Consider the following 227311-nt stretch of genomic DNA (forward strand, 5'->3'; position numbering starts at 1 on the left):
GAGAGGTCCTTCCACCAGGCGCTGTAGTCGCCCTTGTGGCCCTCGCTGTGCTCCCTCTGGACGGCCTGGACCAGGTCGGCGATGACCTCGCGGGCATCCCCGACGATCGGCACGTCGGCGGCGCGGTTCTTGCCGATCTCGGCCGGGTCGATGTCGGCGTGGACGATCTTGGCGTGCGGGGCGAAGCTGTCCAGCTTGCCGGTGACGCGGTCGTCGAAGCGGGTACCGAGGGCGACGATCAGGTCGGCCTTCTGCAGCGCGGTGACGGCGGTGACCGCACCGTGCATGCCCGGCATCCCCACGTGCAGCGGGTGGCTGTCGGGGAACGCGCCGAGCCCCATCAGGGTGGTGGTGACGGGCGCTCCGGTGAGTTCCGCGAGGACCTTCAGCTCGGCGGTGGCGCCGGCCTTGATGACACCGCCGCCGACGTAGAGGACGGGCCGCTTGGCCTGGGTGATCAGCTTGGCGCCCTCACGGATCTGCTTGGCGTGCGGCTTGGTCACCGGGCGGTAGCCGGGCAGGTCCATGACCGGCGGCCAGGAGAACGTCGTCTTCGCCTGGAGCGCGTCCTTGGCGATGTCGACCAGGACCGGGCCCGGGCGGCCGGTGGAGGCGATGTGGAACGCCTGCGCGATGACCCTCGGGATGTCCTCGGCCTTGGTGACCAGGAAGTTGTGCTTGGTGATCGGCATGGTGATGCCGACGATGTCCGCCTCCTGGAAGGCGTCCGTCCCGATCGCCTTGGACGCCACCTGACCGGTGATCGCCACCAACGGCACCGAGTCCATGTGCGCGTCCGCGATCGGGGTCACCAGGTTGGTGGCACCGGGACCCGAGGTCGCCATGCAGACGCCGACCTTGCCGGTGGCCTGCGCGTAACCGGTCGCCGCGTGACCCGCGCCCTGCTCATGCCGGACCAGGACGTGCCGCACCCGCGTGGAATCCATCAACGGGTCGTACGCCGGAAGGATGGCACCACCGGGAATGCCGAATACCGTCTCGGCGCCGACCTCCTCGAGAGAGCGGATGAGGGACTGCGCGCCCGTCATGAGTCCGGTGGTCATCGCTACGCCCATGTGACGAGTCGCTTGGGCTGTTCGAGGATCTCCGCGGTCGCGGCGAGAACCTTGGAGCCCAGCTCTCCGTCGACCAGGCGGTGGTCGAAGGAGAGGGCCAGCGTGAGGACTTGACGGGGTTTCACCTTGCTCCGGTGCACCCAGGGCAGGGTCCTGATCGCTCCCACGGCGAGGATGGCCGCCTCGCCCGGGTTGAGGATCGGGGTTCCCGTGTCGACGCCGAAGACCCCGAGGTTGGTGATGGTCACCGTGCCGCCGGACAGGTCCGCGGGGGTGGTCCGGCCGGCCCGGGCCGTGGCGACCAGGTCGCCCAGCTCCGCGGCCAGTTGCGGCAGGTTCCTGGTGTGCGCGTCCTTGATGTTGGGGACGAGCAGGCCACGGGGCGTGGCCGCGGCGATGCCCAGGTGGACCCGCTCCTTGATGACGACCTCCTGTGCGGCCTCGTCCCAGGAGGCGTTGATCTCCGGGAAACGCCGTACCGCGGCCAGGAAGGCTCTGGCCACGAGGAGCAGCGGGGTCACCCGCAGTCCCGCGAAGTCGGGGTCCTGCTTGAGCTGTTGGACGAGTTTCACGGTGCGTGTCACGTCGACGGTGCTGAACTCGGTGACGTGGGGTGCCGTGAAGGCGCTCCTCACCATGGCCTCGGCGGTCGCTTTGCGCACCCCCTTGATGGGGACACGGCGTTCGTCGGACGCGGGGACACGCGCCGGTTGGACCGCCACCGGCGGCTGGGTGGTGCGGGCCGCGGCGTGGACGTCCTCACGGGTGATCACACCGCCCGGGCCGGAGGGCACCAGGAGGCCGAGGTCGACGCCGAGGTCCCGGGCGAGCTTGCGCACCGGGGGCTTCGCCGCACCGGGAACGGCCTCTCGGCGGGCGGGCCGCTCCCGCTCGGCTCGCGGCTTGCGCGGGCGGCGCCTCGTCGAGCCGTTCATGACGCCGTATCCGACGAGCAGGGCCTGCTGCGGCTCCGGCTCGGGAGCCGGCGGGTCGGCGGGCTGGGACGTCGGCGGGTCGGCGGGCTCGGGCCCGCCGTCCGGCGCCGTGTCGACGGTGATGATGACCGCCCCGATGTCGACCGTCGTGCCGGCGGGGCACCGGATCTCGTGCACCGCCCCGTCGTAGGGGATGGGCAGTTCCACCGCCGCCTTCGCGGTCTCGACCTCGCACACGGTCATGCCGTCGTGCACCCGGTCGCCGGGCTTCACGTACCACTGGAGTATGTCCGCCTCGCTCAGGCCCTCGCCCACGTCGGGCATCCTGAACTCACGGAAACGCTGTGCTTCCACGGAATCCTCGTCTCGGTGGGCCAGAGCGGCCGGGACGTCAGTAGGCAAGGACGCGCTCGACGGCATCCAGAATCCGGTCCAGGTCCGGCAGGTAGGCGTGCTCGGTCCGGGCCGGCGGATACGGCATGTGGAATCCGCCCACGCGCAGGACCGGCGCCTCCAGCCGGTCGAAGCAGCGTTCCGCGACGTGGGCGGCGATCTCCGCGCCGGTGCCGAAGAACACGGGTGCCTCGTGCACCACCACCAGCCGGCCGGTCCTGCGCACCGAGGCCTCGACCGTGTCGAAGTCGACCGGCGAGATGGAGCGCAGGTCGACGACCTCCACGCTGGAGCCCTCCTCCTCGGCCACGGCCGCTGCCTCCAGTGCGGTGCGCACGGTCGGCCCGTAGGCGAGGACCGTCGCGTCGCGGCCGGGGCGTATCACCCGTGCGGAGTGCAGCGGGTGGGGCGACGCCGCCAGGTCGACCTCGCCCTTGTCGTAGTAACGGCGTTTGGGTTCGAGGTAGATGACCGGGTCGTCGCCCGCGACGGCCTGCCGGAGCATCGTGTACGCGTCCGCGGCGTTGGACGGCGAGACCACCCTCAGTCCGGCGACATGTGCGAAGAGTGCCTCCGGAGACTCGCTGTGGTGCTCGACCGCGCCGATGCCGCCGCCGTACGGGATCCGGATGACGACCGGCAGCGCGATACGGCCGCCGGATCGGGCCCGCATCTTGGCGAGCTGGGTGACGATCTGGTCGTACGCGGGAAAGACGAAGCCGTCGAACTGGATCTCCACGACAGGGCGGTAGCCGCGCAGCGCCAGGCCGATCGCGGTGCCGACTATGCCGGACTCGGCGAGCGGAGTGTCCTTGACCCGGTGCTCCCCGAAGTCCTTCTGCAAGCCGTCGGTGACCCGGAAGACACCGCCGAGCCTCCCGATGTCCTCGCCCATCAGGACGACCTTGGGGTCGTCCTCCAGAGCCGCCCGCAGCGCCGCGTTGACAGCCTTCGCAAGGGTCGTCGTCGCCATGTCAGCTCCCCTCCACGAACGACGCCTCGTACTCCTTGAACCACTCCCGTTCCTCGGTGACCTGCCGGTGCTCGCCGGCGTAGGTGAGGTCGAAGAACTCCGTGAGATGGGGATCGGGCATGGTGCGCACGCTCTCCCTGATGTGCTGGGCGAGCCGGTCGCCCTCCGCACCGACCTCCGCGAGGAAGTCGGCGTCGGCCCAGCCGTGGTTCAGGAGGTACTTCTCCAGGCGGGCGATCGGGTCCTTGCGCGCCCACTGCGTCACTTCGGCGGAGTGCCGGTAGCGGGTCGGGTCGTCCGACGTGGTGTGGGCGCCCATGCGGTAGGTGAACGCCTCGACGAGTGTCGCCTCGCGTCCTTGCCGGGCTCGCTCGACGGCGGCCCGGGTCACCGCCAGACAGGCCAGCACGTCGTTGCCGTCCACCCGGACACCGTGCAGTCCGAAACCGGCGGCGCGCCGGTGGATCGGCACCTTGCTCTGCCTTTCCACTCCCTGCGAAATGGCCCATTGATTGTTCTGGCAGAAAAAGACGACCGGCGCGTCGTAAACGGCGGCGAAGTTGAATGCCTCGCTCACGTCCCCCTGACTGGTCGCACCGTCACCGAAATACACGACGACCGCGGAGTCGGCATCGTCGTCGGCCACGCCCATCGCATATCCGGTGGCATGCAGAACCTGGGAGCCGATGACGAGCGTGTAGAGATGGAAGTTCTTCTCCGCGGGATCCCAGCCGCCGTGGCTCACGCCCCGGAACAGCCGGAATATGTGCAGCGGATCGACCTGCCTGGCGAGGGCGACACCGTGGTCGCGGTAGCTCGGAAAGACGTGGTCGTCCGCGCGCAGCGCGAGACCCGAGCCCACCTGAGCCGCCTCCTGCCCCAACGACGAGGGCCACAGGCCCAGTTCGCCCTGTCGCTGCAGGGTGACCCCCTCGGCGTCCACCCGGCGGGTCAGCGCCATCCGCCGGTACATCTCCCGGAGTTCCCCGGGGGTCGGTTCGATGTCGTAGTCGGGGTGGTGCACGCGCTCGCCGTGCGGCGTGAGCAGTTGCACCATCTCCCCCGGGTCTTCGCCTGAAAGGCCGTCCCTTGTTCTTTTTTGCGCAGCCAAGACTCTCCCCCGTCACTGCATGGATTTCTCAACTCGAATTCGTCCCGGACGCCGAATCAGTCGCGCTCGACGAGTATCACTGATCCCTCACCGCGAACACCAGTTTGTGCACGCCTCATCCGTACACGTTCGGTGTCCGTGCCGACTCGGGGTGCAGCACTGAGCGCAGTTCGCCGAAGAAATCCCGTTTCGACTCACGGGGAAAGAAATGTCCGCCCGGGATCGCATGGACGGTGCAGCCGGCGCTGGTGTGCCGACTCCACCCCGCCGCGGCCGCCCGGTCCACCAGGGGGTCGCGGGTGCCGGTGAAGACGTGGATCGGGCAGGGCAGCGGCGCCCCGATGTCCTGCGCCGGTCGCCTGGGCCGGATGATCCGCAGGTCCTCCCGCAGCCGGGCGAGCATCACGGCCAGCCGTTCGGTGCCGCCGAGCAGGTCCGCGTGGATGTCGGAGGTGTCGACCAGCCAGCGCAGCAGCTCCGAGTCGGTCATGTCCTCGGTGGCACCGGTCGACTGCCTCAGATGGGGTGCGCCGAAGGCCCCGACGATCAGTTTCTCGGGCAGCCGCCGCGCCCGCCGGGCCAGCAGCCGGGTCAGCCGGTAGGCGACCAGCGCCCCCATGCTGTGGCCGTACAGCACGTGCCGCCCCGACAGGCCGGGCCCCAGGTCCTGGGCGAGCGCCTCGACCAGCGTGTCCAGATCGCGGTAGCGCGGGCTGCGGCCGTCCCGCCCCCGCCCCGGCAGCGCGACCGGCACCACCTCGACCTGTGGCCCGAGCGCGCGCTGCCAGCCGGAGAACGCAGCGATGCTGCCCCCAGCGTGATGGAACCCGAAGAGGGTGAATTCCCCCACGGCACCTCCCCTGTATCCGCCGGACGGGCCCCGCTCAGGGCCTCCGGCGCCGTGCAACCACGGAACTCCCCGTGGTCGCACAGCTCCCCGTAGTCGCACACAGCCGTACAGCCCCCGCCGCCGTACGGACGTCACTACTCGCCACCGGACTCGGCGGCCACACGCTCCAGCTCGTCGGCGAACTCCGTCCAGGCGATCGCGCACTTGCGGGCGAGCTGGCTGATCACCTGCGCCCCGTGCTCCGGCACGGCCTCGCGCAGCTCGGCCCACCGGCTGTCGGGCAACACCTGGACGCCGAGCAACCGCAGCAGGAAGCGTCCCCGCTCGGTCAGCCGTAGGGACGGGTCCTTCATGAGGGACCTCAGCAGCCCCTGCTCGTCGACGGGGTCGCGCGCCTCGGGCGGCCGCCGTACCGGGTGAGCGCCCCGCGGGGCGTCCGGAGCCCGCAGCGACTTCGGGAGCGGGTCCTCGCCCCGCGCCATCCGGTCGCGTACGTCGCGGACCGTACCCGGGGACACCCCGGCCCGCTGGGCGATCGCCCGGAGCGAGGCGCCCGGCATCTCCTCGATCAGCCGGCTCGCGCGGATCCGTCCCTCGGCGCCGTTCAACGGCCGCACCCGGCCGTCGCGCCCCAGCCTGACGGCGGGCTGGTCACCCGCGTCCAGGGACCGCCGGATCTCGCCGACCGTGCGGGCGGACAGGCCGGCCGCCAGCGCGACGGCGGGGTCTGACCAGTACGGATGGGTCCGCAGGATACGGGCGGCGGCCGCGGCACGATCGCGTGCGCTCAGCGGCAGCCCGTGCGTGGTGTTCTCCCGCACGGCGAGCACGAACGCGTCGCGCTCGTCACCGTCGAAGAACCGCACCTTCACTTCAGGCTCGCCCCGCAGGCGGGCCGCCGCGAGGCGGTGCATACCGTCCACGACCCGCATGGTCGGCCGGTGGACGATGATCGGGGGGAGCGCCGCTCCCGAATCGGCCAGCAGACGTGCGTGCGCCTGATCCTCGCCCTCGGTGCGTGGAGAGTCCGCGGACAGAATGGAGTCGATGGGAACCGTGGCGACCGCCGAGAGTCCCGGCTGCTGCACTTCGGTCCACGCCGACTCGGCCGCCCCCGCGGACCGTTGAGACACCACCAAGACGTTCTGGGTACTCATCATGCTCCGTATCTCCAGCTGATCTTGTGACTCCACCATAGACTTTTACATACGTTCGCGAACGTTTTTTTAGACCCTCTTTGGCCTTACTTGACCAGCACTGACAGCTCTGCAGCAGACGGCGAGGCCGTGAAATACATTCGCGGTGGTACGTTAGTGGGTCAACCGAGCCGTCACTGTTGACCTCATGCGGGAGCCGCCACGTGCATGCCCTTGAACCCACACCTGTCGGCGAGAAGCGCCCCGCCCGTCAGGAACCCAAGCAACAGCGGTCCATCCGTACCCGCGTCCAGATCCTCGAGGCGGCGGCCGTGGTCTTCGCGCGCAGCGGCTTCGCCGACGTGACCCTGCTCGACATCGCCGAACAGGCCGGGGTGACCAAGGGGGCCGTGTACTTCCACTACGCGAACAAGGAGGCCATCGCGATCGCGGTCTCGGAGGAGTACTTCGCCCGCCTGGGCGCCCTGTCCGTCGGCGTCAGGCGCCTGAAGGTGCCTCCCCTGCAGGCCACGGTCAAGCTCCTGAACCGGGTGGCCGTCGTCCTTCGCGACGACACCCTGTTCCAGGCCGCGGTACGGCTGCACCTGGACCGCCACCAGATCACCAGCGGGCTGCCCACCCGCCCGTTCGTCGACTTCATGACGCACTGCCAGGAACTGCTGGTGGAGGCGAAGGAGGTGGGTCAGCTCCCCGAGGACGCCGACCCGGAGAAGCTGGCCCGGGTGCTCGTGGCGGCCTTCTTCGGCGCTCAGCACATCTCCTGGGCACTGAACGACCGCGCTGATCTCATCGACCGCGTCCAGGAGACGATCGACGCGATCCTGCCCCGTCACTGGTACGAACCGGCCGACAACACCTGAGACACCGACGGGAGTTCAGCGTCCCCGGGACGGGACGACCCGAACTCGGCCGGCTCCGGTCGGCGGGGCGTGCGGTACGACGACGAGCGGCTGCGCTCGGGAGTGAGGTCGGGCCCGGCCCGGCGTGGGACAGTCGTGTTGTTGCGCCCGCAGAAGAGCGTGCCGGGCTGCTCCGCCTCGGACCAGACGTTCACGACGCCTTCGCCGGACGCCGCCCGGCCGGACAGCAGGCCGGGGGCCGCGCTCCTCGGTCCGGGCCTCAGGTGGCTGATCGTCGATACGAGAAAAAGAGCCCTGAGGGCGTCAGACGTTCACCGGGTCGGTCTCGACCTGCAAACCGGTTGGGTCCACACGGCGGCGCTGTCCGCGCGCCCGCCGCCGTCGCCGTCGCCGCATCCGCTGAACGAAAAAGCCCCAGGTCATGGCGAGAGGTGCCGGATGCCCGCTCACCCTGGCGCAGTGGCGGCGCGGCTCGGCAGGCTACCTGCCCATCGATGCCTCGATTCCCTGCTCAGTGCCAACAGGTTTCCTTGCCGCCGTCCCGCTCGGTGCCGACCGATACCGAGTAGGCGAGGCCCGTGCCGACCTCGGGCTCGGGCGAGAAGCCTCCGGGACGTAGGTCGACGTTGAGCAGCAGATGCCGGCCCTGCTCGGTCCCGGTCCAGCAGGCACCCTCCACGGCAGCGGGCGGTGCCTCGGGGGCGGGGTCCCCCTCGAACTTCCAGCCGGCGGCGGCGGCTGTCCTGGTGTAGTACGTGATGACGTCGTCGGGTCTGCCCGGGAACACGTACAGGCGATCCGCGTGCAGCCAGGGCGCTCCGCTGCTGACGTCGTCGCATCCGGTGGTGACGCCCACCCCGCGGTAGTTGGCGGGTGCCGAGGCCTGGGCGGGCGCTGATTCGAGGAGTGGCTGCTTGGCCAGTCGCTTGAGTTCTGCGGCCGTGTCGTGGCAGCCGTCGTCGCCGCCGAGGGCTGAGCACGCGCTGAGGAGAGCGGTCGGCAGCAGGAGGGCCGCCGCCAGTATGACGCGGGTGCCGACGGACGATGCTGTGGGGGACAACGGTGCTCCTGGGAGTACGGGTGGTCGTGGGTCCGGGGACTGGTGACCGGGCGCGGTCCCCGTCCAGGGGGACCGCGCCCGGTGTGTTGTTCGTTCAGGTCACTGCTGAGCGCTGACGGTGGTTAGCCCCAGAGATAGCCGTACCGGGACAGGCAGCTGCCGACCTGGTACAGATACTGGAACAGCAGTCCTCTGTTGAGCCAGTAGCGAGTTTGTCCGCGGTTGTAGCTGCTGCTCTCGAAGATCCGCGCCACGCGGTTGTTGTGCTGGTCCACCTTGGTCTCGCAGCGTCCGTGGCGAGGGGGCTTCCACAGAGCCGCCTTCGGGATTCGAACCCGAGACCTACGCATTACGAGTTGTCCGACCCCGCTCCAACGCCATCCACAGACGTCCGCCACGGAGGTGTTGCCCCTGCTCATCGGTCGACTAGGACTACAGCGGACTCGAGCGAACACCTGCAGATCAGGCAGCAACTGAGACTGGAACTGAGACCTCACGGCCGCACCGCAACAACCTCCGCCGGTCCGTGACCGTCGCCCCGCAAGTGCCGTTCGGCGCGCATGCGGCCCGCTATAACAACGCGCATGCCCGCGTTCCCGATATGGCGACGTCCCCCATTGCTGTCGTCGCCGGCGGCCAGGCAGGCTGCCCTCGTGGGAGCAGCCCTCCCGGAGTCCAGCAGTGACCGTGAGTTACGGCCGCGCTTCCAGCCTGTGACGCCTCTGCTTACGATCTGGCAATGTCACACACAAAATCACCGTAGATGGGGTATCGGTGGTGAATGCCTGCTCCCTCACCCTCCCCGCTTCAGTGGACCGAGTGTTCTCATATCACGGTAGTCGCTAGCCGCACCATTCAGTGTCGCGGGGAAGCTGTCGAACCTTACGCGGAGTGCCTGACGCATCTCTCAGAACGTGACCGCGCCAGGCATATGAACTCTATGCATGAACGACGCTCCGTCAGCTATCGCGGAACGACCATCGACTCCAGTCTTTTCCGACACATCACCGCAGTTCTTGGGCGCGGAGAAACGCAGGCCAGTTTCAGCTACTGCAGATTCACCGGCGAAGCATTGCGACCAGCGGGCACGTTCCGAAGCCCCATTTCGTTTGCGTCAGCAGTTTTCGAAGGAATGGCCTATTTCGTAGAGGTTCAGTTTCTGCAAGGTGTAGAATTTGATGGCGCCAAATTTCTCGAATCGGCATTTTTCGAGGATGTGAAGTTTCACGAGGTCGCATCATTCGACGGCGTGAAATTCGAAGACTGGGCCACTTTCGAACAAGCACATTTCGGCAATGACGTTTTCTTTCAAGAGGTGCAGTTCGAGAAAGTGGCATTTGATAACACGTCTTTCGCGGGATGGGCGTTGTTCAATGATGCGACCTTCTCCGCCGAGGCATCCTTCGCGAGGGCGCGGTTTCATAGCATCGCAGAATTCCAGAGGGTCACATTTGGCAACGTCGCCAATTTCAGTGAATCAGAGTTCATGAAGATTGCCCATTTTGACGACGCCACATCCGATGCGGACATAGTCTTCAACAGGGCCCGCTTCACGGAGCTACCGAGGCTGGGACCGATCCGCTGCAAAGGACACCTAGACCTGTCCCACACGCGCTTCGACCAGCCCGTTCTGCTCATCGCCGATGCGAGTAATGCACTCTTCCGGCACACCATTTTTCTGTCACACGCGTCAGCCCAACTCACGGGCGCAAATGTAGACCTGACGCACGCGGCACTCAATCAGCCAATGGACATAATCGGGACGCCCGCAACAATCAATTTCGAGACCGGTGCCATTCAATCAGTCTCCATATCGTCACTCCGAGGCGTTGACTGTGCAATGCTCACCCTAGCGAGCGTTTCTCTGACGAACTGCACTTTCAGTGGCGCAGTCCACCTTGATCAGCTACGCCTTGAGGGGCGTTGGCACTTTAATGCGAGCCCTCACGGATTCTCCTTGATGCCACCGTTCCGTTATACGAGACGGCAAGTTATTGAGGAGGAACGTCGCCGGCGCTCCCTTTCGGGCACAAGGAACTCCCTACGCATCTGGGGTAGTGCGCCAATCGATAGATCCACTCCTCGGCACGATGCATTGGCAATCATCTATCGGCAGTTGAGGAAATCACGCGAGGACGCGAAGGACGAACCTGGCGCCGCAGATTTCTACTACGGAGAAATGGAAATGCGACGCCTGAGTCGCAAATGGAGCACCTCCGAGCGTTGGCTCCTGCAGGTGTACTGGCTGCTATCGGGATACGGACTGCGTGCATCGCGTGCCCTCGGGTGGCTCTGCTTGGCGATGCTGACCACCATCCTACTTATGATGGGATTCGGACTGCCCCAGAATTCACCGAGGCAGGAGGCCACGGGAGTACTTCCTCCGAATGGTGGAAAGATTACATTTGAGATCGACAAGAAAGACGCCGAGAACCCTGACGCTGAACGATTCAACACCGGGCGGTTTGAGAAGGCCCTGAAAGTCACACTCAACTCAGTAGTTTTCCGTTCCAGTGGCCAGGACCTAACAACGTCTGGCGAATACATCGAGATGGCCTCCCGCTTCTGCGAGCCGGCGCTCATCGGTCTTGCCGTGCTGGCTATTCGTGGGCGAGTGAAGCGGTAGTAACGAGCCTCAGCGACTCACTGCGTTGACCCTCCGTCAAGCAAGAGATCGGTGATGGCCTCAGTCGACCAGTGGCCTGCTGCGCCAGGGCAGGCCGCGACGTACGAGGCGACGCCTTCAACGTCCCAAGCGCCGGCGGACAGTAGGCCCGATGCCAGAAAGCGCACGTAGGCGGCGGAAGGGATGACCCACTGAACATCATCCATGCCCCATGGGGCGGTGAAGGCCAGAACAGGCAAACCGTCGACCTGCCCGGCGCATACGAGCGTTTCGTAGCGTCCTTCCCCGAGCACAGCACGTCCCCGAGTCAACGCGTCGACCAGATCAAGATCGGTACCTGGCTCCCTGTACATTTCCTGAGCCGCGATGTCGGCGAACTGCTGCACGGTCACCAGGTGCGCCCTAGCCAGGACACGCCCGTTCGCATGCGGATCGTAGAAGGCCCTGCCACCTCCCCAGACGGGCGACTCGGTTGCGAAGTACATCGCGCCGTTGAGTTCCACGGGGATGGACCGATCGGGCATAGCCCGGTTGCGGCACCCCGGGTACTTCCTTGACGCCCCTGGCGGCTGACCGCCCTTGATATAGGCGGCCAGCCGGTCCAAATGCATGTTGGACCCGTAGGACGTGTACCAGACCCTGGCCGGGCGCCGGTTGCGCGGAAGCGTCGAGTCGATACTTCGTAGGGCCTTCACTCTGGTTTGCTCCTGTGGGACGTGCTCACTCTGCCGAAACGTCGTACCTGATGACATGACGGTCTCCCGGAAGGATCGTGATCATTACTCGTAGGGGCCGGTCGTTCTCGTCATAGCCCGTACGCATGTGCACGGCCACGGGAGTGGCAGAGGGCAGAGACAACTTCTCGATCTCCGCGCGCGTCGGCATCCGCACGGTGATCTCGTCGCGGTAGCGCGCCTGGACCAGGCCGACGCTGGCCAAGATCCCGCCAGGTGCTGACACGTCTTCCGGCAGCATGAGCGGGGTCCCTCTGACCAGCTCCTCCGGGAAGTAGGAGTCAGCCAGGGCATAGGGGTCCTGGTCCACTATGCGCACCCGTTCCCGGACGACGGTCAACGCAGTCTCGGCGTCGAGCTGGAGACGTTCGGCGACATCCGCTGGCGGGCGCCGGATGGATACACGCACTTCCTGCCGGGGCTGTCGACCACTTTCAGCCACAATGCTGGCCCACTGGTCGCCGTTGTTATCTGACTTGTGCCGGGCTCGCGATTCCAGCACTGACCAGTCCCAGACCGCTGGCGTCAAGCTGCGACGAACGAAGCTACCGCGCCCCTGACCAGCGCAGCCGCTTGAGGCGGACGTTGTTCCACTCGCGGTAGACGGCCGTGTCCAGTGCGTGCAGCCGCTTCAGCACCTCATCGGTGCGCATGCGGCGCCGCAGGCCGTAAGCCGACGGTCGCGGCGTGGATGGAGACCTACCTGACCGACATCGCGAGCCTGAAGCTCAAGCCGCGCTCACTCGACGACTACTGGTCGAAGACCCGGAACGACATCATCCCCGGCGTCGGCAAGCACCGCATCGACAAGTTGCAGCCCGAGCACCTGGAGCGGATGTACCGGGCCATGCTCGACGCCGGCCACGCTCCTTCCCACGTCGTGAAGGTGCACCGCATCCTGTCCCGCGCCTTGAAGATCGCCCACCGTCGGCGCATCGTCGGCGAGAACGTCGCCACGCTCGTGGACCCGCCGAGCATTGACGAGACCGAGGCCAACCCCTTCACCAAGGAGGAGGCGAAGGCCTTCCTCGAAGCCGCGGCGAAGCGTCCCACGTTCATGCGGTGGATCGTCGGTGTCGGCATGGGGTTCCGGCAGGGCGAGACGCTCGGGCTGCGCTGGTCGTACGTCGACCTGGAAGCGGAGCTGTTCCGCCCCGAGTGGCAGCTTCAGCGGCTCACGTGGCGGCACGGCTGCGCCGCCCCACACGCTTGTGGAGGACGTCTGCACCGCTTCGAGCCGTGCCTGCCCGACTGCACCACCCACAAGGGCTACAAGCGCGGCTGCCCGAAGCCGTGCGCCAAGACGTGCACCAAGCACGTAAGCGCCTGCCCGGAGCGCAAAGACGGTGGGCTCACCTTCACCCGCCCCAAGACCAAGAAGAGCCGGAACGCCGTGCCGATCCCGCCCGTCTTCATTCCCTTCCTGCTCGACCACAAGGCCCAGCAGGAAGCGGCACGGGAAGCCGCCGAGGAGCTGTGGCAGGAGCACGATGTCGTGTTCGCCCGGCCGGACGGCCGACCGCTGGACCCGCGCGCCGACTACGAAGAGTTCAAGGAACTACTCAAGGAGGCCGGGATCGAGGACCGCCGCCTGTACGACGGGAGCCGCCACACCGCCGGCACGATCCTGAACGAGCTGGGCGTCGACATGCCCACGATCATGGAGATCCTGCGGCACACGCAGATCAGTCAGACCCGGCGCTACGTCAAGGGCCGGTCCCACCTGTCCAAGGACGCCATGCGGCGGATGGGCGAGTTCTTCGTACCGCCGCCGTCTCCTCCGTCGGCCCCGATTCCGGGCCCCACTGAGACCAGAGGTGAGACCGCCGACACCCGCGCGGAGCGCGCCCGGCGCCGCCGCCGCATTCGCTGAACGAAAAAGCCCAGCTCAGACACTGTCTGGGCTGGGCTTCGAGTGGAGCCGCCTTCGGGATTCGAACCCGAGACCTACGCATTACGAGTGCGTTGCTCTGGCCATCTGAGCTAAGGCGGCGCGCCGTCCGCACCATGGTGCGGTCAGCAACGTCGGTAAGTCTACACAGTTTCCGGGGGTGCTCCGCACCAGCCCTCGGGGCACCCCGGACGCTCCGGTGACCGGGTCAGGAGCAGCGTTTTCCGTCCACGGGAGGGGTGCCGCGGAGCAGGTACGCGTTGATCGCGGAGTCGATGCAGGCGCTGCCGCGGCCGTAGGCGGTGTGGCCGTCGCCCTCGTAGGTGAGCAGGCGGGCCGAGGTCAGCTGGGCGGCCAGGGCGCGGGCCCAGCGGTAGGGGGTGGCCGGGTCGCGGGTGGTGCCGACCACGACGATCGGGCCGGCGCCCCGCGCCTCGATGCGGTGCGGCTCGCCCGTGGGCCCGACCGGCCAGTACGCGCAGCTGAGGGAGGCCCAGGCGAGGCCCGCACCGAAGACGGGGGACGCCTTCTCGAAGGTCGGGACGGCCTTCTCGACCTCCTCCGGACTGGCGTAGGCGGGCTGGAGGTCGAGGCAGTTGACGGCCGCGTTGGCGGGCATCAGGTTGCTGTAGCGGCCGTCGGCGTCCCGCTCGTAGTAGCTGTCGGCGAGGACCAGCAGCCCGGCGCCGTCGCGCTCCTTCATAGCCGAGCTCAGCGCCTCCCGCAGCTGCGCCCAGGAGCTCTCGTCGTACATCGCCGCGATCACGCCGGTCGTGGCGAGGGACTCGCCGAGTGTGCGGCCGTCCGCGTCACCGGTGGGGATCGGGTGCGCGTCGAGCTTGTCGAAGAAGGCCTTGAGCTTCCGGCCGACCTCCGCGCTCGGTGTGCCCTTCGCTCCGAGCGAGCAGTCCGGCTGCTGCACACAGTCCTTCGCGAACGACTGGAACGCCGTCTCGAAGCCCGCCGTCTGGTCGAGGTTCACCCGACGCGCGGACAGCGAGGGGTCCATCGCGCCGTCCAGCACCAGTCGCCCCGCGCGGCCGGGGAACAGGCCCGCGTACGTCGCCCCGAGGAACGTCCCGTACGACGCCCCCACGTAGTTCAGCTTCGCGTCGCCCAGCGCCGCCCGCACGATGTCCATGTCCCGGGCCGTCTCGACCGTCGACACATGCCGCAGCAGCCTCGTCGAGTGCGCACCGCACTCTTCCGCGAACTTCTTGTAGGCGTCGACGAGTTGGGCGATCTCTCGCGCGTCGTCGGGTGTGCTGTCCGTCTGGGTGTACGTGTCCATGTCCTGCCCGTCGAGACATTCGACGGGCTCGCTGCGGCCGACTCCGCGCGGGTCCACCGCGACCATGTCGTAACGGGCCCGTACCTCGGCCGGGTAGCCGATCCCGGCGTACGCCTGCACGTAGCCGACCGCCGAGCCGCCCGGTCCGCCCGGGTTCACGAACAGCGACCCGAGGCGCTCGCCCGGCCCGGTGGCCTTCTTGCGGGCGACGGCGAGCCGGACGTCCCCGTCGGCCGGCTTGTCGTAGTCGAGCGGCGCCTTCAGTGTGGTGCACTCGAAACCGGGAACACCGCAGCTGTGCCAGCGCGCCTTCTGCCCGTAGTACGGCGACAGGGCGGCCGGTGTCGACCGAGGCAGCGCGCCCAGGGCCACGTCGGCGGCCGAGGCGTCCGAACTCGTCGAGGCGCCCGAGGAGCAGGCGGAGACGAGCAGCGCGGCGACGGCGAGGAGGGCGCCGCCGGTGGTGCGGGTCGTACGGGTCGCGCGCGCCGATGTCTGTGCCGGTGCCTGTGCCCGACGCAGGGGAAGCTTCCGGCCGGCGTGGCGGGGATTTCGCCTGATGTGCATCGAGCGAGCCTAACTCTCCGCATTGGATCACATGCCCTGTGTGAACAAACCAGCTCGTACGAGTGACGCCGTCAAGGCGCGATCCCGCCAGGTTCTCAGCCCGCTCTGAGCGCCATCGTCATGGCCTCCACCGCGAGCAGCGGGGCCACATTGCGGTCGAGGGCCTCGCGGCAGGCACCGATCGCCTCGATACGGCGGAGCGTGGTCTCCGGGGAGCTGCCGCGGGCGAGCCGCTCCAACGCGTCTTCCGCGTCCGCGTTGGCGATCGCCACCCGGGAGCCGAGCTGGAGGGCGAGGACGTCACGGTAGAACGCGGTGAGGTCGGTCAGGGCCAGGTCGAGGCTGTCGCGCTGAGTACGGGTGCGGCGGCGCTTCTGCCGGTCCTCCAGGTCCTTCATCACGCCTGCCGTGCCGCGCGGCATGCGGCCGCCCTGGGAGGCGCCCATCGCGGCCTTCAGCTCCTCGGTCTCCTTGCCGTCCATCTCCTCGGCGAGCTGCTTGGCGTCGTCGGCCGCCGCGTCGACGAGCTCCTGCGCCGCCCTGAGACAGCCGCCGATGTCCTCGACGCGCAAGGGGAGCTTCAGCACGGCGGCCCGGCGCTCGCGCGCGGCCGGGTCGGTGGCGAGCCGGCGGGCCCGGTCGACATGGCCCTGGGTGGCACGGGCTGCGGCCATCGCGGCGGCCGGCTCGACGCCCTCCCGGCGCACGAGCATGTCGGCGACGGCCTCCACGGCGGGGGTGCTCAGGTTGAGGTGGCGGCAGCGGGAGCGGATCGTCGGCAGGACGTCCTCGATGGACGGCGCGCACAGCATCCAGACCGTGCGGGGGGCGGGCTCCTCCACGGCCTTGAGGACCGCGTTGGCCGACTTCTCGTTCAACCGCTCCGCGTCCTCGACGAGGATGATCTGCCAGCGGCCGGTCGCCGGCGAGGTGAACGACTTCCTGACGGTGTCCCGCATGTCGTCGGCGAGGATCTGGGTGCCGACGGCGGCTACGGAGGTGACGTCGGCGTGGGTGCCGATGAGTGCCGTATGACACCCGTCGCAGAACCCGCAGCCGGGCGCTCCCCCGAGAGCCCGGTCCGGACTGACGCACTGCAGCGCGGCGGCGAAGGCCCTCGCCGCCTGGTTCCGGCCCGCGCCAGGAGGTCCCGTGAACAGCCAGGCATGCGTCATCTTCGACGCCTCGGGCGGCGGGGCGCCGGTGGCGACGGCGGTGACCAGGGCGTCGGCGTCCCGAGCGGCGGCGGCGAGCTGCTCACTCACCCTCTCCTGGCCGACCAGGTCGTCCCATACGGTCATGGGTCACGCCGCCCTTTCGTCATGCTTCGTGCGTTGGGTCCATTGTGGGGGCGACCACTGACAGCGGGTGCGATACAGGCCTGCCCGGCCGCACCCGCCCAAGGGCGCGGGGAACTGTGCGACCCGCCACAACGCACCCGCACGCCCCCGCCCCCTCACCCGGAGTTCGGCCGCTACCGCCCCCGACGCCGCCCGCGGTCATCCCCGTACTCATCGTCGTGCGGCCCGAGCAACTCGTCGGCCAGCGTGGGCAGGTCGTCCAACGGCGTCTCCTCGGCCCAGTCCGAGCGAGCCCTCCGCCGAGGTGTCCCTTCCGCGTCGACCTGCGGCAGCTCCCGCGTCCGCTCCTCGTCCCGGAAGTACCCCGGCGGCACCCGGTCCGAAGGCCCCTCTCCCGGCGCCGGAGGCACCGGAGGCAGCACCGCCGTCTCATCAGCCGCACCCGGCGGTACGACCGGCGGCAGCACCGCGGTCTCATCGGCAGCCCCCGGCGGCACCGGAGGCAGCACCGCCGTCTCGTCCGCCGCCCCCGGCGGAACCGGCGGCTGCGGCAGCTCGGCCGTCACCTCGGAGTCGGAGGCGGTCCCACCGGAAACACCGGAAGCGCTGGGAGCACCAGAAGCACCGCTCCCGGAAGATTCCTCGTCGTCCTTCTCCATGGACACCCGGGGCAGCACGGCCGTCTCGTCCACCGGACCGCCCGACGCGTTGGTCGGAGTCACCACGGGGGTGGGCACGGTCGCCGCGTCCATTCCCGGCGCGGGAGTGGCGGCCTTCTTGGGCCCCGCTTCGGCCGCCGCGGCCGCGGACTCGGCGAGCCGCCGGGCCTGCTCCGCCCTCAGCAACGCCTCCTCGGCCTTGCGCTGCTTCTCCAGCCGCTGCTCCTCGGCCTCGGCGCGCAGTCGCGCCTCCTCCTCGGCCCGCTTGCGGGCGGCCTCCTCCTGGGCCTTGCGCCGTGCCTCTTCCTCCGCGCGTGCCTTCTCCTCGGCGAGGAGTCGTGCCCGCTCCTCCTCGGCCCGCCTGCGTGCTTCCTCGGCCCGCAGCCTGGCCTCCTCCGCCTGGCGTTCGGCCTCGCGCCGCTGGGCCTCCTCCAGCTCGCGCCGCTTGCGCTCCTCCTCCTCGGCCTTCAACCGGGCGAGCTGCTCCTGGCGTTCCCGCTCCAGGCGCTCCTCCTCGGCCTTGCGCGCGGCTTCTTCCTCGGCCTTGCGCCGCGCCTCTTCCTCGGCCTTGCGGCGAGCCTCTTCCTGCTCCCGGATCTCCTGCTCGGACAGCGGCAGCATCTGGTCGAGGCGGTGCCGTACGACGGTCGTGACGGCCTCGGGCTCCTGCCCGGCGTCCACGACCAGGTACCGCCCGGGGTCGGCGGCGGCCAGCGTGAGGAATCCGGACCGCACGCGCGCGTGGAACTCCGCCGGCTCCGACTCCAGCCGGTCCGGCGCCTCGGTGAACCGCTCGCGGGCGATCTCCGGGGACACGTCCAGCAGGACCGTCAGATGCGGCACGAGACCGTCCGTCGCCCAGCGGTTGATGCGGGCGATCTCCGTCGGGGACAGGTCACGGCCGGCGCCCTGGTAGGCCACCGAGGAGTCGATGTACCGGTCGGAGATCACGACGGCGCCACGCTCAAGGGCGGGCCTGACCACAGTGTCCACGTGCTCCGCGCGGTCCGCCGCGTACAGCAGCGCCTCCGCGCGGTGCGAGAGCCCGGCGCTCGACACGTCCAGCAGGATCGACCGCAGCCGCTTGCCCACCGGGGTCGCCCCCGGCTCGCGCGTCACCACGACCTCGTGTCCCTTGGCCCTTATCCACTCGGCGAGCGCCTCGGCCTGGGTGGACTTCCCGGCCCCGTCCCCGCCTTCCAGAGCGATGAAGAAGCCGGAGGAGGCGGGCACCGTCACCGGGTCGTCGCCGCCGAGCAGCGCGTCCCGCAGGTCGTGCCGCAGGGGTACCCCGGAGCGGTCGTCGACCTTGGCGAGCACCAGCGCGGCCACCGGGAGCAGCAGGGCGCCGACCAGCATCAGGGTGAAGGCGGCGCCGCCGTGCGCGAACACGAACTTGCCGTTCACCAGCCGGTGCGGCCCGATCGCCGCGGCCACCACGGGGGCGACCAGCGCACCCAGCGCCACGCCGACCCGCACGACCGCGTGCAGATGTTCGGTGGTGCGCGCCCGCCGGTATTCCTCGGTCTCCTGGTCGAGCAGGGTGTGCCCGGTGTTGGCGGCCACGCCCGCGCCGACACCGGCCAGCGTGTCGATCAGCAGCACGGTGGTGACGTCCGGGACGAGCCCGGCGGCCAGCAGGGCGATCCCGGTGAAGGCGATCGCCAGCGCGAGGAGCCGGCGCCGCGACAGCGCGACCAGCACCTTGGGCGCCGTACGGACACCGACCACGACACCGCCGGTCAGCGCGAGCACCATCAGCCCGTACAGCACCGGGCCGCCGCCCAGGTCCTTGGCGTGCAGCACGGCCACGGCCACGGCGGCCGCGATCGCCCCGGCGACGGCCGCGCAGGCGGGCACCAGCAGCGGGATCGCGCCGGTACGGCCCTTGTCGACGCCGGTGCCCGTCTTGGGCCGGCGCAGCCCCTCCAGCGGCGAACGCGCGCGCGGGGTGCGCGTGTCGGGAAGTTCCAGGAAGGTCAGCACGGACAGGGACGCGGCGAACAGTCCGGCCGCGACGTACGACGCGAGGGCCGCCTGGTGCTGGCCGAACCAGTCGATGCCGGAGCCCAGCAGGTTGTTGAGCAGACCGGCGGCGACGAGCGCGGCCCCGGCCAGCGGGATCGCCACGAAGGTCGTCCGCAGCGACAGACGGCGCAGTGCGTCCAGGTGGTCCGGCAGCGGTCGTACCGTCGCCCCCTCGGGAGGCGGAGCCGGCAGCAGGGCGGGCGCCGCGCTCTCACGGCACACGGTCCAGAAGCGCTCGGCGACCCCGGTCACGAAGACGGTCACCAGGAGCATCGCGAGCGCGTTGTCCGGCATCCAGTCGATCCACAGCGGCGCGACGATGAGCAGGGCAAGCCTGACTCCGTCCGCACCGACCATGGTCCAGCGGCGGTCGAGCGGCCCCTCCTGCGAAGTGAGCGCGGTCAGCGGGCCGAGCAGGACGGCGCCGAAGAGCACCGTCGCCAGGATGCGCGTACCGAAAACGGTCGCCACTGCGAACGCCACGCCCCGGTAGCCGCCGCTGAACGAGCCCTCGGCGATGGCCGCCTGAAGGGCCAGCAGCACCAGCACCAGGAGTGCGAGGGTGTCGCCGATCCCTCCGACGAGCTGGGCGCTCCACAGGCGTTTGAGCTGGGGCCTGCGCAGCAGGGCGCGGACGGCGCGCTCGCGGGAGTCCGCGACCAGGGCGTCGTCGGGGGCCGGGTGAAGGGCCGTTGGCTGCTCGGCACGGGTCATGCGTTCAGCCTATCGGGAGCCACCGACAGCCCGGGGAGTGCGTCCGCACGTGCGCACGCCCCGACACCAAAGTGATGCCGGGGTGTTCGCTTTGCGAAGCCTCGGTGGAGGAATCCGGCCCTCGGGGCCGAAGGAGGACCGGGATCAGTCCTCGGACGCCGTCTTGGCAGCCGTCGCCTTCTTCGCGGTGGTCTTCGCCGTCGTCTTCTTCGCGGCCGTCGTGGTCTTCTTCGCCGCGGTCTTCTTGGCGGCCGTCGCCTTCTTGGCCGGGGCCTTCTTGGCGGGCGCCTTCTTCGCCGTCTTCTTGGCGGGCGTCTTCGCCCGCTTCTCGGCGAGCAGCTCGAAGCCGCGCTCCGGGGTGATCTCCTCGACGCTGTCGCCGGAGCGCAGGGTCGCGTTGGTCTCCCCGTCGGTCACGTACGGTCCGAAACGGCCGTCCTTGACCACGACCGGCTTCTCGCTGACCGGGTCGGTGCCCAGCTCCTTCAGCGGCGGCTTGGCGGCCGCGCGGCCACGCTGCTTGGGCTGCGCGTAGATCTCCAGCGCCTCTTCGAGGGTGATCGTGAAGAGCTGGTCCTCGGTCTGCAGCGAGCGCGAGTCCGTGCCCTTCTTCAAATACGGGCCGTAGCGGCCGTTCTGCGCGGTGATCTCCTGGCCCTCGGCGTCGACGCCGACGACGCGCGGCAGCGACATCAGCTTGAGGGCGTCCTCCAGCGTCACCGTGTCCAGCGACATCGACTTGAACAGCGAGGCCGTACGCGGCTTCACGGCGTTCTTGCCGGTCTTCGGGGTGCCCTCGGGGAGCACCTCGGTGACGTACGGGCCGTAGCGGCCGTCGCGGGCGATGATCTGGTGGCCCGTCACCGGGTCGGCGCCGAGCTCGAAGTCACCGCTCGGCTTGGCGAGCAGCTCCTCCGCGAGCTCGACGGACAGCTCGTCCGGCGCCAGGTCCTCGGGCACGTCGGCCCGCTGGTGGTTCTCGGAGTCCTTCTCGCCGCGCTCGATGTACGGGCCGTAGCGGCCGACCCTGAGCACGATGCCGCTGCCCACCGGGAACGAGGAGACCTCGCGCGCGTCGATCGCGCCCAGGTCGGTCACCAGTTCCTTGAGGCCGCCGAGGTGGTCCCCGTCGCCGTTTCCGGCGTCGGCCGCTCCGCCGGTGGGCGTGCCCTCACCGAAGTAGAAGCGCCTGAGCCACGGCACGGACTGGGCCTGACCGGCCGCGATGCGGTCGAGGTCGTCCTCCATGCGGGCGGTGAAGTCGTAGTCGACGAGCCGGCCGAAGTGCTTCTCCAGGAGGTTGACCACGGCGAAGGACAGGAAGGAGGGGACGAGTGCCGTGCCCTTCTTGAAGACATAGCCGCGGTCGAGGATCGTGCCGATGATCGACGCGTACGTCGACGGGCGGCCGATCTCACGCTCTTCGAGCTCCTTGACCAGGCTGGCCTCGGTGTAGCGGGCCGGGGGCTTGGTGGCGTGCCCGTCGACCGTGATCTCCTCGGCGCTCAGGGCGTCGCCCTGGGCGACCTGGGGCAGCCGGCGCTCTCGGTCGTCCAGCTCGGCGTTCGGGTCGTCGGCACCTTCGACGTACGCCTTGAGGAAGCCGTGGAAGGTGATCGTCTTGCCGGAGGCGCTGAACTCGACGTCCCGGCCGTCGGCGGCGGTGCCACCGATCTTCACGGTCACGCTGTTGCCGGTCGCGTCCTTCATCTGCGAGGCGACGGTGCGCTTCCAGATCAGCTCGTAGAGCCTGAACTGGTCGCCGGTCAGGCCGGTCTCGGCGGGTGTGCGGAAACGATCACCCGAGGGGCGGATCGCCTCGTGCGCCTCCTGCGCGTTCTTGACCTTCCCGGCGTAGGTGCGCGGGGACGAGGGCAGGTAGTCGGCGCCGTACAACTGCGTGACCTGGGCGCGGGCCGCGGTGACGGCGGTCTCGCTGAGGGTCGTGGAGTCCGTACGCATGTAGGTGATGAAGCCGTTCTCGTACAACTTCTGGGCCACCTGCATGGTCGCCTTCGCGCCGAAACCCAGCTTGCGCGAGGCCTCCTGCTGGAGGGTCGTCGTACGGAACGGGGCGTACGGCGAGCGGCGGTACGGCTTGGACTCGACCGAGCGGACCGCGAACCGCGTCTGCTCCAGGGCGGCGGCCAGGGCGCGGGCGTTCGCCTCGTCGAGGTGGAGGGTGTTCGGGCTCTTGATCTGTCCCAGGGAGTCGAAGTCGCGGCCCTGCGCGACCCGCCTGCCGTCGACGGTCTGGAGGCGGGCGACCAGCGACGACGGGTCCGAGGGGTCCCCCGCGCGGCCGGTCGCGAAGGTGCCCGTCAGGTCCCAGTACTCGGCAGAACGAAACGCGATGCGCTCGCGTTCCCGCTCGACGACGAGCCGGGTGGCGACCGACTGGACGCGGCCGGCCGACAGGCGCGGCATGACCTTCTTCCACAGGACCGGCGAGACCTCGTAGCCGTAGAGGCGGTCGAGGATGCGGCGGGTCTCCTGGGCGTCGACCAGCTTCTGGTTCAGCTCGCGCGGGTTGGCGACGGCGGCCTGGATCGCGGCCTTGGTGATCTCGTGGAAGACCATCCGCTTGACCGGGACCTTGGGCTTGAGCACCTCCTGGAGGTGCCAGGCGATGGCCTCGCCCTCGCGGTCCTCATCGGTGGCGAGGAAGAGCTCGTCGGAGTCCTTCAGCAGGTCCTTGAGCTTCTTGACCTGGGCCCGCTTGTCGGCGTTGACGACATAGATGGGCTCGAAGTCGTGCTCGACGTCCACGCCGAGGCGGCGGACCTCGCCGGTGTACTTCTCGGGCACCTCCGCGGCGCCGTTGGGGAGGTCGCGGATGTGCCCGACGCTCGCCTCGACGACGTATCCGGGGCCGAGATAGCCCTTGATCGTCTTCGCCTTGGCAGGCGACTCGACGATGACGAGTCGGCGGCCGCCCTGTGCGGTCTCGCTGGTCGGGGACAACTTCGCTCTTCTCTCCGGTCGAGGCACTGGGGTCTCCCCAGGCCATGGTTCCCGGGGTCGGGTCATGCGGACGCTGCGGAGTGTGACGGTACATCCCGCCCCCGTGTCAAACGGGAAAAGCCCGCAACGGCCACTCGAACGGTAACCCGACTACCGCCATTCCTGCCGCCCGGAGTACCCACCGGCCTTTTCCGGCTCATCCGGAGGGTGATCTCCCCATTACCGGTCGACCCGCTTGCGACGACCTGCCAGGAGCCGTCCTAGAGGCGGGTGAAGCACCATGCGCCGAGGGCCAGCGTGAGGAGCCCGGCGAGAGTCGCGAGGGTCGCGGATGCGACGGGACTCACACCGTGGGCGACGGGCTCGCGATGCCGTACCCGGGCCGCGGTCCACACCAGCAGCCCTCCTCCGAACAGGGCGAACACCATTCCCGCGAAGATCGCCGGTCCGCTCTCCATGGTTTCCCGTGCCCCTTTTCTCCCGGCCGCGCGTGCGCCTGTGACGGAGACTGGCACGCGCGGGCGGCGGGCGGACGAACCCTGGGTGAACGCCGCGCCGACACGGCCGCGGACACCCCCTGACCGGCCCCCGGCCGACCGCCGGACCCGCCACCCCGGCCGCCCGCGACGCTCGCGGATCTCGTCCGGTTCTCGCCCGCTTCTCACCCGGATCCCGCACTTCTGCGACCGGCCCGCACCGGATCCGGCACGAAATCCGACCGGATTCAGACCGCGCCGACGGGGGTTTCCGCGCACACGATCTTGGTGAATCCCTGCTTTCGGTCGCGCTCATTCCGGCCGGGACCTGAACAGCGCCGATCACCAGGTCGGACTGGGTTCTCTCAACTTCACACCGGCCATGGAGAGGAGCTCATTTCCGGGGTGGTGCGGTCACGCCGGTTCCAGGAACCCCTGCTCCACCAGCACCCGGATCTGTGCGGGCGTACGGTCGCGCAGCATGACCGGGTCCTCGTCCATGAGCTGGGCGATCGCGTCGAGGATGCGGCCCGCGCTCAGCGAGCCGTCGCACACGCCGGCGAAGCCCGCGCCGACGGTGTCCACCTTGGTGGCCCGGCGCATGCCGCGGTGCTGGCGCAGCACCACGTGCTCCGGGTCCTCGGCGCCGGGCAGCCCGACCTGCTCCTGGACGATCTCGGGCACGAGTTTGAAGTGGGCCTCCAGCAGGGCCGCGTCGTCGTTGGCGCGCAGATAGTCGAGGCGCTCGAAGTGTGCCCGGACGGTGTCGCCGAGCGGCTGCTCGACCGGGTGCGGCCACTCCTCCACGGTGAGGGAGGGCACGGCGGAGCCCGTCCTGCGCAGGGTGATCCAGCCGAAGCCCACGGCCTTCACCTTGCGCGCCTCGAACTCGTCCAGCCAGGCGTCGTACAGCGCCTGGTACTCGGCCGGGTCGCCGCGGTGGTCACCGGCGTCCCTGAGCCACAGCTCGGCGTACTGCGTGACGTCCTGCACCTCGCGCTGCACGATCCACGCGTCGCACCCGCGCGGCACCCACGACCTGAGCCTGTCCTGCCAGTCCTCCCCCGCGACGTGCTGCCAGTTGGCGAGGAACTGCGCGAACCCGCCCTCGTTCAAGAGCTCTCCCGCCCCCTGAACGACCGAGCGGCACAGATCGTCCCCGCCCATCCCGCCGTCCCGATACGTCAGCCGCGCACCGGGCGAGATCACGAAGGGCGGGTTCGAGACGACGAGGTCGTACGTCTCCCCCTGCTTGACGGGCTCGAACAGCGAGCCCTCCCGCAGATCGGCCGCCGGGGCGCCGGACAGGGCCAACGTGAGCGCGGTGATGTGCAGCGCGCGCGGGTTGAGATCGGTCGCCGTCACGCGCGTGGCGTGCTGTGCGGCGTGCAGGGCCTGGATCCCGGAGCCGGTGCCGAGGTCGAGGGCGGAGCCGACGGGCGTGCGCACGGTAATGCCGGCCAGGGTCGTGGAGGCACCGCCGACGCCGAGGACGACGCCCTCCTCCCGGCTGCCGATGCCACCGGCGCCGCCGACGGCACAGCCCAGGTCCGACACGATGAACCAGTCCTCGCCACCGGGGCCGCCGTACGGCCGTACATCCACCGTCGCGGCGACCTCATCCGCACCGGCGCGCACCAGCCAGCCGCTCTCCAGACACGCGTCGAGGGGCAGGACGTCCGCCACGCGCGCGTGGAGCACCGGTTGCTGGAGGAGGAACAGGCGTACGAGCACCTCCAGCGGGGTGTCCCCGCGGGTCGCCCGGAGCGCGGGCACGGTCTCGCTGCGGGCGAGGGCCGCGTACGCGGGGGCGCCGAGCAGCTCCAGCAGCCCGTCGGCGGTGAAGGAGGCCCCGAGCAGGGCGTCCCGCAGCCGGGCGGTGACATCGGGACGGCCGGGAGCGGGCGCGGCGGGCAGCGTGGGCAGACTCGAAGTACTCACGCCCCCATTGTGGCCCGCGCCCGCCCCGCGGCACGCCTCACCGAGCGACTCGCGGCGCGGCTCGGCCACGAAGGCCGGCACGGGCGCGCAACGGCGCAACGGCGCGGCGCCGAGGGCGGCCGGGGCTGCCCAGCGAGGCGGCGTCCGCCCGGCGATGGCTCGCGCCGGGCGTAGCCATAGCCGGGCGTGCGGGCCTCTGCGCGGACCGTGCGCCGCGCAAGCGGGGTGACCTCCCGGTCAGCCGCCGGTGGCCCAGCGCCCGCTCAGCTGTCCGTCGCCGAGGCGGACGCCGCCGGCGACGTGGACGCCTGCTTGCAGCCCGACTGCTCGGACAGTGCCTGCTTGGTGTCGCCCGACTCCAGGTCCTTCAGCGCGTTGAGGGCGGTCTGACGCTGCGTCTCCACCTTCTTCATCTCGGCCGAGACGTCCTTGAGACCGGTCGCGAACTTCGCCTGGTCCTTGGTGTCGAGCCCGTCCACCTGCGTCTTCATGTCGGCGTACGACGCCGAGAGGGCCGTGAGCTGCTTGACGGCCTCCTGGAGCTTCTTCGCGCCGTCCTCGGCACCGGGGGGCGCCCCGGCGTTCTGGATGACCGTGGCCCGCGCCTTGTAGCCGTCGGACAGGTCCTGGAATGCCTGGGAGTCGGCCTTCTGGAGCTCCGCCGGGGTGCTCTCGGTGTCCTCGGCCGCCTTGGTGATCGCGTCGTAGGCCGCCGTGATCTTCTTGTTCTGGGCCGGTACCAGGTCACAGACCTTCTTGGCCCAGGCGTCGAGTTCCTTGTTGTCCTCGCTGCCACCGCATCCCGTCAGCGCCAGTACCAGTACCGCACCGCCGGACAGTGCGGCCGCGAGTTTCTTGTTCACCGGATCGGTCCCTTCCGTGGCCTCTCAGCCCCCGGACCTTACACAGCACACGCACCGCACCCGCACACCGAACATCACGAATAGAGCCTGTTTGTCATGGTTCGCACCACGCGAGAGAAGCCTCACGACTGAGCGGCGCGCACGCACAAGACGGGCGGGCGGCGCTTGAACGCGCGCCGCCCGCCCGCCCCTTGAGCTGGGCCTTGAGCCAGGACCTACGAAACCACCGCGGGATCCGCCGACTTGGCCACCTTCTTCTCGTTGTCTTCGTCACCCACGGCGATACCGCGCCGCTTGGAGACGTAGACCGCTCCGGCGATCACGAGGAACGCGAGGACGGCGATGAAGATCCGTACGCCGATGCTCTTGTCCTCGCCGTAGCTGAACTTGATCACCGCCGGTGCGATCAGCAGCGCCACCAGGTTCATCACCTTCAGCAGCGGGTTGATCGCGGGGCCCGCGGTGTCCTTGAAGGGGTCGCCGACGGTGTCGCCGATCACCGTCGCGGCGTGGGCCTCACTGCCCTTGCCGCCGTAGTGACCGTCCTCGACGAGTTTCTTGGCGTTGTCCCAGGCGCCGCCGGAGTTCGCCAGGAACACCGCCATCAGCGTGCCCGATCCGATCGCGCCCGCCAGGAACGAGCCGAGCGCGCCGACGCCGAGCGTGAACCCGATGAAGATCGGCGCCATCACGGCGAGCAGACCGGGCGTGGTGAGCTCGCGCAGGGCGTCCCGGGTGCAGATGTCGACGACCTTGCCGTACTCCGGCTCCTCGCTGTAGTCCATGATCCCGGGATGCTCGCGGAACTGCCGCCGCACCTCGTACACCACGGCCCCCGCCGACCGCGACACCGCGTTGATCGCCAGCCCCGAGAAGAGGAAGACGACCGCCGCGCCCGCGATGAGGCCGACGAGGTTGTTGGGCTGTGAGATGTCCATCATCAGGCTCATCGGCGCGCCGTTCCCGCTGAGCTTCTCGCCGACGTCCTGCGCGCCGGTCGTGATCGCGTCGCGGTACGACCCGAAGAGCGCCGACGCCGCGAGGACCGCGGTGGCGATGGCGATGCCCTTGGTGATGGCCTTGGTGGTGTTGCCGACGGCGTCCAGGTTGGTGAGCACCTGCGCGCCCGCGCCCTCGACGTCGCCGGACATCTCGGCGATGCCCTGCGCGTTGTCGGAGACCGGCCCGAAGGTGTCCATGGCGACGATCACACCGACCGTGGTGAGCAGGCCGGTGCCGGCCAGCGCCACCGCGAACAGCGCCAGCATGATCGAGGTGCCGCCGAGCAGGAACGCCCCGTAGACGCCGAGGCCGATCAGCAGGGCGGTGTAGACGGCCGACTCGAGACCGATCGAGATACCGGCGAGGACGACGGTGGCGGGCCCCGTGAGCGAGGTCTTGCCGATGTCCTGGACCGGACGGCGGGTCGTCTCGGTGAAGTAGCCGGTCAACTGCTGGATGACGGCGGCGAGCAGGATGCCGATCGCCACCGCGACGAGCGCGAGGATCCGCGGGTCGCCGTCCTTGCCGCTGATCGCCGTGTCGGTGACGCCGTCGAGGTCGGCGTACTTCCCCGGGAGGTAGACGAAGACGGCCACCGCCACCAGCACGAGCGAGATCACCGCGGAGATGAAGAACCCGCGGTTGATCGCCGACATACCGCTGCGGTCGGAGCGGCGCGGGGCGACCGCGAAGATGCCGATCATCGCGGTGAGCACGCCGATCGCCGGGACGAGCAGCGGGAAGGCGAGTCCGAAATCGCCGAAGGCCGCCTTGCCGAGGATCAGCGCGGCGACGAGGGTCACGGCGTACGACTCGAAGAGGTCGGCCGCCATGCCCGCGCAGTCGCCGACGTTGTCGCCCACGTTGTCGGCGATGGTCGCGGCGTTGCGCGGGTCGTCCTCCGGGATGCCCTGCTCGACCTTGCCGACCAGGTCGGCGCCGACGTCGGCGGCCTTGGTGAAGATGCCGCCGCCGACCCTCATGAACATCGCGATGAGCGCCGCGCCGAGACCGAAACCCTCCAGGACCTTCGGCGCGTCGGCCGCGTACACCAGCACCACACAGGAGGCGCCCAGCAGACCGAGCCCCACCGTGAACATGCCGACGACGCCACCCGTACGGAAAGCGATCTTCATGGCTTTGTGCGAGACGGCGATGAGATCCTTTTCCGGCTCACCTTCCGCCGGAGTGGCTTCTCGTGCCGCCGCGGCCACACGCACATTGCTGCGCACGGCGAGCCACATGCCGATATAGCCGGTGGCCGCCGAGAACGCCGCGCCGATCAAGAAGAACACGGATCGGCCTGCACGCTGATTCCAGTCGTCCGCGGGCAGCAGCATGAGCAGGAAGAACACGACGACGGCGAATACGCCGAGCGTGCGCAGCTGGCGTGCCAGATAGGCGTTCGCGCCTTCCTGGATGGCCTTTGCGATCTTTTTCATGCTGTCGGTGCCCTCGTCGGCCGCGAGCACCTGGCGCACCAGGACGCCTGCCACCACGAGCGCCGCCAGGGCGACGACCGCGATGACCGCGATCAGTACCCGGTTGTCGTCGGTGAGCACCGCGGCCGCGAGGGTTGTTGTGGGCTGGTCCAACTGATCAGGGGTAGAAAGCCCCGCCATTCGTCCTCCTTGACGCTTGGGCTGAGCTCAAGATGTGGACGGATTGTAGGTACCCCGCCCTGATCAAAACAGGGCGCGGTAATCGGAATTCGCCTTTACAGAACCTGAAAGCAGTAATGCCTCGAAGGCATTCATGGCCGATATCTTGATCGTGAACCAATTCACGAAACGCATCGCACCAGACCACTGTAGGCACAGAAAGCCCACGCCGACATGCGGAAGGGCCCCACCAGGGTGGTGGGGCCCTTCCGCATGTCGAACAGAAATCTGATGCGAACCGGGGAGAAAATCAGGGGAGTGCTACGGCCGGCGGCGTGGTCGGCCAGGTCATACGGATCTGACCGCCATGCTCCCCTGCGGTGACCTCGACGTCGTCGACGAGGCCGCTGATGACCGCGAGGCCCATCTCGTCCTCCTCGGTCTCCGGGTCGGGCTCCTCGCCCAGTGCGCCCGGCACCCGGTCACCCGGGACCGAACGCGGTGCCTCGTCGCCGACCTCGATGGAGAACTGCTTCTCCTCCTCGATCAGCAGCACCTTGACCGGCGCGGTGATGCCGCCGCTCTGGTGCAGTCCGACGGCACGGGTGCAGGCCTCGCCGACGGCGAGCCTGACCTCGTCGAGGACGGCCTCGTCCACTCCGGACCTGCGCGCCACCGCTGCCGCCACCAGTCGGGCGGTCCTGACGTGCTCGGGCAGCGCGCTGAAGCGGAGTTCAACGGTGGCCATGCATCCCCCTCGGAACTACGGGCGTGCTGTCGGGGGACCGGGCCGCCGAAAGCCCGGACCCCTTCTTTTTGCTTCTGCCGACGTCCTCCTGCCGATCCGGGCACGGGCCCGGGAACGGGTCAGTCGGTCGCCGCCACCGCTTCCTCGACCGAGGTGTGAATAGGGAACACCTTGGTGAGGCCGGTGATTCGGAAGATCTTGAGAATGCGCTCCTGGTTGCAGACCAGGCGCAGCGAGCCCTCATGGGCACGCACCCGCTTCAGTCCGCCCACCAGTACGCCGAGCCCGGTGGAGTCGAGGAAATCCACGCCCTCCATGTCGACGACAAGGTGGAAACTGCCGTCGTTCACCAGCTCGACCAGCTGCTCGCGCAGCTTGGGCGCGGTATATACGTCGATTTCGCCACCGACCCTGACGATCGTGCGATCGCCGACGGTCTCGGTCGACAGGGACAGGTCCACGGATCCTCCAGCACCTTGCTATCGAGCGGTCGCCCCTCGGGACACCTCGGCAGAGCCCCCGGGACGGTTCGCCAGCCGCGATGGCATTCAATCACTTACCGGCAGGCGTGCACGACGCCTTGGTCCCATTGTCCGTCACGCCAGTGACACACTCGGTGCCGATGGCCAAGAATCTCCGATCCGATCGACCCTCGACGGACGCCGGTCCCCGCCCCACGCCGAGCACGGTCCTGGACCGGCTCGCCGCCGGGCCGAGCCGGGCTGCGCGCATCACTCATACGGAGCACTTGCCCCCACGTGCGGGTCGCCATGCCGTCTGGCCCGACCGGATCCGTTCGGAGGTCATCTCGGCCGTCCAGGCCTGCGGCATCGAGCACCCCTGGGCCCACCAGGCACGCGCGGCCGAACACGCTCTGGACGGCGAGTCGGTCGTCGTCGCCACCGGCACCGCCTCCGGCAAGTCCCTGGCGTACCTCGTGCCGGTCCTCTCCACGCTCCTGGACGGCTCCGAGGCCCCGAACGGCCGCGGCGCCACCACGCTCTACCTGTCCCCCACGAAGGCCCTGGCGGCGGACCAGTGCCGCTCGGTGAAGGAACTTTCACAACCGCTGGCCAATTCCGTGCGCCCCGCGGTCTACGACGGCGACACGCCGTTCGAGGAACGCGAGTGGATCCGCCAGTACGCCAACTACGTGCTGACCAACCCGGACATGCTGCACCGCGGGATACTCCCGTCCCACTCCCGCTGGTCCTCCTTCCTGAAGGCGCTCAAGTACGTCGTCATCGACGAGTGCCACACCTACCGGGGCGTTTTCGGCTCCCACGTCGCCCAGGTGCTGCGCCGTCTGCGCCGCCTCTGCGCCCGCTACGGCGCCTCCCCCGTCTTCCTGCTGGCCTCCGCGACCGCCGCCGAGCCGTCGGTCGCCGCCCGCCGCCTAACCGGCCTCCCGGTGGTCGAGGTCGCCGACGACGCCTCACCGCGCGGCGAACTGGTGTTTGCCCTCTGGGAGCCCCCGCTCACCGAGATGCAGGGCGAGAAGGGCGCCCCCGTCCGCCGTACCGCTACGGCGGAGACGGCCGACCTCCTCACCGACCTCGCCGTGCAGGGCGTGCGCTCGGTCGCCTTCGTGCGCTCCCGGCGCGGCGCCGAGCTGATCTCCGTGATCGCCCAGGAACGGCTGGCCGAGGTCGACCGCTCCCTGGCCCGCCGCGTGGCGGCTTACCGCGGCGGCTATCTCCCGGAGGAGCGCCGCGCCCTGGAACAGGCCCTCCACTCGGGAGAGTTGCTGGGCCTGGCGGCCACCACCGCCCTGGAACTCGGCATCGACGTCTCGGGGTTGGACGCCGTGCTGATCTCCGGCTACCCCGGCACACGCGCCTCCCTGTGGCAGCAGGCCGGCCGGGCCGGACGGGCCGGCCAGGGCGCCCTCGCGGTCCTGGTGGCCCGCGACGACCCCCTGGACACCTTCCTCGTCCACCACCCCGAGGCCCTCTTCGACCAGCCGGTGGAGTCCACGGTCCTGGACCCCGACAACCCGTACGTCCTCGCCCCGCACCTGTGCGCGGCCGCGGCGGAACTGCCGTTGACGGACGAGGACATGGAACTGTTCGGACCGGAGACCGAGAGCCTGCTGGGGCAGCTGGAGTCCGCGAAGCTCCTGCGCCGCCGCACCAAGGCCTGGCACTGGACCCGCCGGGAGCGGGCCGCCGACCTCACCGACATCCGCGGGGAGGGCGGCCGGCCCATCCAGATCGTCGAGTCCGGCACGGGCCGCCTCCTCGGCACGGTCGACGCGGGCTCCGCCCACACCGCCGTCCACGAGGGCGCGGTCCACCTCCACCAGGGCCGCACCTATCTCGTCCGCTCCCTGGACCTGGAGGACTCGGTCGCCCTGGTCGAGGAGGCGAACCCGTCCTACTCGACGGTCGCCCGCGACACGACCTCCATCACCGTCCTGGAGACGGACACCGAGATCCCCTGGGGCGACGGACGCCTGTGCTACGGCTCCGTCGAGGTCACCAACCAGGTCGTCTCCTTCCTCCGCAGACGCCTCATCACCGGTGAAGTACTGGGCGAGACGAAACTCGACCTCCCTCCTCGCACGCTCCGCACGCGCGCCGTGTGGTGGACGGTCACCGAGGACCAGCTCGACGAGGCCCGGATCAACCCGGAGATCCTCGGCGGCGCCCTGCACGCCGCGGAACACGCCTCGATCGGCCTCCTCCCGCTCTTCGCGACCTGCGACCGCTGGGACATCGGCGGGGTCTCCATCCCCCTCCACCCCGACACGCTGCTCCCCACGGTCTTCGTCTACGACGGCCACCCGGGCGGCGCGGGCTTCGCGGAGCGCGCCTTCCACACCGCCCGCGCCTGGCTCACCGCCACCCGCCAGGCCATCGCCTCCTGCGAGTGCGACGCCGGCTGCCCGTCCTGCATCCAGTCCCCCAAGTGCGGCAACGGCAACGACCCGCTGCACAAGAGGGGGGCGGTACGGCTCCTCACGGTGCTGTTGCGGGGAGCACCGGAGGAGGGGCTCCCCGCGGGGCCGGACGGGGGACATCCCGGGTCGCCGGAGGAAGGGCTCCCCGGAGTCCTGGAACCCGGTCTGCAAAAGCGGCCGGACCTCCAGCGGGCACCGGAACCCGGGACACCCCGGAAGGCGTCGCCGCAGAGCCGTCGAGAGCCGACGGAAGCGGAGCCTCCGACGGAACCGGCCCCGCAGGCCCCGCCCGGGCCCTGACCTCCGCCGTGAACGGCCCCCGTCCCGAGGCCGCCGTCACGTCGGAGATCTCGCCGACCATCGCGCACCGCACGAGCCGCGCACCCTGGTCCCGCGCCACCTCCTCCGCCCGGGCGCAGGCCACCGCGGACCCGTCGGCCCAGTGGTCCGCCGCCGCGAGCGCCGCGAGATCCGCGCCACCGGCAGCCCGATGCCGTACGACGACGGCCTGCCCGAGGGCCAACACGGCCCCGAACACCACACACAGCACCGCGATGGCACCGACACTCCAGACGGTGGCGGAACCCCGGTCCGAACGATCGGCGGCGACATGAGCGCCGGCGAACCGGACGGCAGCACGACGGACATCGCCGAACCGGCCGACAGTGCGGCGGGCGTCGGCAAAATGCCGCTCACCGCCGGCGCGGGCCACCACGAACCGCCCCGCCTTCACGAACCGGGCCCTCGCCCACCGCACGGCGCCGAACCGGACGTCGGCGAACCGCCCGCTCGGGTGACGCCGTCGCGCGGACCGGCCCACCACTGACCGCCCGGCGGCGACCCGCGCTCCGAAGCACCACCCCTCACCCCCCTTCATCGCTCGTCACCACCGTCGCCTCCACCAGGGCCACGGCCTCCTCCCGCACCTCGAAGGGCAGGCCGTGCAGCGCGGGTGGCTTCGCCACGACCACGACACGGACCCGGTCGCCCTCCCGGGCGACCGTCACCTCCGCGTCGCGCGGTGCCGTGTCCCGAGCCACCCGGACGACCGCCTCGTCGGGGTCCTCGCGGGCCGCCGCGCGGGCGCCCGCCCTGGCCGCGTCCACACACTGGATCTGCGCGGCCACCACGAGCAGCCCCCACACCAGTGCCATCGCGAACATCACCAGCACGGGCAGCACCATGGCCGACTCCGCCGTCACGAACCCCTGGTCCGCCGCCCGTTCACGCCTTCGCATCGAGGGCCCGTTTCACGATGGCCTGGAGTTCCGCGCTGACGGCCCCGCTCGTCACCACCTTGTAGAGCACCACCGCGAACGCCACCGCGGCGACGATCCCCATCGCGTACTCGGAGGTGACCATTCCCTCGTCCCCGCGCATCGACCGCACCCGGCACATCGTCCTGCACACCAGGGCACGCATCCGCGCCCGTACCGTCCTGTACATCTCAACCCCCATAAGGATCAGTCCTGTTGATCACTGTCTGACTGCTCGTCCGACTGCTCGTCTGTTGACGTGTCGGCCTGTTCGTCCGCCTGCTCGTACGCCGGTTCACCGACCGCCGGCCGTCATCGCGCACCCCCTCCCAGCACCCCTCCCGCGAGCCCGACCACGATCGGCAGCACGCCGATGGCGATGAACGCGGGCAGGAAACACAGCCCCACCGGCGCGGTGACCAGTACGGCGGCCTTCCGTGCCCGTGCCGTCGCGGCTCGCCCCCAGTCGGCCCGGGCGTCCGCCGCGAGCCCGGCGACCGGTCCGGCCGCGGGCAGGCCGGTCACATCGGCGCGTTCCAGCAGCCGGGCCAGCGCTCCGGCGCCCGGTGTCGAGGCAAGCCTTCGCCAGGCGTCACCCGGTTCGCCGCCGAGCCGTACCTCCGCCGCCCCGCGCGCGAGTCCCTCTCCCACAGGGCCGCCCAGGGCCTCGCCCACGGCCTGTGCGGCGATCACGGGACCGGCGCCCGCCGCGATACAGGCGGCCAGCAGGTCGGCGGCGAGCGGTAGTTGCCGGGCCGCCTCGCGCGCGTCGGCCTCCCCGACACCCACGCCGGCCGTCTGACGTAGCCGCCACCGCCACAACCCCGCCGCGACGGCCAGTCCGACCACGGCACCGGCGACCCCGCCGACCAGTACCCACCCGGCGCACCCGACGCCGAGCACGGGCAGCCACCGCCGCGCGAACTCCCGCGCCTCGAACCGCGGGCCCTCGGCCCTTGCCTCCGCGGCGGCCAGCAGCTCTCCGAGCCGCCGCCGCAGGATCCGCTCACGCCGCGCCGCGGCGGCCCACCGGGCGAGCCAGGCGACCACCAGTGCGGTCCCCAAAACCGCCCCCAGCCTGTGGACAACTTCCGCGCTCATGCCGCCTCGGCTCCCCGTACGATCCGCGTCGCCCACCACATCCCGACGCCCTCCAGGAGGCCGCCGACCAGCAGGCAGCCCAGCCCGGTCCCGGTGTGCAGAAGGACGTGCAGGGGATCGGCGCCGAGGGCGGCACCCAGGCTCAGCCCGAGCACGGGCAGCGCGGCGAGCATCCACGCCGTGGACCGCGCTCCCGCCAACTGGGCGCGCAGATCGGCCCGTTGGTCCCGCTCGGCCCGCAACGCCCCTTCGAGCCGGTCCAGCCCGGCCGCAAGCCCCGCGCCCTGGTCCACGGCCACCCGCCAGCACGCGGCGAGCCCCAGCAGCCCCTCGGCACCGGGCCGCCGGGCCGCCGCCGCGAGCGCCGTCGGCACATCCCCGCCGAACCGGGCCGCCGCCAACACAGTGGCCTGCGTCTCCCCGAGCCCACCGGATTCCGGCGCTCCAGGGCCGGGCCCACCCGAGCAGGCCCCACCGTCTCCCGCCCCCTCGAAGTCCCGCACGGCCCCCACCAGCGCCTCCCCCGGCTGGCGACCCGCTCGCACCTCCCCGGCGACCACCGCGCACAGCGCGATCACCGCGTCCGTCCGCCGCTCACGCACCCGGCGCTCCTCCCGGGTCAGCCGCACCCGCCGCAGCAACGGCACCCCGGCCGCCCCCGCGACGACCGGCAGCACCGAGGCCCCCAGTACGGCGAGCACCAGCCCGGCGGCCGCCGCCCACCACTCGAACCCCAGCCGCCCACGAACCCGCCGCAGCTCCCGCACCAGTCGCCGCCACGGCGGAGGCCCCACTCCCGCCATCCCGCCGCCGGCCAGCAGCAGCTGCGCCCGCCGCATCCCGGAACGCCGTCCGCCCCACAGCCACACGGCCGCCCCGAAACACCCCACGGCCACTCCCGTCGATCCCACCGGCATCTCCCCCATTCCGATCACCACGTCCTCTCACCGTCCGAGCTCTCTCGTCGCCGTCCCGTCGCTCCCGGCCCCTCCGAGTCATCCGCCCTCTCCCGGGCCCCGCATCGCACCCCCGAGCAGCCCTCGCAGCCGCTCCCACCCCCGCTCGTACGCGAACGCCTCCGCTCCCCACCGCAGCGCCGGCACCGTCCGCACCAGCCCGGTGGAATCCCGCTCCAGCACCCGAACCTCGTCGATCCGCCGCCGGCCGGCCCGGTCGCGCACGAGATGCAGCACGACCGACAGGGCGGCCGCCAACTGGCTGTGCAGCGCGGCCCGGTCGAGTCCGGCAGCCGTGCCCAGCGCCTCCAGACGGGCCGGTACGTCGGCCGCCGCGTTGGCGTGGACGGTCCCGCACCCGCCTTCATGGCCCGTGTTCAAGGCGGCCAGCAGATGCACCACTTCGGGCCCACGCACCTCGCCCACGACGAGCCGGTCCGGCCGCATCCGCAGGGCCTGACGCACCAGGTCCTCGAGCGTGACGAGTCCGGCGCCCTCCTGGTTGGCGGGTCTCGTCTCCAGCCGGACGACGTGCGGATGGTCCGGCCTGAGCTCCGCCGAGTCCTCCGCGAGCACGATCCGCTCACCCGGCCCGACGAGCCCCAGCAGCGCACTCAGCAGCGTTGTCTTCCCCGTGCCCGTCCCGCCGCTGATGAGGAAGGACAACCGCGCGTCGAGCAGCGCCCGCAGTACCCGGTCCCCGCCCGGCGGGACCGTGCCGGCCGCGACCAGTTCGTCCAGCGTGAAGGCGCGGGGCCGGACGACCCGCAGCGCCAGACAGGCACAGCCGACGGCGACCGGGGGAAGCACCGCGTGCAGCCGCGTTCCGTCGGGCAGCCGGGCGTCGACCCAGGGCCGGGCGTCGTCGAGGCGCCGCCCCGCCACCGCGGCGAGTCGCTGCGCGAGCCGTCGTACGGCGGCCGCGTCGGGGAAGGCGACGGCGGTCAGTTCGAGTCCGCCGCCCCGGTCCACCCAGACCCGGTCCGGCGCGGACACGAGGACGTCCGTCACCGACGGGTCGGCTAGCAACGGTTCCAGGGGCCCGCTGCCGACCAGTTCGGACCGCAACAGCTCGGCCGCGCCCAGCACTTCGGTGTCCCCGAGGACCCGTCCCTGCTCGCGCAGCGCCTGTGCCACCCGCGCGGGCGTCGGTTCGGCTCCACTCTCGGCCAGCCACTGCCGTACGCCGGCCAGCAGCCCGGGGGCCATGTCCGTACCGGCTGCCGCGACCGCCGTAGGCACACCCGCCAGGGCTGACCGCGGCCGTCCGACGGTGCCGACCGGTGCGTCACCCGAGCGCCGTCGCTCAACGGAACCCGCGGTCGGCTCACCCGTCCGCCGCCCCCTGGCAGAACCACCCTCCGCGCCGTTCACCCCTTCGAACCCTGAGAACACGCTCATGCCGCCCCCGCCCCCGCCTCCGTCAACGCGCGCTCCCAGAACTCCTTGCAGAACCGCGCCAGCGGTCCCCGTACGGCCGCCCCCGGCGGTGATCCGCTCCCCTGTGGCCGCTGGAGCGCCGACTCGACCGGGACCTCGCCCACCAGGGGCAGTCCGAGCAGGCGGGCCACCTCGCGGTCGTCGAGGCCGGGTGCGTACGGGCCGCGTACCGCCACCCGCAGGTCGCGCAGGACCATGCCGACCGCTGAGGCCACGCGGCCGGCCGCGGCGACGGCGCGCAGCTCGGCGGGGACCACGAGGATGCCGAGGTCGAGCTGGGCGAGCGCCTCGGCGACGCCGTCGTCGAGGCGGCGCGGCAGGTCGACGACGACGGTGCCGCCCCGGCGCCGGGCCGCTGCGAGCACCGCCCGTACGGCCTGGGGCGGGACGGCGATGCGGTCGCCGCGGTCCCAGCTCAGGACCCGCAGCGAGTGCAGCCGGGGCAGCGACTCCTCCAGGGCCCCGCCGCCGACCCGGCCGCGCGACGCGGCGAACGCGGGCCAGCGCAGCCCCTCGGTGCTCTCACCGCCGAGGAGTACGTCCAGTCCCCCGCCCAGCGGATCGGCGTCCACCAGGAGTGTGCGCAGGCCCTCACGCGCGGAGGTGACGGCGAGGGCACACGCGAGCGTGGAGGCTCCGGCCCCGCCGCGGCCGCCGATGACACCCACGGTGAGAGCGGGCCGGCCGACGCCCTCGGTGACGTCGGCGATCCGGTCGACCAGCCACTGCTCACCGTCGGGCAGCATCAGGACGTGATCGGCGCCGATCTCGACGGCTCGCTTCCACACCCCGGAGTCGTCCTGGTCCCGGCCCACGAGCACCACTCCGCGCCTGCGGGCGGCCCCGCGCACCCGCCGCGCGGCATCGTCGCCGACCAGGATGAGCGGAGCGGCCTCCCAGCTGCCCCTGGGCTGAGGCACGCCGTGATGGACCTCGGCGGTCGCCCCTGCCGCCGCGCACAGCCGCAGCAGGTCGTCGAGCAGGTCCTCGTCCTCCGTGACGATCAAAGGCCGGCCCGGACGCCCTCCGGCGGCCGGCTGTCCCTCGTGTGTGACGGCTGCGGTCACGGTCTCCATCCCCCTTCACCGCGCCGCGCGAGGGCCCGTAAAGGGCCCGCGCGGCGCCTCTCCCACGAGGCCCCTTCGGCCCCGCGATTCCCAAACATGTGAAGAACCGGCAACCGGCCTCCATATGAACGGCCGATACGAACCGGCCAAACACACCCGACAAACCAGAACCGGCCATGAAGTCGGCCGGAGCGGGACGTGTGGGAATCACGGTGCAGCGATCCCGGAAATCGTGTGGATCTTGGTCGATAACTGTGGACAACTCGGCGGTTGTGAATATCGCCGTCACCCATACCGGTGAGCCCGTGCCACCTGTGCACGACTTCCGCAGAGCAGCGCCACGACTACACTCAGTGACGAATCATGGGCATGCGGAAGAGGCGGCCGAAGCCGCCTCGAAGCGGTCGCAGAACTGCGTACGGAAGAAGAAAAACCCACCCGGACATGCGACGACCCCCACCGGGGGGGAGAGTGGGGGTCGTCTCCACGGGCCGACTCGGGGGGGGGAGGAGCCGGACCGGGTTAGCACGGTCGCGAACGATCCGTGACTTCCATGGTGTACCCGAGAGCCCTCTCAGGCAAACCCACACGCCTCACCTTACGCCGAATGGGCTGCGCCTATGCTCGGGGTCGTGGAAAACCACTCCTTGCCCCGCACAGCTGCCTTCTTTGACCTGGACAAGACGGTCATTGCGAAGTCGAGCACCCTCACCTTCAGCAAGTCCTTCTACCAAGGCGGGCTGATCAACCGCCGGGCCGCCTTGCGGACCGCGTATGCCCAGTTCGTCTTCCTCGTCGGCGGTATGGACCACGACCAGATGGAGCGCACCCGCGAGTACCTGTCCGCGCTCGTGCGCGGCTGGAACGTCCAGCAGGTCAAGGAGATCGTGGCCGAGACCCTCCACGAGTTGATCGACCCGCTCATCTACGACGAGGCCGCCTCCCTCATCGAGGAGCACCACACCGCCGGCCGGGACGTCGTCATCGTCTCCACCTCGGGAGCCGAGGTGGTCGAGCCGATCGGCGAACTCCTGGGCGCCGACCGGGTGGTGGCGACCCGCATGGTCGTGGGCGAGGACGGCTGCTTCACCGGCGAGGTGGAGTACTACGCCTACGGCCCGACCAAGGCCGAGGCGATCAAGGAACTGGCCGAGTCCGAGGGGTACGACCTGGAGCGTTGCCACGCCTACAGCGACTCGGCGACCGACCTGCCGATGCTCCAGGCCGTGGGCCATCCGCACGCGGTCAACCCCGACCGGACGCTGCGCCGCGAGGCCCTCGCCCGCGGGTGGCCGATTCTCGATTTCCACCGGCCGGTCCGGCTCAAGCAGCGGCTGCCCGGATTCGCCGTACCGCCCCGCCCGGCGCTCGTCGCGGTCGCCGCGATAGGAGCGGCGGCAGCGACGGCAGGGCTCGTCTGGTACGCGAATCGACGGCGGTCGACAGTGGCCTGAGTCGATTCCACCTACTTGGCGCCTATTTGAGGATAAAAGTAAAGAACGGCGGCCAGGGGTTCCGCTTGCCCAGGTCCAGGAGTACAAAGGGGTTAGCGGCCCGCGAGACCAAGGACATCCGAGAGGATCACCTTAAAAACGCATTTGGCCCCACGGACCGAGCATGGACACCGAGCACCCACGCGACGTCGACCCGTCGATTACGGGCCAGCCGCACCAGGTGACGGGCGAAGTTCCCGACCTGATGGGCAATATATCGAGGACGCTTGGTAACCCGGTGAACATGCCAGCGGCGGTACGAATCCTTTCGTACCGCCGCAACCCTGTTCCAGGGAGTTCACGCCGCGCCGCGCTGGAGCGCCTCGCACACCGCCGTCGACTCGCGCGCGCCCAGTTCGATCGCGCTGCCGCAGTGGGCGATCCAGGCGGCCATGCCCTCGGGGGTGCCGGAGACGTATCCGTCGAGCGCCGCCAGATAGGCCGCACGGCCCAGTTCGGCGTGACCGACCTCCGCCGGGCAGACCGACTTCGGGTCGAGACCGCTGCCGACGAGAACGATCCGCGCGGCCGCGCGCGCGACCAGGCCGTTGTGGGAGACAAAGGGCCTGAGGGCGAGGAGCTCGCCCTGCACGACGGCGGCCGTGACCAGGGCGGGGGCCGAGCTGCCCGCGATGACCAGTTCGGACAGGCCCTCCAGTCGGCCCGAGACCTCGGCCGCGCTCGGCAGGGGCAGCTCGATGAGCGGCTCGTCGACGCCATCGCCGGCTTGTCGGGGACGCCCGATCTCGTCCTCGTCGGTCGCCGCGGCGACCAGATGGAGCCGGGCCAGCACCCGCAGGGGTGACTGCCGCCAGATGGACAGCAGCTGCCCGGCTTCAGCGGTCAGTCTGAGGGCCGCGCCCATGACCCGCGCCTCGTCGTCGACGCCGAAGTCCGAGCGCCTGCGGACCTCTTCGAGGGCCCAGTCCGCGCCGGACAGCGCGGCCGAGCCGCGGGCGCCGCGCAGGGCGGCCTCGGAGGTGATCTCATTGCTGCGGCGCCGCATGACACGGTGCCCGTAGACCCGGTCCACGGACTTGCGCACGGACTCCACGGAGTCGGCCACCCCGGGCAGCGAGCCCAGGGCCGCGAGCGGATCGGCGTTCGCGCCTGTCGTACTCATGAGTACGACCCTACGCAACCCAGCCGCGCACCCCTCGATGGAGTGGTCTTCTTCACGCACTCCTGCCACATACAGCTATCGTCCGACTACTCTTGGTGAACATGAAAATTGCTTTCGTCGGGAAGGGCGGCAGCGGCAAGACCACCCTGTCCTCCCTGTTCATCCGCCATCTCGCGGCGACCGGAGCGCCGGTGATCGCCATCGACGCCGACATCAACCAGCACTTGGGGCCGGCGCTCGGCCTGGACGAGGCGCAGGCGGCCGCGCTGCCCGCGCTGGGCGAGCGGCTGCCGCTGATCAAGGAGTACCTGCGCGGCACCAACCCGCGGATCGCCTCAGCCACGGAGATGATCAAGACCACTCCGCCCGGCGCGGGCTCGCGGCTGCTGCGGGTGCGCGAGGACAACCCCGTCTACGACGCCTGCGCCCGGCCGGTGGAACTCGACGGCGACATCGTCCGTTTGATGGTCACCGGCCCCTTCACGGACGCCGACCTGGGGGTCGCCTGCTACCACTCCAAGACGGGAGCGGTGGAGCTCTGCCTGAACCACCTGGTGGACGGGCCGCGCGAGTACGTCGTGGTGGACATGACGGCGGGCTCGGACTCCTTCGCCTCCGGCATGTTCACTCGCTTCGACATCACGTTCCTCGTCGCCGAGCCGACCCGGAAGGGGGTCTCCGTCTATCGCCAGTACAAGGAGTACGCCCGCGACTTCGGCGTCGTCCTGAAGGTCGTTGGCAACAAGGTGCAGGGTCAGGACGACCTCGACTTCCTCCGCGCCGAAGTCGGGGACGACCTGCTGGTGACGATCGGGCACTCCGACTGGGTGCGCGCCCTGGAGAAGGGCCGGCCACCCCGGTTCGCACTCCTGGAGGACGTCAACCGCCACGCCCTGCGCCGGCTGCGGACGGCCGTCGACGCCACGTACGACCTGCGCGACCAGGAGCGCTACACCCAGCAGATGGTGCACTTCCATCTGAAGAACGCGCGGTCCTGGGGCAACGAGCGCACGGGGGCCGACCTGGCGGCGCAGATCGACCCCTCGTTCGTCCTCGGCGAGAGCGCGGTGACCGCCGCGGGCGTCTGACGGCCACGACTGCCCCGCCGCTCCCCTGACCGCTAGCGCTGCCTGGCCGCCGGTGCCCCCGGTACGCCCTTCGGCGCCGGGGCGGGCCGGCCGGACAGGAACTCCTGCCAGCCCTGCTTCGGTGTCTCGCCGACCCCCAGGGCACGCAGCTTCTCGAGGGTCTTCGGGTCCTGGGCGTCCAGCCAGTCGGCGAGCTGCCGGAAGGAGACACAGCGCACGTCGGGCTTGTTGCACACCTGCTCGACGGTCTCCTCGACGGCGCGCATGTAGGTGCCGCCGTTCCAGGACTCGAAGTGGTTGCCGATGATCAGCGGCGCGCGGTTGCCGTCGTAGGCCCGGTGGAAGCCCTTGAGCAGGCCGTCGCGCATCTGGTCGCCCCAGAACTCGTACTTGCTCGGGTCACCCTGGGTCCTGGTGCCGGACTGGTTGACCATGAAGTTGTAGTCCATGGTGAGCTGCTCGTAGGAGTGCCCGGGGAAGGGCACGAGCTGCATCGACAGGTCCCACAGGCCCTGCTTCTTCTTGGGCCAGAGCTGCTCGTTGACGCCGCTGGTGTCGTAGCGGAAGCCAAGCTCGCTCGCGGCCCTCATGAAGTTCTTCTGGCCCTCCAGGCAGGGGGTGCGGGCGCCGATGAGCTCCTTGTCGTAGTCGAAGGGCAGGGGGGAGGCCTTCGTCATCCCGGTGTTGGTCTTCCAGGACTTCACGAACTTCTTCGCCTGGGCGATCTCGTCCTTCCACTCCGCGACCGACCACTGGCCGACCCCGCCGCCGCTGCCGCAGAAGTGGCCGTTGAAGTGGGTGCCGATCTCGTTGCCCTCCAGCCACGCGAGGCGCAGCTGCTTGACGGTGTCGGCGATGCCCTGCTCGTCGTTGAAGCCGATGTCGGAGCGGCCCGGGGAGTGCTGCGGCGGCTTGTACTCGTCGCGCTTCTCCTCCGGCAGCATGTACACGCCGCTCAGGAAGTACGTCATCGTCGCGTGGTTCGCCTTGGCGACCTTGCGGAAGTGGGAGAACAGCTTCTGGCTGTCCTCGCCGGCGCCGTCCCAGGAGAACACCACGAACTGCGGTGGCTTCTCGCCGGGCTTCAGGCGGGTGGCTCTGGGCAGGTGCGGCTGCGCTCCGGTGTACGCGGTGGAGCCGTCGCCGATCAGGCGGAACACCTGCTTGGGCGGGGCCTGGGCGGGCTTCGCCTTCTGGGGGCCGGCGGCTCCGCCCTCGGCGGTGTCGGCACCGGTCGCGCAACCGGCGAGCGAGGCGGCGCAGACCGCGGCGACCACGGCTCCCGCGGCAATCCTGTGGGTGGCGGCCATGTTCCGCCCACCTTCTTCCTTCTCTCGGGGCAACGACAGCGCCGCCAAGCTCGCACGAGGCCGAGAAGGAATTAGTACGACAAGCCGATGAAATTGCCACTTCACCCGTTCAGGTGAGTTATTGACCTATTTGCCGGGAAAGTCTATGCCTGTCCTTTACTCTGCATTACGATCCATTTACCGAGCGTTGATTCATCCCGCCGCTGCACGCCGTGACCCACGGCCGCGACCCGACCCCCGTCGTCGACGGGGGACCACCTGTTCCGCGACCGCGCTGCCCCGGAGGAGACGGGAAAAATGTCAGCCTGTGTTCCCACCCGCGCCACCGACCCGAGCGACTCGCACCACACGAGGCGCATCCACCCATCCCACAGCCCCCCGCCGACCCCGCCCCGCCGCTTCCGTATCGCGGGCGCCGACGTGTCGGCCTCGATCGCGGTCTTCCTGATCGCCCTGCCCCTGTCCCTGGGCATCGCCCTCGCCACCGGCGCACCCCTGCAGGCCGGCCTCGTGGCCGCCGCCGTCGGAGGGATCGTCGCCGGCCGGCTGGGGGGCTGCCCGCTCCAGGTCAGCGGCCCCGCCGCCGGCCTCACCGTGGTCACCGCCGACCTGATCCACCGCTACGGCTGGCGGACGACCTGCGCCATCACCGTCCTAGCCGGAGTGGTCCAACTCGGCCTCGGCTGCCTGCGCGTGGCCCGCACCGCACTGGCGGTCAGCCCCGCGATCGTGCACGGCATGCTCGCCGGCATCGGCGTCACCATCGCCGTCGCCCAGTTGCACATCGTCCTCGGCGGCACCCCGCAGAGCGTCGTCCTGGACAATCTCCGCGCCCTGCCCGCCCAGTTGGCGCGTCTGCAGCCCGCCGCGGTCTCGGTGAGCGTGCTGACCCTGGCCCTGCTCCTCCTCTGGCCGCGCATCCCCGGCCGGGCAGGACAGCTCCTGCGCAGGATCCCGGCCGCGCTCGTGGCCGTCGCCGGCGCCACCACCGCCGCCTGCCTCGCCGGACTGACCGTGCCCAGGGTCGATCTGCCGTCCTGGAGCAGCCACGCCCTGGCCGGACTGCCCGAGGGACCCGTGCTGGGCCTCGTCGCCGCCGTGCTCACCACCACGCTGGTGTGCAGCGTGCAGTCGCTGCTCGGCGCGGTCGCCGTCGACAAGCTGGCGGCCGGGCGCCCCGACCTGATCGCCGCGAGCACCGTTCCGGGCCGCGGAGTCCGGGTCGGCCGCTCCGACCTGGACCGCGAACTGCTCGGGCAGGGCGCCGCCAACATCGTCTCCGGCGCCCTCGGCGGCCTGCCCGTCGCCGGTGTGGCGGTGCGCAGTTCGGCCAATGTCCAGGCGGGTGCCGTCAGCCGGAACTCCACGATGCTGCACGGCGTTCTCGTAGTGATCGCCGCGCTGCTGATGGTCCCGGCCCTAGAGTTCATCCCCCTCGCCTCGCTCGCCGCCCTGGTGATGGCCGTCGGCATCCAGATGGTGTCCCTGCACCACATCCGCACGGTGACCCGCCACCGCGAGGTCCTGGTCTACGCCGTCACCACCCTCGGCGTGGTCGTGTTCGGCGTCCTGGAGGGCGTGGCGCTGGGCATCGCCGTCGCCGTCGGGGTGGCCCTGCACCGCCTCACCCGCACCCGGATCACACACTGCGAGAGGGAAGGAGTCCATCACGTACACGTACGAGGGCAGTTGACCTTCCTCGCGGTGCCCCGGCTCAGCCGGGCCCTGCATCTCGTCCCCCAGGGGGCGGACGCCGTCGTGGAGCTGGACGGGTCGTTCATGGACCACGCGGCGTACGAATCGCTGCAGGACTGGCAGAAGACGCACACCGCGCAGGGCGGTTCCGTCGAGCTGACCGGGCGCAGACCGGGGACGCACATCACCGAGCCGTCCGATTCCGCCCACTGCCGCTGCCGCCCCTGGACGGCCTGGCGCAACCACCAGTGCGAGCGCCCGTACACCGCGCAGGCCGCCGGACCCGCCGGTGCGCCCGGCGCGCCCGGTGCCGAGCGGGATCCGGGTTCGCCCCGCGAGTCGAGCGGGCATGAACTGGCGCGTGGTATCAGCGCGTTCCAGCGCAACACCGCGCCGATCGTGCGGGGCGAGCTGGCCCGGCTGGCGCGTGAGGGCCAGCGACCTGACCAGCTCTTCCTCACTTGCGCCGACTCGCGGCTGGTCACCTCGATGATCACCTCCAGTGGTCCGGGCGACCTGTTCGTGGTGCGCAATGTGGGCAACCTCGTCCCGCTGCCCGGTGAGGAGAGCGGGGACGACTCGGTGGCGGCCGCGATCGAGTACGCGGTGGACGTGCTGAAGGTGCGCTCCATCACGGTGTGCGGGCACTCCGGCTGCGGAGCCATGCAGGCGCTGCTCAACTCCGAGCCGGGCGGCGCCCGGACCCCGCTGAAGCGGTGGCTGCGGCACGGACTGCCCAGCCTGGAGCGGATGGCCGACGGCAGCCGGCCCGGCGCCAGGCTGGCCGGTCGGGCGCCCGCCGACGCGGTCGAGCAGCTCTCTCTGACCAACGTGGTGCAGCAGTTGGAGCATCTGCGCGCCCATGACTCGGTCGCCCGGGCCCTGCGGGACGGGAAGCTGGAGTTGCACGGCATGTACTTCCACGTGGGCGAGGCCCAGGCGTACCTGCTCATGGGGGCGGACGGGGACCGACTGTTCGACCATGTGGAGGCGGCGGCGGACCTGCCGACGTGAGCCTCACGGGTGTGCGGCCCCTCCTGGAGGGGCCGCACACCGCCGGAGGGGCACTAGGCACGCTGGGACTGGTCCGGCTTCGGCTTCACCGGGACGCACGGCTCGACGTCGGCCTCGGTGGGGTAGACGTCGACCTTGTGCGGCTCTGTCCCGTCGTTGAAGTTCACGAAGACCAGCACGTTGCCGCGGTGCAGGGTGATCTTCCGAGCCCAGTGGATGGTGAAGATCGGGTCTCGTCCCCCCTCAGGGGTGTGTGCCCAGAGCACCGTGTCCCCCTCACAGCCATAGCCGGGGCGCAGGATCTGCACCTCCACCTCGATGCCGTTCGGGCGCAGCTGTCGTGCGAGTTCGCGCTGGTCGTCGACGTCGATGTACTGCTCCTTGGCGGTGAGCGTGACGGTTCCGTCGTCATGGCGCTCCAGCGCATACGCCGGAGACTCCGCCGGCGTCCCCGGCGACAGCACCACTGCGAGCCCGGTCGCTGCGCAGAGCCCTGCGGCCATGACGAGCCGGCGGCCCGTGAACAGAGGGCGCCGTGCGGCGGGCGCCGAAGCGGACTCCCGGCGCTCGATCTCCCCCTGCAACTCCGCCAACAGGCGGTCCTCGAACGTTGTCCTCGTCGTCATGCCTCTCCCCCGGTTCCTTCCGTGACGTACGACAGGAAGGTGCCGTACGGCTCCCCACCCGGTGATTCCGCCTGCTCCCGCAGCGACTTACGCGCCCGGTGCAGCCGTACACGCGCCGCGACCTGGCTGATCCCCAACGCGGTCGCGGCCTCGCCGACCGTCAGTTCGTCGACCGCGACCAGTTCCAGGACGGCTCTCTCCCCCGCGGGGAGCCGTTCCAGTGCGGCCAGGGCGCGGCGGCCCGGGCTCTCCGCGTCGAGCTTGTCCTCCAGGCGGGCGATGTCGTCGGGCTCCAGCAGTCGCCGTCCCGAGATGCGCCGGTCGCGGTCGGTCTCGCGGGCGACCCGCCGGCGCTCCCCGGCGACCACGTTGCGCGCGATGCCGTACAGCCACGCCCGCTCGCTGCCCCGGGACGGGCGGTAGGTGTGGGCGGAGTCCAGGACCGCCAGGAAGATCTCGGCCGTCAGGTCGGCGACTGATGGGGGTCCCCCCGCTCGAGCGAAGCCGAGAGTGGGGGAGGGTCCGCGACACGCCGGGCCACGAAAGACGTCATCGCGTCCACATGGCGCCGGTAGAACTCCTCGAAGAGCTGTGGGTCGCGCGCCGCGGCCCGCGGTCCGCCCCGTATGCCGTCCACTCGGGCTCCCTTCTCGTCGGGCGCCGGTGCGTCGACGGCGCTTCACCCGTACTTGGGCGGGAGTGTGAAAGGCGTTACAAGTGCTGAACTCTGCCTGGTCGGCGTACGTGGGTACGGATGACCATGGTCGGCCGACTCGACCCCCACAGGTCTAAACCAATTTCCGGTCGACCCTTGTCATCGCACCCCCGGTCTGATGAGCTGTGGCCTGGGACACAACGGACACCCTGGGAAAGGCAGATGCCGTGAGCAACGAAAGCCTGGCCAACCTGCTCAAGGAAGAGCGCAGGTTCGCACCCCCCGCCGACCTGGCCGCGAACGCCAACGTCACGGCGGAGGCGTATGAGCAGGCCAAGGCTGACCGGCTGGGATTCTGGGCCGCGCAGGCCCGCCGGCTGAGCTGGGCCAAGGAGCCGACCGAGACACTGGACTGGTCGAATCCGCCGTTCGCCAAGTGGTTCCAGGACGGCGAGCTCAATGTGGCCTACAACTGCGTCGACCGGCATGTCGAGGCGGGCAACGGCGACCGGGTCGCCATCCACTTCGAGGGCGAGCCGGGCGACAGCCGCGCGATCACCTACGCCGAGCTCAAGGACGAGGTCTCCAGGGCCGCGAACGCCCTGCTGGAACTGGGCGTCCAGAAGGGCGACCGGGTCGCCGTCTACATGCCGATGATCCCCGAGACGGCGGTCGCGATGCTCGCGTGCGCGCGGATCGGCGCGGCGCACTCCGTCGTCTTCGGCGGGTTCTCCGCGGACGCCCTCGCCACGCGCATCCAGGACGCGGACGCCAAGGTCGTCATCACCTCCGACGGCGGATACCGGCGCGGCAAGCCGTCCGCGCTCAAGCCGGCCGTCGACGAGGCCGCGGACAAGGCCGGCAATGTCGAGCACGTGCTCGTCGTCCGCCGTACCGGCCAGGAGGTCGCCTGGGACGACAGCCGGGACGTGTGGTGGCACGAGATCGTGGAGCGGCAGTCGGCCGAGCACACCCCCGAGGCCTTCGGCGCCGAGCAGCCGCTGTTCATCCTCTACACGTCCGGTACGACGGGTAAGCCCAAGGGCATCCTGCACACCTCCGGCGGTTACCTCACCCAGACCGCGTACACCCACCACGCCGTCTTCGACCTCAAGCCGGAGACCGACGTCTACTGGTGCACGGCCGACGTCGGCTGGGTGACCGGGCACTCGTACATCGTCTACGGCCCACTCGCCAACGGTGCCACCCAGGTCATGTACGAGGGCACGCCGGACACCCCGCACCAGGGCCGCTTCTGGGAGATCATCCAGAAGTACGGGGTGACGATCCTGTACACGGCGCCGACGGCGATCCGTACGTTCATGAAGTGGGGCGACGACATCCCCGCGAAGTTCGACCTGTCCAGCCTGCGCGTCCTCGGCTCGGTCGGTGAGCCGATCAACCCCGAGGCGTGGATCTGGTACCGCAAGCACATCGGCGCCGACCGCACCCCGATCGTGGACACCTGGTGGCAGACCGAGACCGGCGCGATGATGATCGCCCCGCTGCCCGGGGTCACCGCGGCCAAGCCCGGTTCCGCCCAGACGCCGCTGCCCGGCATCTCGGCCACCGTGGTGGACGACGAGGCTCGGGAGGTTCCCGACGGCGGTGGCGGCTACCTGGTCCTCACCGAGCCGTGGCCGTCGATGCTGCGCACCATCTGGGGCGACGACCAGCGCTTCCTCGACACGTACTGGTCCCGCTTCGAGGGCAGGTACTTCGCCGGTGACGGCGCGAAGAAGGACGACGACGGCGACATCTGGCTGCTGGGCCGCGTCGACGACGTCATGCTGGTCTCCGGCCACAACATCTCGACGACGGAGGTCGAGTCGGCGCTCGTCTCGCACCCCTCCGTCGCCGAGGCGGCCGTCGTGGGTGCCGCCGACGAGACGACCGGGCAGGCCATCGTCGCGTTCGTGATCCTGCGCGGCACGGCTAACGCCGAGGACGAGAGCCTCGTCGCCGACCTGCGCAACCACGTCGGCGCCACCCTCGGCCCGATCGCCAAGCCCAAGCGGATCCTGCCGGTGCAGGAACTGCCCAAGACCCGTTCCGGCAAGATCATGCGCCGACTGCTGCGGGACGTCGCCGAGAACCGCCAGCTCGGTGACGTGACCACGCTGACGGACTCCACGGTCATGGACCTCATCCAGGCCAAGCTGCCGGCCGCGCCCAGCGAGGACTGACGTCATCCTGACGGGGCACCCGGTCGCGGAGGCGCGCCGGGCGCCCCTTTTAGGTAAACTAAACAAAGCAGCGTGACCCTCAAGGTGTGCCGGGAAGTCTGGTCGGCAAGCAGCACTGCCGTGCCCACCGACCGGAGGTCCCCCCGATGCCCGCGCCCACTCGTAAGGTCCTCGGACGACTCTCCCTCCCCGAGCGCACCTTCGTCGCGGACGCGCTGCGCACCGAGACGGTCGGCGGTGTGCTGCTGCTCATCGCCGCCATCGCCGCGTTGGTCTGGGCAAACGTCCCCGCGCTGCACGGCAGTTACGAGAGCGTCAGCCACTACCACCTGGGCCCCGCGGCCCTCGGACTCGACCTGTCGATCGAGCACTGGGCCGCCGACGGACTGCTCGCGATCTTCTTCTTCGTAGCCGGCGCCGAGCTCAAGCGCGAGCTGGTCGCCGGTGACCTGAAGGACCCCAGGGCGGCGGCGCTGCCCGTGGCCGCGGCCCTGTGCGGCATGGCCGTACCGGCACTCGTCTACACGCTCACCAACCTCACCGGCGGCGGCTCCCTGGCCGGCTGGGCCGTGCCCACCGCCACCGACATCGCCTTCGCGCTCGCCGTCCTCGCTGTCATCGGCACCTGGCTGCCGAGCGCGCTGCGCGCCTTCCTGCTCACCTTGGCCGTCGTCGACGACCTCTTCGCGATCCTGATCATCGCGGTCTTCTTCACCGCCGACATCGACTTCGTCGCGCTCGGCGGCGCCGCCCTCGGCCTCGCGCTCTTCTGGCTGCTGCTGCGCAAGGGCGTGCGCGGGTGGTACGTCTACCTCCCGCTCGCGCTGGTGATCTGGGCGCTGATGTACAACAGCGGCATCCATGCCACGATCGCGGGCGTCGCGATGGGCCTGATGCTGCGCTGCACCAGGCGGGAGGGCGAGAAGCTCTCCCCGGGCGAGCGCATCGAGCATCTCGTACGACCGCTCTCGGCGGGCCTGGCCGTCCCGCTGTTCGCCCTCTTCAGCGCGGGTGTCTCCGTCTCCGGCGGCGCGCTCGGCGACGTGCTCACCCAACCGGAGACGCTGGGCGTGGTGCTCGGGCTGGTCGTCGGCAAGACGCTCGGCATCTTCGGCGGGACCTGGCTCACGGCCCGCTTCACCCGGGCCTCGCTCAGCGACGACCTGGAGTGGGCCGACGTGTTCGCGGTGGCGACCCTCGCCGGCATCGGCTTCACCGTGTCGCTGCTCATCGGGGAGCTCGCCTTCGACGGCGACGCGACACTGACCGACGAGGTCAAGACCGCCGTACTCCTCGGCTCGCTCATCGCGGCCACCCTCGCGACCGTGCTGCTGAAGCTGCGCAACGCCAAGTACCGCAGGCTGTACGAGGCCGAGGAACGTGACGACGACCTTGACGGCATCCCGGACGTGTACGAGGAGGACGACCCGGCCTACCACCTGCGGATGGCGGCGATCTACGACCGCAAGGCCGCCGAGCACCGCCGGATCGCCGCGCTCAAGACCGCCGAGCGGCTTGCCGAAGTGGCGGGCGGGGCAGGCGAGGAGGACGACCGTCGGGCATGATCTGACGGGACGGTACAAAAGACACGGCCCATACAGAGTCACGGCCCATACAGAGTCAGTGAAGAGGGAGACCGCGATGAGCGCACCCGACGGCAGCCCGGTCGGCGCCGAACGCAGCATCGGCCAGCTGTTCGCCACGGCGACGACCGAGATGTCGGCCCTGGTGCACGACGAGATCGCGCTGGCGAAGGCGCAGCTCAAGCAGGACGTCAAGAAGGGTGCGATGAGCGGTGGCGCGTTCAGCGTGGCCGGCGGGGTCCTGCTGTTCTCCCTGCCGATGCTCAACTTCGCGCTGGCGTACGGCATCCGGACCTGGAGCGACTGGAACCTCGCGGTCTGCTTCCTGCTGTCCTTCGCCGCCAACGTCCTCGTCGCGCTCGTCCTCGTGCTGATCGGCGTCGTCTTCGCGAAGAAGGCGCAGAAGGGCAAGGGCCCGCAGAAGGTCGCCGCGTCGGTGAAGGAGACGGCGGGCGTGCTGCAGAACGCCAAGCCGCATCCCCGGCCCGACGGCGACGCCAAGGTCCTCGAGGAGCGGGTCCGAAACACGAAGGCCATCGAGGCTGTGGCACGCTCGTCGTCATGACCGACCCCGCCGCCCCTTCGGCGCAGCAGCCCGCCTCTCTCGTGCGGCCCGACGGTCCCTGGACGCACCGGGACGTGGCCGCCAACGGCGCGCGCTTCCACATCGCCGAACTGGGCGACGGACCGCTCGTGATGTTCCTGCACGGCTTCCCCCAGTTCTGGTGGACCTGGCGCCACCAGCTGGAGGCGCTCGCCGACGCCGGCTTCCGGGCCGTGGCCATGGACCTGCGCGGCGTCGGCGGCAGCGACCGCACCCCGCGCGGCTACGACCCGGCCAACCTCGCCCTCGACGTCACCGGCGTCATCCGCTCCCTCGGCGAGCCGGACGCCGCGCTGGTCGGCCATGACCTGGGCGGCTATCTGGCGTGGACGGCGGCCGCGATGCGTCCCAAGCTCGTACGACGGCTCGCTGTCGCCTCCATGCCGCATCCGCGGCGCTGGCGCTCGGCGATGCTCTCGGACGTCAAGCAGACGCGTGCCGGTTCCTACATCTGGGGGTTCCAGCGGCCCTGGGTTCCCGAGCGCCGGCTGACCGCGGACGACGGCGCGCTGGTCGCCGAGCTGATCCGGGACTGGTCCGGCCCGCGGCTGCCGGACGACAAGGCAGTGGAGACGTACCGCGCGGCGATGTGCATCCCCTCCACGGCGCACTGCTCGGTCGAGCCGTACCGCTGGATGGTGCGATCGATGGCCCGTCCCGACGGGATCCAGTTCAACCGGCGCATGAAGCGGCCCGTCCGCGTGCCGACCCTCCATCTGCACGGCTCGCTCGACCCGGTGATGCGGACCCGCAGTGCGGCCGGGTCCGGGGAGTACGTCGAAGCGCCGTACCGCTGGCGGCTGTTCGACGGTCTGGGGCACTTCCCGCACGAGGAGGATCCGGTCGCCTTCTCGACAGAACTGATCAATTGGCTGAAGGATCCCGAACCCGATCGGTGATCGTCGTGTCGCGCCCGGTGTCCTGATCTGAACACCTGTCCTACGAACGGCCACTTGCCCGGCGCATAGGCCAATTGGGGGGCGTGGGGGCGGTTATCGACCTTGGGGCAGGGGCACACGTCCGGGTATGGGCTGGACGCACGACTACGGTGACGCAGCACGCAATCGACGCTCGGGCGCTGCCCTGAGCTCCCGCCATCAGGGTGGTTCCCCGCAACTGGCGGGGGGCACGGACCTGAGGGTGGGCATTCCGCGCATCCTGCGCCGCCGGGCCCGCTGGGTCTCGGTACGGCTGCGTCACCCCCGAGGCTGACGCGCCGGTCCTGCGGCACCCCTCACAGCGCGCAGCTGTCGCTGTCCACCTGCTGGTTCGCGGTACGCCCCTTGGCGATGTCCTCTTGGATCTCGTCCGCGGTGAGCGCGTACCCGGTGTCGGCGTCGTCGAGCGACTTCGCGAAGACCACGCCGTACACCTTGCCCTCCGGGGTCAGCAGCGGGCCGCCGGAGTTGCCCTGGCGGACGGTCGCGTACAGGGAGTAGACATCGCGGTCGACGGTGCCGCGGTGGTAGATGTCCGGTCCGTGGGCGTCGATGCGCCCGCGCACGCGCGCGGAGCGGACGTCGTACGAGCCGTTCTCCGGGAAGCCCGCGACGATCGCGCTGTCCCCGCTGGCCGCGTCCTCGGACGTGAACCGCAGCGCGGGCGCTTCCAGATCGGGCACGTCCAGGACGGCGATGTCGCGCTGCCAGTCGTACAGGACGACCGTGGCGTCGTACTTCCTGCCCTCGCCGCCTATCTGGACCGTGGGCTCGTCGACGCCGCCGACGACATGGGCGTTGGTCATGACGCGGCGGTCGCCGAAGACGAAGCCGGTGCCCTCCAGGACCTTGCCGCAGCTCTGCGCGGTGCCCATGACCTTGACGATGGAACGCTGGGCGCGGGTGGCGACCGCGCTGTGGGCCAGCTTGGGGTCGGGCGGCTGGACCTCCTTGATGGGCTCGTCGGAGAACGGGCTGAAGACCTGCGGGAAGCCGTTCTGCGCGAGGACCGAGGTGAAGTCCTTGAACCAGGTGTCGGCGGCGCCCGGCAACGCCTCCTGCACCCCCAGGAGCACCTTGGAGCTGCGGACCTCCTTGCCGACGGTCGGCATGGTGGTCTGGGCGAGGGCGGAGCCGATCAGCCAGGCGACCAGGAGCATCGCCAGGACGTTGACGAGGGCGCCGCCGGTCGCGTCCAGGGCACGGGCCGGGGACCAGGTGATGTACCGGCGCAGTTTGTTGCCGAGGTGGGTGGTCAGGGCCTGGCCGATGGAGGCGCAGACGATGACGACGACCACGGCGACGACGGCGGCGACCGTGCCGACCTCCGCGTGGTCGGTCAGCGCGTCCCAGACCACGGGGAGGGTGTAGACGGCGACGAGACCGCCGCCCAGGAATCCGATCACCGACAGGATGCCTACGACGAAGCCCTGGCGGTAGCCGACGATCGCGAACCACACGGCGGCGACCAGCAACAGGATGTCCAGCACGTTCACCGGTTCGAGCCTCGCCTCATCACTTCGCGTTCACCACAGGTCGGCCGGTCGGGGGCTGTCCCCGGAAAGACACAGCACGGACGCCACCCTGTCATGCGCGCCAGTCGAGCGGGACCTGCTTCTCACGGTCCCAGGGGCGCTCCCAGCCCGCGTAGTGCAGGATCCGGTCGATGATTCCGGCGGTGAAGCCCCACACCAGGGCCGATTCGACCAGGAATGCCGGACCTCGGTGACCGCTGGGGTGAACGGTGGTCGCACGGTTGTCGGGGTCCGTGAGATCCGCCACGGGAACCGTGAAGACGCGGGCGGTCTCGTTCGGATCGACGACGCCGACCGGGGTCGGCTCGCGCCACCAGCCCAGCACCGGGGTCACCACGAAGCCGCTGACCGGGATGTACAGCTTGGGCAGGACGCCGAAGAGCTGCACGCCCGACGGGTCGAGGCCGGTCTCCTCCTCGGCCTCGCGCAGGGCGGCCCTGAGCGGCCCGTCGCCCTTCGGATCACCGTCCTCCGGGTCGAGCGCGCCGCCGGGGAACGACGGCTGCCCGGCGTGCGACCTGAGCGAACTCGCCCGCTCCATGAGCAGCAGCTCGGGTCCGCGCTCGCCCTCGCCGAACAGGACCAGCACGGCCGACTGCCGTCCCGCGCCGTTCGCCGGCGGCAGGAAGCGGCTCAGCTGGAGCGGCTCGATGGTCTCCACGGCGCGCACCACCGGGTCGAGCCAGCTCGGCAGGCCGTCCTTGCTGACCGTCACGCCCTTCGTACGGCTCACCCGCGTCATCGCCACCCCCGTCGTCCTGCACTGCCCAACGCCTGACGGGCCCTAGATCGTTCCATCCGGGCACCACACGCGCCCGGCACCCGCGGCCCGCCCACGGAGCGGGGCCGGCCCGCCGGGCACGAGGCCCCGGCGCGACCCGACGATCCGGTCGGCCCTGACGTGCCGGTCCGGCTGAGCACTCCGGTCCGGCCTGGTCCGTCCGTCCAACCGGGCACTCTCACCCGACCTGACATCTCACCCCGGCCCAGCTCTTCCTCCCGGCCCAGCGCTTGCATCCCGCCCAGCGCCACCGCCCAGCCGGGCACTCCGGCCCGGTTCAACTCTCCGGGCCTGCCTGGTTCTTCCGCCCGACCGGGCGCTCCCGCCCGACCCGACACCTCAGCCCAGCTCAACACTCCAGCCCAGCCCAGCGCTCTCGCCGAAGCCAACGCCTCCGCCCGGCCTGTCGCTCCGGCCCAACGGGACGCTCCTGCCCGACCCGACATCTCTGCCCAGCTCAACACTCCAGCCCAGCTCAGCGCTCTCGCCGAAGCCGGCGCCTCCGCCCGGCCTGTCGCTCCGGCCCAACCGGACGCTGCCACCCGACCCGACACCTCAGCCCAGCTCAACTCGCCCACCCAGCCCAGCACTCCCGACCGACCCGGCCCTCCGGACCTACCAGGCACCCCCGCACGACGGCAGCACACGCCCACCCGGTCGCACCACCGGGTCCGACCGAAACGCGACTCCCACCCGCCGGCCCAGCCGACCCGCGCCGGTGTCCGGGCCCCGCGGGGCTCGTCCCGTCGCCCGGGTGATCCGACCGGCCGCACCGCGCGGGCGAACCCCTTGGCCCGATCCGGCCCGTCGACCCGATCCGGTCTGCCCGGCCACGCCGTCCGCAGCCTCACCCGGTGGCCCCCAGCGGCGGCGCGGCCTTTCCGCCCGCGTCCAGATAGGCCTGCGGTGGGTTCAGCCGCTGGCCCGGGAAGCCGCCCTTCTCGTACTTGAGCAGCTTTCGCGCCTTCTCCGGGTCCGTCTCGCCCTCGCCGTAGGCCGGGCAGAGCGGGGCGATGGGGCAGGCGCCGCAGGCGGGCTTGCGGGCGTGGCAGATGCGGCGGCCGTGCCAGATGACGTGGTGCGACAGGTCCGTCCAGTCGCTCTTGGGGAAGAGCGCCGAGACGGCGGCCTCGATCTTTTCGGGGTCGGTCTCGTCGGTCCACTGCCAGCGCCTGACCAGCCGCATGAAGTGCGTGTCAACGGTGATGCCGGGCCGCCCGAAGGCGTTGCCGAGGACGACGAAGGCGGTCTTGCGACCCACACCGGGCAGCGTGACGAGGTCGTCGAGCCGCCCCGGGACCTCGCCGCCGAAGTTCTCCACCAGCGCCTTGGACAGCCCTATGACCGACTTGGTCTTGGCCCGGAAGAACCCGGTCGGCCGGAGGATTTCCTCGACCTCCTCGGGGTTGGCCGCGGCCAGGTCCTCGGGCGTCGGGTACTTGGCGAACAGCGCGGGAGTCGTCTGATTGACCCTCAAGTCGGTGGTCTGCGCGGACAGGACCGTCGCCAGAATCAGTTGGAAGGGGTTCTCGAAGTCCAACTCGGGGTGGGCGTACGGGAACACCTCCGCGAGCTCCCGGTTGATACGCCGGGCACGACGGACGAGGGCGGTCTGCGACTCGTTCCTCGGAGGCTTCGCGGCAACCGTCTTGATGGCCGAGGCCTTCTTCACGGCACCCGCCGCCTTCTTGGGAGCGACGGTCGCCTTCTTCACGGCGGCCACCTTCTTCACGGCGGCGGCCTTCCGCACGGGAGCCGTCTCCTTCGTCGCCTTCTTCGCCGAAGTCCTCTTCTCCACCGGAGCCTTCCCTGCCGCTTTTGCCGTTTTCTTACCGCCCCCGACGCCCTGTTCGCCCACAGCGGAATCTCGGCGGGCAACCACCCGTCCAGCCCCCTTGGCCTGTGCTCTCACCGGCGTTTTGGACACCCGGCCAGCCTAGAGCCCGGCACTGACATCCGCCCCGGACCCCGGAGACCGGCCCCCAATTGGACCCCTGCCGCTTACCCCGGGACATGTGTGCGGCATCCTTGTGACAGATCACACTGTTTGGACCGTCCGGCAAAATGGGCACCGGGTTCCCCTGGTACCAAGGGGGAACAAGATCCCCTGAGCAGGTCGACAAGGAGAGAACTCGTGGACGACGTTCTGCGGCGCAACCCGCTCTTCGCGGCACTCGACGACGAGCAGTCCGCGGAACTGCGCGCCTCCATGAGTGAGGTGACTCTCGCGCGTGGCGACTCCCTGTTCCACGAGGGCGACCCCGGAGACCGGCTCTACGCGGTCACCGAGGGCAAGGTGAAGCTCCACCGCACCTCCCCCGACGGCCGCGAGAACATGCTGGCCGTTCTCGGCCCCGGTGAACTCATCGGCGAGCTGTCGCTCTTCGACCCGGGCCCGCGCACCGCGACCGCCACCGCGCTGACCGAGGTCAAGCTGCTCGGCCTCGGCCACGGTGACCTCCAGCCCTGGCTGAGCGCGCGTCCCGAGGTGGCCTCCGCGCTCCTGCGAGCCATCGCGCGGCGTCTGCGCAGGACCAACGACCAGATGTCCGACCTGGTCTTCTCGGACGTGCCGGGCCGCGTGGCGCGCGCGCTGCTCGACCTCTCCCGCCGCTTCGGCGTGCAGTCCGAGGAAGGCATCCACGTCGTCCACGACCTCACGCAGGAGGAGCTGGCCCAGCTGGTCGGCGCCTCCCGTGAGACGGTCAACAAGGCCCTCGCGGACTTCGCCCAGCGCGGCTGGCTGCGCCTGGAGGCCCGCGCGGTGATCCTCCTGGACGTCGAGAGGCTCGCCAAGCGCTCGCGCTGAGCGCGGATCGTCGTACGACGTCGAAGGGCCCTGCCGCACGGCGGGGCCCTTCCCGTATCCCCAGGGGTGGGCATGCACGAGGACAGGGCGCCGGAGTCGGTCTGGCGGCATTCGCGGTGGCGGGGATCGGTGCGGCGGCTGTGGACGTCTCCCTGGGAGACCGACCTCCGTGACAAGCCGCTGGCCCTGTGGGCGACGGACGACGCCGTCGTGGACGTCCGCTTCGACCGGGTGCGGGCCTTCCGGATCCCCACGGGCGCTCCGGTGTGGACGTGGCGGCCACCGGGCGAGGAGGTGGTCGTGGTGGCGTCGTCCGACGTCCGGGAAGGCCTCGGGGTGGTACTGCACCACGATGACGGCGCCGCCGACGCCGGTCACATCCGCGTCACCGCACTGGACCTGACCACGGGCGAGGTCGCCTGGAGCCGCCCCCAGCGCCGGGACGGGCTCGGTCCCCTCACCCGCCGCACCGGCGGCACGGCCCTGGCCGGGGGCCGGATCGCGGCGGTGGACGGCCTGGCGCTGCGCGCCCTGGACGCACGCACCGGAGAGCCGGCCTGGGAGGGCACGATCACGGACGAACGCGTGGAGAAGGTGTCCGTCCTGCTCGCCGAGCCCTTCGTGGTACGGCTGGACGGCCGGGGCGCGCGCGGCAGACCCCGGCTCCGCGTGGCCCGCTCGGACGTGGCGCTCACACCGCCGGAGGGGTACGCGGACTTCGGCGGGAAGCTCGCCGTGGCCGGTGACACCCTCGCGGTCGAACTGATACCTCGCGACACCCCGCAGCGGGATGACCGGCATCGGGACGACCGGCATCGGATCGGGGCGTTCTCCCTCTCCTCCGGCAGGCTGCTGTGGACATGGCAGGGCGGCGAGGTCTCCTCCTGCACCCTCCTGGCCCACCGAGGCTGGTTCCTGGTCCTCCACCGCCGGGGCGACCACCTCGCCGTCCTCGACCCCGCCGACGGCCGGCTCGTGGCCCGTCGCCGGCTGGGCGGCGTCGGATCCGACCTGCTGGCCGCCGCGTCCGGTGACGTGATCGCCACCGCCTGCCGCTCCCACAGCACCTCGCGCCGCCTGCGCGTCTTCCGGTGGCGGTGACCACGTTCGGCCCCACACGGGCCACCCAGGGCCGTTAATGAGCTGCCTCCGGGTCCGCCCCCGGGCACAGTGATCCCATGGCCGCCGAAACCGTTCCCCCCATCGCCCCCAAAGGACTCGACGCCGAGGGTTACATCGAGCGCGAGGGCTCCCTCGTGCGGATCCCGCAGCCCTTCCGCCCGGTCGTCGCCGCCGCCCGCGACCGGGTGCTGGACCTGTTCGGGCCGAGGCTGCACAGCGCGTACCTCTACGGCTCGATTCCGCGCGGCACCGCGCGCGTGGGCCGTAGCGACCTCGACCTTCTCCTCGCCCTGGGGGACGAGCCGACCGACGCGGACCGGGAGGGCGTACGGGAGCTGGGAGAGGCGCTCGACAAGGAGTTCCCGCAGATCGACGGCGTCGGAACGCTGCTCTACAGCCGCGATCTCCTGCTGAGCGACCTGGAACGCCACGACCTGGGCTGGTTCGTGGCCTGCCTGTGCACCCCGCTGCTCGGCGACGACCTGGCGGAGTACCTCCCCCGCTACCGCCCCGACTCCCTCCTGGCCCGCGAGACCAACGGCGACCTCGCCGTGCTGCTCCCCCGCTGGCGCGAGCGGATCGAGACGGCGGACTCGGACGAGACCCGGACCCGCCTCGTCCGCTTCATGTCCCGCCACCTGGTCCGCACCGCGTTCACCCTGGTCATGCCCCGCTGGAACGGCTGGACGAGCGACCTGGAAGAGATGGCACAGGTCTTCGCCGCGTACTACCCGGAGCGCGCCGACCAGCTGAGAACGGCGGCCGCCCTGGGCCACGCCCCGACCGCCGACAACGCCGTACTGCGCACGTACGTCGACGACCTGGGCCCCTGGCTGGCGGACGAGTACGCGCGCGTGCACGGCACGAAGACTCCTAGATGAGCCCGTGCCCCTCCAGATACTCCAGCTGGGCCCGCACCGACAGCTCGGCCGCGGGCCAGAGCGACCGGTCCACATCCGCGTACACGTGTTCCACGACGGCACCGGGCGTCCGGTGTCCGTTCTCCACGGCCGTCTCGACCTGGGCGAGCCGGTGGGCACGGTGGGCGAGATAGAACTCGACGGCACCCTGGGCGTCCTCCAGGACGGGCCCGTGGCCCGGCAGGACGGTGTGGACGCCGTCGTCGACCGTCAGGGACCTCAGCCGCCGCAGGGAGTCCAGATAGTCGCCCAGGCGGCCGTCGGGATGGGCCACGACGGTCGTACCGCGCCCCAGGATGGTGTCACCGGTCACGACGGCCTGATCGGCCGGGAGATGGAAGCACAGCGAGTCGGCGGTGTGCCCGGGCGTCGGGACGACCCTCAGCTCCAGCCCGCCGACGCGCACCACGTCCCCCGCGCCGAGCCCTTCCTCCCCCAGCCGCAGCGCGGGGTCGAGAGCGCGCACCTTGGTGCCGGTCAGCCCGGCGAACCGGACGGCGCCCTCGGCGTGGTCGGGGTGGCCGTGGGTGAGCAGCGTGAGCGCGACCCGCTTGCCGGCCGCCTCGGCGGTGTCGACGACCGCGCGGAGGTGCCCCTCGTCGAGCGGACCGGGATCGACCACGACCGCCAGCTCCGAGTCCGGCTCCGACAGGATCCAGGTGTTGGTCCCGTCCAGGGTCATCGCGGAGGCGTTGGGCGCGAGGACGTTGACGGCCCGCGCTGTGGCGGGGCCCGAGAGGACCCCGCCCCGTGGCTGGCCGGGGAGGGCTGCGGCGTCGGTCATGCGGAGGCTCCACCGGTCGGGATGTGTTTGGTGAACTCGTCGTGCCCCGGCCAGGAGAGCACGATCTCGCCGTCCACCAGCCGGGCCCGCGCGAGCACCGGGGTCAGGTCACGGTCGGGCGCGGCGGCGAGCGCGGCGGCGGCGGTGCCGTACGCGGTGAGCTGCCGCAGCGTGGCGATGGTGGGTGGCATCATCAGCAACTCGCCCTTGTCGTAGCCGTCCGCCGCGTCCTGGGGCCGGATCCACACCGTACGGTCGGCCTCGGTGGAGGCGTTGCGGGTGCGCTGCCCCTCCGGGAGGGCGGCGACGAAGAACCACGTGTCATAGCGGCGGGGTTCGAACTCGGGCGTGATCCAGCGCGTCCAGGCCCCCAGCAGATCCGACCGCAGCACGAGCCCCCGGCGTTCCAGGAACTCCGCGAAGGACAGATCCCGGGCCACGAGGGCGGCGCGGTCCGCCTCCCACTCCGCGCCCGTGGTGTCACCGACCACCGACTCGGCCGTCGGCCCGGCGAGCAGGACGCCCGCCTCCTCGTACGTCTCCCGCACCGCCGCGCAGACGATCGCCTGAGCCGTCGTCTCGTCCACCCCGAGCCGACGCGCCCACCACGCGCGCGTGGGACCCGCCCAGTGGATGTGGTGCTCGTCGTCACGGGGGTCGACGCCACCGCCGGGATAGGCGTACGCACCGCCGGCGAACGCCATGGAGGCCCGCCTGCGCAGCATGTGCACGAAGGTGCCGGTCGCCGTGTCCTTCAGCAGCATCACGGTGGCGGCCCGTCTCGGCTCGGCCGGCCGCAGCGTGCCGTCCGCGAGCGCGCGGATACGGTCCGGCCATTCCGCTGGGTACCACTGCCCGTTTGCCATGGCCGGAGGCTAACTCGTGGAGGGCGGATGTTCGAGGGCCGGGCGCGTGAGGGGGCACCGGGTCGGGCGGTCGGGCGGGTGCGGGCCGGTGGGGGCTGGTCGCGCGGTTCCCCGCGGGCCGCTGCGCCGGGCCTCGGCCGGGGCGCCTACGGGGTGCCTCGCTGGTGTCGTCGGGCGGCTGCGGGCCGGTGGGGCTGGTCGAGCATGTCCCCGGCGGGCAGCTGCCTGAGCCGGACGCCCATGAGGGTGCCTCGCTGGGGCGTCGGGGGCGGCTGCGGCCGGTGGGGGCTGGTCGTGCAGTTCCCCGCGCCCCTGACGAGTCGCAGGCAGCCTGTGCCACGATGGGCCGTTTGCCGTTTGCCGCGTACGGCACGAAGGGAAGGGGGTGGGGGCCTCCGCCCGCAGCGCACCCCGGCCCCGCCCACGACGTAACGAGCCCGCCGCAGGCGTTCAGGGGCGCGGGGAACTGCGCAGAACACCCGCCCCCACCGAACCCGTACAGGCCGCCGCAGGCATCACGCCTCGGTCAGCTCCACCTGCACCTCGACCTCGACCGGCGCATCGAGCGGCAGCACAGCCACCCCCACCGCACTCCGCGCGTGCACACCCGCCTCACCGAGCACCTCGCCCAGCAGCTCGCTCGCGCCGTTGATCACGCCCGGCTGTCCCGTGAAGTCCGCGGCGGACGCCACGAACCCCACGACCTTCACCACGCGCGCGATCCGGTCCAGGTCACCGGCGACCGACTTCACCGCCGCCAGCGCGTTCAGCGCGCACGTGCGGGCCAGCGCCTTCGCCTCCTCGGCCGTGACCTCCGCGCCCACCTTGCCGGTGACCGGAAGCTTGCCGTCGACCATGGGCAGCTGGCCCGAGGTGTACACGTACACACCCGACTGCACGGCCGGCTGGTACGCCGCCAGCGGCGGCACGACCGCCGGCAGCGTCAGCCCCAGCTCCGCGAGCCGCGCCTCGACCGCCCCGCTCACGCCGCCTTCTCCCGCTTCAGGTACGCCACCAGCTGCTCGGGGTTGTTCGGCCCGGGCACGACCTGCACGAGCTCCCACCCGTCCTCGCCCCAGGTGTCCAGAATCTGCTTCGTGGCGTGGACGAGCAGCGGCACGGTCGCGTATTCCCACTTCTTGGTCATGCGGCCGACTTTAGCCGCTGCTCAACCCCGGCTTTCAGCCGCTGCTGCCCACAGCCGGTGCCCGCGTTATCCACAGCCTCCTGCTTAGGTTCGCCGCCGACTGGTTACGCTCGAATACGTGAGCAGGCTCCAGGTCGTCAGCGGCAAGGGCGGGACCGGAAAGACGACGGTCGCCGCAGCCCTCGCGTTGGCCCTCGCCACCGAGGGGAAGCGGACGCTTCTCGTCGAGGTGGAGGGTCGCCAGGGAATCGCGCAGCTCTTCGAAACGGAGGCGCTGCCCTACGAGGAGCGGAAGATCGCCGTCGCTCCGGGGGGCGGGGAGGTGTACGCACTGGCCATCGACCCCGAACTGGCCCTTCTGGACTACCTCCAGATGTTCTACAAACTCGGCGGAGCGGGACGCGCCCTGAAGAAGCTCGGCGCGATCGACTTCGCGACCACCATCGCGCCCGGCCTCCGGGACGTCCTCCTGACGGGCAAGGCGTGCGAGGCGGTCCGCCGTAAGAACAAGTCCGGCCGCTTCGCCTACGACTACGTCGTGATGGACGCGCCCCCCACCGGCCGTATCACCCGCTTCCTGAACGTCAACGACGAGGTCGCGGGACTCGCCAAGATCGGCCCGATACACAATCAGGCGCAGGCCGTGATGCGGGTGCTGAAGTCCAAGGAGACGGCCGTCCACCTGGTGACCCTCCTGGAGGAGATGCCCGTCCAGGAGACCGCGGACGGCATCGCCGAACTCCGGGCCGCACAGCTGCCCGTGGGCCGGATCGTCGTGAACATGGTGCGCCCGGAGGTGTTGGACGGCACCGATCTGGAACTCGTACGGACCACCCCGCGTGCAGCCGTGGCGAAGGCGCTGTCCTCGGCCGGGCTCGGCGGCGCCCGCCGCGGGGGCAACGCCGAGAAGCTGGTCGACCCGCTGATCCGGCAGGCCGAGGAGTACGCCGAGCGGTACGACCTGGAGCACGAACAGCGCTCGGTCCTCGGCGAACTGGGACTGCCGCTGCACGAACTGCCCTTGCTGACCGAGGGCATGGACCTGGCGGGACTGTACGAACTGGCCACCGAGCTGCGGAAGCAGGGGATGTCATGAGCCCGGACGCCGACCGGCACAACCGAACTCCCCAGAATCCGCGCCCGGACCGCCCCCACCGCCTCTCCCCCGCGGGGGTGCTCGACCTCGACCCCCTGATCGACGACCCGAAGACCCGGATCGTGGTCTGCTGCGGCTCGGGCGGCGTCGGCAAGACCACGACCGCGGCGGCCCTCGGCCTGCGTGCCGCCGAGCGGGGCCGCAAGGTCGTCGTCCTCACCATCGACCCGGCCCGCCGGCTCGCCCAGTCCATGGGCATCGACTCGCTGGACAACGTCCCACGCCGGGTGAAGGGCCTGGACGACTCCGCGAGCGGTGAGCTGCACGCGATGATGCTCGACATGAAGCGCACCTTCGACGAGATCGTCGAGGCGCACGCGGACGCCGATCGGGCGGCCGCGATCCTGAACAACCCCTTCTACCAGTCGCTCTCGGCGGGCTTCGCGGGCACGCAGGAGTACATGGCGATGGAGAAGCTCGGGCAGCTGCGGGCCCGGGACGAGTGGGACCTGATCGTCGTCGACACACCCCCCTCCCGCTCCGCCCTCGACTTCCTGGACGCGCCGAAGCGGCTCGGCTCCTTCCTCGACGGAAGGCTCATCCGCCTACTCACCGCCCCGGCCAAGCTCGGCGGACGGGCGGGGATGAAGTTCCTGAACGTCGGGATGTCGATGATGACCGGCACGCTCGGCAAACTGCTGGGCGGTCAACTCCTCAAGGACGTCCAGACGTTCGTGGCCGCGATGGACACGACCTTCGGCGGGTTCCGCACGCGCGCGGACGCGACGTACAAGCTGCTCCAGGCACCCGGGACGGCGTTCCTGGTGGTCGCGGCCCCGGAGCGGGACGCGCTGCGCGAGGCCGCGTACTTCGTGGAGCGGCTGGCCGCGGAGCGCATGCCGCTCGCCGGCCTGGTGCTCAACCGGGTCCACGGCAGCGGCGCCGACCGGCTCTCGGCCGAGCGGGCGCTCGCCGCCGCGGAGAACCTCGAGGCTGCGGAAAATCTTGAGACCGCGGAGAATCCCGAGGCTGCGGAAAATCTTGAAGAGCCCCGCATTGTCGATCAGGAGGGCGGGAAAGCTGGACTTCGTAACTCTCCCGACACGTACGGCAGTTCAGAATCTCCCGCTTCCGAGGCACCGGCTCCTGACGAAGGCTCCCCCGCCGACCTGGAGAACCAGAGCTCGGAGCGCACGGAGAAGGAGCGGTCCGCCCATCCGGCTGACCGGTCCGTCGACCAGCTCACCGCAGGCCTGCTGAGGCTGCACGCCGACCGTATGCAACTGCTCTCCCGCGAGCAGCGCACACGTGACCGCTTCACCGCGCTCCACCCCGAGGTGGCGGTGGCCGAAGTGGCCGCGCTGCCCGGCGATGTGCACGACCTCACGGGGCTGCGGGACATCGGAACACGGCTCGCGGCCGGGCGGCAGGAGCTGCCCGAGACTGTCGCGGACTGACCCGTGCCCGACGCTGCCGTCGACCGGCGGCCCGTGCCTGACTTGGCGACTGTCCCCCGAGGGGTGTCCCCACCGTCCCGAGGGGCGTCCCCCCTCAGCCCACCGCCGCGTAGTTCTCGTAGATCTCGTCGTCTTCGAGGGGCAGGATGCCGACCCCCCGCTCGTACTCGACGCGCGCCGTCTCCAGCAGCCTGCGCCACGACGTGACCGTCGGGCGCCGGCGCAGCAGGGCGCGGCGCTCGCGCTCTGTCATGCCTCCCCACACGCCGAACTCGACGCGGTTGTCCAGCGCGTCGGCGAGGCACTCCGTGCGCACCGGACATCCCGTGCACACCGCCTTCGCCCGGTTCTGCGCTGCTCCTTGAACGAACAGTTCATCCGGATCGGTAGTGCGGCAGGCCGCCTGCGCACTCCAGTCGACTACCCAGCCCATACCGGCGCCGTCCTCTCCCGAATCGAGGCTCCCCCACGGCGGCAGCGGCATATTCACCGCCGCCAGTTGAGGACGTTACGGAAGGCAGGCACAGCGCAACACCCCCTTCGGGCCCAATCTTGAATGGCCCGAACGGACTATGCGTAAGCGGCAGATCACCCGGGGGAGTGAGCCCGCGACATACATGACTATCCCGGCAGACCAGGACACTTGTCTTGCGTCACAACGGGCACCTGATGACACACGAGGCGGATTCGGACACGTCCCCACCAAAAAAGTTGGGGACCGACCGCAACGATTCGGGATCGGCGGACGTATTGATACGTGGCCCTACTGCTGTGACAGTTGAGAGCAGCTTAGGCCAACGCCTGTGCGCGTGTCCGGCGAATGAGAAGGTAGTGCGCGCTCCTGCCGCCATGCCCGCTCCCACGCGGTCGTGCCCGCTTCCGTCGCCATGCCGTGACATGGGCTCCCCCTGAACGCTCATGAGGACGGATTAGGCTGCCCCCTATGTCGAAGAAGCGCTCGGGTGGCGGTCTGTCGCCCACGCAGCAGGCCGCCAAGTTCCTCGGTGTCAGTGTCCTCGCGGGAGCGGTGATGGCCGGCATCGCGCTGCCCGCGGCCGGCGCGCTCGGGCTCGCGGCCAAGGGGTCGGTGGAGAGTTTCGACGAACTCCCGACCAACCTGAAGACCCCACCGCTGAGCCAGCGCACCACGATCCTCGACAGCGAGGGCGGCACCATCGCCACGGTGTACTCGCGCGACCGTACGGTGGTCGACCTCAAGAACATCTCGCCGTACATGCAGAAGGCGATCGTCGCGATCGAGGACTCGCGCTTCTACCAGCACGGCGCGGTCGACCTGAAGGGCGTCCTGCGCGCGCTCAACAAGAACGCCCAGAGCGGCGGGGTCGCCCAGGGCGCCTCCACGCTGACGCAGCAGCTCGTGAAGAACGTCGCGGTGGAGGAGGCCGGTGACGACCCGACGAAGGTCGCCGAGGCCACCCAGCAGACCATCGGCCGCAAGATTCGCGAGCTGAAGTACGCGATCCAGCTCGAAGAGGAACTCGGCAAGAAGAAGATCCTCGAGAACTACCTGAACATCACCTTCTTCGGCCAGCAGGCGTACGGCGTCGAGGCCGCCTCCCAGCGCTACTTCTCCCGGCACGCCAAGGACCTCAACCTCGAGCAGTCGGCTCTGCTCGCGGGCATCGTCCAGTCCCCGAGCCGCTACGACCCGGTCAACGACGAGGCCGAGGCGACCAAGCGGCGCAACACCGTGCTCCAGCGCATGGCCGAGGTCGGTGACGTCTCCCAGGCGGAGGCCGACAAGGCCAAGGAGCAGCCGCTGGGCCTCAAGGTCAGCAAGCCGAAGAACGGCTGCATCACGGCGGTCAAGGGCGCCGGCTTCTTCTGCGACTACGTCCGTGAGGTCTTCCTGACCGACCCGGTCTTCGGCAAGACCCAGGAGGCCCGGGCCAAGGTCTGGAACCAGGGCGGCCTGACGATCCGCACCACGATGGACCCGCAGGCCCAGAAGTCGGCCCAGAGGTCCATCAAGGAGCACGTCTACCAGAAGGACGACGTGGCCACCGCGGCCACCATCGTCCAGCCCGGCACCGGCAAGATCCTGGCGATGGGCCAGTCGCGGCCGTACGGCATCAACACCAAGAAGAACGAGACGACGCTCGACCTCTCGGTCGACCAGGACATGGGTGGCGGCGCGGGCTACCAGCCCGGTTCGACGTTCAAGGCGATCGTGGCCGCGGCCGCGATAGAGGGCGGTATGCCGGCGACGAAGATGTACTCCTCGCCGTACAAGATGGACTACCCGAGCCCGGTCCAGCTCTGCAACGGCAAGGTCTGGAACGAGAAGGGCGTCTCGCTCACCAACGAGAACGAGTCCGAGGTCGGCCCGTACTCCATGAAGGAGGCGACCGCCAAGTCGGTCAACACCTACTACGTGCAGCTGATCAGCGACATCGGCGTCTGCCCGGTGACGGAGATGGCCGCGAAGATGGGGGTCGAACGCGCGGACGGCGGCAAGCTGCAGCAGCGGCCCTCGATCGCCCTGGGCACCCAGGAGGTCTCCCCGCTGACGATGGCGAACGCGTACGCGACCTTCGCCTCGCGCGGTATGTACTGCACCCCGGTCGCCATCGAGTCGATCACCCAGCGGGTCGGCGAGAAGTCGAAGTCCCTGCAGGTGCCGAAGTCGACCTGCTCGCGGGCGATGTCGGAGACCACCGCGGACACCATCAACACGCTCCTCAAGGGCGTGGTCGAGGACGGTACGGGTACCCAGGCGGGCCTCAGCGGCCGCGCCAGCGCCGGTAAGACCGGTACGACGGACGAGCGCTACGCGGCCTGGTTCGTGGGCTACACGCCGAACATGGCCGGCGCGGTCTGGGTCGGCGACCCCGCGCACAAGCGCAAGATGCAGAACATCACCATCGGCGGCGTCTGGCACTCCAAGGTCTTCGGCGGTGAGGTCCCCGGACCGATCTGGCGCGACATGATGAGCGGTGCCCTGGAGGGCAAGGACGCCCCGGGCTTCAACCTCGTCAACATCCCGGACCCGCCGAAGGACAAGGGCGACGGGAAGGGCGACGGCAACGACAACGGCGGCAACAACAACGGCGGGCACGACAACGGCGGCAACGACGGCGGTGGGAACGACGGCGGCAACGACGGCAACACCACCTTCCCGACGCCGTCCTTCTCGATCCCGGAGGGCTTCATCCAGGGCACGAGCAACGGGAACGGCAACGGGGGCGGCAACGGGGGCGGCGGCGGGCGCGGCTGACGCCCGGAGACCCACCCACGGATGAGAGCCCGGTCCCGCTGCATGCGGGACCGGGCTCTCGTACGACCGGCAGGTGCTGTTTCTCAGCCGGCCAGGAGCTTCTTCACCGCGGCGGCGACCCGGCCGCCCTCGGCCAGGCCGGCCACCTTCGGGTTCACGATCTTCATGACGGCGCCCATGGCCCGCGGCCCCTCGGCACCGGCCGCCTTCGCCTCCTCGACGGCCTGGGCGACGATGTCGTTCAGCTCCTCGTCGCTGAGCTGCTTGGGCAGGTACTCGGCCAGGACCTCGCCCTCCGCCTTCTCCCGCTCGGCGGACTCGGCGCGACCACCCTGGGCGAAGGCGTCCGCGGCCTCGCGGCGCTTCTTCGCCTCCTTGGTGATCACCTTCAAAACCTCGGCGTCGGAGAGCTCGCGCTTCTCCTTGCCCGCGACCTCCTCATTGCTGATCGCGGCGAGCGTCATCCGGAGCGTCGAGGAGCGCAGCTCGTCGCGCCCCTTGATCGCGGCGTTGAGGTCTTCCCGCAGCTTGGACTTGAGCGTGGTCATGGGGTTGATTGTCGCAGGTGCGGGGTGGGGGGTGCGCGCGCATTTACGGGGGTATCGCGAGGCGGCGGGCGTCCGGCATCACCGGGTGGGGGCGCCCGGCGTCACGGGGCGCGGGTGCGCGGCGTTACGGGCGGCGGGTGCCCGGCATCACGGGGCGGCGGGTGGGCGTCGTAACGGGGTCGCGGGCGCCCGGTCAAGGATGTCCTCGTGATCTGACACGATGGAGGCATGCGCGCGCGATACGGAGTCCCCCTGGGAATCGCGGCGGTTGGCGCCGCCGGCCTCGTCTACTCGGCGGGTTTCGAAGCCCGTTCCTTCCGGCTGCGACGAGTGACGGTCCCCGTCCTGCCGCCCGGCATGCGCCCACTGCGGGTGCTCCAGGTCTCCGACATCCACATGGTCGGCGGCCAGCGCAAGAAGCAGCGCTGGCTGCGCTCCCTGGCGGGCCTGCGCCCGGACTTCGTGATCAACACGGGCGACAACCTCTCGGACCCGGAGGGCGTGCCGGAGGTCCTGGACGCGCTGGGTCCGCTGATGGAGTTCCCGGGCGCGTACGTCTTCGGCTCCAACGACTATTACGGCCCCACATTCCGCAACCCCGCGCGCTACCTGTACGAGAAGGCGCAGGGCCGCCACGGCCTGAACGGCAACGCGCCCGCCGTAGGGGTCATCCACAACCCGTGGGAGAACCTGCGGGACGGCTTCGACGCGGCGGGCTGGCAGAACCTCACCAACACGCGCGGCATGCTGAAGATCGAGGGCGTGTCGGTGGAGCTGACCGGCGTGGACGACCCGCACATCAAGCGGGACCGCTACGCCGAGGTGGCCGGCGGCCCGTCGGGCGCGGCCGACTTCTCCATGGGCGTCGTGCATGCCCCGTATCTCCGCGTCCTGGACGCCTTCACGGCAGACGACTACCGACTGATCCTCGCCGGCCACACCCACGGCGGCCAGCTCTGCCTCCCCTTCTACGGCGCCTTCGTCACCAACTGCGATCTGGACACCGACCGGGTGAAGGGGCTGTCCCGGCACACGGCGGAGGGCAGGACGTCGTACCTGCACGTGTCGGCGGGATGTGGCACGAGCCGCTATACGCCGGTGCGGTTCGCGTGCCCGCCGGAGGTCACGTTGCTGACGCTGGTGGGCCGGGAGTAGGGAGCGAGCGTCGGGCCCGGGGGCGACGGCGCAGGGGACCTTGGGCGCAGGGGACGTTAACCCGCACGGCCCGCCCGTATCGCCCGTTTTGCCTGATATGCCTAACGTAAGGGCATGACCGCGCCAATACCGAGGGACATCCCGGACCTCCCCGCCCTCCCGGGCATGCCCGCATTCCTGCCCTCGCCCGTCCCCGCCACGGCGGTGGTGGCTCCCGTACGCCATCCCGTGGCCGCCGCCTACCGCGTACTGGTGGCACTGGTGGCCGCGGGGGCGGTGACCGTCGAACTGCTCCTGAGCAGCGCGATCCGCACCCTGAGCTACTTCGCGATCCAGAGCGCGATCCTGCTGGCGATGGTGCTCCTGCTGTCGGCCCGCAGGGCGTGGACCGCCCGCCGCCCCCTACCCTCCGCCCTGACGGGCGCGGCCCTTCTCTACGTCACGATCACGGCCCTGGTGCACCACGTGCTGCTCGCGAACGCGGCGAGCCCCTTCGTCCTGACGGGCGAGGCGGCGAATCCGACGGGCTGGCACGCGGTGACCGCCCACCTCCTGCACACGGTGATCCCCGCGGCGGCGCTGGCGGACTGGCTTCTGCTGACGGCCCCCGGCCGCCTGCACCTGCGCCAGGCGGCAACCTGGCTGCTGTACCCCCTGGCCTACCTGCTGTTCTCCTTCACCCGGGGCGAACTGATCCTCCCGGGCACTGGCGGCCGCTACCTCTACCCCTTCCTGGACGTGGATCTCCACGGCTACAAGAACGTCCTCGGCAACGCCCTCCTCCTCGGCCTCTCCTTCTACGCCCTGGCAATCCTCCTGATCGCCCTCGACCACGCCCGCCCGAACCCCACCCGCCACCGCGCCAAAACCGGATTTCGTCTCCAGCCACCGGTGGGCTAAAGTAAACGACGTCGCCGCGACGAGCAGCGACGATCGGGGTGTAGCGCAGCTTGGCAGCGCGCTTCGTTCGGGACGAAGAGGTCGTGGGTTCAAATCCCGCCACCCCGACGCAGGTCAGAGGCCCATTCGCTTGATCGCGAATGGGCCTCTTTCATGCCCCGGGGGTCTAAACAGGGCCATCTTCCTGATCTTTGGCGAAGATGTCATCCATCGCTTCGGCGCCCTCCGTGATGACTGGCCCGGAGCTGCTCCATGGAGTTGCCGAGGCAAGCGACGAGCAGGTCTTTGCTGTGGTGGAACGCGTCGTCATGGCCCTGAGCGGGGTGAACGACGTCCCCAAACGGCAGCGCCTTCGAGACCGGCGAGCGTGCGGAGTTGTGCGACTACGTCGACGAGTCGGTGACCGAGTGCGGCGTCGATGTAGTCACAATGACGGCCCGCCACGGGCTGGGGCGGTACGAGCTCACAGACCAGTGGCGGAGGTGGTAGGCGCGCGCACCGACGTGACCCGGACACCGCACCAGAGGTGCACCAGATCGAGCGGGGTACAACGGTGAAAGCCGCCGAGTCCAGCGGGCCCGCACCCCAGCCGTCACCCAGGTCAGCGACCTGGCCGCTGACCAAATGCCCGCAGCTTCCCAAGTTCAGTGTGCGGACGGTGCTGACGCAGGCGATGCCCTCCGATACGGTCCCGGCCATGGCGAACGACGCTGTGCCTGAGAAGGTGGCGTGGGTCCTGGTACGGGGTAGCCGGGTGTTGGTGACGCGTAGTCACGGCAGAGATCGTTTCTACTTCCCGGGCGGTCATCGTGAGCCGGGCGAGTCCGACAGCGAGACCCTGGTGCGGGAGATCGACGAGGAACTGCAGACCGCGATCGACTCCGGCTCCATGGTGCACTTCGGCACTTTCGAGATCGGCGAGGGTCATCCGGAGCATGACCCCTTCCGGATGATCTGCTACACCGCCGATCACCGCGGTGAGCTGACTCCGTCGCGGGAGATCGCCGAGAAGGCGTGGTTCCGTTACGCCGACAGGGAGCGGGTCTCGGCCGTCGACGCGATGGTCTTTGACGCGCTTCACCAGGCCGGGCGGCTTTCCTGATCCCGTGACTGCTGCACAGCAGCGAAGTACAGCAATCGCAATGACCTCCCCGCCGGGAGTTCGGGACGAAGGTGACTGCTGCGGGGCGTCCGCTCAAGCGGGCGAGGTCGTGTGCTTCCCACGCGTCGGCGGGGCGAGCCGAGCATCGCCCTGCCGGATCAACTCCCCCTCATACCGGGGACGTCGGGCGTCGGGTGGTCGAAGAGCACCGGGTGTCCGGGGTCGATGCGCAGGTCCCAGGCCGGCCCCGGCGGTCTGCGGCGGAGCCGGGACGCCGAGCACTGCGTCATGTCCGTCCAGGCGGCCCACGATCGACTGGAACCCGGTCGGACGCGGGTCAGCACCCTGCAACCTCGGCCACCCCACCCAGCCGGCGCACACCGACACCCCGGCCACACGCACCGGCTCCCGTCGACGCCCCCGCCAAGACGCCCCGCACCCGACCCCGCCGCCCGGGCCGGTCTCACCGCGCCGCAGGTCCCGTGGGCCGGTCGAGGGCGGCCGCGTCGCGCAGTGCCGACAGGAGGGTGCGCAAGGCGGGCTGGTCGAGGGCGGTTTCGCGGGCGATCGCCGAGATCACGCGGACCGGTTCGGGGTTGCGGACCGGGCGTACGACGACGCCGGGGTGGCCGCCGCGCAGGCCCAGCCTCGGCATCAGACCGACGCCGAGGCCGGCCGCGACGAAGCCCTGTGCGGTGGCGTAGTCCTCGCTGCGGATGGCGAAGTCGGGGGTGAACCCGGCCGCCGCGCAGGAGTCGAGCACCGGTTCCAGGCAGGGGCCGGGCGGTTCGCTGCCGACCCACTGCTCCCCGGACAGCTCGTTCAGGTCGATGACCTCCCGGTCCGCGAGCGGATGGCCCAGAGGCAGGACGGCGGCGTACGGGTCGTCGAGCAGATGGACCAGGCGGAAGCCGTCCGCGGCCCGGCCCCGCGCCTGCACGACCACCGCCAGGTCGGCCCGGCCGCGCACGACCTCCTGGAACGGGTCCTCCGGGTCGGCGAGTTCGAGGTCGACCCGTACGCCCGGGTGTTCCGCGCGGAGCCGGGCCAGGGCCGGGGCCACCAGCGTGGAGCCCGCGGTGGCGAAGTAACGGACCGACAGGGTGCCGATACGTCCGGCGCGTAGGTCGGCGAGGGCGGTCTCCGCCTGGGCGACCGCCGAGCTGATCAGGGCCGCGTGCTCGGTGAGCAGCAGGCCTGCGGGGGTGGGCCGTACCCCGCGCCCGACCCGTTCGAGCAGCGCGGTACCGGCCTGCTTCTCCAGCGCCGCCACCTGCTGGCTGACGGCGGACGGTGTGTAGCCGAGGTGGGCCGCGGCCGCGGTGACCGTCCCGCTGGTGACCACCGCGCGCAGGACCTGGAGGCGCCTCACATCAAGCATGTAGCTCAGCTTAACAGTATGGGTAGAACCCTTTGCTTGTCCTCACAGGTCGACTGGGGCATCGTCGAGGAACGGGCCGGAATGGACCACGTACCGGGCCGTACGTCGGCCTGATGGAGGGAAGCAACGTGAACGGTGGGACACGGAGCCTGCGGGGCGGAGTGCGGGTGGCCGTGCTCGCCCTGCTGTGGGGCTCGACCTTCCTCTGGATCGAGCTGGCGCTGCGCGGTCTCTCCCCGCTCCAGGTCACGTTCGTCCGCTGTCTCCTCGGCGCGCTCGTCCTCACCGTCGCCTGCTACGCGTCGGGTCGGCGCATGCCCCGCGGCCGGGCCGTCTGGCGGCACATCGTCGTCGCGGCCTTCTTCTGCAACGCGCTGCCCTTCGCCCTGTTCAGCCTGGGCCAGCAGACCGTCGACTCCGGCCTCGCGGGGGTCCTGAACGCCACGACCCCACTGTGGTCGATCGCCCTCGGTCTGGCCCTCGGCTCGGAACGCGGACTGCGTCCGGCCCGTCTGGCGGGCCTGCTGCTCGGCTTCGCCGGCACGATTCTCATCCTCGCCCCGTGGCAGTCGGCCGGGGCCACCGGCTGGGGAGCCCTCGCCATTCTCGGCGGGGCCGCCAGCTACGCCGTCGCCTTCACCTACATGGGCCGCACCCTGGTGCGCCGGGGCACCCCCACCATCTCGCTCTCCGCCGCCCAACTCGTCGCCGCGAGCGGGCTGACCGCCGTCGCGATGCCCATCGGCGGCCTGGAGTCGATCGATCCCGGCCCGGCGGTCGTGGTCGCGGCCCTGGTCCTCAGCGTCTTCTGCACCGCGATCACCTTCCACCTCACCTACCGGATCATCAACGACGAGGGCGCCACCAACGCCGCCGTGGTCGGCTACCTGCTGCCCGTCGTCTCCGTGCTCCTCGGCGCGGCCGTCCTGGGCGAGGCCCTGAGCGTGCGGGTCGTGCTGGGCATGGCCGTCGTCCTCGTGGGGGTCGGGCTGACCCGGCGGAAGGACGCGGTGGCCACGGCGCCGGCCCGGGCCGACGAGGAAACGGCCGAGAACCCGCCCACCGAGACCCCGTCGGCCACTCGCCGCGCGGCGCTGGAAAGCGCGGGCGGCGCTGGATGCGCGGGATGACCTCCGGCGAGTCCCGCCTGCGGTCGGCGTCCGCCGGCGGTGTTCCACATCACCGGCCGGGTCCGTCAGGGCATCGCATCGGGCATCGGCCCCCGGGACGATTGCGCAACCTCTAAACTGTCGCCGTGGACGCAGCGGAGACAGTGGAGACGGCCGACGTGACCGGGTGGGAAGTCGCCGTCCTCGACGGCGGACCGGCCGACGGAATGCGGGTCAAGGTCGCCGACCGGCCCCGGGTCGTGCAGGTCGCGTACCCCTGCCGGGCGGAGGGCGCGCCGACCGGGGTGCGAGTGGAGGGCGTCTACGTCTACCGGCTCGATCACGGGGTGACGGACGAACCCCTGCGGTACGGCTTCGACATCGCCTGCCCCTGAGACGTTCAGCCGCCGGATCGCGCACGCGTGCGGTGGCGCTCGTGGCGCGTCCTCGCCGCCAGCAGGCCTACGGCGTACAGGGCCAGGACGGCCACGAGCAGCCCGTAGTACACGCCGGGCAGTGCGCTCAGGCCCAGGGCCGGGCCCAGCGGGGACGCGGGCAGGAGCAGCCCGGTCGCGGCCAGCACGGCGGCGGACCAGGTCACTGGGCCCGGCCGCCGGCCACCCCTGCCGAGCGACCCGAGCGACCCGAGCGAGCCGAGTGACAGCAGCACCATCACCACGGCCTGCGTCAGCAGGTTCTCCGTGAACCAGCCCGAGTGGAACAGCGCCTCGTCGTCGCCCGGGCCGCGCAGGGCGAAGGCCAGGACACCGAAGGTCGCCAGGTCCGCCACGGCGTTCAGGGCGCCGAATCCGACGATGAACCGGAGCAGCTCCCGGGGGTCCAGGACGCTCGGGCGGCGCAGCGCGGACGGGGCGGGACGGTCGTAGGCGAAGGCCAGTTGGGCCGCGTCGAAGCACAGGTTCTGGACGAGGACCTGGGCCGGGAGCATCGGCAGGAAGGGCAGGAGCAGGCCCGCGGAGAGCATCGCGATCACGTTGCCGAGGTTGGAGGAGAGCGTGATGCGCAGATACGTGGCGATGTTGCCGCCCGCGTGACGGCCGGCGGCGACCGCGTGGCCGATCGCGGTGAGGTCCTTCCCGGCGAGCACCAGGTCGGCGTTCTCCCTGGTCACCCCGGCCGCGTCGCGTGGGGCGATGCCCACGTCGGCGGTGCGCAGGGCGGGCAGGTCATTGACGCCGTCGCCGAGCAGGCCGACCGTGTGGCCGCCGGCCTGGAGGGCCCGGGTGACGCGGGTCTTGTGCTCGGGGGTGCAGCGGGCGAAAACGGTCGTACGGCGGACCAGTTCGGTGAGTTCGGGGTCGGTGAGGGTGTCGAGGCGGTCAGCGGTGAGGACACCGGCCACCGGAACCCCCAGTTCACGGCAGGCCCGGACCGCGGTGCCCGGGTGGTCGCCGGTGAGGACCTTGACGGTGACGCCCTGCGCGGCGAGTTCGGCGAGGGCCTCGGCGGCGGACGGCACGAGGTCGTCCCTCAGGGTGACCAGGCCGCGGAAGGTGAGGCCGCGTTCGTGGGGGCGGGTTCCGGCGGGGCGGGTTCCGGCGGGGCGTTCGGCGGTGGCGACCGCGAGGACCCGCAGCCCGTCCGCGGCCTGTGCGTCGGCGAGGTCGCGCAGGCGGGAGCGCTCCTCGTCGGACAGCGAACAGCGTGGCAGTACGGCCTCGGCGGCGCCCTTGGTGATCAGGGTGTGCGTGCCGAGCCGGCCCGGGGTGCGGACGACCACGGTGGCCAGGCGGCGGGCCGGGTCGAAGGGGAGGGCCCGGACGCCGTCGTACGACATGAGGACGTCCTCCTCGTTGTCGGCGGCGGCGAGCAGGGCCTCGTCGAGGGCGTCGGGGGCCGGGAGGTCGGCGAGCTGGAGCGACCACCAGGCGGCGGCCGCCGCCCAGCGCAGCACCTCGGGGTCGTCGCGCCCTTCGGCGTCCAGTGCGCGGTGGACGACCGGGCGGTCCTGGGTGAGGGTGCCGGTCTTGTCCACGCACAGGACGTCCATGGCGCCGATGTCGTGCAGGGCGGGAAGCCGCCGCACGATGACGCCGTGCGTCCGGGCCAGGAGGGCGGCGCCGCGGGCCAGGCAGGTGGTGACGAGGACCGGCAGCATCTCCGGGGTCAGCCCGACCGCCACCGCGACGGCGAAGGGGAGGGTCTCCAGACCGCGGCCGCGCAGGGCGGCGTTGGCCATGAGCACCAGGGGCGGGGTCAGCAGCGCGAACCGGATCAGGATCCAGGAGACGCCCTGGACGGAACGTTCGAAGGTGGTCGTCGGGGGTTTCCCCGTACGGCGGTGCGCGGCGGCGAACCGGGTGTCGCCGCCGGTCGCGGTGACCACGGCGGTGGCGCTGCCGGAGGCGACACTGCTGCCCTGGAAGCAGAGCCGGGGGTCCTGGAAGAGCGGGGGGGCGTGGGGGACACCGCCGTCCCCGTCCCGCGGGTCCTCGCCCGCGGACTTCTCCACCGGTGCGGACTCCCCGGTGAGTGCGGCCTGGTGGACGGTGAACCCGGCCGACCGCAGCAGTCGTACGTCCGCGGGGACCAGGTCGCCCGGGCCCAGCCGTACGACGTCGCCGGGGACGAGTTCCTCGACCGGGATCTCGCGGACGGCCGGGGCCGTGTCCTCGTCCACCCGGCGCTGGACCGTGACGGTGGTCGCCACCAGGCGGCGCAGTTCTGCCGTGGAGCGGTCGGCCCGGTGTTCGCCGGAGGCCCGCAGGACGCAGCTCACGGCGACCAGCAGGAGGATCACGGAGGCGGTGCCCCAGGCGAGGACGGCGGCCGACACGAGTCCCAGACAGAGCAGCACCGCGGTGAAGGGGTCGCGCAGACTCCGGGCGAACAGGCGGAGCCGGGAGGGGTCCTGGGCATCCGGGATCACGTTCTCGCCGAACCGCGCCAACCGCTCCCCCGCCTGCACCTCGGTCAGCCCTCGCGGCCCACTGCCGAGTCGCCGGAACACCTCGTGAAGGCTCGCGGCGGGGGCGGCGGCATCCTGGCGGGGTCCGCAAGGGAAGCCGGGGTCGGCCGCGTCACCACCCAGGTCCACGTCCGCACCGGCCGCGGGAGGAACAGCACGCAGCACCGAAGGACCGGATGACCCGGATGACGGGGAAGCGGGCGCGGTGTCGGGGCCGGCCGGAAGCGCGGGGGCGGGGGTTGACGCAGCGGGACCCGGTGGGGCGGGCGCGTGGGGCACCGGGGAGGGAGCGGACGGGCCGCCCGTCAGCACGGCCTCAAGAGCGGGCGCAGGTGAAGCCGCGGCGGTGAAGGACCCGGACGCCGAACGGATCGGACCCGCGGGCGCAGCCGGGGAATCCGGCCCGGTCGAGGGCCCTCCTGGAACAGCAGGCTCGGCAGTCGCCCCAGCAGGGCCGGTGGACGCGAGTGTCGAACGCCCCGGAAGGACGGACACGGCCGTCGGCCCGTCCCCGGCACCCGGCGCGGACACCGCCCCGCCCCCGGCACCCGGCCCTGCCACCGGCCCGGCCGGTTCAGCCGGCAGCCCGTCAGGCCCGGCGCTCCCGTCAGGCCCGGCGCTCCCGGGTACCACCCCATCCGCCCCGGCACCCCCGGACACCGCCCCCTCCGCAGCAGCAGGCGCGGTGGACAGGGTTCCGTTCTCGCCCCGCGCCTCCGACTGCTCAGACACCGGCCTCGCGCAGTCGGTCCGATGTTCCGGAGGAGGTCTCGCGGGCTGTCAGTTGGCCGACCATGACGCGGACGACGGTCACGATGTCGGGGTCGTCGACGTAGTAGATCTGCCGACGGCCCTCGCGGCGGGAGCGCACGAGCCCGGCGAGTTTCAGCTTCGCCAGGTGCTGGCTGACCGCGGGCAGCGCGCCACCGACCCGGTCGGCGAGGTGGGTGACGTCGCTCTCGCCCTGGGACAGCGCCCACATGATGTGCAGCCGGGCGGAGGAGGCGAGGAGTCCGAAGACGGCGGCCGCCTCGGCGAGCACCTCCGCCGACGGGTCCTGGAAACCGCCGACGACCTTCGCCACAGCCCTCTCCCGTCCTCTCGGGTCAACCGCATCGATCACACCGAAGCGCCGGCCCCAGTGTAGGGGCGGCGCAGTGATCGTCCCGCTTCGTCCGGTACCGGTCCCTCCCCTCGTGGGGACCGGTACCGGAGGAAGCGGGTGACCATGGGTGAATGTGGCCGAGAACGTACGGCGCGCTGGTTGGCATGCGGGGCGCCGGGCTGGTGGCCTGTCATGGCGCCGCCCGTTGGCTGCGCCGCAGGGTCGTGATCCTGCCAGCCAGGGGGCCCGCAGAGGAGGTTCCGGTGCCGGGAGCAGTGCGTTACCGCAGGTCAGCCATATAAAGTGAGTTTTCCGGTCCGGATTCAACCGCGAGGGAAGTAAGGGGTGGAAGACCTTGAGCTCCGACTCAGGAGCACGCACGGCCTTCGCGGAGCGTCTCGCACTGTTGTACAGAGAGGCAGGGAATCCGCCCCTCAAGCGGGTGTCCGAGGGAGTCGGCCGGCTCCAGCGCGTGGACGAGCGGGGACGGCCCGTCCGGGTCTCCGCGCAGCGGATCAGCGACTGGCGGCGGGCCCGGAACGTGCCCGCTCAGTTCACCGCCCTCGCGGCCGTGCTGCATATCCTCATTCCCGAAGCCCGGCGTATCAGTCCCACCCCCGTCTCGGCCGGTCTCTACGACCTCGGTCAGTGGCAGCGGCTGTGGGAGCGCGCGCTGGCGCCGGACGAGGACGAAGGCCCCCAGCCGGAGCCCCCCGCCGGGGTCTGCCCGTACCGCGGCCTCGCCTCCTACCGGCAGGAGGACGCGCGCTGGTTCTTCGGCCGGGAACGGAGCACGGAGGCCCTCGTCGAGCTGCTCCGCTCGGCGGCCGGGACCGGCACCGGCGGTCTGGTGATGCTCGTGGGCGCCTCGGGCGCGGGTAAGTCCTCGCTGCTCAACGCGGGTCTGGTGACCGCCCTGGAGGAGGGCGCGCTCGGCGGTGCCGGCGAGGACGGCGGCCGCACGATCGTTCAGCTCGTGCCGGGCGCCGATCCGCTCACGGAACTGACCGGCCGAATACCCGAGCTGAAACCGCTCGTCTCCGGCACGGAGACCGGCGGACCGGACATCGACCACCCTCCCGAATTCGCGCACGCCGTCCGGGAAGCGGTCGCCTCGTGGGCTCAGCGCGAGGCCGCCGCCACCCGGCCGGTGGTGATCGTCGACCAGTTCGAGGAGGCGTTCACGCTCTGCTCGGACGAGACGGCCAGGCGTACGTTCGTCCAGCTGCTGCATGCCGCCTGCACGCCCGCGGGACCGGACTCGCCGGCGCCCGCGCTGGTCCTCCTCGGCATCCGCGCCGACTTCTACGAGCGCTGCCTCGACCATCCCGAACTGGCCGACGCGCTCCAGCGCCGTCACATGGTGCTCGGGCCGCTCACCGGCGGGGAACTGCGCGAGGCCGTGACCGGTCCGGCCCGGGCCGTGGGCCTGGAGCTGGAGCCGGGGCTCGCAGAGCTGATCGTGCGCGAGGTGAGCGCCGACGGCCCGCGCGGGGCCCACGACGCGGGCGTGCTGCCGTTGCTCTCGCATGCCCTGCTCGCGACCTGGCAGCGCCGCAAGGCGGGCCGGCTGACCGTGGCCGGCTATCGCGCGGCCGGCGGCATCCAGGGCGCGGTCGCGGCGACCGCCGAGCGGGCCTGGTCCGGTCTGGATCCGGCGGCGCGTACGGCGGCCCGGCTGCTGCTGTTGCGTCTGGTGCGGCTCGGCGAGGACACCCAGGCCACCCGCCGGCGCGGCACCCGGCGCCAGCTGGCCGCCGAGTCGACGGACCCGGGCAAGACGGAGGAGTCCCTCGAAGCGCTGGTGCGGGCCCGCCTTGTGACGCTGGACGCGGAGACCGTGGAGATCACCCACGAGGCCTTGCTGACGGCGTGGCCGCGGCTGCGCGAGTGGATCGACGAGGACCGCAGCGACCATCTGCTGCGCCAGCGTATCGAGGAGGACGGCCGTTCCTGGGAGGGCTCGAACCGCGACTCCTCGCTGCTGTACCGGGGCTCGCGGCTCGAACAGGCGCGCACCTGGGCGAAGTCGGCCGGGGACACCTATCTGACCCGCAGCGCGGTGGAGTTCCTGGCCGCCTCGGTCCGGCTGCGCCGGCGTACCGTCCTGATCGCCCGGGGCGCGGTGTCGGCGCTGGTCGTCCTCGCGATGGTGGCCGTCGGTTCGGCGGTGGTCGCCTGGCAGCAGCGCAACGACGCCGTGTTCGAGCAGGTCGTCGCGGAGGCGGACCGCGTCCAGTACACGGATCCGTCGCTGTCCGCCCGGATCGACCTGGTCGCTCACCGGCTCCGGCCCGACGACGAGGGCACCAACACCCGGCTGATCTCCATCGTCAACGCGCCGCTGGCCACCCCGCTCACCGGCCACACCGGCGCCGTCTACCTCACCTCGTTCAGCCCGGACGGAAAGCTTCTGGCCACCGCCAGCTACGACCGGACGGTACGGCTGTGGGACGTCAGCGACCGCCGGCATCCCAAGGCGCTGGGCGAACCCCTCGCCGGTGGCACGAGCTGGGTGAGCAGCGCGGTCTTCGGCCCGGACGGCAGGACGCTGGCCAGCGCCGGGGACGACGGGAGGATCCGGCGCTGGGACCTCGCCGACCCCCGCCACCCGAAGCCCCTCGGCGCTCCCCTGACCGGTCATCGCGGCACGATCTACCTGATCGCGTTCAGCCCGGACGGCAAGACCCTGGCCTCCGCCGGTGAGGACAGGACCGTACGGCTCTGGGACATGCGCGGCACGAACAGGCCGCCCACCACGCTGTCCGGTGCCGGTGCCGCCGTGCGGTCCGTGGCGTGGAGCCCCGACGGGCACACGCTGGCGGCCGGTGGTGACGACAACACGGTCCGGCTGTGGAACACGACCGATCCGCGCCGGCCCCGGGCGTACGACAGGGTGTTGAAGGGGCACACGGGTCTGGTGCACTCGGTCGCCTTCAGCCCGGACGGGACCGAGCTCGCCAGCGGCAGCGCGGACAACAGTGTCCGGCTGTGGGACGTGAGCGACCCGGCCGACCCGGCTCCGGTCGGCTCGCCGCTCACCGGCCACACCGGTCCCATCTGGTCCGTGGCCTTCAGCCCCGACGGAAGGATGCTCGCCGCCGCCAGCGCGGACAGCACGGCGAGCCTGTGGAACGTGAGCGACCCGGCGTACCCCTCGCAGGTCGGCGAACCCCTCGCCGGGAGCAGCGGTGAGATGTACGCGCTGGGCTTCAGCCCCGACAGCCGTACGCTCGCGACCGGCAGCGGCGACAGCAAGGTGCGCCTGTGGTCGATCCCGGCGGGAGACCTGGTGGGCAGCAGCGGGGCGTTCCGCCGGGACGGCGAGGTGCTCGCCACCGCCGGGCGGGACGGGCGGATCCGGCTGTGGAACGTGACGGACCCGGCCCGGCCCGTGGCCCTGAGCAAACCGTTCACACCCGTGGTGCGCGATCCGGACTCCCAGGTGCTGTTCTCCCCCGACGGCGGCACTCTCGCGGTGCTCACCACCGGCCGGGTCCACCTGTGGAACGTCACCGACCCGGCCCACCCCGTCCCCTACGGTCCGGCGCTCGTCCTGCGCTCCCGGTTCATGGGTCCGGACGCCCTGGCGTTCAGCCCCGACGGACGCACCCTGGCCACCGCCTACGACAGCCGCAGCCTCCAGCTGTGGGACGTCACCGATCCGGCTCACCCGGTTTCCCACGGCCCGATCGCCGGCCACAAGGGCTATATCGACGGCCTTGCCTTCAGCCCGGACGGCCGGACCCTGGCCAGTGGCAGCGCGGACGGCACGATCCGGCTGTGGAAGGTGACGGACCCGGCCCGTCCGGCCTCGCTCCGCAAGCCCCTCACCGGGCACACCGGGCCCGTCAACGTGCTCGTCTTCAGCCCGGACGGGCACACCCTGGCGAGCGGCGGCAACGACGACACGGTCCGGCTGTGGGACGTGACCGACCCCACGCACGCCGAGCAGACGGGCGCGGCGCTCACCGGGCACACCGAGGCGGTCGTGTCGCTGACGTACAGCCGTGACGGCTCCACGCTGGCCAGCGGCGGCAACGACAACACGGTCCGGCTCTGGGACGTGGCCGACCCGTCCGCGGCCGGCCCCATCGGGCAGTCGATGAGCCCCAGCGCCAAGACCGGCAGCTTCCTCTCCTTCAGCCCCGACAGCCGCATGCTCGGGGTCTCCAGCGGCGCGGACACCATCCGGCTGTGGGACCTGGACGTCGACGACGCGATCAGCCGCGTCTGCGCCACGACGTCGAACGTTCTGACCCGCCGGACCTGGGAGGAGTACCTGCCGCGGCTCTCGTACGACCCTCCGTGCGACTGAAGCGCATTACGTGATCCCGCTCACAACTCCTCCCCGCAGCCGAGCAGGTTGCTCCCGCTGTTCCTGCGGCCTTGTTAGTCTTGGCCACAGCCCGACCGCTGGTGCATCCCCCGTCGCCAGCGGTCGGGTCTTTTCATGCCTGGTCACGTTGTGATCAGGCATTGCACATAACGATCAACACGGCCGTCCACGCCCCGTCCGCCTGTCTCCTGCCGGATGCCTTGACCGGGCAGGCGGCGCAGGTGGCCCGGTATTGCGGGCGGTCCGAGGAACGGTGACGCAGGCGCGAGCGCGAGCGCCGGCCGCCCTCGACCGGAGCCGCTGACCGGGCTGACGGGGCTAACGGGGCTGACGGGCTACCGGTCGAAGCCGAGCTCCAGCATCCGGATCGCGTTGCCCCGCAGCAGCTTGTAGGTCACGTCCTCGGACAGCCCGGCCACGTGCTCCCACGCGACCTTCTTGGTGTGCGGCCAGGTCGAGTCGACGTGCGGATAGTCGGTCTCGAAGGTCGCGTTGTCCACGCCGACGGTCTCGATGGCCTCGATACCGTGCTTGTCGCGGAAGAAGCAGCAAAAGATCTGCCGGTAGTAGTACGTCGACGGCGGCTCCGGGATCAGGTCCTTGACCCCGCCCCAGGCCCGGTGCTCCTCCCAGACGTCGTCGGCGCGCTCCAGTGCGTACGGGATCCAGCCCATCTGGCCCTCGCTGTACGCCAGTTTGAGCCGCGGGAACTTCACCAGCACCCCGGAGAACAGGAAGTCCATCATCGACGCCATGGCGTTGTTGAAGGACAGCGAGGCCTGGACGGCGGGCGGGGCGTCGGGGGACGCGGCCGGCATCTGCGAACTGCTGCCGATGTGCATGTTGACGACCGTCCCGGTCTCCTCGCACGCGGCGAAGAACGGATCCCAGTAGCCGGAGTGGATCGACGGCAGCCCGAGGTGGGTCGGGATCTCGCTGAAGGTGACGGCCCTGACGCCCCGTTCGGCGTTGCGCCGGATCTCCTGCACCGCCAGCTCGACGTCCCACAGCGGGATGAGACACAGCGGGATCAGCCGGCCCCCGCTGTCCCCGCACCACTCCTCGACCATCCAGTCGTTGTAGGCGCGCACGCAGGCGAGCCCGACCTCCTTGTCCTTGGCCTCGGAGAAGGTCTGCCCGCAGAACCGCGGGAAGGTGGGAAAGCACAGGGAGGCCTCGACATGGTTCATCTCCATGTCCTCGATGCGGGCCTTGGGGTCCCAGCAGCCCCGCCGCATCTGCTCGCGGGTGATCCCGTCGAGGGTCATCTCGTCCCGCGAGAAGCCGACGGCCGCGATGATCCGCTTGTACGGGAAGAGGTCGCCCTCGTACTCCCACCAGTCCGTGAGCTGGCCCTCCGGATCGGTGGTGAACCGGTACTTGCCGCCGACGTACGCGAGGTCCCCGATGCCGGCGGTGAGCGGTTTCGGCCCCCTGTCCCGGTACTTGGCCGGGAGCCAGGTCTCGAAGAGGTGCGCGGGCTCGATCACGTGATCGTCCACGCTGATGACTTTGGGGATGTCCCTGCTGCCCGGTCCCGGTCCGGTTCCGCTCTCGGTGGTGACGGCCATTGCCTGCCCCCTAGCCGGTATCTGATGGATCGTCAGATTGCAGGCTAGGGGGAGGGGGTTGAGACGGCAAGAGAGACGCCTCTTCGGCGGTGTCGGCGATACATCAGTGGGCCCGACACGCCGCGTCGATGGCGGCGAACGCTTGGGACGGTGAGGTATCGCGGTGATATTTTCGCTTGCTCATCGTTGCTCTATTCGCATCACATACAGAGGGCTTCCGCGCCTCGGGAGGCGGAGGCGGACATGAGGAGTGGGGCATGTCAGGCGGGACGGACCTTGACGATCCGGCGGCGTTGAACCGCGCGGGCAGTGGCGCGCACGAGTTGGCGGGCCGTACGCGTACCGCCGGGGCCCACCCGGTCGACGAGACCCGTTCGGCGTCCCGGGACTTCGGCAGCGGCAACTGGGACGGCGGGCTGGGCGGAGCGCTCGGCGGCCTCGCACAGACCTGGTCGAGTCAGGTCTCGTCGCTGGCGGAAAAATGTGACGGCCTTTCCCGGCAGTGCGGCGGCTCGGGCCTGCTGTACCGGAACACCGAGACGACGAACACGCAGACCATGCGGTCACTGTCCGGCCGGCCGTCGCCCTTCGGGTAGACCGGGCCGGCCACGACCGCGGACAGCGCCGTCCGACGAGACACGCGAGACACGGGGGGACCCACCGCAGCCATGCCGACGTACGAGCAGCTCTACCACCTCAACCTCAGCAACCTCAAAGCCGCCGCCGACCGCTGGGAGGAGACCGCGACCAAGTTCAAGCAGCTGCACACCGGGTTCGGTGACGAGGTCGCCCGGCCCTTCAAGCAGGCGGGCTGGCGGCAGCCGGTACTGACCGCGGCCAAGGCGGACAGCGACGTACGCGCCGCCCACCAGGAGTTCTCCGACGCCCACGCGGAGGCGACCGGCATCGCCGGTGTCCTCAGCACCCTGCACACCGCGCTGCAGAAGGCCAAGAACGACCTCCACCACCTCGCCGACGTCGAGGCCAAGAAGCAGGACCTGCACGTCAGCGCGACCGGGATCGTCACCCCGCGCAACGACCTCTCCCACGGCGCCGCCCGCCACGACCCCGACGGCCAGGCCCTCATCCGCGAGCAGCAGCAGGCCTGCGACGCACTGGTCCGCCGTATCGAAGCCGTCCTGCAGCAGGCCGCCGACGCCGACGAGAGCGCCTGCTGGGCGCTGCGCCGCGATCTGGGCGGCCGCTCGGACGACTTCAACGCCAAGGTCGTCACCTCCCTCGACGCCGCCGACGCCACCCACGCGGCCGAGCTGATGAAGAAGGGCGACAAGCTCACCGACACCGAACTGACCGAGCTGAACCACCTGATGAAGTCCAACCGGGGCGACGCGGAGTTCTCCACCGACTTCTACCAGCAACTCGGCCAGAAGGGCAGCCTCCAGCTCTACGGCCAGCTCGCCCTGCAGACCTCCGACGCGAGCGACGAACGCAAGGCGCTGCTACGGGAGATGCAGCGCAACATGGGCAACACGCTGGCCACCGCGACCGACCCGGACAAGAAGCCACACCTGTCCGAGCAGTGGACCGCGGAGTTCCGCCGGCTCGGCACACAGCACGTCAAGCTGTACCCCGACAGCATGAACGAGGGCCCCTACGGCTACCAACTCCTCGGCGGCATCCTCCGCTACGGCGACTACGACTCCAGCTTCCTGACCCCCATCGCGGAACACGTCACCCAACTCCACGCCAAGGACCCGTACTTCTTCGCCGGCACCAAGGCCGACTTCGGCGACTCCATGTACGGCTTCAACCCCTCGGGCAAGAACGGCGCGGGCTACGACCCGATGAACAGCGTCCTGGAGGCACTGGGGCACAGTCCGCAGGCCGCCACGGACTACTTCTCCCCGCCCTGGCAGGAGTACGCCGAGGACGGCACTCCCAAGGGCGGCGAGCGGCAGGCAATCGAGGTCGGCGGCGCCAACAGCTACCTGGACTACCTGGTCAACAAGGACTACGAGTCGTTCCCGGACATCACGGGGCACGATCCGGACGCCGCGGGAAAGTCGACGAAGGACTTCCCGGACGCGCTGGGGCATGCGCTGGAGGCAGCCACGACCGGCCGCCCGTGGGACGGCGACCACAACGCCGACTCTGTTTCACACACCGCCGACCAGGCCAGTCTGGCCCGTCAGATCGTGGACAAGTTCGGCGGCGACGGAGGCTCTGAACTCCTCAACGGTAAAGACGGCGCGCCCTATGAGGCCACCCGCGACAGCCTCGGCAACATCGCCGCCGAGTACATGGGCGATGTTCAGCGGGCCGTCTCCACCCAGGAGAGTTTGCCGGTCTTCGGCTCCGCTGCAGAACTCAATCCCGCGCACACTGAGGCGTTTCTGTCCCAAGTCGGTCAGGATCCCGATGCATACGCGGCGATCACCGCATCACAGCAGGCGTACACCACGGCTGAGGTCGACCGGGCCATGAACGCCGACACCGACTCCACCGTGTCCGCCGAGGCTCGGGCGTCCAACGCTGTCCGTCCCGGCGCTACCGTCGCCGGCATCATGAGTGAAGCCCGCGCGGATGCGATCTTCGAAACCCATCGAGCCAAGGACGCGGATTTCAACGAATCGGCTGAGACAGCCAGCAAGTGGGTCGGCCGGGGTCTGGGCTTGGCCACAGGTGCCATCAAGGTGCCCGTCGTCGGCGACGTTGCAGGCTGGGCGATCGAGGACATTCAGTCGAGCGTGATGGACAGCATCCAACGGGACACGACCACTCAGGCTCAGGACGAAACAAGCCGGGATTACACCAACGGTAGTCAACAGGCGCAGAGGTCGGCGCAGGCCGCTGTCGAGCAGGCAGCACAGCGTGGCAGCTACAACGCCGACACCGTGCGCGACATCAAGAACGAGGTAGCAGGGGAGGCCTTCCAGAGCCATGCCGCCGGAGCCAAGTGGGAGGATGCGCGCCATGGATGACTGTCGGCGGATTCCGAAACGGCCAGTCTGGGCGCTCCTAGGCGTGTTGGCACTTCTGCCCGGATGCTCAACCGAGCAGCAGGTGGAATACACACTGCCGGAAAGTCTCTGCGGAGTATCGGTCAGCCGGGACGTGATTGAACCACTCTTCCCCGCTGGGAAAGAACTCACACAGACCGGCGCGCCCCTTGCGGACGGCCAGGACCAGTCCGCCTGTTCCTATCTGGTAGACGGAAATACCGCGCTCAGTTTCTCGGACCAGCGCTACCAGAAGAAGCTGACGGCCCAGGAAGTCCTCATGAAATCCGTCCCCGACAGCCAGCACAACGAGGTTACGGTCGCCTCTTCCGGCCGCATCGCTACGTACAGGGGACATGCGGTAGGCGTGGCGGAGTGCTCGGGGCTTCCGTCGGATGTTGACGGCGAGGAAGCCCACAGCTACGCGATAACGGCGAGCATCGGAAATCCTAAGAACTGGCAGGAAGCGCAGACCAAACTCACTCACTTTATGAAGAAGTTTCTTCCCGCAGCCGCAAAAGCTGACGGATGTTGAACATCCCCCTGCGTCGACTCGGCTGCGTAGTGCTGTCACTCTCCACACTTTTACTTACAGCCTGCTCTGGTGAGAAGAAACCCGAAGTCGAATACGCCTTGCCTGCCACTTTGTGCGGAGCGCACCTCGGGAAGGGAGTCATCAAGCCCTTCTTCCCACCCGGCGGCAACCTGACGAAAACGGGCAACGCCCTCGACAACGGCAAATATGCCTCTGGGTGCGACTACGCAGTCGACGGCACCAAGACGCTCCTGGTGAGTAACTTCTTCCACGAGGACACACCGACTGCCCGCCATATAGCACAGGGGAGGGCCACCCAGTACGGGCGCGGAGATACGAAGGTCACAGTCGCCGCCTCGGGCGATGTCGCCGTGTACTCCCGCGGTGCTGTGGCGACGGAAGCGTGTCCCGGCCACCCGTCGGACACGGACGGTCTGCCACGGAAGAGCTTCTCTGTGGAGGTCGTTGCGTACTACCCCAAGGACCTGTCCTCGGAAGAAAAGTCGCTCACGCAATTGCTGAAAGAGATCGTCCCTGTCGTGGCGAAAGCCAACGGCTGCTAAGGCAAGGATCGACGGGTAGCTTCAGGTACTCCTCCCACCGCGCCTGCCGATGGTTCGTCAGACCCATTCCAGTCACCCGGCTTGTCGAACCACCGACTTCTGAGACAGGAGATCCTCGACCAAGCCCGTCAGGCCGCGGCCAGCTCACACCATACGAACTTCCCTCGGTTGCCGTCTCTCGACAAGGGCTGCCATCCCCACAGGTCGGCGCAGGCCCGGACCATCGCGAGCCCCCTACCCGCCTCCAGTTCGGTGATCGTCTCCAACTCCCTTGGAGGTGCCGGCGGTTCCGGGTCGGCATCCCATGCCCCGATCCGCAGAGCCCCCGCCGACCAGCGCACCCTGAGGGCAGCGGGCCCCTTCGTGTGACGTACCGCATTGGTGACCAGCTCCGCCGCGAGCAGCTCCGCGACGTCGACGAGGTGGATCAGGCCGTGCATCGTGAGGATCAGACGGAGGGTGCGGCGGCTGATGGTGACGGCTCGGAGGTCGTTCGGGACGTACAGCGTGTACTCCCAGGAGTCGTTTTCAGGCATGCGTCAGCTTCCGTTCGGTGATCGGGGTTTCGGAATCAGCGAATGACGGGCGGTGGCAGTGCCGCAGCCGTCATGGCAGGACGGGGCGGTGCGCTTCCGGGGCTCCCGAGAATTCCGCAGCGTATGCGTCGCGTCACTGACGGTAGGTCTATATCTACATGTCTCGCAAGTCGGTCACGTAATCTGACCCCCGAACGAGTCGCGCACACAGGCGCGTTGGGAGCAGGGAGCAGTCAATGGCCTTGAGGCGCGAGCCGACAGCACGTCAGATGCGTTTGGCGGTTGAGCTGCGCAGACTGCGAGAGGCCGCAGGCCTGAACGCCCGCCAGGCGGCGGCTCTGCTCGGTGTGAGCCCTGCGCAGATCACTCACATCGAGTCAGCCCTCGCGGGAGTGAGCGAGAAACGACTTCGCAGCCTTGCCTCTCACTACGTCTGTACGGACGCGGAGTTCGTCGATGCCCTGGTCTCCATGGCGACTGACCGGACACGTGGCTGGTGGACCGATTACCGGGGTGTGCTGCCCGCGCCCTTTCTCGACCTCGCCGAGTTGGAGCACCACGCCTCGTACCTGAGGGAGGTGCAGTTCCTGTTCATCCCTGGCCCGCTCCAGACGGAGGACTACGCCCGCGCAATCTTCGCGTACCGGGTGCCTGAGCTGCCCCAGGAGGAGCTTGAGTTGCGTGTTCGCCACCGGATGCAGCGCAAGGTGATCCTTGAAAGCACTCCGTACGAAGCGGTCATCCACGAGGCGGCCCTACGCATCAACGTCAGCGATCGCGCCGCCGCACGAGCGCAACTCGCGCATCTTGTCGAACTCTCCGAAGCCGACAACACCACCGTACGGATCATCCCCTTCGCACTGGACGGTTTCGCCGGCGCCGCGAGCGCCATGGTGTACGCGGGAGGCGCCGTACAGAAGCTGGACACCGTCGTACGCGACGCACCGCACGGCACAGCCCTCATCGATTCCGAAGCGCAACTCGGCGCTTTTCGAACGCTCTTCCGTAAGGTGGAAGGCGCGTCACTCGACCCCAAGGGTTCGCGTGACCTCATCCACGGACTGACGAAAGAGCTGTGAGGCGCTTCATGAGCACCCCCGACAATTGGCGGAAGTCGTCCTACTCGGGTCCAGGTGACGGCAACTCCTGCGTGGAAGTCGCGAACGACCTAACACAGGTGGCGATACGCGACTCGAAGACACCGACCAGGGCAACCCTCAACTTCCCGACCGGAGTCTTCGCCACCTTCGTAGGCAGCCTCAAGACGCGCGCCCACCCCACCGCCATAGGCTCCTCCAGAGTCCGGGACTGATCACCCCACTCCTCCAGGCTCAGGCAGTCGACCCGCACGGACGCGCCTGCATCCTTGCCATCGATCAGCGTCGGCCGATCTCACCTTTGATCCTGACTTCCTGGCCATCCTGTGCGACGGGCAGGCCACCGGCATCAAGGTCTGACTGGGCAATCCATCGGGAACGCCGAGCGGGCGCGATGCCTGGTCGCATCACGCCCGCTGGTGGTCAGGGCTCTATCCGGGTGGCTACTGCTGGGGCGGCCACTGACCCTGGGGTGGAGTGGGCTGCTGGTACGGATTTTGCTGCGGCGATACAGGCTGCTGTTGGTACGGGTACTGCTGCGGAGGCACCGGCTGCTGGCCGTACTGGGGATAGCCCGCCGGGCCACCCGGCCCACCGCTGTTGTTCTTGTCGCGCCGGGACCGCTTGACGATCAGGAACACGACGAGGGCGAGCACGGCCAGGGCGACGACACCGGCGATGACGAGGAAGAGCGTCTGCTTCTGATCTGCCTGTTCGGCCTCTGCGGCGTAGTCGGCGTCGGACTTGCTACCGGCGCTCGGAGCGGCGGAGGGGCTCGCGGACGTAGACGCAGCCGTCGGGGCCTTGAGGGGGCCGTACTTCGAGCCTGCGGGGATGTCTTCCGTCAGTGCGGCGAGGGGGCGGATTTCTCCGTAGCCGTACTTCTCGTCGGGGAGGGAAAGGCCCTTGGCGGAATCGGGGAGGACGGCCGTCTTGGTGAGACGGTTCGCGATCTGACCTGCCGTGAGGTCCGGGAACTTTGAGCGGAGCAAAGCGGCGGCTGCAGAAACAAACGCAGTGGAATCTGAAGTGCCATCGGCGATACGGAGTTTGTTTCCGGGCCACGATGCACTCACAATGCGTGTCGCGGGCGCGGTCAGTAGAACTTCGGGACCATAATTCGAACCTTCCCAGAATGTTCCATCCTGCGTCACTCCCCCAACGGCCAGAACGCCTGGATACTTTGCCGGGTAGAGAATTTCCGGAGATTTATTCTGGTTTCCGGCACCAGCCACGATCAGTGCATCATGTTCTGCTGCGTACGCGACTGCCTCACGGTCCGCGACATTATCCGCAGTGACGTATGACGAGATATTGATGACTGAAGCACCGTGATCCACCGCGTAACGAATCTCATCGGCGAGACTGCCGTCACTCGCAATATTGTCCCGAATCGGGAGAATATTGGATCCTGGTGCCAGCCCCATCACGCCGTCAGCTGCACCCGGACCATGCCCGTGGCCAGCGATGATCGAGGCAATCCCTGTCCCGTGCGTCGGATCCTCATCTGACGCTGCCGGAGAAGCGTCTTCGTCGCCATCAACGAAATCTTTTCCCTGAAGAACGCTGCCCTTGAGGTCGACATGTTCTGCATTCACGCCGGTGTCAATGACGGCAACGGTGACCCCCTTGCCCGTAGAGAACTTCCACACAGAGTCGGCCTGCAGCACGTCCAAGGCCCACTGAGCGCTTCTAGTCTGGTCGGCGGAAGCGGCGGGCGCCGCCGCCAGGATCAGCGCGCCCGTCAGTGCCGTGGCGCCCAGCACACGCACCGTTCGTGTGAAGGCCATTCCGTCTCCCTCTCCTATCGCAAACGTGGGCGCGACCCGAAGGCCACGCCCACGCATCCTGTCATGTGCCGGTAAGCGCCTAGCGGCTACTCGATGACCCGAGGCGCCGTGTTGGTCTGCGGAGTCCAGGTCTCCTCGTCCTCGACCAGGTAGTCGGGGCGCTCGCCCTCGCGCTGCTCCTCGTCCTTGCGGCGACCGGTGCGAGAGCCCGGAGCGCCTGCGACACCGCCCTTGCGGACCGCGCTGGCTCCTCCCCCTCCCGCAGCACCGCGGCTGCTGTGCAGGCCCGAACCACCTGTCGTGCCCCGGCCCGCGCCTGCACCCGCACCCGCACCCGCCCTGGGTGTGCCACCGACCACACCGCCACTGCGGCCGGCCGCGCCTCCGGCACGCGCCGCACCGCCCCTGGCAGCAGCACCCGCACCGGCAGCGCCACCAATGCCCCCGGCACGCCCAGCCATGCCGCGCGCGGCACCGGCGGCACCAGCCGCCCCGCCTACCGCGCCACCGACGAAACCGGCACCGCCACCGATACCCCCGCCGACAGCGGATCCGCCGCCGACCGGGCCGACACCGCCCACCCCAGGCGCGCCCGTGCGGCCACCGGAGATGCCGTCAATCGCCGTGCCGACCTGGGGCTGTGACACGGTCGGCTTGTGCGCGCCACCCGTGACGCCCGACGGCGGTGCAACGGGCTTCGACGAGCTGATCGGGCCGACCTGAGCGCCGCGGACAGTACCCGGCGTTGCGGCCTTCGGGCTTCGAGGAGCAAGCTCCGCCGGGATCACCACGGGAGCGGGCGCAACGCCGCCAGGATCACCTGGGAAGTCCTCGTGGTCGTCAATGTGGGTACCTGGAGGCAGCACCGGCGCCTTCTGCTTCCAAGACCCAATCTCCGCAGCCCGACTGTTATAAGCCGCCCCCAAGACCTCCATCTTCGCAGCCATCCGAAGCTGCGCCTCGCGCCCCTCCGACAGGCTGGTCCCGTAGCTGTCGAGGGCCTCCTGCGAACTCGCCCCGCCTTTGATGGCGTCGTCCGCGGCCTTGCCGCCGCTGCGGTCGCCGCCGTTGACGATGAAGTCCGCCGCGCTGGAGACCTTGCCCGGCTTCTCCATCGCCAGGACCTCTGGCTTGACCTTCTCGAGAATCACGGCGGCGCCCGTGAGGGACTGCGAGACGTTGTGGGCGTACTTGGAGCTGTCGGTGAGTTTCGTGCCGATGATCCGCGCCTGTTCCTGGAACAGGTCCGCGCTCTGGCCCTCCCAGTGGGCCATCACATGCTCCACGGCGGTCTCCAGGATCTCCTTCACGCCGCCGGGCCCCACCAGATCCTTCTCGAGCCGGGCCCAGCCCGCCGCGACCGACCTCACGGTTCCCGGGTTCGCGTCCCGGACCATCTCCTTCATCTGGTCCATGTCGGAGTCGACTCCGAACGGCGTCGTGTGCTTCGCCGCGAAGCACTGGTTCGCCGGGACGTACTCGAAGTTGTCGATACCCTTATCGGCCACAGCCACCGTCCCCCATCCTCATGTGACTCTCCGCGCAGCAGAACACCGGCTCACTTCCTGTTGAACGCGGCGAGATTCTCCGCCTCGGCGTCGGCGTACGCGTCATGCGTCTTCTTCGTCTTCTGGCCGAAGGAGTCCAGCACCCGTTCCAGGTGCGCGACGATCTCGTAGAGGCGTTCCTTCATCTGCTCATGGGCCTTGTACAGAGCTTCGGCCTCACCGAAGTTCTTGCCCAGCGCCCCGGCAGGCAGGTACGTCGAGTTCTTCGCGTTCGCGCCCGACGTGCCCATGTCCTTGATGGCACGGTTCAGCTTCCTGATCGTGCCCTCGATCTCGCTCAGATCGACCTTGTACTGCTCCGCCATACCCAACTCCCCGTTGGCTCCCCGTTGTTACCCATCTTCGCTCACGCCCTGCACGCGCCGCCAGTCGCTCAGGACCCGTCCGTCAGCCGGGCAGGGAGTTCAGGCCATACCAAGTGATCATGTCAGCCCTCGGCCACGGCAGGGTCACGGGGGGACAGGGCATCGACAAGCTCAGTTGTTCCAGGTCTCGTCGTAAGGGTCGCGTGGCGTCGGAACCGGCTTGGCGTCGGTGATGTCGAGGTACGGGATGGGGCCGCCGTTCACCGCGTCCTTGGTGCGCTTGGGTGTGTACGTGCCGGTGACCTGGAGCCAGCCGTCCGGTTTGAGGACCGGCGGGATCTGCCCGGTGAGGCCCACCTTGACCGGCTGGGCGTCCGCCGCGCAGCAGTTGAGGGCCATGCGGACCAGGTAGGGCGCGCCGGAGTGGTCCAGGGCGACGAACCCGGTGATGGTGATCTGCCGTCCGGCCAGGCCCCGGCCCTGCTCGTAGACGGCGCGGCCCGCATAGTCGGCGAGACCGAGCCGCAGGGGCCCGCTCTTCGGGAGCTGCGCGTAGCCGTACGACTGCTGCAGGGCCGTGCCCGTACGCATCGCGCTGTAGGAGCCGAGGGCGGGTGGGGCGACGAGGATCAGGGCGAAGAGGGGCAGGACGAGGAGCCAGGAGACGCGGGGTTCGCGGTGGGCGTGCTCCTGCCCCTGCCGCTGTCCATGCCCTTGGCCATGGTCCTGTCCATCCCCATGCCCATGCCCATGCTCCTGGCCATGGTCCTGCCCCTGCTCCCTGGGCTTGGCCCGCCACTCGTACCAGGCCGTCGCCAGCGCCGTCGCGATGAGGACGACCCCGGCCGCCAGGACCAGCGGGCGCAGGCCCGCCTTGACGTAGCGGAGGTAGAGGTCGGTCAGGCCCGCGTGCAGGAGGGCCGCGCCGAGGACGAACAGGACCGCCGACTGTGCCTGCCGGTTCACAGCATCACCCACCCGGTGAGGACCGAGCCCACGATCGCCAGGGCGAGAGTGGCGGGCGCGAAGCGCAGCGCGAAGGCACGGCCGAAGGTGCCCGTCTGCATCGCGAACAGCTTGAGGTCGATCATCGGACCGACCACCAGGAAGGTCAGCCGCGCGGTCAGCGAGAACTGGGTGAGCGAGGCGGCCACGAACGCGTCCGCCTCCGAGCAGATCGACAGCACCACGGCGAGGGCGGCCAGGGCCAGCACGGCGATCACCGGGTTCTCCGCCGCCGTACGCAACCACGTCTGCGGGACGACGGCCTTCAGGGTCGCCGCCGCCATCGCGCCCACCACCAGGAAACCGCCCGCGTGCGTCACGTCGTGCCTGACCGAACCCCAGAAGGCGGCACCCTTGCCCTGACCCTCGTACGTGTGCCGGGCCGGCTCCTTCAGCAGGTCGGTGCGGCCGAGCCGCAGCCACAGCCAGCCCATCGCGCATGCCACGAGCAGGCTCGCGACGAGCCGGGCCACGACCATCCCGGGATCGCGCGGGAAGGCCACGGCGGTCGCCGTCAGCACGATCGGGTTGATCGCCGGGGCCGAGAGCAGGAAGGCGAGGGCCGCGGCCGGGGTGACACCGCGCCGGACCAGCGCGCCCGCCACCGGCACGGACGCGCACTCGCAGCCCGGCAGCACCACGCCCGCCGCCCCCGCCACCGGCACCGCGAGAACGGGGTTCTTCGGCAGGGCGCGGGCGAAGAACGACGCCGGCACGAACACCGCGATCGCCGCCGACAGCAGCACCCCGAGCACCAGGAAGGGCAGCGCCTGGACGAGCACGGCGACGAACACCGTCATCCAGCTCTGCATGACCGGCGCGCCCAGCGCCCCGCGGATCGGCCCCTGGCACAGCACCACCAGCAGCATCAACAGGGTCAGCACAAGGGGGGAGTTGAGGCGCCGTGCCTCCGCGTCCGGTGCCAGGCGCCGGTCCTCGCCGGTGTCCCGCGTGGGCGGAGGTGCTTTGGTGACGGCCACGGCCGGGATCCCTCCGGTGGTGAGGTGCTGGTTTCCCTGTCTGTGCATACGACAGCGAAGGTCCGATTGCTCAGCGTGCGCGGCGGTTTGGGGAATTCTTGGTACAGGGGCTCATCGGCTGTCGGACGTGGCGGCATCCGCTCCGGTGAGGCAGTCTTCTCCCTCGTGGGGAGCGTTCCGAACCAGAGTCCAGGGCTGCCGGGCGATGCGGCCGCGCACATGGTGGTGTGCGGGGACGGCGGGCTCGCGCACCGGCTGGCGGCCGAGCTCAGAGGGGTCTACGGCGAACAGGTCACCCTCGTCGTCCCGGCCTCCGAACGGTCCGTGCGGCCACCGGTGGTGGTACGGGCCCGGTCCGCCTCCGCGCTGCTCGACCGAATGGTCACCGCGGCCGCCGGCCTGACCGGCAACAACAACGGCACTGGCAACGGCGCTGGCAACGGCAACGGCGCTGTCGTCGCCGCCGGTGAATCCCCGGGCGGCATACGGCTGATGGAGGCCGCCGAGCCGAACGAGGCGGCGCTCGCCGCGGCGGGCGTGGAACGCGCGGACGCGCTCGCGCTCGTGTACGACGACGACGAGACCAACATCCGCGCCGCCCTCACCGCCCGCCGCCTCAACCCCCGGCTGCGGCTCGTCCTGCGGCTCTACAACCGGCGCCTGGGCCAGCACATCGAGGAACTCTTGGACCAGGCCGCCGTGCTGGCCTCCGGTGGACCGGCCGACGGGACCGGCTTCGACGCCTCCACGACCGTGCTCTCCGACGCCGACACGGCCGCGCCCGCACTGGCCGCCACCGCCCTCACCGGCACCAGCAAGGTCCTCCAGACCGGCGGCCTGCTGCTGCGGGCGGTCGAACGGCCCCCGGCCGGGTCCGGTGTGAGCGCCGATCCGGGTCTTGCCACACTCGCCCTGCTCTCGCCGACCGACAGCCACGGGCCCGCCGGCGACCAGGGCCCGGCGCTGCTGCCGGACGCGGCAGCACTACGGGACGGCGGCGGGCGCGCGACCGTCGTGCTGGAGCAGGTGTCGTACGCCGGGCCCTCGCTGCCCGACGGGCGGGGTGTGATGCCGTGGTTCGCCTCGCTGTTCTCGCGGCGGCTGCGGTGGTCGCTGGCCGGGATGGTGGGGTGCGTGGTCGCGCTCGCCGTCGCGCTGTGGCTGGTGACGGGGATCCATCCGCTGCGCGCCTTCTATCTGACGCTGCTCGACCTGTTCGCGATCGACGACCCCGCGCTCGGCCAGTCCGTCGGGCGGCAGATCCTCCAACTCCTCTCCGGGTTCGCCGGGCTGCTGCTGCTTCCGGTGCTTCTCGCGGCGGTCCTGGAGGCGCTCGGCACCTTCCGCACCACGTCGTCGCTGCGCAAACCGCCCCGGGGCCTGAGCGGCCATGTCGTGCTGCTCGGGCTCGGCAAGATCGGCACCCGGGTGCTGACGCGGCTGCGAGAGCTGAACATCCCGGTGGTCTGCGTCGAGTCCGACCCCGAGGCCCGCGGACTGGCCACGGCGCGACGGCTGCGGGTGCCCGTGGTGCTCGGGGACGTCACCCAGGAGGGGGTCCTGGAGGCCGCCAAGATCCACCGCGCGCACGCGCTGCTCGCGGTGACCAGCGCGGACACGACGAACCTGGAGGCCGTGCTGTACGCGCGGGCCGTGCGGCCCGACCTGCGGGTGGTGCTGCGGCTGTACGACGACGACTTCGCGACGGCGGTGTACCGGACCCTGCGAGCCGCGCATCCCCATGCCTCCACCCGCAGCCGGAGCGTCTCCCATCTGGCGGCTCCCGCCTTCGCCGGGGCGATGATGGGGCGGCAGATCCTGGGGGCGTTCCCGGTCGAGCGGCGGGTGCTGCTGTTCGCGGCGCTGGAGGTGGGCGGGCATCCGCAGCTGGAGGGGAAAACGGTCGGCGAGGCGTTCCGGGCGGGGTCCTGGCGGGTGCTGGCCCGGGAGGAGTCGGGGGACGCTCCGGGCCTGGCGTGGGATCTGCCGGACACGTATGTGCTTCAGGCCTCGGACCGGGTGGTGCTGGCGGCGACTCGGCGGGGGCTGGCGGAGTTGCTGGGGCGCAGGGGGCGGGCGGGGACATAGCCGTACGCGTACGTCGTGCCAGGTCGGTCCTTGTGCGGCTGCGGGCGAGTGAAGGCTGGTCGGTCCTTGTGCGGCTGCGGGCGAGTGGGGGCTGGTCGCGCAGTTCCCCGCGCCCCTGAAAGACATGGCCCGCAGCCGACAATGCTCCCCCGTTTACCCCAAATGCCTCTCCGCGAAGTCCAGTTCCAGCTTGACCTGCTTGATCCGCTCGTCCACCACCAGCGAGCCGTGCCCCGCGTCGTAGCGGTACACCTCGTGCACCGCACCCCTCGACTCCAGCCGCTTCACGTAGTTGTCGACCTGCCGGATCGGGCACCGGGGGTCGTTGACACCCGCCGAGATGTACACCGGAGCCTTCACCTGGTCCACGTACGTCAACGGCGACGACGCCTCGAAGCGCTCCGGCACCTCCTCGGGGGTACCGCCCAGCAGCGTCCGGTCCATCGCCTTCAGCGCTTCCATCTCGTCGTGGAACGCCGTGACGTAGTCCGCGACCGGCACCGCCGCGATGCCCAGCGCCCACGCGTCCGGCTGGGTGCCCAGACCGAGCAGGGTGAGGTAACCGCCCCACGAACCCCCCGTGAGGATCAGCCGCTCGGGGTCGGCGAGGCCGGACGTGATCGCCCACTCCCGCACCGCCGCGATGTCCTCCAGCTCGATCAGACCCACCCGGTGCTTCAGCGCGTCGGTCCACTCACGTCCGTACCCCGTGGAACCGCGGTAGTTGACCCGGACGACCGCGTACCCGTGGTCCACCCACGCCGCCGGACCCGCCGCGAACGAGTCGCTGTCGTGCCAGGTCGGACCGCCGTGGATGTCGAAGACCGTCGGCAGCGGCCCCGTGGCCCCCGCCGGCTTCTGGACCAGGGCGTGGATCCGGCCGCCCGGACCCTCCACCCACACGTCCTCCACCGGCACCGAACCCGGAGACCTCAGACCCGGCGGGTCCAGCACCACCTCGCCCGTCGTCGAGCGCACCGCCGACGGCTCGGCGGCCGAGGACCACAGGTACTCCACGCTGCCGTCGGGGCGGGCCGTCGCCCCGGACACCGAGCCGGGCGGGGTCGGGACCTTCTCCAGCTTGCCGCTCTCCAGGTCGTACCTGAAGAGCTCGCTGCGCGCCTCGAAGCTGTGCACGATGAGCAGACCGGTGCCGTCCGGGTACCACTCGGCGCCCACGTCACCGGGCAGGTCGAGGGCGAGGTCGGTCTCCTCGCCGGTGGCCACGTCCCACACCAGCGGCTCCCAACGGCCGCGCCGCTGATGGCCGATGAGCAGCCGGGTGTCGCCGACGACGGGGGCGAAGCCCAGGACCTCCAGGCCCAGTTCCTCGGTGCCGCCCTCGGTGTCGTCGAGCTCGGCGACCGCCCTGCCGTCGGGGCGCACCACACGCAGCGCCGAGTGCATCGCGTCGCCGTGCTCGGTGTGCTCGATCGCGATCAGCGAGCCGTCGTGGGAGAGGTCGCCGACGCCCGCCGATTCGCGGTGCCGGTAGATCTCCACCGGGTCCTCGCCGTCGCGCACGAGGTGGATGGAGGTGCCCTCGTCGTCGGTCGAGCGGCCCACGACCGCGGTCCGGCCGTCCCGGCCCAGGGCCAGGCCTGCCGGGTAGGAGGCCTCCAGGCCCGGCGCGGCGAGTTCGTCCGCGCCGCCCTCGAAGGGCTGGCGGCGCCAGACGCCGAACTCGTCGCCGTCCTTGTCGTCGAACCACCAGATCCACGCGCCGTCCGGGGAGAGCACGCCGTCCGTGGTGCCGTTGGGCCGGTCGGTGACCTGACGCTGGATGCCGGTGACTCTGTCCCAGGCGTACAGCTCGTACGTCCCCGTCGCGTTGGACACGAACAAGGAGCGGTCGGGGGCGTCCTCCGCCCAGTCCGGCAGCGACACCCGGGGCGCGCGGAAGCGCTTCTCCCAGTCCGGCATCTCGTTGTTCCGCCCGGCCGCGGCGGACCCGTTGCTCTCAGTCATGACCCCATACTGCCTGCCCTCACAGACAATCCGCAGACGAGGTCCCCAGCCTGTGGAAAACTTCTACCAGCCGCTTACCCGAACCCCTTCCGAGCTGGTCGAAAAGGCCGTCCGGACCCGTTGTCAGTGGCGGGGTGCACACTCGTCCCCATGACCGATCTACGCAAGACCGTGGAGCGTTTCTGGGCCCTCGCCGAGGCCCGCGACTGGACCGCGTTCGCGGACACCCTGGCCGAGGACGTCGTCTACACCCTGCCGCAGACCCGCGAGCGCATCAGCGGACGGGAGCGGTACGTCGAGTTCAACCGCGAGTACCCGGGCGACTGGCACCTGCGGATCGAGCGGATCGTCGCCGAGCCGGGCCAGGTCGTCACCTGGGCCCACGTCACGGTGGGTCTGGAGGAGATGTACGCCATCTCGTTCTTCACCGGCGACGACAGCGGCCGGATATCGACCGTCACGGACTTCTGGCCGGAGCCGTACGAGCCCCCGGCGGGCCGGGACCACCTCACCGAGCGGTACTGACCCCGCGCCCCGGCGGCCCGGAGCGGCCCCGTACCGTGGGAGTGTGTACCGGTTTCTGCTGACGCCCCGCTGGTTCGGCATCAACGTCTTCGTGCTGCTCGCCATCCCGTTCTGTGTCTTCATGGGGTCGTGGCAGCTGAGCCGGTTCGAGGACCGGATGGCGGAGAGCCGGGACGCGAAGCAGTCGGTCGTCACCGACGAGCGGGAGGCCGCGCGGCCGCTGGCCGAGCTGCTGCCGGTGGACAAGGCGACCTCGGGCAAGCAGGTCACCGCGACCGGCCGGTACGACAAGCAGCTGCTCGTCCCCGACCGGCAACTCGACGACCGCGACGGCTACTACGTTCTGACGCTGCTGCGCACCGACGGCGGCAAGGCGCTGCCCGTGGTCCGGGGCTGGCTGCCGGGCACCCCCGACCCGGCGAAGGTCCCGGCCGCGCCGAACGGCGAGGTCACCGTCACCGGCGCGCTGCAGGCCTCGGAGACCCCGGGGGACAACGGCGTCAGTGCGCAGGGCGGGCTTCCGGCCGGGCAGACCGCGGCGATCAGCGCGGCCTCGCTGATCAACATCGTGCCGTACGACGTGTACGACGCGTGGGTGACCCTCAACACCGGTGACTCCGGGATGAAGGCGGTACCGGCGACCGCGCCGGCCGACAGCGGACTGGGCCTGAAGGCGTTCCAGAACCTCGGCTACACCGGCGAGTGGTTCGTCTTCGCCGGGTTCGTGGTCTTCATGTGGTTCCGTCTGGTGCGCCGCGAGGTGGAGTTCATCCGGGACGCGGAGCTGGGGATCGTCCCGGACGACGAGCAGCGGGAGCGGGACCGGCAGCCGCAGGAGAAGGCGACCGCCTGAACCCCCTCCGGCGGTCCGTCACGACGACGTGAGCACGCCCGTCCAGTACACGACCCCCGCGCACGCGTTGGACACCGTCGTGGACACCGAGGATCCGCCGCCCTCCGTCGTGTTCGTCACCAGGACGCTGCCGTCGGCCGTGCCGCCGTCGGTGAGGAGCTGGGTGGAGGTGCCGGTGTCGCCGCCGGTGGAGGAGCCCTCGCCGGCGGAGGCGTCCGGGGAGGTCGTGGGGTCGGGGCTGGGGTCGGTCGAGGGTTCCGTGGTGGTGGGACAGGTCTCGGACGGCACCCAGGCGAACTTCACGTCGTAGGAGGAGCCCGGCTGGAGCAGCAGCTGGGGGACCTCCTGGGACGGGTCGGGCAGCCCCGCCGAGGCCGCGTCCCCGGACACGTGCCGGACCGCGCTGATCTTGCCGCTGTCCGCGGCGCCCTGCGCGCTCGGCGTCACGGTGCCGGGCCCGGTGACCGTGCAGGCGGCGGTGGAGCCGTTGGTGATGTGGAACGTCCCGTAGACCGTCCCGGAGGCGTCGGGCACCGCGGTGCTCGCCGTGGGGGTGCCGAGCTGTGCGGCCGTGCAGACCGGGGTGCCGGCGGAGGTGGTGGCGGACGGGTCGGTGCCGCTGCTCGCGCCGGTGCTCGCGCCCGTGTTCTTGCCCTTGTCGTCGCCCTTCGACTCGCCCTTGCCCTTGTCCTCGGTCTTGCCCGGGGAGCCGCCGGCGGTGGACTCGCCGCCGTCCTCCTGCTTGCCCTGGCCCGCGCCGCCCTGGACCTGGGAGGTGTGCCCGGCGTTGGAGGTGTTGGCACTGGTGCCGGTGGAGGAGACGTGGACGACCGCGGGGATCGCGGTGCCGAAGAAGAGGGCCGCGGCCGCCATGCCGACGACGGCCTGCCGCTTGCGCGCCCGCCGGGCGGGGACCGCCTTGCGCAGATGGTCCAGGGTGCCGTCGCGCGGTTCCATCTCCTGGACCGCCTGGTGCAGCATCCGTCGCAGTGCCAGCTCGTCCGAGTCGAACTCCCCCGTGGAGCTCAGATCGTCGGGGCCGTGGTTCACAGTTCCGTTCCCAGCGTGCGATTGCTTCGGCTCTTGCGTGCCGACCCAGGTCGGCTCGTGCCATTCGTAAGGCTCGTGGGAGGGACGGCGTCCCTCGGAGTCGTCGCCGCTCACACCGGCTCCTCCATCGCGACCCGCAGCGCGGCGATCCCGCGGGAGCCGTACGCCTTCACGGAGCCCAGCGAGATGCCGAGCGTGTCGGCGACCTGGGCCTCGGTCATGTCCGAGAAGTAGCGCAGGACCAGGACCTCGCGCTGGCGGCGCTGCAGGCCCTTCATGGCCTTGATGAGGGAGTCGCGCTCCAGCAGGTCGTAGGCCCCCTCCTCGGCGCTCGCCATGTCGGGCATCGGCTTGGACAGCAGCTTGAGTCCGAGGATGCGCCGGCGCAGGGCCGAGCGGGAGAGGTTGACGACGGTCTGGCGCAGGTACGCGAGGGTCTTCTCCGGGTCGCGGACGCGTTTGCGTGCCGAGTGGACGCGGATGAAGGCCTCCTGGACGACGTCCTCGCAGGAGGCGGTGTCGTCGAGCAGGAGGGCGGCGAGACCGAGCAGGGAGCGGTAGTGCGCGCGATAGGTCTCGGTGAGGTGATCGACGGTGGTACCGGCTGCCGTCACGTCCTCGGCGCCGTCACGCTGACTGGGTATGCGGGCGGGCCGCGCTGCGGGCATGGGGGCGATCACCGGCATGCCACCGGGCGCCCCGGGCCTGCGGGGCCGGAGGACAGCCGCGCCGCTCGGCGCGGCAGGGAAGTCGAGTACCTGAGCCACGACAGTTGGACACGCTCACCCCGGTGAGGGTTGTACGCGGCCGTCCATCTTCTCTCAGGCAGCACAACTGACCGTGCGTCGAACGCGCTCATGCCCTACCCGCTCTTCCCCTGTGTCCAATGACCGAGGCGTCCCCACGCCTCGCAAGCATCCCCGCACCCTCTGAAAGGGCGTTCGCAAAGACGCTCCCCGCCCTTCGCACGGTTGCGGAGAGCGGGGAGGAAAATCTTCGGACGCCCGGGAGCCGGGATCAAGTGGTACGGACCATTAGTCGCACCACATGTCGCACACAGATCTTACAAAGCGTTCAGGTCACGGCCAGGACTTTTCCGGTGGGCACAACTGCGTACGACAGATCCGTCACGGGACGGACGTCACACGAACTCGGCCGCCACGAGCTCCGCGATCTGCGCGGTGTTGAGCGCGGCACCCTTGCGCAAATTGTCTCCGCACACGAAGAGTTCGAGCGCGGTCGGGTCGTCGAGGGCCCGCCGGACCCGTCCCACCCAGGTGGGATCGGTGCCGACGACATCGGCGGGGGTGGGGAACTCCCCGGCCGCCGGATCGTCGAAGAGGACGACCCCGGGAGCGGTGGCGATGATCTCGCGCGCCTTGCGGACGGTGACCTCGCCCTCGAAGCGGGCGTGGACGGTGAGGGAGTGCACGGTGACCACCGGGACCCGCACACAGGTCACGGCGACCGGCAGCGCGGGCAGACCGAGGATCTTGCGGGACTCGTCCCGCACCTTCATCTCCTCCGAGGACCACCCGTCCTCACGCAGGGAACCGGCCCACGGTACGACGTTCAGCGCGACCGGCTCCGGGAACGGCCCGGTGTTGTCGCCGACGGCCCGCCGTACGTCACCGGGGTGCGTGCCCAGCTCGGTGCCCGCGACCAGGGCCAGCTGCTGGCGCAGGGTCTCGACGCCTGCCCGCCCTGCGCCGCTCACCGCCTGGTACGAGGACACCACCAGCTCGCGCAGCCCGAACTCGGCGTGCAGCGCGCCGAGGGCCACGATCATGGAGAGGGTCGTGCAGTTGGGGTTGGCGATGATCCCGCGCGGTCGCTTCCGGGCCGCGTGCGCGTTGACCTCGGGCACGACGAGGGGCACGTCCGGGTCCATCCGGAAGGCGCCGGAGTTGTCCACGACGACGGCACCGCGTGCGGCGGCGACCGGCGCCCACTGCGCGGCCACCTCGTCCGGTACGTCGAACATGGCGACGTCGACCCCGTCGAAGGCCTCCTCCGACAGGGCCACCACCTCGACCTGCTCCCCGCGCACGGCCAGCTTGCGGCCGGCCGAGCGCGGGGAGGCGATCAGTCGGATCTCGCCCCAGATGTCCGCGTGCTGGGACAGGATCTGGAGCATGACCGTGCCGACGGCCCCGGTCGCCCCCACGACCGCGAGCGTCGGACGTACGGTCATCGGCCGGTGCCCCCGTAGACCACGGCCTCGTCACTGTCGGAGTCGAGCCCGAAGGCGCTGTGCACGGCGCGGACCGCCTCGGTCACGTCGTCGGCGCGCGTGACGACCGAGATGCGGATCTCGGAGGTCGAGATCAGCTCGATGTTCACCCCGGCGTCGGACAGGGCGGTGAAGAAGTCGGCCGTGACACCCGGGTTGGTCTTCATGCCCGCGCCCACGAGCGAGATCTTGCCGATCTGGTCGTCGTAGCGCAGCGAGTCGAAGCCGATGCCGGACTTGTTCTTCTCCAGGGCGTCGATGGCCTTGCGGCCCTCGGCCTTGGGGAGCGTGAAGGAGATGTCCGTCAGCCCGGTGGAGGCGGCGGAGACGTTCTGCACGATCATGTCGATGTTGATCTCGGCGTCCGCGATCGTGCGGAAGATCACCGCGGCCTCACCCGGCTTGTCCGGCACGCCGACGACCGTGATCTTGGCCTCGGAGGTGTCGTGCGCGACACCGGAGATGATGGCCTGCTCCACCTTCTTGTCCCCTTGCTCGATCGGCTCACTGCTGACCCACGTGCCCTGGAGTCCACTGAAGGACGAGCGGACGTGGATCGGGATGTTGTAGCGACGGGCGTACTCCACACAGCGGTGGAGCAGCACCTTCGAGCCGGAGGCGGCGAGCTCCAGCATGTCCTCGAAGGAGATCCAGTCGATCTTCTTCGCCTTCTTCACCACCCGCGGGTCGGCGGTGAACACGCCGTCGACGTCGGTGTAGATCTCGCACACCTCGGCGTCGAGCGCCGCGGCGAGCGCGACGGCCGTGGTGTCGGAACCACCGCGGCCGAGCGTGGTGATGTCCTTCTTGTCCTGGCTGACGCCCTGGAACCCGGCGACGATGGCGATGTTGCCCTCGTCGAGAGCCGTACGGATACGGCCCGGCGTGACGTCGATGATCCGGGCTTTGTTGTGGACCGAGTCGGTGATGACGCCGGCCTGGCTGCCGGTGAAGGACTGGGCCTCGTGACCCAGGTTTTTGATCGCCATGGCCAGCAGCGCCATGGAGATCCGCTCTCCGGCGGTCAGCAGCATGTCGAACTCACGCCCGGCAGGCATGGGAGATACCTGCTCGGCGAGATCGATCAGCTCGTCCGTCGTGTCGCCCATCGCGGAAACGACGACGACGACCTGGTGGCCGTTCTTCTTCGCTTCGACGATTCGCTTGGCGACGCGCTTGATGCCCTCGGCATCGGCTACGGAGGAGCCTCCGTACTTCTGCACGACAAGGCCCACGTGCGCTCCTCGCTCAGTCCGTGTGTGTCGGCTCAGTTTAACGAGCGCCCGAATTTCACCTCCGCGGTATCGCATCGTGAGATTCGGACGCCCAGGTCAGCGCATGCCCATCCGCGGACCTCGGGAAAAGTGCACCGCGTCACATGGACCAGTGGGGCCGCTGTGACAACTGTGAATTAAGTTTCAAGGATTAGGGTGCGACTGTGCGCGTACTCCTGGTGGAAGACGATGAGCCGGTCGCCCAGTCCCTGAGACGCGGCCTGGTCCGGTACGGCTTCGAGGTCGAGTGGGTCTCCACCGGCGGGGCCGCGCTCGGCCACCAGGGCCCCTACGACGTCGTCCTCCTCGATCTCGGTCTGCCCGACACCGACGGCCTGGACGTGTGCCGGGCGCTGCGCGAGCGCGGTGACGTGCCGATCATCGTGATCAGCGCCCGCAGCGACGAGACGGACCGGGTGGTCGGCCTGGAGCTCGGCGCCGACGACTACGTGTCCAAGCCGTTCGGGGTCCGGGAGGTCATCGCGCGGATACGGGCCGTGATGCGGCGCGCGCAGCCCCGCACCGAGGCCGCCGCGGGCCCCGACACGTACGGCTCCCGCCTGACCATCGACCGCAAGTCCGCCCGGGTCCGCCTCGACGGCGAGGAGGTGCCCCTCGCGCCGAAGGAGTACGACCTGCTGGCCTTCCTCACCGAGGAGCCGGGCGCCCTGATGTCGCGCGAGCAGATCATGGAGGCGGTCTGGGACGCGAACTGGTTCGGGCCGACCAAGACGCTGGACGTGCACGTGGCGGCGCTGCGGCGCAAGCTCGCCGGGGCGATCGTCATCGAGGCGGTCCGGGGCGTGGGCTTCCGGCTGGAGATCGCCGGGGACGACGGAACTTCATGAACCGGCAGCTCATCCGGAGTTACATCCTGCTGGTCGCGGTGGCCATCCTGCTGTTCACGGTGCCGGTGGCCTTCACGCTCACCGATCAGCTGCGCGACGACACCGAGTCGTCCGTCAAGCGCGAGGCGAACACCATGGCGATCCTGCTGGGCAACGGCGACCGGGCCTCGTGCGAGGCGCTGACCAAGGTGGCCAGGGCCTACGGCAACGTCCAGGCGACCCCGACCGCCAGCTGCGACCCGCGGCTGAAGACCCCCGCCCCGGACGCGGCACTGACCCGGGCCGTGGCGAAGAACGAGGCGACGACCGACTGGGGTTCCGACTTCGTCTGGGGCAAACACCTGACCGTCACCGTCCCCGCCGACGGTGACGCGGCCGTGCGGGTCGTCTACTCGACCTCGGACATGACCAGGCGGCTGTGGCAGATCTGGGGCTTCCGGGCCGGACTCGCCGTGCTGGTGCTGGCCGCGGCCGCCGCGATCGGCGCGTTCGCCGCCCGACGGATCACCGCGCCCCTGCGCGAACTCAACTCCATGGCCAGCAAGTTCAGTGACGGCGACCTGACCGCGCGCTCCCCGGTCACCGGACCGCCGGAGACGCAGACGCTCGCCCGCACCCTGAACCAGGGCGCGGAACGTCTGGACACGCTGGTGGCCTCGCAGCGCATCTTCGTGGCGGACGCCTCGCACCAACTCCGCACCCCGCTCACCGCATTGCGCCTGTCGCTGGACAACATCGCGGACGGCGTGGACGACGAGTCCGTACGGGAGGACGTGGAGCAGGCGACGGCGGAAGTGGTCCGGATGAGCCGCCTGGTCAACGGCCTTCTCGTCCTCGCCCGGGCCGAGGCGAAGGTGACGGCCGCGGAGCCGCTGCCGCTCAGGGAGATCGTGGACGAACGGCTGACGGTGTGGAGGCCGGCCGCCGACGAGCGCGGAGTCACCATCGCGCTCAGGGGGAGTGTTGTCGACGACCGGCCGTCTGTGCTGGCCAGCCCCGGTCACCTGGACCAGGTGCTGGACAACGTGCTCTCGAACGCCCTGGAGGTCTCGCCGGACGGCGGGCGGATCACCGTCGAGATCGAGTCCCGGGCGGACACGGTGGTGCTGTCCGTCCTCGACGAGGGGCCCGGCATGCCCGATGCCGACAAGTCCCGCGCCTTCGACCGCTTCTGGCGCGGTCAGGGCCTCACCGGGCGCTCCGGCTCCGGTCTCGGCCTCGCCGTCGTCAAGCAGCTGGTGACCGACGACGGCGGAACCGTGACGCTGGCGGACGCGCCGGGGGGCGGGCTGAAGGTGGAGATCAGCCTTCGGGCATCGCCGAGGAGTGGTGGTTGACGATCTTCCACTCGCCGTTCCGCTTCTCGTACTCGTACGTGTAGCGGGCCTCGACGACGCGCTTGGCGCCGCTCTTCGGATCGGTGAGCGTGAACTCGTAGACACCGGTGTCGATCGCGGAGTCGGCGTCGAGGACGTTGACGATCGTCTGGACCTTCTTGCCGACCGGCTTGTTCGGGAGGAAGTGCTCGAAGTAGTCGACGATCTGCGCGTGGTTGGTTCTGACCTTGTTGGAGACGGTGGGCAACAGGACCGCGTCCTTGGCGTACAGGTTCGCCACCTTGTCGGCGTCACCGGTCTTCAGGGCCGCGTTCCAGGTGGTGAACAGGCCCGCGATCTCCTTCTTGGTGGGCTTCTTCGCGGCGTCCGTCCCGGCGGTGGCGACGACGGTACCGACGGTTCCCACGGCGACGATCGCGGTCGCGGTGACGATGGCTGCGCGCTTGGTTATGGAACGACGGGTCATCGCTGTCTCCAGTGCGGTGAGAGGTGGTGCTGTGAAGTGACTCCAGCCTCTCTTCACGCTGGTTAGGGCCCGTGCAGCCGAGATACAGGGCACGGACAGCGGATGCCCAAATCACGCCGTGTGACGGCCCGGTCGCTGTCCCCGCAGCAGTCCGACCCCGGCCCCGAGCGACACCACGCCCATCCCCACGGCGGTCATGACACCCTGCGCGCCGTCCACGACGAAGGGCGCGGCCGCGGCGACGACGAGGTTGAACAGGAAGAGGAACCAGAGGACGGGGGTGGAGGAGAGCAGCGACTTCATGGTCGTTTCCTTCGGCTCAGGGATTCGCTTTCGAGATCAACGATCCCGTTTCCGAGGGACGGTCACGAGGGGGTGCTCTCCCGGACCGGGGGTGCAGTGCGGTACACCATGGCGGTGACGAACGACCTACTTCTGGCGGGGATCGTGCTGCTGGGCTCCTCCGTCCAGTGGCTCACCGGGATGGGCTTCGCACTGGTCTCCGTACCCGCGCTGGTCCTCCTCCTCGGCCCGGCGCAAGGGGTGGTCCTCGCCAACTGCGCGGCCGGGGTGATCTGCCTGGTCGGCCTGGCCGGCGGATGGCGCCTGGTACGCCCCCGGGCGATGCTCCCCTTCTGCCTGGCAGCGGCCTGCACGGTCCCGGCGGGCACCTGGCTTACCCACCGACTCCCCCGGTCGTGGCTGCTGCTGATGATGGGCGGCCTGGTGACGGTGGCGGTGCTGCTCGTCATGCGGGGCGCCAGGGCGGCCGCTCTGCATGGCACCCGAGGCGCCGTGTTCGCGGGCGCGGCGGGCGGGTTCATGAACTCCGCGGCCGGGGTGGGCGGCCCGCCGTTCTCCCTCTACGCCCTCAACGCGGGGTGGACGGTACGGGAGTTCGTGCCGAACGCGATGTTCTACGGCGTGATCGTGAACGCCTTCTCGGTGGCGTCGAACGGGGTGCCGGGGCTGACCGGGACGCAGTGGGCCTCGGTGTGCGCGGCGATGGGGGCGGGCGGCCTGATCGGCAGGAGCCTCGCCTCCCGGACACCGGAGAAGCAGGCCCGTCTGCTGGTGCTGTCGCTCGCCCTGCTGGGCGGGGTCACGGCTGTGGGCAAGGGGCTGTGGGGGCTGTGATCAGTCCGCGAACTCCTTCAGCGGCTCGGTGTCGAGGGCGAAGCCGACGGGCTCCGGGAGCTTGACGGTGGCACCGAACGGCAGCTTCTCCTCGTGCCGGAACCGGCCGTCCTCGGGCTGGTTGAAGACAACGACCGAGCAGGCGTCGCGGTCGATGAGGAGGTAGACGGGGATGCCGGCGGCGGCGTAGCCGTCGGGCTTCTCGACCCGGTCACCCCGGTTGGTGTCGGAGTCGTGCGAGGTGATCTCGACAGCCATCAGCACACCATCCACTTCCGGCCACTCGCCGTGCCCCTTGAGACCGCCCTTGGGCACCAGCCCCGTGAACGTCACCGTGTGACCATGACGAACGCGATCGACCCCTTCGACTGGGTCCCGGCCTCCGGACACCAACTCCGTCTCGCGGGCGTGCACTTCGACGCCGTACGGATCGAAGGCGTACGAGGAGAGCTGGTCGCCGCCCGGCTCATCGAGGCCGCCGACGGGGACGCGGGGCCCGTCGTGTGCGAGGTGACCGGGTTCCGGTGGATGTACTTCCTACTCACGCGCCGTCACGTACGTCGGGATTCCCGCGCTGGACGGGAACACCTGGCCACTGCGCTGGTACAGCGAGCCGACGCCGACCGCCCCGTACGTCGACGCCGGACTCTTGACCGGTGTGATCACGGACGCCGTACCCGTGCGGCCCGCGTCCCCCTGATCCGGGCGCCCAGCGCACGGGCGTACTCGCGCAGGGTCTGCAGGTCGTGGATCTCGCCGCCCTCGATCTGGGTGACCCACGCCGGGAAGAAGTCGGCCGCTACGGCCACCTGCCCCCGCGTCAGGCCCTGTTCCTCGCGGACCTCGCGCAACCGGTGGCCGAGGGCGTACGCGTGCGGGGCCGACAAGGGGCCCCGGATGCCGACGCGGATCACACCCGGCCCCCGTAGAACGCCACCAGCCCGTGGTCCAGTTCGGCCCCCACCGTCTCCTCGCCCGCGGCGACGACCGTGTACGTGCGGGCCAGGAAGCGGGTCAGGTCCGCCGACACGAACCGGAGCACAGCCACACCCTGCGCAGCGTGGAACTCCACGTACGCGTGGGTCGAACCGGCCGGGCGGACCCGGACGTTGCCGATGCCGGCCGGTGCGCGCAGCCCCTCGCCCAGCAGGACGCGGGCGAACGTCCACGTCGTGGCCTCGCCGTCGACCGTGACGTGCGGCGGGAAGTCGATGTGCACGGCCAGCGGGTCGGCGGAGGTGTAGCGCAGGGTCGCGGGGATCGCGAGCTCCTGGTGCGCGGCCGTGATCAGGCGGGCGCCTGTCGGCTGCTGGAGGGTGACGTGCATGCGGGGCTCCAAGTCGGCGGGGGGCACGGGCCGGGTGTGGCCGTTGTGCAGTCAGACCACCCCAGGTGCCCGCGCATTACGCCGTTCCAGAAGTCTGTGCGTATGACCCGCGTCACACAGCCGCTACTGCGGGGCTCGCAGACCCAGTGGAGCCGCGATCTCCTCCACCATCACCTTGCCCGCCTCGAACTCCAGCGTCTCGTCGCCCACCGCCTGGTCGGTGTCGAGGCCGTCCAGTTCCGCCAGCGGCTGGTTCAGGCGCACGTGCGCCACGATCGACTGGAGGGCGCGCAGGGTCGCGGAGGCCGTGGAGCCCCAGTTGGAGAAGTAGGAGAACTGCCACCACCACAGCGCTTCCGAGGTGCGGCCCGCGCGGTAGTGGGCCATGCCGTGGCGCAGGTCGGTGATGACGTCGGTCAGGTCGTCGGAGATCCGGGCCGGGACCGGGGCCTTGCGGGGCTCGTAGGGGTCGAAGACCTCGGAGTAGACGTCGATCGGCTCCAGCAGCCGGGCCAGGTTCTCGCGCAGGTCGTCCACGTCGGCGTCCGGGCCCGTGTCGGGCTCGTAGCGCTCGTCGGGGACGATGTCCTCGTGGGCGCCCAGGCGGCCGCCGGCCAGCATGAGCTGGGAGACCTCCAGAAGGAGGAAGGGGACGGCCGAGTCGGGTTCGTCGCCCTTCGCCACCTCCATGACGGCCACCAGGAAGCTCTCGACCTGGTCGGCGATCTGGACCGCGAAGTCGTCGGGGTCCTGGGCAGCGTGCAGTGTGGCGTCAGACATCTAGGAGTCGTCTCCCCTCGAAGGCGCGGCCGAGGGTCACCTCGTCCGCGTATTCCAGGTCGCCACCCACCGGGAGGCCGCTGGCCAGGCGGGTGACCTTGAGGCCCATGGGCTTGATCATGCGGGCGAGGTACGTCGCTGTGGCCTCGCCCTCCAGGTTCGGGTCGGTGGCCAGGATCAGCTCGGTGACCGTCCCGTCGGCCAGCCGGGCCAACAGTTCTCGTATGCGCAGATCATCGGGTCCTACACCCTCGATGGGGCTGATGGCGCCGCCCAGGACGTGGTACTTGCCACGGAACTCCCGGGTGCGCTCGATCGCGACCACGTCCTTCGGCTCCTCCACCACGCAGATGACGGAGAGGTCGCGGCGGGGATCGCGGCAGATGTTGCACAGCTCTTCCTGCGCGACATTGCCGCAGGTCGCACAGAAGCGGACCTTCGCCTTGACCTCCATCAGGCACTGCGCGAGCCGACGGACGTCCGTCGGCTCCGCCTGGAGGATGTGGAAGGCGATCCGCTGGGCGCTCTTGGGACCGACGCCGGGCAGCCGCCCCAGTTCGTCGATGAGGTCCTGGACCACGCCTTCGTACAACGGACTGCCGTCCTTCCTGGATTCCTTGCGATACGTACGCTAGTTGGCCGACACCCGACTTCGAAAGACGGGCCCCCTAGAAGGGCAGGCCGGGGATGCCGCTGCCACCGCCGCCGAGGCCCTGGGCGAGCGGGCCGAGCTTCTGCTGCTGGAGGGTCTGGGCATTCTCGTTCGCCGCCTGCACGGCCGCGACGATCAGGTCGGCGAGGGTCTCGGTGTCGTCCGGGTCGACCGCCTTCGGGTCGATCTTCAGCGTGCGCAGTTCGCCGGCGCCGGTGACGGTGGCCTTCACCAGACCGCCGCCCGCCTGGCCGTCGACCTCGGTCCTGGCGAGTTCCTCCTGCGCGTTCGCCAGGTCCTGCTGCATCTTCTGGGCCTGCTGGAGCAGCTGCTGCATGTTGGGCTGGCCACCACCGGGGATCACGATCAGCTCCTGTGTCGATACGGCTGTGCGGGCGAGGTTTTTCCGCCCTGGCACGAGCCTACGTGGTCGGGACGGGCGTCGCCCCAGCACTCTTTCGAGTGAGTTGACGTGGAGTCCTATACCTGATCAAGGCCCTCTTCCGAGCGGAAAAGCGACCAAAGCACCCCCTTCGCCACCCATTGGGCGGTAGGAAGGATCCCCGCACATCAGCATCAGGCGTCACGCAGGGTGACCGATCAGTAGGGAGCGCCGGGTGGGTCAGCCGGAGATGCAGCCCGAGGGCCCGCCTCAGGACGGACGGGCCGATCTGGCCGGGCGGCCGTTTCCGCTCGGTGACTGGGGTGAGCCCGCCGTACGGCTGGACGAGCTGTACCGGTGGGTGGAGCACGGGGCGCTGGAGGCGGCGTCCTGGTATCTCGCGGACCGGGTGGGGAAACGGCGCTGTGCGCGGGCCCTGCGGGGCGGGGCGGCGGTGGGGGCGGTGACCGGGTCCGTGCTGCCGCTGCTGGGGCTGACGGGAGTGGTGGGGGCCGGGATCGCGCCCTGGGGCTATCTCGCCCTCCTGCTCGCGGTGGCCTGCGTGGCCGTCGACCGCTTCTTCGGTGTGACCTCCGGCTGGATAAGGGACGTCGCCACCGCACAGGCCGTGCAGCGCCGCCTCCAGGCCCTCCAGTTCGACTGGGCCTCGGAGAGCGTCCGTGAGGTGCTCGGCCCCACGGAGGGCACGGCCGCCGAGGCCACCGAGCGCTGCCTGGGCGTCCTGCGCCGCTTCTCGGAGGACGTGACGGAGCTCATCCGGGTGGAGACGGCCGACTGGATCGTGGAGTTCCGCAACGGGTCCGCGCCGATGGGCATCCAGGGGGCGGTGACGTCCGGCGGACGTCAGGACCCCGGGGGCGCTCAGGGACGCCTTCCGCTGCCCCCGGGGCCGCCGGCCCGCCCGAACATGCCCCGGCAGCGACCGCCGGAGCCCCGGTGAGCCGTGCACCGGGCCCTCGACCGCGCGAGGAGAAGCGACGTCAGGGCGAGACCGAAGGGGCCGGCGGAGCGGCGCCGGGGCCCTCCTCGTCCAGCACGGCGTAGACCGTACCGCCGGCGCCCAACGCCACCACGAGCGCGATCGCGAGGAGTGCCAGCGTGACGGCACGGCTGCGGTACCCCGTCTCCGGATCGGTCTCCCACCGGTACGGCGTCATATAGGTGCCGGGCGCGGGGCGCTCCCGGGCGGGGTCCCGCCCGTCGCCGTCCGCCGGGTCGGCGGAGCCGTGTTCCTCCATCGCAGGCCCTCCCCCGAGACCGCGCGCCCGCGCACCCGTACGGCAGAAGTCCAGTGTCTACGTCCGTCCGCCGTCCGTCGAGATCTGGTCGAGCACCTTGGACAGCCGCTCCAGCACCCCTACCGCTTCGGCGAGTTCGGCTTCCCCGAAGGTTTCCGCGAGCCGGTCGGCGAGGGCCGCATGGCCCGGATCGATCCGCCGCACGGCGGCCCGCCCCTCCTCGGTCGGCGCCAGGAGCTTGGCGCGCCGGTGGGCGGGGTTGGGCCGGTACTCGGCCAGCCCCCGCTCGACCAGCAGATCGGCGATCCGCTGCACGCTCTGCCGCGTGATGCCCATCTCCCGGGCGATCCCGGCGACCGGAAGCGGCTGCCGGAGCACCGCGCCGAGCACCTGCCACCAGGCGGCGGTGAGACCGGCAGGGCCCGCCAGCTCCTCGGCCACGGCAAGGAATTGGCCGTTGAGCCGGAACACCCCGAGCGCGCTGCGGCTGAGCAGGTCCTGGCGCTCCCGGCTCACTCGGCGGTCGCCTTCTGCAGCACGGCGTACGCCTCGGGGTCGGAGTCGTGGAACAGCCGGTACCAGGCGTCCAGCACCTCACCCTCGTACACCCCGAGCAGCCGGAAGATCTCCCGGGCGAAGGCGACGGGCTCGGTGGGTCCGGCGGTGATCAGGCCGCGGTCGGTCACGGCGTCCGCGTCGACGTACCGCTCGCCGCCGCCGTATCCCGTGGCCGCCAGGTAGAAGGACACAGCGCTGGTGTGCTTGCGGTCGTCGAGCAGTCCTTCGCGCGCGAGCCCCGCGGTGGCCCCGCAGATCGCGGCGACGGGCACCCCGGCGTCGAGGAACTCGCGCGCCTTGCGGGCGAAGAGGGCGAGGTCGTCGGAGGTGTCCCAGAGATCGGCGCCCGGGAGGATCAGCAGGGAACTGTCGGAGGGCCGCACGTCGTCCAGGGCACACGCGGGCTGCACCCGCAGGCCCCCGACGGAGTTCACCGGCTCCCGCGACGTCAATCATCTGTAGTTGGACAACCTGTCGTGGAAAGCCCCCGTCCACAGACAGGACGCCGATACCGCTTCCGTATCGCGGACATTTACGCTCACTCGCATGACCCCTCAGCCACACCCCGAGGTCGGCGTCGCCGTGAAGGCCGCGGACCGTGCTCATGTGTTCCACTCCTGGTCCGCGCAGGAGCTCATCGACCCGCTCGCCGTCGCCGGTGCGGAGGGCTCGTACTTCTGGGACTACGACGGGAACCGCTATCTCGACTTCACCAGCGGGCTCGTCTACACCAACATCGGGTACCAGCACCCGAAGGTCGTCGCCGCGATCCAGGAGCAGGCGGCGAAGATGACGACCTTCGCACCCGCCTTCGCGATCGAGGCGCGGTCGGAGGCGGCCCGGCTGATCGCCGAGCGGACTCCCGGGGACCTGGACAAGATCTTCTTCACCAACGGTGGCGCGGACGCGGTGGAGCACGCCGTGCGCATGGCCCGGCTGCACACCGGGCGGGCCAAGGTGCTCTCGGCCTACCGCTCGTACCACGGGGGCACCCAGCAGGCCGTCAACCTCACCGGTGACCCGCGGCGCTGGGCCTCCGACAGCGCCTCCGCCGGGGTCGTGCACTTCTGGGCGCCCTTCCTGTACCGGTCCCGCTTCTACGCCGAGACGGAAGAGCAGGAGACCGCGCGGGCGCTGGAGCACCTGGAGACGACCATCGCCTTCGAGGGGCCCGCCACCGTCGCCGCGATCATCCTGGAGACCATCCCCGGCACCGCCGGGATCATGGTTCCGCCGCCCGGCTACCTCGCCGGCGTCCGGGAGCTCTGCGACAAGTACGGGATCGTCTTCATCCTGGACGAGGTGATGGCCGGGTTCGGGCGCACCGGTGAGTGGTTCGCCGCCGACCTGTTCGACGTCGTGCCCGATCTCATGACCTTCGCCAAGGGCGTCAACAGCGGATACGTACCGCTGGGCGGGGTCGCCATCTCCGGCGCCATCGCCGACACCTTCGGGAAGCGGCCGTATCCCGGCGGACTCACCTACTCCGGGCACCCTCTCGCCTGTGCCGCCGCCGTCGCGACCATCAACGCCATGGCGGAGGAGGGCGTCGTCGACAACGCCAAGCGCCTGGGCACGGCCGTCCTGGAGCCGGCGCTGCGGGAGCTCGCCGAGCGGCACCCGAGCGTCGGCGAGGTGCGCGGCGTCGGCATGTTCTGGGCGCTGGAGCTGGTGAGGAACAAGGAGACCCGCGAGCCGCTGGTGCCCTACAACGCGGCGGGTGAGGCGAACGCCCCGATGGCCGCGTTCGGGGCCGCCGCGAAGAAGCAGGGTATCTGGCCGTTCGTCAACATGAACCGGACGCATGTCGTGCCGCCGTGCAACGTCAGCGAGGCCGAACTCAAGGAGGGCCTCGCGGCGCTGGACACGGCGCTCTCCGTGGCGGACGAGCACACGGAGTAAATCTGCCGGGCGTTCGAACGCGTAAGGTGGCGTGCTCGTAGACATATGTACGAGCACGCCATCTGCACCTGCGTGAGGGAGGCCCCCCGACGATGCCCGGCAGCAGCGGCAACGGTGCCGTCACCCGCAGCACGCTGCGGCAGCAGATCGCGGACGCGCTGCGGGACGAGGTTCTGGCCGGGCGGCTCCAGCCGGGGCAGGAGTTCACCGTCAAGGAGATCGCCGAGCAGTACGGCGTCTCCGCGACCCCGGTCCGCGAGGCACTCGTGGACCTGTCCGCGCAGGGACTCCTGGAGGCCGACCAGCACCGCGGCTTCCATGTCCACGAGTACTCCCTCGACGACTTCCGCGGCATGATCGATGCCCGCAGCCTGGTCACGGACGGCATGTTCCAGTCGCTCGACGCCGGCCACCGCATCCTCCAGGAGCTGGACGAGCCCCGTACCGCCGCGGCCGTGGCGGGCGTACGGCGGCGCGGTGAGGAGGCCCAGCGGGCCGCCGCCGCGGGCGACCTGACCGTACTGATCGGCTACGACCTGCGCTTCTGGCGCGAACTGAGCGTCCTGTTCGGCAACCCCTATCTCGCCGACTTCTTGCACCGGCTGCGGGTGCAGACCTGGGTGTGCACGGTCCAGCACCTGCGCCGGCTCACCGATCTGCGCGGCAGCCTGTGGTCCGGGCACCCCGAGGTCGCCGACGCCCTGTACGAGCGGGACACCAAGGCCGCCCGCGAGCTCCTCGCCGCCTACAACGGCCACTATCTGACCCTCATCGAGGGCCTCACCGCCGACTGACCGCGCCGGGCACGGGTAAGGGACCAGCACAACCTGCACGAGGGGCCCCGCCCCACGATTCCAGCGACTACCCTTCCCTGACCACCGTGTGACGATGTCCGCGCACCGCGAGTATCCGAGGAGCTGTCTTTTGGCCTGTGACCTGTGGCTGGTGCCTCTCGTCGACGTCTTGTGCCACACCCCGGACAACCCGTTCGCCGACGAACTCGCGCAATACAACAAGGTGCTCGCCGAGGCCGGGTTGCCGCCGGTTCCGGTGTACCAGTACATGCCGGGACTGTCCGGCGAGGTCGCCCCGGTGGCCGGTTTCGACTACGACGCCCTGCACTTCCTGCGCCGCGCCTATCTGCTCCAGGTCTGCGGGCTCCCGGTCACCCCGGTCGACGAACTCGGCGGCGACTACGAGCAGTTGCTGGAGATGTTCGAGGCGACGGCCCAGCAGTCCCATCTGGTCTGGCACTACGACCACGCGGGCGCGTACGTCCCCGTCGACTTCCCGCACCCCCTGGCCAACGACGAACTCCTCGCGGGCGGCGGCCCATTGGGCTCCTCGCAGACCCTGTTGCGGGAACTGGAGTACGTGGCCCCGGTGATCGGCATCGATCCGGCCAATCCCCCGGCGCCCCCCGAGCCGCCGCACGCCCCCACGGAACTGGAGGAGCCGGCCGTGCCCGCGCCGTACGACCCCAGTCCCTTCGCCCGCGAACGCCATGTCTGGCTGGGGCTGCACGCGGCGGCGACCCGGAGTCTCGCCCAGGGCTCGATGATCATCTTCAGCTGAGGGCGGGTGGAGACGGCTGAGGGTCAGCGTCCCAGCTGGGAGAGCCCCTTCTGCACGTCCTCGTAGTTCATCACCGGGGTGTAGGTGATCTTCGCGCCCAGGTTCTGGAAGAACGGCTCACTGATCACCGGCATCAGTGAGCTGTCCTGCATGTCGAAGACCATGTAGGCGGTGCGCTGACCGTTCTCAGCGGTGAAGTAGGCCGCTTCGGGCTTGACCTGTTCCATCGACTGCTCGATCAGCTTCGGCAGGGTGCCGTGGCTGATGGCGTCGTTCGCCTTCTCCGTGTCCATGGACACCTTGAGGAGTACGCGCATCGCACTCACCTTCTCCAGATCGACAGGCAGAGATGCACAGTCCAAGAATATGCCCGTATGCGGCATTTCTCCCTGGCTACTCCGGAAGGAGCAGCCGGACCGCCTCCCCCGGTGCGATGCCGGTCGCGACCCCCGCGCGCAGGCTGGGGTCGTCCACGAGTCATCCATGAGGGAGACGGCGATGATCCTGGTGACCGGAGCGACGGGCCAGGTGGGAAGCGAGCTGGTACGGCGGCTCGCGGCGGCCGGGGAGCCGGTGCGCGCGATGACCCGCCGGCCGGCAGAGGCCCGGCTCCCCGCGGGCACGGAGGCGGTGTACGGCGACGCGGCGGACCCGGCGAGCCTGGAGCCGGCCTTCGCGGGCGTGGCCGGGGTGTTCCTCATGTCGGCGCAGGCCGTGGGCACGGCCCCCGAGCCCACCCATGACCTCGCGCTCGCCGCGGCGGCGGCCCGGGCCGGTGTGCGCCGGGTCGTGAAACTGTCCACGCTGGACGGCGGGAGGGGCGACGACCCGATCGCCCGCTGGCAGCGGACGGCGGAGGCGGCGGTGACCGACCCGGCCCGCGGTTTCGCCTGGACGCTGCTGCGCCCCGGCCGCTTCATGTCCAACGCCCTCCAGTGGGCAGGGCAGTTGCGGGCCGGCGACGAGGTGGCGATCCCCTTCGCGGACCGCCCGGCGGCGAGCATCGACCCGTCGGACCTGGCGGAGATCGCGGCGCTGTCCCTCACCACCGGTGAACACGGGGGCGTCACCTACGAGTTGAGCGGTCCGCAGTCCCTCACCCCCACGCAGGAGCTGGCGATCCTCGGCGAGATCCTGGGCCGCGACCTGCGCGTCCGCCCGGTGCCGACGGACGCGGCCCGCGCCGGCATGGCCCTCCCCCACTCTCGACCTCCCTCGAGCGGGGACCCCGTCGGCTTCCCTCCCGAGGTCGTCGACGCCATCATGCGGCGCACGCTGGACGGCGACCGGGGCTCGCAGGTACTGCCGACGGCCGAGAAGGTACTGGGACGCCCGGCACGGACGTTCGCCCAATGGGCACGGGCTCACAGGGAGGAGTTCTGAGGTTCTGGGTAGCCGCCTCACGGAGGTTGAGTACCGCTACTCAGGCGGCGGTCGCCGGTGCCCCGGCATCGTGGAGACCACGGACGGAGCCCACAGCTCCGCAAAAACTTCCCGGGGGACCCGATGAACGGCTCGCGCTACTTCCTCAACCCGCTCGCTCTCGGCTACCTGCTCCTCGTGGCCGCCGTCGTCGGCTGGGTCGGCGTCGACACGCTGTTCGTCGAGCACGCCGACGCGAGCCTCGCCGGGGTCTGGGCGTTCCTGGTCACGGCCCCGGCCTCGCTGCTGTTCGTGATGCTGCCGGGCGCCCTGGCGTGGGCCGGGATCGTCGTCGGGGCCGTGGTGAACGCGGCGGTGCTCGGGGCCGCCTACCAGAACCTCAGCGGCCGCCGCCCGCACACCAACGCCTGAACGACCCACCGATCCGCTGAACGGGTGAATGACCGCATACGCCCACAAAGGGCTGGGCATGCAGCGCGCATGCGCTCTGCCTTGATCACTTCCGTGCTGCTCGCTGCCCTCGCCCCGCTCGCCGCCCCGCCCGCCCACGCCGCCGCTGCCGTACCGCCGGGGCATGTCTACTTCTGGGCCGAGCCGGGGCAGATGGGGCCCGGCGGTGCCTGGGACTACGCGCCCCCGGGGTACAAGGAGGCGGAGCCGCGGGTGAAGCGGCACGCGTACTCCTTCGACTCGCACGCGCCCGTGACCGTGTACGCGATCAGCTTCCAGGGCGGCGGTGCCTGTGTGTACCGGGCGATCCGGCCGGACGACTACTCCGACAACTGGGGCTGGGCCACGAAGTTCGACGGCGTCAGTGACACCACGATGGGCTGCCAGGCCGGCTGACCCGCTCATGCGCGCCCGTACGGCGACGGCCCTGGCCGTCCTCACCCTCCTCACCGGATCCGCCTGCACGGCGGGGGCCGCCCACCCGGCACCCCCGGCCGACGAGGTCATCAAGGCGGCCACCCGCGAACTCACCGACGACTGTCTGACCCGGCGGGGCCTCACCCCGAAGTCGGGCCGACAGCGCGTGTCCGACGCCCTGTTCGGCACCGGCCGGGCGGAACTGTCGCTCCGGCTGCCCACCGGCTATGTCGTCCGCGCCCACACCGACGGCTGCCTCGCGGCGGCGCAACAGTGGCTCTACGGCGACCAGGACCGCTGGTTCCGCACGTCGGTCGTCGTCAACAACCTGGGGCCCGAGGCCGCCAGGACCGGCCGCCCGCTCTCCGAGGTCCGTGCCGCGCACCGCGCGGAGATCGCGGAGTGGCGGCGGCTGCGCGCCCGTGCCCTCACCACAGCGTCCGCCCTGCTGGAGGGCGGCGGCACCCACCCGAAGGGAAACCAGTGAAGCGCTTCATCGCCGTCCTGTCCGCCGGACTGCTCGCCACCGGAGCCGTCCTCGCCACCTCGGCCTCGGCCCAGGCGGCGGCCTGCGGCAGCGGGAACTTCTGCGCGTGGACGGACGCCAACTACCAGGGCCAGAAGATCGAGTGGACCGGTGACGACGGCTGGTGGGAGGGCAACATCGCCGACCAGGACTCCTCCTGGGCCAACCATGGCATCTCGGGCCCCGGAATCAAGGACTACGTCAAGGTGTACGAGGACGCCTGGCAGGGCGGTGACATGACGCTCTGCCTGGCACCCGGCCAGGAGGCCGGCTACAACGGCGTGGCCAACGACCGCGGCGACTCCCACATCTGGGCGACCGGCTGCTGAACCGGCGTACGGGAAAGGGGACTCCGGCCCGTCGGCCGGGGTCCCCGTCCGTTCAGAAGGCGCCCGGGTCCGCGTGGACATCCGAGGGACGCCGGAAACCGCCGTCAGACCACCAGGACACGCTTATCGCGCTTTCAGTTGGCGAAACCCCAACGACTTCTACTTCTTTGACGACTTCACGAGAAGACCGCCGTCCCGGCCTGCGTCAGCTTCCAGTTGGTGACCGCGAAGTCCTTCGGGTCCAGGGCCCCCTTCGACGTCACGTAGTCGATCATCAGCTGGCGGATCTCGTTGGTGGAGCTGTAGGCGATGTCGGCGGCCGCGATGTGCGGGTAGCCGGAACCGCCGTTGGCCCGGTAGTTGTTGACGGCGACGACGAAGACCTGGTCGTCGGCGACCGGAGTGCCGTTGTAGGACAGGTTCTTGATCCGCGAACCCTCCGGCTGCGCGATGTCGATGTCGTACGAGACGCCCGCAGCGGTGTCGTACATGTAGTCCCAGAAGCTGTTGGCGTTGGTCAGCGTCGCGGTGTCCACGGCCGTGCCCGCGGGCACCTGGTGGTAGTACTTCGCCGCGTACTCCAGGTAGTCCTTGAGCTGGGTGCCGGTGAGCTTCTTGCCGTACAGCGTGTTGTCGTAGATGTAGAGCCCTGCGATGTCCTTGATGGTGACGCTGCCCGCGGGGATGTCGGCCGTGCGGGAGAAGGGTGCGGCGACCGAGATCAGAGGGAGTGCGGCGTCGGCGGTCGACAGGCCGGTCTTGACGGTGTCCATCTGGACCTGGTGGATGAAGTCCATGATCGGGACGTCCTTCCAGCAGGACTCCGCCGCCGAGAGGTCCTCGGTGCAGGTGCCGACGGCCGTGTTGACGTACTTCACGACCAGCTCGTGGTCGGCCTCCAGGAGCTTCTTGATCTCCGGGTCCTCGTCGACCGTGTTGGGGTTCAGGGTCTGGGCGGTCTTCTTGGTGACCTTCCACTGCCCGCGCACGAGTTCCAGCTCGAAGTCGAAGACACTGAGCCGGTAGCCCCAGCAGTACGGCTCGGACAGCAGGACGTCCTCGCCGGTCTCGTCGTTCTTCACGGTGTACGACGGCACCTCGACGTGAGTGTGTCCGACCAGGATCGCGTCGATGCCCGGGACCTGCTGGGCGACGAGGTTGGAGGCGTTCTCGACGTACGGGAGCTCGTCGCCGTACGACGAGGAGCCGTCGAGCCCGGAGTGGTCGGTCAGGAAGACGACGTCACAGCCGAGGGCGCGCAGCCGGGGCACGTACTTCTTCGCCTGCTCGACCAGGCCGGGGAAGACCATCTTCCCGCTGACGTTGTCCTTGTCCCACAGGGCGATTCCGGGGTTGGTGAGGCCGAGGATGCCGACCTTGATGTCGGGGGCGCCCGGCACACAGATCCGCTTCACGGTGTACGGCTGGAAGGCGGGCTTCAGCGTCTTCGCGTCCAGGGCGTTGGCGCCCAGCAGCGGGAAGTGGCACTGGCTCTCGAACTTCCTGAGCACTTCGATGCCGTAGTTGAACTCGTGGTTGCCGAGGGCGGCGGCGTCGTAGCGCATGTGGTTCATGGCGACGGCCATCGGGTGCTTCGGGGCGCCCTTGTCGGTGATGGGCTGCACGCGCGCGAAGTAGTAGGCGAGGGAAGTGCCCTGGATGATGTCGCCGGCGTCGACGAGCAGCACATGCTCCTCGCCCTTGGCCGCGCGCTGCTGCTTGATGAGCGTGGCGACCCGGGCGACGCCGACGGAGTTGCCCTTGGCGTCGGAGTACGCCTTGTCGAGGTAGTAGTCCCAGTCGAAGACGTGGCTGTGCAGGTCGGTGGTGCCGAGGACGGAGAACGACCAGGTGCGGTTCTTCTTGGCCGGGTGCCGCTCGGCGGCCTCGGCGGCGGGCGCTCCCACCGACCCCGCGACGGCCACGGCCGCCCCGGTGACGGCCGACTTCTTCACGAACGCGCGACGGTTCAGGGGACTGACGGGCATGGCAGGGCTCCTGGAAGGGGGAGGGAGGAGAGACGGAACTACCCGCGTAGATAGTCGCGTCCCGCCGGTTGCGCGCGGAACCAGGAGCAAGCCATGGGCCGGTCAAGGAAGTCCTTGACCGGCCCAACAGCAGACATACAAAAGGGATTTACAGGAACGAGTTGATCTGGATCGTCTCGTCCCGGCCCGGGCCCACGCCGATCGCGGAGATCCGGGCGCCGGACATCTCCTCCAGCGCCTTCACGTAGTCCTGGGCGTTCTTCGGGAGGTCCGCGAAGGTCTTGGCCTTCGTGATGTCCTCGCTCCAGCCGGGCAGGTACTCGTAGACCGGCTTCGCGTGGTGGAAGTCGCTCTGGGAGTACGGGAGTTCCTCGACACGCTCGCCGTCGATCTCGTACGCGACACAGACCGGGATCTGCTCCCAGCCGGTGAGCACGTCGAGCTTGGTGAGGAAGAAGTCGGTGAGGCCGTTGACGCGGGTCGCGTACCGGGCGATCACCGCGTCGAACCAGCCGCAGCGACGGTCACGGCCGGTGGTGACACCCCGTTCACCGCCGATGCGGCGCAGCGCCTCGCCGTCCTCGTCGAGCAGCTCGGTCGGGAACGGGCCCGAGCCGACCCGGGTCGTGTACGCCTTGAGGATGCCGATGACCCGGCTGATCTTCGTCGGGCCGACGCCGGCACCCGTGCACGCCCCGCCCGCGGTGGGGTTGCTGGACGTGACGAAGGGATACGTGCCGTGGTCGATGTCCAGGAGCGTGCCCTGGCCGCCCTCGAACAGGACGACCTTGTCCTGCTCCAGCGCCTGGTTGAGCACCAGGACCGTGTCGGCGACGTAGGGCTTCAGCCGGTCCGCGTAGCTCAGCAGCTCCTCGACGACCTGCTCCACCTCGATGGCCCGACGGTTGAAGACCTTGGTGAGGAGCTGGTTCTTGCCGTCGAGGGCCGCCTCGACCTTCTGGGTCAGGATCGACTCGTCGTACAGGTCCTGGATCCGGATGCCCACGCGGTTGATCTTGTCCGCGTAGGTCGGTCCGATGCCGCGCCCCGTGGTGCCGATCTTGCGCTTTCCGAGGAAGCGTTCCGTCACCTTGTCCACGGTGACGTTGTAGGGCGTGATGATGTGGGCGTTGCCGCTGATCAGGAGCTTGGAGGTGTCGACGCCGCGGTCGTTCAGTCCGTTCAGCTCGGAGAACAGGACCGACGGATCGACGACGACACCGTTGCCGATGACCGGGGTGCACCCCGGAGACAGGATTCCGGAAGGGAGGAGGTGGAGGGCGTACTTCTGATCGCCCACGACTACCGTGTGGCCGGCGTTGTTGCCGCCCTGGTAGCGCACCACATAGTCCACCGAGCCACCGAGCAGGTCGGTTGCCTTTCCCTTGCCTTCGTCACCCCACTGAGCACCGAGCAGCACAAGTGCGGGCACGCGCGTACACCCCTTCCGGGCGGGGCATGTCCAAGGTCGGGGGCGTACGCGTACGGTTTCTCCGTCGCGTGCACCACGGCCGTCGTCGGCCGCTGCCCGTCGGACCCGGGTGCCCCGGAATAGACGAAGCCCCTGGCGCAATAGCGCAAGGGGCTCTTGCACCAAGATGCTACCCGAGGAAGCGAGGCATGGCCGAGGTGGCGACTTCCGCGACTTCTGATCACCTGCTGGTGGTGATCGACCCGGTCGCCCGGCAGACGGACGGCGAGTCCGTACGGATAGTGAAAGACGTGCTCAGCGCGGGTGCCTCGACGAAGGTGTGTCTGCCGGAGAGCCCCGAGGAGTTCGCCCGGGCGCTGGCCCGGCGCGGCTCTCGGCGTCCGGTGGTGGTCGGTGACGACCGTGCGCTGATGCGGGCGGTGGTGCAGCTGCACCGGCGGCGGGAGCTGGCCGAATGTGTGCTGTCGGTGGTGCCGGTGGGCCCGGTCCTGGGCATCGCCCACTCCCTCGGGGTGCCGACGGGGGCGGTGGCCGCCGCACGGGCGGTCCTGGACGGGGCCGAGCGGCGCCTGGACATGCTGGTCGACGACAGCGACGGGGTGGTCCTCGGGGCGCTGCGGATTCCCGCGCCGGCCGCGCGTGCGGAACCCGTGGAGGCCGCGCGGCCCTGGCTGCGGACCTGCCAGTACCTCGTACGGACCCTGGTGCCGGCCCGCCCCGCCCGGGAGGCCGCGCCTGCCGTTGCCGGGCCCTCGCGGCTGCGGGTGGAGGTCGACGGGGTGACGCTGGTGGACCTGGACCAGCCCCTGGAGGCGGTCTCGGTGACCCCGGGCTCCGGCGGCGGCCTGGCCTCGGTGGAGGTGCGCCGGCTGTCGGTGGGGGCGGAGGCGTCCCCGCTGCTGGCCACCGGCAGGACGGTGACCGTCACCGGGGCGGATTTCCGGTACCGGGCGGACGCGGGGGTGGGAGGGCCGGTGCGGCGGCGGACGTGGACGGTGCGGGAGGGTGCGTTGGGCTTGGTGTTGCCGGGGCGGTGAGGGCGTCAGCCCGCGTCTTCCTCTTCCGGAGCCTGGAAGCCGGTGGTGTCGACCTTGCAGTCGAACGGCTCCGGGATGTACAGCTTCTCGCCGAACGGCTGAGTCAGGCGCCCCCGGTATCCCCGCTCGGACGGCGCCCACAGGACGGTGACCTGATTTTCCTGCATATCGAGGATGAGATAGATGGGGACGCCCGCCTTGCCGTAGACCTCTACCTTTTCCGTCAGGTCGGTGTCACGGGTGGACGTCGAGGTCAGCTCGGCGACGAACGAAAGGCCCTCTCCGTCCAGACGGCTGCTGGTACTTTCGCGGGTCTGCTCGTGAGCCGCATGGACGTCCGGGCCGTAGGCCCGCTTGACCCCTGGGAACACGTACAGCGCCGGCAGTCCGCTGATCCGATGCCCTTCGGGCAGGTGAGGGCGTAGTCGATCACAGATCAGCTCCATGACGCGCAGGTAATACGCCTTCTGCCACGGCGACACGACGATGTTCCCCCTGATGATCTCGGCCTTGTAGCCGTCGGGCACCTTCAGCTCTTCAAGGACGTTCAGCATGTCCTCGAATCCGCTGCGGGGCGTGGTGCCGCTGATCACCGGTCGCTCTGCCATGAGTGTCATGATGCGCCCTCCCTCTGATGCGGACCAGCCACCACTCAGCGTAGTGAATCCGTTACGCCCGCGTGATCGCTTTCATCCTTGAGCCCCACCCCCGTCGCCCCCGACCCCCGCGCCCTCCCCATCAGCCCCGCCAGCTTCCCCGCCGCTCCCTCGTACGACAGCCCCAGCGGCGGCCTGATGTTGGACAGGCAGTTGCGGTCGGCGTCGGTCGTCACCCCCGGCTGCGGCGCGTACGTCAGATACGCGCCCAGCGAGTCCGCCGCCGACATCCCTGGCCGTTCGCCGATCAGCACCACCACCATCGCCACCCCCATCGCCGCCGCCACCTCGTCACCGAGGGCCACGCGGGCCTGTTCGGCGAGGACGACGGGGGCGATCCGCCAGTCGCCGAGCCGTGCCGTCGTCGCCCGCACCACCGCTGCCGCGTGCTCGTGCACCGCCCGGCTGGACAGCCCGTCGGCGACGACGAACACCACGTCCCAGTCCCCCGTCGGCAGATGGGCCCGGTCCATGGGGTCGAGGCGACGGCCCAGGTCGGGGCGCTGGAGGTAGGTGAGCCGGTCGGGGGCGGCGCTGCGGACCCGTACCGTCGGCGTTCCGGTCAGCCCCGCCGCGATCACGTCCGGTGCGAACGGCGAGTGCACCGCGTCCCGTGCGGCCGCGTGGGCGGCCTGGAGTTCGAGGCGGTGCCGGGTGGGGAGGGCGGAGCCGGCCCGGCCGAGGCCGATGCGGGCCTGGGTGCGCTGCCGCAGCTCCGACCACAGCTCACCTGTCTGTACGGACACTTCACTCATGCCGCCAGCTCCCTACCGATGGCCGTCAGCGGGTGGGCGGCTTCGGTGACCTCGCGGATACCGCCCTTCTCGTCCAGCAGTCCGATCGAGTCCAGCCATGCCTCGAACTCCGGTGCCGGGCGCAGGCCCAGGACCTCCCGCAGGTACAACGCGTCGTGGTACGAGGCGGACTGGTAGTTGAGCATGATGTCGTCGCCGCCCGGGGTGCAGATCACGAAGGACGCGCCGGCCACGCCGAGCATGGTCAGCATGGTGGCGATGTCGTCGTCGTCGGCGTCCGCGTGGTTGGTGTAGCAGATGTCCAACCCCATGGGCAGGCCGAGGAGTTTGCCGCAGAAGTGGTCCTCCAGGGCGGCCCGCAGGATCTGCCGGCCGTCGTACAGGTACTCCGGGCCGATGAAGCCGACGACCGTGTTCACCAGCAGCGGGTCGTAGCGCCGGGCCACCGCGTACGCCCGTGCCTCCACCGTCTGCTGGTCGACCCCGTGGTGCGCGCCCGCCGACAGGGCGCTGCCCTGCCCGGTCTCGAAGTACATGACGTTTTGACCGACGGTCCCCCGCTCCAGCTTCAGCGCCGCCTCGTACGCCTCGTCCAGCAGGCCGAGCGTCACCCCGAAGGAGGCGTTGGCCGCCTGCGTGCCCGCGATCGACTGGAAGACCAGATCGACCGGTGCCCCCTTCGCCATCAGGTCCACGCTCGTCGTGACATGGCACAGCACGCAGGACTGGGTGGGGATCGCGTACCGCCGGATCACCCCGTCGAGCAGTTCCAGCAGGTCGCGTACGGCCCTGGGGCTGTCGGTCGCCGGGTTGATGCCGATCACCGCGTCGCCGGAGCCCAGCAGCAGTCCGTCGAGCAGGGCCGCGGCCACGCCCGCGGGGTCGTCGGTGGGGTGGTTGGGCTGGAGCCGGGTCGCCAGCCGCCCGGGCAGCCCGATCGTCGAGCGGAACGCGGTGACCACGCGCACCTTGCGGGCCACGGCGACCAGATCCGCGTTGCCCATCAGCTTGGAGACCGCGGCGACCATCTCGGGCGTGAGCCCGGGCGACACGGCGGCCAGGGTCTCCGGGGAAGCCGCCTGCGACAGCAGCCACTCCCGGAACCCGCCGACCGTCATCGAGGCCACCGGCGCGAACGCCGCCGCGTCGTGCGTGTCGAGGATCAGCCGGGTCACGTCGTCGCTCTCGTACGGGATCAGCGGTTCGGTGAGGAAGTCCGCGAGCGGCACCTCCGCCAGCGCCCAGCGTGCGGCGACCCGCTCCTGTTCGGAGGCGGCCGCGAGTCCCGCCAGCCGGTCTCCGGAGCGCTCGGGGCTCGCGGCGGCGAGCAGTCGGGCGAGGGTGTCGAAGCGGTGGCGGTGACCGCCGAGAACGGACGTGTAGCTCATGCCGGTGACGCTACGAGCCGCATATTGCCGCCAGATTTCTAAAGGTCTGGTTGACAAACATTTAACGCCCCGAGACCCTTGCTCGACTCATTCGGGCTACAGAGTTCCGGTTCGGCACACAGTGGACGGGCAAGAGAGGGGCCACCCGATGGCAGTGGACGAGGGAATCGCCCCGGCGGCGAGCACGGACGGCGACGGCACGGTCCACCGGCTGAAACCCAACGCCATCGGCTTGCTCGGCGTGGTTTTCATGGCCGTGGCGACTGCCGCCCCGATCACCGCGATGACGGGCAACGTGCCCTTCATGGTGTCGGCGGGCAACGGCATCGGCGCCCCCGCGAGCTACCTCGTCGCAATGGTCGTCCTGGCAATCTTTTCCGTCGGCTTCACCTCGATGGCGAAGCACATCACCTCGACCGGCGCCTTCTACGGCTTCATCTCCTACGGCCTCGGCCGCACCGCCGGTCTCGCCTCGGGACTGCTCGCCACCTTCGCGTACGCCGTCTTCGAACCGGCGCTCATCGGCATCTTCTCGTCGTTCGCGACGGGGACGCTGAAGGACCAGACCGGGGTGCACATCCCCTGGTGGGCGTTCGCGGCCCTGATGCTCGCGGTCAACGCGATGGGCACCTGGTTCGGCGTCTCGGTCGCCGAGAAGCTGCTCGTCGTCCTGCTCGCCACCGAGGTGACGGTCCTCGCCGCGATGGCCGTCTCGGTCGCCTTCCACGGCGGCGGCCCGGACGGCTTCAGCCTGGACCCGGTCAACCCGGTCAACGCCTTCAAGGGCACGTCCGCGGGCCTCGGCCTCTTCTTCGCCTTCTGGTCGTGGGTCGGCTTCGAGTCGACGGCGATGTACGGAGAGGAGTCCCGCAACCCGAAGAAGATCATCCCCAAGGCGACGATGATCTCCGTCCTCGGCGTCGGTGTCTTCTACGTCCTCGTCTCCTGGATGGCCATCTCGGGCACCGGCGAGTCCAAGGCCGTCGAGGTCGCCACCACCAACCCCCTGCAGCTCTTCTTCGGCCCCACCGAGCAGTACGTCGGCCACTGGGCGGTCGACGTCATGCAGTGGCTGATGATCACCGGCTCACTGGCCTGCGGCATGGCCTTCCACAACTGCGCCGCCCGCTACATGTACGCGCTGGGCCGCGAGGGCGTCCTGCCCTCGCTGAAGAACACGGTCGGCCGCACCCACCCCCGGCACGGCTCACCGCACGTCGCGGGCCTGGTGCAGACGGTCGTGACGGCCGTACTCCTGGTGGCGTTCTGGGCGGCCGGCAAGGACCCGTACGACGGCACGTACGTCCTGCTCGCCATCCTCGGCACCATGGCGATCCTGGTCGTGCAGGCCGTGTGCTCCTTCGCGGTGCTGGCGTACTTCCGCACGCACCACCCGGAGAGCCGCCACTGGTTCCGGACCCTCACAGCCCCGCTGGTCGGCGGTGTCGCGATGCTCGCCGTGGTCGTCCTGCTGGTCTCCAACATGAGCGCGGCGGCCGGAAAGGAGTCCGGTTCGCTGGTGCTCAGGGCCACGCCGTGGCTGGTGGCGGCCGTCGCGGCGCTGGGCGTCGGGTACGCGCAGTACCTGAAGCGGCGCTCGCCGGAGCGGTATCTGCTGCTGGGGCGGACGGTGCTGGAGGAGACGAAGGAGCGTTAGGGGCCGAAGAGTTCGGCGCGGTGGGCCCTCCAGCGCTCCATCATCTGTGCCACGTCCTTCTCGACGAACTCGAAGAACGCGAGGGTCTCGGCCAGCCTGTGTCCCGCCGGTGTCTCGGCGCCCAGGCTGGTCACGCCCTCGCGCAGCGCGTCCTCCCACCGCTTGATGATCGCCTCACGGTTGGTGAGCGCCTGGTACCACTGGTCGGAGTGGACCCGGTAGCGCTCCCGCCGCGATCCGGGTTCCCGCTCGCGCGACAGCATGTGCACCTGTGCCAGGTAGCGCACCGCCCCGGACACGGCCGCGGGACTGATCCGCAGCCGCTCGCTCAGCTCGGCGGAGGTCAGGGCGCCGCTGTCGGACGCCAGCAGCGCCGAGAAGACCCGGGCCGGCATCCGCGCCAGCCCCGCCTCGACGAGCTGCGCCGCGAACCGCTCCACGAACCGTGAGACCGCCTCCGGATCCCGCTCCACCGCATCCGTCATGGTCACCACCTTAAAGGAGCTTCATAGACTTCCTTAATTTCACAAATTTCTGAAAGAAGCGTACGTTCTGAAGCATGACGAAGGCCATCACCGTCTCCGGCCTGCACAAGTCGTTCGGGCGCACCCACGCCCTCGACGGCCTCGACCTGGAGGTCGAGACCGGCGAGGTGCACGGCTTCCTCGGCCCCAACGGCGCCGGAAAGTCCACCGCCGTCCGCGTCCTGCTCGGCCTGCTGCGCGCCGACTCCGGCGCCGCGCAGGTGCTGGGCCGCGACCCATGGGCCGACGCGGTCGAGGTGCACCGCCGGATCGCCTACGTGCCCGGGGACGTGACACTGTGGCGCAACCTCTCCGGCGGCGAGGTCATCGACCTCTACGGCCGTCTGCGCGGCGGCCTCTCCGCCACGCGGCGTGCCGAGCTGATCGAGCGCTTCGAACTGGACCCCACCAAAAAGGGCCGCACCTACTCGAAGGGCAACCGCCAGAAGGTCGCCCTGGTCGCCGCGTTCGCCTCGGACGTGGACCTGCTGATCCTGGACGAGCCGACCTCAGGCCTGGACCCGCTGATGGAGGAGGTCTTCCAGCACTGCGTGGAGGAGGAGCGGGAGCGCGGCCGTACGGTCCTGCTGTCCTCGCACATCCTCAGCGAGGTCGAGCGACTCTGCGACCGGGTCAGCATCATCCGGCGCGGCCGCACGGTGGAGTCGGGTTCGCTGGCCCAGCTGCGCCACCTCACCCGGACCAGCGTCACAGCCGAACTCGCGGGCCCGCCCAACGGGTTGGCGCACCTGCCCGGCGTCCACGACCTCGACGTCCGGGGCCGCCGGGTCCGGTTGCAGGTGGACACGGATGAACTCGACGCGGTGCTGCGGCAGTTGAGCGCGTCCGGAGTGCGCTCGCTGACGTCGACCCCGCCGACACTGGAGGAACTGTTCCTGCGGCACTACCAGGAGGAGTCGTGACGTCCCTGGCAGGCACCGGCGTACTGCTCCGCTTCAACCTGCGCCGCGACCGGCTGATGATCCCGGTGTGGGTGGCGGTGAACGCCCTGATGGTCCTCTCCATGCCGAACACCCTGAAGGGCCTGTACGGCACCGAGGCCGAGCGCGCCGACCTGCTGCGCCAGGTGGCCACCAACTCCTCCTTCCGCGCCCTGATCGGGCCCGTCTTCGACGACTCCCTCGGCGCCCTCACCGCCTGGCGCGTCGGCGTCTACGCGGGGGCGCTCGCCGCCGTCACCGGTCTCCTGGTCGTCGTACGCCACACCCGGGACGAGGAGGAGAGCGGCCGGCAGGAGCTGATCGCCTCGGGCGTGGTGGGCAGACGGGCGTCCCTGACCGCGGCGCTGCTGGCGGCGGCCGTGGCGAGCGGGGCGCTGGCCCTGCTGGTGACGGCGGGTCTGGCCGCCCGGGGAATCGCGGGCGCCCTCGCCTTCGGCCTGGGTCTTGCCGCCGTGGGCATGCTCTTCGCCACGACGGCCGCGATCACCGCGCAGTTGACGGAGAGCGCGCGGTCGGCGCGGGGCCTGACGGCAGGAGCACTGGGTGCCGCCTTCGTCCTGCGGGCGGCGGGCGACGCGGCGTCGACCGGGGGCACCTCCCCGGCTGTCGGCTCCGGGGGAGGGTCCTCGGCGCTGACCTGGCTGTCGCCGCTCGGCTGGCTGTCGCAGCTGCGCCCCTTCGCCGGCGAACGCTGGTGGGTGCTGCTGCTGTTCGCGGCAGCGGTGGCGGGCCAGGGCACGCTGGCCTACGTACTGGCGGGCCGCAGGGACGTCGGCATGAGCTTCGTACCGACCCGCCCGGGACCTGCTGTCGGCCGCCTGGGCACGGCGGGCGCGCTCGCCTGGCGGCTCCAGCGGGGCAGTGTGCTCGGCTGGTCGATCGGCTTCTTCCTCGCCGGGGTGGTCTACGGCGGTCTGACCGACGGCGTGGCCGACCTGGTCGGCGACAACGAGAAGGCCCGCGAGATCTTCGAGCGGATGGGCGGGCACTCCGGGATCACGGACGCCTTCCTGGCCTCGATGACCGGGATGCTGGGTCTGGTGGCCGCGCTGTACGTCGTCGCGTCGGTGCTGCGGCTGCACGGCGAGGAGACGTCGACGCGGGCGGAACCGGTGCTGGCGAACGCGGTGGGCCGACTGCGGTGGGCCTCGGGCCACCTGGTCATCGCCTTCGGCGGTTCGGCACTCGTCCTGCTGCTGGCGGGCCTCGGCCTCGCCGTCGGCTACGGCAAGGAGACCGGCCCGATCCTGGGCGCGTGCCTGGTGCAGGTGCCCGCGGTGTGGGTGATCGGCGGCCTCACGTTCCTGCTGTACGGGAGGGCCCCGCGCCTCGCTCCCCTGGCCTGGGGTATCACCGGGGCGGTGCTGCTGATCGGCTGGGTCGGCCCGGCCCTCGACGTCCCGCGGGCCGTCCTGGACCTCTCCCCCTTCGGCCACCTGCCGAAGCTGCCGGGAGGAAAGATGGAGTGGGGACCGGTACTGGTCCTGCTCGGGCTCTCGGGGGTACTGGTGGCCGGGGGTCTCATGGGGCTGCGGCGACGAGACCTGGCGACCTGAACCGTGAGCCCGGGCACAGGCGTCCCTTCCGGCATGAAGCGGAGAGCGGACCTGGTGACCTGCATGGGCTGTGCGCTGTCGGCGGCGGGGGCGACAGCGGCCCCCCTGCTGTGGCTGTCCGCGCCCCGCACCCGGCGCCACCTGGGCAGTGGTTTCGAGAACGAGGGCATGGACCCCACGGTGCTGCTCACCGAGCTGCCGTTCGTGGTGCTGGGCGGAGCCTTCGTGCCGCTCCTGGTCCTCACCGTGCTGGTGCGGCTGGTGGGCCGGCGACGGCCCACCGCGGAGTGACCCGAGCCGAGAGCGCGGTGCGTCCGGATCAGGCCACCGTGAAGTCGGCCGCCTTGGTGTCCAGGGTCGTGTCACCGTCCTTGGCGGTGACCAGGACGGCCACGTGCCACAGACCCCGCGGGGAGCCCTCGGCATCGGCACGGGTGACGGGCACCTTGTAGGTGCACCGCTCGCTGTCCCCGCCCGAGGGCTTGCAGACGGCCGACTCGACGGCGCCCATGTCCTTGACCGTCAGCCCCTTCTTCGCGAAGGACGAGCTCGCCGGCCAGGCCAGCACCTTCACGCTCTTGACCTCGGAGGACGCCGTGACATCGGTGGTGAAGGTCAACGAGCCGTCGTGGCCGGCGGCGGGAGCGGTGTAACGGGCCGAGCTGTGCGCCAGCGCGGGCGACTGGTCCCCGGCATAGGCGAGGGCGAAGGCACCGGCACCTCCGAGGACGACGACACCGGCAGCAACGGAAACGGCGATACGACGCGACATGAGAAATTCCCCCACAGGTTCAGTTGGATCCCCTCGGCGCTCTCGTCGGCGCCGTGGTTCCATACTGGTCGCGCGGCGAGCCGCGAGTATGAGCACGCGTACTCAACTGCGGCCTGAGTAACACCCGTTGCGTCCGTGCACCCACCTCCCGCCGGTTGCGGTCACTGCCCCTGGGCGATGTGGACGCGCAGTCCCTCCAGCCCCCGGATCACGAAGTTCGGCTTGCGCTCCGGCTCCGCCGCCAGGGTCAGCGTCGGAGCCTTCTCCAGCAGGGCCGTCATGGAGGCGGCCAGCTCGATACGGGCCAGGGGGGCGCCGATGCAGTAGTGGATGCCGGCGCTGAAGGAGATGTGCGGATTGTCGGTGCGGGTGAGGTCGAGGCGCTCGGGGTCGCGGAACACCTCGGGGTCGTGGTTGGCGGAGCCGAAGAGCAGGGCGATCTCGGCGCCCCTCGGAATGGTCGTCCCGTCGATCTCGATGTCGTCCAGGACCCAGCGTTCGAAGAGCTGGAGGGGGGTGTCGTAGCGCATGAGCTCTTCGACGGCCCGGGGGACGAGGGAGTGGTCCGCGCGCAGGGCGGCCAGCTGGCCGGGGTTGCGGAACAGCGCCCACCAGCCGTTGACCGTGGCGTTCACAGTGGCCTCGTGGCCCGCGTTGAGCAGCAGGACGCAGGTGGAGATCATCTCCTGCTCGGTGAGCCGGTCGCCCTCGTCGTGGGCGGCGATGAGACCGGAGACGAGGTCGTCCCCGGGCTCCTTGCGGCGCTCGGCGATCAGGTCGCGGAGGTAGTCGGAGAACTCGATCGACGCCCGTACCGCCCGCGCCGCCACCTCCTGCGGCGGGTTCAGCTCGTACATCCCGCAGATGTCCGCCGACCAGGGCCGAAGCGGCGCCCGGTCCGACTCCGGGATCCCCAGCATCTCGGCGATCACCGCCACGGGGAGGGGCTCGGCGACATCGGTCAGCAGATCACCGCCGCCCTCCGCGACCAGCCGGTCCACCAGCTCACCGGCCAGGTCCGTCACATACGGCCTCAGCTGCTCGACCGTGCGCGGCGTGAACGCCTTCGACACCAGACGCCGGATCCGGGTGTGGTCCGGCGGCTCCAGGTCGAGCATCCCGTGATCGTTGAGCGTGTGGAACGGCTCGTGCTCCGCCGGCGGTGCCGTACGCCCGAAGTCGTCGTGCGTGAACCGGTGCTGATAGGTCCGCCCGAGCCTGCGGTCCCTGAGCAGCGCGGAGACGTCCGCGTGGTGCGGGACGAGCCACTGGTTCGTGGGCTCGTAGTACTGCACACGGCCTGCGGCGCGGAGCTCGGCGTAGGCGGGGTACGGGTCGGCGAGAAACGCCGCGTCCCAGGGATCGAAGGCTGCCATGCGGGGACGCTAGCCCGAAAGGCGGGCTTGTGACCAGGGGTGTTCTCTCAGGGCCCGAAGCGCGGGTTGACCCTCGACCTTGTGCAGGGCCCAGACCAAGGGCCGCACCCCTACCCGGGCGTCACCAGCCGCGCCTCGTACGCGAACACCGCCGCCTGGGTGCGGTCCCTGAGGCCCAGCTTCACCAGGATGCGGCTGACGTGGGTCTTGATCGTCGAGTCGGCCACCACCAACCGCTCGGCGATCTCCGCGTTCGACAGGCCCTGGGCGATGAGGACCAGTACTTCCGTCTCGCGGTCGGTGAGGTCGCCGTAGGCCGTGTGGGCCGAGGCCATCAGGCGGGGGGACTCGGAGAGTTTGGCGAACTCCGTGATCAGACGCCGGGTGACCGAGGGTGCCAGGAGCGCCTCGCCTGAGGCCACCACCCGCACTCCGTCGGCGAGTTGACGGGCCGAGGCGTCCTTGAGGAGGAAGCCCGAGGCTCCCGCGCGCAGGGCCTGGTACACGTACTCGTCGAGGTCGAAGGTCGTCAGGACCAGGACCTTCGCCGTGCCGTCGGCCGCGACGATCTCCCTGGTCGCCTCGATGCCGTTCAGCTCCGGCATCCGGATGTCCATCAGGACCACGTCGGGGGCGAGTTCACGGACCCGGTCCACCGCCTCGCGGCCGTTCACGGCCTCACCGACCACCTCGATGCCCGGCATCGCGTTCAGCAGCACCGAGAAGCCCTCGCGGACCATCATCTGGTCGTCCGCGACCAGGACCCGGATCGTCATGCCGCACCCTCGTCCCCGAGCGGCACCGGCAGGAACACCGTCACCTCGTACCCTCCCTCGTCCGTGGGGCCCGCCGTCATCTCGCCGTTCAGCATGGAGACCCGCTCCCGCATGCCGGTGATGCCGTGGCCCGCTCCGGGCGAGGGCTTCACCAGCGACGGCCAGGGCAGCGGGCCGTTGACTATGCGCAGGCCCAGGCCGCCGAGGACATACGACACCTCGACCCGGGCGCTCGCGCCGGGTGCGTGACGCAGGGTGTTGCTGAGCGCCTCCTGCACGATGCGATACGCCGACAGCTCGACCCCCTGCGGCAGTTCACGCACCGCTCCGGTCAGCGCCTTGTCGACGCTCAATCCGGTGTCCCGCACATTGGCGAGCAGCGCGTCCAGGTCGGCGAGGGTGGGCTGCGGGGCGTCCGGCGCCTCGTAGTCCTCGGCGCGGACCACGCCCAGGACGCGGCGCAGCTCGGTCAGGGCCGCCACCGCGTTCTCCCGGATGGTGGCGAACGCCTTCTCCAGCTCCGGGGGCGGATTCTCCACCCGGTAGGGCGCGGCCTCCGCCTGGATGGCGACGACCGACATGTGGTGGGCGACCACGTCGTGCAGCTCGCGGGCGATGGTCGTGCGTTCCTCCAGGAGCGTGCGGCGGGAGCGCTCGTGGGCGGTCACCGTCTGCTGGGCGGTCACCGTCTGCACGGCGTCCCGGCGTATGTGCCAGACGCTCACGACGAGCAGGATCAGGGCGGAGATGAACAGCATCTCCGCGGTGTTGGAGCGGTAGTAGTGATCGGCGCCGAGGGCGCCCTGCCATATCAGACCGTAGGCCCCGGTCAGCAGCCACATCCAGGCCGCCGTACGCGGCCTGGTGCGCATGGCCACCACGGTGAGCACGACGAGGTGGCAGGCGAAGCTGCCCGGCAGCCATGGCCAGTCCTGCTGCCAGGAGTTGACGAAAGCCACCGGATAGGTGAACGCGGTCGCGGCCAACGACAGCCAGAAGGCCATGACCGGCCGCACCATGGTCAGCAGGATCGGGGCCAGGGCGGCCACACCGACGAAGAGGTTGGTGACCGCGCCGCGGCCGCTGTTGTCCGCGCCGATGAGCATCGCGAGCAGTCCGGCTGCGGTGATCAACGTGTGGGGTGTCCAGACCGCGTACTCCCGCAGCCGGCCGGACAGCAGGCGGGAGAGCCCCTTGTCGACGCGCATGGGAGGCAGCAGCCGGTAGGCGAATGCGTCACTGAGCAGGTCGTGCCGCAGGCCGCGCAGGGCGTCCATAGCAGCCCTGAACTCCGGGCTGCGGGGCTTGTCCGCGTCGTACTCGCCGCTGCCGTACTGCGGAAGTGTCATGTGTGTCTCGGTCGTGTCGGTCACATCCGAAACGGTAGGTGGGGGCGGGCGTCACCGTCGTCACCAGTGAGACGGGTCCTTCGTCATCCCTCTCAGGTACTACGGGTCCGGGGAGGGCGGTCGGTGTGCCGAGGGCCGTACCGGGGGTGGTCGGTACCGCGCAGTCCGCAGCGGTGGTGGTCAGTACCCCGCGGGCCGCACCAGCCCCGACTCGTACGCGAACACCGCCGCCTGCGTGCGGTCCCTGAGGCCCAGCTTCACCAGGATGCGGCCCACATGGGTCTTCACGGTCTGCTCGGCCACCACGAGCCGCTCGGCGATCTCCGCGTTCGACAGGCCCTGCGCGATCAGCGCGAGGACCTCCGTCTCCCGCTCGGTCAGCTCGCCGACCCGGCGCTTGAGCGGGCCACGGGGCCGGTCCCCGAGGCGGGAGAACTCGGCGATCAGCCGCCGGGTGATGCCGGGCGCGAGCAGCGCGTCCCCGGCCGCCACCACCCGCACGGCCTCGGCGAGCTGCTCCGCGGAGGCGTCCTTGAGCAGGAACCCGGACGCGCCGGCCCGCAGCGCCTCGTAGACGTACTCGTCCAGGTCGAAGGTGGTCAGCACCAGGACCCTGATCTCCGGGCGCTCGCCCGTGATGCGGCGGGTGGCCTCGATGCCGCCCAGCTCGGGCATGCGGATGTCCATCAGGACGACGTCCGGGACGAGTTCGGCGACCTTGGCGACGGCGTCCAGGCCGTCGACCGCCTGCCCGATCACGTCGATGCCGGGCTGGGCGTTCAGCAGCACGCTGAAGCCCTGCCGGACCATCTGCTGGTCGTCGGCGATGAGTACGCGGATGGGGCTGCTCGTCATGCGGTGCCGTCCTTGGATTCGCTGACCTGGTCGGGGCCGCCCGGGGGCGCCGTCGGAAGATACGCGGCCACCTCGTAACCGCCGTCGGGCCGGGGGCCGGCGCGCAGTGTTCCGCCGAGCATCGCGGCCCGCTCCCGCATGCCGAGCAGTCCGTGGCCCGCGCCGGGTGAGGCTGCCGCCCTGTGGGTGGGAGGGGAGTTGGCGATCCGCACGTCCACCCCGTGCAGGTAGTGGACCAGCCTGACGGAGGCGGTCGAGCCGGGCGCGTGGCGCAGGACGTTGCTCAGCGCCTCCTGCACGATCCGGTACGCCGACAGCTCCACGCCGGACGGCAGGGGCCGCCGGGCGCCCTGTACGTCGACCTGGACGCTCAGTCCGGCCGCCCGGGTGTTCTCCACCAGCGCGTCGAGCCGGTCGAGGGTGGGCTGCGGGGTGTGCGGGGCGGTGCCGGTGCCGGGCCGCTCGACGGGGTCCGGGGCGTCCGGGTCCGCGGCCCGCAGCACGCCCAGGACCCGGCGCAGCTCGGTCAGTGCCTCCAGCGCGTTCTGCCGGATGCCGTCGAGGTTCTCCCGGAGCTCTTGGGACGGGTTCTCGACGAGGTGCGGGGCGACCTGTGCCTGGATCGAGATGACGGACATGTGGTGGGCGACGACGTCGTGCAGTTCGCGGGCGATACGGCTGCGCTCCTCCAGCAGGGTGCGGCGGTTGCGCTCCTCCTCGGTGAGCGTGGTCTGCCGGCCGAGCTCGGCGCGGGCCTCGCGGCGGCCGCGCAGGGCTGTGCCGAGCAGCACGACGACCGCGGAGAGAGCGACCGCGACCACCCCGGTGGACTGGTAGTTCGACGCGCCCCACACACCCTGGAGGGCATAGGTGACCAGCGCCGTGATCGCCAGCACCTCGGCGGACACCCGGGTGGGCACCCGCAGACCGACCAGCAGCAGCACGAAGAGGTGCGCGATGATCCCGGACGCGGTCCAGGGCCAGGTGAAGCTGGTCCCGTCAGCCAGGTTCACCTTGCCGTGCAGCGCGACGGCCGCGACCACCGTGGCCCCGATCGACAGCCACCAGGCCGGAAGGGGCCGCCACAGCGCGAGCGCGGTGGCACCGCCCTGGGTGACAGCGATCGCAAAGGCCGGGCCGAAACCCAGGTCTCCGCCGTCCATGAGTTCCGCCGTGCCGGCCAGCGCGATGACCAGGGCCGCGAGGCACACCACCCCGTGCGCCAGCCAGCGCAGCCAGACGGACGGGGGCAGCGGATCGGCCCGGAGGGTGCACAGGTCGTCGCGCAGCACCCGCAGCCAGCGCAGCACACGGCCCACGACCACCTGCTGGACCCCCGCCCCCGTCTCCCTCACACCGACCACCCTAGGCACGACGGGCCTCCTTCGCTGCCGCCCGCTCGGTACGGCGGTGGACACGGATCACCCGTGACGGACGGCCCCCGACCCGGCGCGGCCCCTGCTCGAAGGACCGGAAGGCCGACCAGCACACCGCCAGGACGAGGACGAACACCGGGAGCCAGACCAGCCGGGCCGCCACCCAGCCCAGTCCGTCGGGAACGGTGTGCAGGCCCGGCAGCCGGCCCACGGCGAGACCGGTGGCCGTGGTGGCCATCAGTGCCGTCTGGTGCCACAGGAAGATCGTCATCGCGGAGAGGTTGACCAGCGCCACCGCCGCCCAGACCAAGGGGCGTCGCATACCGCGGCGCAACCGGTCGCGCAGCAGCAGGGCCAGGCCGCACTGGGCCAGGCCGAAGGTGACGGCGGCCAGTGTCGGCGGGTTCAGGTTGGAGACCGACGCGCCCGGCACCCCGACCATCGACGCCGGATACCCCGCCCACCCGACGAGCACCGCGGTCACCACCGCACCGCCCCCGAGCAGGACCCATCCCACGCGCCGCCCCTCCAGTTCGCCCCGTGTCCAGGCCGCACCCAGGGTGTAGGGGACCAGCCAGCCGGCCGCCAGGTTCACCCAGCCGAGCCAGTCCGGCCCGCCCAGCCCGAAGCGGACGAGGTCCACGTGCAGGACGACGGCCAGCGGCCACAGCGGGTGCAGCCGCCGCAGCAGCGGGGTCGCGGCCGTCAGGGCGCTGAAGACCAGCAGGAACCACATCGGGGACAGGGCGAGTCTGACCAGGGTGCGGACCGTCTCGAACGGGGCGCCCGTCAGCAGCAGGGCCGTCGCCGCCACCGTCCACAGGGCCAGGACGGCGGCCACCGGCTTGAACAGCCGGGACAGACGGCTCGTCAGCCACTGCCGGTACGTCGTCCCGCGCTCGCGTGCCGAGGCGTAACCGCGGGTCGCCACATGGCCGCCGACCAGGAAGAACACGGCCAGTGTCTGGAAGGCCCAGGAGATCGGGGCCAGCCACGGCATGTGCTGTAGCGGGCTCGCGGTGTGCAGGCCGCCGCCGTCGGCGACCAGGGCGGTCACCAGCCAGTGGCCGAGGACGACGCCGAGGATCGCGAAGGCGCGCAGGGCGTCGACGGCCCGGTCCCGCCCGAGAGGCGTCGCCGCGTGGATCCGGTCGGCGCCCCGGCGTATGCCGTCCGCGCCCCGGCGTATGCCGGTGCGTGCGCCGCCCCGGGTGTGGTGGGTGTCAGGCACGGGTCACCTCCGCGGTGTCTCCGAGGACGATCCGGGCGAGGTTGGTCAGGGAGACCGAGCCCGGGCTGAAGTAGTCGCTGTGGCCGCCCTTTCCGGCGGCGAAGAGGTGGGCGCCGAACGCCGGGGAGACCGGGTCGGTGCCGAAGCCGACGGTGACACCGAAGAGGCCCGTCCTGACGTGGGGGACCTCGGCGATCCAGTCGTCCTTGCCCCTGGCCGCCCAGATCCGGGCGGGGGTGTGCAGGGCCATGGCGGTGTCCGCGCCGGTGCCGGGGCTGCCGACGAGGGCCAGGTCGTCGACGTCCAGGTGGGCGGCGGCCCTGGCGCAGACCACCGTGCCGTAGGAATGGCAGACGAGGGAGATGGTGGCGGCGGGGCCGACGACGCCGTGGAGTTGCCGTATGAACGCGCGCAGGTGGGGGGCCGCTTCGTCGGCCCTGTTCGTGGTCAGGACCGCGGTGCTGAGGGTGGCCGGGGTGCGGTAGCCGAGCCAGGCGACCACGGCGGTCCGGGTGCCGTGCGGGGCGGTGGTGGTGAGCTGCCGGCGCAATGCCGTCGCCGTCGCCCGGAAGCGGCCGTAGGTGTCCAGGGAGGTGTCGGAGCCGGGGACCAGGACGGCCACGTGGTCGGCGCGGGCGAGGTCGCCGAAGACCTCCGTCGCTCTTCCGGGGCCCCGGCCGTCGAAGGTGAGCAGGTGGCGGGTGGGAGCGGCCAACTCCCGGTCCGCCGCGGCGCGGTGGGTGTCGCCGTGGGCCGCGGCCGCGCGGGCTGCCTCGGCGGCGTTGGCGCTGTTGGCGGCGTAGATCCCGTCGAGGGTGGCGGCGGTGGGCTTCGGGAGCGTGGCGGGTGGCGGGGACGGGATCTCCGGGCGGGCGGCCGCGGAGAGAGGGACCACCACCGCAGCGGTGATGAGGGTGGCGAGGAGGGCCCGGCGCCACGGGCGGGTTTGCCGGTGTGCGGGCTTCCCGCGGTCGTCTCCTCTGTGCTGCCGCGCGTCACCGCGGCCCTGGCGCCCACCCCTCCAGCTGCTCCCCACAGTCCTCGTCCCTCCCCGTCCGGACGAGCCCGGCCATCGGGCTTGTCTGCAGGGGAAGTTACGGAGCCGCGGCTGTCGTCCGCGTCACGCCAGGGAGCTCTTTGGCGTCGTAGCTCTCAGGTATTACGGGTATCACCGGGGGGAACGAGGACGCCGGAAGGGCCCGATACGGACGCCGGGAGGGCCCGGTACAGACGCCGGAACCGCACGATCCCCTCCTACGTCACCACGCCAACCGCGCGATCCCCTCCGACGTCACCACGCCAGCTGCGCGATCTCCTCCGCCACCACCGCGCACGCGTCCGCCGCCGGGTCGATCAGGGGGAAGTGGCCGACGTCCTCCAGCAGTGTCAGGCCCACCACCTCGCCCGCCTTGGCCGCCGCGTCCGCGTACGCCTCGGCGACCGCCTGCGGGACGACCGTGTCCGTGCGGCCCTGGACCAGGGTGGTCGCGATGCCGGTGGGAAGCAGGAGGGCGGGGTCGGCGTACGGCATGCGGGCGGTGAACTCCTCCCCGCTGCCCAGAAGTTGACGGCACGCCCCGCCGCACACGTCCAGCTTGTCGGCGACCGTGAAGTCGGCGATCGGGGCGAGGGCGACGACCCCGCGCAGGGGTGCCGGCCGGTCGATGCGCCACGCGGCGTCGGCCGGCAGGAGGTGCCGGGCCGCGGCCCACAGCGCGAGGTGGCCGCCCGCGGAGTGACCGGTGACCACCATGCGGCGCGGGTCGCCTTGCGGGAGGAACTCCCTCACGAGCCCGGGAAGCGCGTCCATCGCGGCGGCCACGTCGTCGAAGGTCTCGGGCCAGCGCCCGGCCACCGGCACGACGTCAACCGCGCCGCCGCCGGCCGCGCCGCCACCACCCGCGCCCACGCCATCCGCACCGCCCCCGGCCGCCGCGCCCTGCGCAGGCACCGACACCCCACCGCGCCGGTACTCCACGTTGGCCACCGCGAACCCGCGCCGGGCCAGGAAGTCGGCGAACGGTGTCACATGGCGCCGGTCGTACGGCGCCCGCCACGCCCCGCCGTGCAGGACGACGACCAGCGGCGCGAGACCTCCCCCGGGGGACACCGCCACGCGCGGGGTGTAGAAGTCGATCACCTGGTCGGGGTCGTCGCCGTATGCCGCGGTGGCGTCGGGGTCGACCGCCGGGTGCGAGAAGGCCGACTCCTCCTCGGCCGCGGCACGGGCTTCTGCGGCGGCACGGCCTACGGCGTCGTCCGGCATGCTCCAACCTCTCAGCTACGAAACGAATCTGACGGACCGTGAAAGCATCCTGGAAGAGAATTCGGCCGTTGGCCGGGACGGTATCAGGCCCATGACGTGCGCGGACACGCGGATGTCACGCTCGGTGAGGGTTAAACGGTCCTGCTGTTTCGTTACGCTGGCGAGGTGTCCGCCGCCGCGGATCCCGAGCGCACCGAGGAGTCCGACATGTCCGCCGAACCCGGCACCGTCCGTCCCGGAGGGCGTACCGCCCGTGTCCGTACGGCCGTGCTGCGGGCGGCCGGAGACGTGCTCGCCGAGCAGGGTTTCGACCGCCTCGATCTCGCGGAGGTGGCCCGGCTCGCGGAGGTCGGCAAGACGACCGTGTACCGGCGCTGGGGGACGGTCACCGCGCTGGTCGCCGACCTGCTCGCCGACATGGCCGAGCAGTCGCTGCCCCGCACCCGTACCGGCTCGGTCCACGACGACCTGCGGGCGAACGCCTCGCTGGTCCAGCGCACGCTCGCCGACCCCCGGCAGGGCGCGCTGTTCCGCGCGGTCATCGCCGCGGCGGCCTGCGACCCGCGGACGGCCGAGGCGCTGCGGCACTTCTACGACGTACGGGTCGCCGAGTGGGCCCCCTGCGTGACGGAGGGCGTCGCGCGCGGGGAGCTCCCCGCCGGCACGGACCCGGCGACCGTCGTACGGGCGGTGTCGGCTCCCCTCTACTACGGCCTCCTCACCACCGGCACGGCCCCCGACCCGGCCGCCGCCGAACGCGCGGCGGCCGCGGCGGTGGCGGCGGCGCAGGCCGGCGTGTACCTCACCCCGGCCTGACCCCACCACGAACCACTCAGCCGGAGAACCCGCTCCCCGGACCGCCCCCGAGCGTCTCCGCCAGCACCCGTGCCGCCCGCTCCACGTCCGCGAACCCGACGTACAACGGCGTGAACCCGAACCGCAGCACGTCCGGGTGCCGGAAGTCGCCCACCACGCCCCGCTCGACGAGCCGCTTCATCACCTCGCCCGCGTCCTCGCAGCGCAGCGCGACCTGGCTGCCCCGCTCGCCGTGCGCCAGGGGCGTCACGCACTCGACGCGTCCCTCATCGACGTACGACGAGACGCACTCCAGGAAGAAGTCCGTCAGGGCGAGGGACTTGGCGCGCACCGCCTCGACCGACACCCCGTCCCAGACCTCCAGGGCCGCCTCCAGGGCGAGCATGGAGAGGATGTCGGGCGTGCCGACGCGGCCCCGCAGCGCGCCCGGCGCCGGTTCGTACGACGGCCGCATCCCGAAGGGCTCCACATGGGAGTTCCAGCCGGGCAGCGGGGAGTCGAAGCGGTCCTGGAGCTCGCGGCGCACATAGAGGTACGCCGGTGCACCGGGGCCGCCGTTCAGGTACTTGTAGGTGCAGCCGACCGCGAGGTCGACGCCGTGCGCGTCGAGACCGACCGGCAGGGCGCCCGCGCTGTGGCACAGGTCCCAGACGGAGATCGCGCCCGCCGCGTGCACGGCAGCCGTGAGTGCGGGCAGGTCGTGCAGGCGCCCGGTGCGGTAGTCGACGTGGTTGAGCAGGACGGCCGCCGTACGGCCGCTCAGCACGTCCGGCACCTCCGCCGGGGTCACCGCCCGCAGGGTGCAGCCCGTCATCCGGGCCGCGGACTCGGCGATGTACCCGTCCGTGGGGAAGGTGGTCGCGTCGACGACCACCTCGTCACGACCGGCGGCCGGACCGCCCGTGAGCCGCACCGCACCCACAAGTGCCTTGAAGACGTTGACACTTGTCGAGTCGCCGACCACGATCTGCCCGGCCGCCGCCCCGACCAGCGGTGCGATCAGGTCGCCGATCCGCTCGGGCGCCGTCCACCAGCCGCTCTCGTCCCAGGACCGGATCCTGAGCGACCCCCACTGGCGGCGTACGACGTCCTCGACACGCCCCGGGACGTCGGCCGGGAGCGCGCCCAGCGAGTTCCCGTCGAGATACACCACGTCATCGAGCACGAACCGGGAGCGCACGCCCGCCAGTTCATCACCGGCGTCCAACTCCTGTGCCTTGAAAGCGAGTTCAGACATGGGAGCGCGCCGTCCACAGCTCCGGGAACACGTTCTTCTGCGCGCGCTTCTCCAGCCAGGCCACCCCGGCGGAACCGCCCGTGCCTGCCTTGGAACCCATCGCGCGGCGGGTGGCGACGAGATGGTCGTTGCGCCAGCGCCACACCAGCTCGGCGACATCGGTCAACGCCTCACCCAGGCGGGCGAGTTCGTCGTTCTCGGGGCCGGAGTAGAGGGCCGTCCAGGCGGCCTCGATCTCCTCCGACGGCTCGTACCGGCGTGACACGTCCCGGTCCAGGACAGCGGACGGGATCGCGTGCCCGCGCCGCGCCAGCAGCCTCAGCACCTCGTCGTACAGGCTCGGCTCGTGCAGCGCCTTCTCCAGCTCGGCGTGGACGCGGGGCGCGCCCCGGTGCGGGACGAGCATGGACGCGGACTTGTCGCCGAGCAGGAACTCCATCCGGCGGTACATCGCCGACTGGAAGCCGGAGCCCTCGCCGAGCGCGGAGCGGTAGGAGTTGAACTGCGCCGGGGTCAGCTGGCCGAGCGGCTTCCAGGAGGCGGTCAGCGCCTCCAGCTCGCGTACGGAACGCTTCAGCGCGGCGACCGCCGTGGGCACGTCGTCGGCGCGCAGCGCGGCCGCCGCGGTCTCCCACTCGTGCACGATGACGGTGAACCACAGCTCCATGACCTGGGTCGTGACCAGGAAGACCATCTCTCCGGGATCGTCGGAGAGGGTCTGCTGGAGGTGGGTGAGCACGTCCGCCTTGACGTAGTCCTCGTACGGCGTCGTGCCTTGGCTCCAGTCAATTTTCGGGGCGAGATGCGGGGTCTCCGGCTCCTGCGATTCCTGAGCCTCATGGGACGACATCGCTGTCTCCTGTTGTGTACTCCGGGTAGCGGTCCGCCCTGCCGTTACCGACACGGGGCCCCGGTCCCCGCCGGGCATCCTCTTCCATGCTGCCCGGACATGGCAAGGCCCGCCTGGTCACACAGGCGGGCCCGGAAAACGGTGACGGATCAGCCCAGCGTCTCGGCCGCCGTGAGCGAGGAGTCCTTCAGGAACTGCGAGCAGCGCTCGTACTCCGCCTGCTCGCCGATGGCACCGGCGGCACGGGCGAGGGCGTGCAGGGCGCGCAGGAAGCCGCGGTTCGGCTCGTGCTCCCACGGGACCGGCCCGTGGCCCTTCCAGCCGCTGCGGCGCAGCGAGTCCAGGCCACGGTGGTAGCCCGTACGGGCATAGGCGTACGACTCCACGACGCTGCCCCGCTCGAACGCCTCGTCGGCCAGCTGGGCCCAGGCCAGCGAGGAGGTCGGGTACTTCGCGGCGACGTCCGCCGGAGCGGTGCCGTTCGCCAGGAGCTCACGGGGCTCCGGGTCGTCGGGGAGGTGGGTCGGGGGCGGGCCCCCGAGGAGGTTCTCGTGAATCGACATGGGTCCAGTCTCCCTCGCGGAAGGCAGTGGTTCGCCTGCGGGTGCGCCGTGGCTGGTCGCGCGGTTCCCGCGCCCCTGAGTGGGTGCGGTGGAGGCCCGTCGAGCTGTACCCACCTGTTTCGGGGGCGCGGGGAACCGCGCGACCGGCCCCCACCGGCCCGCGGACGCACTACGACAGCCGCTTCCGCACTCCCGCCCCCTCCAGCGGCGGCGACAGCACGGCCCCGTGCGTACGGCACTCCGGCCGCCGACACCCCGCCGGCAGCGACCGCACCGTCGAGAAAGCCACCGCGGACCCCACCACCAGCACCCCCGCGCACACCGTCATCGCCCGGCCGAAGGCGTCGTCGAAGGCCCCCGGGGACCGGTAGGCCTCCTCCCCCATCCCGGTGACCAGCGGCAGCGCGGCCACCGCGATCAGGCCCGCCGCCCGGGCCGCCGCGTTGTTGATGCCGCTGGCGAGGCCGGCCCGCGAGGTGTCCACCGAGCCCAGCACGGTCGCCGTCAGCGGGGCGACCAGCGCGACCATGCCGGTACCGAGGACGAGCAGCGCGGGCAGGACGTCGGCGAGGTAGGACGCCCCCGGCCCGACCCGCAGCATCAGCAGCATCCCGGCCGCGCACAGCAGCGGACCCACGGTGAGCGGGATGCGCGGCCCGATGCGGTCGGCGAGGGCGCCCGAGCGGGCGGAGAACAGCAGCATGAGGGCGGTCGTCGGCAGCAGGGCCGTACCGGCCTGGAGAGCCGACCAGCCGACCACCACCTGGAGCTGGAGCGCGGCCAGGAAGAAGAACCCGCCGAAGGCCGCGTACACGCACAGGGTCACCAGGTTGACCGCGGTGAACTGCCGGGACGCGAAGATCCCGAGCGGCATCATCGGATCGGGCCGCCGCTTCTCCACGGCGACGAAGGCCACCCCGGCGGCCACCCCCGCGACCGCCGTGACGGCGACCACCAGCGATCCGGAACGGGCCTCGATCAGCGCGTACGTCACCAGCGCGAGCGCCAGCGCGCCGAGGACCGCGCCGAGCACGTCGAAGCGCCCGTGATCGGCCCGGCCTCCCCCACTCTCGGCTTCGCTCGAGCGGGAGGTGCCCCCAGCGGACTCCGGGACATGCCGTACGGCGATCGGCGCGCACAGCAGCGCCAGCGGGACGTTGAGCAGGAACACCCAGCGCCAGCCGGGCCCGTCCACGAGCCAGCCGCCCACGAAGGGGCCGACGGCCGCCCCGATGCCCCCGAAGCCGGACCAGAGGCCGACGGCCCGGCCCCGGTCGTCGGGGTGGAAGGAGGCCTGGATCAGGGCCAGGGACCCGGGTGTGAGCAGCGCGCCGCCCACCCCCTGGAGGGCCCGGGCGGCGACGAGGACGCCGACGTTCGGGGCGAGGCCGCACAGCAGGGAGGCGGCCGCGAACCACACCACCCCGACCACGAAGACCTTGCGACGGCCGTACCGGTCCCCGAGGGAGCCGCCGAGCAGGATCAGCCCGGCCAACGTCACCATGTACGCGTTGGCCGTCCACTGCAGGGCGGCGAGGTCCGCGTCCAGGTCACGGCCGATGCGCGGCAGGGCGACGTTGACGACGGTCGAGTCCAGCAGCGCCATGCTGGAGCCGAGGACGGTGGTGAGGAGGATCCACTTGCCTTGCGGCGAGGCCAGCCGGACGTCGGACATGCCCCAGGTATACAGCGAGCCCGGTGCCACGGCACCGGGCTCGCGGAAAACGCTGGAACTACTTGATCTTCGTGCCCGCCGAGCGCAGGTTCTGCGTGGCCTCGACGACACGGGCGGCCATCGAGGCCTCCGCGAGCTTGCCCCAGGTGCGCGGGTCGTAGGTCTTCTTGGAGCCGACCTCGCCGTCGACCTTCAGGACGCCGTCGTAGTTGCGGAACATGTGGTCGGCGACCGGACGCGTGAACGCGTACTGCGTGTCGGTGTCGATGTTCATCTTGACGACGCCGTTCTCCAGCGCGGTGCGGATCTCCTCCTCCGTGGAGCCGGAGCCGCCGTGGAAGACGAAGTCGAACGGCTGGGACCCGGCCGGCTTGCCGAACTTGGCGGCCACGCCGTCGTTCAGCTCCTTCAGCAGGTCGGGGCGGAGCACGACGTTGCCCGGCTTGTACACACCGTGGACGTTGCCGAAGGACGCGGCCAGCAGGTAGCGGCCCTTCTCGCCCAGGCCGAGCGCCTCGGCCGTACGGATCGCGTCGTCGACCGTCGTGTAGAGGGAGTCGTTGATCTCGTGGGTGACGCCGTCCTCCTCGCCACCGGTCGGGGTGATCTCGACCTCGAGGATGATCCTGGCGGCGCGGGCGCGCTCCAGGAGCTCCTGGGCGATGGAGAGGTTGTCGGCGAGGGTCTCCGCCGAGCCGTCCCACATGTGCGACTGGAACAGCGGGTTGCCGCCGGCCTTCACGCGCTCCTCGGACACGGCGATCAGCGGGCGTACGTACCCGTCGAGCTTGTCCTTGGGGCAGTGGTCGGTGTGCAGCGCGACGGTGACCGGGTACTTCTCGGCGACGATGTGCGCGAACTCGGCGAGAGCCACGGAACCCGTGACCATCTCCTTGCTGTACTGGCCGCCCAGGAACTCGGCACCGCCGGTCGAGATCTGGATGATGCCGTCGCTCTCGGCCTCCGCGAAGCCGCGCAGCGCAGCGTGCAGGGTCTGGGTCGAGGTCACGTTGATGGCCGGGTAGGCGAACTTGCCTGCCTTCGCCCGGTCGAGCATCTCGTTGTAGACCTCAGGGGTTGCGATGGGCATCTGTCCGCTCCTTGTATCTGCGGGTTGGCGTACTGCGTGCTACGGCCCTGACCTAGACCTTGTGTGGGGGTTCGACGTCATCGTCGGCCTCATCTTTCCAGACTTGGCCGGATGGTCCATCCCGCGATCGGTCCGTGGTCAGTCCAGGCCCAGCTCGTCCTTCGAGTACGCGAAGAGATACGGCACGCCCGCACCCTGCTCGATCTTCTCCGCGGCGCCCGTGGCCCGGTCGACGATCGTCGCGACGGCGACGACCTCGGCGCCCGCCTCACGCACGGCCGCGACCGCTTCGAGCGGGGAGTTCCCGGTGGTGGAGGTGTCCTCGACGACCACGACCCGGCGGCCCGCGATGTCCGGCCCCTCCACCCGCTTCTGCATGCCGTGCGCCTTCGCCGCCTTGCGTACGACGAAGGCGTCCAGCCTGCGCCCACGCGCGGCGGCGGCGTGCAGCATGGCCGTGCCGACCGGGTCCGCTCCCATGGTCAGACCGCCGACCGCGTCGAACTCCAGGTCGGCGGTCAGGTCGAGCAGCACCTGTCCGACCAGGGGCGCGGCCTCGCCGTCGAGGGTCACCAGGCGAAGGTCGACGTAGTAGTCGGCCTCCAGGCCCGACGACAGGGTCACCTTGCCGTGCACCACGGCCTTGTCGAGGATCTGCTGCTTGAGGGCGGCGCGAGCGTCAGTCATGCCTGTCAGCTTAGAGGCGGCGCCAGCTCCAGGTCGTCGAGGCCTCCAACGGCTCCAGGGGTGTGACCAGGCGCGGCAGGGTGTTCAGGCCGTTGGGCGGCCCGGTCTGCGGCTCCACACAGACGGCGGCCTCCTGCTCGTCGTACACCACGACCCATTCCTCGCGGCTGGCGACCTTCAGCTCCAGCCGACCGGGCCAGGTGAGGGTGACGTCGACGCCGTCGGGCATGCCGAAGCAGTCGTCCCAGGGGCTCGGCTTCGGGTCGACGCGGTTGCCGGTGGGCAGGTGGTCGTCGCCGCGCTCCTCCTGCCAGGCGGCGGTGAAGTCGAGCCGGACCGGCTCGCCGCCGTCGAGGGTGCGGTTGAACCAGGGGTGCCAGCCGATCTGGGCCGGGAAGGAGGAGTCGTACGTCTCGACGGACATGGTGAGTGTCAGGGCGTCCGGGGTGAGCGCCGCGATCTGGGTGACGCGGCCCGAGTAGGGCCAGGGCTCGACGAGGTCGTACGTCAGCACCGCCTCGTCGGCGGTGGTGCGGGCGATGCTCCAGGCGCCGTCGCGGGCCGTGCCGTGGATGGCGTGGGGCGGGGAGTTGAGCGGCATCTGGTGGACGTCGGCCCCGTCGCGGAACCGTCCGTCCCGGATGCGTCCGCACCAGGGGACCATCGGGAAGCAGCCGAAGCGCTCGCCCTGGCGCAGCAGTTGGACGCCTCCGACCCGAAGTCCCCCGACCCGTCCGCCGTTTCCCGGCTGCAAGGTCACTTCCGCGTCGCCCGCGGTCAGTGTGATGTCTTCTTGGCTCACGGGACGACCCTACTCAACGGCTGCTCAACGGCGTTTCCTCAGCGCCCTTCCCACCACGATCGCCGAGGCCAGGACCACTGCCGCCGCCGGCGCCGCCCAGCGGAGGGCCGCGCCCGAGGCCACCGTCTGGGGGGCGGGGACGGGGGCGTAACGGCCTCTCGGGGGCGCGTGGTCGACCTCCTCCGCGCTGCGGCCGATCATCGTGCGGCGGGCGTGCGCCGCCTCGGCCGGGGGGCCGACGGGTTCGGTGAAGTCGTCGACGACGGGCGCCGGGGGCTCGTCGGGGGTCTCCACGGCCTGGGCAACCTGGGCCGCGACGGTCTCGGGTGCCTCCGGCTCGTCCGTCGGCTGCTGCGGTTCCGCCTCCGCCTCCGTCTCGCCCAGTGCCTCCGCGAAACGGTTCAGCAGGCGTACGACCGCGGAGCCCACCGCGTCCTGGGGAAGTTCCGTGACGCGGCCGTCCGCCGTGGCCGTGCCGTCGAAGGTGAGAGTCGTGCCGCCGTCCGTGTCGCGCAGGCGGAGGGTGAGGGCGAGTTGGACGGAGCCGGTGCCGCGGGTCTCGGTGGCGTCGCCCTCGACCGCGTAGGAACCGTCGTCCCGGGCGGAGACCCGTACCGCGCCCCGGTAGGTGATGGAGTGGCTGCCGACCCGCACCTTCAGGCGCCCGGCGACGGGGTCCGCGCCGGCGTCCTGCTGGAGGCCGGGAACCGCGCGGGCCACCCTGAGGGGATCCCCCAGGGCCTGCCTCAGCCGCTCGACCGGAACCGGAACGAACACCTCATGCTCCATGGTTGCCGAGCCTACCCAGGGGCGGCGGTCGCGCACCCCCGTTGGTGGAAAGTGACCGCGCCCTTCCGCCCCGGGGCGGGGATCAGTAGCGCGGATGCACCAACGTGGAGGCCACCGGGCCCGCGACCCGGGTCTCCTCCGCCGCTCGGTGCGCCGCCCGCAGGGACTTCTGCGTCAGGGTCGCCGGCCTCGGCGCCCGGGGGTCCAGGCCGAGCACCGGGCGGGCTTGCCGCGACGCCAGCACGAAACCCCAGTCGTGGGGGGTACGGGACGCTCCGGCCGTACGGTCGGAACCCACCGCGGAGCCGAAGCCGCACCCGGCGACGCGGTAGGGCGTGGTGCGCAGGCCCGCCGCGCGCATGGTCGCCTCCACCGTCCAGAAGGCGTGCGGGTGGGAGCCGACCGGCCCCGCGTGCACGACCAGACGGCCGTCGGGGGCCAGGACGCGACGGATCAGGCCGTAGAACTCCTCCGAGTACAGCTTGGTGCTCGCGGTGGCACCGGGGTCGGGCAGGTCGGCGATCACCACGTCGTACGACGGCACGGGCGCCGCCGTCCGCAGCCGGCGGAACGCGTCCGCCGTGCTCACGTGGACGCGGGCGTCGCCGTAGACCTGGCCGTTGAGCCGGGAGAGCGCCGGGTCGCTGCGGGCCAGGTCCACCACCGCGCGGTCGAGGGCGACGATGTCGACCCGCCGTACGTCCCGGTGGCGCAGCACCTCACGGGCGGCGAGGCCGTCGCCGCCGCCGAGGACGAGCACGCGCGCGTGGGGGCCGTTCATCGCCGGGTGGACGAGAGCCTCGTGGTACCGGTTCTGGTCGCCGCCGCTGACCCTGAGGCGGCCGTCGAGGTAGAGGTCGAGGGGGCGCCCACCGGTGCCGCCGGCGAGGGCGATCTCCCGGACGCCGGTCTGGAGGGCGACGCGCACGTCCTTGCCGTAGACCGCCTCCCGCGCGGCCCGCTCGAAGTCGTCGACGAGGACGGTGGCGGTGGCGAGGACGCCGAGTACGGCGAGATTGGCGACCAGCAGCAGCCAGCGGGCCCGGCGGCTCAGGTCGCGGCGGAACAGGCCGAGGACCAGGGCGCCACCCGCGACGGCGTTGACCGCGCCGGTGAGCATCGCGCCGGTCAACTGGCCCAGCAGGGGCAGCAGGAGGAAGGGGAACGCCAGGCCGCCGACCAGGGCGCCGACGTAGTCCGCCGCGAACAGGTCGGCCACCGCGCCGCCCGCGTCCTGGCGGCGGATGCGCTGGATCAGCTCCATCAGCAGGGGGACTTCGGCGCCGATGAGCAGACCGATGGCGAGGGAGAAGGCGACCAGGAGCCAGCGCGGACCGCTCGCCCACAGCCCGCCCCAGTCGCCGGTCCACGCGAACACGGCGTACAGCGCCATCGCGCTGCACCCGCCGATCAGCGCGAGCAGCGCCTCGAGCGCGCCGAAGGCCGCCGCCGCGTGCCGGCGCAGCCGCTTGGCGGCCAGCGAGCCGATGCCCATGGCGAAGACCATGACGGACAGCACCACGGAGGCCTGGGTGACCGAGTCGCCGATCAAGTAGGAGGCCAGGGCCACCAGTTCGAGCTCGTACACCAGTCCGCAGGCCGCGCAGACGAAGACGCAGGCGAGCACGAGGAACCGCCCGATGCCCTGCCGGACCGGCAGCCGTGCGGGCCCGGCCCAGGGCGGCGGAGCGCCGGGCGGGGCGGGGGCGTGCGGCTCGATCACGGTGCGACGTTACGTCACGGCCCTGGCACGCTTCGTCACCCACACGTGTGGAACTGGGAGTGAACCGGGAAACGGGGGTTTGTGCGACTCAGCCCGACGTCCCCGCCGGAACCCGGATCCCGACACGCGTCCACGTGGCCACCAACTGCCCGTCCTGCGGATACGCGTGCCAGGTCCGCCAGTGCACCTGCCCGTCGTACCGCTGGGCCAGCAGTGCCGTGAAGGCGTGCGGGCTGCCGGGAAAGACTCCGGCAAGGCCGTTCGGATGGTCGGACACCAGCGCGAGCAACTCCTGTGCCCGTCCGGCGAACTGACCTGGCGTCAGCACCTCCACGCGCGCGGCGAACTCGTACTCCCAGTCCCCCACCCGCTTGGCCACGCCCAGCGGCAGTGGCGTACTGCTGCCGGCGATGCACGCCACCGTCTCCGAACACGTGCGCCGGTCCTCCTCCAGGAGCACTTGATGGGACGCGCCGAGCAGTCTCAACTGCAGTTTCGCCCCGGCGATCTCGAGGTCGAGCGTGGCGAGGGCGGGCAGCGGCTCGCGCCCCAGGGCCCAGGCGAGGTCGGCCGCGCGCGTGTCGGTGTACGAGGTGTTCAGGGTCGTGAGCATGGGTCGGCTCCGCTAGCACGCAAAGAAAGGGTGGTGTGGGGTTCCGGCGCACCCGGGCGACTGTGGGGGGGATCGGCCCGGTCAGCCCAGTCGGGAGGTCAGGACGTGTCCGTAGGACGTCCGAGGGGCTGCGTTGGTGGTTTAGAGGGAATCATGAACGGTGGTGCCACCACAGCGTTTTTACCCAACTTCGTGCGGTTTCCATCCCTGCGTGGGCTCCCCAGCTCAACTGTTCAACCACGGCGTACGCCACGGCGGCCGGAGTGTGCGCCGGAGCACCGAAGTGAAAAAGCGACAAGCGGGGGCGTGCGGCCCGTCCCAGGTCCGGACCCACGCCCCCGCGTTCCCCCGCTCCCCCGGTTTCGGATGCGGTTCCCCCTGCTGGAGCTCAGCTGCCCCGTGTCAGCTGCCTCCCCCGCATCCGCCCCCGCCGCCGCAGGACGACCCGCCACCACAGGACGACCCACCGCCGCAGGAGTGCCCACCGGAGTGACCGCCGGAGTGACCCCCGGAGTCGCCGCCGGACGTACCGCACGACGAGCCGGCACCGCCCACCCCGCCGGCCCACCAGCTGTCCCGGTGCCCCCCGGACCTGCCGCCGCGGACCGGCTTGCCCAGGCTGACGCTCTTCTTCCTGTTCGCTTTGGACACGAGCGCCCCGACGAACATGACCGCGAACACCGCCAGGATGATGCCGATGACCATGGCCCACCCTCCTTCCGTTGCCCCCCGAAGCGACCCCCCGTGGGCGCCTCGCTGGTTGCGTGAGCTGGAGATGCCCTTCCGCGTCACGCGTCAAAGCAGAGTTGAGGAACTCCAGAGCTTGGGCGCAGGATGACCGGCATGACCTCCAGCGCGCGCCCCCTGCTCAACCGCCGTCTCGCCGAGTTCGGGACGACGATCTTCGCCGAGATGTCCGCCCTGGCTCTGCGGACCGGCTCGATCAACCTGGGCCAGGGCTTCCCGGACACGGACGGGCCCAAGGAGGTCAGGGAGGCGGCCGTGCGGGCGCTGCGCGACGGACGCGGCAACCAGTACCCGCCGGGCCCGGGCGTCCCGGAGCTGCGCACGGCCGTCGCCGCGCACCAGGAGCGCCGTTACGGCCTGGCCTACGACCCCGACACCGAGGTCCTGGTCACGGCCGGCGCCACGGAGGCCATCGCCGCCGCTCTGCTCGCCCTGGTCGAGCCGGGTGACGAGGTCGTCGCGTTCGAGCCGTACTACGACTCCTACGCGGCCTGTATCGCGATGGCGGGCGGGACACGCGTCCCGGTCACCCTGCGGCCGCACGTCGAGGGGGGTGCCGGCTTCCGCCTGGACCTCGACGAACTGCGCGCCGCGATCACCGACCGGACCCGGCTCCTCCTGATCAACACCCCGCACAACCCCACCGGCACGGTCCTCACCCGCGAGGAGCTCACCGCGATCGCCGAGCTGGCCGTGGAGCGGGACCTGCTGGTGGTCACGGACGAGGTGTACGAGCACCTGGTCTTCGACGAGGCCGAGCACCTCCCCCTCGCGACCTTCCCGGGGATGCGGGAGCGCACGGTCTCGATCGGCTCGGCCGGCAAGACCTTCTCCTTCACCGGCTGGAAGGTCGGCTGGATCACGTCGACGCCCGCTCTGGTCTCGGCCGTCCGCTCGGCCAAGCAGTTCCTGACGTACGTGTCCTCCGGCCCCTTCCAGTACGCGGTCGCGGAGGCACTCGCCCTCCCGGACAGCTACTTCACCGCGTTCCGCGACGACATGCTCGCCAAGCGGGACCTGCTGGCGACCGGCCTTGCGGAGGCCGGTTTCGGAGTCTTCAAGCCGGCCGGCACCTACTTCATCACCACCGATATCCGCCCCCTCGGCGAAAGCGACGGCTTCGCCTTCTGCCGCGCCCTGCCCGAACGCGCCGGCGTCGTCGCCATCCCGAATGCCGTCTTCTACGACCACCGCGAGGCGGGCGCGCCCTTCGTGCGGTTCGCGTTCTGCAAGCAGACAAGCGTGCTGGAGGAGGCGGCATCCCGGCTCAAGTCGCTGGCCGCGTAACAGCCGTACGGTCTGGGCTCCTCCGTGGACCCCACTCGGCATGGCGCCTGCAACGCCTGCGGTGTGCAGGCCGTTATGTCCCCGGGCTGAGCCGGGCCCGGTCCTGCCCACCGCGCAGACCCGACGGCCCGGCGAGACAGCCGCCGTTCCGCGGGCGCCGACGCCCAGGACGTCCCCGGGGCTCACCCAGGTCCCGCGCGAGGCGTGGGCGATCGTCTCGCGGGAGTCGCCCTGCCGTGGTGTCCCGTGCGAAACGCGTCGCATGATCGGATGACAGGTTCTTCAAAGGTTCTTCATCACCTCCGGCCTACGGTCGGCAGGCCCGCCGCGTCCGCGGTCGGGCGCGACGGGAGGCGGGAGAACCGATGAGGACGAACCGGGTGTTGATGGCCGTGGTGACGGCGTCGGTCATGGCGATCACCCTGGCCGGCTGCGGCGGCGAGGGCGACACCCCGAAGGTCCCGACGGCCGACGGCGACAAGGCGTCCGTCAGGACGACCGCGCCGAGTGGCGGCGACGACGTGGCCGCGTATGTGAACGCCCAGCGCGAGTGGGTGAAATGTCTGCGGGAGAACGGGGTCGACGCCCCCGACCCGGACGCCAAGGGGCAGGTCGACTTCGGCGACAACGCGGCGCTGAAGAAGAACACGAAGTTCCTGGACGCCTCCGAGAAGTGCGCCTCGCTCAAGGCGGCCGTCCCCGAGGGACTTGAGAACGCCAACCAGCCCAAGCTCACTCCCGAGCAGATCAAGGTCAAGCGTGACTACGCCGACTGCATGCAGAAGAACGGCGCCCCCGACTTTCCCGATCCCGGCCCCGACGGGACCGCGCAGGGCTCCGAGTGGAACCAGACGTCGGCGGGGGCCAAGCGTGCCACCCGTGTCTGCGCTCCGATCATCGGTGACCCGGCGGACCAGCCCGCGGGCAAGGGCTGACGATGGCGGAGACGGTTGAGCAGACCGAGCACGAGCGCGGGGCGGCTCCCGCGCCGCCGCCGCGCGGTCGGCGCGGGCGGCGAACGGTCCTGGTGGCGTCGGCTCTGGTCGTCGTGACCGCAGTCGCCGTGATCGGTGCGCTGGGCCTCGGCGGAGGCGGGTCGCAGGCGGGCTCCTCCGCCCCGCCCCGCTCAGGCTCCACCGTCCCGGTCACCCGGACCACACTGACGGAACGCACCACGGTGGACGGCCAGTTGGGCTACGGCACTGAGATACCGCTGCCGGTGAAGGCGACGGGCACCGTGACCTGGCTGCCCGCGGAGGGCACCACCGTGGGGCGCGGCGGCACTCTGCTGCGCGTCGACGACCGGCCGGTGGTGCTGCTGTACGGGACGCTGCCGATGTACCGGGAGCTCGGCCTGACCGCGGGCACCCAGCAGGGCACCCGGCAGGAGACCGGGACCGAGCAGGACACCCAGGACTCGGGTGACCAGGGCCGCACGGACGAGACCTCCGGGGCTCCGGACCCCTCCGGATCGCCGACGCCGGGCGGCGCCGGGGCCGGCGGGACAGCGGGCACGCTGCGCGGCATGGACGTCCTGCAGTTCGAGAGCAATCTCGCCGCTCTCGGCTACACCGGCTTCACCGTCGACGAGGAGTTCACCGACCTCACCGCCCGCGCGGTCAAGCGCTGGCAGCAATCCCTCGGACTCCCCCGGACCGGCACGGTCGGCATCGGGGACGTCGTCTACTCCGCCGGCAAGGTAAGGATCGGCCACGCGAGTGTCCGGCTCGGCTCGCCGGCCACCGATGACGTCCTCACGTACACCGGTACGTCTCGGAAGGTCGTCGTCAACGCCTCGGCGGCGGAGGACTCCTGGGCCGTGCGCGGCGCCGCCGTCACGATCGGGCTGCCCGACGGGAAATCGGTGAAGGGCGAGGTGGCCTCGGTGGGGAAGAGCGCGACCGCGCCCGAGGGCGGAGGCGGAGAGGGTGACTCCGCGGCACCGACGGTTCCGGTGACCATCACCATCAAGGACCAGAGATCCGTGGGACGGCTGGAGAGCGCGCCGGTCACCGTCGAGTACGTGGGGCGGGAACGGGCGGACGTCCTCACCGTCCCGGTCGCCGCGCTGGTCGCTCTGGCCGAGGGCGGCCACGGCCTGGAGACCGCGGACGGCCGGTTCGTCGCGGTGAAGACCGGACTCTTCGCGGACGGCCGGGTGGAAGTCAGCGGAAGCGCGGTGCGCGAGGGCATGAACGTGAGGATCCCGGAGTGAGCGGAGCATCGGCGGTCGTGGAGTTCGACGCGGTCTCCAAGACGTACCCCGGTGGTGTGGCGGCGGTACGGGACGTGACCTTACGCATCGGACGCGGCGAACTCGTCGCGGTCGTCGGCCCGTCGGGCTCGGGCAAGTCCAGCATGCTGAACCTCATGGGCAGCCTCGACCGGCCCTCCGCCGGGCGGGTGCTGGTCGACGGCCACGACGTGGCGAAGCTGACAGACCGTGAGGTGTCGGCGCTGCGGGCCACCCGGATCGGCTTCGTCTTCCAGCAGTTCCATCTGGCGGTAGGGGTTCCGGTCCTGGACTCCGTGGCCGACGGGCTGCTGTACGCCGGAGTGCCGCTGCGCCGCCGCCGGGCCGGTGCGGCCGTGGCGCTGGAACGGGTCGGCCTCAGCCACCGTGTCCACCACCTCCCGCACCAGCTGTCCGGCGGCGAGCGCCAGCGGGTGGCGGTGGCGCGGGCGGTGATCGGCGAACCGGCGGTCCTGCTGGCGGACGAGCCGACCGGCAACCTGGACTCCGCTTCCGGGGAGGCCGTACTCGGTCTGCTGCGCGAGCTGAACGCCGCCGGGACCACGGTCGTGATCATCACCCACGACCGGGAGATCGCGGCCGGGCTGCCCCGCCGTATCGAGATGCGCGACGGCCGCGTGGTGGCGGACACCGCGACCGACACCGCGACCGGTGCCGCGACCGATGCCGCGCCGAACGAGGCGGTCCGATGACCGACGTCACGACGAACGGCCCGCCCATGGACGACACCCCGCCGACGCTGCCCTCCGGCCCCCGCGGGCGCGGCGCACGTGGCCGGGGACGGGCGAGCGATGACGCCGGTGGCACGGGCGGCCGGCTGCGGGCCGCCCGCCTCGGTCCGCAGGACATCGTGCGGCTCGGCGGGACCGGGCTGCGGACTCGTCCCCTGCGGATCTTCCTCTCCGCGCTCGGGATCGCGATCGGCGTCGCCGCCATGATCGCGGTGGTCGGAATCTCCGGCTCCGGCCGGGCGGAGGTGGACCGCCGACTCGACGCGCTCGGCACCAACCTGCTGCGGGTCGCCCCCGGCGACTCACTCGACGGCACCAAGGCCGAGCTGCCCCACGAGGCCGTCGCGATGATCGGCCGTATCCCGCCCGTGCAGCAGGTCGCCGCCACCGGCGCGACCGACGCGCACATCTACCGCAATGAGCACATCGCCATCGGACGCACCGGCTCCCTCGAGGTCCTCGCGGCCGACAGGCACCTGCTCCCGGCCGTCGGCGGCCACGTCCGCCGGGGCCGCTGGCTGGATTCCGCGACCGAGCAGTACCCGGCGGTCGTGCTCGGCTCCACGGCCGCGGGCCGGCTCGACGTGTACACACCGGGAACCCGGGTCTGGCTCGGTGACCGCTGGTTCTCCCTCGTCGGCGTCCTCGACCCCGTACCGCTCGCGCCGGAGCTCGACAGCGCGGCGCTGGTCGGCTGGCCGGCGGCCCGGACGTACCTGCGCTTCGACGGCCATCCGTCGACGGTCTACGTCCGCGCCGAGGACAGCCAGATCGCGGCGGTACGGGCCGTGCTGCCGGCCACGGCGTATCCCGAGAAACCGGGACAGGTCCGGATCTCCCGGCCCTCCGACGCGCTCGCCGCCCGCGAGGCCACCGAGTCGGCGCTCACCGGGCTGCTGCTCGGCCTCGGTGGCGTGGCGCTGCTGGTCGGTGGCGTCGGGGTCGGCAACACGATGGTCATCTCGGTCCTGGAGCGGCGCCCCGAGATCGGCCTGCGCCGGGCGCTGGGGGCGACCCGCGGCCAGATCCGGACCCAGTTCGTGACGGAGTCGCTGCTGCTGTCGCTCATCGGCGGCCTCGGCGGGACGGTGCTGGGGACGGCGATCACGGCGGCCTACGCCCTCAGCCGCGACTGGCCGACGGTCGTCCCGGTGTGGGCGAGTGCGGCGGGGATCGGCTGCACCCTGGTCATCGGCATGATCGCCGGACTGTATCCGGCGGTACGGGCGAGCCGGCTGTCACCGACGGAGGCCCTGTCCGGCTCCTGAGCGGCCGGTCCGTCGTACGGGTCAGGGGCGGCCTCGGTGAGACCGCCCCTGACGCACCATCAGTCCTACTTGCCCGGTACTCCCGCGGGAGTGCCGGCGAGCGGGCTAGAAGCCGCAGTAGACGAGGCTGCCGCCGTCGCTCAGCAGGTCGTCGCGGACCCAGCCGGACGTACCGGTGGTGTCGTTCCGGAGGTACGTCCAGGTCTCACTGCCGCTGCCGATGCGCGTGTAACAGTGGTAGTCGAGGCGGTGGGTGTTGTAGGCGATGCCGTTGCTGACGCAGCCGGTGCTGGATCCGCTTCTCTCGTTGGCGCCGTTGGCCGTCCGGTTCCAGGCGCTGCTGTCCATGTCGGAGGCGGTCCTGCCGCAGGACGCGGCCGCGGTGGCCGGGGTGGAGAGGGCGAGCGGGACGGCCATTGCCACCGCCGCCAGGGCGGGTACGACAGCCACGATTCGACGCTTCACTTTTGAACCCCCATGAATGCGTTCTCTGTTGGCACCGCTTCCCCAGGCCGTTGAATGACACCTGAGGGAAACAGCGACCACTGCATCAATCGGTGTGCAAGTGGCGTCAGTACGATCACAGCCAAATGGACACTGAAGAAATCATTCCGCCCCCAACCGTCCAATTACTGCCCATGAGAGACCGAAAATACCGGAAGAGGAAATGCGCCACTCCCCAGTCCTTTCGGCCGAAAGCGCTCCCTTGACGAGTATCCGCGTCCCGTTGAACACGCACGTCCTGGCAGAGGGGCGGGGTGGCACGCGATGAGCTTCCGGTTCCGGGTACTCGGCCTGCTGATGCTGGTCGCGATGGCCGCCACCGCCGCCACCGGCTGGCTGACCCTGCGTCAGGCGAACCGCCAGGTCCAGGAAAGTGTCACCGCGGGACGGCAGGAGGTCTCCCGGATCACCGGTGACCTGCGCGCGTACGGGTTCGCGCACAGCACCTGGGAAGGCCTCTCGCCGACGGTGAGCCACCTGGCCGAGGACACCGGCCAGCGCATCCGGGTCGCCACCGAGAACGACGTCCTGCTCGCCGATTCCGACGCGCTCCAGGGCCGTACCCCCCGCCCGGTGAGCAACCAGCCGCCCGTGCTGGTCGACCCGCGTCCCCTCCTGCGGATCCCCGCGGGACAGCTGCCGCGGACCTCGATGAAGCTGACGGCGACCGCGATCGCCCAGTACCGCGCCGAAGCGGTGTACGCGGCCTGTCTGACCCGGGCGGGGGCCGAGGTGACGGCCCGGCCGGACGACACCGGCGTACCGCGGATCAGCACAGAGCACCGGCCGGAACAGTGCGGGGAGCCGAAAGGCGAACCGGACCGGCAGACCCCGCAGGACCTCGAGGTGATCCGGACCTGCGAGTCCGAACAACAGTTCACCACCTGCCTGCAGCGGGTGTTCAACGAGCGCGTGGGCTCCGCCGCCCCGCCACGCCTGGTGATCCGTCTCGGCGTCCGGGACGAGTCCCCGCCCACCCTGGCCGCGGCACCCACGATGGCCGTCGCAGGCGGCGTCGCCCTCGCCGCCGTGCTCGGCGCGCTGCTCCTGAGCCGGGCCGTGCTGCGCCCGGTCCGTGCCATGACCCTGGCCGCCGGAGGGCTGGGCGAGGGAGACCTGGGGCGGCGGGTGCCCGTCTCCGGCCGGGACGAGATCGCCCAACTCGGTCGTGCCTTCAACCGGATGGCGGAGTCCATACAGGCCGTCGAGGAACGCCAGCGCCGCCTCACCGGTGACATCGCCCACGAGCTGCGCACCCCGCTGGCCAATCTGCGCGGCTATCTGGAGGCCCTGCGGGACGGGGTCGTCGAGCCGACCCCCGAGCTGCTCGACTCCCTCCACGAGGAGGCAATGCTGCAGCAGCGGATCGTCGACGACCTCCAGGATCTCGCGCTGGCCGAGGCCGGTGCGCTCACCTACCACCGGGTGCGCGTCGACCTGCGCGAACTCCTCGAAACCGCCGGCACGGCTCACCGTGCCCAGGCCGACGCGGCAGGTGTCGCGCTGCGGCTGGAGGCGCCGCGGCCTGTGGACGTCCTCGCCGACGCCGACCGACTGCGCCAGGTCGTCGGCAATCTGGTCGGCAACGCGCTGAGGGCCACGGCACCGGGCGGCACGGTGACACTGGCCCTGGCCCGGCACGGCGATCTCGCGTTCCTCCAGGTGCGGGACACCGGAAAGGGAATACCCGCCGAGGACCTGCCGCATCTCTTCGACCGCTTCTGGCGGGCGGACGCGGCACGGGGGCGCGCCACCGGAGGAAGTGGCCTGGGACTGTCCATCGCCCGCCAGATCGTGACCGACCATCAGGGGACGATCGCCGTGGAGAGCACCGTCGGCGTCGGCACGACCTTCACCGTCACGCTCGCCACGACCGGGCCGTCGGCCGACGCCGGCTGATCGGCCCCGGTCAGGACCCCGCGCGCGCTCCGGTGGGCGCCGAGCCGTCCACCAGGCGGTATCCCCGGCCGTACACGGTCTCCAGATGGCGCGGCCGGGCGGGGTCGTCCCCCAGCTTCCGGCGCAGGTTGCGCACATGGGCGTCCACCGTGCGCTCGAGTACGTCGCTGTCGAAGCCGAAGGCGCGCTCGATGATCCGGGCCCGGGTGAACACCCGCCCCGGCTCGCGGGCCAGAGCCTCCAGTATCGAGAACTCCTTGGAGGTCAGCGCCACCGGACGGCCTGCCACCCGGACCTCGAAGCGGGCGGTGTCCAGTTCGACCGCGCCGACCCGCAGCACCTCGCTCCCGGCCGCGCCGCCTTTCCTGGAGCGCCGCAACAGCGCCCGTACCCGCGCGGTGAGTTCGCGGGGACTGTACGGCTTGGTGAGGTAGTCGTCGGCCCCCAGGTCGAGGCCGAGCAGCATGTCCTCCTCGGTGCTGCGCGCGGTCAGCAGCAGAATCGGTACCTCGTAGGCCTCGGCCCGCAGAATGCGGCATACGTCGAGTCCGTCGACGAGCGGCAGCATCACGTCGAGAACGATGAGATCCGGCCCTGTCGAACGCGCCCGTTCCAGCGCTGCCCGGCCGTCGGCCACGACCTGCACCGCGTGGCCTTCCCGTTCCAGGTAAATCCGGATGAGGCGAGATTGTTTTTCGTCGTCCTCGGCGACCAGGATGCGCGCGCTCAACGATTCTCCTCAGGAGGCCCTGCACGATTCCAGCACCGTTGATATCAACGCGCCTCCGGAATTCCCACCTCCGGAAAATCCCGGGCCGACCGCACTCGTTGCACAGTACCGCGAGCGGGCCATTCTTCGGCGTGGGCGGCATCGGGGGTGGTGATCACTTGATCGCTACTCCGCACCTGGTCACCAAGGCCCTGCGCCGCATGATCCAGCAGAAGACGCGCGAGCCGACCAAGCACAACGTCGTCCGCAACGAGAGCTTCACCGAGCGTCTGAACGACCTGCTGAGGCTAGGCTGGCTGAGGGTACGGGTATGTACCCGTACCCGCCGGAGCGAGCGACAGGAGGTCTGCATGATGTCGGACGCCAACATCCGTATCCCCGCCGATGCCCGCGACCGGCTTGCCGAGATAGCGGCGGGAGAAGGACTGTCCCTGCGCGCCTACCTGGCCCGACTCGCCGAGACGCTGCTCACTCCGGCCGAGCGAGCGGAGCGGGCGGACAGGGCACGAGCGGTGCTGCGTGAGTGGAACGGCTACGACCCCGACGAGAACGAGCAGTCCGAGCTGGACGCAGAGCTGGACCGTCGCATGACCGAAGCGGGTGCCTCGTGACCCGTGATGTGCACGTGTTCCTCGATGAGAGCGCGATGGTGGCCGCCGGGAAGGGCAATGTCCTGGCCTCCCGGCTGATCCATCGCGCTCACGCAGAACCGGGCTGGTTCCTGTACGCCGCTGTGTGCGCCCTGGTCGAGGCCGACCGGACCAGACCAGGCACCGCGGAGCACGTCGCCGCCCTGCCCGGCATCGCGATCGTCGACCTGGACCTGCCTGCCGCCCTGTCGGTGGCGCGCGCCACCACATGGGCCGACGCCCACACCCTCCATGCCGCCCAGCCCAGCCCCGATCGGCCGGACGGCGGGGTGATCGCGACGACCAAGCCGCACACGTGGAAGGGACAACCGGTGCGCACCCTGGACCTCAGTCCCTGACACGCGACAAGCCGCTGTTGCGGGCACCTCCGCGCAGTCGCCGCGTCCTCGGCAAAGCCGAAAAGTTACCCACAGGCTGTGGACGGGCGCGGCACTCGCCCCGCCCTGCTGACTCGCCTACGGGCTGTGCGTCGGCCACCGCTCGCGCCGGCGCCACCGCGGACGGCGAGAGCCCGGCCCCGGCACGCGGCCGTGGTGGCCGGTGCCCTGGCCGGGCTCACGTTCGCCTACGGCGCGTACTGGTCGTGATCGCCGATACGCCCCGGCAGCGGGAGGACGCCTACTCGTCGTCCTCGGGCTTCTCGGCGTCGTTGACGTCCTCCTCGAGACCGAGCTGCTCGACGAGCCACTTGTCGAACTCGATGGCGGCGCGCACCCAGCTGACCGTCGAGGAGACGAAGTGCTCCAGGCTGACGCCGGTGCCGATGAGCATCTGCGCCTCGCCGATCAGACGGACGGTGCCGTCGTCATGGGTGTGGCTGTAGACCTTGGGCCACAGGGTGCGCCGGTTCCAGTCGTCGATGGACTCCAGCAGCGTGGGCTTCTCGTCGATCTGGTGGGGCCGGTCGTAGAACGTGCGTACCGAGAAGACCTGCTGGTCGCCCTCGCCGCGGAACATGAAATACGTACGGAACTGCTCCCACGGCGCCGCGAGGTCACCCTCGTCGTCGACGACATACTTCAGCTCCATCTGGTCGAGGAGCTGCTTCACAAGATCCTGATCCGGGACGACGGGGCCCGCCGGTCCTTGCTGCGGCTCGGGCTGGCCCCCGAAGTTCGGAATCGAGGACGGGTCGATGGTCACCGTGAATTTCCCTTCGTACGGATCCTGCCATCCTCCCCCATCCGGGGAGGGGGGTGGCAAGCCCCGACAGTCCCTGTCCTCCCAGGGCTGACATGATCCGGTCAGTCCAGGTAGAACTGGGTCCGACCAATGGGGGAACACATGACGCAGACGGACACCGAGACGGTGGTGGAACAGGACGGGCCGGGCAGGACCAGATGGGGGGTCTTCCTGGTGATCCTGGCCGTGCCGACGCTGGTGGTGGCGGCCCTGATCGCGCTGCTGGTCGCCTGGCTGTTCACGGACGACTCGGTCGCCTCGGACGTGAAGAAGACCTCGTGCGCCGAGGCCCTGGCCTACGGCGGGGCGAAGCTGCCGGAGGGGGCGCGCGACGCCGGGTGTTACCTGGACGCCGGGCCAGAGCCGCGGTTCGAGGCGAGCTTCCGGATGCGGACCAACAAGGTGGGCGCCTGGCTGGCGGCCACCTACCCGGACGAACCGGCGCTGCGGACTAAGCAGTGCGCGAGCCGGTCGATCGACGCGTGCCTGAACGTGGGTCCGGTCGCCGGGCAGCACGCCTCCGTGCAGGTGGAGGTCGTCCACGACGGGCCCAACTGGTCCGACGTGCGGTTCGTGGCGTTCACATTGTGACAAGCGGGGGCCGGGGCGGGGACGTGGTCCTGCCCCCGCCCCCGCCGGGCCGCTCAGAGCGTCTTGCCGGTCGCCGGTCCCACGATCAGGCCGTCGCCGAAGGCGTCCACCCGGACCGTGTCGCCGTCCTTGATCTCGCCGGACAGGATCTCCTTGGCGAGCCGGTCGCCGATCGCGGTCTGGACGAGGCGGCGCAGCGGGCGGGCGCCGTAGGCCGGGTCCATGCCCTCGACGGCGAGCCAGTCCAGGGCCGCGTCGGTGATCTCCAGGGTGAGCCGGCGCTCGGCGAGGCGCTTGGCGAGCCGGTCGATCTGGAGCCGCGCGATCCGGCCGAGTTCGTCCTTCGTGAGGGCGGAGAAGACGACCAGGTCGTCGAGCCGGTTGAGGAACTCCGGCTTGAAGGAGGCCCGCACCACCTCCAGGACCTGTTCCTTCTTCTCCGTCTCGCTGGTGATCGGGTCGACCAGGAACTGGCTGCCCAGGTTGGACGTCAGCACCAGGATCGTGTTGCGGAAGTCGACGGTGCGGCCCTGGCCGTCCGTCAGGCGCCCGTCGTCCAGCACCTGGAGCAGGATGTCGAAGACCTCCGGGTGGGCCTTCTCCACCTCGTCGAGGAGCACCACGCTGTACGGCCGCCTGCGCACCGCCTCGGTCAACTGGCCGCCCTCCTCGTAGCCGACGTAGCCGGGAGGCGCGCCGACGAGCCGGGAGACGGTGTGCTTCTCGCCGTACTCGCTCATGTCGATGCGGACCATCGCCCGCTCGTCGTCGAAGAGGAAGTCGGCCAGCGCCTTGGCGAGTTCGGTCTTGCCGACGCCGGTGGGGCCGAGGAAGAGGAAGGAGCCGGTGGGCCGGTCGGGGTCGGCGATCCCGGCCCGGGTGCGCCGTACGGCGTCGGAGACGGCCTGCACGGCCTCGCTCTGGCCGATGAGCCGCTTGCCCAGCTCCTCCTCCATGCGCAGGAGTTTCTGGGTCTCGCCCTCCAGGAGGCGGCCGGCCGGGATGCCGGTCCAGGCGGCGACGGTGTCGGCGATGTCGTCCGCCCCGACCTCCTCCTTGACCATGGTGTCCTTGGCGGCCTCCTCCTCGGCCTCGGAGGCGGCCTCCAGGTCCCGCTCAAGGGTGGGGATCTCGCCGTAGAGCAGCTTGCTGGCGGTGTCGAAGTCGCCGTCGCGCTGGGCGCGTTCGGCCTGGCCGCGCAACTCGTCCAGCTTCTCCTTCAGTTCACCGACGCGGTTGAGGGACTGCTTCTCCTTCTCCCAGCGGGCGGTCAGGCCCCGCAGCTCCTCCTCCTTGTCGGCGAGGTCGCGGCGCAGCCGCTCCAGGCGCTCGCGGGAGGCCGGGTCGGTCTCCTTGACGAGCGCGAGTTCCTCCATCTTCAACCGGTCGACGCCGCGCTGGAGTTCGTCGATCTCGACGGGCGAGGAGTCGATCTCCATGCGGAGGCGGGAGGCGGCCTCGTCGACGAGGTCGATGGCCTTGTCGGGCAGGAAGCGGGAGGTGATGTACCGGTCGGAGAGGGTCGCCGCCGCGACCAGCGCGCTGTCGGCGATCTGGACCTTGTGGTGGGCCTCGTAGCGCCCCTTGAGGCCGCGCAGGATGGCGATGGTGTCCTCGACGGTGGGCTCGGCGACCAGCACCTGCTGGAAGCGGCGCTCCAGGGCGGGGTCCTTCTCGATCCGCTCCCGGTACTCGTCGAGGGTGGTGGCACCCACCATGCGCAGCTCACCGCGCGCCAGCATCGGCTTCAGCATGTTGCCGGCGTCCATGGAGGAGTCCCCCCCGGCGCCCGCGCCCACGACCGTGTGCAGCTCGTCGATGAAGGTGATGATCTGCCCGTCGGAGTCCTTGATCTCCGCGAGGACGGTCTTGAGCCGCTCCTCGAACTCACCCCGGTACTTGGCACCGGCGACCATGGCCCCGAGGTCGAGCGCGACGAGCCGCTTGTCCTTGAGCGACTCGGGCACGTCCCCCTTGACGATCCGCTGGGCAAGCCCCTCGACGACGGCGGTCTTGCCGACGCCGGGCTCACCGATGAGCACGGGGTTGTTCTTGGTACGGCGGCTGAGCACCTGCACGACCCGGCGGATCTCCTGGTCGCGGCCGATGACGGGGTCGAGCTTGCCGTCGCGTGCGGCGGCGGTGAAGTCGGTCCCGAACTTCTCCAGGGCCTTGTACTGCCCCTCGGGGTCGGCGGTGGTCACCCTGCGCCCTCCTCTGGCCTTCTGGAAGGCGTCGATCAGCTTCTTCGGGGTGGCGCCCTGCTGGGTCAGCACCTCGGCGGCCGGTCCGCCCTTGGCGGCGATGCCGATGAGCAGGTGCTCGGTGGACAGGTACTCGTCGCCGAGGTCCTTGGCGCGGGCTTGCGCGTCGGCGATGACGGTGAGCAGGTCGCGGTTGGGCTGCGGGGGCGCGACGGTGGACCCGGCCACGCTGGGCAGGGAGCCGAGCGCCTTCTCGGCCCCGGCCCGCACGGCGGCCTGGTCGGCGTCCACGGCGGCCAGCAGGTCGGTGATGTTCGCATTGTCCTGCCGCTGGCCTTGCCCCTGGAGAAGAGCGAGGAGCAGGTGGGCGGGGGTGAGGTCCGGGTGTCCCTCGGTCACGGCCCGGTTGCTGGCCGCGTTGATCGCGTCCCGGCTCCGGTTGGTCAGCTCGGCATCCACGTGTCCGTACTCCTCCTCGGTGTCAGCTCCTGTACCGACTCCTGCACTGACTCAGTCAGCGTACATAAAGTTGAGTCTATTCCACTCAAGGCGGTCCACGGGAGGGATGAGGGGACTAGCTTTCCCGGCATGACCTCCTACGCCCAGGATCCGGGTGCCCCGGACCCGTCGTTCCTCAGCTTCTGGCGCGAACGGCATCTGTGCACGCTGACGACACATCGCCCGGACGGGAGCCCGCACGTGGTGCCCGTCGGGGTGACCTACGACCCGGACGCCCGTCTCGCTCGGGTGATCACCAGCCGGACCAGCGCGAAGGTACGGCACGTGCTGGCGGCCGGTGAGGACGGGGCGGCGGTGGCGGTGTGCCAGGTGGCGGGGCGGCGGTGGGCCACGCTGGAAGGGCGGGCACACGTTCGCACGGAGCCGGACCGGGTGGCGGAGGCGGTGCGGCGGTACGCCGAGCGCTACGAGCGCACCCCGGCGCCGAACCCGCTGCGCGTGGTCATCGAGATCTCGCTCACGGGAGCGATGGGGCATTCCTGAGCCAGGGCCCGATCACCCGATACCGCGAAATGTCGCCCAAAACTGCAGCGGCGTCACCGTGTTCAGGTCACGGTGACGCCGCTGCGGGGGGAAGTACCTGAGCGATCTGTTACGACGGGGGAATCGCGTCAGGCACTGCGGGGGGTGGCTGAGATGGTCCGCGGGGTGGGGGTTTCCGGTTCCACCAGCCGATGGTCTCGTTGGTCCAGGTTCACAAAGATCATTCCGTACCGGATGGCACACCGAACGGGCTGCGGCGCCCCCCGAGGCCGCCGCAGACACCGGTACGCCCGCACGTCCTCGTCCTCGTCCCGCGTGACCACCACCGGTTCGCCGAAGACGGTCACCATCAACGAGTCACCGGGGTGGGGGATCGCGGTGACGAGGTCGATGAAGTGCCAGCCGGAGCGGTAGGCGGTGGCCATTTCTCTGCGGAAGGAGCGGTCGTCGGGTGGGGTGGTCATCGCAATCAGTCCCACGAGGTGTCGAAGGGAACGACTGGGGTGTTGTCGTCCACATCCGCAGCGGTCACCGTGTGCGCGCCACCCACCTTGTGCACGCTGCTCTCCGCACCAGAGAGGCCCGCCAGCGTTCCGAAGGCCACAACGGTGGAGAAGGCGGCAACAAGTACCGAGCGAAGCATTCTCTTACGCATAGTCGGCTTCGTCCTCACTTGAAGGTCCCCTCTTCCCCCGTCGAGTAAGACGATGGCTCATTCAGGCACGTCATGGCCACACGATCGGTGCATCATGTTCCTGCATGTTCAGGACCCTGGGGGGTGGAAAATTGGGGACAAACGGTACACAAGCGGCACATCCCCACGCCATAACGGAGCTGTGCGACGAAGGCGCCCGGCTCTACGCCGGTGCTCTGCGAGCTGGCCGTATCGCTCGCGCGGAGGTGGAGGCGGCGCCTTGTCTGCTGGAGTTCGCCCTCCTGCACCCCGATCCTGACGACATCACCTGGCTGCGTCCAGTTCCCGCGTCGGTCGCCCTGGCCCAGCGCCTCCACCCACTGGAACGGGAGATCACGGACCGCCGGCGGCTCTCCATCCAGTTGGCAGACGCATTCGAGCCGTTCATGAACGTCAGTGCCCAGGACACCGCGAGCACTCATGCCATCACCGTGCTGGAGGGCCGGGACCGCATCAACGACGCGCTCAACAGCGCGACGGCCGAGTGCCACACCGAGGTCCTCACCGTGCAGCCCGGTGGCCGCCGCCGGGAGGGCAACCTCCTGAAGGGACTGGAACGCGACAGACCGCTCATCGAGCGGGGGGTCCGATTCCGTACCCTCTACCAGCACACCGCGCGGCACAGCCCCGAGACCCTGGCCTACGTGGACCACATGACCTCCAGCGGCAAGGTCGAGATCCGCACCATCGACGAACTCGTGGAGCGGCTCATCATCTGCGACGAGACCGTGGCCTTCATCCCGATCCGGGAGGACCGCCAGGTCGCTCTGGAACTACGGCATCCCGGCCTGGTCCGTTATCTGATCAAGGTCTTCGAGTTCATGTGGGCGCGTGCGGTACCCCTCAAGGGCGGAACGCCCTACGAAACGGCGTCCGACGGCATCACGGAAGTCCAGCACACGATCGCCAAACTCCTGGTGGAAGGTCATGTCGACGAGGCGATCGCCCGACGGCTGGGGATGAACGTGCGCACCTGCCGGGCTCATATCGCCAAACTCGCCACGGCACTGGGCAGCGGCAGCCGCGCACAACTCGGCTTCCTCATAGCCCAGTCGGGCATCCTGACGACCGACCAGCCGACAGCAGGAGGGGACGACCACCCGTGACCGGGGCGCACGCGCACGGAACGGAGGAGCTGTGCGAGGCGGGCCTGGGCCCGTACACCCGTGCGCTGCGCGAAGGGCGGGTGGGCGCCGCGAACGCGGACAGGGTGCCGTATCTCTCCCGCAACGGCGTCACCCCCCGCCAACGGGTTACAGCCCCCCTGCTCTTCGAGGGCCACACCGACACCGTCATCGCCGACCGGCTCGGCATGAACATCCGCACCGCCCGCGTCCACATCGCCGAACTCGCCGCCACCCTCGGCAGCGAGAGCCGGGCCCAGCTCGGTCACCTCATCGCGGAAGCAGGAATCCTCAAGCAGGAGGGAGTGGCCGAGTGATACCGGTGCCCCATCCCGAGCACGGCGTGGAGAACCTGTGCGCGGCAGGGACGGAGCTGTACGCGCGTGCCCTGCGCGAGGGGCACGTGCTCGGCGTCGACGCCGCGGAAGCGCCCTGTCTGCTCGACTTCGGTCTCCTGCATCCGGCCGTGACGGACCCGGAGAGGCTGGAGCCGGTCGCCCCGGCCGTCGCCCTGCACCGCATGCTGCGGATCGCCGAGGAGCGCGTCGCGGACGAACGACGGCGCGAGGCACGGCTGACCGAGATGTTCGAGCCCCTGATGCGGATCGACGGCCGCGGTACGGGCGCCGACGACTCCTCGATGATCAGCGTCCTCAGCGGTCTCGACCTGATCAGCCGAGTCATCGGTCAGGCCGTGGCCGCGGGTTCCGAACTGCTGGCCGTCCAGCCGAACACCAGCGACAGACACGCCCAGCCACCCCCGCCCGTGCATGTCGAGGCCTTCGACCGCGACCAAGCGCTGCTCGACCGCGGCGGCCGTATCCGCACCCTCTACCAGCACACCCTCCGGCACGCGCCGAGCGTCGTGGCCCGCTACGAGCGCCTGGACGGAGATGTGGAGGCCCGCAGCCTGGACGAGGTGACGGAGCGTCTGATCATCGTCGACCGGACCGTGGCCTTCATCCCCGCCAACAAGGACCGCACCCTCGCCCTGGAGATCCGTCACCCCGCCCTGATCGCCTTCTTCGTCACCGCCTTCGACCGGCTGTGGCGGCTGGCCACCCCCATGTACCCCGAGGCGGTGCAGCAGCCCTCGCGCAACGGCATCACCCCCCGCCAACGGGCCATCGCCGCCCTCCTCGTCGAGGGCCACACCGACGCCGTCATCGCCGACCGGCTCGGCATGAACATCCGCACCGCCCGCGTCCACATCGCCAAACTCGCCGCCACCCTCGGCAGCGAGAGCCGCGCCCAGCTCGGCTACCTCATCGGGCAGTCCGGCATCCTCGGGCAGGAGGACGCGGGCGAGTGACGACGGCGGCACACCCGGAGCACGGCCCGGACGATCCGTGCCCGGAAGGCATCGAGCTCTACGCACGGGCCCTGCGCGAGGGCGGGATCGACAGCCGGGACGCCTCGTCCGTGCCCTGTCTCGTCGACACCGGGCTGCTGCGGCCCGACGCCCGGGACGCGGGCCGGCTGGAGCCCGTACCGCCCGCCCTCGCCCTGCACCGCCTGCTCCGCGCCACCACGGACCGAATGGCGCACGAGCGGCGGCGGGAGCAGCGGCTCGCCGAGGCCTTCGCGCCGCTCACGCGGATCGGCGGGCGCGGCGCGGCGGCCGCGGAGAACCCGGCGATCAGAGTCGTCAGCGGTACCGGCCCCATCAACGAGGCCATCACGGAAGCCATGACCGGTGTCGTGCACGAACTCCTGTGTGTGCAGCCCAACGTCCACTACAGCGACAGCCGGGGCGCCGCCGCCCAGGTCGTGGCGATGGGCCGGGACCAGGCGCTGCTCGACCGCGGCGCCCGTATCCGCACCCTCTACCAGCACACCCAGCGCCACATGCCGCTGGTTCTCGCCCGGTACGAACAACTGCGCGGCGACGCCGAGGCCCGCTCCTTGGACGAGGTGACCGACCGGCTGATCGTCGCCGACCGGGACGTGGCGTTCATCCCGGCCGGCGAGGACGGCACGGTCGCGCTGGAGGTCCGGCACCCGGCCCTGGTCGAGTTCCTCGCCACCGCCTTCTACCGGCTGTGGTGGCAGGCCACGCCCATGTACCCGCAGACCGTCCACCGGCCCAGTCTCAACGGCATCACACCCCGCCAGCGGGCCATCGCCGGACTGCTCGTGGAGGGCCACACCGACGCCGTCATCGCCGACCGGCTCGGCATGAACATCCGCACCGCCCGCGTCCACATCGCCAAACTCGCGGCGACGCTCGGCAGCGAGAGCCGCGCCCAGCTCGGCTACCTCATCGGACGGTCCGGGATTCTTGACCGGGGAGCGTGATCGCGGACACCGCCGTCGGGTCGTCCAGGCCGACCTGCGCTATCCGGACGCCCAGTTGCGTACGACTGGCCGCCCCGAGCGTCTCCGACAGCCGCGCGATATGGGCCCGGCAGGTGCGCACGCTGATCCCCAGCCGTTCCGCGATCACCGCGTCCTGGTGCCCCTCGGCCAGCAGGGCCGCGATGGACTGCTCACGGTGCGAGATGCCCTCGATCCCGGTGTCGGGCAGGGGAGCCGTGAGGGGGATGGCCAGGCGCCACAGCCGCTCGAAGACCGTCACCAGGTACTCCACCAGCGCCGGGTGCCGCAGCTCCAGGGCGAGGGTGCGGTCGGCGTTGGCGGGGATGAAGGCCACCGTGCGGTCGAAGAGGATCAGCCGGTCGATGACCTCGTCCAGTGTCCGCGCCTGGACCGAGCCGCCCATCAACTCCAGGTAGTTCAGGAGCCCTTGGCCGTGCCGGGCGACATGGGTGTACAGGTCCCGCATCCGCACGCCCCGGCCGCGCAGCGCCAGCGCCCGGTGCAGGCCCTCCGTCAGCTCGTGCTCGGGCCGGATGCCGCCGGGCTGGACCGTGAGGACCTCCGTCGTGCACGCCTCGGTCGCCTCGTCCATCGCGGCCTGGATCCGGGAGAGGCCGTCGAGGACCCGGATCGCGGTCCCCTCACCGGCGCCGGGCACGACACTGGGCCCGAGGCCCGCGTACCGCTCCACCGCCGCGACCGCCGCCCCCACCCGCCGCTGGCTCGCGCTGACCTCGTCGTGGACCCCGCGCAGCAGCCGGGTCATGACCTCCTGCGGTGCCGTGGGCACCAGCCAGTCCATGTCGTCGGGGTCCGGGTGCAGCAGGGCCAGTTCGAGCAGGCAGGGCACCGGTTCGGCGTCGGTGCGCGGCACGCGGCCGCGCCGTACGGCCCGGGAGTACACCCGGTCCCCGGCCTCGCACAGCCGGTCAGCACCGTGTGGATGGTCGTCCGTCCAGAGCCCGGCCATTGCCCATCCCACCCCCGGTTCCAGCGTCTACCGCCCTCTTGTCCTGTTCCCCATCGGAGCCTCGAAGCCCCCTCGGCTCCGCAACTATGCGCGGCCCGGACCGGCTCCGCAACACGGCTCCTCGGGCCGACGGCAGGCGGAACGGCCGGTATACCCCGTTACCTACGGGCCTCCGTCCACCCCTGCACCAAGCCGACAGGGGTGCGGCCACCCTCCCGAGTGCCTCGGGAACCTCGACGGAACAACCCGTTCCGCGCGTCAACTCCCGGAAACCCCGCAGTGATCACCCCGTTACGCGCCGCACTTAACGTCAGGTCATGGCGGACATATTTGACGCGTACGCGTTGGCCGACGCGTGGGACGAGATGTTCGAGCGGCCGGGCGAGGTCAGGACCGCCTACGAGCCGGTGCTGGCCGCGCTCCAGCCGATCGAGCCGAGTGAACTCAGGTTCCGGGCCGACCAGATGGCCCGGGCCTTCACCGACCGCGGCGTGACCTACGCCTTCGCGGGCGAGGAGCGGCCCTGGCCGCTGGACCTCGTGCCCAGGATCCTCGACGCCCTCGAATGGGATCTCGTACAACGGGGGGTGAGCCAGCGGGTCAGGGCCCTGGAGGCCTACCTCGCCGACGCCTACGGGCCCGCCCGTGCCTTCGAGGACGGGGTCGTGCCCTGGCGCCTGCTGCTGAACTCCCCGCACTTCCACCGGGCCGCGCACGGACTCGAACCCGTGGGCGGCGTGCGGATCCATGTCTCCGGCATCGACCTGGTCCGGGACGAACAGGGCGACTTCCGGGTCCTGGAGGACAACGTCCGGGTTCCCAGCGGCGTGTCGTACGTCATCGAGAACCGGCGCGCCATGACCCGGGTCTTCCCGTCCCTCTTCGACGGGCAGCACGTGCTCCCCGTCGACGGTTACACGCAGAAGCTGCTCGCCGCCCTGCGCGCCGCCGCGCCCGACGGCGTCCAGGACCCCCGGGTCGTGGTCCTCACGCCCGGCCCCAGCAACGCCGCCTATTTCGAACACGCCCTGCTCGCCCGGCTGATGGGCGTGCAGCTGGTCGAGGGCCACGACCTGGTGTGCCGGGGCAACCGGGTGTGGATGCGCACGACCCGCGGCGAGGTGCCCGTCCATGTCGTATACCGGCGCCTGGACGACGACTTCCTCGACCCGCTCCACTTCCGCCCCGACTCGGTGATCGGCTGCCCGGGCATCCTCGGCGCGGCCATGGCGGGCCATGTCACCCTCGCCAACGCGGTCGGCAACGGCATCGCGGACGACAAGCTGCTCTACACCTACGTCCCGGACCTGATCCGCTACTACCTCTCCGAAGAACCGGTTCTCCCCAACGTGGAGTCCTTTCGGCCCGACGAACCGGGACAGCTGGAAGCCGTCCTCGACCAGCTCGACCAGCTCGTGGTGAAACCCGTCGACGGGGCCGGCGGCCAGGGCATCGTCATCGGCCCGAAGGCCGACCGCGAGACATTGGACCGCACCCGTGAAGCGGTCAGAGCCGACCCGCGGGGCTTCATCGCCCAGCGCCCCGTCGCCCTGTCCACCTCCCCCACGCTCGCGGGCGAACGCATGGCACCCCGCCACATCGACCTGCGCCCCTTCGCCGTCAACGACGGCAACGACATCTGGGTCCTGCCCGGCGGCCTGACCCGGGTCGCCCTCCAGGAGGGCAACCTGATCGTCAACTCCAGCCAGGGCGGCGGCTCCAAGGACACCTGGGTGCTCGCGGAGGGCCCCGCACAGCCCGCCGCGCCCGCGGACAGCACCGCCCACCTGGACATCGCCCCACGTCAGCACGGTCCCGACGGCACCCCCACCGTCGTACAGGAAGGGGCGCAGCAGCAGTGAACGACGTGATCCTCTCCCGGATAGCCGAGGCACTGACCTGGACCGGCCGGTACGTCGAACGGGCGGACAACACCGGGCGGATCCTCGACGCCTACCTCCACCGGATGCTGGAGGACCCGTGGCGCGACGAGGACGTGGCCTGCCGGTCGCTGTACGCGATCCTCGGCGTCGACGCGGGCGGTACCCGGGTCGACATGCAGCAGGTCCTCGACCAGCTCGCCTTCGACGCCCGCTCGACCTGCTCCATCGAGGGCGCCCTCGGCGCGGCCCGGCTCAACGCGAGGAGCGCCCGTGAGGCCGTCTCCTCGGAGATGTGGGAGTGCCTGAACTCCACCTGGCACGCCCTGGCCGACCAGCGGCTCGCGGCCCGCCGTACGGGCCCCTACGGCTACCTGGAACTCGTACGGCGGCGCGCGGCCCTGTTCTTCGGGCTCGCCGACTCCACCATGAGCCGCGACGACAGCTGGCGTTTCGTGGTCCTTGGCCGGTCGCTGGAGCGGGTGGACATGACCGTGCGGCTGCTGTCGGTCCGGGTCCTGGACGCGGCCCACGCGCCCGACTGGCCGACCCTGCTGAGCGCTTCGGGCGCCGACGAGGCGTACGCGCGCGTGTACGGCGGTTTCGGCGACACTCCGCGGGTGGCCGAGTTCCTGCTCCTGGACCGCGACTTCCCGCGCTCCGCGCTGCACGCCCTGACGACGGCGGAGGAGTGCCTGACCGCGCTCGGCCGACCGCGCCAGGATCCCGCGCGCGGCCCGATCGGCCGGATGCGCACCCGCCTCGAATATCTCGACCTGCACGCCCTGGAGGAGCAACTCCCGCTGCTGCTCGGGGATCTGCAGACCGCCTGCATGGTCTCCGCGGAGGCGGTCGCGGAGCGGTTCTTCCCGTACCGGGGGCCCGTCGAGTGGGCCCAGGAAGGAGCGTGAGGTGACTCGCCGGCTCCGCATCAAGCACGTCACACAGGTCGCGTACGCCCAGCCCGCGTCCTCGTCCCACAACGAGGTCCGCATGACCCCGCTGACCCTGCCCGGCCAGACCACCCTGGACGCCCGGGTCACCGTCAGCCCGACGACGCCCACCTGGTCGTACTGGGACTACTGGGGCACCCAGGTCACCGGCTTCGACCTGACGGACCCGCACGGCCATCTCACCATCACGGCCTCCAGCCTGGTCGAGACATCACCGCCGGGCCCGCTGCCGACCGCGCCCACCTGGGCCGAGGTGGCCGAACGCGTCGCGCACTCCCGCCTGTTGGAGTTCGCGTGCCCGACGGGCCGTACGACGGTCCCGCCCCGGCTGGCCAAGAAGGCCCGCAGGGCGGCGGCCGGCCTCGGCCCGCACGAGACGGCGGTCGCGGTGTCCCACCTGGTCGCCGACCAGGTGTCGTACCTGCCGGGCGCGACCAGCGTGAACACCTCCCCGGTGGAGGCCTGGGAGCAGGGCGCGGGCGTCTGCCAGGACATCACCCACCTCACCATCGCCATGCTCCGGGGCGTCGGCCTCCCGGCCCGCTACGTCTCGGGCTACCTCCACCCGGAACGCGATGCCGAACTCCACCGGCCCGTCGCCGGGGAGAGCCACGCCTGGATCGAGTACTGGGCGGGCGACTGGTGCGGCTACGACCCCACCAACCGGGTCCGCGCCGACGAGACCCATGTGGTGGTGGCCCGGGGCCGGGACTACGACGACGTGACCCCGCACAAGGGGATCTACCGGGGGGTCACGGGCGGGTCGCCGGAGGTGACGGTGGAGTTCACGCGGGTGGCGTGAACAGCGGGGAGGGGCCGGAGGATCGTCTCCTCCGGCCCCTCCCCGTCACCGGTTACTGCAGGCCGGCCGCCGCGCAGTCGCTCTTGTACTCCGAGGTGCAGATGTCCTTGACGGTGTAGATGCCGTCCTTGACGACCGTGCTCTTGATGTTGTCCTTCGTCAGCGCGACGACCTGGACGAGCTGGGCCGGGATGTCCTTGTTGGTGGGGCTGTCGACGCTGTCCGTGGCGAGGGCGTCGAACTGGATGCCCTTGCCCTGGATCTTCGTCACGGCCATCTCGGCGGCGGCCTCGGCCTCGTCCGGGTACGGCTTGTAGACGCTCATGTACTGCTCGCCCGAGACGATCCGCTGCACCGCGGACAGCTCCGCGTCCTGGCCCGTGATCGGCGGGATCTTGGTCATGCCCGCGTCCTCCATGGCCTGGATGGCGGCGCCGGCCATGGCGTCGTTGGCGGAGTACACGGCCTTGATGTTGCCCTTGCCGAGCGCGCTGATCGCCTCGGACATGTTCTTCTGGGCGGTCTCCGGCTTCCAGCCGTCGACGTCGTAGGTCTCGGCGATCGTCACCTTGCCGTTGAGCTCGGACATCGCGCCCGCCTTGAACTGACCGGCGTTCGGGTCGGACGGCGAGCCGTTGATCATCACGATCTTGTCGGAGGTGTCGATGCCGGAGCCGAGCGCCTCGACGAGGGAGCGGCCCTGCACCTCGCCGACGAGCTCGTTGTCGAAGGAGACGTACGCGTCGATCGGACCCTCGGCGAGCCGGTCGTAGGCGACGACCGGAATGCCCGCCTCCTTGGCCTTCTCCACCATGCCCGCGATGGCGTGCGAGTCCACCGCGTCCAGCAGGATGACGTCGACCTTCTCGTCGATCATCTGCTGCATCTGCGTGGCCTGCTTCTTGGCGTTCGCCTCGCCGTTGGCGTAGACGGTCTTGCCCTTGCCGGCCGTGAGTTCGGCGACCTTCTTCTTGATGATCGGGTAGTCGAACTCCTCGTAGCGCGTGTTCGTCTTCTCCGGCATGAGCACACCCACAGTGACGTCGTTGCCCTTGGTCGGGCTCGCCTCGCTCCCGCTCGCGGCGCCGAGCGCCCCGCAGGCGGCCAGCGAGAGGGTCATCGTGGACGCGGCCACGGCTATGGCGATACGACGCATGGGGCTGCTCACTTCTGGTGCTTTCCGGACGCGGGCGCGGCATTGCGGCCCATGTGACTGAAAAGCCAACGCGGGGCCGCCCATCGACGTCAAGCGGAATCACTTAACGAGTGCGCAACGCCACTCTCCGCCGATGGTGTGAAGACTTGGCGCGAACACTAGTACAACCAACTTCACACCTGGTGAGTCGTGATCACAGCAGCCCCACAACTGCTGTCCCGTATCCGACCAGAGGATCGAATGAAGTCAGCCAGACGGACGACCGCCGCCGCCGTCGTCCTTGCCACCGCCGGCACCCTGCTCACCCTGACGGCGGCCCCCGCCTCCGCGGCCGTGTCGTGCGCCTCCCCCGTGTTCAAGCGGCAGTTCTACGCGAACACATCCTTCTCCGGCACCCCGAAGAAGACCGACTGCGACACCGCGATCGACCAGAGCTGGAGCGGCGCCCCGGTCTCCGGCCTCCCGAAGGACAACTTCGGGGTGCGCTGGAGCCTGACCCGCGACTTCGGCTCCGGCGGCCCCTTCGCACTCAACGCCACCGGCCTGGACGGCATCCGCGTCTACCTCGACGGCGTCCGCAGGATCGACCTCTGGAAGAACGTCTCCACCACGGTGGCCAAGACCGCCAACGTCACCGTCCCCGCCGGCAAGCACACCCTGCGCATCGACTACGCCAACTGGACCGGCACCGCCAAGGTCAAGGTCACCTACACCCCCAGGACTTCGGCGGACGTCGACAAGGTCAAACCCCTCACACCGACCGGCACCTCGGTGACGTACGACAAGGCCACCCGCAAGACCAAAATCACCTGGGCGAAGAACAAGGAGATGGACCTCGCCGGCTACCGGGTCTACCGGCGGCTCAAGGGGACCTCCTTCGGCACCAAGCCGCTCACGACCACGACCGGCACCTCCTACACGGACAGCCCGCCGCCCACCGGCGCCACCTACTACTACGAGGTCCGCGCCCACGACAAGGCGGGCAACGCGTCGCCGGGTACCGCCGACCAGCCGGTCACCACCGTGGACACGACTCCGCCCGCGGCGCCGTTCCTGGAGATGGACGTGTGCCCGGACGACCAGCCCTACGCGGCCCCGGAGCTCGTCACCACCGCGGAGAACCGGGCCGACATCGCCTGGTACGAGCTCCAGCGGCTCGCCCCGGCCACCAACACCTGGGCCACCGTGTACGCCGGCGCCAAGGGCGCGATCTGCGACACGGGGCAGCCCGCCGACGGCAGCAAGGTCACCTACCGCGGCCGGGCCCGGGACGCCGCCGGGAACTGGTCCGTGTACTCGGCGGCCACGCCGTTCACCACCTTCGACATGACCCCGCCGGCGACCGCCGCCGACGCCCGGGTCGAGTACCGCTCGGGTGTCCCGCACCTGGTGTGGTCGGCCGTCGACGGGGCGGCGCGGTACGAGGTCCTCCAGTACGACCCGACGACCAGCGGCTGGCACGACGCGCTGCCCGGCGCGGCCGGCACCACCACGCAGACCGACGTCGTACCGCGCCAACTGGCCGCCGTCGCCGACTCCTACCGGTACGCGGTACGTGCCCAGGACACGAAGGGCAACGCCTCCGCGCCCACGGAGATCACCCTCGCGATGGCGGACCGGCCGGAGGCGATCGCACCGTACGAGACCACGGCGACCCGCTCCGGTGCGGGTGTGTACGTCTCCTGGGCCGGCGCCGACCCGTGGACCCATGACAGCGCCCCGTTGCTCACGTACCGGATCCAGCGGACCGACCCGGCGACCGGCGAGACCGTCCTCGTGGACAAGTGCGGGCCGACCAGCACCTCCGGCGGGGCGCCGACGGATCCCTCGGTGGACTGGTGGTGGGCGGGCGACGACGCCCCGTCCTATGCGGGCCGCCAGGTGCTGCGCGGCACCTGCCTGGAGGTCTCCGGTGCCTCCGAGACGACGTACGAGTACCGGGTCGTGACCGTCGATCCGTACGGGCATGCCTCGCAGCCCGGCCCGGCGGCCATCGAGACCACCCCGGACACCAAGCGCCCGGACCCGGTCGGGACCCTGACGGCCGAACAGGTCCCGCTCGGTGTGCGCCTGTCCTGGACGCCGCCCGCCGACGACGACGTCTTCACGTACTACGTCTGGCAGGGCGTCACCGACCCGGACACCGGTGAGACGGTGTGGGAGCGCGACTGCTGGAGGGGGGAGTCGCTCGCCGAGACGGAGATCCTCTGCCCGACCGTCCCCGACGGCGAGACCCACGTCTACCGGGTGGCCGCCGTCGACGCGCTGTACGACAAGGGCCCGGACTTCTTCCACACGGCCGACGTCTCCGTGACCCTGCCCGACACCCGGCCGCCCGGCTGGACCGGCACCGGAATCATCGAGGACAGCTCCCCGGACCTGTACGTCGGCTGCTCCGAGAGCTCCGGCCTCGGCGACTGCGCCCGGTTCACGCGGTACCGCGTGGAGCGCTGGGACCCGGCGGCGAACGCCTACGTCACCCTGACCGAGGGGGCGACGGGCGACGCCCGTTCGTACATGGACACGACGGTCAACGGCGACAAGCTGGACCTGTACTACTACCGCGTCGTCCTCCTGGACTCCGCGGGCGCCGAGACCGTGGCCCGCTCCACGGCGTACGGCATCTGGGAGTACGAGTTCTGACCCGGCACACGAGAAGGGGCCCGGAGAGATCTCCGGGCCCCTTTCCCCTGCCTGCCTAGTCCCTGGCCTTCTTCGGCCGCCACACCACCAGCGCGCTGGTCTGCTGGACCTCCTGGTACGGCACCAGGTCACGGCGGTACGACGCGTGCACCGCCGCCTCACGCTGCTGGATGGCCGCCGCGGCACCCTCGACGGCCGCCTGGAGCTCGGCCACCCGGGACTGCAGCGCCGCGACCTGGTTCTCCAGTTCGATGATGCGCTTGATGCCGGCGAGGTTGATGCCCTCGTCCTGCGACAACTGCTGGACGGTGCGCAGCAGTTCGATGTCCCGGGCCGAGTAGCGCCGGCCCCGGCCCGCGGTGCGGTCCGGGGACACCAGGCCCAGACGGTCGTACTGGCGCAGTGTCTGCGGGTGCAGGCCGGAGAGCTGGGCCGCCACCGAGATGACGTAGACCGGGGTTTCCTCGGTCAGTTCATACGGGTTGCGTCGACGACCGTCCACTCGAATCATGCTCCCTTCGCGGCCTGGAACAGCTCCGCCCGTGGATCCTCACCCACGGTCGCCTCGCGATACGCCTCCAGCGCGTCACGAGCCTTCCCCGACAGCTCGGTCGGGACACTCACCTCGACGGTGACCAGCAGGTCGCCCCGGGTGCCGTCCTTGCGGACCGCGCCCTTGCCCCGCGCCCGCATGGTGCGGCCGTTGGGCGTGCCCGGGGGCAGTTTCAGCGTCACGGCGGGGCCGCCCAGTGTCGGCACCCTGACCTCGCCGCCGAGCGCCGCCTCGGAGAAGGTCACCGGGACCGTCACCGTGAGGTTGTCGCCCTTGCGGCCGAAGACGGGGTGCGTGTCGACGTGCACGGTGACGTACAGGTCGCCCGCGGGGCCGCCGCGTTCACCGGGCGCCCCCTTCCCGCGCAGCCGGATCCGCTGGCTGTCCGACACCCCCGCGGGGATGCGGACCTGCATGGTCCGGGAGGACTTGGCCCGGCCGGAGCCCTTGCAGATCTCGCAGGGGTTCTCCGCGATCAGGCCGCGGCCCTTGCAGTCCGGGCAGGGGTCCGTGAGGGAGAAGCCTCCCCCGGAGCCCCGGGCCACCTGGCCGGTGCCCACGCACGTCGGGCACACGCGCGGGTTGCCGTTGGCGTCTCCGGTGCCCGAGCAGGCCTTGCAGGGGGCCTGCGAGGACATCCTGAGCGGGACCGTCGCACCCTCGATCGCCTCGGTGAAGCTGAGGGTGACCTCGGTGTCGATGTCCTGCCCGCGCCGGGGCTGCACGCGCGTGGTTCCGGAGCTGCCCCGGTTGAACAGGCCCCCGAAGACGTCTCCGAGTCCGCCGCCGAAGCCGCCGGCTCCCTGGCCCCCGCCCTGGGCGCCGCCTCCGAAGAGGTCGCCCAGGTCGAAGTTGAAGGAGCCGCCGGCGCCGCCCGGTCCCGGACGGAAGCCGCCGTTGCCGAAGAGGGCGCGGGCCTCGTCGTACTCCTTGCGCTTCTTGGGGTCACCGAGGATGTCGTTCGCCTCGGAGATCTCCTTGAAGCGCTCCTCGGCCTTGGTGTTGCCCTTGTTGGCGTCCGGGTGGAACTCGCGGGCGAGCTTGCGGTACGCCTTCTTGATCTCGGCCTCGGTGGCGTCCTTGGGGACGCCGAGGACCTTGTAGTAGTCCTTCTCGATGAAGTCCTTGGTGCTCATCCCCGACGCGCCCCCTTTCCGGTGTCCCGATCGTTCTCTTCGACCTCAGCCCTCCTCAGGGCCGTTGTCCTTGTCGTCGCCGGCCTCGGACCCGTCCTCGGCCTTGACCGTCTGCGCGCCCGGCTGCGGCTCGGCCACGGCCACCCGCGCGGGGCGGATGGTGCGCTCGCCGATGCGATACCCAGGCTGCAGAATCGCCACGCACGTCGTCTCGGTGACGTCGGGCGCGTAACTGTGCATCAGGGCCTCGTGGATCGTCGGGTCGAAGGGCTCGCCCTCCTTGCCGAACTGCTGCAGGCCCATCTTCGCCGCGACGGTCTCCAGCGACTCCCCGACGCCCTTGAAGCCGCCGACGAGTTCACCGTGTTCGCGTGCGCGGCCGATGTCGTCGAGCACGGGCAGGAGTTCGGTCAGGAGGTTCGCGATGGCGATCTCCTTGACCGTGATCCGGTCCCGCTCCACGCGGCGGCGGTAGTTCTGGAACTCGGCCTGGAGCCGCTGGAGGTCCGCGGTGCGCTCGTCGAGCGCCTTGCGGGACTGGTCCAGCTGGGCCGTCAGGCCGGCGATCTGCGCTGTTGCGTCCCCGGCCGGGGCCGCCCCTTCTTCGGGGGCGGCCTTCGGCTCGGCGTCGTCGGGGGTGGCGCCGGAGGGGACGTCGGGCTTCTCGTCGAAGCCCGGGGTCTCCTCCGTCACGCGGCACCGTCCTTGCGCTCGTCGTCCACGATCTCGGCGTCCACGACGTCGTCGTCCGCCTTGGGAGCCTCGGCGCCGGCGTCGCCGCCCGCGGCCTGCGCGCCCTGGGCGTCGGCGTACATGGCCTGGCCGACCTTCTGGGAGACCGCCGCGACCTTCTCGGTGGCGGTGCGGATCTCCGCGGTGTCCTCGCCCTTGAGCGCGGCCTTCAGCTCCTCGACGGCGGACTCGACCTCGGTCTTGACCTCACCGGGGACCTTGTCCTCGTTGTCCTTGAGGAACTTCTCCGTCTGGTAGACGAGCTGCTCGCCCTGGTTGCGGGTCTCGGCGGCCTCGCGGCGGCGGTGGTCCTCCTCCGCGTACTGCTCGGCCTCCTGGCGCATCCGGTCGACCTCGTCCTTCGGCAGCGAGGAGCCGCCGGTGACGGTCATCTTCTGCTCCTTGCCCGTGCCCAGGTCCTTCGCGGTCACGTGCATGATGCCGTTGGCGTCGATGTCGAAGGCGACCTCGATCTGCGGGACACCGCGCGGGGCCGGCGGCAGACCGGTCAGCTCGAACATCCCGAGCTTCTTGTTGTACGCCGCGATCTCGCGCTCGCCCTGGTAGACCTGGATCTGAACGGACGGCTGGTTGTCCTCGGCGGTGGTGAAGATCTCGGACCGCTTGGTCGGGATCGTCGTGTTCCGCTCGATGAGCTTGGTCATGATGCCGCCCTTGGTCTCGATACCGAGGGACAGCGGGGTCACGTCGAGGAGCAGGACGTCCTTGACCTCACCCTTGAGGACACCGGCCTGCAGGGCGGCGCCGATGGCGACGACCTCGTCCGGGTTGACGCCCTTGTTGGCGTCCTTGCCGCCGGTGAGCTCCTTGACGAGCTCGGCGACGGCGGGCATACGGGTGGAGCCACCGACGAGGACGACGTGGTCGATCTCGTTGATGGAGACGCCGGCGTCCTTCATGACGTTGAAGAACGGGGTCTTGCAGCGCTCCAGGAGGTCCGCGGTCAGCTGCTGGAACTGAGCCCGGGTGAGCTTCTCGTCCAGGTGCAGCGGGCCCTCGGCGGAGGCGGTGATGTAGGGCAGGTTGATCGAGGTCTCCGTGGAGGAGGACAGCTCGATCTTGGCCTTCTCGGCGGCCTCGCGGAGGCGCTGCAGGGCCATCTTGTCCTTGGCGAGGTCCACGCCGTGACCGGACTTGAACTGCTGCACCAGGTAGTCGACGACCCGCTGGTCCCAGTCGTCACCACCGAGGTGGTTGTCACCGTTGGTGGCCTTCACCTCGACGACGCCGTCGCCGATCTCCAGCAGGGACACGTCGAAGGTGCCGCCACCGAGGTCGAAGACGAGGATCGTCTGGTCGTCCTTGTCGAGGCCGTAGGCGAGCGCGGCCGCGGTGGGCTCGTTGACGATGCGCAGGACGTTCAGGCCCGCGATCTCGCCGGCCTCCTTCGTCGCCTGACGCTCGGAGTCGTTGAAGTACGCCGGGACGGTGATGACCGCGTCGGTCACCTTCTCGCCCAGGTAGGACTCGGCGTCCCGCTTCAGCTTCTGGAGGATGAAGGCGGAGATCTGCTGCGGGTTGAAGGGCTTCCCGTCCAGCTCCATCTTCCAGTCGGTGCCCATGTGACGCTTCACCGAACGGATGGTCCGGTCCACGTTGGTGACCGCCTGGCGCTTGGCCACCTCGCCGACCAGCACTTCGCCGTTCTTCGCGAAGGCGACGACGGACGGCGTGGTCCTGGCACCCTCGGCGTTGGTGATGACGGTGGGCTCGCCGCCTTCGAGAACGCTGACGACGGAGTTAGTCGTGCCCAGGTCGATGCCGACCGCACGTGCCATGGTTGATTCCTCCAGCTGACTTGAGTGGAACAGGCTCAAGTGTGCACGACACCCCCGACTCGGTCAACAGACCTGAGTCGTACGGACTCAACTCTTATCCGTTCCTTACACGCAACTGGGTTCTGACCTGCGTAGATGTCGGACGCGGGGCACTGCCGGGCTTGACACGAAGGAGTACGAGTACGACGACGAGGGCACCCCCGGCGACCCAGAGGGCGCCGGTGGCGGCGATCCACCCGAGATGCACGAGGACCCCGACGAGTACCCCGCCGAAGGCCGCCGCACCGAGGACGACGGACACCCCCTGCGCAGTGAGCCCGAGCCGGCGCAACCGGTGGGCGAGATGGTCGGGGGCGGCCCGCAGCAGCGGACGCCCGGACAGTCCGCGGGCCAGAACGACGAGCACCACGTCGGCGCTCACCACCGCCGTCAGCGCGAACAACACCCCCGCACCGGAGCCCAGTTCCTGCCCCGCGCGGATCGTCACGGCCGCGGCCGCGAGCACGAACCCGGTGAACAGCGCCCCGCACGCGCCGAGTCCCGCGCGCGCGGGATGCCAGTTGTGCATCAGGAACCCGGTCAGCGCGGCGGCCAGCACGCTCAGCAGCACGGCGAGCCCGTCCATCACCTCGGCCGCCGCCAGGACCCCGGCCCCGAAGGCGGTGACGACACCGACGGTCCCGGCGAGCCCGTCGGCGTGGTCCAGCGCCTTGAACCCGAGGGCGACGAAGACGATCCAGCCGACCGCGAGGAGTCCGGCGGGCACCCCGGTCTCCTCGTACGGCACGACACACGCCGCCGCCACGGCCGTACCGCCCACGAGGAACCGCGCCTTGACCCGCCGTACGTCGGCGACGAGCCCGAGGAGAGCCACGCCGGCCCCGGCGACGAGCAGCCGTCCGATTTCGGGCCCCAGCGGGGTGATGCCACGCCAGTCGCCGACGAACGCCACACCACAGGTGGCGGCCACCATCGCCACCCCGCCGGACAGCGGCATCGGCCGTCGCCATCGCCGGTCGACGATGCCGAGGCGCAGGGCGGCCACTCGCAGCACGGCGGTGAGCACGGCGGCGAGGAGCAGGGCGGAGGTGGCGGCAAGGATCCCGTAGAGCACGACCCTAAATTAGCGCCGTATGTACCAATTCATCACGAATAACACGATCGGGTTTTAAGGTAACCCTCAGCGATTCAGATCACCTCGTGCCCGGCTACAGTGCGGCGGAAGATGGGGGTAGTCTCAGACGGACCGCATAAGTTACCGCTTAGTAATGACGAGATCCCTTCTCACGGATCTCTCGTAGACCCCTCGCAGGCCCGAGGAGCCCCGAAATGCAACTCGCCGCGATCATCGTGTCGCTGGTACTGATCGTGGTCGGCGTGGCCTTGTTCGCCCGCGCCCTCCTCCAGATCTACACCTTCATGCGGCTCGGTCAGGACGTGCCCGCGGGCACCCGTACCGACGAACCCGGCCGGCGCACCGTCACCGTGGCCAAGGAGTTCCTCGGCCACACCCGGATGAACCGATGGGGCATCGTCGGTGTCGCGCACTGGTTCGTGGCGGTGGGCTTCTTCACCCTGCTGCTGACGATCGTCAACGCGATCGGGCAGTTGTTCCAGGCCGACTGGCTCCTGCCGGTCCTCGGCGACTGGGCGCCGTACAACGTCTTCGTCGAGTTCATCGGCACGATGACCGTGCTCGGCATCCTGACCCTGATCGTGATCCGACAGCTGAGCCACCCGCGCAACCCGGGCCGCAAGTCCCGCTTCGCCGGCTCCAACTTCGGCCAGGCGTACTTCGTCGAGACCGTCATCCTCGTCGTCGGCGTCTGCATCTTCATGCTGCACGCGCTGGAGGGCGCCCAGCACCACGTGGACGGCTACGAGGCCTCCTTCTTCATCTCGTACCCGGTGGTCCACTGGCTCGCCGGCATGGACGTCGCAACGCTCCAGAACCTCACGTACTTCTTCGCCGGACTGAAGATCGCCACCTCGTTCATCTGGATGATCGTGGTCGCCCTGAAGACCGACATGGGTGTGGCCTGGCACCGCTTCCTCGCCTTCCCGAACATCTGGTTCAAGCGGAACGCGACGGGTGAGACCTCGCTCGGCGCCCTGCTCCCGATGACCTCCGGCGGCAAGCCGATCGACTTCACCGACCCCGGTGACGACGACGTCTTCGGCGTCTCCCAGGTCGAGCAGTTCTCCTGGAAGGGCCTGCTGGACTTCTCCACCTGCACCGAGTGCGGCCGCTGCCAGTCGCAGTGCCCCGCCTGGAACACCGGAAAGCCGCTCTCCCCCAAGCTCCTGATCATGTCGCTGCGCGACCACGCGCACGCCAAGGCCCCGTACCTGCTCGCGGGTGGCGGCAAGTCGATGGAGGGCGAGGAGAAGGCGTCCGAGGAGCAGCTGAAGGACGTCCCCGCAGCGGCTCTGGCGGAGGCCGAGCGCCCGCTGATCGGCACCGCCGAGGAGAACGGCGTCATCGACCCGGACGTCCTGTGGTCCTGCACCACCTGCGGTGCCTGTGTCGAGCAGTGCCCGGTGGACATCGAGCACGTCGACCACATCGTCGACATGCGCCGCTACCAGGTGATGATCGAGAGCGCGTTCCCGTCCGAGGCGGGCACGATGCTCAAGAACCTGGAGAAGAAGGGCAACCCCTGGGGCCTGGCGAAGAAGCAGCGCCTGGAGTGGCTCAAGGAGGTGGAGTTCGAGGTCCCGGTCGTCGGCCAGGACATCGAGGACCTCACCGAGGTCGAGTACCTGTACTGGGTCGGCTGCGCGGGCGCGTTGGAAGACCGCGCGAAGAAAACCACGAAGGCGTTCGCCGAACTCCTCCACATCGCGGGCGTCAAGTTCGCGATCATGGGCGGCGACGAGAAGTGCACCGGCGACTCCGCCCGCCGTCTCGGCAACGAGCCCCTGTTCCAGGAGCTCGGCATGGAGAACGTCATGGCACTGAACATGGCGTTCGGCGAGGAGCTGGACGACGACGGCAAGGTGGTCCCGGAGTCCGCCAAGCCGAAGTCCGCCAAGAAGATCGTCGCGACCTGCCCGCACTGCCTGAACACGATCGGCAACGAGTACCCGCAGATCGGCGGCGACTACGAGGTCATCCACCACACCCAGCTGCTCCAGCACCTGGTGGACGAGGGCAAGCTGGTCCCGGTGACCCCGGTCGAGGGCATCATCACCTACCACGACCCCTGCTACCTGGGCCGCCACAACAAGATCTACACGCCCCCGCGCGAGATCATCGCCAGCGTCCCCGGTCTCCGTAACGAGGAGATGCACCGTCACAAGGAGCGCGGCTTCTGCTGTGGCGCCGGTGGCGCGCGGATGTGGATGGAGGAGCGGATCGGCAAGCGCATCAACAACGAGCGCGTGGACGAAGCCCTTTCGCTCAACCCCGACATCGTCTCCACGGCCTGCCCGTTCTGCCTGGTCATGCTCACCGACTCGGTCAACGGCAAGAAGAACGACGGCAAGGCGAAGGAGTCGATCCAGGTCGTCGACGTCGCCCAGCTGCTGCTGCAGTCCGTGAAGACCCCGGTCGACCCGCAGGACACGGCGGAGACGGAGAGCGAGCCGGAGCCTGAGCCGGTGAAGTGACGCCGGTGAAGTAGCGGTCGCGGCTGAGCCGTTCGGCGCCCCCAGGTCCTGCCGGATCCGGGGGCGCCGTCATGTCGGGGTATCAGAAGGGGGTGGCGATCCCGAAGACGCGACGCAGTCGGGCCATGTCGTGCAGGTCGCGGTCCGACTTCTCGTACCCCTGGTGGAAGCAGACCTGCTGCTCGGCGGAGAGACACGGCACGGCCGTCCCGCCGATGACCCCGGTCACGAAGCAGGCGGCCGGACAGCCGAAGGGCCGCTCCGGCACCCCGGACGCCTGGACGGCGGACCCGTCTCGGCAGGTCACTCGACTCACTCCGCCCCGATACTCCGTCCTGCCATGACCATGTGCGTCAGCACCAGGAGCCCGAAACCGCACACCCCGAGGAGCCCCTCCGCCACGCTGGTCCCGTCGCCCATCAGCAGCGGGCGCCAGCCGACGAGGACCGCGGTGAGCAGGACGGCGTGGACCGTCTGGACCGGCGCGGACCAGGCCAGCTTTTGAAGGGCCCGGGGACCCGGCGTGAAGGTGAGGACCAGGGCGAAGACACCGACGGCGACCATGGCCAGCACGAACGCGAGCAGTGTGTCCCGGCCGTTCGCCCCGGCCGGGAACGCCTCCCAGCGCCCCGCGGCGAGTGTCCGCAGGCTCTCGCGCTCATGGACGTACCCGCCGAGCTCCGGCGCCGACCGGGCCCACAGCACCTCGACCTCGGCGCCGACCCGCGGCTCGTCGTGGGTGTACGCGCGTGTGGCGAGCCGCGCGGGCCCGTCCGGTACGGCGACCACCAGACGGGACATGTATCCCCGTACGACGTCCTCGCCCAGGTCCTCCCGGACCGCCCGTGGGGGCTCCACCACCCTCGCCGTACTCACCTCGGCGCCCGCGTCCCGCAGTTCGGCGACCTGTTCGTCGCCCGTACCGGCCGTCATGAGCCCGACGAAGAGGGCACCGCACGCGAAGGTCACCAGCAGCCAGAGGGCCCCGCTGCGGGCCCGGACCCAGCCCGCCGAGTCGAAGGAGAAACCCAGTGCCTCGTCGAGCGCGGCGCGCAACTTCTCCGGAGGCACGCCGCCCGATCCGTGTCGCAGCCCCCACAGGGCGCCCGCCCGCAGCACCGCGCACCCCGCCGCGACCGCTCCCCACACCAGCGGCCCGGTCCACGGACGGGGCGTGGCCGCCACCCCGAGCAGCCACCAGCACGCCACCGCCGCCGCGATCCACGCCACCGCCCCGCACAACCGGACCGTCCAGACCAGCGCGAACCGCACGTCCCCACCTCTCCCCCGTCGACGGCGCGCCCGGGACTGTCGCCGCCTGTCGAACAAGTGCATCATTGCCGGGGTCGTTGTCAATGATGCTGACGAGGTGAGCGGTGCGCCTGCGAATCGTGCGGAGAGACGTGACGTGTACGGCGCTCCCGGCCGGCACCCTGCTCACCGCCCTCGCCGCCACCCTCCTCCTCGCCGCCTGCGGCCCCACCCAGCACGCCGGCTCCGCGGACCGCACCCCGGCACGGGCCGCCGACGCCCCGGCCCGGCTCCCCGTCCCCAAGGGCAAGGGCAGCAGGACACCGGACGACTTCAACGGCGACGGCCACCGCGACCTCGTCCTGGGCGACCTGGTCAAGGAGCAGGCCCACGCCGACGACCCCGGCATCGGCATCGTCTACGGCAGCGAGCGCGGACCGGTCCCGGGCGCACGGCAGTTGCTCACCCCGAGGGGACAGGGCGCGGCCACCGACGGCCAACTCCCCGCCCTGTTCGACGCGGAGGCCACCTGCGACCTGGACCAGGACGGCTTCACGGACCTCGTCGTCTCCACCGACCCGCCCTACGACGGTCAGGGCCGGCCCCCGGTCCCGCTCCAGATCCTCTTCGGCTCCCCGACCGGCCTGGCCGGCAGGGCCGTGCACCTCACCGTCCCGGCCGCCGCCCGCGTCGGCAACGACTGGCCCGACCAGCCGGTCTGCGGCGACTTCGACGGCGACGGCGCGAAGGACCTCGTCCTGCACGCCACCGGCGGCCATCTCACCTACCTGCGCGGCCCGTTCACCCGCAAGGGCGCCCCCCGCGCGGCCGGCGCCCCGATCCCGTCCCCGGGCGAGGTCCCCACGGGCCCGGCGGCCGACGTGGACCGCGACGGCTACGACGACCTGATCGTCCGTACGACCCAGGGCACCGGCCCCTCCGCCGTGGTCCTCGGCGGTCCGGCGGGCCCGACCCGCACCGGAGCCGTCCTGCCGTCCGGCATCGACGTGGCCCTCGGCTCCTTCGGCCGCGGCAAGGCCCTGGACGCGGCGGTGGGCGCCATGGGCGGAACGTCTCTGCGTTACGACCTCCCCACCGCCGCGAAGGGCTTTCTGGCCTCCCCCGGCTCGGTCCTGGACGCCGCCGACTTCGACGGCGACGGCCTGAGCGAACTGATCTCCAGCGGCTCGCGCCTGCGCGTCTTCCAGGGCCGTACGGCGGGCCCGTCCACCGAGGCGACAGTCACCGTCGAACCGCCCGCCACCGGCACCACCCGGGTCGTCGCGGTCGGCGACTTCGACGGCGACGACCGGGCCGACCTCGCGGTACGGACGTACCGCAGCGAGACGCGGGACACGGTGGCGGTGTTCCGCGGCACGAAGAAAGGGCTGGTCGGCGCGCCGTCCGTCACCTTCTCCACCTCGGAGTTCCTGACCGATTCATGACACCCGTACAACCCTGACACACCGGCGAGGGTCTTCCGGGTCACCGAAACGATCGGCACCCGAGCAGGAGGACCCGCATGCCCCAGCCGCACCCGAGACGGATGCGACTCGCCCTCGCCACGGCCACCGCCGCCGCACTGACCGGCGGTCTGCTCACCTTCGCCGCCGCACCGGCGACGGCCGCGGACACCGACCGCCACCAGGCGGACTTCAACGGCGACGGATACGGCGACGCCGCTTTCGCCGCCCCGTACGCGAAGCTCGGCGACAAGGGCTTCGCCGGTTACGTGGCCGTGGTCGACGGCGGCCCGACCGGCCTCGACCCCGCCCACCGCACCACCGTCAGCCAGGACACCGCGGGCGTGCCCGACACGGTGGAGACCGAGGACACCTTCGGTTCCGCGCTGGCCGTGGCCGACTTCAACAACGACGGCTACACCGACCTCGCGGTGGGAGCGTCCGGCGAAAACGGCGGCGAGGGCTCGGTGACGGTCCTGTGGGGCTCGACGAGCGGCCTCGCGAACGGCACCGAGGTCGCGGACCCGGCGCCCGCCGCACACGGCGAGTGGGGCAAGACGCTGGCCACCGGAGACTTCGACGGCGACGGCAGGGCCGACCTCGCCGTCGGCAGCGATTCCCCGCATGTGTACGTCGTCAGCGGCGGCATCTCCGGGCCCGCTCAGCGGATCGACGTGCCCGAGCAGGCGTACGCCGTCGACGCGATGGACGCGGGCGACACGAACGGCGACGGCAAGGCCGACCTGGTCCTCACCTACCGCACGGACCTGACGACGGACCCGTCGGGCAGTTGGTCGAAGGGCATGGCCTATCTCGGCTCGCCCTCCGGCCTGGACACTTCCGTGCCGCGCCCCCTGAACGGCGGCACCTCCATCGCCCTGGGCGACATCGACGGCGACGGCTACGACGAGATCGCCCTCGGCAACGTCTTCAGCGAGGAGGACGACCACAGCGGCAGCCTGGGCGGCCGGGTCGTCGTCATCCGCGGCTCGGAGGGCGGCCCGGTCAACGGCGACGCCCCCATGGCCGAACTCACCCAGGCCTCCACAGGAGTTCCGGGCGCGGACGAGGCCCGCGACGGCTTCGGCGGGGCGGTGTCCATCGCCGACGTCGACGGCGACGGACACGGCGAGTTGGCCATCGGCGTCGTCTTCGAGGACCTCGGCACGACAGAGGACGCCGGCGCGACGATCGTCATGAACGGCGCGGCGTCGGGCGTCTCCCGCGAAGGCGCCCGCACGTTCACGCAGAACACGTCCGGCATACCCGGCGCGGCAGAGGCGACGGACTACTTCGGCTCGGACGTGCTCCTGTCGGACGTCACCGGCGACGGCCACGCCGACCTCACGGTCGCGGCCGGGTTCGAGGACGAGGGCATCGGCGCGGTGACGGCCCTGACGGGTGTGACCACGACGGGGGCGCGGACGTTCGGGCCGGGGAGCGTCGGCCGGCCTCGGGTGTACGGCGGCTTCGGCACGGGGCTCATCGGCTGAGGTGAGGCAGGAGAGGGGAGCCGTACGTCCTCGCCCATCCCCGTACGGCACTACCCTGAGCGGCCCCCCGGCTCCCCTCGGGCCGCCCCTTAGGGGATGTCACAGCTCGGCAGCAAAGCCGTCCCCGAAACGCCCGGCCGCGCCCGTCACTCTCCAGGACCAGGTACGTTCGAAGACGTGGCTGGATTCAGGATCGGACGCGGCCGGGACAACGGCGCTCCTCACGCGCGACCGCAACAACCTCCGTACGGGCAACAGGCGCCCCAGGGACAGCCGTACGGCTATCCCCCCGCGCCGCAGCCCCACCCGGGCCAGTGGACCCAGGGCGGCGGGGGCTACGACGAGCCGGAGTACTTCGGCGGCGACGGCTCGGGCGCCCCGCATCCGCAGGGCGGCCATGACCCGTACGCGGCCAACAACCCGGGCCACACCCAGGCGTTCTCGGTCGGCGAGGACCCCTACAACCAGGGCGGCACCTACCGCGCGGGCTCGGCCCCGGCCGCCCCGGTGGGCCCCCGCCTGCACTGGAAGGAACTCCTGAAGGGCATCCTGCTCTCCCCCAGGCAGACCTTCCTCCAGATGCGGGACTACACGATGTGGGGCCCGGCCCTCGTCGTGACCTTCCTCTACGGCCTGCTCGCGGTGTTCGGCTTCGAGGGCGCCCGAGAGGACGCGATCAACGCCACCCTGTCGAACGCGGTCCCGATCGTCCTGATCACGGCCGTCGCCATGGTCCTGTCGGCCTTCGTCCTGGGCGTCGTCACCCACGCCCTGGCCCGCCAGCTCGGCGGCGACGGCGCGTGGCAGCCCACGGTCGGCCTCTCCATGCTGATCATGTCCCTGACCGACGCCCCCCGCCTGATCGTGGCCATGTTCTTCGGCGGCGACGCGTCCTTCGTCCAGCTCCTGGGCTGGGCGACCTGGGTGGCGGCCGGCGCCCTGCTCACCCTGATGGTGTCCAGGTCCCACGACCTGCCGTGGCCGAAGGCGCTCGGCGCGTCCGCGATCCAGCTGATCGCCCTGCTGTCGATCGTGAAGCTGGGCACGTTCTAGCGTTCCGGCGTTCTCGACGAGAAAGGGCTCCCGGTACCGACCGGGAGCCCTTCTCTTTCGTGCCGTCCGCTAGGCCGGGAAATCCCGGTCCAGTACCGACCGCACTTCCCCGATCTCACGCTTCCATCGATCGCTCTTCATGATCTCGCGATCCCAGACGACCACAGGCTCGCTCCCGCCCACGCAGTAGCCGTAGACCTGGTCCGCGATGTCGTCCGTGAAGAGGTGGTCGAAATGGAACGCCCCCTCGAACGTCAGCCACGCGATTCCATCGGCGTGTTCCGACGCCTTCCGCAGACACTCCCGGAGGTAACCGGGAAGCTCCGGGTCGTCCACCCGTCCTTCCTCGAAGGTGAGGTCATAGGCCTGGACGACCGCCTGTCGATCCCAGGACTCGGTGGAGACCGGAAAGAGGTCGACGCCGTCCGGATGCGTGCCGAGCAGGTCGAACTGGCTCTCGTCCAGGGCCGATTCGCGTCGTCCGAGCGTGAAGAGAACGACGACCGCGGGACCGTTCCAGGTGAGCGCCTCTTTGAGGGAGGTCACAGGAGGCCCCACTTCGCCAGGTTCTTGGCAGGAGGCACCACCGCAGTGATGATTTTGCCCTGGTACGGCCCGTCCTTGGCCACGAACAACACCACCACCTTGCCATTGACCCTTTTCGCGAATCCCTTGGCCAGTGTGTCACCGACCTTCCAGTCGAACGTCTTCATCGGCGACGTCAGAACATGTGAATAGTTCTCCTGGAAGTACTTCAGCTGAGAGGCGACGCTTCCCTTGTTGGGGATCAGGCCGTCCTTGATGAAGTACCGCATGGCGTGACCGCCGCCCTTGTTCATATCCGTGAAGGCGTCCACAACCGTGTCGTCCGTGAAACCGATCGGGCAACTGGCGTTGTGCACCAGAACAGGGGTCGCGCCCGCCAGCACATAGTAGGTGTTGAAGTCGGCGACGGTCAGGTTGTGGACCCGCTGCTCGGGCACGGCCCACGCCCGGATCGCGTCGACCTTCGCGGCGGCACCGGCGTCGGTGCGCAGGGTGGCACCGGACTCCAGGTCCCCGGCGTCGACCCAGGTGCTCTGGTCACCGCCTGCCCAGAACGGGTGGTTGTCGGTGGCGACCACCGTGCCCGTGGAGCGCCCGTCGGGACCGGTGACAGTGACGTCCACGAGATTCTTCGGACCGCTGCTGCCGATGGTCGCCCGGACCCGCTTCGCCTCGGTACGGCCGTTCTCCGGGTCGGTGGAGAGGATCTGGTCGCCGATCCGGACGTCTTCGATCTCCTCGGTCCGGCCGTCGGCCATCAGCACCCGGGTGCCCGGCACGAAGCTGCTCTTCCCGCAGTGGATCTTCTTGAGGAACTTGAGCTTGAGGGCGCTGAGGGCGAGGCCCGTGAGGCACGAGGGCTTCTTGGTCTGCAGGCACTCCTCGATCTCCTCGGCACCGATGTACCAGGCGATGAGGCGGTCGAGGGTGGTGCTGGTGATGCAGCCCATTCCGCCGGCGCCGTCACCGCCGCAGACGAGCATCGTCTCGCCCGGCCTCAGTTCCCCGTTCTCCCAGAGAATGGAGCGGTAGTCGACCAACCGCCTCTCCAGTGCCGCGCGCAGCTCGTTGTCGGAGAGCGGCTTGCTGGTCTCCAGCGCGGCCTCCTCCTTGATCTGCGCCTTCAGCTCCGCGACCAGCAGGTCGGCGGCGGTCTTCATGGCCTCGGTGGACGCCTTGGCGGCAGCGGCGGCGTCCGCTTCCGCCGCCAACTTGGAAAGACCGGCCTGATAGGCCGAGTTGTTGGCCTCCAGGGAGTAGCCGTAGGCGATGGCGGCGGAGTGCTGGGCTCGTTCGGCCGAACGGGCAGCCGACTGCGCGTCCGCCCGGGCCGAGGCGGCCGCGTTACGGGCCGTCCGCGCGGACTCGGCCGCCTCGGCGGCGGAGTCCTCGGCCTGGTCGGCGGACTTGTCGGCCTGCTCGGCGTACGCGTTCGCCTGCTGGGAGGACTCGTTGGCCTTGTTGGCCCACTCGGTTGCCTTGACGGCATCCTTACGGGCCTCCGCGGCGACCTTCTGCGCCTGGGAGGCATCCCTCTGCGCGAGCGCCGCCGACTTGTAGGCGGCCTGCAGCAGGATGTTGACCTCGGCGATGTGGGCGGCGGTGTTGGCGTCCCGCTGCCGCGCCTTGTACAGACCGACCTCCAGGAAGGGGCGCAGCCCGGACGCCGGACCGGACAGCACGGCCTGCGCCGCGGCCCGCACCTCGGGTCCTCCGGTGGCGATGGCCTCGCTGACCGCGACGCGGTCGTCGTCCTCCTGTGCCCTGTACTGCCCGGTCTCCAGGAACGCCGCCAGATCGGCCGCGGTTCCGTCCAGTGCCCTGCTCGCGGCGGCCTTCACGCCCGGCCCGCCCTCGGCGGCGAGCCTGGCGGCGGCGACCCGGTCGTCGTCCGCCTTGCCCGGATAGTCACGGGTGCGCAGCCAGGCGCGCACCTCGTCGATCGGCTTGTCCAGCACGTCCAGCGCGGCCTGCCGCTGCGCGGGGATCTCGCTGGTCGTGGCGATGTGGCCGACGCCGGCGCGGTCGTCCTGTTCCATCGCGACAGCGAGCCTGACGCGCACGAACTCGGCCACGTCGTCGTCGCTGCCCGCGAGCGCGTCCCCGGCGGCGTCCTTCACCCAGGTTCCGCCGCTGCTCAGCAGGTTGACCGCGGCCTGACGGCCCTTTGCGGCCGTGACCGACAGGTCGGTCGCCGCCGCGGCCTCCGTCAGCAGTTGCCGCGTCCGCGTACCGAGCTCCTGGATGCGGCCGATCTCCCACTGGGAGGCGGCGACCTTCTCATCGTGGGCCTCGGCGGCCTCCTCGGCCGCCAGGACCGCCTCGTCCTGCTGCTGGGCCAGCCGCTCGGCGTCCGCCTTGCGAGCCAACTCCACCACGGTCGAAGCCTGTTCGGCCGCCGTCATCGCCCTGTTCGCGGCCACCGTGGCCGCGTTCGCCGCCTCGGTGGACGCCTTGGCCGCGTCCACCGCCTTGCCCGCCTCGTCGGCGGCCTTGTTCGCCGCGATCGCCGCGGCCTCGGCGTGCGCGGCCGTCTCGTTGGCCGCGTCGCGCGACTGCCGGGCGGCCGTGGCGGCCTGTCGGGCGTTGGACTGCGCCGAGTTGGCCGCGCGCGTGGCCTGGTCGGCGAGCCGCTTGGCCTTGGCGGCCGCCGCGGCGGCCTCCTCGCCCTTGGCACCCGCCTCGCCGGCCCACCGGCCCGCGTCCGCGGCGGCGGCTGCGGCGGCCGCCGCGTTCGCCCCCGCGCTGGCCGCGGCGCCCGCAGCGGTCGCCGCCTGCTCGGCTGCGATACCTGCCTGGTCGGCTGCGTCCGCCGCCTTGCGCGCCCCGGCGGCGGCCGCGTTGGCCTTCTCCGCCGCCTTCCGCGCCGCATCGGCCCGCCCCGCGTCACCGGCCGCCGCACCGGCAGCGGACCTGGCCACGGCCGCCGCGCTGCCGGCCTGACCGGCGGCGAAAGCCGCCTGCGCCGCCGCCGAGGCGGCCATCCGTGCCGTCGCGTTCGCCGCGGCGGCCGCCGAGACCGCCGTACGCGCCGCCTGTGCCGCCCGATCGGCGGCAGCCGCCGCCCGTGAAGCGGCCGCAGCCGCCCGACCCGCCGACTCCTTGGACTCCTGAGCCTCCGCCGCCGCTTCCAGCGCCGCCGCCTTCGCGGCCTGGGTGGCCTTCGCCGCCTTGGCCGCCTCTTCCTTGGCGGTCTCGGTCAGCTCCTTGGCCCGCTTCTGCGCCGTGTCGGCGAGTTCGGCGAGCTGCGCAACGGTGATCGTCTCCTGGTCCCGCGCGGACGCGACCGCCCACCCGTCGTCCAGGAACTCCTGTACGTCCTCGTCCGTGCCGTCCAGTGCCTGGCCCGCGAGCAGCCTCACGTTCGTGCCGCCGGTGTACAGCAGCTTGGCGACCCTGACCCGGTTGTCGTCGGCCCGCGCCTTGTACTGCCCGGTCTTGAGGAACGCGTCCACGTCGTCGGCCGTGCCGCTGAGCGCCTTGTTGGCCGCCCTCTTCACACCCGGCCCGCCCAAGGCCATGACCTGCGCCGCCTGAACGCGCTGGTCCTCCTCGTAGGCCGCGATGTAGCCGTCGTCCAGGAATGCCTGCAGCTCCGCCTCACCGCCGCCCAGCGCGGCGTCGGCCCCGGCCCGCACGGCCGGACCGCCGATCGCCATGATCTGCGCGACGTCGACCCGCAGGTCCTCCAGCTGGGCGGTCGGCAGGTCCACGTCCATGAACGTCTGGACGTCGTCCATCGAACCCAGCAGAGCCGCCTCGGCCTCGCGCCGGACGCCCGGGCCGCCGTACTCCCACTCCATGAGGACGGCGGCTCGGTCGAACCCAGGCTCCTCGTCCACCGCCGCGGCGGGGCGCGGATCGATGCCCAGGACCATGACCAGGGCTATCAGCGCTGCCACGGAGCCGCGCCATGCCGGCGCGGTCCGCAATCTGACACTCAACGTGTTTCTCCCTCACCGAGCACAGGGAGCGAATCCAGTGAAGATTTGCGTACGCCATCACATGCCCCCCGTGCAGACCGTCAATCTTTAACGGCACCTTACCTATTTCACACCCAATTCACGGCCTGCTTCCATCCGAGGGATCCCGTTTACACCATTTACGACGTCTCGCCCTGATGTTTTCGTTATCTTTCTTCAACCTGCTCCAGCACAACCATTTGCGAACGTGACCAACCTCACGCCAACCCTTCGACTCTCGCCCCATTTAGGGGAGTTCACGACGTGGACAGGGCTCGCGGGAGCGGGGTTGCATAGCCGCTCAAGCAGTTTTCCGGCAGGCGGCCAAGGAGCTGTCGCATTGCCGGGAGTGGGGGGCTGCGTAGGTATTCAGTGTTCCTTCACGCCCGTGCGCGAAATGCGTTTCCTTGCTGTTATTTCCCGTCCGGAACAACGAGCCAGGAATGTGATGAAGGGACGTTTACCCATGCCGTCGAGGTCATATCGCAAAAGACTCATGGGCACAGCCATGGCCGCCCTGGCCGCCGGTGCCCTGGCGTGGACCGCCATGGCGGGCGACGGTGCGCCCGACGGCACGGTGGCCGTGGCCGGCGAGGCCCCCGGATACGCGGTGGAGGACTTCGACTACCCGCAGGCGGACAAGATCCTTGCTGAGAAGAACATCCTGCTCAAGCGGGGTGACGGTCACATCACGCTGGCCGACTGTGCGACCGGCACGGGCCAGCTGGAGGTCCAGGCGCGGGACAAGAGCAAGGTCTGCTTCGACGTCAAGGGCGCCTCGGGCTGGCTGACCCTGGAGCTGCCGTCGGTCTACCTCATCCGGGGCAACGACTACACGACCGAGGCGGACATGACGGTCGGCACCGATGAGCAGTCGTTCGACATCGCCAAAAACACCTGGACCCCCGTGGGCGAGAGCACGGACGAGCAGGCCCGCGAGTGGACGCTTCTGGAGCTGCGGACCTCCAAGTAGCGCCTTGTCGCGCCTTCCCGTCCGATCCGCCACCATCCACCAGGGAACCGATTCCATGACCTACGCCAGACCCGTACGCCTGGCCGCACTGGCCACGACTTTGACCCTCGGCTGTGCCGCGCTGGCGGCCGCTCCGGCCACCGCGGTCACCGGCCCCGCCGTGACCGCCGCCGACACCACCTACGCCTATGCCGCTCAGATCACCGTCGGTGACCACGACCGCGGCTGTTCGGGTGTCCTGGTCGACCGCGAGTGGCTGCTCACGGCGGCCAGCTGCTTCGCCGCCGACCCGACCGCCGGCCTGAACGTGCCCGCGGGCAAGCCGGCCACGAAGACCACCGCGGTCATCGGCCGCTCCGACCTGACCGGCACCGCCGGTGCTGCCCGCGAGATCGTCCAGCTGGTCCCGCGCACCGACCGCGACGCGGTCCTGGCCCGCCTCAACCGCCCGGTCACCAACGTCAGCCCGGTCGCCCTGGCCACCACCGCACCCACCGCCGGCGAATCCCTCACCCTGGCCGGCTACGGCCGCACCGCCACCGAGTGGTCACCGCTGAGCCTGCACACCGGCACCTTCACCGTGGACTCCGCCACCGCGACGAACGCCTCGGTCACCGGCACCAGCGGCACGGCCGCGTGCATGGGTGACACCGGCGGCCCCCTGGTCCGCGGCAGCGGCGGCACCACCCGACTCGCGGCCCTCGCCAGCCAGTCCTACCAGGGCGGCTGCTACGGCATCGACACCACCGTGACCAGCACCGGTGGCATCACCACCCGCGTCGACGGCCTCGCCTCCTGGGTGACCGCCACCACCGGCGCCGCCCGCGTCACCGACTTCAACTGCGACGGTGTGCAGGACACCGCGATCTCCGACCCGCGGGCGACCGTGGGCGGCGACGCCGGCGCGGGTCTGGTGCGCATCGTGTACGGCGGCGGCAAGGGCACCGCCGAGATCAACCAGGACCTGGACTGGGTCAACGGCAGCTCCGAGGCCGGCGACCACTTCGGCGAGAGCCTCGCCACCGTCGACTACGACGAGGACGGCTGCACCGACCTGGTCGTCGGCACCCCCGGCGAGGCCCTGGGCACCGCCACCGACGCCGGCATGGTCGACATCCTGCACGGCGCGACCGGCGGCCTCGGCACCGGCACGAAGAAGGACACCAACTACCAGCAGGGCGTGGGCAACGGCTCGCTCGGCGCCTCCACCCCCGAGACCGGCGACCGCTTCGCCGCCACCCTGGCGGCCGACGTCACCAACTCCGGTGAGCCGTTCGTGCTGATCGGCAGCCCCGGCGAGGACCTCAGCGGGGCCGCCGACGCGGGCATGGCCATCTACGTCCACGGCACCACCAACGTCTCCATCCACCAGGACCTCCTCGACGTCCCCGGTTCCGTGGAGGCGGGTGACAAGTTCGGCAGCTCGGTCGCGGCCGACTCCAACCACCTCGTCGTCGGCGCCCCCGGCGAGGCCATCGGCAGCTACGCCGGCGCCGGCAACCTCGCCGTCTTCGACCCCAACGTCCTCAACTCCGAGAACCGTCCCACCCCGCGCTTCGGTCTCGACCAGGACCTGGACACCGTCTCCGGCGGCGCCGAGGCCGGCGACGGGTTCGGCACCGCGGTGGCACTGGTGCCCTACCGCCCGTCCGGGGCGGCCGCGGCCACCGAGTCGATCCTCGCGGTCGGCTCACCCGGCGAGGCCCTGACCATCGCCGGCGCCTCCAAGGCCCAGACCGGCAACGTGCTGACCTTCCGGGTCACCGCGGCCGGCGCCTACAGCCAGCTCAACGCCTACCAGTCGGGCACCGCCGACGACGACGTCGCCGGCGGCTCCGAGGCCGGTGACCACTTCGGCCAGACCCTGACCGCCGTCAACACCGCGCCGGGAGCGGTCAGCACCACCGCCACCCTCAAGCTCGCCGTGGGCATCCCCGACGAGACCGTCGGCACCACCGCGAGCGCGGGAGCCATCACCACCTTCTCCCTGCTCGGCACCCCCGGCGCGAACGACCGCTGGCTGGAGGCCGGCGACGGCGACGGCATCCCCGGCACCCCGGGGGCCAACCAGAAACTCGGCGCCAACATCCACTACACCGGCACCAGCCTGTACGTCGGCATGCCCAACGGCCCGTCGGCCTACGGCACCCTCCACGCCCTGCCGCTGTCCAACGTCACCGCCGGCGGCACAGTCGCCGCGGTGACCACCTACCAGCCCGGCGCGGGCGGCCTCCCGGCAGCCGGCGACACCTTCGGCTACGCAGCGCGGTAGTCCGTCACCGCTGACCAACCACGGAGAGGGCCCTCGACCTGCGTCGAGGGCCCTCTCCGGCGAACGCGCCGAGCCTCAGGCGTCGAGCACCTGCCCCGCACGCTTCACGACGGGCGGTTGGACCGACCACGGAAAGTTGATCCAGTCGTCCGTGCGCTTCCAGACGTACTCGCACTTCACCAGGGACTGCGACTTCTCGTAGATGACCGCGGAGCGGACCTCGGCGACGGCGTCGAGGCAGAAGTCCCGTACCAGTTTGAGCGTCTTGCCGGTGTCGGCGACGTCGTCGGTGATGAGGACCTTCTTGTCGGAGAAGTCGATGGCGTTGGGAACGGGGGCCAGCATGACCGGCATCTCCAGGGTGGTCCCCACGCCCGTGTAGAACTCGACGTTCACCAGGTGGATGTTCTTGCAGTCGAGGGCGTACGCGAGACCGCCGGCGACGAAGACTCCGCCACGCGCGATGGAGAGCACGACGTCGGGCTCGTAGCCGTCGTCGGCGATGGTCTGCGCGAGCTCGCGGACCGCGGTGCCGAACGCCTCGTAGGTCAGGTTCTCGCGTACGGCGCTCATACCTGGGTCCGGTGGAAGTTGAGGAAGGAGCGGGAGGCGGTGGGGCCGCGCTGGCCCTGGTACCGGGAGCCGTAGCGCTCACTGCCGTAGGGGAACTCGGCCGGCGAGGAGAGCCGGAACATGCACAGCTGGCCGATCTTCATCCCCGGCCAGAGCTTGATGGGCAGCGTGGCGAGGTTCGACAGCTCCAGGGTCACGTGTCCGCTGAAGCCCGGGTCGATGAAACCGGCTGTGGAGTGCGTGACGAGGCCGAGCCGGCCGAGGGAGGACTTGCCCTCCAGGCGGGAGGCGAGATCGTCGGGGAGGCTGATGACCTCGTACGTCGAAGCGAGGACGAACTCACCGGGGTGGAGGATGAACGGCTCGTCGCCCTCGGGCTCCACGAGCCGCGTGAGGTCGGCCTGTTCGACGGAGGGGTCGATGTGGGGGTAGCGGTGGTTCTCGAACACCCGGAAGAAGCGATCGAGGCGCACGTCGATGCTGGACGGCTGCACCATGGATTCGTCGTAGGGATCGATCCGTACCCGCCCGGCGTCGATCTCGGCCCGGATGTCCATGTCTGAGAGAAGCACGCCCCGAGGATACGCAAGGCGCGCGGACCGACCACCATCGGACGGACCCGCGCGCCTGGTACCGATCTTTCAGTGCTTCTCCAAGGTCACCTGGACGACGCTGCGAAGCCGCGCACAGCGAGGACACCGGACGAGCCGTCCGGGGCCGAGGCGCTCGGCCTGCTGCATCGGGAACGAAGCGGTACTGAACACGTGCCCATCGGCACAACGGACGACGGTGCGCTCCATCAAGTCCTAGAGTCCCTTCCCCAAGAGCCGCGTCGGGCTGCTGCTCACCTGACGACAAAAGCCACATTACGGGATGGACGGGGCGGTCCTCCAGGCGGCACCCCGGTCCCGCCCGGACCCTCTTCCACCCCTCCACCGTACGCCCCAACTCCCGCGCCCCGCAGCCCTGTCCCGCCCCGCAGACGCACTCAGGCCCCACGGCTTCGGCGCCGGGGGCCTGGGATGAGGTAAGGTAACGTTGCGTTCGACACCGGTTCCGTCCGGCGTATTACGCGGGTGTAGTTTAATGGTAGAACATCAGCTTCCCAAGCTGAGAGCGCGAGTTCGATTCTCGTCACCCGCTCTTTTTGAAGCCCCAGGTCAGTGACCTGGGGCTTGTTTCGTTGGGCCGCCGTTGCCGCGTTTTGCGCTGACCTGCATTTTCATGTAGCCGATCCGGAGGTGAGCCCTCACCCGGCTGTTCCCGGGCGAGGGCGATATCCGTCCGGCACGCGCTTCGTCTCGGGCAGTGCACAAGCCCCTTGTGGGAGCGGGCACTTGACCGCCGAAGGCTGCGTCAGAGCGGAAGGTCGTCGGGGAGTACCCGAAACGCCTTGTAGCGGCCCAACGGGCGTACGGCCCGGAAGTCCCCGCGGTCGAGGGCGAGAATCGCGTCCGTGTCGTAGTCGGCGGCAAGCGCCACGTTCACCGCGTCGGCGAGGTCGAGGTCCAGCCCGCGGTAGCGGACACGGACGGACTGGGCGGCGCCCAGGTGGCCCTCCGTGATCTCCGGCATGACGACACGGCCCCGGCTCATCCAGCGCCGAAGGTCGTCGACCGCGCCGAGGGCAGCCTCCCTGCCGAGCTCACGTGTCGCCACGTGATCCAGTTCGGCCAGCAGGAGCGGGGACATGACCAGCAGGCCCGCCGCCATGATCGCCTCGTTCGCCGCCCTGTGGTCCGGGTGAGCCGAGTCCAGGGCTGCCAGAAGGCCGGACGTATCGGCGATGACAATGATCACGCGGCGGGTCCGGAACCCGAGCCGGTCTCACGCCGGACGGCCTCGGCGACCGTGTCGCGGACCTCCGCCTTGGACGGCGTGCGCCCCGGCCCCTCGAAGGTGCGTGAGAACAGCGGCTCGTCCCAGACCCGGTTCGCCATGGCTGCGAGGTGGATGCCCTGGCGGATGATCTCGGCCTCGCTTATACCCCGGCGCTTGGCGGCCTCCTTGATGATGGCCAGGTCCTCGGGGTCTGCGTAGACATTGGTGCGCTTCATGGACATGTACCAAGCGTAGTCCATGTACCGGATTGATGTATGGGACTTCCCCATGTTCTCGTGCCCAGGACCAGCCGAGCCGACCACACAGGGCCCCGGCCAGGTGCCGGACCGCCCCTGGGAGAGGGGTGCGTCATGGGGTAGGTGCGCACCACGCGAAATAGGGAGCCGCACCGCCACTTCCGCCCATCGGTGCGACGATATGAAAGTGTACGAAGCATCGGAAACCGCTCCGCTGCGATCGGCGCTGCAGCAGACGGTGACCTCCGTCGACGCCCTGGTCGGCATGGTGTACCTCCTCGACGGGCCCGGCGGCAGCCTGCGTCTGCAACCCGCGCTGACCTGCGGAAATCCGGAGGGTCTCCACCTCGGTGAGGAACAGGTCAAAGCCGAGACGGCGGCGACCGCTCGGGCGATCCGTGAGCGCACGGTGGTGTGGCTGCCGTCGTCTCCCAGCCGGACGTCCCCTTCACTCGCCGGCGTGGCGGCCGTTCCGTTGTGCCGCGACGGCGGCACGCTCGGTGCGCTGTCCCTCGTGATCGCACGGCCAGAACCACCCACCGCCGCGGAGCGAAGCCTTCTCGAAGTGGCCGCACGGTGGATCGCCGACCTGCTGGGGGCCGGCGCCGCTGACCGGCACGCGGCAACCCCCCTTCTGGCAGCCCGGGAAGCCGTGCGGATCGGCGCGTGGGACTGGAACATCCGCACCGGCGACATCGTCTGGGACGCGGAGATGCCGCTCGTGCTCGGCATACCCCCGGACTACTTCGACGGGCGGATCGAGACCTGGCGGGGACTGGTCCATCCCGAAGATCTGCCGGCTGTGGTGACCAAGGCGGAGCAGGCCCTGCGCAAGGACGGGGAGTACGGCGTAAGACACCGGGTGCTCCGCCCCGACGGCACCGTCGGATGGGTGGAGGCCAGGGGCAGGGTCATCGACGGGGACAACGGCCGTCCGGCCCGTATGGTCGGCCGTCTGTGGGAGACCACCGAGACGCGAGCCGCCATGGACTCGGTCGGCCGGGCCCTGCAGCACATGAGCGACGGCTTCCTCGCCGTCGACTCCGACGGGCGGATCATGTACGTCAACGAGCGGGCCCAGAAGCTCCTCGGTCCCTCGGACGACCTCATCGGCCGCGCGCTGTGGGAACTGCCGACGGTCGCCGTGCCCGCCCTCGAATCACGGTGCCGCACCGCGATGGCGGACCGCGTCGCCACCGGTCTCGACGTACGGTCGCCGACCGACCGGCGCTCGTACCACCTGCGGATCATCCCGGTGCCCGACGGGCTGACGGTCTATCTGACCGATGTCACCGAGAAGCGCGAGATGCAGGCCCGACGCGCCGCCGAGGAGCGGGCAGCCGCCGAGCGCACCGCCCGTATCGGGGATCTGACGAGGGCACTCGCCGAGGCGCTCACCATGCAGGACGTGATCGACGCCGTGGCTGAGCGGTTGCTGCCGCTCGTCGGGGCCACGGGGCTGATCGTGCACGCCTCCAGCCCCGGCGGCGGACGGACGCTCCAGTCGGTCGGCTACCCCCGCTCGTACATCGACCGGCTCCCCGACCGGCCCGAAAACAACCCCCTCGACCAGGTGCTCGGCGACGGTGTGCCGCGGTTCATCGACTCACCGCAGGAAATGGAGGCACGCTATCCGGGGCTTGCCTCCTTCGCGGCCCTCGGCGGAAAGCGGGCCTGGGCCTTCCTCCCACTGACGGTCTCCGGGCGCGTCGTGGGCGGCTGCATCATCTCCTTCGAACGGCCGCGCCGCCTCGCGGACACCGAGCGCGGACTGCTGATCGCGCTGAGCGGACTGATCGCGCAGACCCTGGAGCGCGCTCGGCTGTACGACGCCGAGCATCACCGCGCACAGGAGTTGCAGCGCGGTCTGCTGCCGCGAGCACTGCCCCTGCTGCCCGCCGTCACGGTCGCCGCCCGTTACCTCCCCGCCAGCGAGGGCACGCTCGGCGGCGACTGGTACGACGTCATCCCGCTGTCCGGCGACCGCGTCGCGCTGGTGATCGGAGACGTCATGGGTCACGGCCTGTCCGAGGCCGCCACCATGGGGCGGCTGCGTACCGCGGTACACACCCTCGCCGGCCTCGAGTTGCCTCCCGACGAGCTGGTCTCGCACCTCAACGACCTGGTCAGCGATCTCGGCGACGACTTCTACGCCACCTGCCTGTACGCCTTGTACGACCCGGCCACCGGTAGCTGCACCGTCGCCAGCGCGGGGCACCCGCCGCCGGCCGTGGTCAGCCCCGACGGCACGGTCCGCCTCCTCGATCTGGCGGCCGACCCACCCCTCGGGGCTGCCACACCCCCCTTCGAGACCACCGAGCTGGTGCTGCCCGAGGAGAGTCTCCTGGTGCTCTACACCGACGGGCTCGTCGAGTCCGCCCGCCGCGACATGGACACCGGCATCGCGCACCTGACAACCCTCCTCGCCACCACCGCGGGCGCCACTGCGCTCCCGGCCCCCGCGACCGGACCGGGGGCACGGCCGGACGGGCAGGAGCAGGCGGAGGAGGCCCGCCGCCTGGACCGGCTGTGCGCCTCGCTCACCGCGGCCCTGCTGCCGGAGGGCGAGCAGACCGGCGACGACGCGGCCGTGCTCGTCGCCCGGGCCCACGCTCTGGGCCCCGAAGACGTGGCGGTCTGGACGCTCCCGGAAGATCCGATCGCGGCCGGCCAGGCCCGTTCCCATATCCGTCGCCGACTCGCCGAATGGCGGCTCGACGAGCTGGCGATGACGACGGAACTGCTCGCCAGCGAGCTGGTGGGCAACGTCGTACGCCATGCCAGAGGTCCCCTGCAACTGCGCCTGATCCGCAGCCGCAGCCTCATCTGCGAGGTCTCCGACGGAAGCCTTACCACCCCGCGCATCCGCCGCGCCCGGGAAACCGACGAAGGCGGGCGCGGACTGCAACTGGTCGCCATGCTCAGCCAGCGCTGGGGCGTGCGCTACACATCCGACGGCAAGTGCATATGGACCGAGCAGCCGCTGCCGGGGCCCCTGCCTGCGTACACCACGGCCCAGGCACAGGCATGACCACGTGGAGGCACGCCGACGCCCCTCCGCGTCGGACCGGCCCCAGAGCCCGTTCGCCCGCGTTCTCTGCCCGCCGCTCTCCGAAACCGTGCCCACAGCGTGTTCTCGTCGCTGCCGGGCGGTGCGTCGCATCACCGCACTCAAAGCCTTCGGGGAGTTCAGCTCCTGCTCCAGGGTCTCCCAGTCCTCCGTGTCACCGGGGAAGGCGCGGTAGAGCAGCATCTCGGACCGGCCGCCCGATCCCGGCCTCAGACCCTTCCACCTGGGAGGCAGAACCAGGATCCTTCTTCCCCGCACGACTCCCTGAGTGAAGCGCGGTCTTCAAAGCCTGCTGATGTGTTGGTCTGCAGGATTCCCGCTCCAGCCAAACTCCGTGCAAACTTTCGAGGTTGGGAGAGAAACAGGCCTCTCATGGGCCTGTGACGTCCCCGCCCTGATCTACGCTCCCGCCAGTTGCAGCAAGGGTCCGGAGGGGACGTAACCATGGGCTCGTTCATGGGCTGGAGACAAACAGGGGTGGTGTCCGCCGCTCTCACGGCCCTGCTCGTCGGCTGCCTCGGCGTCGGCACCGCCCACGCGGACACCGTCACCGGTGCGACGTTCTACGTCAACGACGAAGCCACCGACTGTGACGACACCGGTCCCGGTTCGGCGGCGGAGCCCTTCTGCCAGATCCAGCCGGCCGCGGACGCCGCGGCGCCCGGGGACACCGTACGCATCGCGGGCAACAGCACGTTCTACGCGCCTGTGACCATCAGGTCCGCGGGCACCGCCGACGCACCCGTCACCTTCTCCGCCGCGGCGACCGGCGACGGTTCGCCCGTCACCGTCGGAGGACCGCGCCCGGCCGTGGGGATCACCTTCTCCGGTGCCCGGTACGTCGACATGACCGGGATCCGTGCCCGGGCCGCCGGGGCGAGCGCCCTGGTCGTCGAGGGCTCGCAGCACATCGGCTTCAGCGCCGCCTCCGCCCAGATCGCTCTCGTCGACGGCACCACCGCGGTGATCGCGGTCGACGGATCCTCCTCCGACGTCTCCCTCACCCGCCTCGATGTCGACACGCTTTCCGGACCGGACGTCACCAGCGCCGCCGGGGCACGGAACATCACACTCGCCGGCGACACCTTCGAGGGCGGCGGAGTCTCGGCCGAGGGCACCACGGGCATCGATTTCGCTGGCGACACGTTCTGGACGGTCTGCGGCGCGATCAGGCTGACCGACGGCACTTCCGGGTCGGTGGAGAACACGGTCGCCCTGCGCTACAGCACGACGGCCTGCTCCCCCGCCACGGCCGAACTCACGGTGGACGCCACCTCCGCCCCCCAGGTCAGCGCCGACTACAACGCGCTCAACCCGCCGTCGACCGGGACGGACTACAGCTGGGCCGGCACCGCCTACGCCACCGCGCAGGCGTTCCGGGCGGGCACCGGCCAGGGCGCCCACGACCTGGACCAGACGGATCTGACGATCCCCGCGGGCGGACTGCCCTCGGAGCACTCACCGCTCATCGACTCGGCCGACTCCGACGCCCCCGGCGAGCTGTCCACGGACGTCGACGGACGCCCCCGGGTCGACGACCCCCTCGTCGCCGACACCGGCACCGGCCACGACGACCGGGGCGCCACGGAGTTCCAGGACCCGTTCGCGGTGAAAGGGCTCACGGTGAGCGCCGGATACGTCGGCGTCCCGGGCACCGCCACCGCGCAGCTCGGCAACCCGTGGTCGGACTCCCTCGACGGTCTCACGTACACCTTCGACTTCGCGGACGGTACGACCGTCACCTCCACCACCGGCTCGGCCACCCACACCTACACGCAGACCACGTCGGGCACCGGCATCGAAGCCACGGTGGTGGTGAACAGGGCCGACGGCACACGGGTCGGTGCGGCCTCAGCCTGGGTACAGGTCGATCCGGTGCCGGATCTCACCCCGACGATCGGCTGCGGCGGGAGCGGTCCCTCGCTGCCGGACGCCGCACAGTGCACGTACGACACCGGCTTCGACCCCTACCCGGTCACCAGCGACCGGATCTCCTTCGGCGACGGCTCGGTGGCGGTCTCCGTCACCTCCCGCGACGGCTGGCTGCAGCACACCTACAAGGCGCCCGGCACGTACACCGTCACGCAGACGGTCACCGACTCCGACGGGCGGACCGCCACCGCGACCGCCAAGGCCGCGGTCGGCGCGGCCTTCGTCACCCTCGGTCCCATGCGGATGCTGGACACCCGGTCCGGTACAGGTGCACCCAAGCGGCCCGTCGGTGCCGGCGGCGTGGTCCGGCTGAAGGTCCTCGGTGAGGGCTACGTCCCGGCGTCCGGAGTGACGGCGGTGACCCTCAACGTCACGGACACGGGCGCGACGGCGTCCAGTTACGTGTCGGTCTACCCGGACGGCACCGCCCGCCCGAGCGCATCGAACCTCAACTTCGGTGCCGGCCAGGACAATCCGAACCTGGTCACCGTCCGGGTGGGCGCCGACGGCTACGTCGACCTGTACAACGCGCACGGCAAGGTGAACCTCGTCGCGGACCTGGAGGGCTACTACACCACCAGGGCCGACGACGGCGACCTGTCCGTGTCGGGCCTGGTCCCGATGCCCCCGACCCGGGTCCTGGACACCCGCAACGGCACCGGCGCCGCCAAGGGCGCGGTCGGGCCGCGCAGCACCACGACCCTCACCCTGCCGAAGTACGCACGCGGCTGGGCGACCGTCGGCGCGGTCCTCAACGTCACCGTGACCGGGGGCACCAGCAGCGGTTACCTCATCGTGGAGTGCGGCGGCCCCGTCTCGCCGACCACGTCCACCCTCAACTACCGGGCCGGACAGACCGCTTCCAACCTCGCCGTCCCCTGTGTGAGCGCCGGCAAGGTCCAGATCTACAACAGCGCCGGGCACGTCCAGCTGATCGCCGACCTCCAGGCGCTGTTCACCAACCAGCAGGCGGGCACGGACGTCGACACGGCCGCCCCCTCCGGCGTGCCGTTCGTGGCGACCGCGCCCACCCGTTTCCTCGACACCCGCACGGGCCTGGGCACGACCCGGAAGCCGCTGGGCGCGAACGGCACCCTCACCGTGAAGCTCACCAAGGTTCCGGCGGGAGCCACCGCCGTACTGGTCAACCTCACGGGCGTCGCCCCGACCGCGGCCACCCACCTGACCGCCTACGGCGACGGCACCCTGCCGACCGTCTCGAACGACAACCTCACCGCGGGTCGGACCCGCCCGGTCCTCGCCGTGGTCCCGGTCGGGGCCGACGGCTCCATCCGTATCCACAACGCGCTCGGCTCGGTCGGCGTCGTCGCCGACCTGGAGGGCTACTACGGCTGAGGCAAAAGCCCCCCGATGTCGTGGTCATGCACAGGTAAAATGCTACGATCCGGCCACTTGCCTGGGGGGCTTGCGGAACATCACCCGAGCGGCGGGTCCATGACCCGCAGCTCCACGCTGCCGTCACGCGCCTCTCCAAGCCTTCACCCGCTGCTCCCCGAGAGGTCCCGCATGGGCAGACGTGCGCTCGTACGAGGCGCCACCGCCACCGCCGTTTCCTTCGTTCTGGCCCTCGGCCTCGGCCCGTTGACGGCAGGCGGCGCACAGGGCGCGACGGTCACCGGGGAGGTGGTCGTCCCGGCCACCACGGTCGCGGTGCCCCACACGGGCCTGCTGAGCGCGGGGCCGTCGGGCTTCCTCCGTTACGAGGAGGGCCGGGGCCAGTTGTGGACGTCGTACGACGGCGTCGACACGGTCGTCGACGAGTCCGGAACGGACGCGTACGGCGTCACGAGCGCCGGCGCGGGCTCGGACGTCGTCGCCCGCTACGACATCCCCACCAGGACCGTGACCCTGCGGAACATGACGTCCGGCGAGGTCGGCACGGTCACGCTGCCCGAGGGACACACCTACTTCAGCACGCTCGGGTCGACGGTCGTCACGACCGTGAGAACCTCCGACACCGCCGGCTCCCTGTGGCATCTGCTGGACGTGCGGGCCGACGGTTCCGTCACCGACCGCACCGTGGAGGGCGTCCCGTCAGGCGCCGCCCTGTGGTCCGCGGCCGGGCTGGCGGACGCGCGCGGGCAGATCGTGCGGTACACCCGGGGCGACGACTGGGTCACCGGGTGGCTCGACATCGAGCAGGGGCGCTTCACGCCGCTGCCGTACACCGTGCAGTCCTGGTACTCCCAGGTCGCGCTCACCCCCACCCATGTGGTGTGGTGTTACGACGGCGTCGTGCACGTCGCCTCCCGTCAGAACCCGTCCGCCGCCGTGCGGACCGTGGCGGTCGGGGAGATCTCGCAGGTACTGGGCCTGGTCGGCGACACCGTCATCGTGTCCCGCTACGACTCCTCCCTCGGCCGCAACGACACCAGCCGTGCGGTCTCGCGCGTCGAGGCTGTCCCCCTCGACGGCTCCGCGCCGCGCACACTGCTGGCCAGGACGTCTCGGCAGGCCGTGGCGACCCCGGACGGCGGGCTCCTGGTCGCGGGCGGAACCGACACGGACCACTGGGGCGTCAGCCTCGTCGAAGCCACCGAGGACGGTGGGATCGCCGTACGCCGGATCACGGACGGGCACCCTCGCCAGACTCCCCGGCCTGTTTCCCAACTCGCCCTTTCCCAGGGCCGGTTGACCACAGTGGAACTGGACCCGGTGGGTGACTGGTCGTATCTCCACACCCGGGAGACCGGCGTGGCGGACTCCCCCACGGCAGGAACCAGCACCGCTCGCGGACAGGTCGTGCTGGAGAACTACTCGGAAGGCCGCCCGCGGCTCCTCGACACCGGCGACGGCCGCACGGTCATAGCCGGCTACGGCACGGACGCCGCCGAGCAGCCCCGGCTCCTCGGTGCCGGCCAGTCGATGCCCGGCACCCGGATCGACAGCTCCCGCAGCTACCAGACCGTGTCCGCCGCCAACGGCCGTTTCGCCTCCCTGGCCGGTCCGGACGACGGCACCGGCGTGGCGGAGACCCGGATCGTCGACCTCGACTCCGGCAAGACGGTGTACACGACGACGGAGTACGTGCGGGCGATCTGGGGCACCACCGTCTGGCTGAGGTACGACAAGGCGTCCGTGGTCCCCGTCGACCTGCTGACCGGACAGGAGGGCGAGCCGGTGTGGTTCGGGCGCGGCTGCCTGCTGGACGGCTTCCAGGCGGTCGGCCGTTGGCTGCTGTGGCAGTGCGTGATGGGCTCGGAGGGGCAGGGCGTCTACGACACCGTCACCAAGCGGAATCTGACGCTCGTGTCCGACTCGTTCTACCGTCCGGCGCAGCTCGGCGACGGCTTCGTCGCGATGGCCGAGGACGGCCGGCTCAAGGTGATCGACGTTCGGAGCGGGGTCCCCGTCTCGCACACCGCCGGAGAGTTCGAGAGCAACAGCTGGGACGTGGACCCGTACACCGGCCTGATCGCCCAGCTGCGCCCCGACAACACCATCCGTCTGACCTCCAGCGAAGTCCCCGTCTCCCCCCTTGTCCAGCGCGACGCCACCGTCGCCGCCTCGGTGGACGTCAAGGGCGGCGCCGCGCAGTGGAGCCCGAAGTGGTGGCTCAACAAGCCTGCGGCCTCCTGGAAGCTGGTGATCGCCGACAAGGCCACGGGCAAGGCCGTCCGCACTCTCTCCGGTGGCCTGGCACGCGGTGTGGTGACCCCGGCCTGGAACGGCAAGGACGGCTCGGGACGACTTGTCCGCAACGGCGCCTACACCTGGGCCCTGAGCGTCACCCCCGCGGACGGCCAGGGCGCGGCCCTGACACGGACGGGCACGCTCAGGCTCACCGGAGCCGCCGCGGTCCACCGCGACTTCGTCGGCTCGGACGGCTTCGGTGAGCTGCTGACACTGAACGGCTCGGGCGGGCTGACCTACCAGTACGGCACAGGGAAGGGCACCTTCTCCGGGAAGGCGACCGGCCCCGGCTGGCCGACGAGCGCACGGTTCGTCCCGTACGGCGACCTCAGCGGCGACCGCTGCAACGACCTGCTGGTCAGGCTGAGCAGCGGGGCACTGCGGCTGTACAAACCGGGGTGCGGAAAGGCGGCGACGCCATCGACGTCGTACACCACACTCGGGACCAGCGGCTGGAACCAGTACGACGTCCTGACCTCACCCGGCGACGTGAGCGGTGACGGTCGACCCGACCTCGTCGCCCGCAACTCCTCCACCGGGACCGTGTACCTCTACAAGGGCACGTCCGCCGGGAAGTTGTCGGCGCGCGTGAAGCTCTACGACAACTGGAAGGGCTACAAGAAGATCCTTGGTGCCGGAGACCTCGACGGTGACGGCATCGGGGATCTGCTGACCCAGGACAAGTCCAACGAGCTGTGGCGGTACGACGGCAAGGGCAACAGCGCGTTCAAGGCCCGGGTGAAGGTCTTCAACGACTGGGGCGCGTCCTACAACGTCGTCGTCGGGGTCGGCGACATCACCGGCGACGGCAGGGTCGACCTCGTCTCCCGCGACACCAGCGGCACCCTTTATCGCAACAACGGCAACGGCAAGGGGTCCTTCGGCGGCCGTACGAAGATCGCGACGGGCTGGCAGGGGTACAAGGCCCTGTTCTGAGCCCTCTCCGCCATGATGCCGCGGGCCCCGGACGACACCATCGTCCGGGGCCCGCGGCCGTCGGACGGCGGCAGTCTGTTCGTCAGCGGCCCCGCCGAGGGCAGCGAGGAGGACCGCACGGTTCGTCATGTCGCGGTCGGGGAGTCCGTCGACGACCCGGCGCGGGTCCGTGTGCACGCGCGATGGCCCGACCCGGTCGCCCTGCGGGTCACAGCCCGCCGCGGATCCGGAATCCGACCCGGTCTCCCGCCGGACGGCCTCGGCGACCGTGCCGCGGACCTCCGACTTGGAGGGTGTGCGCCCCGGCTCCTCCAAGGCGCGCGAGAACGGCGGCTCGTCCCTCCTTGATGATCGCCAGGTCCTCGGGGTCGGCGTAGACGAGCGCACTCAGGCTGCGCTCCTTAAGGGCGCCGTACGCCGCGGTCGCCGTATCTCGGACGTAGAGGGCCGAGTCACTTGCGGGAGTGAGTGCCGGGTACGACGTACAGCCGCTCCGCGTCAGGCGCCGGAGGCGGGCTCGCGCACGTCCGGAGTGGAGACCGTCTGTGCCGTCGCGGCCGTTCCTCGGCTGATGGGCCCCTCCGCAGCGGTGTGTGCCGTGTCACGCATCTCGGAACCTGCCAAGTTGCCCGGGTCACAGCGTAAATGCCCCTTTGGCGTCCATGCTCGAAACGGATACGGAATCCCGAACCGGAGCGCACTGTCATCGACTTGGATGAAGCATTCCCAAGTGGCCCATGACACAGCGTTCGTGACGTTTCCTCTCGTTCTCTGTAGAAAGGTGCCGATCATGGCCGCTTACCTGTGCCCGCCTGCCGTGATACACGGCGAGCACGCCGTGCAGACCAGCCAGATCGTGGACGAAGTGCGCGGTCGGCATCCGCACGCGGCGTGGGCGCCGCGGATCGACGGCATCGCCGCCAGCACGGGCATCGAAACCCGCGGGTGGATGCTGCCGTTGGAGGCCGCCGTCGCGGCCGGCAAGGGGAGCGGCCTGCCGGCTGCCGGCATCGGGCCGACCCGAGAGGCCTTGGCCGGCGACGGGTTCACCGAACAGGACGTGGATCGCGTGATCGCCGCCCTCGAGTCGATACCCGCGCCGCAGACCGTCCAGGAGCGCACCGCGCCGGCCTGGGCGGCCGTGCAGTCCTGCGGGGAGCAGGCGGCGCGCGGGGCCCTGCAGATCGCCGGGCTGGACGCAGCGGACGTCGACTGTCTGATCACCAGTCACTCCACCACCCCGGCGCTGCCGGGGCTGGACGTCTCCCTGGCCAACAGACTCCCGCTCCGGGGCGACGTGATGCTGCTGCCGGCCACCCAGTGGGCCTGCATAGCCGGGACCCGCTCCCTGGCGCTGGCGGCGGATCTCGTGGCCGCGGACCCCGACCGGGTGGTCCTGATCGTGATCGCCGAGGCACTGAGCACGACCTACCAGCCCGCGGACGACACTCTGGAATCCTTGATCGTCCGGTTGCTGTTCGCGGACACGGCGGTCGCCGCGGTCGTCACGGGTCGCCCGAGGCCCGAGTCGGTGCTGCGGCTGGACGCCGCCTGGCACCACACTCTGCCCGGCACCCAGGACCTGCACCGCCTGGAGACACGGGAGGACGGCACCCACTTCGTGATGGACCGGCGCGGGCCGCGCGCCGTGCAGGAGACGGTCACCGCGATGTGGGAGTGGTTGCGTCTGCGTTACCAGGACGACCCCGACTCCTGGCACCCCGACGTTCTGCTGGCGCACCCCGGCGGGACGCGAGTGCTGGAGTACATGGAGCAGACGATGCCCGACGGGTGGCCCTCGGGGCTGCTGGACTACAGCCGGGACAGCTACACCAGCGGCAACCGCGGCGGCGCCGCCGTGTTCGACATCATGCGGAGGGCCTACGACGCCGGGCAGAAGCGGGGCGGTCGTGCCGTCCTGTACGCGGCGGCCCCGGGCCTCACGGCCACCGCCCTGGAAGGGGAGTGGCTGTAGGCGCGAACTCGTGCCACCGGTACCGCCGGTGGCGCCGGCCGACGAGCTCACGCCGCCGGGCCGAAGCGTCGTCGCCGCCCGGCCGACGTCTCATCACCGCCCCGGCCGACGCCTCGTCACCGCTCGACCGAAGCCCAGACCACCTTGCCGGTGTCCGTCCACCGCACCCCCCACCGGGTGGTGAGTCCATGCACGACGTACAGGCCACGGCCACCGTCGTCGAGAAGTCCGCCATGGCCCAGCCGCGGCCTGCCGTTCCCGGTGTCGCCCACTTCGCACAGCAGCCCGTGACCGGTCCTGATCAGCCGTACCGTGATGGGTCCGTCGGCGAAGCGGACCGCGTTGGCGACCAGTTCGTCGACCACGAGCAGCACGCTGTCCCGGGTGTCTTCTCGGAGGCCCCATCGCCCCAGCAGTTCGGAGACCAGTGTGCGGGCCCGGGCGGCCGCGTCACCGCGAGCGGGCAGGCGCCAGGTCGCGGTGTCCCCCTTGCGGTGACCGATCAGGCGCGCGAGCAGCAGGGTCACGTCGTCGCGCCGGCGCCGCGGCGCCAGCGTCGAGACCACGCGCCGCGCGGCCTGCTGCAGGGCGTCCCAGGGGTGCACCGCGGACACGGCCTCCGTCAGCCTGTCGATGCCGTCGTCGATCGACAGGGCGGGATCCTCCACCAGTCCGTCGGTGTAGAGGGCGAGCAGTGAGCCCGGGGGTGCGGAGAAGGCGTGCACGTCATACGGCTCCCGCAGCGCGAACTCGGCGCCCAGGCCGGGGTGCGGGCGGATCGCGACCGGGCCGGCGGGCCCGTCCGGGGGGACCAGGACCGGGGGGAGATGGCCGGCGCTCGCGAGCGTCACGCGGTGGCTGACCGGGTCGTAGACGGCGATGCAGCAGGTCGACCCGAGGGCGCTGTAACCGGCCGCCAGCCCGGACTCCGCGTCGTCCAGCAGCGACACGGTCTCGTCCAGGTGCTCCAGCACCTCGTCGGGTGCCAGCCCCGCCGACAGCAGCGCGCGGGCCTCCATGCTCAGCTGCCCCATGGTCGCCGCGGCTCCCAGGCCGTGCCCGACGACGTCCCCCACCACCAGCGCGGTACGGCCGTCCGGCAGCGGGAAACTGTTCACCCAGTCACCGCCGACTCCCGCGCTGTCGGGGGTGGCGGGCTGGTAGACGCTGGCGGTCTCGATGGTGTCGCCGCCGGACCGTGGCAGCAGTCGGCGCTGCAAGGCCAGCACCTGCGTGTGCTCGCGCTGGTGCTGACGGGCCAGGTCGACGTGGTGAGAGGTCCTGGCCACCAGTTCCTGCAGGTCGAGGAGCTCGCTGTCCTCGAAGGGGCGGTCCGCCCGCCGCCAGACCTCCGCCACCCCCAGAACGACGGGCGGCGCCCCCTCCAGGACCAGCGGTATGCACGCCACCCCCGCCGCCCGGTCACCGGGCACCAGGGCACGTATCAACCGCGCACTGCCGAGGACCCGCTCGATCGTCTTCCGGTCGGGTATGACGACGGCCTGCGCGGCGTCGTCACGCCGTATCGCCCGCGCCAGCAGGCGACTCGCATCGCCGGGAAGGTCGTCACCCGGTGTCACGTAGCCGTCGGGCCACGCCCGGTCCGGCACCAGGGCCGCCCGCCGCAGCCGGATGCGCCCCTGCGGCTGGTCGACGGCCACCTCGCCCGTCCACACGGCGAAGTCGAGGTCGATGGCGGTGACATCTCCCCAGGCCAGCAGGGACTCCGCCAGCGACTGCGCGGTCTCGCCGACGTCCAACGAGGTGCCGATCGCGGTCTCGGCGGCGTACAGGTGCAGCCTCCTGGCCATCGCGATCAGGGAGACGGTCAAGCCCTCCTGGGGCGGCGCGGCGGCCAGGATGCTCATCGAGACCACCAGCTGCGACCCGTCGCCGCGCCGCAGGCGCTGCACCCGGGCGACGTGCGGCTCACCGGTCTCCAGGACCTGCCGCAACCGCCGGGTGACCGTCGGTACGTCCCAGGGAGGCAGGAGATCGACGAAAGGTCGCCCGGACACGGCCTCCACTCCTGCGAAGACGGGGGCGTCCAGATTGCAGCGGGTGATTCTCAGATCCGGGTCCAGATTGACCGCCCCGAGGATTTGCTCCTGACGGGCGGGGGTCGCATCGGCGGCGGGTACGTGTCGGCGGGCGGCGTTGTCGCCCTGCGGGTCGGCGGAACCGGCGGCCGCTGCCGCTCCGTCGACCGGCATGTACTGCCCCAAGGCGCTGCTGACCATGTCGAACGGTGACGCAGACGAGGGGGGTGGGGTGGAGTCCATGCGGCTCTCTCAGCTCGCTCGCCAACCCCGGCACCACGCCGGGGCCGTACCAGAACCCGGGCGACAGAGTCCCGGATTCCTGACCGCAAACTCATTCAATAACACTCGGAGCCGCTTCGCCCACACCAGCGGGATCGCACGGTGGGCGCCGACCGGGACGCCGTAGACACCGGCGGCCCTCACGGTGAGGGTGCTGTTCGCGCCGAGCCGCCCCGAGGCCTTCGGGGGCGAGTCCCGGGTCGGTGGCCCGTCAGTGGCTTTCGTTGTGGCGGCGGATGCCGGCGGCCACGTCGTTCTGTTCGGTCTCCCACCACGGGCGTACGCGGTCGGCAGTGGGGGGCGCGCCGGGCTCCGGACTCTGCGCGGTGGCGAGTTCTGCGTCCAGTCGGCGGTCCAGGGCCGCGGTCTGGACGCGTTCGGCGCGCGCCCACTGGAAGAGGATCGCGAGCAGGAAGGGCAGGGCGACCAGTTCGGCGATATCGAGCATGGCGCCGCCGCCGACCTGCTGGTCGTGGTGGACGTCCGGTGACCAGGACGGGGCGTGGTGCAGATACCAGGCGCCCGCGATCAGGGTGCCGTGGGTCATGACGACGATCCCGGGGACCGCGTCGACGACGCCGTCCAGGAAGACCAGCGCCGCCCGTACCGGATGTGTGCACCAGGACGGCAGCGTCTCCTCCCGGGTCAGCACCGGTACGACGAACAGGCAGCCGGCCGCCAGCAGGTGCAGGTACATCAGCTCGTGCAGCCAGCCCACCCGCAATGCCGTCGCGAAGTACGGCGTGAAGTACACCGTCAGCTCGGTGGCCAGCACCAGCGCCGTACTGACCAGGGGAAAGGTCAGCGTCCGCACGACCCGCCCGGTCATGACCCGCCGGAGCCGCCCGGCGGCCTCCTCCGGCAGCGCCTCGACCGCCAGCCGCAGCGGATCGCCGAGCGCCAGGCCCAGCGGGACCACCAGGTCGAGGAGGACGTTCTGCACGGCGGCCGGCCAGAACAGCACATGGTCGTAGACAGCGAGGGAGGACATCGTCGCCACGACCAGTCCGCCCAGTCCGAGCAGCGCGAACGCCGCGGTCCGGGCGGGCGGCCAGGGGGCACCGCGGCGACGGAGTCTCCCCACGCCCCAGCCGTAGAGCGCGCCCAGGGCCACGGCCAGCACAAGCGCGGGGAGGTCCAGCCGCCACGAGGACAGCAGCCGGTCCGCGGTCAGTTCCGCGAGCCGTCCGGCCGCCAGGTCGGTCACCGGGTAACCGCTCATCCGGACCTTCCTCCCGCGCCCCGTTCCGGGACGACGATTCGACTCGGTCGCACAGCCGGACGGTATGCCCCGATGCCTGCGGGCCGGGGGGCGGGGTGTCGTGGGAGGACCGGACGCCGGTTACCAGCACGTACGGAAGGTGTCGCTCTGCCCGCTCGCGACCGCTTGCCGGCCCCTACTTCGGGTCGCGGTCGAACAGGGACCTGGACCAGACGTAGCCGAGCGCGGCCAGTCCCAGGCACCAGGCGACGGCGAGCCAGCCGTTGTGGCCGATCCCGGTGCCGAGGAGGAGGCCGCGCAGGGTCTCGATGGCCGGGGTGAAGGGCTGGTACTCGGCGATCGGCCGGAACCATCCCGGCATCGCGTCGACCGGGACGAAGGCGCTGGAGAGAAGGGGGAGGATCATCAGGGGCATGGCGTTGTTGCTGGCCGCCTCCGGGTTCGGGCTGGACAGGCCCATGCCGACCGCGATCCAGGTGAGGGCCAGGGAGACCAGGGCCAGCAGCCCGAGCGCCAGGATCCACTCCAGGACGGTGGCGTTCGTGGACCGGAACCCGATCGCCACGGCGACGGCCCCGACGAGGACCACGCTCATCACGCACTGCAGCACGCTGCCGACGACGTGGCCGATGAGCACCGAACCGCGGTGGATGGCCAGCGTGCGGAAGCGGGCGATGATGCCCTCGGTCATGTCCATGGAGACGGACACCGCGGTGCCGATCGTGGTGCCGCCGATGGTCAGCATCAGGATGCCCGGGACGAGGTAGGCGAGGTACGCGGACCGGCCCCCACCGCCGTCTCCGAGACCAGCGCTCATGGTGTCGCCGAAGATGTAGACGAAGAGCAGCAACAGCATGACCGGTGTGAGCAGCAGGTTCAGCGTCATGGACGGGTAGCGCCGGGCGTGCAGCAGGTTGCGGCGCAGCATGGTGGACGAGTCGCGCACGGCGAGGGAGAGGTTGCTCATCGGACAGGCTCCTTGGGCTGGTCGGCGCCGCCCGTGAGGGCGAAGAACACGTCGTCGAGGTCGGGGGTGTGCACGGTCAGCTCGTCGGCCTCCACATCGGCCGCGTCCAGCCGGTCGAGGAGGGAGCGCAGCTCGCGCTGGGTGCCGTCGCTGGGGACCTGGACGGTCAGCGCGTCATCGTCCCGGCCCGCCTCGCCCAGCGCGGCGACGGCTTTCCGGTAGACGGCCGGGTCGGTGAAGCGGAGCCGGACGTGGCCGCCGGGGACGAGCCGCTTGAGCTCCTCGGCGCTGCCCTCGGCGACGATCCTGCCGTCGTTCAACACCGCGATGCGGTCGGCGAGTTCGTCCGCCTCGTCCAGGTACTGGGTGGTCAGGAAGACCGTGACGCCGTCGGTGACGAGTTCGCGGATGACCCGCCACATGGTGTGGCGGGCGCGTGGGTCGAGGCCGGTGGTGGGCTCGTCGAGGAAGATGATCCGGGGATCGCCGACCAGGGTCATGGCGATGTCGAGTCGGCGCTTCATGCCGCCGGAGTAGGTGGAGGCGGGCTTCTTCGCCGCCTCGGTGAGGTCGAAGCGCTCCAGGAGTTCGGCGGCGACGCGTCGTCCCTCCCTGCGGGGGATGTGGTGCAGGTCGGCCATCAGGAGCATGTTCTCCTCACCGGTGATCAGCCCGTCCACCGCGGAGAACTGCCCGGTGACACCGATCGAGGCACGCACCGCCTGCGGGTCGGTGCCGAGATCGTGGCCCCCGACCTCGGCGTCGCCGCCGTCGGCGGAGATCAGCGTGGACAGGATCTTCACGGCGGTGGTCTTGCCGGCGCCGTTGGGGCCGAGCAGGGCGAACACCGACCCGGCCGGGATGTGCAGGTCGATGCCGTCGAGGACGGTCCTGTCGCCGTACGCCTTGCGCAGGCCGGTGGCGGAGACGGCGGCTGGGAAGCCGTCCCTGATGGATGTGGACATGACAGAAGAAGGCATGAGGCCCTCCCGTTCGAAGGCTGAAGTAGGTGGGTGAAGTCGGCGGAAGGTGGGCGAACGACGGGCGCTCAGGCCTTGGCGCGGAAGACGTCGATGTTGCCCCAGTTGGTCCGCGCGCGGACCTTGACCGCGTCCTCGGTCCGCTCCGGGGCCTCGGAGGCGGCGAGCGTGTTGCGTACCAGCCCGCGATGGGAGCTGACGTCGAGCCAGGCGGCGGTGCCCTCACGGACACCGATCTCGATGGAGCCGTTGGAGGTCTCCAACTGGACGTCACCGCGGGCGACTTCGCCGACCCGCAGGACGCCGTTGGTGGCCGTGCCGGTGACCGACGCCTCGGCGCACGCGATGTCGATGGCGCCGTTGGCGCCGCTCACCCGCAGTTCGCCGGTCACGACGCCGACGGCCGTGTTGCCGTTCGAGTTCTTCAGGACGGCGGGGCCGTCGACGGTGCCGACGCGCAGGTTGCCGGAGCTCGTGGTGATCTCCGCCTTGCCCTCGATCCGGTCGACGACGATCGAGCCGTGGGAGGCGGTCAGCTGGACCGGGCCGGTGGTGTCGAGCCGGACGTCACCGACCGAGGTCTTCACCCGGACCTCGCCGAGCCGGCCGTCGCCGAGCACCTGGGCCCAGGCGCCGGTCACCTCGACGCGTGAACCCGCGGGCAGTTCGACGCTCACGTCGGCGACGCCGGAGGGGCCGATCAGGCGGCGCTCCTTCGTCCTGACGGTGAGGACGCCGCTCGCGTAGCTGACCTCGGTCTGCTCGGCGGCCCGTACGTCCTTGTCCTTCTCCGGGTCGCGGGGCCGCACCTCGACGACGGTGTCGGGGCGGTCGCCCGCGGTGAGCCGGAGAGAGCCGGCGGCCACGTGGGCGTTGACCGAGATCGGTTCGGGAGTGTCGAAAGAAGGCATGGCTGTCCCGTCCTCTTGAGTCCTTGGGGCGTCCCCGCTGGTGGGACGTGGTGCGTTTGCGTTCTCCGGGATGCGGGCGCGGTCAGCGCACCCAGCCCGTGAAGCTCTGGCCGACGTTCTGGGCCTTGCCCGGCGTACGCGGCCGGGTGCCGCCGTCGACCGCGGCCGACACGGCCCGCACCAGCCACGCGTTGACCGACAGGCCCTCGCGGGTCGCGGCCTCCTCGGCGCGCGTCTTGAGGTGCGCCGGCAGCCGCAGGTTGACGCGAGCGGTGCCGCCCTCGTCGCCCTCGGCGGGGACCTTGAACGGTTCGAGGGGTGCGGCCGGCTCAGCGGTGGCGCCACCCTCGGTCGGCGGCAGCGTCACCACGAAATCGGGGTCGAGTCCGCGCAGCCGTACGTCGACCGAGCCGGGGGCGAGTTCGCGGGTGATCTCGTCCATCGCCGCGGACAGCACGTTGAGCATGACCAGCCGGGTCGCCGACTCCAGGGGAGCGGTCAGCCTCTCGGCCAGTTCACGCGCTTCGTCGCCTCCGGCTTCGGCAGCCACCGCGAGTTCGCGGCGGAGGTTGTCGACATACGGGGTGAGGTCCATGGAGCCAGCATGGCACCGCTATGGCGCCATGCGCAACCCTGCACGGCACTCGACGGCGACCATCACCAGAAGAGTGCACCTCACCTGCGTAAACGCGAGAGCGGTGAGTCGATTCAGCGAGGCGCCGCACACCCTCAGGCGCCACTTCGAGCGCGAGATGGCACCCCATGGCGCCAAGTGGTGTCACCAGGCGCCACGCCGGACGACGTACGGCAGGGCTCGCCCGACAGCGGTGGCTGGAACCCGGCTGTCGTGCACACACTGCGGGAACAGACCTGTGCTCGTTGTCCGTCGCGGGTACGCCGCCGACGCGCGAGTTTCTCCCGTCACCAGGAGGCGCCCCCATGACCTTCAACCCACTGGAGCAGCGTGGCATCCCGCTGGACCGTCAGCTTCGCAGCTGGCGTGAGCTGAATGTGCAGCCCATCGATCCGGACCGGTGCGACCCGTACACCCGTTGCCGGATCATCACGATGAACGGCATCGAGGTAGAGGCGATCCTTTTCAGCCACCAGCTCGCTCGCAACACGGTGGATCCGGAGGTCAAGCGGCAGCTCGCCCAGACCCGGTACATCGAGGCACAGCAGCAGAAGGTCGTGAACTGGCTGCTGCCCGGGGTCTCGTCGGTGCTGGAGACGACGATCGCCTACGAGCAGGTCGCCGTGGACCTCACCTCGTGGGTGGCGCGGATGGAGCCGGACCCCTATCTGCAGCAGGCGTACCAGTTCGGTGTGCTGGAGGACTTCGACCATCTGTACCGGTACGCGAACCTGTACGAAATGATCGAGCACCGCAAGGCGGAGTCGATCGTCGACAACCTCACCGAGGTGATGCCCGGCCGGCCGACCAGGTTCCACCACCGCGACCCCGCCGACAACGTCCGTGACGCCTACGACAAGGACACGACGAACCCGCTGTCGAAGCTGCACGCCCTGACGATCATGTCCGCGGAGCAGCAGACCATGAACTTCTACATGAACACCGGCCCCACCTACATGGAGCCGATCGCCCGCCAGCTCTATCAGGAGATCGGGCTGATCGAGGAGGAGCACGTCACGCACTACGAGTCGCTGGTCGACCCGGGGGAGACGTGGTGGGAGCAGCTCGTCAACCACGAGTACAACGAGTGCTACCTGTACTACTCGTTCATGGAGCAGGAGAGCGACCCGAGGGTCAAGGCCATCTGGGAGCTGCACCTCAACATGGAGCTGGAGCACCTGCACACCGCCTGCGACCTGATGCGCCGCTACGACGGCCGCGAGCCGCAGGAGGTACTGGCACCGGAGCTGCCCGCCGTGCTCACCTTCGAGCCGAACAAGCAGTACCTGCGCGAACTGCTCGACACCCAGATGGACCTGACCACGCTGGGCACGGGCTACGTACATGAGGCCCACGAGCGGTTCGAGAAGATGCAGGAGCAGATCCACGGCGGTGAGGCGCCGCCGAGCGACCGGGTCATGACCGAGCACGACGCGATGTTCGGGCGGGAGTACCGCGTGCAGTCCGAGGGCGAGCACCCCGACCCCGCGATGCGCGAGAAGTGAGGCAGCCGACCATGTCCGAACCGCACACCCCGCACGCCGGGGACGACCACGCTCCCGACATCGACGTCGTCGCGCTCCTCACGCGCCAGCACGGTGACATCCGCAACCTCTTCGACGAGGTCGAGCAGAGCAAGGGCGAGGAACGCCGCGATGCCTTCCACCGGCTCGTACGACTGCTGGCCGTGCACGAGACCGCCGAGGAAGAGATCGTGCACCCCTTCGTCCGACGGGCGGTTTCAGGTGGCAAGCAGGTCGTCGAGGACCGGCTCGCCGAGGAGAAGGCCGCCAAGGAGACCCTCGCGCGGCTGGACGACATGGACACCGACGACCCGAAGTTCATGCCCCAGCTCATGAAGCTGCGCGAGGACGTGCAGGAGCACGCCCGGGCGGAGGAACGCTACGAGTTCACGCACATCCGCCGCAGCACCGACGTCACCAACCTCGCCGCGATGGCCAAGGCCGTCAAAGCCGCGGAGGCCATGGCTCCGACCCGGCCCCATCCCGGTGTCGAGTCCGGCGCGGCCAACGTGGCCCTGGGCCCCGTCGCGGCCCTGGTGGACCGCACCAGGGACGCCATCCGCAAGGCCGGTGGCAACGGCTGAACCCGGCAGCCGCCTCCCGGTGCCGCGAGGTTTCCGGGGGCGGCCGGGCCTCACGGCCCCCGCGAGCAGCGACCGGCGACCGGCGGCCAGCGGCCTGGCGAACCTGGCGCAGACCGCACGCCGAGCCCGTCGCGGGTGCGGCGGCCCCGACCCGTGCGGCCAGGACGTCGGGCCCGCGGCTTGTCGGCCGGGGACCCGTCCGAGGGTCGGGACCGGTCTCCGGGCCGGCCACCAGAACCTGCTCACCCTCGTCGCGGTCTTCGGCACGCCCGGCCTGCTGGTGACCCCGCTCGTCTTCATCGGCATGGCGGTGCCGACGGCCGGACCACCACCCCCATCGAGACACTGCCCGGCCTCTACCGCTTCCTCGCGGAGTTCGAGGCCCCTGCGGCAGATCACCGGGGGTATCCGCTCGGTCCTCTCCTACGACGCCCAGGGCGAGGGCAACTCCCGAGCCGCGCCCGAATCTCCCCGGGAAACCGATCAGTTTTCATTCGGTCGGAATGGAGTTAACCTCGCAGTATGACCACCGAGGCGAAGCCCAGTTCCAGAGAGCGGCTGCTGAACGCGGCGGCCACGCTGACCTACCGAGACGGTGTCGGGATCGGCGTCGAGGCCCTGTGCAAGGCGGCGGGGGTGTCCAAGCGCTCCATGTACCAGCTGTTCGAGAGCAAGGACGCGCTGCTCGCGGCGAGTCTGGAGCAGCGCACTTCCGCCTATGTGGCGGCGCTCCTGCCCGCGGCGGACGACGACCTTTCACCCCGCGAGCGGATCCTGCACGTCTTCGAACAGGTGGAGTCGCAGTCGGGCGCGCCCGAGTTCCACGGCTGCCCCTACCTGGCCGTGCAGATCGAGCTCAAGGACGAGAACCATCCCGCGAGCCGGGTCGCCCGCGAGGTCAAGCAGAACCTGACCGCCTTCTTCCGCGCCGAGGCCGAGCAGGGCGGGGCGAGCGACCCCGACCTGCTGGCCCGGCAGCTCAGCCTGGTCTTCGACGGCGCCAGCGCACGGGCGGGAATCGGAGCGGACAAGCTGACGGGGCTCGTCGCACCGACGGTGGTCACCCTGCTCGACGCGGCACGCATGCGCTGAAGCAGCGCCCTTCCGCCGCTTGGACCCTGCGGATGAGTACAGCCAGGACGTCCGCCGAAGACGACCAGGAACGACGGGCGCCCCGCACCCCATGACCCCCGCATCCCATGACGGCCGCACCCCATGACGGCCGGTCAGACGGCTGCGCCCCCACGCCCCTCACGCTGTGACGCGGCCAGGTAGGCGACGAGGCCCAGGATGGCGAGGGTCCAC

197 protein-coding genes, 3 tRNA genes and 7 pseudogenes (1 of these 207 cut by a window edge) are annotated in these 227311 nt (G+C 70.7%); 86 read left to right on the forward strand and 121 right to left on the reverse strand.

Features of this window, described 5'->3' with window-relative positions; genetic code table 11:
- From ABZT02_RS20345 to ABZT02_RS20370, 6 genes are all read right to left on the reverse strand, one after another.
- Positions 1 to 1064 (reverse strand): thiamine pyrophosphate-binding protein (locus tag ABZT02_RS20345; RefSeq protein WP_356019366.1); only part of this gene is annotated, 1064 nt, incomplete at its 3' end.
- 2 nt (positions 1065 to 1066) lie between these two features.
- Positions 1067 to 2335, reverse strand: a complete 1269-nt coding sequence (locus ABZT02_RS20350; protein WP_356019645.1) for a dihydrolipoamide acetyltransferase family protein — start codon at positions 2333 to 2335, stop codon at positions 1067 to 1069.
- A gap of 67 nt (positions 2336 to 2402) precedes the next feature.
- Positions 2403 to 3377, reverse strand: a complete 975-nt coding sequence (locus ABZT02_RS20355) for an alpha-ketoacid dehydrogenase subunit beta (RefSeq protein ID WP_356019367.1) — start codon at positions 3375 to 3377, stop codon at positions 2403 to 2405.
- 1 nt (position 3378) lies between these two features.
- Positions 3379 to 4488, reverse strand: a complete 1110-nt coding sequence (pdhA, locus tag ABZT02_RS20360) for a pyruvate dehydrogenase (acetyl-transferring) E1 component subunit alpha (RefSeq protein ID WP_356019368.1) — start codon at positions 4486 to 4488, stop codon at positions 3379 to 3381.
- 115 nt (positions 4489 to 4603) lie between these two features.
- Positions 4604 to 5338 carry an alpha/beta fold hydrolase gene (locus tag ABZT02_RS20365; protein ID WP_356019369.1) on the reverse strand — a complete coding sequence of 245 codons (735 nt, stop codon included), beginning with the start codon at positions 5336 to 5338 and terminating at the stop codon, positions 4604 to 4606.
- 134 nt (positions 5339 to 5472) lie between these two features.
- Positions 5473 to 6498 (reverse strand): ParB/RepB/Spo0J family partition protein, encoded by a 1026-nt coding sequence (locus tag ABZT02_RS20370; RefSeq protein WP_356019370.1) that lies wholly within the window; start codon positions 6496 to 6498, stop codon positions 5473 to 5475.
- Positions 6499 to 6698: 200 nt separating this feature from the next.
- Between ABZT02_RS20370 and ABZT02_RS20375 the strand changes: the two genes are divergently transcribed.
- Positions 6699 to 7355, forward strand: coding sequence for a ScbR family autoregulator-binding transcription factor (locus ABZT02_RS20375; protein ID WP_356019371.1), 657 nt, complete (start codon positions 6699 to 6701; stop codon positions 7353 to 7355).
- 511 nt (positions 7356 to 7866) lie between these two features.
- Here the strand turns inward: ABZT02_RS20375 and ABZT02_RS20380 are convergent.
- On the reverse strand, positions 7867 to 8415 hold the full coding sequence (locus ABZT02_RS20380) for a hypothetical protein (protein WP_356019372.1): 549 nt from the start codon (positions 8413 to 8415) through the stop codon (positions 7867 to 7869).
- Between the two features lie 122 nt (positions 8416 to 8537).
- Entirely contained in the window at positions 8538 to 8690 is a 153-nt protein-coding gene (locus tag ABZT02_RS20385; RefSeq protein WP_356019373.1) for a hypothetical protein, read from the reverse strand.
- Between the two features lie 665 nt (positions 8691 to 9355).
- Here ABZT02_RS20385 and ABZT02_RS20390 point away from each other — a divergent pair.
- Positions 9356 to 11041 (forward strand): pentapeptide repeat-containing protein, encoded by a 1686-nt coding sequence (locus tag ABZT02_RS20390; RefSeq protein WP_356019374.1) that lies wholly within the window; start codon positions 9356 to 9358, stop codon positions 11039 to 11041.
- Positions 11042 to 11058: 17 nt separating this feature from the next.
- Here ABZT02_RS20390 and ABZT02_RS20395 read toward each other — a convergent pair whose 3' ends face one another.
- A complete protein-coding gene (locus tag ABZT02_RS20395) occupies positions 11059 to 11433 on the reverse strand; it encodes a hypothetical protein (protein WP_356019375.1) in 375 nt (124 codons plus the stop codon).
- A 328-nt stretch (positions 11434 to 11761) separates the two neighbouring features.
- Positions 11762 to 12277, reverse strand: a complete 516-nt coding sequence (locus tag ABZT02_RS20400) for a UTRA domain-containing protein (protein ID WP_356019376.1) — start codon at positions 12275 to 12277, stop codon at positions 11762 to 11764.
- Between the two features lie 159 nt (positions 12278 to 12436).
- Here ABZT02_RS20400 and ABZT02_RS20405 point away from each other — a divergent pair.
- A pseudogene (locus ABZT02_RS20405) lies at positions 12437 to 13648 on the forward strand (site-specific integrase); the annotation flags it as partial.
- 43 nt (positions 13649 to 13691) lie between these two features.
- Here the strand turns inward: ABZT02_RS20405 and ABZT02_RS20410 are convergent.
- The 11 genes from ABZT02_RS20410 to bldG form a co-directional block, all read right to left on the reverse strand.
- Positions 13692 to 13768 (reverse strand) — tRNA-Thr (locus ABZT02_RS20410).
- A 106-nt stretch (positions 13769 to 13874) separates the two neighbouring features.
- Complete coding sequence (locus ABZT02_RS20415) at positions 13875 to 15524, reverse strand: alpha/beta fold hydrolase (protein WP_356019377.1); 1650 nt, start codon at positions 15522 to 15524, stop codon at positions 13875 to 13877.
- Between the two features lie 95 nt (positions 15525 to 15619).
- Entirely contained in the window at positions 15620 to 16825 is a 1206-nt protein-coding gene (locus ABZT02_RS20420) for a DNA polymerase III subunit delta' (protein ID WP_356019378.1), read from the reverse strand.
- Between the two features lie 173 nt (positions 16826 to 16998).
- Positions 16999 to 20226, reverse strand: coding sequence for a dTMP kinase (tmk, locus tag ABZT02_RS20425; RefSeq protein WP_356019379.1), 3228 nt, complete (start codon positions 20224 to 20226; stop codon positions 16999 to 17001).
- A gap of 144 nt (positions 20227 to 20370) precedes the next feature.
- Entirely contained in the window at positions 20371 to 23190 is a 2820-nt protein-coding gene (topA, locus tag ABZT02_RS20430) for a type I DNA topoisomerase (protein WP_356019380.1), read from the reverse strand.
- Positions 23191 to 23450: 260 nt separating this feature from the next.
- A complete protein-coding gene (locus tag ABZT02_RS20435) occupies positions 23451 to 23648 on the reverse strand; it encodes a hypothetical protein (protein WP_356019381.1) in 198 nt (65 codons plus the stop codon).
- A gap of 432 nt (positions 23649 to 24080) precedes the next feature.
- A complete protein-coding gene (locus ABZT02_RS20440) occupies positions 24081 to 25607 on the reverse strand; it encodes a class I SAM-dependent methyltransferase (RefSeq protein WP_356019382.1) in 1527 nt (508 codons plus the stop codon).
- Between the two features lie 263 nt (positions 25608 to 25870).
- On the reverse strand, positions 25871 to 26470 hold the full coding sequence (locus tag ABZT02_RS20445; protein ID WP_356019383.1) for a small secreted protein: 600 nt from the start codon (positions 26468 to 26470) through the stop codon (positions 25871 to 25873).
- A gap of 215 nt (positions 26471 to 26685) precedes the next feature.
- Entirely contained in the window at positions 26686 to 29094 is a 2409-nt protein-coding gene (locus tag ABZT02_RS20450) for a sodium-translocating pyrophosphatase (protein WP_356019384.1), read from the reverse strand.
- A 289-nt stretch (positions 29095 to 29383) separates the two neighbouring features.
- Positions 29384 to 29821 (reverse strand): ATP-binding protein, encoded by a 438-nt coding sequence (locus tag ABZT02_RS20455; protein WP_356019385.1) that lies wholly within the window; start codon positions 29819 to 29821, stop codon positions 29384 to 29386.
- 119 nt (positions 29822 to 29940) lie between these two features.
- Entirely contained in the window at positions 29941 to 30282 is a 342-nt protein-coding gene (bldG, locus tag ABZT02_RS20460; RefSeq protein ID WP_006132569.1) for an anti-sigma factor antagonist BldG, read from the reverse strand.
- 80 nt (positions 30283 to 30362) lie between these two features.
- On the opposite strand from bldG, the gene ABZT02_RS20465 reads away from it, so the two are divergent.
- Complete coding sequence (locus tag ABZT02_RS20465; RefSeq protein WP_356019386.1) at positions 30363 to 33023, forward strand: DEAD/DEAH box helicase; 2661 nt, start codon at positions 30363 to 30365, stop codon at positions 33021 to 33023.
- Here the strand turns inward: ABZT02_RS20465 and ABZT02_RS20470 are convergent.
- Positions 32989 to 33279 (reverse strand): annotated as a pseudogene (locus ABZT02_RS20470) (Rv3654c family TadE-like protein); the annotation flags it as partial. The gene ABZT02_RS20465 and the pseudogene ABZT02_RS20470 sit on opposite strands and share 35 nt — an antisense overlap.
- On the opposite strand from ABZT02_RS20470, the gene ABZT02_RS20475 reads away from it, so the two are divergent.
- Positions 33166 to 33549 carry a hypothetical protein gene (locus tag ABZT02_RS20475; RefSeq protein WP_356019664.1) on the forward strand — a complete coding sequence of 128 codons (384 nt, stop codon included), beginning with the start codon at positions 33166 to 33168 and terminating at the stop codon, positions 33547 to 33549. The pseudogene ABZT02_RS20470 and the gene ABZT02_RS20475 sit on opposite strands and share 114 nt — an antisense overlap.
- Before the next feature lie 37 nt (positions 33550 to 33586).
- On the opposite strand, the gene ABZT02_RS20480 is transcribed toward ABZT02_RS20475, so the two are convergent.
- From ABZT02_RS20480 to ssd, 6 genes are all read right to left on the reverse strand, one after another.
- On the reverse strand, positions 33587 to 33961 hold the full coding sequence (locus ABZT02_RS20480; protein ID WP_356019387.1) for a TadE family type IV pilus minor pilin: 375 nt from the start codon (positions 33959 to 33961) through the stop codon (positions 33587 to 33589).
- A complete protein-coding gene (locus tag ABZT02_RS20485) occupies positions 33948 to 34169 on the reverse strand; it encodes a DUF4244 domain-containing protein (protein ID WP_356019388.1) in 222 nt (73 codons plus the stop codon). Before ABZT02_RS20485 ends, ABZT02_RS20480 begins: the two co-directional genes overlap by 14 nt.
- Positions 34170 to 34291: 122 nt before the next feature.
- Positions 34292 to 35080: a type II secretion system F family protein gene (locus ABZT02_RS20490; protein WP_356019389.1), complete on the reverse strand. Its 789-nt coding sequence runs from the start codon at positions 35078 to 35080 to the stop codon at positions 34292 to 34294.
- On the reverse strand, positions 35077 to 35997 hold the full coding sequence (locus ABZT02_RS20495) for a type II secretion system F family protein (protein ID WP_356019646.1): 921 nt from the start codon (positions 35995 to 35997) through the stop codon (positions 35077 to 35079). Before ABZT02_RS20495 ends, ABZT02_RS20490 begins: the two co-directional genes overlap by 4 nt.
- A 78-nt stretch (positions 35998 to 36075) precedes the next feature.
- On the reverse strand, positions 36076 to 37245 hold the full coding sequence (locus ABZT02_RS20500; RefSeq protein WP_356019648.1) for a TadA family conjugal transfer-associated ATPase: 1170 nt from the start codon (positions 37243 to 37245) through the stop codon (positions 36076 to 36078).
- 188 nt (positions 37246 to 37433) lie between these two features.
- Complete coding sequence (gene ssd / locus ABZT02_RS20505) at positions 37434 to 38552, reverse strand: septum site-determining protein Ssd (RefSeq protein WP_356019390.1); 1119 nt, start codon at positions 38550 to 38552, stop codon at positions 37434 to 37436.
- Positions 38553 to 39163: 611 nt separating this feature from the next.
- On the opposite strand from ssd, the gene ABZT02_RS20510 reads away from it, so the two are divergent.
- Positions 39164 to 39997 (forward strand): HAD family hydrolase, encoded by an 834-nt coding sequence (locus tag ABZT02_RS20510; protein WP_356019391.1) that lies wholly within the window; start codon positions 39164 to 39166, stop codon positions 39995 to 39997.
- Positions 39998 to 40334: 337 nt separating this feature from the next.
- On the opposite strand, the gene ABZT02_RS20515 is transcribed toward ABZT02_RS20510, so the two are convergent.
- On the reverse strand, positions 40335 to 41159 hold the full coding sequence (locus ABZT02_RS20515; protein ID WP_356019392.1) for an oxidoreductase: 825 nt from the start codon (positions 41157 to 41159) through the stop codon (positions 40335 to 40337).
- 101 nt (positions 41160 to 41260) lie between these two features.
- Here ABZT02_RS20515 and ABZT02_RS20520 point away from each other — a divergent pair, with 101 nt between their 5' ends.
- The gene (locus tag ABZT02_RS20520) at positions 41261 to 42247 is read left to right on the forward strand and encodes an ATP-binding protein (protein ID WP_356019393.1); all 987 of its coding nucleotides are present in this window, start codon (positions 41261 to 41263) and stop codon (positions 42245 to 42247) included.
- Between the two features lie 32 nt (positions 42248 to 42279).
- Here ABZT02_RS20520 and ABZT02_RS20525 read toward each other — a convergent pair whose 3' ends face one another.
- The gene (locus ABZT02_RS20525) at positions 42280 to 43557 is read right to left on the reverse strand and encodes a hypothetical protein (protein ID WP_356019394.1); all 1278 of its coding nucleotides are present in this window, start codon (positions 43555 to 43557) and stop codon (positions 42280 to 42282) included.
- Between the two features lie 297 nt (positions 43558 to 43854).
- On the opposite strand from ABZT02_RS20525, the gene ABZT02_RS20530 reads away from it, so the two are divergent.
- Positions 43855 to 46266, forward strand: a complete 2412-nt coding sequence (locus ABZT02_RS20530; RefSeq protein WP_356019395.1) for a SulP family inorganic anion transporter — start codon at positions 43855 to 43857, stop codon at positions 46264 to 46266.
- A 53-nt stretch (positions 46267 to 46319) separates the two neighbouring features.
- Here ABZT02_RS20530 and ABZT02_RS20535 read toward each other — a convergent pair whose 3' ends face one another.
- Both ABZT02_RS20535 and ABZT02_RS20540 read right to left on the reverse strand, forming a co-directional pair.
- Positions 46320 to 46892, reverse strand: coding sequence for a hypothetical protein (locus ABZT02_RS20535; RefSeq protein ID WP_356019396.1), 573 nt, complete (start codon positions 46890 to 46892; stop codon positions 46320 to 46322).
- Positions 46889 to 47529: pseudogene (locus tag ABZT02_RS20540) on the reverse strand (RNA polymerase sigma factor). The gene ABZT02_RS20535 and the pseudogene ABZT02_RS20540 overlap by 4 nt, the downstream one beginning before the upstream one ends.
- Before the next feature lie 245 nt (positions 47530 to 47774).
- Here ABZT02_RS20540 and acs point away from each other — a divergent pair.
- From acs to ABZT02_RS20565, 5 genes are all read left to right on the forward strand, one after another.
- Positions 47775 to 49733: an acetate--CoA ligase gene (gene acs / locus ABZT02_RS20545; protein WP_356019397.1), complete on the forward strand. Its 1959-nt coding sequence runs from the start codon at positions 47775 to 47777 to the stop codon at positions 49731 to 49733.
- 146 nt (positions 49734 to 49879) lie between these two features.
- On the forward strand, positions 49880 to 51298 hold the full coding sequence (gene nhaA / locus ABZT02_RS20550; RefSeq protein WP_356019398.1) for a Na+/H+ antiporter NhaA: 1419 nt from the start codon (positions 49880 to 49882) through the stop codon (positions 51296 to 51298).
- A 76-nt stretch (positions 51299 to 51374) separates the two neighbouring features.
- A complete protein-coding gene (locus ABZT02_RS20555) occupies positions 51375 to 51881 on the forward strand; it encodes a phage holin family protein (protein WP_356019399.1) in 507 nt (168 codons plus the stop codon).
- The gene (locus ABZT02_RS20560) at positions 51878 to 52819 is read left to right on the forward strand and encodes an alpha/beta hydrolase (protein ID WP_356019400.1); all 942 of its coding nucleotides are present in this window, start codon (positions 51878 to 51880) and stop codon (positions 52817 to 52819) included. The genes ABZT02_RS20555 and ABZT02_RS20560 overlap by 4 nt, the downstream gene beginning before the upstream one ends.
- A 127-nt stretch (positions 52820 to 52946) precedes the next feature.
- Positions 52947 to 53132, forward strand: coding sequence for a hypothetical protein (locus ABZT02_RS20565; protein ID WP_078616585.1), 186 nt, complete (start codon positions 52947 to 52949; stop codon positions 53130 to 53132).
- Between the two features lie 22 nt (positions 53133 to 53154).
- Here the strand turns inward: ABZT02_RS20565 and ABZT02_RS20570 are convergent, their stop codons facing one another.
- The 3 genes from ABZT02_RS20570 to nth all read right to left on the reverse strand — a co-directional run bounded on the left by ABZT02_RS20570 (position 53155) and on the right by nth (position 57056).
- A complete protein-coding gene (locus ABZT02_RS20570; RefSeq protein WP_356019401.1) occupies positions 53155 to 54354 on the reverse strand; it encodes a MarP family serine protease in 1200 nt (399 codons plus the stop codon).
- 91 nt (positions 54355 to 54445) lie between these two features.
- On the reverse strand, positions 54446 to 55135 hold the full coding sequence (locus ABZT02_RS20575) for a CoA pyrophosphatase (protein WP_356019402.1): 690 nt from the start codon (positions 55133 to 55135) through the stop codon (positions 54446 to 54448).
- Positions 55136 to 56021: 886 nt separating this feature from the next.
- Positions 56022 to 57056 (reverse strand): endonuclease III, encoded by a 1035-nt coding sequence (gene nth / locus ABZT02_RS20580; protein WP_356019403.1) that lies wholly within the window; start codon positions 57054 to 57056, stop codon positions 56022 to 56024.
- A 252-nt stretch (positions 57057 to 57308) separates the two neighbouring features.
- Between nth and ABZT02_RS20585 the strand changes: the two genes are divergently transcribed.
- The 3 genes from ABZT02_RS20585 to ABZT02_RS20595 all read left to right on the forward strand — a co-directional run bounded on the left by ABZT02_RS20585 (position 57309) and on the right by ABZT02_RS20595 (position 59986).
- Positions 57309 to 57983 carry a Crp/Fnr family transcriptional regulator gene (locus ABZT02_RS20585; RefSeq protein ID WP_007383667.1) on the forward strand — a complete coding sequence of 225 codons (675 nt, stop codon included), beginning with the start codon at positions 57309 to 57311 and terminating at the stop codon, positions 57981 to 57983.
- Between the two features lie 72 nt (positions 57984 to 58055).
- Positions 58056 to 59084: a PQQ-binding-like beta-propeller repeat protein gene (locus ABZT02_RS20590; RefSeq protein ID WP_356019404.1), complete on the forward strand. Its 1029-nt coding sequence runs from the start codon at positions 58056 to 58058 to the stop codon at positions 59082 to 59084.
- 77 nt (positions 59085 to 59161) lie between these two features.
- Complete coding sequence (locus ABZT02_RS20595) at positions 59162 to 59986, forward strand: nucleotidyltransferase (RefSeq protein ID WP_356019405.1); 825 nt, start codon at positions 59162 to 59164, stop codon at positions 59984 to 59986.
- On the opposite strand, the gene ABZT02_RS20600 is transcribed toward ABZT02_RS20595, so the two are convergent.
- The 4 genes from ABZT02_RS20600 to ABZT02_RS20615 form a co-directional block, all read right to left on the reverse strand.
- A complete protein-coding gene (locus ABZT02_RS20600) occupies positions 59979 to 60809 on the reverse strand; it encodes an MBL fold metallo-hydrolase (RefSeq protein ID WP_356019406.1) in 831 nt (276 codons plus the stop codon). The two genes, ABZT02_RS20595 and ABZT02_RS20600, sit on opposite strands and share 8 nt — an antisense overlap.
- The gene (locus ABZT02_RS20605; protein ID WP_356019407.1) at positions 60806 to 61675 is read right to left on the reverse strand and encodes an NUDIX hydrolase; all 870 of its coding nucleotides are present in this window, start codon (positions 61673 to 61675) and stop codon (positions 60806 to 60808) included. Before ABZT02_RS20605 ends, ABZT02_RS20600 begins: the two co-directional genes overlap by 4 nt.
- A 515-nt stretch (positions 61676 to 62190) precedes the next feature.
- Positions 62191 to 62661: a RidA family protein gene (locus tag ABZT02_RS20610; RefSeq protein WP_356019408.1), complete on the reverse strand. Its 471-nt coding sequence runs from the start codon at positions 62659 to 62661 to the stop codon at positions 62191 to 62193.
- Positions 62658 to 62822 (reverse strand): DUF4177 domain-containing protein, encoded by a 165-nt coding sequence (locus tag ABZT02_RS20615; RefSeq protein WP_007383662.1) that lies wholly within the window; start codon positions 62820 to 62822, stop codon positions 62658 to 62660. Before ABZT02_RS20615 ends, ABZT02_RS20610 begins: the two co-directional genes overlap by 4 nt.
- Positions 62823 to 62940: 118 nt before the next feature.
- Here ABZT02_RS20615 and ABZT02_RS20620 point away from each other — a divergent pair, with 118 nt between their 5' ends.
- Positions 62941 to 63918 carry an ArsA-related P-loop ATPase gene (locus ABZT02_RS20620; RefSeq protein WP_356019409.1) on the forward strand — a complete coding sequence of 326 codons (978 nt, stop codon included), beginning with the start codon at positions 62941 to 62943 and terminating at the stop codon, positions 63916 to 63918.
- A complete protein-coding gene (locus ABZT02_RS20625; RefSeq protein WP_356019410.1) occupies positions 63915 to 65375 on the forward strand; it encodes an ArsA family ATPase in 1461 nt (486 codons plus the stop codon). Before ABZT02_RS20620 ends, ABZT02_RS20625 begins: the two co-directional genes overlap by 4 nt.
- Before the next feature lie 94 nt (positions 65376 to 65469).
- On the opposite strand, the gene wblA is transcribed toward ABZT02_RS20625, so the two are convergent.
- Entirely contained in the window at positions 65470 to 65808 is a 339-nt protein-coding gene (gene wblA, locus ABZT02_RS20630; protein ID WP_020118772.1) for a transcriptional regulator WblA, read from the reverse strand.
- Between the two features lie 510 nt (positions 65809 to 66318).
- Here wblA and ABZT02_RS20635 point away from each other — a divergent pair.
- A complete protein-coding gene (locus tag ABZT02_RS20635) occupies positions 66319 to 68613 on the forward strand; it encodes a transglycosylase domain-containing protein (protein ID WP_356019411.1) in 2295 nt (764 codons plus the stop codon).
- An 83-nt stretch (positions 68614 to 68696) separates the two neighbouring features.
- Here the strand turns inward: ABZT02_RS20635 and ABZT02_RS20640 are convergent, their stop codons facing one another.
- The gene (locus ABZT02_RS20640) at positions 68697 to 69161 is read right to left on the reverse strand and encodes a GatB/YqeY domain-containing protein (RefSeq protein ID WP_356019412.1); all 465 of its coding nucleotides are present in this window, start codon (positions 69159 to 69161) and stop codon (positions 68697 to 68699) included.
- Between the two features lie 228 nt (positions 69162 to 69389).
- Here ABZT02_RS20640 and ABZT02_RS20645 point away from each other — a divergent pair, with 228 nt between their 5' ends.
- From ABZT02_RS20645 to ABZT02_RS20660, 4 genes are all read left to right on the forward strand, one after another.
- Positions 69390 to 70316, forward strand: a complete 927-nt coding sequence (locus ABZT02_RS20645; RefSeq protein WP_356019413.1) for a metallophosphoesterase — start codon at positions 69390 to 69392, stop codon at positions 70314 to 70316.
- Positions 70317 to 70430: 114 nt separating this feature from the next.
- Complete coding sequence (locus ABZT02_RS20650) at positions 70431 to 71216, forward strand: Pr6Pr family membrane protein (RefSeq protein ID WP_356019414.1); 786 nt, start codon at positions 70431 to 70433, stop codon at positions 71214 to 71216.
- A 34-nt stretch (positions 71217 to 71250) separates the two neighbouring features.
- Positions 71251 to 71324, forward strand: a tRNA-Pro gene (locus tag ABZT02_RS20655).
- Between the two features lie 589 nt (positions 71325 to 71913).
- Complete coding sequence (locus tag ABZT02_RS20660) at positions 71914 to 72318, forward strand: NUDIX domain-containing protein (RefSeq protein ID WP_356019649.1); 405 nt, start codon at positions 71914 to 71916, stop codon at positions 72316 to 72318.
- Positions 72319 to 72781: 463 nt separating this feature from the next.
- Here ABZT02_RS20660 and ABZT02_RS20665 read toward each other — a convergent pair whose 3' ends face one another.
- Positions 72782 to 73699: a LysR family transcriptional regulator gene (locus ABZT02_RS20665; protein WP_356019415.1), complete on the reverse strand. Its 918-nt coding sequence runs from the start codon at positions 73697 to 73699 to the stop codon at positions 72782 to 72784.
- Positions 73700 to 73812: 113 nt separating this feature from the next.
- On the opposite strand from ABZT02_RS20665, the gene ABZT02_RS20670 reads away from it, so the two are divergent.
- The gene (locus ABZT02_RS20670; RefSeq protein WP_356019416.1) at positions 73813 to 74829 is read left to right on the forward strand and encodes a DMT family transporter; all 1017 of its coding nucleotides are present in this window, start codon (positions 73813 to 73815) and stop codon (positions 74827 to 74829) included.
- A 143-nt stretch (positions 74830 to 74972) separates the two neighbouring features.
- Positions 74973 to 75203, forward strand: coding sequence for a hypothetical protein (locus ABZT02_RS20675; protein WP_356019650.1), 231 nt, complete (start codon positions 74973 to 74975; stop codon positions 75201 to 75203).
- 5 nt (positions 75204 to 75208) lie between these two features.
- On the opposite strand, the gene mgtA is transcribed toward ABZT02_RS20675, so the two are convergent.
- A complete protein-coding gene (mgtA, locus tag ABZT02_RS20680) occupies positions 75209 to 77902 on the reverse strand; it encodes a magnesium-translocating P-type ATPase (RefSeq protein WP_356019417.1) in 2694 nt (897 codons plus the stop codon).
- A gap of 559 nt (positions 77903 to 78461) precedes the next feature.
- On the reverse strand, positions 78462 to 78821 hold the full coding sequence (locus ABZT02_RS20685) for a metalloregulator ArsR/SmtB family transcription factor (RefSeq protein ID WP_356019418.1): 360 nt from the start codon (positions 78819 to 78821) through the stop codon (positions 78462 to 78464).
- A gap of 376 nt (positions 78822 to 79197) precedes the next feature.
- Here ABZT02_RS20685 and ABZT02_RS20690 point away from each other — a divergent pair, with 376 nt between their 5' ends.
- Positions 79198 to 83160, forward strand: a complete 3963-nt coding sequence (locus ABZT02_RS20690; protein ID WP_356019419.1) for an AAA family ATPase — start codon at positions 79198 to 79200, stop codon at positions 83158 to 83160.
- Positions 83161 to 83516: 356 nt separating this feature from the next.
- Here the strand turns inward: ABZT02_RS20690 and ABZT02_RS20695 are convergent, their stop codons facing one another.
- Positions 83517 to 84752: an amidohydrolase family protein gene (locus tag ABZT02_RS20695; RefSeq protein ID WP_356019420.1), complete on the reverse strand. Its 1236-nt coding sequence runs from the start codon at positions 84750 to 84752 to the stop codon at positions 83517 to 83519.
- Between the two features lie 257 nt (positions 84753 to 85009).
- Here ABZT02_RS20695 and ABZT02_RS20700 point away from each other — a divergent pair, with 257 nt between their 5' ends.
- The 4 genes from ABZT02_RS20700 (at position 85010) to ABZT02_RS20715 (ending at position 88810) form a co-directional block, all read left to right on the forward strand.
- Entirely contained in the window at positions 85010 to 85348 is a 339-nt protein-coding gene (locus ABZT02_RS20700; protein ID WP_356019421.1) for a hypothetical protein, read from the forward strand.
- Between the two features lie 72 nt (positions 85349 to 85420).
- On the forward strand, positions 85421 to 87694 hold the full coding sequence (locus ABZT02_RS20705; RefSeq protein WP_356019422.1) for a DUF6571 family protein: 2274 nt from the start codon (positions 85421 to 85423) through the stop codon (positions 87692 to 87694).
- Positions 87695 to 87776: 82 nt separating this feature from the next.
- Entirely contained in the window at positions 87777 to 88247 is a 471-nt protein-coding gene (locus ABZT02_RS20710) for a hypothetical protein (RefSeq protein ID WP_356019423.1), read from the forward strand.
- The gene (locus ABZT02_RS20715; RefSeq protein WP_356019424.1) at positions 88241 to 88810 is read left to right on the forward strand and encodes a hypothetical protein; all 570 of its coding nucleotides are present in this window, start codon (positions 88241 to 88243) and stop codon (positions 88808 to 88810) included. The genes ABZT02_RS20710 and ABZT02_RS20715 overlap by 7 nt, the downstream gene beginning before the upstream one ends.
- Before the next feature lie 128 nt (positions 88811 to 88938).
- Here ABZT02_RS20715 and ABZT02_RS20720 read toward each other — a convergent pair whose 3' ends face one another.
- Positions 88939 to 89346, reverse strand: a complete 408-nt coding sequence (locus tag ABZT02_RS20720) for an ATP-binding protein (protein WP_356019425.1) — start codon at positions 89344 to 89346, stop codon at positions 88939 to 88941.
- Positions 89347 to 89582: 236 nt separating this feature from the next.
- On the opposite strand from ABZT02_RS20720, the gene ABZT02_RS20725 reads away from it, so the two are divergent.
- Positions 89583 to 90425: a helix-turn-helix transcriptional regulator gene (locus ABZT02_RS20725; protein WP_356019426.1), complete on the forward strand. Its 843-nt coding sequence runs from the start codon at positions 89583 to 89585 to the stop codon at positions 90423 to 90425.
- Positions 90426 to 90433: 8 nt separating this feature from the next.
- Entirely contained in the window at positions 90434 to 90658 is a 225-nt protein-coding gene (locus tag ABZT02_RS20730) for a DUF397 domain-containing protein (RefSeq protein WP_356019427.1), read from the forward strand.
- A gap of 228 nt (positions 90659 to 90886) precedes the next feature.
- Here ABZT02_RS20730 and mycP read toward each other — a convergent pair whose 3' ends face one another.
- From mycP to ABZT02_RS20755, 5 genes are all read right to left on the reverse strand, one after another.
- Positions 90887 to 92233 (reverse strand): type VII secretion-associated serine protease mycosin, encoded by a 1347-nt coding sequence (gene mycP, locus ABZT02_RS20735; protein WP_356019428.1) that lies wholly within the window; start codon positions 92231 to 92233, stop codon positions 90887 to 90889.
- A gap of 86 nt (positions 92234 to 92319) precedes the next feature.
- Positions 92320 to 93648 carry a hypothetical protein gene (locus ABZT02_RS20740; protein WP_356019429.1) on the reverse strand — a complete coding sequence of 443 codons (1329 nt, stop codon included), beginning with the start codon at positions 93646 to 93648 and terminating at the stop codon, positions 92320 to 92322.
- 143 nt (positions 93649 to 93791) lie between these two features.
- Positions 93792 to 94106, reverse strand: a complete 315-nt coding sequence (locus ABZT02_RS20745) for a hypothetical protein (protein WP_356019430.1) — start codon at positions 94104 to 94106, stop codon at positions 93792 to 93794.
- Between the two features lie 171 nt (positions 94107 to 94277).
- The gene (locus ABZT02_RS20750; protein WP_356019431.1) at positions 94278 to 95072 is read right to left on the reverse strand and encodes a TIGR03943 family protein; all 795 of its coding nucleotides are present in this window, start codon (positions 95070 to 95072) and stop codon (positions 94278 to 94280) included.
- A complete protein-coding gene (locus ABZT02_RS20755) occupies positions 95069 to 96091 on the reverse strand; it encodes a permease (RefSeq protein ID WP_356019651.1) in 1023 nt (340 codons plus the stop codon). Before ABZT02_RS20755 ends, ABZT02_RS20750 begins: the two co-directional genes overlap by 4 nt.
- Before the next feature lie 219 nt (positions 96092 to 96310).
- Between ABZT02_RS20755 and ABZT02_RS20760 the strand changes: the two genes are divergently transcribed.
- Positions 96311 to 98179, forward strand: a complete 1869-nt coding sequence (locus ABZT02_RS20760; protein WP_356019652.1) for an NAD-binding protein — start codon at positions 96311 to 96313, stop codon at positions 98177 to 98179.
- A gap of 153 nt (positions 98180 to 98332) precedes the next feature.
- Here ABZT02_RS20760 and ABZT02_RS20765 read toward each other — a convergent pair whose 3' ends face one another.
- Positions 98333 to 100147, reverse strand: coding sequence for a prolyl oligopeptidase family serine peptidase (locus ABZT02_RS20765; RefSeq protein ID WP_356019432.1), 1815 nt, complete (start codon positions 100145 to 100147; stop codon positions 98333 to 98335).
- A 150-nt stretch (positions 100148 to 100297) separates the two neighbouring features.
- On the opposite strand from ABZT02_RS20765, the gene ABZT02_RS20770 reads away from it, so the two are divergent.
- A complete protein-coding gene (locus tag ABZT02_RS20770) occupies positions 100298 to 100672 on the forward strand; it encodes a nuclear transport factor 2 family protein (RefSeq protein WP_356019433.1) in 375 nt (124 codons plus the stop codon).
- Positions 100673 to 100715: 43 nt separating this feature from the next.
- A complete protein-coding gene (locus tag ABZT02_RS20775; protein WP_356019434.1) occupies positions 100716 to 101525 on the forward strand; it encodes an SURF1 family protein in 810 nt (269 codons plus the stop codon).
- An 18-nt stretch (positions 101526 to 101543) separates the two neighbouring features.
- Here ABZT02_RS20775 and ABZT02_RS20780 read toward each other — a convergent pair whose 3' ends face one another.
- The 4 genes from ABZT02_RS20780 to ABZT02_RS20795 form a co-directional block, all read right to left on the reverse strand.
- The gene (locus ABZT02_RS20780; RefSeq protein WP_356019435.1) at positions 101544 to 102575 is read right to left on the reverse strand and encodes a hypothetical protein; all 1032 of its coding nucleotides are present in this window, start codon (positions 102573 to 102575) and stop codon (positions 101544 to 101546) included.
- Positions 102576 to 102685: 110 nt separating this feature from the next.
- Positions 102686 to 103342, reverse strand: a complete 657-nt coding sequence (locus ABZT02_RS20785; protein ID WP_356019436.1) for a SigE family RNA polymerase sigma factor — start codon at positions 103340 to 103342, stop codon at positions 102686 to 102688.
- 374 nt (positions 103343 to 103716) lie between these two features.
- Positions 103717 to 104769 carry an aspartate-semialdehyde dehydrogenase gene (locus ABZT02_RS20790; RefSeq protein WP_356019437.1) on the reverse strand — a complete coding sequence of 351 codons (1053 nt, stop codon included), beginning with the start codon at positions 104767 to 104769 and terminating at the stop codon, positions 103717 to 103719.
- Positions 104766 to 106043 carry an aspartate kinase gene (locus ABZT02_RS20795; RefSeq protein WP_355749197.1) on the reverse strand — a complete coding sequence of 426 codons (1278 nt, stop codon included), beginning with the start codon at positions 106041 to 106043 and terminating at the stop codon, positions 104766 to 104768. The genes ABZT02_RS20790 and ABZT02_RS20795 overlap by 4 nt, the downstream gene beginning before the upstream one ends.
- Positions 106044 to 106246: 203 nt before the next feature.
- Between ABZT02_RS20795 and ABZT02_RS20800 the strand changes: the two genes are divergently transcribed.
- Both ABZT02_RS20800 and ABZT02_RS20805 read left to right on the forward strand, forming a co-directional pair.
- Positions 106247 to 106930, forward strand: a complete 684-nt coding sequence (locus ABZT02_RS20800) for a response regulator transcription factor (RefSeq protein ID WP_356019438.1) — start codon at positions 106247 to 106249, stop codon at positions 106928 to 106930.
- Entirely contained in the window at positions 106927 to 108267 is a 1341-nt protein-coding gene (locus ABZT02_RS20805) for a HAMP domain-containing sensor histidine kinase (protein ID WP_356019439.1), read from the forward strand. The genes ABZT02_RS20800 and ABZT02_RS20805 overlap by 4 nt, the downstream gene beginning before the upstream one ends.
- Here the strand turns inward: ABZT02_RS20805 and ABZT02_RS20810 are convergent.
- The gene (locus ABZT02_RS20810) at positions 108233 to 108733 is read right to left on the reverse strand and encodes an SgcJ/EcaC family oxidoreductase (protein ID WP_356019440.1); all 501 of its coding nucleotides are present in this window, start codon (positions 108731 to 108733) and stop codon (positions 108233 to 108235) included. The two genes, ABZT02_RS20805 and ABZT02_RS20810, sit on opposite strands and share 35 nt — an antisense overlap.
- A gap of 111 nt (positions 108734 to 108844) precedes the next feature.
- Complete coding sequence (locus ABZT02_RS20815; RefSeq protein ID WP_356019441.1) at positions 108845 to 109036, reverse strand: hypothetical protein; 192 nt, start codon at positions 109034 to 109036, stop codon at positions 108845 to 108847.
- Between the two features lie 108 nt (positions 109037 to 109144).
- Here ABZT02_RS20815 and ABZT02_RS20820 point away from each other — a divergent pair, with 108 nt between their 5' ends.
- Positions 109145 to 109870: a sulfite exporter TauE/SafE family protein gene (locus ABZT02_RS20820; protein WP_356019442.1), complete on the forward strand. Its 726-nt coding sequence runs from the start codon at positions 109145 to 109147 to the stop codon at positions 109868 to 109870.
- Here ABZT02_RS20820 and ABZT02_RS20825 read toward each other — a convergent pair whose 3' ends face one another.
- The gene (locus ABZT02_RS20825; RefSeq protein WP_356019443.1) at positions 109871 to 110203 is read right to left on the reverse strand and encodes a Uma2 family endonuclease; all 333 of its coding nucleotides are present in this window, start codon (positions 110201 to 110203) and stop codon (positions 109871 to 109873) included.
- Positions 110204 to 110206: 3 nt separating this feature from the next.
- On the opposite strand from ABZT02_RS20825, the pseudogene ABZT02_RS20830 reads away from it, so the two are divergent.
- Positions 110207 to 110570 (forward strand): annotated as a pseudogene (locus ABZT02_RS20830) (hypothetical protein).
- On the opposite strand, the gene ABZT02_RS20835 reads toward ABZT02_RS20830, so the two are convergent.
- The 5 genes from ABZT02_RS20835 to ABZT02_RS20855 form a co-directional block, all read right to left on the reverse strand.
- Complete coding sequence (locus ABZT02_RS20835) at positions 110533 to 110784, reverse strand: helix-turn-helix transcriptional regulator (protein WP_356019444.1); 252 nt, start codon at positions 110782 to 110784, stop codon at positions 110533 to 110535. The pseudogene ABZT02_RS20830 and the gene ABZT02_RS20835 sit on opposite strands and share 38 nt — an antisense overlap.
- On the reverse strand, positions 110781 to 111197 hold the full coding sequence (locus ABZT02_RS20840) for an SsgA family sporulation/cell division regulator (protein WP_356019445.1): 417 nt from the start codon (positions 111195 to 111197) through the stop codon (positions 110781 to 110783). The genes ABZT02_RS20835 and ABZT02_RS20840 overlap by 4 nt, the downstream gene beginning before the upstream one ends.
- Positions 111198 to 111320: 123 nt before the next feature.
- A complete protein-coding gene (locus ABZT02_RS20845) occupies positions 111321 to 111977 on the reverse strand; it encodes a DUF5063 domain-containing protein (protein WP_356019446.1) in 657 nt (218 codons plus the stop codon).
- Positions 111970 to 112569 carry a recombination mediator RecR gene (gene recR, locus ABZT02_RS20850; RefSeq protein ID WP_007383602.1) on the reverse strand — a complete coding sequence of 200 codons (600 nt, stop codon included), beginning with the start codon at positions 112567 to 112569 and terminating at the stop codon, positions 111970 to 111972. Before recR ends, ABZT02_RS20845 begins: the two co-directional genes overlap by 8 nt.
- A gap of 76 nt (positions 112570 to 112645) precedes the next feature.
- Positions 112646 to 112993: a YbaB/EbfC family nucleoid-associated protein gene (locus ABZT02_RS20855; RefSeq protein WP_356019447.1), complete on the reverse strand. Its 348-nt coding sequence runs from the start codon at positions 112991 to 112993 to the stop codon at positions 112646 to 112648.
- Positions 112994 to 113246: 253 nt separating this feature from the next.
- On the opposite strand from ABZT02_RS20855, the gene ABZT02_RS20860 reads away from it, so the two are divergent.
- Complete coding sequence (locus ABZT02_RS20860) at positions 113247 to 113972, forward strand: SLATT domain-containing protein (protein ID WP_356019448.1); 726 nt, start codon at positions 113247 to 113249, stop codon at positions 113970 to 113972.
- 40 nt (positions 113973 to 114012) lie between these two features.
- Here ABZT02_RS20860 and ABZT02_RS20865 read toward each other — a convergent pair whose 3' ends face one another.
- The 3 genes and pseudogenes from ABZT02_RS20865 to ABZT02_RS20875 form a co-directional block, all read right to left on the reverse strand.
- Positions 114013 to 114270 carry a hypothetical protein gene (locus ABZT02_RS20865; protein WP_356019449.1) on the reverse strand — a complete coding sequence of 86 codons (258 nt, stop codon included), beginning with the start codon at positions 114268 to 114270 and terminating at the stop codon, positions 114013 to 114015.
- Between the two features lie 57 nt (positions 114271 to 114327).
- On the reverse strand, positions 114328 to 114786 hold the full coding sequence (locus tag ABZT02_RS20870; RefSeq protein ID WP_356019450.1) for a MarR family transcriptional regulator: 459 nt from the start codon (positions 114784 to 114786) through the stop codon (positions 114328 to 114330).
- Positions 114783 to 115274, reverse strand: a pseudogene (locus tag ABZT02_RS20875) (DJ-1/PfpI family protein); the annotation flags it as partial. The gene ABZT02_RS20870 and the pseudogene ABZT02_RS20875, both read right to left, overlap by 4 nt.
- 100 nt (positions 115275 to 115374) lie before the next feature.
- Here ABZT02_RS20875 and ABZT02_RS20880 point away from each other — a divergent pair.
- The 3 genes from ABZT02_RS20880 to ABZT02_RS20890 all read left to right on the forward strand — a co-directional run bounded on the left by ABZT02_RS20880 (position 115375) and on the right by ABZT02_RS20890 (position 118305).
- Entirely contained in the window at positions 115375 to 116730 is a 1356-nt protein-coding gene (locus tag ABZT02_RS20880; RefSeq protein ID WP_356019451.1) for an aspartate aminotransferase family protein, read from the forward strand.
- Positions 116731 to 116822: 92 nt separating this feature from the next.
- Positions 116823 to 117524 (forward strand): GntR family transcriptional regulator, encoded by a 702-nt coding sequence (locus ABZT02_RS20885; protein ID WP_356019452.1) that lies wholly within the window; start codon positions 116823 to 116825, stop codon positions 117522 to 117524.
- Positions 117525 to 117654: 130 nt separating this feature from the next.
- Positions 117655 to 118305: a hypothetical protein gene (locus ABZT02_RS20890; protein WP_356019653.1), complete on the forward strand. Its 651-nt coding sequence runs from the start codon at positions 117655 to 117657 to the stop codon at positions 118303 to 118305.
- Between the two features lie 23 nt (positions 118306 to 118328).
- Here ABZT02_RS20890 and ABZT02_RS20895 read toward each other — a convergent pair whose 3' ends face one another.
- Entirely contained in the window at positions 118329 to 118622 is a 294-nt protein-coding gene (locus tag ABZT02_RS20895; protein WP_356019453.1) for a hypothetical protein, read from the reverse strand.
- 166 nt (positions 118623 to 118788) lie between these two features.
- Between ABZT02_RS20895 and ABZT02_RS20900 the strand changes: the two genes are divergently transcribed.
- The 5 genes from ABZT02_RS20900 (at position 118789) to ABZT02_RS20920 (ending at position 121410) form a co-directional block, all read left to right on the forward strand.
- Positions 118789 to 119688, forward strand: coding sequence for an NAD(P)H-binding protein (locus tag ABZT02_RS20900; RefSeq protein WP_356019454.1), 900 nt, complete (start codon positions 118789 to 118791; stop codon positions 119686 to 119688).
- Between the two features lie 123 nt (positions 119689 to 119811).
- Positions 119812 to 120099: a hypothetical protein gene (locus ABZT02_RS20905; RefSeq protein WP_356019455.1), complete on the forward strand. Its 288-nt coding sequence runs from the start codon at positions 119812 to 119814 to the stop codon at positions 120097 to 120099.
- Between the two features lie 69 nt (positions 120100 to 120168).
- Complete coding sequence (locus ABZT02_RS20910) at positions 120169 to 120534, forward strand: hypothetical protein (protein WP_356019456.1); 366 nt, start codon at positions 120169 to 120171, stop codon at positions 120532 to 120534.
- Between the two features lie 7 nt (positions 120535 to 120541).
- Positions 120542 to 121042 carry a hypothetical protein gene (locus tag ABZT02_RS20915; protein ID WP_356019457.1) on the forward strand — a complete coding sequence of 167 codons (501 nt, stop codon included), beginning with the start codon at positions 120542 to 120544 and terminating at the stop codon, positions 121040 to 121042.
- Positions 121039 to 121410: a peptidase inhibitor family I36 protein gene (locus ABZT02_RS20920; protein WP_356019458.1), complete on the forward strand. Its 372-nt coding sequence runs from the start codon at positions 121039 to 121041 to the stop codon at positions 121408 to 121410. The genes ABZT02_RS20915 and ABZT02_RS20920 overlap by 4 nt, the downstream gene beginning before the upstream one ends.
- Positions 121411 to 121586: 176 nt before the next feature.
- Here ABZT02_RS20920 and ABZT02_RS20925 read toward each other — a convergent pair whose 3' ends face one another.
- Both ABZT02_RS20925 and ABZT02_RS20930 read right to left on the reverse strand, forming a co-directional pair.
- Entirely contained in the window at positions 121587 to 123398 is a 1812-nt protein-coding gene (locus ABZT02_RS20925; RefSeq protein ID WP_356019459.1) for a 5'-nucleotidase C-terminal domain-containing protein, read from the reverse strand.
- A gap of 148 nt (positions 123399 to 123546) precedes the next feature.
- Entirely contained in the window at positions 123547 to 124830 is a 1284-nt protein-coding gene (locus ABZT02_RS20930; protein ID WP_356019460.1) for an adenylosuccinate synthase, read from the reverse strand.
- 188 nt (positions 124831 to 125018) lie between these two features.
- On the opposite strand from ABZT02_RS20930, the gene ABZT02_RS20935 reads away from it, so the two are divergent.
- Positions 125019 to 125867, forward strand: coding sequence for a diacylglycerol kinase (locus ABZT02_RS20935; protein ID WP_356019461.1), 849 nt, complete (start codon positions 125019 to 125021; stop codon positions 125865 to 125867).
- A gap of 5 nt (positions 125868 to 125872) precedes the next feature.
- Here the strand turns inward: ABZT02_RS20935 and ABZT02_RS20940 are convergent, their stop codons facing one another.
- From ABZT02_RS20940 to ABZT02_RS20950, 3 genes are read right to left on the reverse strand one after another with little or no spacing between them, the layout of a single operon-like run.
- A complete protein-coding gene (locus ABZT02_RS20940; RefSeq protein ID WP_356019462.1) occupies positions 125873 to 126484 on the reverse strand; it encodes a Uma2 family endonuclease in 612 nt (203 codons plus the stop codon).
- A gap of 35 nt (positions 126485 to 126519) precedes the next feature.
- Positions 126520 to 127278 carry an ethanolamine ammonia-lyase subunit EutC gene (gene eutC, locus ABZT02_RS20945; RefSeq protein ID WP_356019463.1) on the reverse strand — a complete coding sequence of 253 codons (759 nt, stop codon included), beginning with the start codon at positions 127276 to 127278 and terminating at the stop codon, positions 126520 to 126522.
- The gene (locus ABZT02_RS20950) at positions 127275 to 128666 is read right to left on the reverse strand and encodes an ethanolamine ammonia-lyase subunit EutB (protein WP_356019464.1); all 1392 of its coding nucleotides are present in this window, start codon (positions 128664 to 128666) and stop codon (positions 127275 to 127277) included. Before ABZT02_RS20950 ends, eutC begins: the two co-directional genes overlap by 4 nt.
- A gap of 148 nt (positions 128667 to 128814) precedes the next feature.
- On the opposite strand from ABZT02_RS20950, the gene ABZT02_RS20955 reads away from it, so the two are divergent.
- Positions 128815 to 130323 (forward strand): APC family permease, encoded by a 1509-nt coding sequence (locus ABZT02_RS20955; protein ID WP_356019465.1) that lies wholly within the window; start codon positions 128815 to 128817, stop codon positions 130321 to 130323.
- Here ABZT02_RS20955 and ABZT02_RS20960 read toward each other — a convergent pair.
- A complete protein-coding gene (locus ABZT02_RS20960; protein ID WP_356019466.1) occupies positions 130320 to 130808 on the reverse strand; it encodes a MarR family transcriptional regulator in 489 nt (162 codons plus the stop codon). The two genes, ABZT02_RS20955 and ABZT02_RS20960, sit on opposite strands and share 4 nt — an antisense overlap.
- Positions 130809 to 130882: 74 nt before the next feature.
- Between ABZT02_RS20960 and ABZT02_RS20965 the strand changes: the two genes are divergently transcribed.
- The 3 genes from ABZT02_RS20965 to ABZT02_RS20975 are packed head-to-tail and all read left to right on the forward strand — an operon-like array spanning position 130883 to position 133656.
- Positions 130883 to 131770 (forward strand): ABC transporter ATP-binding protein, encoded by an 888-nt coding sequence (locus ABZT02_RS20965; protein ID WP_356019467.1) that lies wholly within the window; start codon positions 130883 to 130885, stop codon positions 131768 to 131770.
- Positions 131767 to 133365 carry an ABC transporter permease gene (locus ABZT02_RS20970; protein ID WP_356019468.1) on the forward strand — a complete coding sequence of 533 codons (1599 nt, stop codon included), beginning with the start codon at positions 131767 to 131769 and terminating at the stop codon, positions 133363 to 133365. Before ABZT02_RS20965 ends, ABZT02_RS20970 begins: the two co-directional genes overlap by 4 nt.
- Positions 133366 to 133398: 33 nt before the next feature.
- Positions 133399 to 133656, forward strand: a complete 258-nt coding sequence (locus ABZT02_RS20975) for a hypothetical protein (RefSeq protein ID WP_356019469.1) — start codon at positions 133399 to 133401, stop codon at positions 133654 to 133656.
- A 28-nt stretch (positions 133657 to 133684) separates the two neighbouring features.
- On the opposite strand, the gene ABZT02_RS20980 is transcribed toward ABZT02_RS20975, so the two are convergent.
- From ABZT02_RS20980 to ABZT02_RS21020, 9 genes are all read right to left on the reverse strand, one after another.
- Complete coding sequence (locus ABZT02_RS20980) at positions 133685 to 134137, reverse strand: DUF5707 domain-containing protein (RefSeq protein WP_356019470.1); 453 nt, start codon at positions 134135 to 134137, stop codon at positions 133685 to 133687.
- A 161-nt stretch (positions 134138 to 134298) separates the two neighbouring features.
- Positions 134299 to 135513, reverse strand: coding sequence for a cytochrome P450 (locus ABZT02_RS20985; RefSeq protein WP_356019471.1), 1215 nt, complete (start codon positions 135511 to 135513; stop codon positions 134299 to 134301).
- A gap of 110 nt (positions 135514 to 135623) precedes the next feature.
- Positions 135624 to 136289, reverse strand: a complete 666-nt coding sequence (locus tag ABZT02_RS20990) for a response regulator transcription factor (RefSeq protein WP_356019472.1) — start codon at positions 136287 to 136289, stop codon at positions 135624 to 135626.
- Entirely contained in the window at positions 136286 to 137638 is a 1353-nt protein-coding gene (locus ABZT02_RS20995) for a histidine kinase (protein ID WP_356019654.1), read from the reverse strand. Before ABZT02_RS20995 ends, ABZT02_RS20990 begins: the two co-directional genes overlap by 4 nt.
- Before the next feature lie 180 nt (positions 137639 to 137818).
- Positions 137819 to 138493 carry a response regulator transcription factor gene (locus tag ABZT02_RS21000; protein ID WP_356019473.1) on the reverse strand — a complete coding sequence of 225 codons (675 nt, stop codon included), beginning with the start codon at positions 138491 to 138493 and terminating at the stop codon, positions 137819 to 137821.
- Positions 138490 to 139848: a histidine kinase gene (locus tag ABZT02_RS21005; RefSeq protein ID WP_356019474.1), complete on the reverse strand. Its 1359-nt coding sequence runs from the start codon at positions 139846 to 139848 to the stop codon at positions 138490 to 138492. The genes ABZT02_RS21000 and ABZT02_RS21005 overlap by 4 nt, the downstream gene beginning before the upstream one ends.
- Positions 139849 to 139858: 10 nt before the next feature.
- Entirely contained in the window at positions 139859 to 141100 is a 1242-nt protein-coding gene (locus tag ABZT02_RS21010) for an acyltransferase (protein WP_356019475.1), read from the reverse strand.
- Complete coding sequence (locus ABZT02_RS21015; RefSeq protein WP_356019476.1) at positions 141093 to 141998, reverse strand: alpha/beta hydrolase; 906 nt, start codon at positions 141996 to 141998, stop codon at positions 141093 to 141095. The genes ABZT02_RS21010 and ABZT02_RS21015 overlap by 8 nt, the downstream gene beginning before the upstream one ends.
- 393 nt (positions 141999 to 142391) lie before the next feature.
- Positions 142392 to 143366, reverse strand: a complete 975-nt coding sequence (locus tag ABZT02_RS21020) for an alpha/beta hydrolase (protein ID WP_356019477.1) — start codon at positions 143364 to 143366, stop codon at positions 142392 to 142394.
- 207 nt (positions 143367 to 143573) lie between these two features.
- Here ABZT02_RS21020 and ABZT02_RS21025 point away from each other — a divergent pair, with 207 nt between their 5' ends.
- Complete coding sequence (locus tag ABZT02_RS21025; RefSeq protein WP_356019655.1) at positions 143574 to 144182, forward strand: TetR/AcrR family transcriptional regulator; 609 nt, start codon at positions 143574 to 143576, stop codon at positions 144180 to 144182.
- Between the two features lie 16 nt (positions 144183 to 144198).
- Here the strand turns inward: ABZT02_RS21025 and kynU are convergent, their stop codons facing one another.
- The 11 genes from kynU to ABZT02_RS21080 all read right to left on the reverse strand — a co-directional run bounded on the left by kynU (position 144199) and on the right by ABZT02_RS21080 (position 154916).
- Complete coding sequence (gene kynU / locus ABZT02_RS21030) at positions 144199 to 145419, reverse strand: kynureninase (protein ID WP_356019478.1); 1221 nt, start codon at positions 145417 to 145419, stop codon at positions 144199 to 144201.
- Entirely contained in the window at positions 145412 to 146269 is an 858-nt protein-coding gene (locus tag ABZT02_RS21035) for a tryptophan 2,3-dioxygenase family protein (RefSeq protein ID WP_356019479.1), read from the reverse strand. Before ABZT02_RS21035 ends, kynU begins: the two co-directional genes overlap by 8 nt.
- Before the next feature lie 149 nt (positions 146270 to 146418).
- On the reverse strand, positions 146419 to 146832 hold the full coding sequence (locus ABZT02_RS21040) for a DUF3151 domain-containing protein (protein WP_356019480.1): 414 nt from the start codon (positions 146830 to 146832) through the stop codon (positions 146419 to 146421).
- Positions 146833 to 147001: 169 nt separating this feature from the next.
- Positions 147002 to 148507, reverse strand: coding sequence for an MFS transporter (locus ABZT02_RS21045; protein WP_356019481.1), 1506 nt, complete (start codon positions 148505 to 148507; stop codon positions 147002 to 147004).
- A gap of 58 nt (positions 148508 to 148565) precedes the next feature.
- Positions 148566 to 149597: a class II fructose-bisphosphate aldolase gene (gene fbaA / locus ABZT02_RS21050; RefSeq protein ID WP_356019482.1), complete on the reverse strand. Its 1032-nt coding sequence runs from the start codon at positions 149595 to 149597 to the stop codon at positions 148566 to 148568.
- A 138-nt stretch (positions 149598 to 149735) separates the two neighbouring features.
- Complete coding sequence (gene pyrE / locus ABZT02_RS21055) at positions 149736 to 150284, reverse strand: orotate phosphoribosyltransferase (protein WP_356019483.1); 549 nt, start codon at positions 150282 to 150284, stop codon at positions 149736 to 149738.
- 10 nt (positions 150285 to 150294) lie between these two features.
- Positions 150295 to 151086: an aldose 1-epimerase gene (locus tag ABZT02_RS21060; RefSeq protein WP_356019484.1), complete on the reverse strand. Its 792-nt coding sequence runs from the start codon at positions 151084 to 151086 to the stop codon at positions 150295 to 150297.
- 24 nt (positions 151087 to 151110) lie between these two features.
- Complete coding sequence (locus tag ABZT02_RS21065; protein ID WP_356019485.1) at positions 151111 to 151875, reverse strand: SRPBCC domain-containing protein; 765 nt, start codon at positions 151873 to 151875, stop codon at positions 151111 to 151113.
- 82 nt (positions 151876 to 151957) lie between these two features.
- On the reverse strand, positions 151958 to 153598 hold the full coding sequence (locus tag ABZT02_RS21070) for a polyamine aminopropyltransferase (RefSeq protein WP_356019486.1): 1641 nt from the start codon (positions 153596 to 153598) through the stop codon (positions 151958 to 151960).
- Positions 153599 to 153686: 88 nt separating this feature from the next.
- Positions 153687 to 154211 (reverse strand): DUF2617 family protein, encoded by a 525-nt coding sequence (locus tag ABZT02_RS21075; RefSeq protein ID WP_356019487.1) that lies wholly within the window; start codon positions 154209 to 154211, stop codon positions 153687 to 153689.
- Positions 154212 to 154613: 402 nt separating this feature from the next.
- Positions 154614 to 154916 carry a hypothetical protein gene (locus ABZT02_RS21080; protein ID WP_356019488.1) on the reverse strand — a complete coding sequence of 101 codons (303 nt, stop codon included), beginning with the start codon at positions 154914 to 154916 and terminating at the stop codon, positions 154614 to 154616.
- 129 nt (positions 154917 to 155045) lie between these two features.
- Here ABZT02_RS21080 and ABZT02_RS21085 point away from each other — a divergent pair, with 129 nt between their 5' ends.
- From ABZT02_RS21085 to ABZT02_RS21105, 5 genes are all read left to right on the forward strand, one after another.
- Positions 155046 to 156245, forward strand: coding sequence for a pyridoxal phosphate-dependent aminotransferase (locus tag ABZT02_RS21085; RefSeq protein ID WP_356019489.1), 1200 nt, complete (start codon positions 155046 to 155048; stop codon positions 156243 to 156245).
- A 365-nt stretch (positions 156246 to 156610) separates the two neighbouring features.
- Complete coding sequence (locus ABZT02_RS21090) at positions 156611 to 157180, forward strand: hypothetical protein (protein WP_356019490.1); 570 nt, start codon at positions 156611 to 156613, stop codon at positions 157178 to 157180.
- A gap of 2 nt (positions 157181 to 157182) precedes the next feature.
- Entirely contained in the window at positions 157183 to 158460 is a 1278-nt protein-coding gene (locus ABZT02_RS21095) for a peptidoglycan-binding protein (RefSeq protein WP_356019491.1), read from the forward strand.
- Positions 158457 to 159191, forward strand: a complete 735-nt coding sequence (locus tag ABZT02_RS21100) for an ABC transporter ATP-binding protein (RefSeq protein WP_356019492.1) — start codon at positions 158457 to 158459, stop codon at positions 159189 to 159191. Before ABZT02_RS21095 ends, ABZT02_RS21100 begins: the two co-directional genes overlap by 4 nt.
- Positions 159188 to 160498 carry an ABC transporter permease gene (locus tag ABZT02_RS21105; RefSeq protein ID WP_356019493.1) on the forward strand — a complete coding sequence of 437 codons (1311 nt, stop codon included), beginning with the start codon at positions 159188 to 159190 and terminating at the stop codon, positions 160496 to 160498. The genes ABZT02_RS21100 and ABZT02_RS21105 overlap by 4 nt, the downstream gene beginning before the upstream one ends.
- A 105-nt stretch (positions 160499 to 160603) precedes the next feature.
- On the opposite strand, the gene ABZT02_RS21110 is transcribed toward ABZT02_RS21105, so the two are convergent.
- Positions 160604 to 160948, reverse strand: coding sequence for an SH3 domain-containing protein (locus ABZT02_RS21110; RefSeq protein WP_356019494.1), 345 nt, complete (start codon positions 160946 to 160948; stop codon positions 160604 to 160606).
- A gap of 318 nt (positions 160949 to 161266) precedes the next feature.
- On the opposite strand from ABZT02_RS21110, the gene ABZT02_RS21115 reads away from it, so the two are divergent.
- A complete protein-coding gene (locus tag ABZT02_RS21115) occupies positions 161267 to 162901 on the forward strand; it encodes an ATP-binding protein (protein WP_356019495.1) in 1635 nt (544 codons plus the stop codon).
- A 10-nt stretch (positions 162902 to 162911) separates the two neighbouring features.
- On the opposite strand, the gene ABZT02_RS21120 is transcribed toward ABZT02_RS21115, so the two are convergent.
- Positions 162912 to 163631, reverse strand: coding sequence for a response regulator transcription factor (locus tag ABZT02_RS21120; RefSeq protein WP_356019496.1), 720 nt, complete (start codon positions 163629 to 163631; stop codon positions 162912 to 162914).
- Positions 163632 to 163984: 353 nt separating this feature from the next.
- Between ABZT02_RS21120 and ABZT02_RS21125 the strand changes: the two genes are divergently transcribed.
- On the forward strand, positions 163985 to 164242 hold the full coding sequence (locus ABZT02_RS21125; protein WP_356019656.1) for a hypothetical protein: 258 nt from the start codon (positions 163985 to 163987) through the stop codon (positions 164240 to 164242).
- Complete coding sequence (locus tag ABZT02_RS21130) at positions 164239 to 164619, forward strand: hypothetical protein (protein WP_356019497.1); 381 nt, start codon at positions 164239 to 164241, stop codon at positions 164617 to 164619. The genes ABZT02_RS21125 and ABZT02_RS21130 overlap by 4 nt, the downstream gene beginning before the upstream one ends.
- Before the next feature lie 280 nt (positions 164620 to 164899).
- Here the strand turns inward: ABZT02_RS21130 and ABZT02_RS21135 are convergent, their stop codons facing one another.
- Positions 164900 to 165424 (reverse strand): YbjN domain-containing protein, encoded by a 525-nt coding sequence (locus ABZT02_RS21135; RefSeq protein ID WP_057614696.1) that lies wholly within the window; start codon positions 165422 to 165424, stop codon positions 164900 to 164902.
- Between the two features lie 141 nt (positions 165425 to 165565).
- On the opposite strand from ABZT02_RS21135, the gene ABZT02_RS21140 reads away from it, so the two are divergent.
- Entirely contained in the window at positions 165566 to 166054 is a 489-nt protein-coding gene (locus ABZT02_RS21140; RefSeq protein ID WP_356019498.1) for a hypothetical protein, read from the forward strand.
- A gap of 53 nt (positions 166055 to 166107) precedes the next feature.
- Here the strand turns inward: ABZT02_RS21140 and clpB are convergent, their stop codons facing one another.
- On the reverse strand, positions 166108 to 168717 hold the full coding sequence (clpB, locus tag ABZT02_RS21145) for an ATP-dependent chaperone ClpB (protein WP_356019499.1): 2610 nt from the start codon (positions 168715 to 168717) through the stop codon (positions 166108 to 166110).
- Positions 168718 to 168846: 129 nt separating this feature from the next.
- Here clpB and ABZT02_RS21150 point away from each other — a divergent pair, with 129 nt between their 5' ends.
- A complete protein-coding gene (locus tag ABZT02_RS21150) occupies positions 168847 to 169260 on the forward strand; it encodes a TIGR03618 family F420-dependent PPOX class oxidoreductase (RefSeq protein ID WP_356019500.1) in 414 nt (137 codons plus the stop codon).
- Between the two features lie 128 nt (positions 169261 to 169388).
- Here ABZT02_RS21150 and ABZT02_RS21155 read toward each other — a convergent pair whose 3' ends face one another.
- On the reverse strand, positions 169389 to 169724 hold the full coding sequence (locus ABZT02_RS21155) for a hypothetical protein (RefSeq protein ID WP_028809089.1): 336 nt from the start codon (positions 169722 to 169724) through the stop codon (positions 169389 to 169391).
- Positions 169725 to 170019: 295 nt separating this feature from the next.
- Between ABZT02_RS21155 and ABZT02_RS21160 the strand changes: the two genes are divergently transcribed.
- The 4 genes and pseudogenes from ABZT02_RS21160 (at position 170020) to ABZT02_RS21175 (ending at position 173376) form a co-directional block, all read left to right on the forward strand.
- The gene (locus ABZT02_RS21160) at positions 170020 to 171060 is read left to right on the forward strand and encodes a helix-turn-helix transcriptional regulator (protein ID WP_356019501.1); all 1041 of its coding nucleotides are present in this window, start codon (positions 170020 to 170022) and stop codon (positions 171058 to 171060) included.
- Between the two features lie 122 nt (positions 171061 to 171182).
- A pseudogene (locus tag ABZT02_RS21165) lies at positions 171183 to 171395 on the forward strand (helix-turn-helix transcriptional regulator); the annotation flags it as partial.
- Positions 171392 to 172390, forward strand: coding sequence for a helix-turn-helix transcriptional regulator (locus tag ABZT02_RS21170; protein WP_356019502.1), 999 nt, complete (start codon positions 171392 to 171394; stop codon positions 172388 to 172390). The pseudogene ABZT02_RS21165 and the gene ABZT02_RS21170, both read left to right, overlap by 4 nt.
- Complete coding sequence (locus ABZT02_RS21175; RefSeq protein WP_356019503.1) at positions 172387 to 173376, forward strand: LuxR C-terminal-related transcriptional regulator; 990 nt, start codon at positions 172387 to 172389, stop codon at positions 173374 to 173376. The genes ABZT02_RS21170 and ABZT02_RS21175 overlap by 4 nt, the downstream gene beginning before the upstream one ends.
- Here ABZT02_RS21175 and ABZT02_RS21180 read toward each other — a convergent pair.
- Positions 173339 to 174367 carry a LuxR C-terminal-related transcriptional regulator gene (locus tag ABZT02_RS21180; protein ID WP_356019504.1) on the reverse strand — a complete coding sequence of 343 codons (1029 nt, stop codon included), beginning with the start codon at positions 174365 to 174367 and terminating at the stop codon, positions 173339 to 173341. The genes ABZT02_RS21175 and ABZT02_RS21180 overlap by 38 nt on opposite strands.
- Positions 174368 to 174684: 317 nt before the next feature.
- Here ABZT02_RS21180 and ABZT02_RS21185 point away from each other — a divergent pair, with 317 nt between their 5' ends.
- Genes ABZT02_RS21185 through ABZT02_RS21195 form a run of 3 tightly spaced genes read left to right on the forward strand, consistent with a single transcriptional unit; the run spans position 174685 to position 178002 of the window.
- Positions 174685 to 176229 carry a circularly permuted type 2 ATP-grasp protein gene (locus ABZT02_RS21185; RefSeq protein ID WP_356019505.1) on the forward strand — a complete coding sequence of 515 codons (1545 nt, stop codon included), beginning with the start codon at positions 174685 to 174687 and terminating at the stop codon, positions 176227 to 176229.
- A complete protein-coding gene (locus ABZT02_RS21190) occupies positions 176226 to 177158 on the forward strand; it encodes an alpha-E domain-containing protein (protein ID WP_356019506.1) in 933 nt (310 codons plus the stop codon). The genes ABZT02_RS21185 and ABZT02_RS21190 overlap by 4 nt, the downstream gene beginning before the upstream one ends.
- A 1-nt stretch (position 177159) precedes the next feature.
- Entirely contained in the window at positions 177160 to 178002 is an 843-nt protein-coding gene (locus ABZT02_RS21195) for a transglutaminase family protein (protein WP_356019507.1), read from the forward strand.
- 52 nt (positions 178003 to 178054) lie between these two features.
- Here the strand turns inward: ABZT02_RS21195 and ABZT02_RS21200 are convergent, their stop codons facing one another.
- Positions 178055 to 179158: a substrate-binding domain-containing protein gene (locus tag ABZT02_RS21200; RefSeq protein WP_356019508.1), complete on the reverse strand. Its 1104-nt coding sequence runs from the start codon at positions 179156 to 179158 to the stop codon at positions 178055 to 178057.
- Between the two features lie 240 nt (positions 179159 to 179398).
- On the opposite strand from ABZT02_RS21200, the gene ABZT02_RS21205 reads away from it, so the two are divergent.
- Positions 179399 to 181801 carry a PA14 domain-containing protein gene (locus tag ABZT02_RS21205; protein WP_356019509.1) on the forward strand — a complete coding sequence of 801 codons (2403 nt, stop codon included), beginning with the start codon at positions 179399 to 179401 and terminating at the stop codon, positions 181799 to 181801.
- 55 nt (positions 181802 to 181856) lie between these two features.
- Here the strand turns inward: ABZT02_RS21205 and ABZT02_RS21210 are convergent, their stop codons facing one another.
- From ABZT02_RS21210 to ABZT02_RS21230, 5 genes are all read right to left on the reverse strand, one after another.
- Positions 181857 to 182303: a helix-turn-helix transcriptional regulator gene (locus ABZT02_RS21210; protein WP_356019510.1), complete on the reverse strand. Its 447-nt coding sequence runs from the start codon at positions 182301 to 182303 to the stop codon at positions 181857 to 181859.
- A 5-nt stretch (positions 182304 to 182308) separates the two neighbouring features.
- Positions 182309 to 183490: a molecular chaperone DnaJ gene (gene dnaJ, locus ABZT02_RS21215; RefSeq protein ID WP_328639919.1), complete on the reverse strand. Its 1182-nt coding sequence runs from the start codon at positions 183488 to 183490 to the stop codon at positions 182309 to 182311.
- A gap of 45 nt (positions 183491 to 183535) precedes the next feature.
- Complete coding sequence (grpE, locus tag ABZT02_RS21220) at positions 183536 to 184183, reverse strand: nucleotide exchange factor GrpE (RefSeq protein WP_356019511.1); 648 nt, start codon at positions 184181 to 184183, stop codon at positions 183536 to 183538.
- A complete protein-coding gene (gene dnaK / locus ABZT02_RS21225) occupies positions 184180 to 186021 on the reverse strand; it encodes a molecular chaperone DnaK (protein WP_356019512.1) in 1842 nt (613 codons plus the stop codon). The genes grpE and dnaK overlap by 4 nt, the downstream gene beginning before the upstream one ends.
- A 94-nt stretch (positions 186022 to 186115) precedes the next feature.
- Complete coding sequence (locus ABZT02_RS21230) at positions 186116 to 187135, reverse strand: MraY family glycosyltransferase (protein WP_356019513.1); 1020 nt, start codon at positions 187133 to 187135, stop codon at positions 186116 to 186118.
- 215 nt (positions 187136 to 187350) lie between these two features.
- Between ABZT02_RS21230 and ABZT02_RS21235 the strand changes: the two genes are divergently transcribed.
- Positions 187351 to 189633, forward strand: a complete 2283-nt coding sequence (locus ABZT02_RS21235) for a (Fe-S)-binding protein (protein ID WP_356019514.1) — start codon at positions 187351 to 187353, stop codon at positions 189631 to 189633.
- A gap of 82 nt (positions 189634 to 189715) precedes the next feature.
- Here ABZT02_RS21235 and ABZT02_RS21240 read toward each other — a convergent pair.
- Both ABZT02_RS21240 and ABZT02_RS21245 read right to left on the reverse strand, forming a co-directional pair.
- Positions 189716 to 189928 (reverse strand): annotated as a pseudogene (locus tag ABZT02_RS21240) (amino acid transporter); the annotation flags it as partial.
- Between the two features lie 17 nt (positions 189929 to 189945).
- Entirely contained in the window at positions 189946 to 190905 is a 960-nt protein-coding gene (locus tag ABZT02_RS21245; protein WP_356019515.1) for a hypothetical protein, read from the reverse strand.
- 131 nt (positions 190906 to 191036) lie between these two features.
- Between ABZT02_RS21245 and ABZT02_RS21250 the strand changes: the two genes are divergently transcribed.
- The 3 genes from ABZT02_RS21250 (at position 191037) to ABZT02_RS21260 (ending at position 194893) form a co-directional block, all read left to right on the forward strand.
- A complete protein-coding gene (locus tag ABZT02_RS21250) occupies positions 191037 to 192329 on the forward strand; it encodes a VCBS repeat-containing protein (RefSeq protein ID WP_356019516.1) in 1293 nt (430 codons plus the stop codon).
- A 77-nt stretch (positions 192330 to 192406) separates the two neighbouring features.
- Positions 192407 to 193840 (forward strand): FG-GAP-like repeat-containing protein, encoded by a 1434-nt coding sequence (locus ABZT02_RS21255; RefSeq protein ID WP_356019517.1) that lies wholly within the window; start codon positions 192407 to 192409, stop codon positions 193838 to 193840.
- A gap of 96 nt (positions 193841 to 193936) precedes the next feature.
- Positions 193937 to 194893 carry a YIP1 family protein gene (locus ABZT02_RS21260; RefSeq protein WP_356019518.1) on the forward strand — a complete coding sequence of 319 codons (957 nt, stop codon included), beginning with the start codon at positions 193937 to 193939 and terminating at the stop codon, positions 194891 to 194893.
- Between the two features lie 69 nt (positions 194894 to 194962).
- Here the strand turns inward: ABZT02_RS21260 and ABZT02_RS21265 are convergent, their stop codons facing one another.
- Together ABZT02_RS21265 and ABZT02_RS21270 are read right to left on the reverse strand one after the other, a co-directional pair.
- Positions 194963 to 195439 (reverse strand): hypothetical protein, encoded by a 477-nt coding sequence (locus ABZT02_RS21265; RefSeq protein WP_356019519.1) that lies wholly within the window; start codon positions 195437 to 195439, stop codon positions 194963 to 194965.
- Positions 195436 to 199341 carry a polymorphic toxin-type HINT domain-containing protein gene (locus ABZT02_RS21270; RefSeq protein WP_356019520.1) on the reverse strand — a complete coding sequence of 1302 codons (3906 nt, stop codon included), beginning with the start codon at positions 199339 to 199341 and terminating at the stop codon, positions 195436 to 195438. Before ABZT02_RS21270 ends, ABZT02_RS21265 begins: the two co-directional genes overlap by 4 nt.
- A gap of 556 nt (positions 199342 to 199897) precedes the next feature.
- Here ABZT02_RS21270 and ABZT02_RS21275 point away from each other — a divergent pair.
- Positions 199898 to 200374, forward strand: coding sequence for a hypothetical protein (locus tag ABZT02_RS21275; RefSeq protein ID WP_356019521.1), 477 nt, complete (start codon positions 199898 to 199900; stop codon positions 200372 to 200374).
- A 55-nt stretch (positions 200375 to 200429) separates the two neighbouring features.
- On the forward strand, positions 200430 to 202646 hold the full coding sequence (locus ABZT02_RS21280) for a trypsin-like serine protease (RefSeq protein ID WP_356019522.1): 2217 nt from the start codon (positions 200430 to 200432) through the stop codon (positions 202644 to 202646).
- Positions 202647 to 202721: 75 nt separating this feature from the next.
- Here ABZT02_RS21280 and ABZT02_RS21285 read toward each other — a convergent pair whose 3' ends face one another.
- Together ABZT02_RS21285 and dcd are read right to left on the reverse strand one after the other, a co-directional pair.
- The gene (locus ABZT02_RS21285; RefSeq protein WP_356019523.1) at positions 202722 to 203219 is read right to left on the reverse strand and encodes a phosphoribosyltransferase; all 498 of its coding nucleotides are present in this window, start codon (positions 203217 to 203219) and stop codon (positions 202722 to 202724) included.
- A complete protein-coding gene (gene dcd, locus ABZT02_RS21290) occupies positions 203216 to 203791 on the reverse strand; it encodes a dCTP deaminase (RefSeq protein ID WP_356019524.1) in 576 nt (191 codons plus the stop codon). Before dcd ends, ABZT02_RS21285 begins: the two co-directional genes overlap by 4 nt.
- A 500-nt stretch (positions 203792 to 204291) precedes the next feature.
- On the opposite strand from dcd, the gene ABZT02_RS21295 reads away from it, so the two are divergent.
- Positions 204292 to 204362 (forward strand) — tRNA-Gly (locus ABZT02_RS21295).
- A 213-nt stretch (positions 204363 to 204575) separates the two neighbouring features.
- On the opposite strand, the gene ABZT02_RS21300 is transcribed toward ABZT02_RS21295, so the two are convergent.
- Both ABZT02_RS21300 and ABZT02_RS21305 read right to left on the reverse strand, forming a co-directional pair.
- Positions 204576 to 205019 carry a PIN domain-containing protein gene (locus ABZT02_RS21300; protein ID WP_356019525.1) on the reverse strand — a complete coding sequence of 148 codons (444 nt, stop codon included), beginning with the start codon at positions 205017 to 205019 and terminating at the stop codon, positions 204576 to 204578.
- Complete coding sequence (locus tag ABZT02_RS21305; RefSeq protein WP_356019526.1) at positions 205016 to 205282, reverse strand: CopG family transcriptional regulator; 267 nt, start codon at positions 205280 to 205282, stop codon at positions 205016 to 205018. Before ABZT02_RS21305 ends, ABZT02_RS21300 begins: the two co-directional genes overlap by 4 nt.
- Positions 205283 to 205484: 202 nt before the next feature.
- Here ABZT02_RS21305 and ABZT02_RS21310 point away from each other — a divergent pair, with 202 nt between their 5' ends.
- The 4 genes from ABZT02_RS21310 (at position 205485) to ABZT02_RS21325 (ending at position 216864) form a co-directional block, all read left to right on the forward strand.
- Entirely contained in the window at positions 205485 to 208328 is a 2844-nt protein-coding gene (locus tag ABZT02_RS21310; RefSeq protein WP_356019527.1) for a SpoIIE family protein phosphatase, read from the forward strand.
- 519 nt (positions 208329 to 208847) lie between these two features.
- Entirely contained in the window at positions 208848 to 211655 is a 2808-nt protein-coding gene (locus tag ABZT02_RS21315) for a PKD domain-containing protein (RefSeq protein WP_356019528.1), read from the forward strand.
- Positions 211656 to 211826: 171 nt separating this feature from the next.
- A complete protein-coding gene (locus tag ABZT02_RS21320; RefSeq protein ID WP_356019529.1) occupies positions 211827 to 214889 on the forward strand; it encodes an FG-GAP-like repeat-containing protein in 3063 nt (1020 codons plus the stop codon).
- A gap of 790 nt (positions 214890 to 215679) precedes the next feature.
- On the forward strand, positions 215680 to 216864 hold the full coding sequence (locus ABZT02_RS21325; protein WP_356019530.1) for a type III polyketide synthase: 1185 nt from the start codon (positions 215680 to 215682) through the stop codon (positions 216862 to 216864).
- A gap of 116 nt (positions 216865 to 216980) precedes the next feature.
- On the opposite strand, the gene ABZT02_RS21330 is transcribed toward ABZT02_RS21325, so the two are convergent.
- The 6 genes from ABZT02_RS21330 to ABZT02_RS21355 all read right to left on the reverse strand — a co-directional run bounded on the left by ABZT02_RS21330 (position 216981) and on the right by ABZT02_RS21355 (position 223860).
- A complete protein-coding gene (locus ABZT02_RS21330; protein WP_356019531.1) occupies positions 216981 to 219146 on the reverse strand; it encodes a SpoIIE family protein phosphatase in 2166 nt (721 codons plus the stop codon).
- A gap of 250 nt (positions 219147 to 219396) precedes the next feature.
- Positions 219397 to 220407 (reverse strand): cytochrome c oxidase assembly protein, encoded by a 1011-nt coding sequence (locus ABZT02_RS21335; protein ID WP_356019532.1) that lies wholly within the window; start codon positions 220405 to 220407, stop codon positions 219397 to 219399.
- Between the two features lie 175 nt (positions 220408 to 220582).
- The gene (locus ABZT02_RS21340) at positions 220583 to 221374 is read right to left on the reverse strand and encodes an ABC transporter permease (protein WP_356019533.1); all 792 of its coding nucleotides are present in this window, start codon (positions 221372 to 221374) and stop codon (positions 220583 to 220585) included.
- Entirely contained in the window at positions 221371 to 222354 is a 984-nt protein-coding gene (locus ABZT02_RS21345) for an ATP-binding cassette domain-containing protein (RefSeq protein ID WP_356019534.1), read from the reverse strand. The genes ABZT02_RS21340 and ABZT02_RS21345 overlap by 4 nt, the downstream gene beginning before the upstream one ends.
- Before the next feature lie 68 nt (positions 222355 to 222422).
- Positions 222423 to 223265, reverse strand: coding sequence for a DUF4097 family beta strand repeat-containing protein (locus tag ABZT02_RS21350; protein ID WP_356019535.1), 843 nt, complete (start codon positions 223263 to 223265; stop codon positions 222423 to 222425).
- Positions 223266 to 223347: 82 nt separating this feature from the next.
- Positions 223348 to 223860, reverse strand: coding sequence for a hypothetical protein (locus tag ABZT02_RS21355; RefSeq protein WP_356019536.1), 513 nt, complete (start codon positions 223858 to 223860; stop codon positions 223348 to 223350).
- A 344-nt stretch (positions 223861 to 224204) separates the two neighbouring features.
- Here ABZT02_RS21355 and ABZT02_RS21360 point away from each other — a divergent pair, with 344 nt between their 5' ends.
- The 3 genes from ABZT02_RS21360 (at position 224205) to ABZT02_RS21370 (ending at position 227098) form a co-directional block, all read left to right on the forward strand.
- The gene (locus ABZT02_RS21360) at positions 224205 to 225404 is read left to right on the forward strand and encodes a hypothetical protein (RefSeq protein WP_356019537.1); all 1200 of its coding nucleotides are present in this window, start codon (positions 224205 to 224207) and stop codon (positions 225402 to 225404) included.
- A gap of 11 nt (positions 225405 to 225415) precedes the next feature.
- Positions 225416 to 226006: a hemerythrin domain-containing protein gene (locus ABZT02_RS21365; RefSeq protein WP_356019538.1), complete on the forward strand. Its 591-nt coding sequence runs from the start codon at positions 225416 to 225418 to the stop codon at positions 226004 to 226006.
- A gap of 522 nt (positions 226007 to 226528) precedes the next feature.
- Positions 226529 to 227098 (forward strand): TetR/AcrR family transcriptional regulator, encoded by a 570-nt coding sequence (locus ABZT02_RS21370; RefSeq protein ID WP_356019539.1) that lies wholly within the window; start codon positions 226529 to 226531, stop codon positions 227096 to 227098.
- A gap of 134 nt (positions 227099 to 227232) precedes the next feature.
- On the opposite strand, the gene ABZT02_RS21375 is transcribed toward ABZT02_RS21370, so the two are convergent.
- Positions 227233 to 227311, reverse strand: partial view of a hypothetical protein gene (locus ABZT02_RS21375; RefSeq protein WP_356019540.1) — the 3' portion only. 713 nt of this gene lie beyond the right edge of the window; only the last 79 of its 792 coding nucleotides appear in the window; its start codon lies off the right edge, out of view; its stop codon occupies positions 227233 to 227235.

The sequence above is a fragment of the Streptomyces sp. NPDC005402 genome, assembly GCF_040606575.1.
Taxonomy (GTDB): domain Bacteria; phylum Actinomycetota; class Actinomycetes; order Streptomycetales; family Streptomycetaceae; genus Streptomyces.

What these genes read in the sequence shown, in the direction of transcription:
- ABZT02_RS20770 (WP_356019433.1), top strand. Translation starts at nt 100,298, where the DNA reads ATGACCGATCTACGCAAGACCGTGGAGCGTTTCTGGGCCCTCGCCGAG.
- ABZT02_RS20990 (WP_356019472.1), bottom strand. Translation starts at nt 136,289, where the DNA reads ATGACGATCCGGGTCCTGGTCGCGGACGACCAGATGATGGTCCGCGAG.
- ABZT02_RS20840 (WP_356019445.1), bottom strand. Translation starts at nt 111,197, where the DNA reads ATGCACGTCACCCTCCAGCAGCCGACAGGCGCCCGCCTGATCACGGCC.
- kynU (WP_356019478.1), bottom strand. Translation starts at nt 145,419, where the DNA reads ATGTCTGAACTCGCTTTCAAGGCACAGGAGTTGGACGCCGGTGATGAA.
- ABZT02_RS20985 (WP_356019471.1), bottom strand. Translation starts at nt 135,513, where the DNA reads ATGGCAGCCTTCGATCCCTGGGACGCGGCGTTTCTCGCCGACCCGTAC.
- ABZT02_RS21040 (WP_356019480.1), bottom strand. Translation starts at nt 146,832, where the DNA reads ATGTCGATTCACGAGAACCTCCTCGGGGGCCCGCCCCCGACCCACCTC.
- ssd (WP_356019390.1), bottom strand. Translation starts at nt 38,552, where the DNA reads ATGGAGACCGTGACCGCAGCCGTCACACACGAGGGACAGCCGGCCGCC.
- ABZT02_RS21345 (WP_356019534.1), bottom strand. Translation starts at nt 222,354, where the DNA reads ATGCCTTCTTCTGTCATGTCCACATCCATCAGGGACGGCTTCCCAGCC.
- ABZT02_RS20705 (WP_356019422.1), top strand. Translation starts at nt 85,421, where the DNA reads ATGCCGACGTACGAGCAGCTCTACCACCTCAACCTCAGCAACCTCAAA.
- ABZT02_RS21340 (WP_356019533.1), bottom strand. Translation starts at nt 221,374, where the DNA reads ATGAGCAACCTCTCCCTCGCCGTGCGCGACTCGTCCACCATGCTGCGC.
- ABZT02_RS20730 (WP_356019427.1), top strand. Translation starts at nt 90,434, where the DNA reads ATGAGCACCCCCGACAATTGGCGGAAGTCGTCCTACTCGGGTCCAGGT.
- ABZT02_RS20435 (WP_356019381.1), bottom strand. Translation starts at nt 23,648, where the DNA reads ATGGAGAGCGGACCGGCGATCTTCGCGGGAATGGTGTTCGCCCTGTTC.
- ABZT02_RS21365 (WP_356019538.1), top strand. Translation starts at nt 225,416, where the DNA reads ATGTCCGAACCGCACACCCCGCACGCCGGGGACGACCACGCTCCCGAC.
- ABZT02_RS20625 (WP_356019410.1), top strand. Translation starts at nt 63,915, where the DNA reads ATGAGCCCGGACGCCGACCGGCACAACCGAACTCCCCAGAATCCGCGC.
- dnaK (WP_356019512.1), bottom strand. Translation starts at nt 186,021, where the DNA reads ATGGCACGTGCGGTCGGCATCGACCTGGGCACGACTAACTCCGTCGTC.
- ABZT02_RS20670 (WP_356019416.1), top strand. Translation starts at nt 73,813, where the DNA reads ATGGAGGGAAGCAACGTGAACGGTGGGACACGGAGCCTGCGGGGCGGA.
- ABZT02_RS20960 (WP_356019466.1), bottom strand. Translation starts at nt 130,808, where the DNA reads ATGACGGATGCGGTGGAGCGGGATCCGGAGGCGGTCTCACGGTTCGTG.
- ABZT02_RS20500 (WP_356019648.1), bottom strand. Translation starts at nt 37,245, where the DNA reads ATGGCCCCCGGGCTGCTGGCCGGCGTACGGCAGTGGCTGGCCGAGAGT.
- dnaJ (WP_328639919.1), bottom strand. Translation starts at nt 183,490, where the DNA reads ATGAGCACCAAGGACTTCATCGAGAAGGACTACTACAAGGTCCTCGGC.
- ABZT02_RS21325 (WP_356019530.1), top strand. Translation starts at nt 215,680, where the DNA reads ATGGCCGCTTACCTGTGCCCGCCTGCCGTGATACACGGCGAGCACGCC.
- ABZT02_RS20495 (WP_356019646.1), bottom strand. Translation starts at nt 35,997, where the DNA reads ATGCCGGTGGGATCGACGGGAGTGGCCGTGGGGTGTTTCGGGGCGGCC.
- eutC (WP_356019463.1), bottom strand. Translation starts at nt 127,278, where the DNA reads ATGAGTGAAGTGTCCGTACAGACAGGTGAGCTGTGGTCGGAGCTGCGG.
- ABZT02_RS21025 (WP_356019655.1), top strand. Translation starts at nt 143,574, where the DNA reads ATGTCCGCCGAACCCGGCACCGTCCGTCCCGGAGGGCGTACCGCCCGT.
- ABZT02_RS20590 (WP_356019404.1), top strand. Translation starts at nt 58,056, where the DNA reads ATGCACGAGGACAGGGCGCCGGAGTCGGTCTGGCGGCATTCGCGGTGG.
- ABZT02_RS21085 (WP_356019489.1), top strand. Translation starts at nt 155,046, where the DNA reads ATGACCGGCATGACCTCCAGCGCGCGCCCCCTGCTCAACCGCCGTCTC.
- ABZT02_RS20935 (WP_356019461.1), top strand. Translation starts at nt 125,019, where the DNA reads ATGGCCGAGGTGGCGACTTCCGCGACTTCTGATCACCTGCTGGTGGTG.
- ABZT02_RS20965 (WP_356019467.1), top strand. Translation starts at nt 130,883, where the DNA reads ATGACGAAGGCCATCACCGTCTCCGGCCTGCACAAGTCGTTCGGGCGC.
- ABZT02_RS21020 (WP_356019477.1), bottom strand. Translation starts at nt 143,366, where the DNA reads ATGCCGGACGACGCCGTAGGCCGTGCCGCCGCAGAAGCCCGTGCCGCG.
- ABZT02_RS21105 (WP_356019493.1), top strand. Translation starts at nt 159,188, where the DNA reads ATGACCGACGTCACGACGAACGGCCCGCCCATGGACGACACCCCGCCG.
- ABZT02_RS20350 (WP_356019645.1), bottom strand. Translation starts at nt 2,335, where the DNA reads ATGCCCGACGTGGGCGAGGGCCTGAGCGAGGCGGACATACTCCAGTGG.
- ABZT02_RS20420 (WP_356019378.1), bottom strand. Translation starts at nt 16,825, where the DNA reads ATGACCGTATGGGACGACCTGGTCGGCCAGGAGAGGGTGAGTGAGCAG.
- ABZT02_RS20640 (WP_356019412.1), bottom strand. Translation starts at nt 69,161, where the DNA reads ATGACCACGCTCAAGTCCAAGCTGCGGGAAGACCTCAACGCCGCGATC.
- ABZT02_RS21155 (WP_028809089.1), bottom strand. Translation starts at nt 169,724, where the DNA reads ATGACCACCCCACCCGACGACCGCTCCTTCCGCAGAGAAATGGCCACC.
- ABZT02_RS21280 (WP_356019522.1), top strand. Translation starts at nt 200,430, where the DNA reads ATGACCTACGCCAGACCCGTACGCCTGGCCGCACTGGCCACGACTTTG.
- ABZT02_RS21080 (WP_356019488.1), bottom strand. Translation starts at nt 154,916, where the DNA reads ATGGTCATCGGCATCATCCTGGCGGTGTTCGCGGTCATGTTCGTCGGG.
- ABZT02_RS20415 (WP_356019377.1), bottom strand. Translation starts at nt 15,524, where the DNA reads ATGCACATCAGGCGAAATCCCCGCCACGCCGGCCGGAAGCTTCCCCTG.
- ABZT02_RS20485 (WP_356019388.1), bottom strand. Translation starts at nt 34,169, where the DNA reads ATGTACAGGACGGTACGGGCGCGGATGCGTGCCCTGGTGTGCAGGACG.
- ABZT02_RS21205 (WP_356019509.1), top strand. Translation starts at nt 179,399, where the DNA reads ATGAAGTCAGCCAGACGGACGACCGCCGCCGCCGTCGTCCTTGCCACC.
- ABZT02_RS21000 (WP_356019473.1), bottom strand. Translation starts at nt 138,493, where the DNA reads ATGACGAGCAGCCCCATCCGCGTACTCATCGCCGACGACCAGCAGATG.
- ABZT02_RS20555 (WP_356019399.1), top strand. Translation starts at nt 51,375, where the DNA reads ATGAGCGCACCCGACGGCAGCCCGGTCGGCGCCGAACGCAGCATCGGC.
- ABZT02_RS21320 (WP_356019529.1), top strand. Translation starts at nt 211,827, where the DNA reads ATGGGCAGACGTGCGCTCGTACGAGGCGCCACCGCCACCGCCGTTTCC.
- ABZT02_RS20760 (WP_356019652.1), top strand. Translation starts at nt 96,311, where the DNA reads ATGGTGGTGTGCGGGGACGGCGGGCTCGCGCACCGGCTGGCGGCCGAG.
- ABZT02_RS20370 (WP_356019370.1), bottom strand. Translation starts at nt 6,498, where the DNA reads ATGATGAGTACCCAGAACGTCTTGGTGGTGTCTCAACGGTCCGCGGGG.
- ABZT02_RS20615 (WP_007383662.1), bottom strand. Translation starts at nt 62,822, where the DNA reads ATGACCAAGAAGTGGGAATACGCGACCGTGCCGCTGCTCGTCCACGCC.
- ABZT02_RS20815 (WP_356019441.1), bottom strand. Translation starts at nt 109,036, where the DNA reads ATGAAGTCGCTGCTCTCCTCCACCCCCGTCCTCTGGTTCCTCTTCCTG.
- nhaA (WP_356019398.1), top strand. Translation starts at nt 49,880, where the DNA reads ATGCCCGCGCCCACTCGTAAGGTCCTCGGACGACTCTCCCTCCCCGAG.
- ABZT02_RS20605 (WP_356019407.1), bottom strand. Translation starts at nt 61,675, where the DNA reads ATGGCAAACGGGCAGTGGTACCCAGCGGAATGGCCGGACCGTATCCGC.
- ABZT02_RS21150 (WP_356019500.1), top strand. Translation starts at nt 168,847, where the DNA reads ATGACCTCCTACGCCCAGGATCCGGGTGCCCCGGACCCGTCGTTCCTC.
- ABZT02_RS21180 (WP_356019504.1), bottom strand. Translation starts at nt 174,367, where the DNA reads ATGGCCGGGCTCTGGACGGACGACCATCCACACGGTGCTGACCGGCTG.
- ABZT02_RS20700 (WP_356019421.1), top strand. Translation starts at nt 85,010, where the DNA reads ATGTCAGGCGGGACGGACCTTGACGATCCGGCGGCGTTGAACCGCGCG.
- ABZT02_RS20565 (WP_078616585.1), top strand. Translation starts at nt 52,947, where the DNA reads ATGGGCTGGACGCACGACTACGGTGACGCAGCACGCAATCGACGCTCG.
- ABZT02_RS20915 (WP_356019457.1), top strand. Translation starts at nt 120,542, where the DNA reads ATGCGCGCCCGTACGGCGACGGCCCTGGCCGTCCTCACCCTCCTCACC.
- ABZT02_RS20940 (WP_356019462.1), bottom strand. Translation starts at nt 126,484, where the DNA reads ATGACACTCATGGCAGAGCGACCGGTGATCAGCGGCACCACGCCCCGC.
- wblA (WP_020118772.1), bottom strand. Translation starts at nt 65,808, where the DNA reads ATGGGCTGGGTAGTCGACTGGAGTGCGCAGGCGGCCTGCCGCACTACC.
- ABZT02_RS20950 (WP_356019464.1), bottom strand. Translation starts at nt 128,666, where the DNA reads ATGAGCTACACGTCCGTTCTCGGCGGTCACCGCCACCGCTTCGACACC.
- ABZT02_RS21200 (WP_356019508.1), bottom strand. Translation starts at nt 179,158, where the DNA reads ATGCGTCGTATCGCCATAGCCGTGGCCGCGTCCACGATGACCCTCTCG.
- ABZT02_RS20525 (WP_356019394.1), bottom strand. Translation starts at nt 43,557, where the DNA reads ATGGCCGCCACCCACAGGATTGCCGCGGGAGCCGTGGTCGCCGCGGTC.
- ABZT02_RS20845 (WP_356019446.1), bottom strand. Translation starts at nt 111,977, where the DNA reads ATGTCTGACGCCACACTGCACGCTGCCCAGGACCCCGACGACTTCGCG.
- ABZT02_RS20880 (WP_356019451.1), top strand. Translation starts at nt 115,375, where the DNA reads ATGACCCCTCAGCCACACCCCGAGGTCGGCGTCGCCGTGAAGGCCGCG.
- ABZT02_RS21305 (WP_356019526.1), bottom strand. Translation starts at nt 205,282, where the DNA reads ATGTCCATGAAGCGCACCAATGTCTACGCAGACCCCGAGGACCTGGCC.
- ABZT02_RS20600 (WP_356019406.1), bottom strand. Translation starts at nt 60,809, where the DNA reads ATGACCGACGCCGCAGCCCTCCCCGGCCAGCCACGGGGCGGGGTCCTC.
- ABZT02_RS20765 (WP_356019432.1), bottom strand. Translation starts at nt 100,147, where the DNA reads ATGACTGAGAGCAACGGGTCCGCCGCGGCCGGGCGGAACAACGAGATG.
- ABZT02_RS20720 (WP_356019425.1), bottom strand. Translation starts at nt 89,346, where the DNA reads ATGCCTGAAAACGACTCCTGGGAGTACACGCTGTACGTCCCGAACGAC.
- ABZT02_RS20560 (WP_356019400.1), top strand. Translation starts at nt 51,878, where the DNA reads ATGACCGACCCCGCCGCCCCTTCGGCGCAGCAGCCCGCCTCTCTCGTG.
- ABZT02_RS20465 (WP_356019386.1), top strand. Translation starts at nt 30,363, where the DNA reads ATGGCATTCAATCACTTACCGGCAGGCGTGCACGACGCCTTGGTCCCA.
- ABZT02_RS20510 (WP_356019391.1), top strand. Translation starts at nt 39,164, where the DNA reads ATGCTCGGGGTCGTGGAAAACCACTCCTTGCCCCGCACAGCTGCCTTC.
- ABZT02_RS21355 (WP_356019536.1), bottom strand. Translation starts at nt 223,860, where the DNA reads ATGGACCTCACCCCGTATGTCGACAACCTCCGCCGCGAACTCGCGGTG.
- ABZT02_RS20995 (WP_356019654.1), bottom strand. Translation starts at nt 137,638, where the DNA reads ATGACACTTCCGCAGTACGGCAGCGGCGAGTACGACGCGGACAAGCCC.
- ABZT02_RS20355 (WP_356019367.1), bottom strand. Translation starts at nt 3,377, where the DNA reads ATGGCGACGACGACCCTTGCGAAGGCTGTCAACGCGGCGCTGCGGGCG.
- ABZT02_RS20450 (WP_356019384.1), bottom strand. Translation starts at nt 29,094, where the DNA reads ATGGCGGGGCTTTCTACCCCTGATCAGTTGGACCAGCCCACAACAACC.
- ABZT02_RS21125 (WP_356019656.1), top strand. Translation starts at nt 163,985, where the DNA reads ATGTCGGACGCCAACATCCGTATCCCCGCCGATGCCCGCGACCGGCTT.
- ABZT02_RS21330 (WP_356019531.1), bottom strand. Translation starts at nt 219,146, where the DNA reads ATGGACTCCACCCCACCCCCCTCGTCTGCGTCACCGTTCGACATGGTC.
- ABZT02_RS20925 (WP_356019459.1), bottom strand. Translation starts at nt 123,398, where the DNA reads ATGCCCGTCAGTCCCCTGAACCGTCGCGCGTTCGTGAAGAAGTCGGCC.
- ABZT02_RS20975 (WP_356019469.1), top strand. Translation starts at nt 133,399, where the DNA reads ATGAAGCGGAGAGCGGACCTGGTGACCTGCATGGGCTGTGCGCTGTCG.
- ABZT02_RS20715 (WP_356019424.1), top strand. Translation starts at nt 88,241, where the DNA reads ATGTTGAACATCCCCCTGCGTCGACTCGGCTGCGTAGTGCTGTCACTC.
- ABZT02_RS20725 (WP_356019426.1), top strand. Translation starts at nt 89,583, where the DNA reads ATGGCCTTGAGGCGCGAGCCGACAGCACGTCAGATGCGTTTGGCGGTT.
- ABZT02_RS21045 (WP_356019481.1), bottom strand. Translation starts at nt 148,507, where the DNA reads ATGTCCGACGTCCGGCTGGCCTCGCCGCAAGGCAAGTGGATCCTCCTC.
- ABZT02_RS20665 (WP_356019415.1), bottom strand. Translation starts at nt 73,699, where the DNA reads ATGCTTGATGTGAGGCGCCTCCAGGTCCTGCGCGCGGTGGTCACCAGC.
- ABZT02_RS20810 (WP_356019440.1), bottom strand. Translation starts at nt 108,733, where the DNA reads ATGACCCGTCGTTCCATAACCAAGCGCGCAGCCATCGTCACCGCGACC.
- ABZT02_RS20595 (WP_356019405.1), top strand. Translation starts at nt 59,162, where the DNA reads ATGGCCGCCGAAACCGTTCCCCCCATCGCCCCCAAAGGACTCGACGCC.
- ABZT02_RS20885 (WP_356019452.1), top strand. Translation starts at nt 116,823, where the DNA reads ATGCCCGGCAGCAGCGGCAACGGTGCCGTCACCCGCAGCACGCTGCGG.
- ABZT02_RS20530 (WP_356019395.1), top strand. Translation starts at nt 43,855, where the DNA reads ATGTCAGCCTGTGTTCCCACCCGCGCCACCGACCCGAGCGACTCGCAC.
- ABZT02_RS21065 (WP_356019485.1), bottom strand. Translation starts at nt 151,875, where the DNA reads ATGGAGCATGAGGTGTTCGTTCCGGTTCCGGTCGAGCGGCTGAGGCAG.
- ABZT02_RS20480 (WP_356019387.1), bottom strand. Translation starts at nt 33,961, where the DNA reads ATGCGAAGGCGTGAACGGGCGGCGGACCAGGGGTTCGTGACGGCGGAG.
- tmk (WP_356019379.1), bottom strand. Translation starts at nt 20,226, where the DNA reads ATGACCCGTGCCGAGCAGCCAACGGCCCTTCACCCGGCCCCCGACGAC.
- ABZT02_RS20515 (WP_356019392.1), bottom strand. Translation starts at nt 41,159, where the DNA reads ATGAGTACGACAGGCGCGAACGCCGATCCGCTCGCGGCCCTGGGCTCG.
- ABZT02_RS20740 (WP_356019429.1), bottom strand. Translation starts at nt 93,648, where the DNA reads ATGGACCAGATGAAGGAGATGGTCCGGGACGCGAACCCGGGAACCGTG.
- ABZT02_RS21160 (WP_356019501.1), top strand. Translation starts at nt 170,020, where the DNA reads ATGTTCAGGACCCTGGGGGGTGGAAAATTGGGGACAAACGGTACACAA.
- ABZT02_RS21335 (WP_356019532.1), bottom strand. Translation starts at nt 220,407, where the DNA reads ATGAGCGGTTACCCGGTGACCGACCTGGCGGCCGGACGGCTCGCGGAA.
- ABZT02_RS21260 (WP_356019518.1), top strand. Translation starts at nt 193,937, where the DNA reads ATGTCACAGCTCGGCAGCAAAGCCGTCCCCGAAACGCCCGGCCGCGCC.
- ABZT02_RS20910 (WP_356019456.1), top strand. Translation starts at nt 120,169, where the DNA reads ATGCGCTCTGCCTTGATCACTTCCGTGCTGCTCGCTGCCCTCGCCCCG.
- ABZT02_RS20490 (WP_356019389.1), bottom strand. Translation starts at nt 35,080, where the DNA reads ATGAGCGCGGAAGTTGTCCACAGGCTGGGGGCGGTTTTGGGGACCGCA.
- ABZT02_RS20820 (WP_356019442.1), top strand. Translation starts at nt 109,145, where the DNA reads ATGGCGGTGACGAACGACCTACTTCTGGCGGGGATCGTGCTGCTGGGC.
- ABZT02_RS21235 (WP_356019514.1), top strand. Translation starts at nt 187,351, where the DNA reads ATGCAACTCGCCGCGATCATCGTGTCGCTGGTACTGATCGTGGTCGGC.
- ABZT02_RS20745 (WP_356019430.1), bottom strand. Translation starts at nt 94,106, where the DNA reads ATGGCGGAGCAGTACAAGGTCGATCTGAGCGAGATCGAGGGCACGATC.
- ABZT02_RS21185 (WP_356019505.1), top strand. Translation starts at nt 174,685, where the DNA reads ATGGCGGACATATTTGACGCGTACGCGTTGGCCGACGCGTGGGACGAG.
- ABZT02_RS20790 (WP_356019437.1), bottom strand. Translation starts at nt 104,769, where the DNA reads ATGACCGTACGTCCGACGCTCGCGGTCGTGGGGGCGACCGGGGCCGTC.
- ABZT02_RS21285 (WP_356019523.1), bottom strand. Translation starts at nt 203,219, where the DNA reads ATGAGCGCCGTACGCGAGAACCTGACCTACGAGGCGTTCGGCACCGCG.
- ABZT02_RS20695 (WP_356019420.1), bottom strand. Translation starts at nt 84,752, where the DNA reads ATGGCCGTCACCACCGAGAGCGGAACCGGACCGGGACCGGGCAGCAGG.
- ABZT02_RS20535 (WP_356019396.1), bottom strand. Translation starts at nt 46,892, where the DNA reads ATGACGACGAGGACAACGTTCGAGGACCGCCTGTTGGCGGAGTTGCAG.
- ABZT02_RS20865 (WP_356019449.1), bottom strand. Translation starts at nt 114,270, where the DNA reads ATGGAGGAACACGGCTCCGCCGACCCGGCGGACGGCGACGGGCGGGAC.
- ABZT02_RS20645 (WP_356019413.1), top strand. Translation starts at nt 69,390, where the DNA reads ATGCGCGCGCGATACGGAGTCCCCCTGGGAATCGCGGCGGTTGGCGCC.
- ABZT02_RS21275 (WP_356019521.1), top strand. Translation starts at nt 199,898, where the DNA reads ATGGGCACAGCCATGGCCGCCCTGGCCGCCGGTGCCCTGGCGTGGACC.
- ABZT02_RS21035 (WP_356019479.1), bottom strand. Translation starts at nt 146,269, where the DNA reads ATGTCGTCCCATGAGGCTCAGGAATCGCAGGAGCCGGAGACCCCGCAT.
- ABZT02_RS20660 (WP_356019649.1), top strand. Translation starts at nt 71,914, where the DNA reads ATGGCGAACGACGCTGTGCCTGAGAAGGTGGCGTGGGTCCTGGTACGG.
- ABZT02_RS20905 (WP_356019455.1), top strand. Translation starts at nt 119,812, where the DNA reads ATGAACGGCTCGCGCTACTTCCTCAACCCGCTCGCTCTCGGCTACCTG.
- ABZT02_RS21095 (WP_356019491.1), top strand. Translation starts at nt 157,183, where the DNA reads ATGGCGGAGACGGTTGAGCAGACCGAGCACGAGCGCGGGGCGGCTCCC.
- ABZT02_RS20805 (WP_356019439.1), top strand. Translation starts at nt 106,927, where the DNA reads ATGAACCGGCAGCTCATCCGGAGTTACATCCTGCTGGTCGCGGTGGCC.
- ABZT02_RS21115 (WP_356019495.1), top strand. Translation starts at nt 161,267, where the DNA reads ATGAGCTTCCGGTTCCGGGTACTCGGCCTGCTGATGCTGGTCGCGATG.
- ABZT02_RS21140 (WP_356019498.1), top strand. Translation starts at nt 165,566, where the DNA reads ATGACGCAGACGGACACCGAGACGGTGGTGGAACAGGACGGGCCGGGC.
- ABZT02_RS20455 (WP_356019385.1), bottom strand. Translation starts at nt 29,821, where the DNA reads ATGGCCACCGTTGAACTCCGCTTCAGCGCGCTGCCCGAGCACGTCAGG.
- ABZT02_RS20900 (WP_356019454.1), top strand. Translation starts at nt 118,789, where the DNA reads ATGAGGGAGACGGCGATGATCCTGGTGACCGGAGCGACGGGCCAGGTG.
- ABZT02_RS20520 (WP_356019393.1), top strand. Translation starts at nt 41,261, where the DNA reads ATGAAAATTGCTTTCGTCGGGAAGGGCGGCAGCGGCAAGACCACCCTG.
- ABZT02_RS20650 (WP_356019414.1), top strand. Translation starts at nt 70,431, where the DNA reads ATGACCGCGCCAATACCGAGGGACATCCCGGACCTCCCCGCCCTCCCG.
- ABZT02_RS21090 (WP_356019490.1), top strand. Translation starts at nt 156,611, where the DNA reads ATGAGGACGAACCGGGTGTTGATGGCCGTGGTGACGGCGTCGGTCATG.
- ABZT02_RS21350 (WP_356019535.1), bottom strand. Translation starts at nt 223,265, where the DNA reads ATGCCTTCTTTCGACACTCCCGAACCGATCTCGGTCAACGCCCACGTG.
- ABZT02_RS21360 (WP_356019537.1), top strand. Translation starts at nt 224,205, where the DNA reads ATGACCTTCAACCCACTGGAGCAGCGTGGCATCCCGCTGGACCGTCAG.
- ABZT02_RS21075 (WP_356019487.1), bottom strand. Translation starts at nt 154,211, where the DNA reads ATGCTCACGACCCTGAACACCTCGTACACCGACACGCGCGCGGCCGAC.
- fbaA (WP_356019482.1), bottom strand. Translation starts at nt 149,597, where the DNA reads ATGCCCATCGCAACCCCTGAGGTCTACAACGAGATGCTCGACCGGGCG.
- ABZT02_RS20635 (WP_356019411.1), top strand. Translation starts at nt 66,319, where the DNA reads ATGTCGAAGAAGCGCTCGGGTGGCGGTCTGTCGCCCACGCAGCAGGCC.
- ABZT02_RS20575 (WP_356019402.1), bottom strand. Translation starts at nt 55,135, where the DNA reads ATGACGCGGGTGAGCCGTACGAAGGGCGTGACGGTCAGCAAGGACGGC.
- ABZT02_RS21255 (WP_356019517.1), top strand. Translation starts at nt 192,407, where the DNA reads ATGCCCCAGCCGCACCCGAGACGGATGCGACTCGCCCTCGCCACGGCC.
- ABZT02_RS20390 (WP_356019374.1), top strand. Translation starts at nt 9,356, where the DNA reads ATGCATGAACGACGCTCCGTCAGCTATCGCGGAACGACCATCGACTCC.
- mycP (WP_356019428.1), bottom strand. Translation starts at nt 92,233, where the DNA reads ATGGCCTTCACACGAACGGTGCGTGTGCTGGGCGCCACGGCACTGACG.
- pyrE (WP_356019483.1), bottom strand. Translation starts at nt 150,284, where the DNA reads ATGACTGACGCTCGCGCCGCCCTCAAGCAGCAGATCCTCGACAAGGCC.
- ABZT02_RS20895 (WP_356019453.1), bottom strand. Translation starts at nt 118,622, where the DNA reads ATGCGCGTACTCCTCAAGGTGTCCATGGACACGGAGAAGGCGAACGAC.
- ABZT02_RS20980 (WP_356019470.1), bottom strand. Translation starts at nt 134,137, where the DNA reads ATGTCGCGTCGTATCGCCGTTTCCGTTGCTGCCGGTGTCGTCGTCCTC.
- ABZT02_RS20955 (WP_356019465.1), top strand. Translation starts at nt 128,815, where the DNA reads ATGGCAGTGGACGAGGGAATCGCCCCGGCGGCGAGCACGGACGGCGAC.
- ABZT02_RS21370 (WP_356019539.1), top strand. Translation starts at nt 226,529, where the DNA reads ATGACCACCGAGGCGAAGCCCAGTTCCAGAGAGCGGCTGCTGAACGCG.